The 223,743-nt window shown below is 74.0% G+C and carries 218 protein-coding genes, 2 tRNA genes, 2 pseudogenes and 1 riboswitch (1 of these 223 only partly in view); of the genes and pseudogenes, 87 read left to right on the top strand and 135 right to left on the bottom strand.

The genetic code is table 11. The features are described 5' to 3' along the window. On the top strand, positions 1–747 hold a 747-nt coding region (locus K8Z61_RS06485; protein WP_224127660.1), incomplete at its 5' end, for an HNH endonuclease signature motif containing protein. An 85-nt stretch (positions 748–832) separates the two neighbouring features. Here the strand turns inward: K8Z61_RS06485 and K8Z61_RS06490 are convergent. From K8Z61_RS06490 to K8Z61_RS06500, 3 genes are read right to left on the bottom strand one after another with little or no spacing between them, the layout of a single operon-like run. Continuing rightward, positions 833–1,636, bottom strand: a complete 804-nt coding sequence (locus K8Z61_RS06490) for an aminotransferase class IV (protein WP_224127663.1) — start codon at positions 1,634–1,636, stop codon at positions 833–835. Beyond that, positions 1,633–2,958, bottom strand: a complete 1,326-nt coding sequence (gene murD / locus K8Z61_RS06495; RefSeq protein ID WP_224127665.1) for a UDP-N-acetylmuramoyl-L-alanine--D-glutamate ligase — start codon at positions 2,956–2,958, stop codon at positions 1,633–1,635. Before murD ends, K8Z61_RS06490 begins: the two co-directional genes overlap by 4 nt. Then, entirely contained in the window at positions 2,948–4,297 is a 1,350-nt protein-coding gene (locus K8Z61_RS06500) for a hypothetical protein (protein ID WP_224127668.1), read from the bottom strand. Before K8Z61_RS06500 ends, murD begins: the two co-directional genes overlap by 11 nt. A gap of 116 nt (positions 4,298–4,413) precedes the next feature. Between K8Z61_RS06500 and K8Z61_RS06505 the strand changes: the two genes are divergently transcribed. Together K8Z61_RS06505 and K8Z61_RS06510 are read left to right on the top strand one after the other, a co-directional pair. Next, the gene (locus tag K8Z61_RS06505) at positions 4,414–5,697 is read left to right on the top strand and encodes a vanadium-dependent haloperoxidase (protein ID WP_224127670.1); all 1,284 of its coding nucleotides are present in this window, start codon (positions 4,414–4,416) and stop codon (positions 5,695–5,697) included. A gap of 252 nt (positions 5,698–5,949) precedes the next feature. Further along, a complete protein-coding gene (locus K8Z61_RS06510; protein ID WP_224127672.1) occupies positions 5,950–7,326 on the top strand; it encodes an aminotransferase class I/II-fold pyridoxal phosphate-dependent enzyme in 1,377 nt (458 codons plus the stop codon). A 13-nt stretch (positions 7,327–7,339) separates the two neighbouring features. Here K8Z61_RS06510 and K8Z61_RS06515 read toward each other — a convergent pair whose 3' ends face one another. Continuing rightward, a complete protein-coding gene (locus tag K8Z61_RS06515; RefSeq protein WP_224127674.1) occupies positions 7,340–8,020 on the bottom strand; it encodes a haloacid dehalogenase type II in 681 nt (226 codons plus the stop codon). A 507-nt stretch (positions 8,021–8,527) separates the two neighbouring features. Here K8Z61_RS06515 and K8Z61_RS06520 point away from each other — a divergent pair. Genes K8Z61_RS06520 through K8Z61_RS06530 form a run of 3 tightly spaced genes read left to right on the top strand, consistent with a single transcriptional unit; the run spans position 8,528 to position 10,307 of the window. After that, positions 8,528–9,415: a pentapeptide repeat-containing protein gene (locus tag K8Z61_RS06520; protein ID WP_224127676.1), complete on the top strand. Its 888-nt coding sequence runs from the start codon at positions 8,528–8,530 to the stop codon at positions 9,413–9,415. Beyond that, on the top strand, positions 9,412–10,014 hold the full coding sequence (locus K8Z61_RS06525) for a nucleotidyltransferase domain-containing protein (protein WP_224127679.1): 603 nt from the start codon (positions 9,412–9,414) through the stop codon (positions 10,012–10,014). Before K8Z61_RS06520 ends, K8Z61_RS06525 begins: the two co-directional genes overlap by 4 nt. Further along, the gene (locus tag K8Z61_RS06530) at positions 10,011–10,307 is read left to right on the top strand and encodes a hypothetical protein (protein ID WP_224127682.1); all 297 of its coding nucleotides are present in this window, start codon (positions 10,011–10,013) and stop codon (positions 10,305–10,307) included. The genes K8Z61_RS06525 and K8Z61_RS06530 overlap by 4 nt, the downstream gene beginning before the upstream one ends. A gap of 725 nt (positions 10,308–11,032) precedes the next feature. Here K8Z61_RS06530 and K8Z61_RS06535 read toward each other — a convergent pair. From K8Z61_RS06535 to K8Z61_RS06560, 6 genes are all read right to left on the bottom strand, one after another. After that, a tRNA-Met gene (locus K8Z61_RS06535) sits at positions 11,033–11,106 on the bottom strand. Positions 11,107–11,195: 89 nt separating this feature from the next. After that, the gene (locus K8Z61_RS06540) at positions 11,196–14,300 is read right to left on the bottom strand and encodes a UPF0182 family protein (protein WP_224128740.1); all 3,105 of its coding nucleotides are present in this window, start codon (positions 14,298–14,300) and stop codon (positions 11,196–11,198) included. Between the two features lie 5 nt (positions 14,301–14,305). Continuing rightward, positions 14,306–14,920 carry a PPA1309 family protein gene (locus K8Z61_RS06545; RefSeq protein ID WP_224127685.1) on the bottom strand — a complete coding sequence of 205 codons (615 nt, stop codon included), beginning with the start codon at positions 14,918–14,920 and terminating at the stop codon, positions 14,306–14,308. Further along, positions 14,917–15,966: a PDZ domain-containing protein gene (locus K8Z61_RS06550; RefSeq protein ID WP_224127688.1), complete on the bottom strand. Its 1,050-nt coding sequence runs from the start codon at positions 15,964–15,966 to the stop codon at positions 14,917–14,919. The genes K8Z61_RS06545 and K8Z61_RS06550 overlap by 4 nt, the downstream gene beginning before the upstream one ends. 55 nt (positions 15,967–16,021) lie before the next feature. After that, a complete protein-coding gene (locus tag K8Z61_RS06555; protein WP_224127691.1) occupies positions 16,022–16,285 on the bottom strand; it encodes a hypothetical protein in 264 nt (87 codons plus the stop codon). A 35-nt stretch (positions 16,286–16,320) separates the two neighbouring features. Then, positions 16,321–16,800 (bottom strand): molybdenum cofactor biosynthesis protein MoaE, encoded by a 480-nt coding sequence (locus K8Z61_RS06560; RefSeq protein ID WP_308116752.1) that lies wholly within the window; start codon positions 16,798–16,800, stop codon positions 16,321–16,323. Positions 16,801–16,866: 66 nt separating this feature from the next. Here K8Z61_RS06560 and K8Z61_RS06565 point away from each other — a divergent pair, with 66 nt between their 5' ends. Together K8Z61_RS06565 and K8Z61_RS06570 are read left to right on the top strand one after the other, a co-directional pair. Further along, positions 16,867–18,285: a zinc-dependent metalloprotease gene (locus tag K8Z61_RS06565; protein ID WP_224127694.1), complete on the top strand. Its 1,419-nt coding sequence runs from the start codon at positions 16,867–16,869 to the stop codon at positions 18,283–18,285. After that, positions 18,282–18,836: an NUDIX hydrolase gene (locus K8Z61_RS06570; protein ID WP_224127697.1), complete on the top strand. Its 555-nt coding sequence runs from the start codon at positions 18,282–18,284 to the stop codon at positions 18,834–18,836. Before K8Z61_RS06565 ends, K8Z61_RS06570 begins: the two co-directional genes overlap by 4 nt. A gap of 20 nt (positions 18,837–18,856) precedes the next feature. On the opposite strand, the gene K8Z61_RS06575 is transcribed toward K8Z61_RS06570, so the two are convergent. The 3 genes from K8Z61_RS06575 to K8Z61_RS06585 are packed head-to-tail and all read right to left on the bottom strand — an operon-like array spanning position 18,857 to position 21,283. Next, positions 18,857–19,423, bottom strand: a complete 567-nt coding sequence (locus K8Z61_RS06575) for a M48 family metallopeptidase (protein WP_224127699.1) — start codon at positions 19,421–19,423, stop codon at positions 18,857–18,859. 9 nt (positions 19,424–19,432) lie between these two features. After that, positions 19,433–20,479, bottom strand: coding sequence for a PHP domain-containing protein (locus K8Z61_RS06580; RefSeq protein ID WP_224127701.1), 1,047 nt, complete (start codon positions 20,477–20,479; stop codon positions 19,433–19,435). A 3-nt stretch (positions 20,480–20,482) separates the two neighbouring features. Continuing rightward, a complete protein-coding gene (locus K8Z61_RS06585; RefSeq protein ID WP_224127703.1) occupies positions 20,483–21,283 on the bottom strand; it encodes an enoyl-CoA hydratase/isomerase family protein in 801 nt (266 codons plus the stop codon). Between the two features lie 190 nt (positions 21,284–21,473). On the opposite strand from K8Z61_RS06585, the gene K8Z61_RS06590 reads away from it, so the two are divergent. Continuing rightward, complete coding sequence (locus K8Z61_RS06590) at positions 21,474–21,632, top strand: DUF5679 domain-containing protein (RefSeq protein WP_224127705.1); 159 nt, start codon at positions 21,474–21,476, stop codon at positions 21,630–21,632. Positions 21,633–21,750: 118 nt separating this feature from the next. Here the strand turns inward: K8Z61_RS06590 and K8Z61_RS06595 are convergent, their stop codons facing one another. The 6 genes from K8Z61_RS06595 to K8Z61_RS06620 form a co-directional block, all read right to left on the bottom strand. Continuing rightward, positions 21,751–21,909, bottom strand: coding sequence for a hypothetical protein (locus K8Z61_RS06595; protein ID WP_224127707.1), 159 nt, complete (start codon positions 21,907–21,909; stop codon positions 21,751–21,753). Positions 21,910–21,988: 79 nt separating this feature from the next. Beyond that, on the bottom strand, positions 21,989–22,153 hold the full coding sequence (locus K8Z61_RS06600; RefSeq protein WP_224127709.1) for a hypothetical protein: 165 nt from the start codon (positions 22,151–22,153) through the stop codon (positions 21,989–21,991). A gap of 80 nt (positions 22,154–22,233) precedes the next feature. Next, complete coding sequence (locus K8Z61_RS06605) at positions 22,234–22,401, bottom strand: hypothetical protein (RefSeq protein ID WP_224127712.1); 168 nt, start codon at positions 22,399–22,401, stop codon at positions 22,234–22,236. 72 nt (positions 22,402–22,473) lie between these two features. Next, positions 22,474–22,752, bottom strand: a complete 279-nt coding sequence (locus K8Z61_RS06610) for a WhiB family transcriptional regulator (protein WP_224127715.1) — start codon at positions 22,750–22,752, stop codon at positions 22,474–22,476. A 139-nt stretch (positions 22,753–22,891) separates the two neighbouring features. Beyond that, complete coding sequence (locus tag K8Z61_RS06615) at positions 22,892–23,119, bottom strand: hypothetical protein (RefSeq protein ID WP_224127716.1); 228 nt, start codon at positions 23,117–23,119, stop codon at positions 22,892–22,894. A 117-nt stretch (positions 23,120–23,236) separates the two neighbouring features. Next, a complete protein-coding gene (locus tag K8Z61_RS06620; protein WP_224127719.1) occupies positions 23,237–25,270 on the bottom strand; it encodes an ATP-dependent helicase in 2,034 nt (677 codons plus the stop codon). Positions 25,271–25,379: 109 nt separating this feature from the next. On the opposite strand from K8Z61_RS06620, the gene K8Z61_RS06625 reads away from it, so the two are divergent. Further along, positions 25,380–25,628, top strand: coding sequence for a mycoredoxin (locus K8Z61_RS06625; RefSeq protein WP_224127721.1), 249 nt, complete (start codon positions 25,380–25,382; stop codon positions 25,626–25,628). 12 nt (positions 25,629–25,640) lie between these two features. On the opposite strand, the gene nudC is transcribed toward K8Z61_RS06625, so the two are convergent. The 4 genes from nudC to K8Z61_RS06645 all read right to left on the bottom strand — a co-directional run bounded on the left by nudC (position 25,641) and on the right by K8Z61_RS06645 (position 33,788). Further along, on the bottom strand, positions 25,641–26,555 hold the full coding sequence (nudC, locus tag K8Z61_RS06630) for an NAD(+) diphosphatase (RefSeq protein ID WP_224127723.1): 915 nt from the start codon (positions 26,553–26,555) through the stop codon (positions 25,641–25,643). Continuing rightward, complete coding sequence (locus K8Z61_RS06635) at positions 26,552–29,875, bottom strand: UvrD-helicase domain-containing protein (protein ID WP_224127725.1); 3,324 nt, start codon at positions 29,873–29,875, stop codon at positions 26,552–26,554. Before K8Z61_RS06635 ends, nudC begins: the two co-directional genes overlap by 4 nt. After that, positions 29,872–33,258 carry an ATP-dependent DNA helicase gene (locus K8Z61_RS06640; RefSeq protein WP_224127728.1) on the bottom strand — a complete coding sequence of 1,129 codons (3,387 nt, stop codon included), beginning with the start codon at positions 33,256–33,258 and terminating at the stop codon, positions 29,872–29,874. Before K8Z61_RS06640 ends, K8Z61_RS06635 begins: the two co-directional genes overlap by 4 nt. Positions 33,259–33,359: 101 nt before the next feature. Beyond that, positions 33,360–33,788, bottom strand: a complete 429-nt coding sequence (locus K8Z61_RS06645) for a cupin domain-containing protein (RefSeq protein WP_374227917.1) — start codon at positions 33,786–33,788, stop codon at positions 33,360–33,362. Positions 33,789–33,861: 73 nt separating this feature from the next. Between K8Z61_RS06645 and K8Z61_RS06650 the strand changes: the two genes are divergently transcribed. Then, entirely contained in the window at positions 33,862–34,563 is a 702-nt protein-coding gene (locus tag K8Z61_RS06650) for a TIGR00266 family protein (RefSeq protein ID WP_224127733.1), read from the top strand. 24 nt (positions 34,564–34,587) lie between these two features. Here K8Z61_RS06650 and K8Z61_RS06655 read toward each other — a convergent pair whose 3' ends face one another. The 4 genes from K8Z61_RS06655 to moeZ form a co-directional block, all read right to left on the bottom strand. Beyond that, positions 34,588–35,280 (bottom strand): 1-acyl-sn-glycerol-3-phosphate acyltransferase, encoded by a 693-nt coding sequence (locus K8Z61_RS06655; protein ID WP_224127736.1) that lies wholly within the window; start codon positions 35,278–35,280, stop codon positions 34,588–34,590. A gap of 47 nt (positions 35,281–35,327) precedes the next feature. Beyond that, entirely contained in the window at positions 35,328–35,663 is a 336-nt protein-coding gene (locus tag K8Z61_RS06660; protein WP_224127737.1) for an MGMT family protein, read from the bottom strand. Positions 35,664–35,713: 50 nt separating this feature from the next. Beyond that, complete coding sequence (locus K8Z61_RS06665) at positions 35,714–36,637, bottom strand: hypothetical protein (RefSeq protein ID WP_224127739.1); 924 nt, start codon at positions 36,635–36,637, stop codon at positions 35,714–35,716. Positions 36,638–36,795: 158 nt separating this feature from the next. Beyond that, positions 36,796–38,022, bottom strand: a complete 1,227-nt coding sequence (gene moeZ / locus K8Z61_RS06670) for an adenylyltransferase/sulfurtransferase MoeZ (RefSeq protein ID WP_224127741.1) — start codon at positions 38,020–38,022, stop codon at positions 36,796–36,798. 312 nt (positions 38,023–38,334) lie between these two features. On the opposite strand from moeZ, the gene K8Z61_RS06675 reads away from it, so the two are divergent. Beyond that, on the top strand, positions 38,335–38,922 hold the full coding sequence (locus K8Z61_RS06675; RefSeq protein ID WP_224128744.1) for a TetR/AcrR family transcriptional regulator: 588 nt from the start codon (positions 38,335–38,337) through the stop codon (positions 38,920–38,922). 98 nt (positions 38,923–39,020) lie between these two features. Continuing rightward, on the top strand, positions 39,021–39,242 hold the full coding sequence (locus tag K8Z61_RS06680) for a DUF3107 domain-containing protein (RefSeq protein WP_224127742.1): 222 nt from the start codon (positions 39,021–39,023) through the stop codon (positions 39,240–39,242). Positions 39,243–39,302: 60 nt separating this feature from the next. On the opposite strand, the gene K8Z61_RS06685 is transcribed toward K8Z61_RS06680, so the two are convergent. After that, positions 39,303–40,019, bottom strand: coding sequence for a ferritin-like fold-containing protein (locus tag K8Z61_RS06685; protein WP_224127745.1), 717 nt, complete (start codon positions 40,017–40,019; stop codon positions 39,303–39,305). A gap of 281 nt (positions 40,020–40,300) precedes the next feature. On the opposite strand from K8Z61_RS06685, the gene K8Z61_RS06690 reads away from it, so the two are divergent. After that, on the top strand, positions 40,301–41,761 hold the full coding sequence (locus tag K8Z61_RS06690) for a DEAD/DEAH box helicase (RefSeq protein WP_224127748.1): 1,461 nt from the start codon (positions 40,301–40,303) through the stop codon (positions 41,759–41,761). 83 nt (positions 41,762–41,844) lie between these two features. Here the strand turns inward: K8Z61_RS06690 and K8Z61_RS06695 are convergent, their stop codons facing one another. Together K8Z61_RS06695 and K8Z61_RS06700 are read right to left on the bottom strand one after the other, a co-directional pair. Further along, complete coding sequence (locus tag K8Z61_RS06695) at positions 41,845–42,495, bottom strand: L,D-transpeptidase (RefSeq protein ID WP_224127751.1); 651 nt, start codon at positions 42,493–42,495, stop codon at positions 41,845–41,847. Between the two features lie 8 nt (positions 42,496–42,503). Next, positions 42,504–43,280, bottom strand: coding sequence for a ParA family protein (locus K8Z61_RS06700; protein ID WP_224127754.1), 777 nt, complete (start codon positions 43,278–43,280; stop codon positions 42,504–42,506). 61 nt (positions 43,281–43,341) lie between these two features. Here K8Z61_RS06700 and K8Z61_RS06705 point away from each other — a divergent pair, with 61 nt between their 5' ends. After that, on the top strand, positions 43,342–44,118 hold the full coding sequence (locus tag K8Z61_RS06705; protein ID WP_224127757.1) for an SDR family oxidoreductase: 777 nt from the start codon (positions 43,342–43,344) through the stop codon (positions 44,116–44,118). Between the two features lie 3 nt (positions 44,119–44,121). Here K8Z61_RS06705 and K8Z61_RS06710 read toward each other — a convergent pair whose 3' ends face one another. The 6 genes from K8Z61_RS06710 to K8Z61_RS06735 all read right to left on the bottom strand — a co-directional run bounded on the left by K8Z61_RS06710 (position 44,122) and on the right by K8Z61_RS06735 (position 50,840). Further along, positions 44,122–45,018, bottom strand: a complete 897-nt coding sequence (locus tag K8Z61_RS06710; RefSeq protein ID WP_224127760.1) for a PHP domain-containing protein — start codon at positions 45,016–45,018, stop codon at positions 44,122–44,124. 56 nt (positions 45,019–45,074) lie between these two features. Next, on the bottom strand, positions 45,075–45,761 hold the full coding sequence (locus K8Z61_RS06715) for a DUF6758 family protein (RefSeq protein ID WP_224127763.1): 687 nt from the start codon (positions 45,759–45,761) through the stop codon (positions 45,075–45,077). A 31-nt stretch (positions 45,762–45,792) separates the two neighbouring features. Further along, entirely contained in the window at positions 45,793–46,353 is a 561-nt protein-coding gene (locus K8Z61_RS06720) for a histidine phosphatase family protein (RefSeq protein WP_224127767.1), read from the bottom strand. Between the two features lie 45 nt (positions 46,354–46,398). Further along, positions 46,399–48,357, bottom strand: a complete 1,959-nt coding sequence (locus tag K8Z61_RS06725) for a CASTOR/POLLUX-related putative ion channel (RefSeq protein ID WP_224127769.1) — start codon at positions 48,355–48,357, stop codon at positions 46,399–46,401. Positions 48,358–48,520: 163 nt separating this feature from the next. Next, positions 48,521–49,567: a MaoC family dehydratase gene (locus K8Z61_RS06730; protein ID WP_224127771.1), complete on the bottom strand. Its 1,047-nt coding sequence runs from the start codon at positions 49,565–49,567 to the stop codon at positions 48,521–48,523. Positions 49,568–49,652: 85 nt separating this feature from the next. Continuing rightward, positions 49,653–50,840, bottom strand: a complete 1,188-nt coding sequence (locus K8Z61_RS06735) for an acyl-CoA dehydrogenase family protein (protein WP_224127773.1) — start codon at positions 50,838–50,840, stop codon at positions 49,653–49,655. 227 nt (positions 50,841–51,067) lie between these two features. On the opposite strand from K8Z61_RS06735, the gene K8Z61_RS06740 reads away from it, so the two are divergent. The 5 genes from K8Z61_RS06740 to K8Z61_RS06760 all read left to right on the top strand — a co-directional run bounded on the left by K8Z61_RS06740 (position 51,068) and on the right by K8Z61_RS06760 (position 55,707). Further along, positions 51,068–52,333, top strand: coding sequence for a magnesium transporter MgtE N-terminal domain-containing protein (locus tag K8Z61_RS06740; RefSeq protein ID WP_224127775.1), 1,266 nt, complete (start codon positions 51,068–51,070; stop codon positions 52,331–52,333). Then, a complete protein-coding gene (locus tag K8Z61_RS06745) occupies positions 52,330–52,869 on the top strand; it encodes a DUF1003 domain-containing protein (RefSeq protein WP_224127777.1) in 540 nt (179 codons plus the stop codon). The genes K8Z61_RS06740 and K8Z61_RS06745 overlap by 4 nt, the downstream gene beginning before the upstream one ends. A 139-nt stretch (positions 52,870–53,008) precedes the next feature. Further along, on the top strand, positions 53,009–54,028 hold the full coding sequence (locus tag K8Z61_RS06750; protein ID WP_224127780.1) for an SMP-30/gluconolactonase/LRE family protein: 1,020 nt from the start codon (positions 53,009–53,011) through the stop codon (positions 54,026–54,028). A gap of 129 nt (positions 54,029–54,157) precedes the next feature. After that, positions 54,158–55,321, top strand: a complete 1,164-nt coding sequence (locus tag K8Z61_RS06755) for an Mrp/NBP35 family ATP-binding protein (RefSeq protein WP_224127783.1) — start codon at positions 54,158–54,160, stop codon at positions 55,319–55,321. Positions 55,322–55,371: 50 nt separating this feature from the next. Beyond that, the gene (locus K8Z61_RS06760) at positions 55,372–55,707 is read left to right on the top strand and encodes a sec-independent translocase (RefSeq protein ID WP_224127785.1); all 336 of its coding nucleotides are present in this window, start codon (positions 55,372–55,374) and stop codon (positions 55,705–55,707) included. Positions 55,708–55,721: 14 nt separating this feature from the next. On the opposite strand, the gene K8Z61_RS06765 is transcribed toward K8Z61_RS06760, so the two are convergent. Then, a complete protein-coding gene (locus tag K8Z61_RS06765) occupies positions 55,722–56,279 on the bottom strand; it encodes a hypothetical protein (RefSeq protein ID WP_224127788.1) in 558 nt (185 codons plus the stop codon). 182 nt (positions 56,280–56,461) lie between these two features. Between K8Z61_RS06765 and K8Z61_RS06770 the strand changes: the two genes are divergently transcribed. Further along, positions 56,462–57,145 (top strand): LysM peptidoglycan-binding domain-containing protein, encoded by a 684-nt coding sequence (locus tag K8Z61_RS06770; RefSeq protein ID WP_224127791.1) that lies wholly within the window; start codon positions 56,462–56,464, stop codon positions 57,143–57,145. Next, positions 57,142–57,690: an Rv3235 family protein gene (locus K8Z61_RS06775; protein WP_224127794.1), complete on the top strand. Its 549-nt coding sequence runs from the start codon at positions 57,142–57,144 to the stop codon at positions 57,688–57,690. The genes K8Z61_RS06770 and K8Z61_RS06775 overlap by 4 nt, the downstream gene beginning before the upstream one ends. 72 nt (positions 57,691–57,762) lie before the next feature. On the opposite strand, the gene secA is transcribed toward K8Z61_RS06775, so the two are convergent. The 14 genes from secA to K8Z61_RS06845 form a co-directional block, all read right to left on the bottom strand. Then, on the bottom strand, positions 57,763–60,543 hold the full coding sequence (gene secA / locus K8Z61_RS06780; protein ID WP_224127797.1) for a preprotein translocase subunit SecA: 2,781 nt from the start codon (positions 60,541–60,543) through the stop codon (positions 57,763–57,765). A 63-nt stretch (positions 60,544–60,606) separates the two neighbouring features. Next, on the bottom strand, positions 60,607–61,827 hold the full coding sequence (locus tag K8Z61_RS06785; protein ID WP_224127800.1) for a winged helix-turn-helix domain-containing protein: 1,221 nt from the start codon (positions 61,825–61,827) through the stop codon (positions 60,607–60,609). After that, complete coding sequence (locus K8Z61_RS06790) at positions 61,824–62,492, bottom strand: response regulator transcription factor (protein ID WP_224127803.1); 669 nt, start codon at positions 62,490–62,492, stop codon at positions 61,824–61,826. Before K8Z61_RS06790 ends, K8Z61_RS06785 begins: the two co-directional genes overlap by 4 nt. Before the next feature lie 172 nt (positions 62,493–62,664). Next, the gene (gene hpf, locus K8Z61_RS06795; protein ID WP_224127805.1) at positions 62,665–63,282 is read right to left on the bottom strand and encodes a ribosome hibernation-promoting factor, HPF/YfiA family; all 618 of its coding nucleotides are present in this window, start codon (positions 63,280–63,282) and stop codon (positions 62,665–62,667) included. Positions 63,283–63,736: 454 nt separating this feature from the next. Then, the gene (locus tag K8Z61_RS06800; RefSeq protein ID WP_224127807.1) at positions 63,737–64,477 is read right to left on the bottom strand and encodes a ComF family protein; all 741 of its coding nucleotides are present in this window, start codon (positions 64,475–64,477) and stop codon (positions 63,737–63,739) included. A 113-nt stretch (positions 64,478–64,590) separates the two neighbouring features. Further along, entirely contained in the window at positions 64,591–66,504 is a 1,914-nt protein-coding gene (locus K8Z61_RS06805) for an LpqB family beta-propeller domain-containing protein (RefSeq protein WP_224127809.1), read from the bottom strand. Continuing rightward, the gene (gene mtrB / locus K8Z61_RS06810; RefSeq protein ID WP_224127811.1) at positions 66,501–68,201 is read right to left on the bottom strand and encodes an MtrAB system histidine kinase MtrB; all 1,701 of its coding nucleotides are present in this window, start codon (positions 68,199–68,201) and stop codon (positions 66,501–66,503) included. The genes K8Z61_RS06805 and mtrB overlap by 4 nt, the downstream gene beginning before the upstream one ends. Position 68,202: 1 nt before the next feature. Beyond that, positions 68,203–68,934, bottom strand: a complete 732-nt coding sequence (gene mtrA / locus K8Z61_RS06815; RefSeq protein WP_224127813.1) for an MtrAB system response regulator MtrA — start codon at positions 68,932–68,934, stop codon at positions 68,203–68,205. Positions 68,935–69,024: 90 nt separating this feature from the next. After that, complete coding sequence (gene ahcY / locus K8Z61_RS06820) at positions 69,025–70,485, bottom strand: adenosylhomocysteinase (protein WP_224127816.1); 1,461 nt, start codon at positions 70,483–70,485, stop codon at positions 69,025–69,027. Positions 70,486–70,634: 149 nt separating this feature from the next. Beyond that, the gene (locus K8Z61_RS06825; RefSeq protein WP_224127818.1) at positions 70,635–71,642 is read right to left on the bottom strand and encodes a DUF808 domain-containing protein; all 1,008 of its coding nucleotides are present in this window, start codon (positions 71,640–71,642) and stop codon (positions 70,635–70,637) included. Then, positions 71,639–72,676: an SIS domain-containing protein gene (locus tag K8Z61_RS06830; RefSeq protein WP_224127820.1), complete on the bottom strand. Its 1,038-nt coding sequence runs from the start codon at positions 72,674–72,676 to the stop codon at positions 71,639–71,641. The genes K8Z61_RS06825 and K8Z61_RS06830 overlap by 4 nt, the downstream gene beginning before the upstream one ends. Further along, on the bottom strand, positions 72,673–72,867 hold the full coding sequence (locus K8Z61_RS06835; RefSeq protein ID WP_263430721.1) for a Trm112 family protein: 195 nt from the start codon (positions 72,865–72,867) through the stop codon (positions 72,673–72,675). Before K8Z61_RS06835 ends, K8Z61_RS06830 begins: the two co-directional genes overlap by 4 nt. Next, on the bottom strand, positions 72,864–74,243 hold the full coding sequence (locus tag K8Z61_RS06840) for a phosphomannomutase/phosphoglucomutase (RefSeq protein WP_224127822.1): 1,380 nt from the start codon (positions 74,241–74,243) through the stop codon (positions 72,864–72,866). Before K8Z61_RS06840 ends, K8Z61_RS06835 begins: the two co-directional genes overlap by 4 nt. Positions 74,244–74,253: 10 nt before the next feature. Continuing rightward, positions 74,254–74,619, bottom strand: coding sequence for a DUF3499 domain-containing protein (locus K8Z61_RS06845; RefSeq protein ID WP_374227928.1), 366 nt, complete (start codon positions 74,617–74,619; stop codon positions 74,254–74,256). A gap of 99 nt (positions 74,620–74,718) precedes the next feature. On the opposite strand from K8Z61_RS06845, the gene K8Z61_RS06850 reads away from it, so the two are divergent. Continuing rightward, complete coding sequence (locus tag K8Z61_RS06850) at positions 74,719–75,237, top strand: metallopeptidase family protein (protein ID WP_224127825.1); 519 nt, start codon at positions 74,719–74,721, stop codon at positions 75,235–75,237. 77 nt (positions 75,238–75,314) lie between these two features. Here K8Z61_RS06850 and K8Z61_RS06855 read toward each other — a convergent pair whose 3' ends face one another. The 3 genes from K8Z61_RS06855 to K8Z61_RS06865 form a co-directional block, all read right to left on the bottom strand. Beyond that, a complete protein-coding gene (locus K8Z61_RS06855; protein WP_224127827.1) occupies positions 75,315–76,865 on the bottom strand; it encodes a DUF5719 family protein in 1,551 nt (516 codons plus the stop codon). After that, positions 76,865–79,816: a glycosyltransferase family 2 protein gene (locus K8Z61_RS06860; RefSeq protein WP_224127829.1), complete on the bottom strand. Its 2,952-nt coding sequence runs from the start codon at positions 79,814–79,816 to the stop codon at positions 76,865–76,867. Before K8Z61_RS06860 ends, K8Z61_RS06855 begins: the two co-directional genes overlap by 1 nt. Positions 79,817–79,965: 149 nt before the next feature. Then, positions 79,966–80,220, bottom strand: a complete 255-nt coding sequence (locus tag K8Z61_RS06865) for a WhiB family transcriptional regulator (RefSeq protein WP_224127831.1) — start codon at positions 80,218–80,220, stop codon at positions 79,966–79,968. A gap of 361 nt (positions 80,221–80,581) precedes the next feature. Between K8Z61_RS06865 and cofD the strand changes: the two genes are divergently transcribed. The 3 genes from cofD to K8Z61_RS19250 all read left to right on the top strand — a co-directional run bounded on the left by cofD (position 80,582) and on the right by K8Z61_RS19250 (position 83,385). Next, positions 80,582–81,577 (top strand): 2-phospho-L-lactate transferase, encoded by a 996-nt coding sequence (cofD, locus tag K8Z61_RS06870; protein WP_224128748.1) that lies wholly within the window; start codon positions 80,582–80,584, stop codon positions 81,575–81,577. Further along, positions 81,574–82,548, top strand: a complete 975-nt coding sequence (locus K8Z61_RS06875) for a coenzyme F420-0:L-glutamate ligase (RefSeq protein ID WP_224127833.1) — start codon at positions 81,574–81,576, stop codon at positions 82,546–82,548. Before cofD ends, K8Z61_RS06875 begins: the two co-directional genes overlap by 4 nt. A gap of 72 nt (positions 82,549–82,620) precedes the next feature. Then, on the top strand, positions 82,621–83,385 hold the full coding sequence (locus tag K8Z61_RS19250) for a DUF3105 domain-containing protein (RefSeq protein ID WP_224127834.1): 765 nt from the start codon (positions 82,621–82,623) through the stop codon (positions 83,383–83,385). Positions 83,386–83,494: 109 nt separating this feature from the next. On the opposite strand, the gene K8Z61_RS06885 is transcribed toward K8Z61_RS19250, so the two are convergent. Next, positions 83,495–84,628 carry a mannose-1-phosphate guanylyltransferase gene (locus K8Z61_RS06885; protein ID WP_224127835.1) on the bottom strand — a complete coding sequence of 378 codons (1,134 nt, stop codon included), beginning with the start codon at positions 84,626–84,628 and terminating at the stop codon, positions 83,495–83,497. 63 nt (positions 84,629–84,691) lie between these two features. Here K8Z61_RS06885 and K8Z61_RS06890 point away from each other — a divergent pair, with 63 nt between their 5' ends. Then, positions 84,692–85,432 (top strand): TIGR03089 family protein, encoded by a 741-nt coding sequence (locus K8Z61_RS06890; protein WP_224127836.1) that lies wholly within the window; start codon positions 84,692–84,694, stop codon positions 85,430–85,432. Between the two features lie 7 nt (positions 85,433–85,439). Here K8Z61_RS06890 and K8Z61_RS06895 read toward each other — a convergent pair whose 3' ends face one another. Continuing rightward, on the bottom strand, positions 85,440–88,385 hold the full coding sequence (locus tag K8Z61_RS06895) for an FG-GAP-like repeat-containing protein (protein ID WP_224127837.1): 2,946 nt from the start codon (positions 88,383–88,385) through the stop codon (positions 85,440–85,442). Positions 88,386–88,595: 210 nt separating this feature from the next. Here K8Z61_RS06895 and K8Z61_RS06900 point away from each other — a divergent pair, with 210 nt between their 5' ends. Beyond that, positions 88,596–89,360 carry an NUDIX hydrolase gene (locus tag K8Z61_RS06900; protein WP_224127840.1) on the top strand — a complete coding sequence of 255 codons (765 nt, stop codon included), beginning with the start codon at positions 88,596–88,598 and terminating at the stop codon, positions 89,358–89,360. 33 nt (positions 89,361–89,393) lie between these two features. On the opposite strand, the pseudogene K8Z61_RS06905 reads toward K8Z61_RS06900, so the two are convergent. Beyond that, a pseudogene (locus K8Z61_RS06905) lies at positions 89,394–90,221 on the bottom strand (EamA family transporter); the annotation flags it as partial. A gap of 74 nt (positions 90,222–90,295) precedes the next feature. Here K8Z61_RS06905 and K8Z61_RS06910 point away from each other — a divergent pair. Further along, complete coding sequence (locus K8Z61_RS06910) at positions 90,296–91,273, top strand: LysR family transcriptional regulator (RefSeq protein ID WP_224127842.1); 978 nt, start codon at positions 90,296–90,298, stop codon at positions 91,271–91,273. Here K8Z61_RS06910 and K8Z61_RS06915 read toward each other — a convergent pair. After that, a complete protein-coding gene (locus K8Z61_RS06915; RefSeq protein WP_224127845.1) occupies positions 91,192–92,040 on the bottom strand; it encodes an SDR family oxidoreductase in 849 nt (282 codons plus the stop codon). The two genes, K8Z61_RS06910 and K8Z61_RS06915, sit on opposite strands and share 82 nt — an antisense overlap. An 88-nt stretch (positions 92,041–92,128) precedes the next feature. Here K8Z61_RS06915 and K8Z61_RS06920 point away from each other — a divergent pair, with 88 nt between their 5' ends. Then, entirely contained in the window at positions 92,129–92,575 is a 447-nt protein-coding gene (locus tag K8Z61_RS06920; protein ID WP_224127848.1) for an Rrf2 family transcriptional regulator, read from the top strand. Between the two features lie 37 nt (positions 92,576–92,612). On the opposite strand, the gene K8Z61_RS06925 is transcribed toward K8Z61_RS06920, so the two are convergent. From K8Z61_RS06925 to K8Z61_RS06945, 5 genes are all read right to left on the bottom strand, one after another. Beyond that, entirely contained in the window at positions 92,613–93,572 is a 960-nt protein-coding gene (locus K8Z61_RS06925; protein WP_224127851.1) for a co-chaperone YbbN, read from the bottom strand. A 29-nt stretch (positions 93,573–93,601) separates the two neighbouring features. Beyond that, entirely contained in the window at positions 93,602–94,114 is a 513-nt protein-coding gene (locus K8Z61_RS06930) for a PH domain-containing protein (protein ID WP_224127854.1), read from the bottom strand. Between the two features lie 10 nt (positions 94,115–94,124). Next, positions 94,125–94,289 carry a hypothetical protein gene (locus K8Z61_RS06935; RefSeq protein ID WP_224127857.1) on the bottom strand — a complete coding sequence of 55 codons (165 nt, stop codon included), beginning with the start codon at positions 94,287–94,289 and terminating at the stop codon, positions 94,125–94,127. A 130-nt stretch (positions 94,290–94,419) separates the two neighbouring features. Beyond that, entirely contained in the window at positions 94,420–95,415 is a 996-nt protein-coding gene (gene meaB, locus K8Z61_RS06940; protein WP_224128750.1) for a methylmalonyl Co-A mutase-associated GTPase MeaB, read from the bottom strand. A 14-nt stretch (positions 95,416–95,429) separates the two neighbouring features. Then, positions 95,430–96,617: an acetyl-CoA C-acetyltransferase gene (locus K8Z61_RS06945; protein ID WP_224127860.1), complete on the bottom strand. Its 1,188-nt coding sequence runs from the start codon at positions 96,615–96,617 to the stop codon at positions 95,430–95,432. Between the two features lie 245 nt (positions 96,618–96,862). Between K8Z61_RS06945 and mce the strand changes: the two genes are divergently transcribed. The 4 genes from mce (at position 96,863) to K8Z61_RS06965 (ending at position 101,477) form a co-directional block, all read left to right on the top strand. After that, entirely contained in the window at positions 96,863–97,321 is a 459-nt protein-coding gene (mce, locus tag K8Z61_RS06950) for a methylmalonyl-CoA epimerase (RefSeq protein WP_374227918.1), read from the top strand. A gap of 167 nt (positions 97,322–97,488) precedes the next feature. Further along, positions 97,489–98,829, top strand: coding sequence for a crotonyl-CoA carboxylase/reductase (gene ccrA / locus K8Z61_RS06955; protein WP_224127866.1), 1,341 nt, complete (start codon positions 97,489–97,491; stop codon positions 98,827–98,829). A 223-nt stretch (positions 98,830–99,052) separates the two neighbouring features. Then, a complete protein-coding gene (locus K8Z61_RS06960; RefSeq protein ID WP_224127868.1) occupies positions 99,053–100,270 on the top strand; it encodes a hypothetical protein in 1,218 nt (405 codons plus the stop codon). 7 nt (positions 100,271–100,277) lie between these two features. Beyond that, positions 100,278–101,477: an AI-2E family transporter gene (locus K8Z61_RS06965; protein WP_224127870.1), complete on the top strand. Its 1,200-nt coding sequence runs from the start codon at positions 100,278–100,280 to the stop codon at positions 101,475–101,477. A 6-nt stretch (positions 101,478–101,483) separates the two neighbouring features. On the opposite strand, the gene K8Z61_RS06970 is transcribed toward K8Z61_RS06965, so the two are convergent. Beyond that, on the bottom strand, positions 101,484–102,497 hold the full coding sequence (locus tag K8Z61_RS06970) for a DMT family transporter (RefSeq protein ID WP_224127872.1): 1,014 nt from the start codon (positions 102,495–102,497) through the stop codon (positions 101,484–101,486). Between the two features lie 38 nt (positions 102,498–102,535). Between K8Z61_RS06970 and K8Z61_RS19255 the strand changes: the two genes are divergently transcribed. Beyond that, positions 102,536–103,075 (top strand): CGNR zinc finger domain-containing protein, encoded by a 540-nt coding sequence (locus tag K8Z61_RS19255; protein ID WP_224127874.1) that lies wholly within the window; start codon positions 102,536–102,538, stop codon positions 103,073–103,075. Positions 103,076–103,079: 4 nt separating this feature from the next. Here the strand turns inward: K8Z61_RS19255 and K8Z61_RS06980 are convergent, their stop codons facing one another. Further along, positions 103,080–103,886, bottom strand: coding sequence for an alpha/beta hydrolase (locus tag K8Z61_RS06980; protein ID WP_224127877.1), 807 nt, complete (start codon positions 103,884–103,886; stop codon positions 103,080–103,082). A gap of 44 nt (positions 103,887–103,930) precedes the next feature. After that, on the bottom strand, positions 103,931–104,731 hold the full coding sequence (locus tag K8Z61_RS06985; protein ID WP_224127880.1) for an endo alpha-1,4 polygalactosaminidase: 801 nt from the start codon (positions 104,729–104,731) through the stop codon (positions 103,931–103,933). A 134-nt stretch (positions 104,732–104,865) separates the two neighbouring features. Here K8Z61_RS06985 and K8Z61_RS06990 point away from each other — a divergent pair, with 134 nt between their 5' ends. Beyond that, positions 104,866–105,285, top strand: coding sequence for a PleD family two-component system response regulator (locus K8Z61_RS06990; RefSeq protein WP_224127883.1), 420 nt, complete (start codon positions 104,866–104,868; stop codon positions 105,283–105,285). Between the two features lie 123 nt (positions 105,286–105,408). Here K8Z61_RS06990 and K8Z61_RS06995 read toward each other — a convergent pair whose 3' ends face one another. Together K8Z61_RS06995 and K8Z61_RS07000 are read right to left on the bottom strand one after the other, a co-directional pair. Next, the gene (locus K8Z61_RS06995; protein ID WP_224127886.1) at positions 105,409–106,623 is read right to left on the bottom strand and encodes a 3-hydroxyacyl-CoA dehydrogenase NAD-binding domain-containing protein; all 1,215 of its coding nucleotides are present in this window, start codon (positions 106,621–106,623) and stop codon (positions 105,409–105,411) included. Positions 106,624–106,690: 67 nt separating this feature from the next. After that, a complete protein-coding gene (locus K8Z61_RS07000; RefSeq protein WP_224127889.1) occupies positions 106,691–107,230 on the bottom strand; it encodes a GNAT family N-acetyltransferase in 540 nt (179 codons plus the stop codon). Between the two features lie 35 nt (positions 107,231–107,265). Here K8Z61_RS07000 and nucS point away from each other — a divergent pair, with 35 nt between their 5' ends. The 5 genes and pseudogenes from nucS to K8Z61_RS07025 all read left to right on the top strand — a co-directional run bounded on the left by nucS (position 107,266) and on the right by K8Z61_RS07025 (position 110,124). Further along, positions 107,266–107,949, top strand: a complete 684-nt coding sequence (nucS, locus tag K8Z61_RS07005) for an endonuclease NucS (protein WP_224127891.1) — start codon at positions 107,266–107,268, stop codon at positions 107,947–107,949. Between the two features lie 9 nt (positions 107,950–107,958). Beyond that, complete coding sequence (locus K8Z61_RS07010; protein WP_224127894.1) at positions 107,959–108,225, top strand: hypothetical protein; 267 nt, start codon at positions 107,959–107,961, stop codon at positions 108,223–108,225. 31 nt (positions 108,226–108,256) lie between these two features. Then, positions 108,257–108,466, top strand: a pseudogene (locus tag K8Z61_RS07015) (endonuclease NucS domain-containing protein); the annotation flags it as partial. A 28-nt stretch (positions 108,467–108,494) separates the two neighbouring features. Continuing rightward, positions 108,495–108,863 (top strand): DUF952 domain-containing protein, encoded by a 369-nt coding sequence (locus K8Z61_RS07020; RefSeq protein ID WP_224127897.1) that lies wholly within the window; start codon positions 108,495–108,497, stop codon positions 108,861–108,863. Positions 108,864–109,008: 145 nt separating this feature from the next. Continuing rightward, entirely contained in the window at positions 109,009–110,124 is a 1,116-nt protein-coding gene (locus K8Z61_RS07025) for an alpha/beta fold hydrolase (protein WP_224127900.1), read from the top strand. A gap of 91 nt (positions 110,125–110,215) precedes the next feature. On the opposite strand, the gene K8Z61_RS07030 is transcribed toward K8Z61_RS07025, so the two are convergent. Together K8Z61_RS07030 and K8Z61_RS07035 are read right to left on the bottom strand one after the other, a co-directional pair. Then, positions 110,216–112,258, bottom strand: coding sequence for a protein meaA (locus K8Z61_RS07030; protein WP_224127903.1), 2,043 nt, complete (start codon positions 112,256–112,258; stop codon positions 110,216–110,218). Between the two features lie 68 nt (positions 112,259–112,326). Then, complete coding sequence (locus K8Z61_RS07035; protein WP_224127906.1) at positions 112,327–112,938, bottom strand: hypothetical protein; 612 nt, start codon at positions 112,936–112,938, stop codon at positions 112,327–112,329. A gap of 68 nt (positions 112,939–113,006) precedes the next feature. Here K8Z61_RS07035 and K8Z61_RS07040 point away from each other — a divergent pair, with 68 nt between their 5' ends. After that, positions 113,007–113,579: a cob(I)yrinic acid a,c-diamide adenosyltransferase gene (locus K8Z61_RS07040; protein ID WP_224127908.1), complete on the top strand. Its 573-nt coding sequence runs from the start codon at positions 113,007–113,009 to the stop codon at positions 113,577–113,579. An 18-nt stretch (positions 113,580–113,597) separates the two neighbouring features. On the opposite strand, the gene K8Z61_RS07045 is transcribed toward K8Z61_RS07040, so the two are convergent. Further along, complete coding sequence (locus K8Z61_RS07045) at positions 113,598–114,818, bottom strand: MFS transporter (RefSeq protein ID WP_224127910.1); 1,221 nt, start codon at positions 114,816–114,818, stop codon at positions 113,598–113,600. Between the two features lie 90 nt (positions 114,819–114,908). Here K8Z61_RS07045 and K8Z61_RS07050 point away from each other — a divergent pair, with 90 nt between their 5' ends. After that, a complete protein-coding gene (locus K8Z61_RS07050) occupies positions 114,909–118,088 on the top strand; it encodes a DEAD/DEAH box helicase (protein ID WP_224127912.1) in 3,180 nt (1,059 codons plus the stop codon). Here K8Z61_RS07050 and K8Z61_RS07055 read toward each other — a convergent pair. The 22 genes from K8Z61_RS07055 to argS form a co-directional block, all read right to left on the bottom strand. Continuing rightward, positions 118,085–119,314, bottom strand: a complete 1,230-nt coding sequence (locus K8Z61_RS07055) for an MFS transporter (RefSeq protein ID WP_224127914.1) — start codon at positions 119,312–119,314, stop codon at positions 118,085–118,087. The two genes, K8Z61_RS07050 and K8Z61_RS07055, sit on opposite strands and share 4 nt — an antisense overlap. Continuing rightward, positions 119,311–119,748 (bottom strand): DUF2550 domain-containing protein, encoded by a 438-nt coding sequence (locus K8Z61_RS07060; RefSeq protein ID WP_224127916.1) that lies wholly within the window; start codon positions 119,746–119,748, stop codon positions 119,311–119,313. The genes K8Z61_RS07055 and K8Z61_RS07060 overlap by 4 nt, the downstream gene beginning before the upstream one ends. Positions 119,749–119,777: 29 nt before the next feature. Continuing rightward, on the bottom strand, positions 119,778–120,179 hold the full coding sequence (locus K8Z61_RS07065; RefSeq protein WP_224127918.1) for a F0F1 ATP synthase subunit epsilon: 402 nt from the start codon (positions 120,177–120,179) through the stop codon (positions 119,778–119,780). Beyond that, positions 120,179–121,633, bottom strand: a complete 1,455-nt coding sequence (atpD, locus tag K8Z61_RS07070) for a F0F1 ATP synthase subunit beta (protein WP_224127920.1) — start codon at positions 121,631–121,633, stop codon at positions 120,179–120,181. The genes K8Z61_RS07065 and atpD overlap by 1 nt, the downstream gene beginning before the upstream one ends. Positions 121,634–121,648: 15 nt before the next feature. After that, a complete protein-coding gene (locus K8Z61_RS07075) occupies positions 121,649–122,566 on the bottom strand; it encodes a F0F1 ATP synthase subunit gamma (protein ID WP_224127922.1) in 918 nt (305 codons plus the stop codon). A gap of 1 nt (position 122,567) precedes the next feature. Then, positions 122,568–124,196: a F0F1 ATP synthase subunit alpha gene (gene atpA, locus K8Z61_RS07080; protein WP_224127924.1), complete on the bottom strand. Its 1,629-nt coding sequence runs from the start codon at positions 124,194–124,196 to the stop codon at positions 122,568–122,570. Positions 124,197–124,252: 56 nt separating this feature from the next. Next, on the bottom strand, positions 124,253–125,071 hold the full coding sequence (locus tag K8Z61_RS07085; RefSeq protein ID WP_224127925.1) for a F0F1 ATP synthase subunit delta: 819 nt from the start codon (positions 125,069–125,071) through the stop codon (positions 124,253–124,255). Next, complete coding sequence (locus K8Z61_RS07090) at positions 125,071–125,634, bottom strand: F0F1 ATP synthase subunit B (RefSeq protein WP_224127926.1); 564 nt, start codon at positions 125,632–125,634, stop codon at positions 125,071–125,073. The genes K8Z61_RS07085 and K8Z61_RS07090 overlap by 1 nt, the downstream gene beginning before the upstream one ends. 21 nt (positions 125,635–125,655) lie before the next feature. After that, positions 125,656–125,865: an ATP synthase F0 subunit C gene (locus K8Z61_RS07095; RefSeq protein WP_224127927.1), complete on the bottom strand. Its 210-nt coding sequence runs from the start codon at positions 125,863–125,865 to the stop codon at positions 125,656–125,658. A gap of 142 nt (positions 125,866–126,007) precedes the next feature. After that, complete coding sequence (atpB, locus tag K8Z61_RS07100; protein ID WP_224127928.1) at positions 126,008–126,805, bottom strand: F0F1 ATP synthase subunit A; 798 nt, start codon at positions 126,803–126,805, stop codon at positions 126,008–126,010. Positions 126,806–126,998: 193 nt separating this feature from the next. Next, positions 126,999–127,466: a hypothetical protein gene (locus K8Z61_RS07105; protein WP_224127929.1), complete on the bottom strand. Its 468-nt coding sequence runs from the start codon at positions 127,464–127,466 to the stop codon at positions 126,999–127,001. 157 nt (positions 127,467–127,623) lie between these two features. Beyond that, a complete protein-coding gene (locus K8Z61_RS07110) occupies positions 127,624–128,769 on the bottom strand; it encodes an MraY family glycosyltransferase (protein WP_224127930.1) in 1,146 nt (381 codons plus the stop codon). A gap of 4 nt (positions 128,770–128,773) precedes the next feature. After that, positions 128,774–129,430, bottom strand: a complete 657-nt coding sequence (locus tag K8Z61_RS07115; RefSeq protein WP_224127931.1) for an L-threonylcarbamoyladenylate synthase — start codon at positions 129,428–129,430, stop codon at positions 128,774–128,776. Positions 129,431–129,435: 5 nt separating this feature from the next. Next, entirely contained in the window at positions 129,436–130,278 is an 843-nt protein-coding gene (gene prmC / locus K8Z61_RS07120) for a peptide chain release factor N(5)-glutamine methyltransferase (RefSeq protein ID WP_224127933.1), read from the bottom strand. After that, the gene (gene prfA, locus K8Z61_RS07125; RefSeq protein ID WP_224127935.1) at positions 130,275–131,351 is read right to left on the bottom strand and encodes a peptide chain release factor 1; all 1,077 of its coding nucleotides are present in this window, start codon (positions 131,349–131,351) and stop codon (positions 130,275–130,277) included. Before prfA ends, prmC begins: the two co-directional genes overlap by 4 nt. A 102-nt stretch (positions 131,352–131,453) precedes the next feature. Then, positions 131,454–131,678, bottom strand: coding sequence for a 50S ribosomal protein L31 (rpmE, locus tag K8Z61_RS07130; RefSeq protein ID WP_224127937.1), 225 nt, complete (start codon positions 131,676–131,678; stop codon positions 131,454–131,456). A 132-nt stretch (positions 131,679–131,810) separates the two neighbouring features. Continuing rightward, a complete protein-coding gene (rho, locus tag K8Z61_RS07135) occupies positions 131,811–133,805 on the bottom strand; it encodes a transcription termination factor Rho (RefSeq protein WP_308116753.1) in 1,995 nt (664 codons plus the stop codon). A 191-nt stretch (positions 133,806–133,996) separates the two neighbouring features. Continuing rightward, positions 133,997–134,950 carry a homoserine kinase gene (gene thrB, locus K8Z61_RS07140; RefSeq protein WP_224127939.1) on the bottom strand — a complete coding sequence of 318 codons (954 nt, stop codon included), beginning with the start codon at positions 134,948–134,950 and terminating at the stop codon, positions 133,997–133,999. A 14-nt stretch (positions 134,951–134,964) separates the two neighbouring features. Next, positions 134,965–136,083, bottom strand: a complete 1,119-nt coding sequence (gene thrC, locus K8Z61_RS07145; RefSeq protein ID WP_224128754.1) for a threonine synthase — start codon at positions 136,081–136,083, stop codon at positions 134,965–134,967. 5 nt (positions 136,084–136,088) lie between these two features. Further along, the gene (locus K8Z61_RS07150) at positions 136,089–137,393 is read right to left on the bottom strand and encodes a homoserine dehydrogenase (protein ID WP_224127941.1); all 1,305 of its coding nucleotides are present in this window, start codon (positions 137,391–137,393) and stop codon (positions 136,089–136,091) included. A 69-nt stretch (positions 137,394–137,462) separates the two neighbouring features. Next, positions 137,463–138,854, bottom strand: a complete 1,392-nt coding sequence (gene lysA, locus K8Z61_RS07155) for a diaminopimelate decarboxylase (RefSeq protein WP_224127943.1) — start codon at positions 138,852–138,854, stop codon at positions 137,463–137,465. A 13-nt stretch (positions 138,855–138,867) separates the two neighbouring features. Next, positions 138,868–140,541: an arginine--tRNA ligase gene (gene argS / locus K8Z61_RS07160; RefSeq protein ID WP_224127945.1), complete on the bottom strand. Its 1,674-nt coding sequence runs from the start codon at positions 140,539–140,541 to the stop codon at positions 138,868–138,870. A gap of 136 nt (positions 140,542–140,677) precedes the next feature. On the opposite strand from argS, the gene K8Z61_RS07165 reads away from it, so the two are divergent. The 3 genes from K8Z61_RS07165 to K8Z61_RS07175 all read left to right on the top strand — a co-directional run bounded on the left by K8Z61_RS07165 (position 140,678) and on the right by K8Z61_RS07175 (position 145,043). Continuing rightward, positions 140,678–140,750 (top strand) — tRNA-Arg (locus tag K8Z61_RS07165). 229 nt (positions 140,751–140,979) lie between these two features. After that, positions 140,980–144,762: a multifunctional oxoglutarate decarboxylase/oxoglutarate dehydrogenase thiamine pyrophosphate-binding subunit/dihydrolipoyllysine-residue succinyltransferase subunit gene (locus tag K8Z61_RS07170; protein WP_224127947.1), complete on the top strand. Its 3,783-nt coding sequence runs from the start codon at positions 140,980–140,982 to the stop codon at positions 144,760–144,762. A 104-nt stretch (positions 144,763–144,866) separates the two neighbouring features. Further along, on the top strand, positions 144,867–145,043 hold the full coding sequence (locus tag K8Z61_RS07175) for a DUF6104 family protein (protein ID WP_224127949.1): 177 nt from the start codon (positions 144,867–144,869) through the stop codon (positions 145,041–145,043). 30 nt (positions 145,044–145,073) lie between these two features. Here the strand turns inward: K8Z61_RS07175 and K8Z61_RS07180 are convergent, their stop codons facing one another. The 3 genes from K8Z61_RS07180 to K8Z61_RS07190 form a co-directional block, all read right to left on the bottom strand. Then, the gene (locus K8Z61_RS07180; protein ID WP_224127951.1) at positions 145,074–145,307 is read right to left on the bottom strand and encodes a hypothetical protein; all 234 of its coding nucleotides are present in this window, start codon (positions 145,305–145,307) and stop codon (positions 145,074–145,076) included. A gap of 171 nt (positions 145,308–145,478) precedes the next feature. Beyond that, positions 145,479–146,594: an acyl-CoA desaturase gene (locus K8Z61_RS07185; RefSeq protein ID WP_224127952.1), complete on the bottom strand. Its 1,116-nt coding sequence runs from the start codon at positions 146,592–146,594 to the stop codon at positions 145,479–145,481. 58 nt (positions 146,595–146,652) lie between these two features. Continuing rightward, complete coding sequence (locus tag K8Z61_RS07190; RefSeq protein WP_224127954.1) at positions 146,653–147,732, bottom strand: ferredoxin reductase; 1,080 nt, start codon at positions 147,730–147,732, stop codon at positions 146,653–146,655. Positions 147,733–147,904: 172 nt separating this feature from the next. On the opposite strand from K8Z61_RS07190, the gene K8Z61_RS07195 reads away from it, so the two are divergent. Continuing rightward, complete coding sequence (locus tag K8Z61_RS07195; RefSeq protein WP_224127956.1) at positions 147,905–148,588, top strand: TetR family transcriptional regulator; 684 nt, start codon at positions 147,905–147,907, stop codon at positions 148,586–148,588. A gap of 2 nt (positions 148,589–148,590) precedes the next feature. Here the strand turns inward: K8Z61_RS07195 and K8Z61_RS07200 are convergent, their stop codons facing one another. The 4 genes from K8Z61_RS07200 to K8Z61_RS07215 form a co-directional block, all read right to left on the bottom strand. Further along, the gene (locus K8Z61_RS07200; protein ID WP_224127958.1) at positions 148,591–150,033 is read right to left on the bottom strand and encodes a DHA2 family efflux MFS transporter permease subunit; all 1,443 of its coding nucleotides are present in this window, start codon (positions 150,031–150,033) and stop codon (positions 148,591–148,593) included. A 168-nt stretch (positions 150,034–150,201) separates the two neighbouring features. Continuing rightward, positions 150,202–151,170 (bottom strand): zinc-binding dehydrogenase, encoded by a 969-nt coding sequence (locus tag K8Z61_RS07205; RefSeq protein ID WP_224127960.1) that lies wholly within the window; start codon positions 151,168–151,170, stop codon positions 150,202–150,204. Between the two features lie 55 nt (positions 151,171–151,225). Continuing rightward, complete coding sequence (locus K8Z61_RS07210) at positions 151,226–152,452, bottom strand: NADP-dependent malic enzyme (protein ID WP_224127962.1); 1,227 nt, start codon at positions 152,450–152,452, stop codon at positions 151,226–151,228. A 172-nt stretch (positions 152,453–152,624) separates the two neighbouring features. Next, the gene (locus K8Z61_RS07215; protein WP_224127964.1) at positions 152,625–153,023 is read right to left on the bottom strand and encodes a S24/S26 family peptidase; all 399 of its coding nucleotides are present in this window, start codon (positions 153,021–153,023) and stop codon (positions 152,625–152,627) included. An 80-nt stretch (positions 153,024–153,103) separates the two neighbouring features. On the opposite strand from K8Z61_RS07215, the gene sodN reads away from it, so the two are divergent. From sodN to K8Z61_RS07240, 5 genes are all read left to right on the top strand, one after another. Continuing rightward, on the top strand, positions 153,104–153,505 hold the full coding sequence (gene sodN / locus K8Z61_RS07220) for a superoxide dismutase, Ni (RefSeq protein WP_224127966.1): 402 nt from the start codon (positions 153,104–153,106) through the stop codon (positions 153,503–153,505). 149 nt (positions 153,506–153,654) lie between these two features. Beyond that, entirely contained in the window at positions 153,655–154,080 is a 426-nt protein-coding gene (locus tag K8Z61_RS07225) for an anti-sigma factor (RefSeq protein WP_224127967.1), read from the top strand. Positions 154,081–154,118: 38 nt separating this feature from the next. Beyond that, positions 154,119–154,937 (top strand): RNA polymerase sigma factor SigF, encoded by an 819-nt coding sequence (locus tag K8Z61_RS07230; RefSeq protein WP_224127969.1) that lies wholly within the window; start codon positions 154,119–154,121, stop codon positions 154,935–154,937. Between the two features lie 4 nt (positions 154,938–154,941). Further along, positions 154,942–155,358 carry a hypothetical protein gene (locus K8Z61_RS07235; RefSeq protein ID WP_224127971.1) on the top strand — a complete coding sequence of 139 codons (417 nt, stop codon included), beginning with the start codon at positions 154,942–154,944 and terminating at the stop codon, positions 155,356–155,358. A gap of 187 nt (positions 155,359–155,545) precedes the next feature. Next, positions 155,546–155,797 carry a WhiB family transcriptional regulator gene (locus tag K8Z61_RS07240; RefSeq protein WP_224127973.1) on the top strand — a complete coding sequence of 84 codons (252 nt, stop codon included), beginning with the start codon at positions 155,546–155,548 and terminating at the stop codon, positions 155,795–155,797. Between the two features lie 39 nt (positions 155,798–155,836). Here K8Z61_RS07240 and K8Z61_RS07245 read toward each other — a convergent pair whose 3' ends face one another. Further along, the gene (locus K8Z61_RS07245; protein WP_224127975.1) at positions 155,837–157,324 is read right to left on the bottom strand and encodes a sensor histidine kinase; all 1,488 of its coding nucleotides are present in this window, start codon (positions 157,322–157,324) and stop codon (positions 155,837–155,839) included. 88 nt (positions 157,325–157,412) lie between these two features. Between K8Z61_RS07245 and K8Z61_RS07250 the strand changes: the two genes are divergently transcribed. From K8Z61_RS07250 to K8Z61_RS19475, 3 genes are all read left to right on the top strand, one after another. Further along, on the top strand, positions 157,413–158,261 hold the full coding sequence (locus K8Z61_RS07250) for a DUF2785 domain-containing protein (RefSeq protein WP_224127977.1): 849 nt from the start codon (positions 157,413–157,415) through the stop codon (positions 158,259–158,261). Continuing rightward, positions 158,258–158,782: a GNAT family N-acetyltransferase gene (locus K8Z61_RS07255; RefSeq protein WP_224127980.1), complete on the top strand. Its 525-nt coding sequence runs from the start codon at positions 158,258–158,260 to the stop codon at positions 158,780–158,782. Before K8Z61_RS07250 ends, K8Z61_RS07255 begins: the two co-directional genes overlap by 4 nt. A gap of 139 nt (positions 158,783–158,921) precedes the next feature. Beyond that, complete coding sequence (locus K8Z61_RS19475; protein WP_369759046.1) at positions 158,922–158,996, top strand: 50S ribosomal protein bL37; 75 nt, start codon at positions 158,922–158,924, stop codon at positions 158,994–158,996. Positions 158,997–159,000: 4 nt separating this feature from the next. Here the strand turns inward: K8Z61_RS19475 and K8Z61_RS07260 are convergent, their stop codons facing one another. From K8Z61_RS07260 to K8Z61_RS07280, 5 genes are all read right to left on the bottom strand, one after another. Beyond that, on the bottom strand, positions 159,001–160,137 hold the full coding sequence (locus K8Z61_RS07260) for an acyltransferase (protein WP_224127982.1): 1,137 nt from the start codon (positions 160,135–160,137) through the stop codon (positions 159,001–159,003). An 81-nt stretch (positions 160,138–160,218) separates the two neighbouring features. After that, positions 160,219–160,509 (bottom strand): mycothiol system anti-sigma-R factor, encoded by a 291-nt coding sequence (gene rsrA, locus K8Z61_RS07265; RefSeq protein WP_224127984.1) that lies wholly within the window; start codon positions 160,507–160,509, stop codon positions 160,219–160,221. Continuing rightward, on the bottom strand, positions 160,509–161,171 hold the full coding sequence (locus tag K8Z61_RS07270; protein ID WP_224127985.1) for a sigma-70 family RNA polymerase sigma factor: 663 nt from the start codon (positions 161,169–161,171) through the stop codon (positions 160,509–160,511). The genes rsrA and K8Z61_RS07270 overlap by 1 nt, the downstream gene beginning before the upstream one ends. 119 nt (positions 161,172–161,290) lie before the next feature. Further along, the gene (locus tag K8Z61_RS07275; RefSeq protein ID WP_224127986.1) at positions 161,291–161,959 is read right to left on the bottom strand and encodes an alpha/beta family hydrolase; all 669 of its coding nucleotides are present in this window, start codon (positions 161,957–161,959) and stop codon (positions 161,291–161,293) included. Further along, positions 161,956–162,753 carry an SOS response-associated peptidase gene (locus K8Z61_RS07280; protein ID WP_224127987.1) on the bottom strand — a complete coding sequence of 266 codons (798 nt, stop codon included), beginning with the start codon at positions 162,751–162,753 and terminating at the stop codon, positions 161,956–161,958. Before K8Z61_RS07280 ends, K8Z61_RS07275 begins: the two co-directional genes overlap by 4 nt. Before the next feature lie 81 nt (positions 162,754–162,834). On the opposite strand from K8Z61_RS07280, the gene K8Z61_RS07285 reads away from it, so the two are divergent. The 4 genes from K8Z61_RS07285 to K8Z61_RS07300 are packed head-to-tail and all read left to right on the top strand — an operon-like array spanning position 162,835 to position 166,718. Further along, positions 162,835–163,383 (top strand): DoxX family membrane protein, encoded by a 549-nt coding sequence (locus tag K8Z61_RS07285; protein WP_224127989.1) that lies wholly within the window; start codon positions 162,835–162,837, stop codon positions 163,381–163,383. A 59-nt stretch (positions 163,384–163,442) separates the two neighbouring features. Beyond that, a complete protein-coding gene (gene aroA, locus K8Z61_RS07290) occupies positions 163,443–164,726 on the top strand; it encodes a 3-phosphoshikimate 1-carboxyvinyltransferase (protein WP_224127991.1) in 1,284 nt (427 codons plus the stop codon). 25 nt (positions 164,727–164,751) lie between these two features. Then, the gene (rsgA, locus tag K8Z61_RS07295; RefSeq protein ID WP_224127993.1) at positions 164,752–165,780 is read left to right on the top strand and encodes a ribosome small subunit-dependent GTPase A; all 1,029 of its coding nucleotides are present in this window, start codon (positions 164,752–164,754) and stop codon (positions 165,778–165,780) included. A 53-nt stretch (positions 165,781–165,833) separates the two neighbouring features. Next, the gene (locus K8Z61_RS07300) at positions 165,834–166,718 is read left to right on the top strand and encodes an inositol monophosphatase family protein (protein WP_224127995.1); all 885 of its coding nucleotides are present in this window, start codon (positions 165,834–165,836) and stop codon (positions 166,716–166,718) included. Positions 166,719–166,742: 24 nt separating this feature from the next. On the opposite strand, the gene K8Z61_RS07305 is transcribed toward K8Z61_RS07300, so the two are convergent. From K8Z61_RS07305 to K8Z61_RS07325, 5 genes are read right to left on the bottom strand one after another with little or no spacing between them, the layout of a single operon-like run. Further along, on the bottom strand, positions 166,743–167,708 hold the full coding sequence (locus K8Z61_RS07305; protein WP_224127997.1) for an ROK family protein: 966 nt from the start codon (positions 167,706–167,708) through the stop codon (positions 166,743–166,745). Then, complete coding sequence (locus K8Z61_RS07310; RefSeq protein ID WP_224127999.1) at positions 167,705–168,646, bottom strand: ROK family glucokinase; 942 nt, start codon at positions 168,644–168,646, stop codon at positions 167,705–167,707. The genes K8Z61_RS07305 and K8Z61_RS07310 overlap by 4 nt, the downstream gene beginning before the upstream one ends. After that, positions 168,643–169,155 carry a hypothetical protein gene (locus tag K8Z61_RS07315; RefSeq protein WP_224128001.1) on the bottom strand — a complete coding sequence of 171 codons (513 nt, stop codon included), beginning with the start codon at positions 169,153–169,155 and terminating at the stop codon, positions 168,643–168,645. The genes K8Z61_RS07310 and K8Z61_RS07315 overlap by 4 nt, the downstream gene beginning before the upstream one ends. Further along, the gene (locus tag K8Z61_RS07320) at positions 169,152–170,402 is read right to left on the bottom strand and encodes an ArsA family ATPase (RefSeq protein WP_224128003.1); all 1,251 of its coding nucleotides are present in this window, start codon (positions 170,400–170,402) and stop codon (positions 169,152–169,154) included. Before K8Z61_RS07320 ends, K8Z61_RS07315 begins: the two co-directional genes overlap by 4 nt. A 15-nt stretch (positions 170,403–170,417) precedes the next feature. Then, positions 170,418–170,858 (bottom strand): SRPBCC family protein, encoded by a 441-nt coding sequence (locus tag K8Z61_RS07325; RefSeq protein WP_224128005.1) that lies wholly within the window; start codon positions 170,856–170,858, stop codon positions 170,418–170,420. A 213-nt stretch (positions 170,859–171,071) separates the two neighbouring features. Between K8Z61_RS07325 and K8Z61_RS07330 the strand changes: the two genes are divergently transcribed. From K8Z61_RS07330 to K8Z61_RS07375, 10 genes are all read left to right on the top strand, one after another. Further along, positions 171,072–172,859 carry a long-chain fatty acid--CoA ligase gene (locus tag K8Z61_RS07330; protein WP_224128007.1) on the top strand — a complete coding sequence of 596 codons (1,788 nt, stop codon included), beginning with the start codon at positions 171,072–171,074 and terminating at the stop codon, positions 172,857–172,859. Between the two features lie 293 nt (positions 172,860–173,152). Continuing rightward, positions 173,153–173,869: a Flp pilus assembly protein CpaB gene (gene cpaB, locus K8Z61_RS07335; RefSeq protein WP_308116754.1), complete on the top strand. Its 717-nt coding sequence runs from the start codon at positions 173,153–173,155 to the stop codon at positions 173,867–173,869. A 3-nt stretch (positions 173,870–173,872) separates the two neighbouring features. Further along, complete coding sequence (locus tag K8Z61_RS07340; RefSeq protein WP_224128010.1) at positions 173,873–175,123, top strand: P-loop NTPase; 1,251 nt, start codon at positions 173,873–173,875, stop codon at positions 175,121–175,123. Between the two features lies 1 nt (position 175,124). Further along, on the top strand, positions 175,125–176,651 hold the full coding sequence (locus tag K8Z61_RS07345; RefSeq protein WP_224128012.1) for a CpaF family protein: 1,527 nt from the start codon (positions 175,125–175,127) through the stop codon (positions 176,649–176,651). Further along, positions 176,648–178,585, top strand: coding sequence for a type II secretion system F family protein (locus tag K8Z61_RS07350; RefSeq protein WP_224128014.1), 1,938 nt, complete (start codon positions 176,648–176,650; stop codon positions 178,583–178,585). Before K8Z61_RS07345 ends, K8Z61_RS07350 begins: the two co-directional genes overlap by 4 nt. Before the next feature lie 13 nt (positions 178,586–178,598). Beyond that, entirely contained in the window at positions 178,599–179,519 is a 921-nt protein-coding gene (locus K8Z61_RS07355; protein ID WP_224128756.1) for a type II secretion system F family protein, read from the top strand. A 133-nt stretch (positions 179,520–179,652) separates the two neighbouring features. Further along, positions 179,653–181,242 carry a sensor histidine kinase gene (locus tag K8Z61_RS07360; protein ID WP_224128016.1) on the top strand — a complete coding sequence of 530 codons (1,590 nt, stop codon included), beginning with the start codon at positions 179,653–179,655 and terminating at the stop codon, positions 181,240–181,242. Beyond that, entirely contained in the window at positions 181,239–181,907 is a 669-nt protein-coding gene (locus K8Z61_RS07365; protein ID WP_224128018.1) for a response regulator transcription factor, read from the top strand. Before K8Z61_RS07360 ends, K8Z61_RS07365 begins: the two co-directional genes overlap by 4 nt. 256 nt (positions 181,908–182,163) lie before the next feature. Further along, positions 182,164–182,379 (top strand): Flp family type IVb pilin, encoded by a 216-nt coding sequence (locus K8Z61_RS07370; protein WP_224128020.1) that lies wholly within the window; start codon positions 182,164–182,166, stop codon positions 182,377–182,379. A gap of 92 nt (positions 182,380–182,471) precedes the next feature. After that, positions 182,472–182,687, top strand: a complete 216-nt coding sequence (locus K8Z61_RS07375) for a Flp family type IVb pilin (RefSeq protein ID WP_224128022.1) — start codon at positions 182,472–182,474, stop codon at positions 182,685–182,687. A gap of 123 nt (positions 182,688–182,810) precedes the next feature. On the opposite strand, the gene K8Z61_RS07380 is transcribed toward K8Z61_RS07375, so the two are convergent. The 5 genes from K8Z61_RS07380 to K8Z61_RS07400 all read right to left on the bottom strand — a co-directional run bounded on the left by K8Z61_RS07380 (position 182,811) and on the right by K8Z61_RS07400 (position 188,551). Then, positions 182,811–184,100, bottom strand: coding sequence for a M48 family metallopeptidase (locus tag K8Z61_RS07380; RefSeq protein WP_224128024.1), 1,290 nt, complete (start codon positions 184,098–184,100; stop codon positions 182,811–182,813). A gap of 109 nt (positions 184,101–184,209) precedes the next feature. Beyond that, entirely contained in the window at positions 184,210–185,472 is a 1,263-nt protein-coding gene (locus tag K8Z61_RS07385) for a basic secretory family protein (protein ID WP_224128026.1), read from the bottom strand. An 82-nt stretch (positions 185,473–185,554) separates the two neighbouring features. After that, a complete protein-coding gene (locus K8Z61_RS07390) occupies positions 185,555–186,571 on the bottom strand; it encodes a C40 family peptidase (RefSeq protein ID WP_224128028.1) in 1,017 nt (338 codons plus the stop codon). Between the two features lie 13 nt (positions 186,572–186,584). Beyond that, positions 186,585–186,740, bottom strand: a riboswitch (cyclic di-AMP (ydaO/yuaA leader). A gap of 190 nt (positions 186,741–186,930) precedes the next feature. Then, positions 186,931–187,137, bottom strand: coding sequence for a hypothetical protein (locus K8Z61_RS07395; RefSeq protein WP_224128030.1), 207 nt, complete (start codon positions 187,135–187,137; stop codon positions 186,931–186,933). A 46-nt stretch (positions 187,138–187,183) separates the two neighbouring features. Further along, positions 187,184–188,551: an NYN domain-containing protein gene (locus K8Z61_RS07400; RefSeq protein WP_224128032.1), complete on the bottom strand. Its 1,368-nt coding sequence runs from the start codon at positions 188,549–188,551 to the stop codon at positions 187,184–187,186. A 160-nt stretch (positions 188,552–188,711) separates the two neighbouring features. On the opposite strand from K8Z61_RS07400, the gene K8Z61_RS07405 reads away from it, so the two are divergent. Genes K8Z61_RS07405 through K8Z61_RS07415 form a run of 3 tightly spaced genes read left to right on the top strand, consistent with a single transcriptional unit; the run spans position 188,712 to position 192,187 of the window. Then, positions 188,712–190,499 carry a DEDD exonuclease domain-containing protein gene (locus tag K8Z61_RS07405; protein ID WP_224128034.1) on the top strand — a complete coding sequence of 596 codons (1,788 nt, stop codon included), beginning with the start codon at positions 188,712–188,714 and terminating at the stop codon, positions 190,497–190,499. Positions 190,500–190,508: 9 nt separating this feature from the next. Continuing rightward, complete coding sequence (locus tag K8Z61_RS07410; RefSeq protein WP_224128036.1) at positions 190,509–190,787, top strand: Lrp/AsnC family transcriptional regulator; 279 nt, start codon at positions 190,509–190,511, stop codon at positions 190,785–190,787. A 20-nt stretch (positions 190,788–190,807) separates the two neighbouring features. Next, positions 190,808–192,187 carry a hypothetical protein gene (locus K8Z61_RS07415; RefSeq protein WP_224128038.1) on the top strand — a complete coding sequence of 460 codons (1,380 nt, stop codon included), beginning with the start codon at positions 190,808–190,810 and terminating at the stop codon, positions 192,185–192,187. 8 nt (positions 192,188–192,195) lie between these two features. Here K8Z61_RS07415 and trpD read toward each other — a convergent pair whose 3' ends face one another. Both trpD and K8Z61_RS07425 read right to left on the bottom strand, forming a co-directional pair. Beyond that, the gene (trpD, locus tag K8Z61_RS07420) at positions 192,196–193,251 is read right to left on the bottom strand and encodes an anthranilate phosphoribosyltransferase (protein WP_224128040.1); all 1,056 of its coding nucleotides are present in this window, start codon (positions 193,249–193,251) and stop codon (positions 192,196–192,198) included. After that, positions 193,251–193,667 carry a hypothetical protein gene (locus tag K8Z61_RS07425; RefSeq protein WP_224128042.1) on the bottom strand — a complete coding sequence of 139 codons (417 nt, stop codon included), beginning with the start codon at positions 193,665–193,667 and terminating at the stop codon, positions 193,251–193,253. The genes trpD and K8Z61_RS07425 overlap by 1 nt, the downstream gene beginning before the upstream one ends. 144 nt (positions 193,668–193,811) lie before the next feature. On the opposite strand from K8Z61_RS07425, the gene K8Z61_RS07430 reads away from it, so the two are divergent. From K8Z61_RS07430 to K8Z61_RS07445, 4 genes are read left to right on the top strand one after another with little or no spacing between them, the layout of a single operon-like run. Next, entirely contained in the window at positions 193,812–194,417 is a 606-nt protein-coding gene (locus K8Z61_RS07430) for a heme-copper oxidase subunit III (RefSeq protein ID WP_263430784.1), read from the top strand. A 48-nt stretch (positions 194,418–194,465) separates the two neighbouring features. Next, entirely contained in the window at positions 194,466–195,341 is an 876-nt protein-coding gene (locus K8Z61_RS07435; protein WP_224128044.1) for a c-type cytochrome, read from the top strand. Then, complete coding sequence (locus K8Z61_RS07440) at positions 195,338–196,429, top strand: ubiquinol-cytochrome c reductase iron-sulfur subunit (RefSeq protein ID WP_224128045.1); 1,092 nt, start codon at positions 195,338–195,340, stop codon at positions 196,427–196,429. Before K8Z61_RS07435 ends, K8Z61_RS07440 begins: the two co-directional genes overlap by 4 nt. Next, positions 196,426–198,138 carry a cytochrome bc complex cytochrome b subunit gene (locus K8Z61_RS07445; protein ID WP_224128047.1) on the top strand — a complete coding sequence of 571 codons (1,713 nt, stop codon included), beginning with the start codon at positions 196,426–196,428 and terminating at the stop codon, positions 198,136–198,138. The genes K8Z61_RS07440 and K8Z61_RS07445 overlap by 4 nt, the downstream gene beginning before the upstream one ends. A 147-nt stretch (positions 198,139–198,285) precedes the next feature. On the opposite strand, the gene K8Z61_RS07450 is transcribed toward K8Z61_RS07445, so the two are convergent. From K8Z61_RS07450 to coxB, 5 genes are all read right to left on the bottom strand, one after another. Then, positions 198,286–198,702 carry a hypothetical protein gene (locus tag K8Z61_RS07450; RefSeq protein WP_224128048.1) on the bottom strand — a complete coding sequence of 139 codons (417 nt, stop codon included), beginning with the start codon at positions 198,700–198,702 and terminating at the stop codon, positions 198,286–198,288. 170 nt (positions 198,703–198,872) lie between these two features. Beyond that, complete coding sequence (locus K8Z61_RS07455) at positions 198,873–200,108, bottom strand: Ig-like domain-containing protein (RefSeq protein ID WP_224128050.1); 1,236 nt, start codon at positions 200,106–200,108, stop codon at positions 198,873–198,875. Positions 200,109–200,269: 161 nt separating this feature from the next. Continuing rightward, positions 200,270–200,686 carry a cytochrome c oxidase subunit 4 gene (locus tag K8Z61_RS07460; protein WP_224128052.1) on the bottom strand — a complete coding sequence of 139 codons (417 nt, stop codon included), beginning with the start codon at positions 200,684–200,686 and terminating at the stop codon, positions 200,270–200,272. Further along, on the bottom strand, positions 200,683–202,359 hold the full coding sequence (gene ctaD, locus K8Z61_RS07465; RefSeq protein ID WP_224128758.1) for a cytochrome c oxidase subunit I: 1,677 nt from the start codon (positions 202,357–202,359) through the stop codon (positions 200,683–200,685). The genes K8Z61_RS07460 and ctaD overlap by 4 nt, the downstream gene beginning before the upstream one ends. 74 nt (positions 202,360–202,433) lie before the next feature. Further along, positions 202,434–203,327, bottom strand: a complete 894-nt coding sequence (gene coxB / locus K8Z61_RS07470) for a cytochrome c oxidase subunit II (RefSeq protein WP_224128054.1) — start codon at positions 203,325–203,327, stop codon at positions 202,434–202,436. A gap of 90 nt (positions 203,328–203,417) precedes the next feature. Between coxB and K8Z61_RS07475 the strand changes: the two genes are divergently transcribed. Continuing rightward, on the top strand, positions 203,418–204,593 hold the full coding sequence (locus K8Z61_RS07475; RefSeq protein WP_224128056.1) for an aminotransferase class V-fold PLP-dependent enzyme: 1,176 nt from the start codon (positions 203,418–203,420) through the stop codon (positions 204,591–204,593). Then, on the top strand, positions 204,590–204,835 hold the full coding sequence (locus K8Z61_RS07480; RefSeq protein WP_224128058.1) for a sulfurtransferase TusA family protein: 246 nt from the start codon (positions 204,590–204,592) through the stop codon (positions 204,833–204,835). Before K8Z61_RS07475 ends, K8Z61_RS07480 begins: the two co-directional genes overlap by 4 nt. Before the next feature lie 10 nt (positions 204,836–204,845). Here the strand turns inward: K8Z61_RS07480 and K8Z61_RS07485 are convergent, their stop codons facing one another. Then, a complete protein-coding gene (locus K8Z61_RS07485; protein WP_224128760.1) occupies positions 204,846–205,784 on the bottom strand; it encodes a carbohydrate kinase family protein in 939 nt (312 codons plus the stop codon). Between the two features lie 124 nt (positions 205,785–205,908). On the opposite strand from K8Z61_RS07485, the gene K8Z61_RS07490 reads away from it, so the two are divergent. Beyond that, complete coding sequence (locus tag K8Z61_RS07490; RefSeq protein ID WP_224128060.1) at positions 205,909–206,136, top strand: hypothetical protein; 228 nt, start codon at positions 205,909–205,911, stop codon at positions 206,134–206,136. Between the two features lie 85 nt (positions 206,137–206,221). On the opposite strand, the gene erpA is transcribed toward K8Z61_RS07490, so the two are convergent. Both erpA and K8Z61_RS07500 read right to left on the bottom strand, forming a co-directional pair. After that, positions 206,222–206,584, bottom strand: coding sequence for an iron-sulfur cluster insertion protein ErpA (gene erpA, locus K8Z61_RS07495; protein WP_224128062.1), 363 nt, complete (start codon positions 206,582–206,584; stop codon positions 206,222–206,224). 94 nt (positions 206,585–206,678) lie between these two features. Then, the gene (locus tag K8Z61_RS07500; protein ID WP_224128064.1) at positions 206,679–207,764 is read right to left on the bottom strand and encodes a glycerate kinase; all 1,086 of its coding nucleotides are present in this window, start codon (positions 207,762–207,764) and stop codon (positions 206,679–206,681) included. Positions 207,765–207,849: 85 nt separating this feature from the next. Here K8Z61_RS07500 and nadA point away from each other — a divergent pair, with 85 nt between their 5' ends. Then, positions 207,850–209,019, top strand: coding sequence for a quinolinate synthase NadA (gene nadA, locus K8Z61_RS07505; RefSeq protein WP_224128067.1), 1,170 nt, complete (start codon positions 207,850–207,852; stop codon positions 209,017–209,019). Between the two features lie 61 nt (positions 209,020–209,080). Here the strand turns inward: nadA and K8Z61_RS07510 are convergent, their stop codons facing one another. The 4 genes from K8Z61_RS07510 to K8Z61_RS07525 form a co-directional block, all read right to left on the bottom strand. Continuing rightward, on the bottom strand, positions 209,081–210,298 hold the full coding sequence (locus K8Z61_RS07510; protein ID WP_224128069.1) for an ATP-binding protein: 1,218 nt from the start codon (positions 210,296–210,298) through the stop codon (positions 209,081–209,083). 98 nt (positions 210,299–210,396) lie between these two features. Next, a complete protein-coding gene (gene pspAB / locus K8Z61_RS07515) occupies positions 210,397–210,990 on the bottom strand; it encodes a PspA-associated protein PspAB (protein WP_224128071.1) in 594 nt (197 codons plus the stop codon). Positions 210,991–210,994: 4 nt separating this feature from the next. Beyond that, positions 210,995–211,921: a zinc metalloprotease HtpX gene (gene htpX, locus K8Z61_RS07520; protein ID WP_224128073.1), complete on the bottom strand. Its 927-nt coding sequence runs from the start codon at positions 211,919–211,921 to the stop codon at positions 210,995–210,997. A gap of 55 nt (positions 211,922–211,976) precedes the next feature. After that, complete coding sequence (locus K8Z61_RS07525) at positions 211,977–212,768, bottom strand: PspA/IM30 family protein (RefSeq protein WP_224128075.1); 792 nt, start codon at positions 212,766–212,768, stop codon at positions 211,977–211,979. A 122-nt stretch (positions 212,769–212,890) separates the two neighbouring features. Here K8Z61_RS07525 and K8Z61_RS07530 point away from each other — a divergent pair, with 122 nt between their 5' ends. Then, positions 212,891–213,475: a DUF3043 domain-containing protein gene (locus K8Z61_RS07530; protein ID WP_224128077.1), complete on the top strand. Its 585-nt coding sequence runs from the start codon at positions 212,891–212,893 to the stop codon at positions 213,473–213,475. Positions 213,476–213,577: 102 nt separating this feature from the next. Here K8Z61_RS07530 and K8Z61_RS07535 read toward each other — a convergent pair whose 3' ends face one another. Then, complete coding sequence (locus K8Z61_RS07535) at positions 213,578–214,591, bottom strand: aldo/keto reductase family protein (protein ID WP_224128079.1); 1,014 nt, start codon at positions 214,589–214,591, stop codon at positions 213,578–213,580. A gap of 67 nt (positions 214,592–214,658) precedes the next feature. Here K8Z61_RS07535 and K8Z61_RS07540 point away from each other — a divergent pair, with 67 nt between their 5' ends. Both K8Z61_RS07540 and K8Z61_RS07545 read left to right on the top strand, forming a co-directional pair. After that, the gene (locus K8Z61_RS07540) at positions 214,659–215,384 is read left to right on the top strand and encodes an AzlC family ABC transporter permease (RefSeq protein ID WP_224128081.1); all 726 of its coding nucleotides are present in this window, start codon (positions 214,659–214,661) and stop codon (positions 215,382–215,384) included. Further along, positions 215,381–215,689 carry an AzlD domain-containing protein gene (locus K8Z61_RS07545; protein ID WP_224128083.1) on the top strand — a complete coding sequence of 103 codons (309 nt, stop codon included), beginning with the start codon at positions 215,381–215,383 and terminating at the stop codon, positions 215,687–215,689. The genes K8Z61_RS07540 and K8Z61_RS07545 overlap by 4 nt, the downstream gene beginning before the upstream one ends. 13 nt (positions 215,690–215,702) lie before the next feature. On the opposite strand, the gene dapB is transcribed toward K8Z61_RS07545, so the two are convergent. Further along, positions 215,703–216,500 (bottom strand): 4-hydroxy-tetrahydrodipicolinate reductase, encoded by a 798-nt coding sequence (gene dapB / locus K8Z61_RS07550; protein ID WP_224128085.1) that lies wholly within the window; start codon positions 216,498–216,500, stop codon positions 215,703–215,705. A 100-nt stretch (positions 216,501–216,600) separates the two neighbouring features. On the opposite strand from dapB, the gene K8Z61_RS07555 reads away from it, so the two are divergent. The 3 genes from K8Z61_RS07555 to K8Z61_RS07565 are packed head-to-tail and all read left to right on the top strand — an operon-like array spanning position 216,601 to position 218,337. Continuing rightward, positions 216,601–217,116: a trans-aconitate 2-methyltransferase gene (locus tag K8Z61_RS07555; RefSeq protein WP_224128087.1), complete on the top strand. Its 516-nt coding sequence runs from the start codon at positions 216,601–216,603 to the stop codon at positions 217,114–217,116. 55 nt (positions 217,117–217,171) lie between these two features. Beyond that, positions 217,172–217,795: a sigma factor-like helix-turn-helix DNA-binding protein gene (locus K8Z61_RS07560; RefSeq protein WP_224128089.1), complete on the top strand. Its 624-nt coding sequence runs from the start codon at positions 217,172–217,174 to the stop codon at positions 217,793–217,795. Then, complete coding sequence (locus K8Z61_RS07565) at positions 217,792–218,337, top strand: hypothetical protein (RefSeq protein ID WP_224128091.1); 546 nt, start codon at positions 217,792–217,794, stop codon at positions 218,335–218,337. The genes K8Z61_RS07560 and K8Z61_RS07565 overlap by 4 nt, the downstream gene beginning before the upstream one ends. A gap of 19 nt (positions 218,338–218,356) precedes the next feature. On the opposite strand, the gene K8Z61_RS07570 is transcribed toward K8Z61_RS07565, so the two are convergent. The 3 genes from K8Z61_RS07570 to rpsO all read right to left on the bottom strand — a co-directional run bounded on the left by K8Z61_RS07570 (position 218,357) and on the right by rpsO (position 222,605). After that, positions 218,357–219,736, bottom strand: coding sequence for a pitrilysin family protein (locus K8Z61_RS07570; RefSeq protein WP_308116755.1), 1,380 nt, complete (start codon positions 219,734–219,736; stop codon positions 218,357–218,359). Between the two features lie 5 nt (positions 219,737–219,741). Continuing rightward, positions 219,742–221,970: a polyribonucleotide nucleotidyltransferase gene (locus K8Z61_RS07575; RefSeq protein WP_224128093.1), complete on the bottom strand. Its 2,229-nt coding sequence runs from the start codon at positions 221,968–221,970 to the stop codon at positions 219,742–219,744. A gap of 359 nt (positions 221,971–222,329) precedes the next feature. After that, complete coding sequence (gene rpsO / locus K8Z61_RS07580) at positions 222,330–222,605, bottom strand: 30S ribosomal protein S15 (protein WP_224128095.1); 276 nt, start codon at positions 222,603–222,605, stop codon at positions 222,330–222,332. 150 nt (positions 222,606–222,755) lie between these two features. Between rpsO and K8Z61_RS07585 the strand changes: the two genes are divergently transcribed. Next, on the top strand, positions 222,756–223,743 hold the 5' portion of the coding sequence (locus tag K8Z61_RS07585; protein WP_224128097.1) for a molybdopterin-dependent oxidoreductase. It continues 1,157 nt past the right edge of the window; 988 of the gene's 2,145 nt are visible here — the first part of the coding sequence; it begins with the start codon at positions 222,756–222,758; its stop codon lies beyond the right edge, outside the window.

A 223,743-nucleotide genomic window follows, 5' to 3' on the forward strand; every position in this document is an offset into this window, starting at 1 on the left:
TGGCTCGGCCAGACCGGCTTCGACGGCACCGTCGATGTGTCCGCGATCCTCGACCAGCCCGACGCCGCCGACCTCGAACGCGTCATCGCTGCCCTCGCGGAGCAGCTGAAGAAGGCCGGCTCCGAGGAGACCTTGAGCGTCCGGCGCGCGAAGGCCGCCGGGATGCTCGCCCGGGGCGAGCAGGCCCTCCCGCTCGAGGTCGGCGAGACCTCCACCGGGAACGCTCCGAGCCGGTCGAGGCATCTCACGCTCTACGTCCACCTGTCGGTGGACGCGGTCACCGGCGCCCTCGGGGACGTCGCCCGGAGCGAGGCGTCACGGTCGCCGCTGGGTGTCGACGTGATCAAGGCCTGGTGCCAGACCGCCGGCACGAACGTCACCGTCCGGCCGATCCTCGACGTCGCCGCAGAGCGGTACTCCGACGCCTACGAGGTGCCGGACCTGATCCGCGAGCAGATCATCCTCCGCGACCACACCTGCGTGTTCCCCTACTGCCGTCGGCCGGCGAGGTCCTGCGACGCCGACCACATCGACCCCTACGAGACCGGCGGCCCGACAGCGTCCTCCAACCTCGCGCCCCTGTGCCGCAAGCACCACCGCCACAAGACCCACGACGGCTGGCGCTACAAACCCGACCCCGACGGACCACCCGGCACCTACCTCTGGCGCTCACCCCACGGCGTCCGATTCCGACGCGACCGCCACGGCACCACCCTCACGGTGGTCGAGCCTGACCCCGGTGGTTGAGCCGGCCCCCGGTGGTTGAGCCTGTCGAAACCCCCGGCCCCACCGCTAGGCGCCACCCGCAGCCCGACACCACCCGGTGATCGGGCTACGGGCGCGCCCGGAGCGCGTCCCGGGGCAGTGCCGCGTACTCGCGCGCGACTGCCCCCTGGAGGTCGCGATCGACCGGCAGCTCCCGCCCGTCGATCGCGACGAGCGGCCGTGCCGGAGCGGTCGCGCTCACGGCGAGGACGAGCTCGGCTTCGAAGATCTCGTCGACGGTCACGGGACGTCGCTCGACCCGGCGCCCGAGGCTGTCGGCCAGTCGCGCGATCAGGTCGACGGTGACGCTCGGGAGCACGTCGTCCACCGGCGAGATCATCGCGTCACGGGTCCAGGCGACGACCGACCACGTCGCCCCCTCGAGCACCTCCTCGCCCCGGCAGAGCAGCACGTCGTCATGACCGGCGAGCTGCGCGAGACGGCGCAGGTGCAGCTGGACGAGCAGGTCCGTCGACTTGATCGACGGCAACGCCCGCACGTGCTGGGCGGTGCCGACCCGGAGGCTCGCAGCCGCGGCGAGCGGTCGCATCGAGACGAGCACGCGACAGCCGGCGGCGTCGGCGGGCCGCGCGAGTGCGACGGCCTCCGGCACGAGGGTCACCCGCATCACCTGAGGCACCGACGACGCCCGGACCAGGTGGGCCGCCGCAGCAGCGAGGACGAGGCGCGCGTCCAGGTCGTGCCCCCACAGCGCCGCCGCGTCCCGGCGCAGGCGCTCCAGGTGGGCGTCCAGCCCGACGACCCCGTCGTCCTCGACGACGAACGTCGTGAACACCCCGTAGGGGTAGAGCGCGAGCTCAGCGGGCAGGGCATCGACGACCTCGCCGTCGAGGGAGTGCACGGCCGTCACGACGACGAGAGGGCCGCCGCACGGAAGGCGGCCGAGCGCGCCTCGTAGTCGCGGAACTCGTCGAAGCTCGGTGCGCCGGGCGAGAGCAGGACGACCTCGGAGTCGTCGGCGCACACGCGGCCCATGGCCTCGGCGAAGCCGGTGGCCGGGGCGGTCGGGACGCCACTCTCCCGCACCCACCGCTCGCCGGCGGGCCCGAGCGCGACGACGGTGACCGCCGCGGGTCCGGCGGAGCGGGTGGCGAGGTAGCGGGCCAGCGGCTCGAACGACAGACCTCGATCGGCCCCGCCGAGCACGAGGCACACGCGGACGTCGGGGAAGGTCTCGAGCGCGGCGACCACGGCCTCGGGCGCGGTGGCGAGACTGTCGTCGACCCACTGGCGGCCGTCGTCCGAGGGCACCGTCTCGAGGCGGTGGGCCAGCGGCGCGAAGGTGCGCGCGGCGTCCAGCAGCTCGGTGCGGCGCACGTCGGGCAGGTCGAGGCCGACCGCGACGACGGCCAGGGCGAGCGCGAGGTTGGTCAGGTTGTGACGCCCCGAGACGGCCACCTCGGACGCGGCCAGCTCGCCCACGCCGGCCCACGCGAGCCCCGCGTCGGTGACCGCGAGACCGAGCTCGGCCGGGACGAGCAGCCGGGTGGCCGGGCCGATCCGGGCGCGCACCTCGGTGCCGACGACGCCGTCGAGGTCGGGCACGACGACCAGCTCGGGAGCGTGGGCGATCAGGTTCAGCTTGTCGGCGACGTACTGCTCGTAGCCGCCGTGCCAGGGCAGGTGCTCGGGGTAGAGCGAGGTGACGACGGCCAGCCGCGGCGAGCACGAGAGGTCGGCGGCCTGGTAGCTGGAGACCTCGGTGACCGCGATCTCGGCCTCCCCGGCGTCGCCGTCGGTGACGGGCGTGCCGCCGTTGCCGACGAGCGTGGCCGAGACGCCGACGCCGCGCAGCAGGTGGTGGGCGAGCGAGGACGTGGTGCTCTTGCCCTTGGTGCCGGTGACGGCGAGCACGCGCGCGGCGTTCTCGGTGAGCCACAGGTCGGTCAGCGAGGTCACCCGGACGCCCGCGTCGGCGACCGCCCGGAACTCGTCGGACGCATGCGGCACGCCGGGCGACTTGATCACGACGTCCGCGGCCAGCAGCCGCGGCAGCGCGTCCGCCCCGGCGACGACGACGCCGAGCGAGGGGTCCGCCGGCGGGACGCCGTCGCCGGTGACGACGACGGTGGCCTCGAGTCCTCGACGGCGCAGCTCGGCGACGGCGGCGCGCCCCTCGCGGCCGGCACCCCACACGACGACGTCGCGGCCGCGCAGCTCCTCAGACCGCACGGGCGATCGCCTCGAGCGCAGGACCCAGGCAGTGCTCGTCCTCGTGGAACGCGAAGACCCGCTCGGCCTCGTCGGCGCCGGCGGCGAGCGTCGCGACCTCCGGGCGCTCCAGGAACGGGTGGCCGGTCCAGTCGGGGTGGGCGCGCAGCAGTCCGAGCGCGACGCGGCACTCGTCGGGCTCGCCCACGCACTCGAACGGCTTGAGCAGTCCCTCGGCGCCGAGCAGCTCGAGGAAGCCCTCGCGCTGGGCGGGGTCGGCGAAGAGGTCGCGGCCCGAGAAGATCGCCAGCAGCTCCTCGCGGGGCAGGAAAGGCCCCAGGCAGAGGAAGACGAAGCGGCACTTGGGGCAGTCGCCGCACCACGACGTCCGCTCGCTCTCCTGCAGCTTGAAGGCGCGATTGCAGCTGGTGAAGACGCCGTGGTACGCCCGGTGCTCGGCGAAGCGCCGCGCGATCCGCAGCTCGGTGAGCGGACGCAGCAGCGACACGTAGTCGGGCGCACCCGTCGGCAGGCTGGCGCGCAGCAGCCGCTCGAAGGCGAGGCCCTTCGACCACTGGTGGTTGACGACCCGGCCGTGCCACGCGACGTTGCCGTACGACGAGCTGGCCTCGTTGCTGAAGACGACGGTGTCGAAGCCGAGCGCGAGCGCGGTCAGCACCGCGACGAGCGAGTTGACGGCCGTCACCGGCACGTGGCCGTTGGGCGCCCCCTCGGCGTTGAGCCGGAACAGCTCGGGGTCGAGCCGGCGTCGCGCGGTGTGCAGCGGCCGCTCGGCGACCTGCGCGGTGGCCTCGATCGGGGCGTAGGCGTTGACGGAGAACAGCCCGACGTCCAGACCCGCACCGAGCAGCGCCTCGATCGAGACGATCGAGTCCTTCCCGCCGCCCACGGCCACGAGCACCCGGCCGGGCCGGTGGGAGGCGCTCCCGGCGTCTGGCGAGGACGGCGCGGCCGGTGCGGCCGGTGCGGCTCGGTCCGGGCCGAGGATCGGCGTGGAGAACACCTCGGGCAGGTCGTTGACGTAGGCGAACTCGCCCAGCCCGTTCGGGGTCAGCTCGGCGAGGAAGGCGCGCTCCTGCGCCGTGAGCCCGTCGGGCACCTCGATCGCCCCGGGGGCGTAGGCCTTGGCGTAGCTCAACGACGCCGCGAGCGACAGCAGGCGCAGCAGCGGCTCGACGACGGCGGGATCCGCGCCGTCGAGCGGTCCGGGCAGCTCGACGGTCTCGACGAACGAGGTGCGCACGCCGTCGGACGCGACGCCGAGGTACGGCAGCTCGATCCGCGCGCCGTCGAGGCGGGGCGGCAGGCACTGGAGGATCCGTCCACCCGTCGTCGTCACGGCGGCGATCCTACGGCGGCGCGCCGACGCGGACGGGTCCGGTCGGCGTGGATCGGCGCCCCGTGCTTATGCTCGACCAACTCGATCGTCTTTGTTGCTTATCTTGGAGGCCTGCCATGACCGAGAACGTCGCACCGTCGCGCCGCTCGCTGCTGGCGGGGGCCGCGCTCAGCGCCCCGCTCGCCGCGACCGTCGCGCTCTCCCCCGCCGAGGCGCACGCCGCGCCATCGGCTCGCGCCGGCCGTCCGAAGGCGCCCGTCGTCGGCGGCGCGCCGGCGTCCCTCGCCGTCGGCTGGCACCTGCTCACCGAGAGCGCTGTCGCGGCCGCGGCCTTCCCCGAGCCGATCACGCAGAGCCGCACGTGGGCGGTCTCGTGGCTGGCCGCGGCGCGGGCGACGAAGGGCCAGAAGGGCCCGTACGCGTCCGCCGCCTTCGTCCAGGCGCTGCACGACACCCTCGTGAGCCTCGTCCCGACCCAGCAGCAGGCCCTCGACACGGCGCTCGCCGCCTCCCTGGCGACCATCGCCGACGGCGCCGCCAAGAGCCAGGGCATCGCCGCGGGGACGGCCGCGGCGACCGCCGTCCTGGCGGAGCGCCAGGGCGACGGCACCGACACCGCCTCGGTCAACACCGCCTACACCCCGCCCGCACCCGCGCCCGGCGTCTGGCAGCTGACGCCGCCGACCAATCGGCCCGCGGTGCGCGCCGGCCAGGCGAACGCGAAGCCCTTCCTGCTGGCCTCCAACGACCAGTTCGACCCCGGGCCGCCGCCGGCGCTCGACTCCGCCGTCTACCTGCGCGACCTCGCCGAGACCCGCACGCTCGGACGCAAGGAGGCCCAGCGCACGCCGGAGCAGTACTCCGTGGCGAAGTTCTGGTACCCCGGCATCACCGGCTTCTCCGCCCAGATCACCCGCCAGCTGCTGATCTCGCAGCCGGCCGCGTCGCTCTCCCGGCTCGCCCGACTGGTCGCGACGCTCCACGTCACGAGCGTCGACGCGCAGATACACCTGGCGAAGACCAAGTACCAGTACCTGTTCTGGCGCCCGTTCACCGCGATCACCACCGGCGCGACCGATCAGGACCCCACCTGGACGTCGCTCGAGAACGCCCCGCAGCACCCGGAGTACCCCAGCGGCCACACGCTGCAGGCCGGGGCGCAGCAGGTCGTGCTCGAGGAGCTCCTCGGCCGACGCTCGCCCGTCACGGTGGCCCTCACGAGCGCCAACCTGCCCGGCCAGGCGCGCCTGTACGACGACTGGAGCGTGCTCACCCACGACGTCATCGACGCCCGCGTGCTCGAGGGCGTCCACTTCCGCAACTCCGACCGGGTCGGCGCCCGACTCGGCAAGCGGGTCGCCCGCTACGGCCTCTCCCGGCTGTCCACGATCGGGCTCTGAGCCGTCCCGCCACCGAGGGGTCCGTGCCGCAGGCACGGGCCCCTCGTCGCGTCCAGACCCCCAGGTCGAGTGAACTTCTACGCTTTGCCTACCGCCCCCTGACGGAACCCTGACGCCGCGTGTGATCTTCGGAATACCGGCGGCCCGGACGACGCGCGCACCGTGGAGGGACGGGACTCGGGATCCCCCGGGTCCACCGACCCGTCCGTGCGCGGCTGGACGCCGCCGCACGTCGAGGCAGGAGAGCCGCCCATGTGGACCACCGCTCAACGTCGACGCCTGACCGAGACCCCGTACGCCGACGCGCTGGAGCGGCACGCCGGCGCCGGCATCGCGAACTTCCACGCCCTGCCGATCGGCTCGCTCTCCCACGCCCCCGACCCCGAGGTCTCGGTGCACGCCGAGCAGCTGCGCCGGCTCTTCGGCTCCCGCATGCTCGCCACCCAGGTGACGCTCGGCTCCCCCGAGCTCGACTCGTTCTTCCGCGCCCACCGCTCGCTGGCCCGCTCGCGCCGGCTCACCGCCGAGGCCTTCGGCGCCGACGAGACACACTACGTCACCACCGGCACCACGGGTGCGAACCAGATCGCGCTGGAGGCGCTGCGGGTCGGCGGGGCGCGCGTGCTCGTCGACCGCTCGATGCACCAGTCGATCCACTTCGCCCTCGACCGGCTCGGCGCCGAGGTGCACTACGCCCCCACGACTCCGGCGGACGCCGAGCACGGCGTCATCACCGCCCTGCGACGCGCCCGCGCCGAGGGCGTCGCCTACGACGTGGTCGTCATCGGCGTCTCGGCCTACGACGGCGCGCTGGTGCAGATGCGGCGCTTCCTCTCCGCGCTGCACGAGCTGACCGCCGACACCGGCTGCCGGGTGCTGGTCGACGAGGCGTGGACCGCGATCCACGCCTTCCACCCCGCGCTGCGTCGCAACGCGGCCGTACCGTGCATCCGCGAGGCGCTCGACGACCACCCCGACTGGCCGGCGTCCTTCCTGGTCACGCAGTCGACCCACAAGTCGATGCTCGCGCTGCGCCAGGGCTCCTACGTGCACGTGCTCGGATCGGCGTCGGTGCGCGCCGACGTGCACGCGGCGGTCTACCGCGTGCACACCACCAGCCCGTCGCTGCCGATCGTGGCCAGCCTCGACGTCGCCCGAGCGCACGCCGTCGCCGAGGGCGAGGCGCTCGTGGAGCGTGCGCTGGTGCTGGCCGACCGCATCCGCGACCTCGCCCGCAGCACCCCCGGGCTGGACGTCCACCAGCCCGTCCCGGCCCTGGGCGGCGCCTACGCGCTCGACCCGATGAAGGTGCACGTCGACCTCGGCAGCCCCGAGCGGGCGCACGTCGTGCGGCGCGAGCTCTTCGACGAGTACGGCATCTTCGTCTCCCGTCAGGACGGCGCGACCCTGCTGTTCACCGTGCACGTCGGCGTCACGCCCGAGCAGGTGGACGTGCTCGCCGAGGGCATCGAGGCGATCTGCGGCACCGGCCGGACGGTCGCGGCCGGCGCCCTCGACAGCCGCTACGTCATCGCCTACCCGCCGGGCATCCCTCTGCAGGTGCCCGGCGAGCAGCTCGCCGCTCCCCCGGAGCTGCGCGGCGGCGAGGAGCTCTACTCGACGTTCTGAGCCGGCCCGACGCTCAGCGGAGCCGGCGGGCGAGGTCGACGAGCGAGGACGCCGTCAGCTCCGCCTCGGCCGCGTGGCGCGGGTACGGGCTGCCGTCGCGGTCGATCCACGCGGTCCGCAGCCCGGCCCGGGCCGCGCCGTCGACGTCCCACGGGTGCACCGCCACGAGCATCGCCTCCTCCGGCCGGACGCCGCAGCGGCGCAGCGCCCGTGCGTACGCCTCGGCGGCCGGCTTCCACGGCCCCGCCGCCTCGGCGTCCTCGACGGACAGGCAGGCCTCGACGTGCGCCCGCGCGCCCGCCCGGCCGAGCAGCGCCTCGGCCACCGAGGCGGCGCCGTTGCTCAGCGTCACCAGGCGGATGCCGAGGCCGGCCAGCGCCTCCAGCCCCTCGGCCACGTCGGGGTGCACGTGGAGCTCGGCGAACCCGGCCAGCACGTGCTCGACCGCCTCGTCGAGCGGACGGTCCAGCGCGACGCCGTGCAGCGCCACCCGCAGGCACCCGTCCGCCACCTCCGCGAACCGGGCCGACGCCCCCGCGGCGGTGAGGGCGACGCCGTCGCGCAGCACCGAGGCGAACCACGTGCGCGCGAGGCCACCGGGCGCCCCGACGTCCTCGAACCGGCCGGCCAGGGGCGCCATGTCCGAGAGCGTCTCGTTGACGTCGAACAGGATCAGCGCGGGACGGGTCGGCACCGGCTCACCGTAGCCTCGAGACATGCGAAGGGCCCGCACAGGAGACTGTGCGGGCCTTCGGATCTGTCGCGGGGGCAGGATTTGAGCCTGGGACCTCTGGCGGGTTCCCGGAGTTCTTCTGTCGCTTCCGAACGATTGTGATCAGTGTCAAAAGGCCTATGTGAAGGGGACATTTGGCTCTGCAATCGGCCCCAACCTGCCTCATGGATCAGGTCAATGCCAGGTCGATCCAGGTGATTGTGATGGATCAATGATCGCTCTTGGTCAGGATAGCTAGAGGGTTGGGGGCGACGACCCGCCGTCGGCTGCTAGGCGAGGGGCTTCCTCGCGGCATCACACTCGGCGCGCATGATCGCAGGCGTGATGTACCGAGTATGGATCTCGGACTCCTTCAACGCCTTCTTGTCGACCTCAGCCACGACCATCAGTGTATTGCTCAGACCCGCCAAACTGAACGGAACTCCGACTAGAGTCGGATCGTGAAGCGCGTGGGCGACTGGAGTTCGCATGACAGCTGAGTACCTGCTGGGCCGTGAGCCCGCTCGCCTGGCGGACGAGCAGCCTTCCTACACGGATGCCCTCTTTGCGGCCGAGAGGTTCGAGGGCAAGATCGTTGAGGGCTCAAACTTCACTCACAGTACCTTCGCGAATGTTTCTCTTAAGAACACCACCTTCGACAGATGCAAGTTCGTTAATGTGGCGTTCGTCGGCGCATATCTCCGAGACACTATTCTCAGGGACTGTCAGTTCGAAGGATGCAAGTTCATCAACTGCGACATGACGCGCGTCGATATCCGCTCATGTTCCCTGAAGTACTACAACTCGTTCACAGAGACTCCTGTCCCATTCGATCGAGTCCGCGATTCCCTCCCAGAGGAGGGAAACCTACGACAGTTGCTTTGTGAGAACCTGAGCCGAGAGGCATCCCGCGTTGGCGACTACGACGACGCGGGTAAGTTCCGAGCGGCGGCGCTCGATGGCCAGCAACGATTCCTAAAGGCGGTGTTTCGTCGAACAACTCCCTACTACCGTGAGAAGTACGGCCTTGGCGACCAGATCGATGCGGGACTCAAACTGCTCCGACTCGCGGTCTTCAACCTGATTTGGGGAAGTCGACGTAGCCACTGGACGGTGTTCCGAAACTGGGTGCTGGTGGCGCTCGTCGGATTCCTCGTCTTCGCCACCTCCTACCGCAAAGTCGAGCCCGGGACGAGTTGGTGGCACGCGGGCCTGTACGGCGCGTTGGCGGCAATCCCCATCAGTCCACCGCAAGATCTGGAACTGCACGGAACCCATCTCCAGGTGTGGCTCGTCATCCTTCGCTTTCTAGGGCTGATGCTGGCAGCAATCCTCGCCGCCTTGCTGTTCGCACGTGCATACGAGGGCCGACGATGACCTACGTGCGAATGCTCTACGGCTCGCGTGCCCGTGGCGACCAGGACGGCCTCAGCGACACAGACCACCTCGTGATCGACGACGAGCCGGGCGCGGACTACTCGTGGGATGACATTCTTCGCCTGCGGTCATATGGGTCGCTCTTCCTCTGGCACCTGGCGTTGGAAGGTGTGGTGCTCGACTCCGATGAAGACGGCGCCGACCGGTGGACCCGGCTATCGACTTCCTTGCCTGCGTACGGGCGAGTGGACGATGACATCGAGTCATTCCAGACCGTGCTGACGGACGTGCAGCATGCGCTGACGGCACGCGACACCGATGTCCTTTTCGAGGCGTCGGTGCTAGCTCGGACAGTCCGGCATGCAGCGATACTGGGATGTCACGTGACCGGAGATCCGAACTTCTCCCGATACGGAGCAGTGGAGAAGGCCTTGATCCGCCTGCAGATCCAGCGCCCCGCAGGCGCTACGTTCGAGAGCCTGTACGACGCTGTCCTGCGCCCGGACGACTTTGCGCTCGACGCGAGCGCGGTCGACAGTTGGGTCACAGTCGGCTTCGAACTGACAGATCGCATCCGGCAGGAGGGAGTAGCGGCGTGAACACCGACCCGATCACACAGCGGCTCGACCAGCTCATCGAAACCCTCGACGACCCAAGAGCTGCTTACGTCGTCCGTAGCCGACTCGACAGGGTGCTACTCCTCGTGAACCGGACCATTGGCGGCGCAGATCTTGACGACCAGCGAGCATCCAAGGTTGAACAGTTGACCCGCGACATAGATGAGCATTTTGCGGCGCTGCGACGACGCAGCGAACCATTCGGAGAAGCGTGGCTCACCAACCTTGCATCCGCCCGAAAAGCGCTACTGGACCTTCGGCAAGTGCTGGCATGAACGGCTCCGGTCGGTGATGCCGGCGATTGCCTGCGTCGCGCTCAGCTAGAGGCCTCATGCAGTTCAGGTGTTGCGCATCTGCCACAACCGTTTGGATACGTTCAACCTGGGATGCGGAACCATGGAAGGGTGCATTCCGTCCCAAGGACAGACGTCACGCAGAACGAGGATTTAAAAGCGGCCCAACCCTCGTTCCGAAAGAGGTGTAGCGAGAAGCCGAACCTCTCGACGCATCGCGTCCTCGTAAAGGCGGCGCGCTGACGCCGCGATGCGCTCCTCAAGGGCGCTGTCGGCCAGCTAATAATCGCCTCGCCGAATCTGCTGTCGAGGGTCAGCGACGTGTCGACCGGCCGGCAGGTGTGCCGTTCGGCCAGTCGTCGCCGCAGCGCGATCTCGGCCGCCGTTCAAGATCTGCCTCGGGCCGAGGCCAGCCGGGACTTGCCGTCAAGATCGCGATATTGCGTCCGCACCTCGATCCGACCGAGCCAGTTCTATGACCTTCACGGCGCCATGCGTGCCGACCGGCACCCGCTAGCGACTCACCGGTCCGCCTCGTGCCGAATCTCCAGCCAGGTCTGCACATCGGACGGCCAACTTGAGACGTTTGCCGCACTCGAAGGCTCGCGGAGCTGTGCCGACCACCCGCGAGACGCTCATGAGGGGCTCCAGCCCCAACACCCGAAAAACAGATCGAGGCCAGCCAGCGGCTGACCTCGATCTCCTTGTAGCGGGGGCAGGATTTGAACCTGCGACCTCTGGGTTATGAGCCCAGCGAGCTACCGAGCTGCTCCACCCCGCGTCGGTGAACCAGACGTTACAGGGAGGCGGTGGAGCGGGCCAAATCGGGGCCGCCCCACCGCCTCCCCGAGGTGCGGAGGCGGGTCGCCGTCAGCCGGCCGGCGAGGGCGACGGCGTCGCGCTCGGGGCTGCGGACGGGCTGCCCGAGGGCGCCGCCGACGGGCTGGCCGACGGCGAGGCGCCGGGCGAGCTCGAGGGCGTGCCGTTCGAGAGTCGGAGCGCGTCGTTGACGGCGGTCTGGGCGGCGTTGATCTGCTTCTGGTACTCGCCCAGGTCGTTGTCGGTCAGCGCCTGCTGGGCGGCCGCGAACGCCTGGTCGGCCCGGTCGAGCAAGGCCCGGATCCGCTCCTGCGTGGTGCCGGTGCCGCCGGTGGCGCCCGTGCCCCCGGTGCCGCCGGTCTGGCCGCTGGTCTCGGACTCGTTGACGCCGAGCGCGCTGGCCAGGGCCCGGCTCAGCGTCGTCCCGACGCCGACGGTGCCGTTGTACGACACCACGACCTGCTGGAGGATCGGGAAGCCCGAGCTGGCGCCCGCGTTCAGGGCGTAGATCGGCTGCACGTAGATCAGGCCGCCGTCGACCGGCAGGGTCAGCAGGTTGCCGTACAGCGGCAGGTTCGGGGCGCTGAACGGCAGCAACCGCTGACGCACCGTGTTGTCCTGCTGGATCTTCGTCGAGACCAGACGCGGACCGTCGACGCCCTGCGTGGGCACCTCGAGCACCTGCATCTTCCCGTAGTCGGGCGAGGTCGCGTCGGAGTTGACCGACGCGAACGCGGCGAGGTTGTCCTTGCCCGAGGGCACGAACACCGAGGTCAGCGACCAGGTGTCCTCCGGACCCGAGCCCGGCTTCGACTGCGAGAACAGCCGGTACGGCGGCTGCATGAGCCGGTTGCCGGCGTCGGTCGGGTCGAGCGGGACGTCCCAGCGGTTGGCACCGGTGTAGAAGTCGCCGGCGTTCGTCACGTGGTAGCGCGCGAACTGGTAGCGCTGCACCTTGAACAGGTCGTCGGGGTAGCGCAGGTGCGGCAGCAGCTCCTCCGGGATCGCCGCCTTCGGGATCACGGTGTTCGGGAACGCCTTCTCCCACGTCTGCAGGATCGGGTCGCTCTCGTCCCAGGCGTACAGCGTGACGGTGCCGTCGTAGGCGTCGACGGTGGCCTTCACCGCGTTGCGCATGTAGTTGATCTCGTCGGTCGGCGGCGCCTGCAGGCCGGTGTTCTCCTGCCGCGAGTCGGCCGTCATCCGGGCGAACGACTCCTTCTCGGCGTTCGGGTACTTGTCGGTGGTCGTGTAGCCGTCGACGATCCACAGGATCCGGCCGTTGACGACCGCCGGGTACGCCTCGCTGTCCAGCGAGAGCCACGGGGCGACCTGTCGGACGCGCAGGCGCGGGTCTCGGTCGTAGAGCACCTGGCTGTTGGCGTTGACCCGGCCCGAGAGCAGGAAGTTCGGCTCGCCGAACTTGATCGCGTACATGAGCCGACGGAACGTCGAGCCGATCGGGATGCCGCCCTGGCCGTCGTAGGTGGTGGAGCGGTCGACGGCCTGGTCGGCGTTCGGGATGTCGGTGCCGTCCTGACCGGTCTGGCCCGACTGGCCCGACTGGCCGGAGCCCTGTCCCGACTGACCGGACTGGCCCGAGCCCTGGCCGGCCGGCTGGTCGGCGAGACCGAGCTCGACGTCCGGGGACGACGGCGTGGCCTTGCCGACGATCGAGTAGTCGGGGCTCTGCTCGCCGAAGTAGATGCGCGACTCGTAGCCGCCCTCGGCCTTGGAGAGCGCGTCCTGCCCGGCGGCGATGCCCTCCGCGTAGGAGAGGCCGCCCTGGCTCGGCGAGCCGGCCGCGGACCGCTGGTTCGCGAACGCCGCGATGAGCCCGTTGCCGTGGGTGTAGACCGTGTGCAGGTTGGTCCAGTTGCGCGAGCCGGGGTTGATGCCCTGCTGGTTGAGCTCGCGGGCCGCGAGCACGAGCGCGCGGTCCTGCCCGTCGATCTCGTAGCGGTCGACGTCGAGCACGTCGCCGACGGAGTAGTAGTTGCGCGCCTGCTGCTGCTGGACGAAGGCCCGACGCACGAGCAGCGGGTCGACGAGCGGCACGGAGGCCAGCTGGCCGCCGAGCTGCGACGCGGCCGTGTTCGACGTGCTCCCGCTGACCGGGTAGTCGATCGTCTCGACGTTGTCGAGGCCGTAGGCGGTGCGGGTGGCGGCGATGTTGCGCTGGATGTAGGGCTGCTCCTTGTCGGCCTCCGAGGGCTTGACCTGGAACTGCTGCACCACGCCCGGGACGATCAGCCCGAGCAGGATCGAGGAGAGCACCATCAGGCCGGCGCCGACGGTCGGCAGCGTCCAGGTGCGCCACCAGACGTTGAGCAGGAACAGCACGGCGCAGACCAGGGCGATCGCGGCCAGGATGTTCTTGCCCGGCAGCACCGCGTTGTCGTCGGTGTAGGTGATGCCGGTGACCAGCCCGCCCGACTGGGTCAGCACGTCGTAGCGGTCGAGCCAGTAGTCGAGCCCCTTGACCAGCAGGAACACGCCGATCAGCACCGACAGCTGCACCTGCGCGGCCGTCGTCAGCCGCTCACCGGCGGCCTGCAGCCGGATGCCGCCGAAGAGGTAGTGCGTGAGCGCCGAGGCGAGGATCGCCACGACCAGCGCCGCGAGCAGCAGGTTGACGAGGTACTGCCAGAACGGCAGGTCGAAGATGTAGAAGCCCAGGTCCTTGCCGAAGTACGGGTCGGTCTGGTTGAACGCCGTGCCGTGCCGCCACAGCAGGTAGGAGCGCCACTGCGAGGCCCCCGAGCTGCCGGCGAAGACCAGCATCAGCAGCGCGATGCCGACGATCAGCGCCCGCCGGATCGGGGTGAGCGACTCGCGGTAGCGGTCGAGGTTGTCCTGCTGCGGCAGGGAGACGAACAGCGGACGCGAGCGGAACGCGACGACGATGTTGGCGCAGACCACGACCGCCATGAACAGGCCCGCGCCGAGGAACAGCGCCACCTTGGTCCAGATCAGCGTCGAGAAGACCGAGCCGTAGCCGAGGTCGGTGAACCACAGCCGCGAGGTGTAGAAGCGGGCGAAGGCGGTGAGGGCGAAGAGCGCCGCCACGAGGATGACGCCGGTGATCAGCAGCGCCCGCGACCGTCGACTCGGCCCCGTCGGCTCCGCGGCGCCGCCCTGGGGATCGTCGTACATCTCGGTCACGGGGCATCTCCTGCTTCCGGATCGGGGTCGAGGGTGGCCTGCAGCAGCTGCAGCAGACCGGGCACGAGGTCGGGACCGGTGACGACCAGGCTGGGGTCGTCGTGGCTCCGGAACCGCATGGCACAGAACGAGTCGCCGGCGCGGGTGGTTCCGGCGACCAGCCGCAGCTCCTGCCTCAAGGGGTGGGCGGCGGCGAACCGGGCCGCCTCGTCGGGGTCGGACGGCACGTCGCCGTCGGCCTCCGGCGGCAGGACGGTGCGCTCGACGACGGCGGCGCAGCCCACGACGTCATCGGGCCACACGAGGGTCTCGAGCACCTGCTCGAGCGGACGGTCGTGGGGCAGCTGCTCCTGCTGCACCGGCGTCAGGCTGCCGGGCGCGGGCTCGCCCTCGAGGCCCAGCAGGACGGCCAGGCCGGGCTCGCGCCGCAGCAGGTCGGCGGTCTCGACGAGCGCGAAGAGCTGGGCGGGCTGGTCCCAGCCGCCCTCCCCCACGTGCTGCTCGACCTCGACGACCGCCTGGGCCAGCGGCGTGTCGGGCACCGGGGGCGGCTCGCCGGGGCCGGTCGGGATGGCGAGCGGCTGGTCCGGCTGACCCGGCTGATCGGTCATGAGGCGCCCTCGCACGACGGGAGACTGGCGTTCGGGTCCTTCGTCCAGGCGCGGATCGAGCTCAGCGCGCTGTCGAAGGTGTCGGCCCGCACCAGGCGCGGACGCGGGGTGGCGGCGCCGAGCGCCTCCTTGCAGTTGTCCGGCGGCACGAGGAAGAGCTGCGCGCCGTCGCGCTGCGCACCCGCGATCTTCTGCTGGATGCCGCCGATCGGGCCGACCTTGTCGTCGAGGTCGAGCGTGCCGGTGCCGGCGATGACCTTGCCGTCGGTGAGCGAGCCCGGGGTCAGGGTGTCGTAGATCGACAGCGCGAACATCAGGCCCGCGCTGGGGCCGCCGATGCGCGGGTCGATGTTGACCCGCACCTGGAACGGGTACTGGAAGAGCTGCCCGGGCTGGACGCCGATGCGCGGCGAGCCGTCCTGCACCTGCGGGGTGATGCTCACCTGCCGGCGGCGACCGTCGCGCTCGATCACGAGGGAGAGCGGCTTGCCCGCGGGGGTGGCCTTGACGGCGTCGACCAGCTGCTGGGGGTCGGTGAGGGGCTTGCCGCCGACCGAGACGATCACGTCGCGGGGCTCGAGGACGCCGTCGGCCGGCGTGTCGGGGTAGACGTAGTAGACGCCGAGGGCCGGCTTGACCGGCAGGCCGAGCTTGCGCAGCGCGTCGGCGATCGCGACGTCCTGGGAGGTGACCATCGAGACGGCGCCCTCCTGCCGGTCCTGCTCGGCGGTGACGTCCTCGGGGTGCACGAAGTCATAGGGGTAGACGGCGCGGGTGCGGTCGAGGTAGGCGCTCAGCAGCGGCACCAGGCCCAGCTTCGAGCCGACCGGCGAGACGTTGACGGTGACCATCCGCAGCTGGCCGTCGTCGCGGTAGGTCTTGGCCCCGCTGACCTGCACGGTCTCCGAGCCCCGGGTCTGCCCGAGGACGTCGATCGTCGGGCCCGGCGAGTAGGTGCCGTACGGCAGCGGGGCGAAGCACACCACGGCGAGCAGCACGAGCCACAGGGGCGTGGCCACGAGGGCGGCCACCGTCCGCTGGTTCATGCGCTCACCCTCTCATCCGCGGCCAACCGGACGCCGGGGCGGGGGCGGAGGCGGATCAGGAGGCGCGGCGCTGGTCGACGCCCGCGCGGCGCGAGGGACGCACCGCGACGCCGGTGCTGCGGTCCTCCGCCCGGGGCGGGGCGGCGTAGGGACGCCGCGGCGAGCGCTCCAGGGCGACGCCCAGGCGACGCGCCCGCTCGTCGCGGTCGAGACGATCGAGGCGCCCGCCCGCGGGGCCGCGGCGCTCGAGCACCGCCACCCAGGCCGCGGCCGCGGCGGTGACCACGACAGGCGGCACGAGCCAGAGCAGGATCTCCACCCTGCGAGGGTAGGACGCCCGGGCGCCCGGCGACGTCAGGGCGCGCCGACCCACTCCTCCGTGCCGTCGTCGAAGCGCTGGTGCTTCCAGATCGGCACCTCGGCCTTGAGCGTGTCGATCAGCGCGCGGCTGCCGACGAAGGACTCCCCGCGGTGCGCGGTGGCGGTGCCGACGACGACGGCGAGGTCGCCGATCGCCAGGGTGCCGACCCGGTGCACGGCCGCCACCGCCGGCAGGCCGTGCTCGGCGGCCACCCGTGCGCAGACCTCGGCCAGCCGCTCGGCGGCGCTGGGGTGCGCGGAGTACTCCAGACCGGTGACGCCCTGACCGCCGTCGTGGTCGCGCACCCGCCCGACGAAGAGCACCACGCCGCCGGATCCGTCGTCGTCGAGCGCCTCGAGCACCTCCGCGACGTCGAGCGGCTCCTCGCGGAGCTCCGCCAGCCGGACGACGGGACGGGACTCGGCGGCGGACTCGGCGGCAGGCTCGGCTGCGGGCGCGGCGGGATCGGGCACAGCGCCACCCTAGGCGGGCGCCTCCGCTCTCAGCGAACACCCATCCGTCCCCCGTACGGTGGACCCATGAGCAAGGAGCAGCCGCCCGCCGACGACGAAGGCCGCGACGACAACCCGTTCAAGGGCACCCCGTTCGAGGCGCTGTTCGGCGCCGGCGGCCTCGGTGGCCTGGGCAACCTCGGCAATCTCGGCAACCTGGGGGGCCTCGGCGGCCCGGGCGGCATGCCCGACCTGAACGCCCTCCTCGGCCAGGTGCAGCAGTTCATGCAGCCCTACGACGGCCCGCTGAACTGGACGGTCGCGCTCGACATCGCGCGTCGCACCGCGGCGCAGACGCCCGACCCGACGCCCACGCAGCGGCAGCAGGACGCCGTGGCCGACGCGCTGCGTCTGGCCGACCACTGGCTCGACCCCGTCACCGCGCTGCCCTCGGGCATCTCCTCCACCGCCGCGTGGAGCCGCGCGGAGTGGATCGTCGGCACCGCGGACGCCTGGAAGGTGCTGGTGGAGCCGATCGCGCAGAGCTCGGTCGACGCGCTCGGCGGTGCGCTGCCCCCCGAGGCGCGCGCGGCCGTCGGCCCGCTGATCGGGATGATGACCCAGGCCATCGGCGGCATGCTGGCGCACCAGGTGGGCCAGGGCATCGGCGCGCTGGCCGGCGACGTGCTGAGCGTCAGCGACGCCGGGCTCGCGCTCGGCGCGTCGGGTCGCGCGGCCCTGCTGCCGACCGCGATCGAGGCGTTCGCCAAGGGCCTCGACGTCCCCTACGACGACGTCCTGCTCTACCTCGCGCTGCGCGAGGCCGCCCACCAGCGGCTCTTCGCCCACGTCCCGTGGCTGCGCGAGCACCTCGTCGGCGCGGTCACCGACTACGGCCGCGGCATCACGATCAACGCCGAGGCGATGCAGCAGCGGCTCGAGGAGCAGATGCGGGGCATCGACCCCACCGACCCGGCCGCGATCCAGCGGCTGATGGAGGGCGGGCTCTTCGACCCGCCGCGCACGCCGGCGCAGGACGCCGCGCTCCAGCGTCTCGAGATCGTGCTCGCCCTGGTGGAGGGCTGGGTCGACGAGGTCGTCGGCCAGGCCACCGCCGATCGGATGCCGACCGCGGCCCGCCTGCAGGAGGCGATCCGTCGCCGCCGCGCCGCGGGTGGACCGGCCGAGGCCACGTTCTCCGCGCTCGTCGGACTCGAGCTGCGTCCGCGCCGCCTGCGCGACGCCTCCACCCTGTGGGGCTCGCTGCGCACGCGCCAGGGCGTCGAGGCCCGCGACGGCGTGTGGACGCACCCCGACCTGCTGCCGTCGGCCGCCGACCTCGACGATCCGCTGGGCTTCCGCGAGGGCGCGGACGCCCCGGCCGATCTCGACGACGCGGCGTTCGACGCCGAGCTGGCCGCGCTGCTCGACGGCGAGGACGGCCCGCGTACCCAGGACGGCCAGGGCGGGCAGGACGGCCCGGACGGGCCGGCGCCCACCCCGTGAGCGACCTGCACGCCGACGCGCTCGCCACGCTGACCGCCTGGGTGGCGCCGACCGAGCAGCAGGAGGCCCTGCGGGCGCGCTTCGTCCAGCACCTGCACGACCACGCCGACGGCGTCGAGCGCGCCTGCACGCCGGGCCACCTGACCGCCGGCGTGCTGGTCGTCGACGCCTCGGGCGAGCACATGCTGATGACGCTGCACGCCAAGGCGCGGCGCTGGTTCCACCTCGGGGGCCACCTCGAGCCCGCCGACGCCACCCTGCTCGCGGCCGCCCTGCGGGAGGGCCGGGAGGAGTCCGGGCTCCACGACCTCGCGATCGACCCCGTGCCCGCCCAGCTCGACGCGCACACCGTGCCGTTCTGCGCCGGCCACGCCGAGGTCGAGCACCTCGACGTCCGCTACGTGGCGCGCGCTCGCGAGGGCCTGCTGCCGACCGTCAGCGAGGAGTCGATCGACGTGCGCTGGTGGCCGATCGACGCCCCGCCCGAGGGCGTCGAGCCGGAGCTGCTGGCCCTCGCCCGGATCGCGCGGGAGCGGCTCGCCGGCGACTGAGCCGGATCGGTCCGGGAGGGTCAGTCGACGTCGTCGGGCGCGTCAGGGTCCTCGGCGTCCAGGCCGTCGCGCTCCCGCAGCGCGGAGGACCAGCCCAGCAGGTAGCCCTTGGCCCGCTCGGCCTGCGGGTAGCGGTCGACCCAGCTCCAGAACCGCTCGTCGTGGTGCGGCTCGAGCAGGTGCGTCAGCTCGTGCACCAGCACGTAGTCGACCACCCAGCCGGGCATGCCCTGCAGCCGCGTGGAGAGCCGGATCGTGCGCTCCCCCGGCGTGCAGGAGCCCCAGCGGGCGCTCTGGTTCTCGACCCAGCGCACCGACTCGGGCCGGGCCAGGCCGCCGAGGTAGCGGTCGCTGAGCGAGCGGGCCCGGGCGTGCAGGTCGGCGTCGGAGGGGCGGCGACGCCGCTCGGCCCGCTCGAGCCGGGCGACCATGGTCTCGACCCAGCTCTCCTCCTCGGCCTGGCTGAGGCTGGCCGGGATGAGCACGACGATGCGGTCGCCCTCGCGGTAGGCCGAGACGGTGCGGACGCGACGCGCCGAGCGACGCACCTCGACCTTGGCGCCGTGGGAAGCGCTCGCCCCGCCCATGAGGGAACGCTAGCCGTTCGCCCAGGCCAGCAGGCGCTCCCGCGGCCACGTGTTGACGATCCGCTCGGGCTCGATGCCCGCGGCCTCGGCGCGCTCGGCGCCGTACCAGAGGAAGTCGAGCTGGCCCGGCGCGTGGGCGTCGGAGTCGATGGAGAAGAGGCAGCCGACGTCGCGGGCGAGCTCGAGCAGCCGGGTCGGCGGGTCACGCCGCTCGGGACGGCTGTTGATCTCGACCGCCACGCCGTGCTCGGCACAGGCCTCGAACACCGCCCGCGCGTCGAACCGCGACTCCGGACGCGTGCCGCGACCGCCGGTGACCAGGCGCCCCGTGCAGTGCCCGAGGACGTTGGTGAACGGGTTGGCGATCGCCGCCAGCATCCGGCGGGTCATCGCGTCCGGCTCCATCGCCAGCTTGGAGTGGACGCTGGCCACCCGGACGTCGAGCCGGGCGAGCAGCTCGTCGGTCTGGTCGAGCCGCCCGTCGTCGAGGATGTCGACCTCGATGCCCGTGAGCAGCGAGAACGCCTCGCCGAGGTGTGCGTCGACGGCCTCGACGACGTCCAGCTGCCGGGCCAGCCGCTCGGCCGAGAGCCCGCGCGCGACCTTGAGCCGCGGTGAGTGGTCGGTGAGCACCTGGTACTCGCGGCCGAGCTCGAGGGCGCTGAAGGCCATCTCCTCGATCGGCGAGCCGCCGTCGGACCAGTCGGAGTGCGAGTGGAGGTCGCCGCGCAGCGCGGCGTGGACGGCGGCGCCCCCCGAGGTCAGCGCTCCCCCGTGCTCGGCCTCCGCCCGCGCGAGCCGCGCGGGGAGGACGCCGCGGACGGCGTCGGCGATCACCGCGGCCGTGCTCGCCCCGACGCCGGGCAGGTCGGTCAGCGTGCCGGCGTCGACGGCGCGGGCGAGGTCGTCGGGATCCAGCGGCAGCACCGCCGCGGCCGCGGCACGGAACGCCTTGACCTTGTAGGAGTCCTCGCGCCCGCGCTCGAGCAGGAACGCGATGCGGCGCAGCGCGGCGACCGGTCCGCCGTCGTACGGCTGCTCGGTGCGGGCGGGCACGTCTCAGCGTCCCCGGAAGCGCGGCGGCCGCCGCTCGTCGAGCGCGCGGATGCCCTCCTGGAGATCCTGAGTGGCCAGCGTGATCGGCTGTGCGAGCGCCTCCCACTGCAGGGCCCGCTCCAGGTCGGGGTGGCCGCCGTCGCGCAGGGCGAGCGTAGTGAGGCGGCTGGCGATCGGCGCGGTGGCGGCGACGACCGCGGCCGCGTCCAGCGCCTCGTCCAGCACCGTGTCGGCGTCGGCGAGCCGGGAGACCAGGCCGAGGGCGAGGGCCTCGTCGTCCTGCACGAGGCGCCCGGTGAGCAGCAGGTCGCGGGCGGCCGCCGCGCCGACGACCTGCGGCAGCAGGTGCGTGCCGGCCATGCCCGGGTGCAGGCCCAGCCGGACGAACGGGACGCCGAGCCGCGCGCCGCGGGCCGCGAACCGCAGGTCGCAGGCGAGGGCGAGGCACAGGCCGGCGCCGATGGCCGGCCCGTTGATCGCCGCGATCGTCGGCACCTCCAGCCGCCGGATGGAGAGCCAGGCGCGGTAGAAGGCGATCATCCGGGTGCGCAGCTCGTCGACGGTGGCGGTGCCGTCGCCGGCCAGCCACGCCGTGTTGCCGCCGCTGGTGAACGCCGAGCCGGCGCCGGTGACGACCACGCACCGCACCTCCCCCGCCGCGGCGTCGGCGGCGAGGGCGTCGATCGCCCGCACCCACGAGGCCGTCATCTCCTCCGACATCGCGTTGCGCAGCGCCGGCTGGTCGAGGACCAGCAGGGCGACGCCGTCGCGCGGACGCTCCAGGCGCAGGTGGGTCAGCTCCATGCGGCGACCCTAGCCAGACGAACCGGCGGCGAACGCCGGGAAACACGCGGGAACACGCCTGTTAGGCGCGCCGCCGAGCGTGCCGTAGGGTCGGCTCCGGCTCCGCGGCACCGGCCGCGAGCACCGACGGGCTTCCCCGGACTGCTCCCCGTCGCGACGACCACAGCTACGAACATTGAAGGAGGCCGTCATGGCGGAGACCTGGAGCGGCGAGTTCTACTGCGTCAAGTGCAAGGAGAAGCGCCAGGCCGAGGGCGAGGTCAAGGTGAACGAGAAGGGCACCCGCATGGCCAAGGCCGTGTGCCCGGTCTGCAGCACCAACCTCAACCGCATCCTCGGCAAGGCCTGAGCGCCCGACCCGAACCCACGACGGCGGCCCCCGGTGATCCGGGCGGCCGCCGTCGTCGTTCCCGGACACCGCCACCGATCACCGGTACTCACCGGTACTCACCGGTGCTCACCAGTGCTCACCAGTGCTCGCTGTCGAGCTTCCCCTCCATCGCGCGCAGGTGACGCCGCGAGCAGGCGTCGCAGAAGGCGCGACGGCGACCGCCCTCGGTGGCCGTCGACCAGGTGAGGAGCGCGGCGGCGTCGTGCTCCTCGCGTCCGCACAGGTGGCACGTCACCGCCCCAGGGTAGGACGGGCAGGACGCACACAGGGCCGGGATCCGTCGGGTCGACGGATCCCGGCCCTGCGGCAGGGGCCTACAGGCTGCGCGCGAGCGCGAGTCGAGCCTGCTGGGCCAGCGCCTCGGCACGGCGGCCGAGGGTCCGCACCCGGACGCGAGGACGCGCGGGTGCCGCGGGGTGCGCCTCTCCCAGGCGCGCGGACGTCTGCGCGCGGGCGAGGTCCTCATGGAGTAGCTGCATGGTGGCTCCTGACGAGGTGGGGACGGCGGTCGCCGTCGGCGTACGGGTCGGATCGGTCGGTCGGGTGCTCATCGGCGTGCTCACAGGCCGAGGAGCGACCGGAGGCGGGCGGCGTCCTGCTCGGAGCGCCGGGCCCGGCGACGGATCTGGTGGGCGCTGCGGACGGCGTCCGCACGGTGCCGCCGCTCGGCGGCGAGGAGCTGCTCGGCCTGGCGCTGACGCGCGAGGTCCTGGAGGAAGACGTTCACGGGAGTTCTCCTGATCGGGTGGGGTGAGGCGGGTGGATGACGCGGACGGACGAGGCGGGACGTGCTGCGGGCTCAGGCGGCGTCCTTGCGGGGACGACCCCGGGGGCGCTTGCGCGGGATGACGACGCCCTGGAGGAAGAGCTCGCCGCCCCACACGCCCCAGGGCTCGCGCCGTTCGAGGGCGCCGTCCAGGCAGAGCGCCCGGACGGGACAGGCCTGGCACAGCGCCTTGGCGGACTCGACGTCGCTGGGCGACTCCGCGAACCACAGCTCGGGGTCCTCGATGCGGCAGGGCATCCGGCTGGGGTCGAGGTCGGGGGCGTCGAGGACGTCGGCGACCGTGATGGTCATGGTTCACCTCCTTCGTGGTCTCGTGGACGGGCGGGGCTGGGGGTCCGGGTCCGCGGGGCGATCTGCCCCTGAGAAGCAACGAGGCCGCGGATCCCGGTGTCGGGTTCCGCGGCCTGGAGGCTGCCGATGCTGTCGAGGATCAACAGCCGGGCGGACTCCAGGCGGGGCCGACGGTCGGGTGGCCGAACGTGCGCTTCGCATCGAACGCGAACGCACGGGCACCGGTCATGCCGAGGCCGAGGTTGCCGGCGCCGACCCAGGTGCCCACGGAGGTGCGGACGTCGGAGGCGGAGCGGACGGCGGTCGGGACGACGCGCTGCACGGCGCAGATCGGGGCGATCTGCTGGACGCGGATGGTGGTGATCATCGGGGGCACCTCCTTCGGGAGTCGGGCGCACGAGGCGCGTTCGGTCTGGTGCGAGCACGCTAACGGCGCGGGCACGTCAGGGGCAAACCATTTATTCGCCGATGACGTCCGTCGGGCTCACTCGACGAGCGAGAGGAGCTCCTCGCCGAACTGCTCGAGCTTCTTGCGGCCCACGCCGGAGACGCGCAGGAGCGCCTCGGGCGAGCGCGGCTTGTGCTCGGCGATCAGCTGCAGGGTGGCGTCGGTGAAGATGACGAAGGCGGGCACGCTGTCGGCCTCGGCCCGCTCCTTGCGCCACTCGCGCAGCCGCTCGAAGAGCGCCTCGTCGTAGGACGCCGGGCAGTCGGCGCAGCGGCCGCGCTTCTTCTCCGCCGACGTGCCCAGCGGACGCCCGCACTCGCGGCAGGCCATCGCCCGGTGCGAGCGGCCGGGAGCGGCCGGCGCACGGACGTCGTCGGGCAGCAGCGGCGTGAGGAACCGCGAGGGCTTGCGGGTGCCGCGGCCGCCGGGGTTGCGGGCCAGCGCCCACGACAGGTGCAACTCGACCCGGGCGCGGGTGAGGCCGACGTAGAGCAGCCGCCGCTCCTCCTCGATCTGCGCCGGGGTCTCGGCGTAGGTGATCGGCAGCGTGCCGTCGTGCAGGCCGCAGCAGAACACGACGTCCCACTCCAGGCCCTTGGCCGCGTGGAAGGTCGCCAGCGTGACGCCGTCGGCCACCGGGGCGTGCTGCTCGGCTGCCCGCCGGTCGAGGTCGTCGACGAAGCCGTCGAGGTCGCCGGCGGTCGCCCACTCGCCGGCCTGGTCGACCAGCGCCTGCCAGGACTCCCAGCGGTCGCGCGTCTGGCCGCGCGCGGTCGGCGGCTGGGAGGTCCAGCCCATGCCGGCGAGCGTCGCGCAGACCACCTCGACCAGCTCGTCGCCGCGGAGCGCGCCGCTGCCGCCCCGGGCGGCGCCGCGGAGCCGGGTGACGGCCTCGCGCACCTCGGCACGCTCGAAGAAGCGCGCGGCACCGCGCACCACGTAGGGCAGGCCGCGCGCGGCCAGCGCCTCCTCGAACGCCTCGGACTGGGCGTTGATGCGGAACAGGATCGCGACCTCGCCAAGCGGGCGGCCGGCGTCGCGCAGCTGCAGGATGCGGGCGGCCGTGGCCTCGGCCTCGGCGACCTCGTCGGGATGCGGCCGGAACGACACCGGGGCGCCCGCCGGCTGCTGGGCCCGCAGGGCGACGCCGCGGCTGGGGGTGCCCTCGAGCAGCGTGTTGGCGGCCGTGACGACCTGCGGCGTCGACCGGTAGTTGCGGACGAGCTCGATCGACGTGGCGCCCGGATGCCGCCGCGGGAACTCCTGCAGGTACGTGGCGCTGGCCCCGGCGAAGGAGTAGATGGTCTGCGCGGGGTCGCCGACGACGCAGAGCTCGGGCCGCCCCCCGAGCCACAGGTCGAGCAGCGCCGACTGCAGCGGCGAGACGTCCTGGAACTCGTCGACGACGAACCACTTGTACTGCCGACGCACCTGCGCGGCCACGCGCTCGTCGTCGGCCAGGAGGCCGGCGGTGAACAGGAGGATGTCCTCCATGTCCATGCGGCCCTCGCCGCGCTTGAGGTCCTCGTAGGCGCCGAAGAGGCGGCCGACGGTCTCGGCGTCGTGCCCGCTCACCGACCGACCGCGGGCGGTGGCGATGCGCGCGTAGTCGTCGGGGCGGACGTTGCTGACCTTGGCCCACTCGACCTCGGCGGCGAGGTCGCGCAGCAGCGCCTGGTCGGCCCGCAGCCGCAGCTGCCGCGAGGCGCCCACCAGCAGCGGGATCTTCGACTCGGTGAGCCGCGGCAGCTCGGTGCCGTGCACCTGGGGCCAGAAGTAGCGCAGCTGACGCAGCGCCGCGGCGTGGAAGGTGCGCGCCTGGACGCCGCCCGCCCCGAGCGCGCGGAGGCGTCCGCGCATCTCGCCCGCGGCCCGGGTGGTGAAGGTGACCGCCAGCACCTCGGTGGGCGCGTAGACGCCGGTCGCGACGCCGTAGGCGATGCGGTGGGTGATCGCCCGCGTCTTGCCCGTGCCGGCGCCGGCCAGCACGCGCACCGGGCCCCGCAGCGCCTCGGCGACCTGGCGCTGCTCGGGGTCGAGGGCGGCGAGCAGCTCGTCGGGGGCGGGCATGCGCCCACCCTAGGCGGCGGCTCCGACAGTCCGGACGGCCGGGAACACCGCCGGCCCCGGCCTGGTTGGATCAGGCGTCCCCAACCCGACGACCTCGGAGGCGTTCCGCATGTCCGCGACCTTCACGATGTACTCCACGCCCTGGTGCGGCTACTGCCACCGGCTGAAGACCCAGCTCGACCGCGAGGGCATCCCGTTCCAGATCGTCGACATCGAGCAGGAGCCCGAGGCCGCCGAGCTGGTCGAGAAGGTCAACAACGGCAACCAGACCGTCCCGACGCTCGTGTACTCCGACGGCAGCGCGCAGACCAACCCGTCGCTGGCCCAGGTGAAGGCGAAGCTCGCCGAGCTGGCCTGATCGACCAGCGGCTCACCAGCCGCCGGGCAGGCGTCCTCCGTACCAGTGCTCGAGCAGCGAGTGGCTGATCGAGACGCCGCCCGGCAGCACGAGGCCGCCGTGCTCGACCTCGTCGCGCAGCTGCGCACGGGTTAGCCAGCGCGCGTCGACCAGCTCGTCGCGGTCGACGGTGATCTCGGTGCTGAGCGCCCGCCCGTGGAAGCCGAGCATCAGGCTCGCCGGCAGTGGCCACGGCTGGCTGCCGAACCACGTGACCTCGCCGACGCGCACGCCCGTCTCCTCCGCGACCTCCCGGCGCACGGCGTCCTCGAGGGTCTCCCCCGGCTCGCAGAATCCGGCCAGGGTCGAGTAGCGGCCCTCGGGCCAGGAGGCCTGGCGGCCCAGCAGGCATCGCTCGTCGGGCGATCCGGGCTCCCCGTCGGCGATCAGCATGATCACCGCGGGATCCGTGCGCGGGAACTGCGGTCGCCCGCAGTCGGTGCACACGAGCTCGTGACCCGCCGCCCGCGGCACCAGCGTGCCCGCACAGCGGGGGCAGTGCCGCGTGACGGCCATCCACTCGGCGAGGCCGAGGGCGTGCAGCACGAGCGGGGCGTCGCGGGCGGCCGGGCCCGCGAGCACCGGCAGGGCGAAGCGGAGCGGCACCCACGCGGCATCGTCGCCGGCGAGGGCACGGTCGGCGACGACCGCGAACCACGTGATCCCGTCGCGCTGCCCCAGCAGGATGCGGACGCCCTCGGGCGCCTGCTCCGGCGAGACCCAGTCGATGCGGCCGTCGACCGGGCGGATGCGGGTGCCTGCGACGACGAGGACGCGGGTCGTCGGCGCCGCCCACGCGGCGGCGAGCCAGGCCTCGTCACGACGCCGCTCCGCGACGCGCTCGTGGGGATCGGCCGAGAGCCGCAGGTGCGGGGCGGAGTGCGTCACGGGGCCACCGTAGACCGACGCACCAGCGCCTCGAGCCCGTCGCGTCCGGGCAGGTCGTCGGGGGCGTCGAGCACCCCGGTGCGGACGTAGAAGAACGCCGCCCGCACCGCCTCGAGCGGCACGCCGGCCAGCTCCGCCCAGGCCACCCGGTAGAGCGCCAGCTGCAGCGGGTCGGCGCTCACCGAGCGCGAGGTCTTCCAGTCGACGACCAGGTAGCGGGGCGAGCCGTCGGCCGCCGCGGGCTCGGCGTAGACCGCGTCGAGCCGTCCGCGCACCACCTGTCCGGCGAGCACGACGGCGAACGGCGCCTCGACCCGCAGTGGGACGCGCTCGCCGAACGGACCCGCCTCGAACCGGGCGATGAGCTCGGCCAGCTCCGCGGACTCGGGGTCGTCGTCGACGCCCCGGTCGGCACGACCCGGCACCTCGTCGTCGGGGAACAGCCCCTGCTGGCCGAAGCGCTCCTCGACCCACGCGTGGAACCGCGTGCCGAACCGGGCGGCGCCCGAGGGCGGCCGCGGCATGGGCCGGGCCAGCTCGCGCACGAAGCCCTCGGCGTCGTCGGCCAGACGGAGCAGCGCGGTGGCCGAGAGGCTGCTGGGCACGTCGACCTCGACGACGTCGCCGGTGTCGCGGCGCAGCTCGGCGAGCAGTCGCTCCAGCTCGGCGTCCCACTCGGAGACGAGGGCGACCTGCGTGAGGTCGAGGCCGTCGTCGTGCTCGGCCTCGAGGTCGACCGCCGCGTCCGCGGCACCCGCGGCGAGGAGGTCCTGCACGCGCGCGGCGGCCGCGCGGCGCAGCTCGGCCTCGCGGCCGATGCCGGGCAGCGGCCACGGACGGCTGGGGTCGACGGCCGCGTACGGGTGGGGGTCCTTGGCGTCGGGCCGCTCGCGCCAGCGATCCACCGGCTCGCCGAGCGACTCGAGGTGGTCGCGCACGACCACCTGGAACGGCGAGGGCCCGAACGGTCGCTGCCGCGGCCCCCAGCAGTAGCCGGTGACCGCGAGCCGGTGCGCGGCCCGGGTGAAGGCGACGTAGCCGAGCCGGAGCTCCTCTTCCGCGTCGTGGGCGCGGGCGGCGGCCCGGTAGGCGTCCAGCGCGGCCTTGTCGTGCCCGGCCAGCTGCGGCTGGTCGTGGGCGTCGCCGCGCAGCGGCGCCGGCAGCACCGCCGGGGAGGAGGTCCACAGCGTCCGCGACGTGGTGTTGGGGAAGCGGTCGTGGCACACGCCGACCACGAAGACGGTGGGCCACTCCAGGCCCTTGGAGCGGTGCACCGTCAGCAGCTTGACCGAGTCGGCCAGCGTGGGGGTCGCGAGGTCGAGCCCGTTGCCCTGGTCGTCCTCGGCCGTCAGGTAGGCCAGCAGCGCGGGCAGCGTGACCGCGCCGTCGACGGCCTGGAAGTCGGCGACCGCCCGGACGAAGAGGTCGAGGTTGTCGCGACGGGCCGCCGCGGCGGGGCTCACCGCCGAGGCCAGCTCGACGTCGACCCCGGTGACGTCGACGATGCGCCGCACGACGTCGAGCAGCGGCTCGCCCACGTGGCGTCGCAGCGTGCGCAGCTCGGCGGCGAGCAGTGCGAAGCGCTCCCGCGCCTCGGCCGAGAAGTCGAGGTCGCCGGGGTCGTGCAGCGCGTCGTCGAGGGCGGCCACCTCGGCCGGGTCGAGGTCGTCGGTCAGCGCGAGCAGCTGCTCGCCGACGGGCAGCGGGGCCTCGTCGGCCCCGGGACGGCCGGAGCGGCCCGCGAGCTGCTCGGCCCGCTGGCGCAGCAGCCGCAGGTCGCGCGGGCCGATCGCCCAGCGCGGACCGGCCAGCAGGGTCAGGAGGGCGGCGTTCGCCGTGACGTCGTGGAGCAGGTGCAGCGTCGCGACGATCTCGGCGACCTCCGGCAGTCGCAGCAGACCGGAGAGTCCGACGATCTCGACCGGGACGCCCGCAGCGCTCAGCGCGTCGAAGACCTCGGCGGCATGCCCGTTGTCGCGCACCAGCACGCCGACGTCGGCCCACCGCTGACCCGCCTCGTGGGTGGCGAGCACCTGCTCGGTGAGCCACTCGAGCTCCTCGGCGGCGGTCTCGAAGACGTGGGTCTCGACCGTGCCGGGCTCGGCGCCCGGCTTGGGGTCCAGCGGCGCGACCAACGGGTACCGCTCGAGCAGCGGCGCCGCGAGCCGGTTGGCGACCTCCAGGATGCGCGCGTCGGAGCGCCGGTTGACCGTCAGCCGGTGCACCGGCACCTCGCCGACGGCCGCGGGGAAGGTGGCGCCGAACCCGACGATGTTCGAGACCGACGCGCCGCGCCACCCGTAGATGGCCTGGTTCGGGTCGCCGACGGCCATCACGGCGTGGCCGCGTCCCGCCGCGGGCTCGGGGCCGGAGAACAGGCGCGAGAGCAGCGTGGCCTGGGCGACCGAGGTGTCCTGGTACTCGTCGAGCAGGACGACCCGGTAGCGCGCCCGCTCCGCCGCGCCCACGTCGGGGTGCTCCACGGCCAGCCGGGCCGCGAGCTCGATCTGGTCGGAGAAGTCCATCAGGCCCAGGTCGCGCTTGAGCCGTCGGTAGCCCGCGACCAGCCCGAGCAGCTCGCGGCGCCGGTCGATGGCCGAGATCGCCTTCTCGCAGGCCTCGCGGTGGCCCTTGCGGTCCTTGCCGGCGCGCTCGGCCTCCAGCGCCCGGACGAACCCGGCGCGGGCGTCGTCGTCGAGCGCGCGCACCTGCGCGGGCGCGACCAGGTGCTCGCTCATCGCGCCGTCGAGCGCCAGGAGGTTCTGGATCGCGGTGGGCGGGTGGTCGGTGAGGTGCTCGACGGCCTCGGTGTGCCGCTCGACCACCCGAGCGCCGAGCTGGTAGCGGGCGGCGTCGGTGATGACCCGGGTGTCGGGCTCGTGGCCCAGGCGCAACCCGTGGTCGGCGAGCAGCTGCGCCGCGTAGGCGTTGTAGGTGAGGACGCTCGGCTCGAGCACCTCCGCCCCCTCGGCGCCGTCGAGCGGCGCGCGTGCGGGGCCGAACGGACCCGCGGCGGCCGCGGCGTCGGGCAGGACGCCGGAGCGCACGAGCGCCGCGCGTACCCGCTGCCGCAGCTCGGCGGCCGCCTTGGTGGTGAAGGTGAGGCCGAGGATCTCCTCCGGACGGACCTGCCCGGTGACCACCAGGTAGACCACCCGCGCCGCCATCAGCGTCGTCTTGCCGGACCCGGCGCCCGCGATCACCACGGCCGGGGCCAGGGGGGCGCTGATCGCGGCCCACTGCTGATCGCTCGGCGGGTGCTCGGAGCCCATCACGGCCTGCAGCTCGGCCGGGGTGCCGATGGTGCGCGGCGTGATCACGCGGTCACCGCCCCGGCGCTCTGCTGCGGACACAGGGCGACGAACGCGCAGTCGCGGCAGTGGGCGCCGGCCCGCGCCGGGAAGGTCTCGGCCCGCAGGAGGCCCGCGGCCTCGGCGAGCTGTGCCCGCAGCAGCGTGCGCGCCTCGCCGTCGTCGGGCTGCACCGGCTGCGCCTGCACCTTCGCCGATTCCCCCAGGTCGAGCGCTCCGAGCTGGACGAGCTCGGCGCCGCCCGCCACGGTGCCGGGTCGGCGCAGCTCCTCGGGGACGGACCCGACCTGCGCGAGCGCCCCCTGGTCGAGCGCGAACTGGTAGAGCCCGAGCTGGAGGTGCCGCTCGACGGCGGCTCCCGAGGGCGCGGCCCGTCCGGTCTTCAGGTCGACCACCACGACGCGGGGCTCGCCGGTCTCGGGGACGGTCGTCAGCTCCAGCCGGTCGGCGGAGCCGTGGAGCCGCACCTGCTCGCCGTCGTCGAGCACGACGACGGCGTCGAAGCGGGCCTCGGTGGCCAGCAGCTCGCGCCGGGAGTCGTGGTGCCAGCGCAGGAACCGACGCAGCGCCTCGCGGGTGCGCTCGTGCTCGCGCGCCCGGGCCCACGGGGTGCGGAACTCCAGCCGCTCCCACACGGCGTCGACCTCGGCCATCAGCCGGTCGACGCCGGCCTGGTCCGGCTCGACGGGGAGTCGCCCCTGCGCGACCTCCTCGGCGAGGGCGTGGACGATCTGCCCGAGGTGGGCGGCCTGGTGCGTGCGGGGCGCACCGCCGGCCTCCCGCTCGAGGAACCACCGGGCGGGACACACCAGCAGCCGCTCGAGCAGCGACGCCGAGATCGGCACCGGCTGCTCGGGCGGGCGCACCGGCGTGGCCGAGCGCGACGCGGCGCGAGTGCCCCACCAGGTGGCCGGATCGGCGGCCGGCACGGCCGGCGCCAGCCTCGCGAGCCGCCGCGCTGCGGCGGCCCGCAGCGGCTCCGGGCTCTCCGGGTCGGTCAGCGTGCGCCGCAGCTCGGCGACCAGTCCGTCGAGGGACAGCGGGCGTCGCGGGCGGCCGACCACCGCCGTGACCGCGACGCCCAGCTCGTCGAGGAACCGGGACGGCTGCTCGCCGTCGTCGTCGGCCGAGGCGACCGCGGTGACGACCAGCCGCTCGCGCGCCCGGGTGCACGCGACGTAGAACAGCCGCCGCTCCTCCAGCAGCAGCTCGCGCGGGCTGGTCGGCGGCACCAGGGTCAGGTCGGGGCCGATGCGGTCGGCGCCGAGCAGGGTGGCGCGGCGGCGCAGGTCGGGCCACTGCTCCTGCTGGACGTGCGCCACGACGACCAGCCGCCACTCCAGCCCCTTCGACCGGTGGGCGGTGAGCAGGCGGACGGCGGCGCCGCGCGTGCCCCGCTCGGCCAGGGTGTCGGCCGGGATGTCCTGCTCCACCAGCGTGTCGAGGAACGCGCGCACGCCGAGGTGGCTGCGCCGCTCGGTGGCGCGCGCGGCGACATCGAACAGCGCGCAGACCGCGTCGAGGTCGCGGTGGGCGCGTCGGGCGGCGCCGCCCCCGAGGTCGACCCCTCTGCGCAGGCGCGCCGGCCAGGCGGTGCCCGACCACAGCAGCCAGAGCGCCTCCTCGGGCGACGCACCGCCGCGCAGCTCGGCCCGCGCCCGGGCGAGCAGGTCGGCCAGCGCCCGCGCCTGGGCGACCTCCGGGGGCACCCGGCCCGCGTCGTCGCGCAGCCCGTCGAGGAACGCCGGGTCGTGCACGGCCAGGTGCAGCAGCGTGCCGGACGGCCGGGGCGGACGCTCCTCCCGGGGTGCGAGGTCGCGCTCGCGCAGGCGCAGCCGGCGGGCCAGCCGCCGCAGGTCGCTGGCGTCCATGCCGCCGAGCGGTCCGAACAGGAGCGCCTCGGCCCGGCCGGCGTCGACCGGCACGAGCGCGGGGTCGACCGTGCCGTCCGCCTCGGCCACCTCGCCGGCCTCGCCGGCCTCGCCGGCCTCGTCCGCGTACCCGGCGGCCGGCTCGGCGCTCACCCCGGCCACGACGACGCGCAGCGCGTCGAGCAGCGGCAGCACGGCGGGGTCGCGGACCAGCGGCACCTCGTCGGAGGCGACCTCGACGGGCACCCCGGCCGCGGCGAGCGCCCGCCGCAGGGGCGGGATGCTCGTACGGCCGGAGCGCACGAGGACGGCCATGTCGTCCCAGGCCACGCCGTCCTCCAGGTGCGCCCGGCGCAGGAGGTCGGCGAGGTGCTCGGCCTCGGCGCGCTCGGTGTCGAAGGTGCGCACCTCGACGCGGTCGGTGCGGCCGGAGGGCGCTTCGGAGCGCGGCTCGAGGAACGCCGCTCGGGCCTCCTCGGGGATCGCGCCCGGCAGGCCGAGCCGGCCCGCGACGCGCTGCGAGGCGGTGAGCACCCGCGGACCGAAGCGTCGTGTCGTGCGCAGCGCGACGACGTCGGCCGGACGTCCGTCGGCGTGCGGGAACGCGGCCGGGAACTCGAGGATGCCGCGCACCTCCGCGCCCCGGAAGCCGTAGATCGACTGGTGGGGGTCGCCCACCACGACGAGGTCGCGCCCGTCGCCGGCGAGGGCCTGGAGCAGGGCCACCTGACCGGGATCGGTGTCCTGGTACTCGTCGACGAACACGTGCTCCAGCTGGGCGCGCAGCTCGGCGCGGTGGACGCCCGCCTCGAGCACGGCCCGCCGCAGCAGGTCGGCGTAGTCGAGGGCGCCCTGCGCGTCCAGCACGGTGAGGTACTGCTCGAGGAAGAGCCCCGCGGCGACGAACTCGGGGACGTCGTGACGGCGTCCGAGCTCGTGGAGCGACGCGCCGTCGAGTCCCTTCTCCCGCGCCCGCGCCAGGACGGCGTGCACCTCGCGGGCGAAGCCGCGGGTGCCGAGCGCCCGGGCCAGGCCGGGGGGCCAGGCGACCGACTCGGGTGCGTCGGTGAGCAGCTCGCGCAGGACGACGTCCTGCTCCGGCGCGCTGAGCAGGCGCAGCGGCCCCTCGTAGAGCTCGGCCGGCGCGTAGCGGCGCACCAGCCCGTAGGCGAAGGAGTGGAAGGTGGCGGCGATCGGGCTGCCGAGGGTGCGGCCCAGACGCGCGGTGATGCGGTCGCGCAGCTGCTCGGCGGCCTTGCGGGAGAACGTCAGGGCGAGCACCTGCTCGGGCGAGGCGCCCCGCTGCTCGATGCGCTCGACGATGGCCTCGACGAGCGTCGTGGTCTTGCCGGTGCCCGGGCCCGCGAGCACCAGCAGCGGCCCGCCCGCGTGCTCGACGACCGCCCGCTGGTGCTCGTCGAGCACCGGCGCGGCGGGACGCGGCGCGGGGCCGAGCAGCCGCACCTCGCGAGGGCGGGGAGCGGTGGTCGGCGCGGCGGTGGCGGGATCGAGCGGTGGCATCGGCGTCATTCGACCATCCGCCGCCGACAGTCCCGGCGCGGGCCCGCACGGGCGGCTCCGAAAGACTCGGCCACCGGCGAGGCGACCGGCTCGCAGCCCGCTCAGCGCTCGGGCGCGAGCTCCCAGTCGGCGAAGTCGAAGCCCGGCGAGACCAGGCACGACACCAGCGCGTCCGCGTCGGTCGGGAGGGTCCGCTGCCAGGTGCCGGCGGGGACCACCACCTGCGGCTCCCCCGGCGCGGCGACCCCGAGCAGCCGTGCCTCGACGACCTCGGCCGGCGCGGCACCGGCGCCGCCGAGCTCGAGCCGCACCGTGCCGGCGCCGGCGATCCACACCTCGTCGGAGGCCACCCGGTGCCAGGCCGACGCGGCGCCCGCCGGCAGCAGGTAGGCGATCAGCGTGGCGGTCGGGCGCGTCCGCCCGTCGGGCAGCGTCACCGTCACCGGGCTGGTCCAGGTGCGGCGGTAGTGGCCCCCCTCGGGATGCGGCGCGAGGTCGAGGGCGCGGACGAGGTCGTCGGCAGTGGTCACGTGGCCCATGATCCCGCCCCGATCCCGCCCCGATCCCGCCCGCCAGAGGGCGCGGCGTCGCTACGCTCCGCCCATGCGCACCGAGGTCATGTACTCCCCCGCCTACGCCACCGCCAAGCTCACCCTCGCCGCCGGCGAGACGGTCCGGGCCGAGTCCGGCGCGATGCTGGCCATGTCGGCCGGCGTCGCCATGGAGACGTCCACCCAGGGCGGCGTCCTCAAGGGGCTCAAGCGCGCCGTGCTGGGCGGGGAGTCGTTCTTCATGAACACCTTCACCGCCCAGGTCGACGGCGCCGAGCTCTACGTCGCGCCGAGCCTGCCCGGCGACGTCGTCGCCTGGCCGCTCAACGGCACCCTGTACGTGCAGTCGGGCTCCTTCCTGGCCTCGTCGGCCGGCATCACGGTCGACACCCAGTGGGGCGGCGGCAAGACCTTCTTCTCCAGCGAGGGGCTGTTCATGCTGCGCATCGCCGGTCAGGGCGAGCTCGTGCTGAGCAGCTACGGCGCGATCCACGCCATCGACCTGCAGCCGGGCCAGACCTACACCGTCGACACCGGACACATGGTCGCCTGGACCGAGGGCGTGCAGTACCAGGTCCGCAAGGTCGGCAACTGGAAGTCGACGCTGTTCTCGGGCGAGGGCCTGGTCTGCGACCTCACCGGCCCCGGCCGCATCTACGTGCAGACCCGCAGCACCGACGCGTTCCTCGGCTGGTTGATCCCGAAGCTCCCCACCCCGCAGTCGGGCAACAGCGGCGGCGGCCTCTTCTCCTGACGCCGGCCGGGCGTCCCGCACGGCTCAGGCGGCGGGACGCTCGTTGAAGACGCCCGCCTCCTCCTGACCGCTCAGCGCGGCGATGGCGGCCATCACGCGATCGGTGACGAGCCGGCGTGCGCGCCCCGGCGCGACGCCGTCGTAGGACGTCTCGGCCTGCGGCCCGACGACGTGGATCGGCGCACCGAAGCGCACCGTCACCCGCGCGAGGCGCGGCAGGCGCGCGCCGACGGGCTGCAGCCGCTCGGTGCCGATCAGGCCCACCGGGACGATGGGCACCCCCGCCGTCAGCGCCAGGTGCGCGACGCCCGTGCGGCCGCGGTAGAGCCGGCCGTCCCGCGAGCGCGTCCCCTCGGGGTAGAGGCCGAACGCCTCGCCCCGGGCCAGCACCTCCAGCGCGGTGTCGAGGCTGGCGAGCGCGGCCCGCGGGTCGTCGCGATCGACCGGCAGCATGCCCAGCCCGGAGAACCACGCCCGGCTGAGCGCGCCGACGACGCCGGAGCCGGTGAAGTAGTCCGACTTCGCCAGGAACACGACCTTGCGGGGCACCACGATCGGCAGGACCACGGAGTCGGCGAAGCTGAGGTGGTTGCTGGCCAGCAGCACCCCGCCCTCGGCGGGCACGTGCTCGAGCCCCTCGACGCACGGGCGCCACAGGGCGCGCGCGAGCGGCGGGATGACGGGGTGGAGGAGGCGGTAGAGCGGATCCTCGGCCATGCGCGTCAGTCTGCTGGTTACCGGCGGGTCCGCCGAAGCGGTGCCGATCACCCCTCCGCGACGTCGGGCTCCGGCGCCTTGGGCGCCTCGGGCGTCCACAGCGCCCGCGCGAGGTCGACGGCGCCGGACGCCCGCAGCGGCGTCCCCTCGGCGAGGTGCTCGACGCGGGCGCGGGCACGCAGCGGCGGCGGGACGCTGCCGTCCGCTCGCACGACGCGCCACCAGGGCACGCCGCCGCCGTGCTCGGCGAGGACGGCGCCCACGCGACGCGGGCCGAAGCGGCCGACCGCGCGGGCGACGGCGCCGTAGGTGGTGACGCGCCCGGGCGGCACCGACTCGACCGTCGCGAGGACGGCCTCGAGGTAGTCGTCGGGGTGCCGCACGGGCGGGGAGCCTACGCGGGGCGAGCGGCCGGGCCCGCCCCGCGCGGGCGTCAGGGGAGCGGCAGGCTCGGCGCGCCCGGCAGGGCCGGGAGACCCGGCAGGCCGCCGCCCGGCAGGCCGGCGCCGGTGAACGGCTCGGTGCCGAGGGCGAGGCGCAGGCCCGGGATGCCCGAGTGCTTCTGCGCGAACGCCAGCTCGCGACCGAGGTCGCCGATGTTGTTCGACAGCGGCAGCGGCGCCAGGCCGACGGTCGACAGGGTGCCGATCGCGCGGCCCTTGGCGTCCAGGAAGCCCGAGCCGGAGTCGCCGGGGATGCCGGGGGTGAGCGAGTAGAGGCCGTGGCTCCAGCCGCCGTCGGCGGCGTCGTCGCCGAGCGCGACGCCGTACTTCGGCGAGAACGGCGCAGCGCCGCCGCGCAGGCTGGAGTTGCCGTAGCTGTAGAGCTGGTCGCCTGCGGCGAGGACGACGCCCTTGGCGGCCGGGGCCGCGACCGGGCCGCCGAACTGCGGGACGCTCGGGTTGACCTTGCCGCGGTCCTTGCGGGCCACCTTCACCAGCGCGAAGTCGTTGTACGCGCAGGTGTTGGCGTCCTTGGTGCCGAGGCGGCGCATGGTGATCCACGACGAGTACGCCAGGCGTCCGGTGGCGAGCACGGTGCCGTCGGCGACCGGGCTGCCGCCCTCGGCGAAGGTGACCTTCGTGCCCAGCGGCACGGAGTCGACCTTGCAGCCGTCGGTGTCGGTCGACTCGCCCTTGCCGGCGCAGTGCGCGGAGTAGCCGAGGTAGACGTCGCCGCGGCTGTCGGTGAAGACGAAGTTCGACGTGCACTGGGCGCCGTCGGTGTACGCCTGCGTGCCCGGCGTGAGCACGGCCGAGGCGGCAGGGGCCCAGGCCGCGTAGCGGCGGGTCGTCGGGGCGGCCTCGGCGGAGCCGGGCGCGAGGGAGGCGAGGAGGGCCGCGACGAGGGCGGCCACGAGGGCGAGCGCAGCGGGGACCCGCAGGGACCCGAGCGAGCGAGCGAGTGGGAGGGAGCGCATGTCACGGACAACGACGTCGGCCCCGGACCGTCACGGTCCGGGGCCGACGAGGGCCGGAGTCTCAGCGACTCCTCAGCATCGAGGCGAGTCGCGTGTCAGTAGGACGGCTGGCTCGGGTCGATCTGGTTGACCCAGGCGACCACGCCGCCGCCGACGTGCACGGCGTCGTCGTAGCCCGCGCCCTTGATCACCGCGAGCGCCTCGGCCGAGCGCACGCCCGACTTGCAGTGCAGGACGACCTGGGTGCCGGAGTCGACGCTCGGCAGCTGCTCGAGGGCGTTGCCGTTGAGGAACTCGCCCTTGGGGATCAGCACCGAGCCCGGGATCCGGTTGATCTCGAACTCGTTGGGCTCGCGCACGTCGACGAGCACGAAGTCGCGGCTGCCCTCCTCGCGCTCCTTGAGCATGTGCTCGAGCTGGGTGACCGAGATCGTCGAGCCCGCGGCAGCGTCGGCGGCCTCGTCGGAGATCGCGCCGCAGAAGCTCTCGTAGTCGATCAGGCCGGTGACGGTGGGGTTCTCGCCGCACAGCGCGCAGTTCGGGTCCTTGCGCACCTTCAGCTTGCGCCAGGTCAGCTCGAGGGCGTCGTAGATGACCAGCTGGCCGACAGCGGGGTCGCCGGCGCCGGTGAGCACCTTGATCGCCTCGTTGACCTGGATCGAGCCGATGCTCGCGCACAGCACGCCGAGCACGCCGCCCTCGGCGCAGCTCGGCACCATGCCCGGCGGCGGCGGCTCGGGGTACAGGCAGCGGTAGCAGGGCGCGTCGACCCGGTTGCCGTCGGTGTCGACCGCGTGCGGCCAGAAGACCGACGCCTGGCCGTCGAACCGGTAGATCGAGCCCCACACGTAAGGGATCTTCAGGAAGTACGCGGCGTCGTTGACCATGTAGCGGGTCGCGAAGTTGTCGGTGCCGTCGACGATGAGGTCCCAGCCCTCGAAGATGCGCAGGACGTTGTCGTTGTCGAGGCGCTCCTCGTAGACGACGACCTCGATCAGCGGGTTGATCTCGGCGACCGACTCCTTCGCCGAGACCGCCTTCGGACGGCCGACGTCGGACTGGCCGTGGATGATCTGGCGCTGCAGGTTCGACTCGTCGACCTCGTCGAACTCGACGATGCCCAGGGTGCCGACGCCGGCGGCGGCGAGATACATGAGCGCGGGGCTGCCGAGGCCTCCGGCGCCGATGACCAGCACCTTCGCGTTCTTCAGGCGCTTCTGCCCGGTCATGCCGACGTCCGGGATGATCAGGTGGCGGCTGTAGCGGCGGACCTCGTCGACGCTCAGCTCGGCGGCCGGCTCCACGAGTGCTGGGAAGGTCACGTCCGGACTCCTCGGTTGCGGGGTGGCGGTTCTCTTGACGATCGGTGACAACGTCGGGATCGCCCGCGCGTGTTCCCGCGACGTCCCGGCCCCCTGATCGTCGCGCACCCGGCGACGCCGTGCGGCGTCGGCGCGGGGCGTCCCGTCATCCGGACCCCCGGCTACTGCGGAGTAGGCTGCGGCCTCCGAGGCCCGCCACCCACGCGCGGCCCCGTGCACGATCGACGATCGACGAGGAGCACCACCGTGACGACTGGGCAGCACGCCGGCCGAGCCCATCCGGAGGCCGAGGCCCGCCCCCGCGGCGGCCGGATGCCGCGCCGCGAGCGCCGGGCGCAGCTGCTCGACTCGGCCCTCGAGGTCTTCGTCGCCCAGGGCTACCACGCCGCGGCGATGGACGACATCGCCGATCGCGCCGGCGTGTCCAAGCCGGTGCTCTACCAGCACTTCCCCGGCAAGCTCGACCTCTATCTCGCGCTGCTCGACTCCTCGTGCGACGCCGTCATCGCGAACTGCCGGGCCGCGCTGGAGTCGACCCCCGACAACAAGCTGCGCGTGGCGGCGACCATCGACGCCTTCTACGACTACGTCGCCAACGACACCGGCGCCTTCCGGCTCGTCTTCGAGTCCGACCTCACCAACGAGCCGGCCGTGCGCGAGCAGGTCGACCGCGTCACCCACGAGTGCGCCGCCCTCATCGCCGAGGTCATCCGCGACGACACCGGCCTGCCGCAGCCCGCGTCGCGCCTGCTCGCGGTCTCGCTGGTGGGCATGGCGCAGGTCAGCGCCCGCTTCTGGCTCTCCGAGGGCGGCGGCATCGAGCGCCCCCAGGCCGCGGCGCTGGTCGCGGGCCTCGCATGGCGCGGCATCGGCGGCTACCCCAAGGCCGACGAGCGCTGACGCCCGGGCCGGTCGCGCCCCTCCTCCTCGTCCCGCCCCGTAGGCTCGCCTCGCACCGTCCGACGACCGCCGTCGGGCGGCTGGACCCAGGAGGAACCGTGGAGGTCAAGATCGGCATCCAGCAGGCCGTCCGCGAGCTGGTGGTCGACACCGACAGCTCCCCCGACGACGTCGCGCAGCTCGTGGCCGACGCCGTCGCGAACGACGGCGTGCTGACCCTCAAGGACACCAAGGGCCGCACGATCATCGTGCCGAGCGCGAAGCTCGCCTACGTCGAGATCGGCACCAGCGCCCTCGGCACGGTCGGCTTCCGCAGCTGACCGCGCCGACGCACCACGACGGGGCCCGAGCCGCACGGCTCGGGCCCCGCGTGCATCCGCTCAGGACTCCAGGCCGAGGCGGGCCATCCGGTCGGTGTGCCGCTCGGTGAGCCGGGTGAACATCCGGCCGATCGCCGCGAGGTCGAGGCCCGGACGGTCCACGCCGCCGGCCAGCAGCGACGACAGCGCGTCGCGCTCGGCGGCGACCCGCTGCGCCTGGGTGAGCGCCTCCCCCATCAGGCGACGGCCCCACAGCGCCAGCCGCCCGCCGAGGCGGTGGTCGGCGGCGATCGCGGCGCGCACCCGCTCGACGGCGAAGTCGGCGTGGCCGGTGTCCTCGAGCGAGGCGAGCACCAGGTCGCGGGTGTCGGCGTCGAGGAACGCCGCGATCTCGCGGTAGAAGTCGTCGGCCAGGCCGTCGCCCACGTACGCCTTGACCAGCCCCTCCCACCAGTCGGCCGGCTGCGTGCGCTCGTGGAAGGAGTCGACCGGCGCGCGGAAGGGCCGCATCGCCTCGTACGGGTCGGCGCCGAGCGCCGCGATGCGCTCGTGCAGCGCGGCGACCCGACCGAACTCGGCTGTCGCCATGCCGACGATCGCGACCTTGTCCTCCAGGGACGGCGCGAGCTGGGCGTCCTCGGCGAGCCGCTCGAACGCGGAGATCTCGCCGTAGGCGATGACGCCGAGCAGGTCGACGACGGCCTCGCGGTAGGCCGGGTCGGAGAGCGCGAGGGCGTCGTCCGGGATCTCGGCGGGAGCGTCGTCGCTGGGCACCATGGGCCGCACTGTAACGGCCCGGCGACCGGCCGAGTCGCCCGGGAAGCCGCGCGCACGACGCCCAGCGAGTACCCTGGTCCTGCACGCCCTGTGCACCCGGCCGCCGCTCCCGACGACGACGTCGTCGCCGAGGGTCGACGCGGCCCGTATGTGCGCGGCAGGCCCGTGACCTCACCCTCATCCGTGACTCGACCCGGCCCGCCGCATTCCGACACGAATCGGCCTGACCGTCCGAGATCACGAAAGCGAAGAGAACACTGACCACCTTCCGCGAGCTCGGGGTGCTCCCCGAGATCTGTGACGCGCTCGAGCGCGCCGGCATCACCACGCCCTTCGCCATCCAGGAGATGACGCTGTCGGTCGCCCTGCAGGGCACCGACCTGATCGGCCAGGCCCGCACGGGCACCGGCAAGACCCTCGCCTTCGGCATCCCGGTGCTGCAGCGCAGCACGCCCGTCAGCGCGCCCGGCTACGCCGAGCTGCCGCAGGGCAAGCCGCAGGCCCTGATCGTCACGCCGACCCGCGAGCTGACCATCCAGGTCGCCAGCGACCTCAGCCTCGCCGGCGCCGACCTCGGCCTGCGGGTCCTCACCGTCTACGGCGGCGTGGGCTACGAGCCGCAGCTCGAGGCCCTCGAGTCCGGCGTCGACGTCGTCGTCGGCACCCCGGGGCGACTGATCGACCTGGCCAACAAGCGCGCCCTCGACCTCTCCCACGTCCACGCCCTCGTGCTGGACGAGGCCGACGAGATGCTCGACCTCGGCTTCCTGCCCGACGTCGAGAAGCTGCTGCGCATGACGCCCAAGAACCGGCAGACGATGCTGTTCTCGGCCACCATGCCCTCGGCGATCGTCGCCCTGGCGCGCATGCACATGAACACGCCGATGAACATCCGCGCGGAGTCCTCGTACGAGAACGCCACCGTGCCGGCCACCGAGCAGTTCATCTACCAGGCCCACGACCTCGACAAGCCGGAGATCATCGGCCGCATCCTCCAGGCCGACGACGTCGAGAAGGTCATCGTCTTCACCCGCACCAAGCGCCAGGCGCAGCGGGTCGCCGACGACCTCGTCGAGCGCGGCTTCAGCGCCAGCGCGCTCCACGGCGACATGGCTCAGGTCGCGCGCGAGAAGGCGCTGGCCCGGTTCCGCGAGGACAAGCTGAAGGTGCTCGTCGCGACCGACGTCGCGGCCCGCGGCATCGATGTCCGCGGCGTCTCGCACGTCATCAACGCCACCTGCCCCGAGGACGACAAGACCTACGTCCACCGGATCGGCCGCACCGGCCGCGCCGGCGCCACCGGCAAGGCGATCACCTTCGTCGACTGGGCCGACCTGCACCGCTGGAAGCTCATCAACAAGGCGCTCGACCTGCCCTTCGACGAGCCGCAGGAGACGTACTCGACCTCCGAGCACCTCTTCACCGACCTCGGCATCCCGGCCGGCACCAAGGGACGCATCGCGCCGCCGAAGCCGGTCGAGCGCGCCGAGCGTCCCGACCGCGGGGAGCGTCCCGAGCGGGCGCCGCGCAACCGCAACCGCAGCCGGACGCGCACCCGCAACGGCCAGCCCGTCGAGGGCGACGCGGCGTCCGCCGCCGGGACGTCCGCCGCCCCCGCCGCCACGGACGGGGACTCCCCCGCGCCGCAGGGCGAGGGCTCCGGCGCCCCGCGCCGCCGTCGCCGCCGTCGCGGCGGGTCCGGGGGCTCCGGCGAGTCCGCGGCCGCTCCGGTCGCCGACTGAGCCGCACGCACCACGACGGGCCCCGGGGCACTCCCCGGGGCCCGTCGTCGTCCTGCGGGGCGGTGCGTCGCCCGACGCGTCGCTCAGGCCACGACGACGACGCGCGTGCCGAGCGGCGCGAACCGCCACAGCCGCTCGGCGTCGGCGGTGCGCTGCCGGATGCAGCCGTGCGAGCGCGGCGTCCCGAGCGCCGCGACGCTCTGCACCGGCCGACCGTCGTCGACCGGGATGGTGTGGAAGCCGATGGCGGCGCCGCTGGGCCCGCGGGCGAAGCGCACGAACAGCCGCATCGTGCCGGAGTCCTCGATGCCGACGGCCCGCATCGAGCGCGACCACACGGCGTACCGACCGGGTCGCAGGTTGTCGGTGACCGAGCCCGAGACCAGGTAGGTCGAGCGCACCCGGTCGTCGCGGTCGACCAGCCAGACCCGCTGCCGGCCCTGGGAGAACACCACGCGGCGCCCCGATCCGCTGGCGGCGGGCAGCGCGCGCAGCCGCGCCGGGCTGGGGACGAGCGCCCGCACGGCGGCGAGGTCGACGGCCGGGGAGCCGACCGCGGTCGGGGCGGCGGACGTCGGAGGGGCCGCGGGCGCGGCGTAGGCCGGCTCGTCGGCGCCGGTCGGCAGCACGCCCACGCCGCCGAGCACCGCGACCAGCGTCGTCACGACCGAGCCCGCCAGCAGCGCGATCCGCCCGTAGCGGGGTCGGACCGTGCGCGCGTGCCGGCCGCCCACGTCGGGCCTCAGGCGCGCTGCGCGCGGGCGACGAGGTTGACCGCGACCTCGCGGTAGGCCTGGGCGCCCTTGTTCGAGCGGTTCGTCGCGAGGATCGAGCGGCCGGCGGCAGGCGCCTCGGCGAACTTGATCGTCTTCGGGATCGGCGGCTCGACGACCTCGAGGTCGTAGGTCTCGGAGATCGTCTCCAGCACGGTGCGCGCGTGGTTGGTGCGGCCGTCGTAGAGCGTCGGCAGGACGCCCCACACCTGCAGCCCGCGGTTGGTGAACCGGCGGACGTCGTGGACGGTGTCGAGCAGCTGGCCGACGCCGCGGTGGCTGAGGGTCTCGCACTGCAGCGGGACGAGCACGCCCGTGGCGGCGGTCAGGGCGGCGACGGTGAGCACGCCGAGCGAGGGCGGGCAGTCGAGCAGCACCCAGTCGTAGGCGACGCCGTGCTCGGCCAGCTGCTCCAGGACGCCGGCCACCACGTGCTCGCGTCCGGTGCGGGTGAGCAGGTCGGCCTCCGCGCGCGCGAGCTCGATGGTCGCGGGCAGCAGGTCGACGCCGTCGTCGGTGTGCACGATGACCTCGCGCGGGTCGAGCCCCTTGGTGAGCACGTGGTGCACCGACAGCTCGAGGTCCTCGGGGTCGATGCCGAGGGAGAAGGTCAGGCACGCCTGCGGGTCGAGGTCGACCAGCAGCACGGAGTGGCCCAGCTCGGCGAGCGCTGCGCCGATCGAGGCGACCGAGGTGGTCTTGGCGACGCCGCCCTTCTGGTTGGCGATCGCGAGTGTCGTGGTCATCGCAGGCCATCATGCCGGACGATCGGTCGCGCGCGGCTCACCTGCTGCTCTACTGGGCACCATGAGTCCCGCTCCCGCGTCCCGCACCGCCCTCGTCACCGGGCCCTCGGCCGGCATCGGCCTGGCCTTCGCCGAGCAGCTGGCGGCGTCCGGCCACGACCTCGTCCTGGTCGCCCGCGACGTCACCCGGCTGGAGGAGCTCGCCGCCCGGCTGCGCTCCGAGCACGGCATCGGGGTCGAGGTGCTCGGCGCCGACCTCACCGACCGCGACCAGATGCGCCGCGTCGAGGAGCGCCTGGCCGACCCCGCCCGGCCGATCGACCTGCTGGTCAACAACGCCGGCTTCGGCCTCAAGGACCGCTTCCTCGACAACCCCGTCGACCGCGAGACCGCGATGCTCGACGTGCTCGTCACCGCGGTGCTGCGACTCTCCCACGCCGCGCTCGGCCCGATGGCCGCCCGCGGGCACGGCGGCGTCATCAACGTCTCGTCCGTCGCCGGCTTCCTGCCGCGCGGCACCTACTCGGCGGCGAAGGCCTGGGTGAACCGCTTCGGCGAGTGGGCCGCCCAGGAGTACCGCGCGCAGGGCGTCGTCGTGACGACGCTGTGCCCCGGCTTCGTGCGCACCGAGTTCCACGAGCGGATGGGCGTGAGCCAGGGCTCCGCGCCGTCGTGGCTGTGGCTCGACGCCCACGACCTCGTGCGCGAGGCGCTCGCCGACCACGCCGCCGGCAGGGCGCTGTCGATCCCGAGCGTGCGGTACCGCGCGATCAGCACGGCCGCCCGGGTCGTGCCGACCCCGCTGCTGCAGCGCTTCCAGGGCCTCGGGCGGCGGTAGCGGCTAGCGGGCGCGGCGCGACGCCGCGTCCGCCGGACGCTCCGCGCCCCGGCCCGCGACCCGCGCGGCCTCGGCGGCCAGCGCCATCAGCCGCTCGTACTCCGCGGGGTCGGTGGTGTTGCAGCCGAGGTCGTGGTCGACCTTGCCCGTGCCGTGGTGGTCGCTGGACCCCGTGACGACGAGGTCGAGGTCGCGGGCGATCGCCCGCAGCCGCGCCCGCTGTCCGGGGTCGTGCTCCTGGTGGTCGACCTCGAGGCCGGTGAGCCCGGCGGCCGCCAGCCCGGCGAGGTCCTCGGCGTCGGGCACCTCCTCGCGTCGCCGTCCCCACGCGTGCGCGAGGACGCTGACGCCGCCGGCCTCGCGGACCAGCGCCAACACGTCGGTCAGCCGCGCCGCGTAGCGCTCGACGTAGGCGGGACGACCCGGGTTGAGGAAGCGGGCGAACGCCTCGTACCGGTCGGCGACGACGCCGAGCCGCACGAGCGCGTCGGCGACGTGCGGCCGCCCCGGTGCGACGGCGTCGTCGTTGGCGGCGTGGACGTCGTCGGCGTCGATCGCGATGCCGAGCCCCTGCAGCCGCGCCAGGGTCTGCGGCAGCCGGTCGCGGCGTCCCTCCAGGATGCGGGCGAGCTGGGCGACCAGCGGCGGATGGTCCGGATCGGGCAGGTACGCCAGGAGGTGCGCGCCGCGGCCCCGGTGCCGGGCGCTGATCTCGATGCCGCGCACCAGCGCGAGGCCGTGCTGCTCGGCGGCCTGCGCCGCCTCGTCCCAGCCGGCGGCGGTGTCGTGGTCGGTCAGGCCGAGGACGTCGAGCCCGGCCGCGGCGGCCGCCGCGACGAGCTCGGCGGGTGCGTCGGTGCCGTCGCTGGCCCGGGAGTGGGCGTGGAGGTCGATGCGCACGCGGCCAGCCTACGAGGGCGTCGCAGCGCGTCCGGCCGTGCGGGCGGCAGGTCCGCTCACCAGCGCGGGCCCGGACCCCCGAAGGGCAGCTCCACGAGCGGCGGGCCGACGCCCGAGACGTCGCGCAGGATCCAGTCGTCGCGCAGCAGCAGGATCGCCGAGGCGGGCCGCACGACCAGCCACAGCCACCGGCCGCCCGCCTCGCCGGCCACCACCGAGCGGTCGAGGTCGCCGTCGAGGGCGGCGGTCGAGACCGGCCACAGCGGCACCGAGGAGCGGCCCACCCGCACACGCACCAGGGGCGCATGCGCGCCCAGGCCGCGCCACGGGTCGGTGTGCCCGAGCCCGGCGCAGCGGGCGCCGAGCCCGGTGCCGGGCTCCTCGACGACCACGGTGAGGTCGACGGGGCCGTCGAGCTGGCTGGAGCCGGCCACGCTGGTCAGGGTCGCCGCGGTCGGGGCGTCCGCGCCGCCGACGGAGGCGAAGTCGGTGACCCGCCAGCCGGGGCTCAGCGGCCACGGCAGCAGGGTCGGGAACGCGTCGGCCGTGGCCAGCAGGTGCCGGGCGAAGCCGTCGTAGCTGACCTCCGGCGCCCGCCGCAGCGCGCGCGTCGCGCCGTGCTCGGGACACGCGTGGGTGGCGCCGCGCGGCTCGACCACCGCGTCCGACGCCAGGCGCGCCACGGGCGCCGAGCAGCGCGGGCACTCCGGCGTCACCGGGACGGGGTCGGACGGGCTGGACACGCCCCTACGGTCGTGCCGCCCGCGGGAGCCGTCAAGCGTTCCAGCGGGTGACGACGGCGTCATCGCGCCGGCGGCCGAGCACGCTGATCGTCGTGGTGTCCAGCGGCAGGTGACGTCCCTCGGAGACGGGGAGGCCGAGCCAGCGGGCCGCGACCGCCGGCAGGGCGTGTCCGTGGGCGAAGAGGAGCGCGCGGCCCTCGACCCCCGCGAGCCGCGCGAGGACCGCGTCGATCCGCGCCGCGACCTCCTCGGCGGTCTCGCCGCCCGGCACCGGATGCGTCCACACGCTCCAGCCCGGCACGGTCTCGCGGATCGTGGCGGTGGTGACGCCCTCGTAGTCGCCGTAGTCCCACTCGACGAGGCCCGGCTCGACCTCGGCGTCGGGGAAGCCCGCGAGCTCGGCGGTGCGGCGCGCCCGCTGTCGCGGACTGGTCAGCACGAGCGCGAACCCGACGTCGGCGAGCCGCGGCGCCAGCGCCCGGGCCCCCTCCTCCCCCTCCGGCAGCAGCGGCAGGTCGGTGGTGGAGGTGTGGCGCCCGGCCACGCTCCACTCGGTCGCCCCGTGGCGCACCAGCCACACCTCGTCGGCCATCGTCTCCCCCTTGCACGGGCGACGTCGCGCGAGGCCGACGTCGCGTCAGTCGTTCGCGAGCACGACGATCCTGTCACCCGGCTGCACCGTGAGCGACGTCGACTTGGCCGGGTTCACCTGGACGCCGAACTCCGTGCCCGCGTCGGCCAGGGAGTCGGACTTCCAGCCGATGGCGGTCTCGCCGCGGCGGATCGCGCCCTCGACCACGCTGGCCCACGACACCTCGACGCCCGGACGCACGTACCACTCGGCCGGCCGCAGGTAGATCTCCGCGCCGTCGGCGCCGAGCAGCTCGGAGAAGACCGCCTCGAGCCGGCCGTCCTCGGAGAGCTGGGTGACGATCAGGCTGACGATCTCGCCGCTGACGACCACGTCGTCGATGCTCGCGACCTGGGCGAGCACCCGGTTGCGGTCGTCCATCATCTCGCTGACCACGGCGGTGTCGGCGCCGAGGCGGCCCAGCACGTCGCGCACGTGGAGCAGCGTCACCAGCGTGCGGGCGTCGGCGGCCTGCGGCTCCAGGTCGTCGGAGTAGCAGAGGACGATCACCTGGTCGAGGCCCCCGACGACGTGCTGCTCGAGGGTGGCGCGGTCGGTGGTCGAGCCGCGCACGACCTCGACCTGCAGCGTCTCCAGCGGCGGCACGACCGGCACGCCGTGCGTGGTGAGCACGGTGAGCGTGGAGCCCGGGGTCGCGTAGCGGTCGAGCTCGGCGAGCATGAGCGGCGCGCGCTCGTTCCAGCCGATCATCACCGCCCGGCCCGGGTGGTCGTCGCTGGCGGTGGTCTCGCCGAGGTGCTCCTCGACCGGCTCGGCGAGCGCGCGGCCCGCGGCGTCGAGGACGTCGTCGTCCTCGGCGACGAGGATCAGCGTGCTCGCGCCGACGACCGTGTCGGGCGCGGGGTTGAGCGTGCTGACGCCGTCGGGGCCGATGAGGCCGATCAGCGAGGCCGCCTCGAACCGGTGCTGCGCCTGCGCGTAGGTGAGCTCGGCGAGCGGGTGCTCGGCGAGGAAGTAGATCTCGTCGCCGTCGTAGTCGAAGAGCTCGGTGTAGACCGCCGAGGCGCCGGACTGGCGCGAGGTCTGGACGACCAGCTTGGCCACCGTCTCGCGGATGTCGAGCAGGGTCGTCCGGTCGGCGCCGACCAGCCGGGCGGCCTCGAGGTTCGTCGGGTTGCGGATCTCGGCGACGATGCGCGGGCCGTCGCCCCCGTCGTGGGTCAGCGCCAGGAGCGTCTTGATCACCTCGGCGTCGGGGTCCTCCGACGCCGGCGCCAGCAGGATCACCGAGCGGGCGGTGCGGTGGCTGGCGACCGCCAGCTCGTCGACGTCCATCGGCGAGCCGCTGCGGCACACCACCCGGGTGCCGCGCAGGTCCGGCACCTTGGCCCGGATCTCCTCCTCCATCTCGACCTTGTCCTTGTCGGCGAGCACGACGATCACCGGACGGCGACGGCTCTCGTTCGCGATCGAGAGCTCGCGCAGGATCGTGAAGATCGAGTCCGACCAGCCGAGGATCACGGTGTGGTCGCGCTCGAGCACCAGGGACCGGCCGCGCTGCAGCTCGGCGATCTTGGCGTCGATGCCGGCGGCGATCACGCCGATCAGCGCGCTGACGATGAACAGGCCCGCGATGGTGAGCGCGAGCATCGTCAGCAGGAACCGCCAGCTGCCGGTGTCGCCCGCCACCGTGCCGGGGTCGAGGGCGTGCATGAGGGCGCTGAAGACCTCGTGGCCGTACCCCTCGCTGCCCCCGTCGCGCAGGCCGAGCAGCGCGGTGATCGTGCCGAAGAGCAGGATCAGGACGAGCGTGACGACGCTGAGCCAGGCGATCAGGGCCGGCGTGCCCCGCGACATCGAGTTGTCGAAGAGATACCGCGCCCGGTCGCTCCACCGCACCGTCGGCGCGATCTGCTGCGCCGCCTTGACGCTGCTGCTCCCCGTGCCCCGCTCGGCCATCGCCGCCGTCGTGCGCTGACGCATCTGCCGTCCCGTCTGTCCCATGGGCGGCATGGTCCCGCACCCGCGGGGTCCGTGTGATGCCCTTCACCGAACTGAGACGGGTGCTTCGGGGCCGCCCCGACGACGACGGCCCCGACCCGCCGAGGGCGGATCGGGGCCGGGTCGGGGCCGGGTCGGGGCCTGGTCGGGGCCTGGGGCCGGGGGGTCAGCGCGGGACGAGCACCCAGTGGTCGAGGTCGAGCAGCACGCCCTCGGCGTACTTCCCGTCCTCGCCGCGCAGCGTCGTCGTGGTGTCGCGGCCGCGGGTGGCGACCAGGCGCAGCCTCAGGGCGCCGACGCCCGGCGCCGAGGTCTCGGCCTTGTCGAGCACCTCCGACCACGCGTAGACCGTGTCACTGGCGAAGGCGGGCGACACGTGGGCGCCAGCGTTGATGGCCACGATCAGCTGCGCGTTCGCCAGCCCGTTGAACGCCAGCGCGCGGGCCAGCGAGATGACGTGGCCGCCGTAGACCAGCCGGCGGCCGTCGGGGCGGGCCTCGGTGTTGAAGTGCACCTTCGCGGTGTTCTGCCACAGCCGCGTCGCCATCATGTGCTCGGCGTCGGTGAGCGTGACGCCGTCGACGTGGTCGATGCGCTCGCCGATCTCGTAGTCGTCGTAGCGGTGGGGCTCCCCGGCCGCGACGACGTCGTAGTCGCTGAAGTCGAGCCCCTCGGGGATCACGAGGTCGGCCGGGTCGACCACCGCGGCCAGCTCGGGCACGACCGTCTCGGGCGCGGGGGCCTCGACGTCGCGCTTGTGCACCATCACCCAGCGGGCCCACTCCAGCACGGTCGCGCCGTGCTGGTCGGTGGCGGTCGAGCGCACGTAGACGACGCCCGTCCTCCCGTTGGAGTTCTGCTTCAGCCCGATGACCTCCGAGCGGGTGCGGATCGTGTCCCCCGGCACGAGCGGACGGTGGAAGCGGCACTCGGCGTAGCCGAGGTTGGCCACGGCGTTGAGCGAGACGTCCGGCACGGTCTTGCCGAAGGCGATGTGGAAGCCGATCAGCTCCTCCACGGGCGCCTGCGGCAGGCCCACCGACGCGGCGAAGGCCGCCGACGACGGCAGGGCGAAGCGGGTCGGGTAGATCGCGCCGTACAGCGCGCGGTCGCCCTCGGTGATCGTGCGCGGAGTGGCGTGCTCGATGACCTGACCGAGGGCGAAGTCCTCGAAGAAGTTGCCGGGGTTGGTCTTGCTCGGGCTGGTGCTCATGGGGATGGCCTCCGGGGCGGACGTGCGACGACCGGCCCGCGGAGGCGGACCGGTCGTCGTCAGGGGTGCGGGTGGGGGGCGAGCGTCAGAGCTTGTAGGTCTTGAGCAGCTGACGGCCGATGATCATCTTCTGGATCTCGGCGGTGCCCTCGCCGATGATCAGGAACGCCGACTCCCGGTAGAGGCGCTCGATCTCGTACTCCTTGGAGTAGCCGTAGCCGCCGTGGATGCGGAACGACGCCTCGACGACCTCGTTGCAGTACTCGGCCGCGAGGTACTTCGCCATGCCGGCCTCGACGTCGTTGCGCTCGCCCTTGTCCTTGATGCGGGCGGCCTTGACCATGAGCGCGTGCGCGGCCTCGACCTTGGTGGCCATCTCGGCGAGCTTGAACATGATCGCCTGGTGCTGGGCGATCGGCTTGCCGAAGGTCTCGCGGGTCTGGGCGTAGGCGGTGGCGAGTTCGAAGGCGCGGTTCGCGACGCCGGTGGCGCGGGCGGCGACGTTGACGCGGCCGACCTCGACGCCGTCCATCATCTGGTAGAAGCCGTTGCCCGGGGTGCCGCCGAGGATCTGGTCGGCGCTGATCCGGTGGCCCTCGAGCACCATCTCGGTGGTGTCGACGCCCTTGTAGCCCATCTTCTCGATCTTGCCGGGGATGGTGAGGCCCTGGGCGGTCTCGCCGAAGCCCGGCTCCTTCTCGACCAGGAAGGTGGTCATGTTCTTGTAGACCGAGTCGGCGCCCTCGTCGGTCTTGACCAGCAGGGCGGTCAGGTTGGACGACCCGCCGTTGGTCAGCCACATCTTCTGGCCGGTGATCTCGTAGCCCTCGCCGGTCTTGACGGCCTTGGTCGAGATCGCGGAGACGTCGGAGCCGGTGCCCGGCTCGGACATCGAGAACGAGCCGCGGACGTCGCCGACGGCCATGCGCGGCAGGTACTTCTGCTTCTGCTCCTCGGTGCCGTGGTGCATGAGCAGGTAGGCGACGATGAAGTGGGTGTTGATGACGCCCGAGACGCTCATCCAGCCGCGCGCGATCTCCTCGACCGCCAGCGCGTAGGTGAGCAGCGACTCGCCGAGACCGCCGTACTCCTCGGGGATCATCAGGCCGAAGACGCCGAGCTCCTTGAGCCCGTCGACGATCGCCTGCGGGTACTCGTCGGCGTGCTCGAGCTCGTTCGCGACCGGGATGATCTCCTTCTCCGTGAAGGCGCGGACGGCCTTCAGGATCTCGATCTGGTCGTCGGTGAGCCCATCGGTCTGGCACAAGCGCATTGCGGCATCCTGTCGTGAAGGCGAGATGATCGTCTGAACTTTATTACTCGCGAGTCACTTGCAACACCGCGGAGGGCCAGCGGTGAGGGTGATCACACCCACTGTGACAGGCCGACGGGCGCCGTCCCGGCCTCGTCCGGCCCGCGTCCGGCCTGCGTCCGGCCCGCGCCCTCCGGGACACCCGCTCGGATCCCGGCGCCGCCGCAGCCGGGCGGTAGCCTGCGCGGGTGAGCACCACCGGACGGGTCTACATCGCGCGTCTGGTCGGTCTCCCCGTCTTCGACCCGATCGGCGAGCAGGTCGGCAAGGTGCGCGACGTCGTCGCCTCGGTGCGCGGCGAGGGCAGCCAGCCGCGGGTCCTCGGCCTGGTCGCCGAGGTGTTCGGCCGGCGGCGGATCTTCGTCCCGATGACCCGCGTCACCGCGATCGACGCCGGCCAGGTCTACACGACCGGCCTGCTCAACATGCGCCGCTTCGAGCAGCGCGCGACCGAGACCCTGGTCATCGCCCAGATGCTCGACCGCTCGGTGCGCATCGCCGACACCGGCGTCGAGGGCGCCGTCTACGACGTCGGCATGGAGCAGGCGCGCAACCGCGACTGGGTGATCAGCCGGGTCGCGGTGCAGGAGGCCGGCAAGGGCCTGCGACGACGCGGCCAGACGCACGTCGTCGAATGGCGCGACGTCACCGGCCTGCACCGCTCCGACCAGACGCAGGGCGCCACCCAGCTGGTCGCCGCGCTCAACGAGATGCGGCCGGCCGACGCCGCCAGCATGATCCACGAGCTGCCCGCCGAGCGACGCACGGCCGTCGCGGCGGCGCTCGACGACGAGCGGCTCGCCGACGTGCTCGAGGAGCTGCCCGAGGAGGACCAGGTCGAGATCCTCGGCCGGCTCGACTCCGAGCGCGCCGCCGACGTGCTCGAGGAGATGTCGCCGGACGACGCCGCCGACCTGATCGCCGAGCTCCCGCCCGAGACCGCGGCCACCCTGCTGGAGCTCATGGAGCCGGAGGAGGCCGAGGACGTCCGCCGGCTCATGTCCTACACGGCCGACTCCGCGGGCGCGATGATGACGCCCGAGCCGGTGATCCTCGGGCCCGACGCGACGATCGCCGACGCGCTCGCCCACATCCGCAACCCCGAGCTCACGCCGTCGGTGGCGGCGCTGGTCTACGTCTGCCGACCCCCGCTGGAGACGCCCACCGGCCGCTTCCTGGGCGTGGCGCACATCCAGCGGCTGCTCCGCGAGCCGCCCTCCACCCTGGTGGCGGGCGCGCTGGACGACTCGCTCGAGCCGCTGCGTCCGGAGATGACCAAGGACGACGTCGCCGCCCATCTCGCCACCTACAACCTCGTGGCGGCCCCGGTGGTCGACGAGGCCGGGCGCCTGCTCGGCTGCGTCACCGTAGACGACCTGCTCGACCACATGCTCCCGGAGAACTGGCGCGACCGCGCGGCCGGGCGCGGGACCGGACGCGGGACGCCGCGATGAGCGAGACCCGCCGCGAGCGGCTCGACACCCCGCGCGACCAGCGTCGTCCGCTGGTGCCGCGCCCGCATCTGGACGCCGACGCCTTCGGCGTGTTCGCCGAGCAGTTCGCGCGGTTCATGGGCACCGCCGCCTTCCTGCTCTACATGAGCGCGTTCGTGCTGGCGTGGGTCGCCTGGAACCTGCTGGCGCCCGCGTCACTGCGCTTCGACGAGTACCCCTTCATCTTCCTCACCCTCATGCTCAGCCTGCAGGCCTCCTACGCGGCGCCGCTGATCCTGCTCGCGCAGAACCGGCAGGAGACGCGCGACAAGGTGATCGCGGAGCAGGACCGTCAGGCCAACAGCCGGGCGCACGCCGACATGGAGTTCCTGGCGCGCGAGGTCGCGTCGCTCCGCATGACCATGGGCGACATGGCGACCCGCGACTACCTGCGCTCGGAGCTGCGCGGCCTGCTCGCCGAGCTCGACGACCGCTCGGCGCTGCGCGAGTCCGAGCGCCGGCGCGCAGGCGCGGACGAGGGACCCGACCCCGCCTGACGCCGACCCGGCCCACCCCCACGGGCCTGGCGATGTCGGTGGCCCGTGTCACCGTGGACGGCGTCCCGTTCTCGGCGCCGGGACGTCCACGCGGCTCCCCGCGTGCACCACGCCCCGGCGTCCCGACCCTGGAGCGAGCATGTCCCCCCTCTCGGAAGCCCCTGTCCGCCGTCGTCCGCGCCGTCGTCTGCGCGTCACCGTCGCCGCCGGCCTGATCGCGCTGAGCGCCCCGCTCGCCGCGGCCCCGGTGCTCGCCTCGCCGGCGGGCCCCTCCGCCCCCGCGGCCGACGGCGCGGCCGCCCGCGAGCGCGCGTCCTTCCCCACCTCCATCCCACTGCCCGACGGCTTCCAGCCCGAGGGCATCGCGATCCGCGGCACCAGCGCCTACCTCGGCTCCCGCGCCGACGGCGACCTCTACCGGGTCGACCTGCGCACCGGTCGCGGCACCACGATCAGCCAGGGGCCCGGCACCGCGTCGGTGGGCCTGAAGATCGACCGCCTCGGCCGCCTCTTCGTCGCGGGCGGCGACGCCGGCACCGTCCGGGTGGTCGACGCGCGCACGGGCCGCCTGCTGCGCACGTACCGCGTCGCCGCGCCGGGCGCCGAGACCTTCGTCAACGACGTCCTGATCACCGCCCACGACGTGTGGGTCACCGACTCGAGGGCCGCGCGGCTCACCCGCATCCCCCTCGGTCGCGGCGGCCGCCTGCCCGCCGCCGCCCGCAGCCTGCCGCTGTCGGGCGCCTGGACGCAGGACCCGGGGGTCAACAACGCGAACGGCCTCACCACCACCCCCGACGGTCGGGCGCTGCTGGTCGTCGACTCCTCCGACGGCCGGCTCCACCGCGTCGACCCGCGCACCGGCGTCACCACGGTCGTCGACCTCGGCGGCGCGGCCCTGACCAACGGCGACGGGCTGCTGCGCACCGGTCGCACGCTGCTCGCGGTGCAGAACCGGCTGAACCGGGTCGCCGTCGTCCGGCTCTCCACCGACGGGCGCTCCGGACGCCTGGTGCGCACCCTGACCGACGAGCGCTTCGATGTCCCGACCACCGTGGCCCGGCTCGGCTCGCGCCTCTACCTGCCGAACGCGCGGTTCTCGACCCCGCCGACCCCGACGACGACCTACGCGATCACGGCGATCGAGCTGCGCCGCTGAGCGGTCGCCGGCCCCGTCGTCCGGCGAGGCCCGCGGTGCGATCCGCACCGTCGGCGCCGGCTCCCCCGCCGTCCGCGGCCGGAGCCGGCGCCGTCGATCGCCCGAGGCCCGCCTAGACTCGAGAGCATCATGAGCGCATCTCTCCTCGAGCAGGTCCAGGCCGCGCTGGCCACCGTCAACGACCCCGAGATCAAGCGGCCGATCACCGAGCTCGGCATGGTCGAGTCCGTCGAGATCGACGACGCCGGCGCGGTCTCGCTGACGGTCCTGCTGACGGTGGCGGGCTGCCCGCTCAAGGACACCATCAACCGCGACGTCACCGCGGCCGTCGGCGGCATCGACGGGGTCACCGACGTGCGCCTGACCCTCGGCGTCATGACCGACGAGCAGCGCTCGCACCTGCGCGAGGTGCTCGGCCAGGGAGGCGCGCAGCGGGAGATCCCCTTCGCGCAGCCCGGCTCCCTCACCAAGGTCTACGCGATCGCCAGCGGCAAGGGCGGCGTCGGCAAGTCGTCGGTGACCGTCAACCTGGCGCTGGCGATGGCCGCGCAGGGCCTGAAGGTCGGCGTCGTCGACGCCGACATCTACGGCCACTCCGTGCCGGCCATGCTCGGCGTCGTCGACAGCCGGCCCACGCAGGTCGACGACCTGATCATGCCGGTGCCGACCGCCTCCGGCGTCTCGGTCATCTCGATCGGCATGCTCAAGCCCCGCCGCGACCAGGTCATCGCCTGGCGCGGGCCCATGCTCGACCGCGCCCTCGTGCAGATGCTCGCCGACGTGTACTGGGGCGACCTCGACGCGCTGCTGCTCGACCTGCCGCCGGGCACCGGCGACATCGCGATCTCGCTGGGCCAGCACCTCCCGGGAGCCGAGGTCGTCGTCGTCACCACGCCGCAGGAGGCCGCGGCCGAGGTCGCCGAGCGCGCCGGCACGATGGCCTCGATGATGCACCAGCGGGTCGTCGGCGTCGTCGAGAACATGAGCTACCTGCCCTGCCCGCACTGCACGCCGGAGGGTCGCGACCACCGACTCGAGGTGTTCGGCTCCGGCGGTGGCGCCCGCGTCGCGCAGACCCTCTCCGAGCGGTTCGGCTACGACGTCCCGCTGCTGGGGCAGATCCCGCTCGACGTCTCGCTGCGCGAGGGCGGCGACGCCGGCAAGCCGATCGTCGAGTCGGATCCCACTGCTCCGGGCGCGGCGGCGCTCACCTCGATCGCGCAGCGCCTGGCCGGCCGCGGACGCGGTCTCGCGGGCATGCAGCTCGGCCTGACGCCGAGCAATCGGTTCTGATCCCGAGCCCCGCACGGCGGTCCCGCCCACCCGACGTCTAGGCTTCAGCCGTGTTCGGCATCGGCTTCATGGAGCTCGCGGTGATCGCGGTCGTGGCCATGGTGGCCTTCGGCCCCGATCGGCTGCCCGAGTTCGCGAAGCAGGCGGCGAAGATGCTGCACCAGGTGCGGCAGATGGCGCGCTCGGCACGTGATGAGCTGCGTGACGAGCTCGGCCCGGAGTACTCCGACCTCGACCTGCGCGATCTCGACCCGCGGCAGATCGTCCGCAGGCACATCATCGAGGCGATGGAGGAGGTCGAGGCCGAGGAGGCCGCCCGCCGCAGCCTCGACGGTCCGGTGCTGCTCGAGGGCGACATCCCGCCGTTCGACGTCGACGCCACCTAGCCTCCGGCGCGCCCCTACGCCTCGCGGCTGGCCAGCGCCGCGACGCTGGCCAGCGGCACCAGCACCGCCTGGTCCGCCACCACGAGCTCGACGAAGTCCGCGCCGACGCGTCGGACGATGCCGTCGAGCCGCCCTCCGTCGCGCCGCTGCAGACGCACGACCGTCGGCGTGCCGGCCAGACGGCGCAGCACCGACCCCGGCCCCAGCCGGGCCAGCGGCGACCACGCGACCTCCGGCAGCGCGCGGTCGGACGCACCGACGACGGCGCCCAGGGCGTCGTGCACCAGCACCCAGTCGCGGTCGGCGACCCGCAGGTGGCTCCACGTCGCGGTGACCCGCACCAGCTCGCCCCGCAGCCACCCGACGTGCGGCAGCTCGAGCGCGACGGCGGTCCCGACCGAGGCCATCAGCCGGCCGGCGAGCCGCACAGAGAGGTACTCCGACCGCGCCCGGTCGGCGACCTCCAGGGAGCGCTCTACGTCGTAGAGGGCCTCGGCCTGCTGCTCGAGGTCGGCCAGCACGTCGACCAGCGAGGTCCAGGAAGGATCGGGAGCGCTCACGACCGCGGACATCCCCAGGATTCGGCAGTTGCAAACACGTGCAGGGCCTCAGCCGACGGCTGCGAGGTGATGCTGGGGAAGAAGCGTTGACGACGGGCCTCGACGGTCCTTGACTGAGGCCAGCAAGCGTAAACGCACGCAAACGCAACGATCTCTCGGGAGTGGCCATGGGCCGGACGCGTCGTCTCGCGACGGTGACGCTCTGCAGCCTCGTCTGCGCGTCGCCCGCGGTGCCGCTCGTACGAGCCCTCCGCGCCGCCGGCCTCCCGGCCACGCCGGAGGCCGCGCTGTCCTCCCTGGCGCTCGTCGTCCTGCTGGCGTGCCTCGCCTGGGCCTGGGCCGTGGCGGTGGCCGTCGTCCGCGAGGCCGCGACCGGACGCCGCAGCGTCCTCGCCCGACGCGCTCCCGCGTGGCTGCGACGCGCGCTGCTGGCCGGCTGCGGCGTCGCCGTCGTCTCCGCCTTGGCCGCCCCGGCCGGCGCCGTCGACGGGCCGAGGCACGAGCCGTCGGCACCCGCCTCCCCCGTCGCCGGTCTGCCCTACCCCGGGCTCCCCGCGTCCACGGCCGCTCCCGCCGCGGCGCCCTCGCTGCGCCCGGTCTCGGCAGCGGTGCCCGGCCACACGGCCCCGCGCGCGCCCCGGACGCACGTGGTGGCTCCCGGCGAGTCGCTGTGGTCGATCACCGCGGACCTCCTGGGCCGAGACGCCCGCGACGCCCGGATCGCCGCGAGCTGGCCGCTGCTGCACCGCGCGAACCGCGACTCCGTGTCCGACCCCGATCGGCTGCGCCCCGGGCAGCGTCTGCGGATCCCCCCGGCACTGCGCCACCCCGACCTCGAGCACCACCACCCGTCCCCTCTCGGAAGGACCCGACCATGACGCGCATCCCCTCGACCCCGGGCCGCCCGGGCGGCCGACCCGGCACCGTGCTCCGCCTGCCCCTGCGCGGCGCGGAGCGGCCCGCGCCGCCGCTCGCCGTGCACGGCAGCTCCGCCCTCGATCTCGACGTGCTCGTCGAGCCGGAGGCCGACGTCGAGCCGACGCGGCCCGTCATCGACGACGCGGCCGCCCGTCGACGTCACCTGCAGGGCGAGGTCTGGGCGCACCGCTACATGCAGGCCGCGGTCGAGATCGTCGGCGGCGCGCGTCCGCCGGCCCAGCTGATCCGCTGGTCGACCCGCGAGGTGCACGACGACCTCGTCCGGCGCGCGGTGCTCGTCCACCGGGCCTCCGGTGCTCGTCCCGGACAGCAGCGACCGCACCCGACGCGTCCGCACCTGGTCAGCGTGCGCAGCAGCGTGGTGCGGCCCGGCGTCCTCGAGACCTGGGCCCACGTGCGGTACGGGCGACGCTCCCGCGCGGTCGCGGGACGCTTCGAGCTGCGTCACGGTCGCTGGCAGTGCACCGCGCTCGAGTTCGCCTGAGCCGGCGTCCGACGCGACAGGGCCGCCTCCCGTCGGGAGGCGGCCCTGTCGCGCGTCGTGCGGGCTGCGGCGTCAGCCGTTGATCCGGGCGGTGAGCCCGGTCGGGCCGCCGGCGGCACCGTGGCACTGCTTGAACTTCTTGCCCGAGCCGCAGGGGCACTTTTCGTTGCGGCCCGTGCCCGCGAACGGGTCGTCGACCGACTCCGCACGCACCTCGGCCTCGCCGGTCTCGTCGGGGGCCGAGTACGCCAGCTGCTGCGGCGCGCTCGACTCGCCGAGGCCCTTGGCCCGGATCTGCGGGACGCCCTCGAGGGACTCCTCCACCGGGACGACGCCGTCGGCGTCCTCGGCCGGCTCCTCGAGGGTGACCTCGAGGTTGAAGAGGAACCCGACGGTCTCCTCCTTGATGCCGTCCATCATCGCGGCGAACATGTCGAAGCCCTCGCGCTGGTACTCCACGAGCGGGTCGCGCTGGGAGTAGGCCCGCAGGTAGATGCCCTCGCGCAGGTAGTCCATCTCGTAGAGGTGCTCGCGCCACTTGCGGTCGAGCACGGAGAGCAGCACCTGCCGCTCGAGCTCGCGCATGACCTCCTCGCCCACCTCGGCCTCGCGGCGGTCGTAGGCGGCGTGCGCGTCGTCCTTGAGCAGCTCGATGAGCTCGTCGCGGACGATGCCGCTGCGGCCGCCCGCGGCCTCCTCGACCTGGGCGACGGTGTGGCTGACCGGCCAGAGCTGGCGCAGGTCGGTCCAGAGCTGGTCGAGGTCCCACTCCTCCGCGAAGTCCTCGGTGGCGCCGGTGACGTAGCCGGTGACGACGTCGTCGATGAAGGTGCGCACCTCGGCCTTGAGGTCAGCACCCTCGAGGACGCGGCGACGCTCGCCGTAGATCACCTTGCGCTGACGGTCCATGACGTCGTCGTACTTGAGCACGTTCTTGCGCGACTCGAAGTTCTGCGACTCGACCTGGCCCTGCGCGTTCGCGATGGCGTTGGTGACGCGCTTGTTCTCGATCGGCACGTCGTCGGGGATGCGCAGCATCTGCAGCACGCGGTCGACCCAGTCGGACTTGAACAGCCGCATGAGCTCGTCCTGCAGCGAGAGGTAGAACCGCGACTCGCCCGGGTCGCCCTGGCGGCCGGAGCGACCGCGCAGCTGGTTGTCGATGCGGCGGGACTCGTGCCGCTCGGTGCCGATGACGTACAGGCCGCCGAGCTCCTTGACCTCGTCGTGCTCGGCGCGGACCTGCTCCTTGAGCTTCTCGACCGCGGCCGGCCAGGCCGCCTCGTACTCCTCGGCCGTCTCGCCGGCCGGCTCCAGGCCGCGGCGACGCAGCTCCTGGTCGGCCAGGAACTCCACCGAGCCGCCGAGCATGATGTCGGTGCCTCGACCGGCCATGTTCGTGGCCACCGTGACCGCGCCCTTGTGACCGGCCATCGCCACGATCTTCGCCTCGTCGGCGTGCACCTTGGCGTTCAGCACGCTGTGCGGGATGCCCAGCTGCTTGAGCTTGGCCGAGAGGTGCTCGGACTTCTCCACCGAGACGGTGCCGACCAGGATCGGCTGGCCCTTCTCGTGCCGCTCCTTGATGTCGAGCGCGACGGCGTCGTACTTGGCCTCCTCGGTGCGGTACACGAGGTCGGCCTGGTCGACGCGGAGCATCGGCTTGTTGGTGCGGATGGGCACCACGCCGAGGTTGTAGATCTTGTCGAACTCCGAGGCCTCGGTCATGGCCGTGCCGGTCATGCCGGAGAGCTTGTCGTAGAGGCGGAAGAAGTTCTGCAGGGTGACGGTGGCGAGCGTCTGGTACTCCTCGCGGACCGTGACGCCCTCCTTCGCCTCGATCGCCTGGTGCAGGCCGTCGTTGTAGCGGCGACCCGCGAGCATGCGGCCGGTGTGCTCGTCGACGATGAGCACCTCGCCGTTCATGACGACGTACTCCTTGTCGTTGCGGAACAGCTCCTTGGCCTTGATCGAGTTGTTCAGGAACGAGATGAGCGGGGTGTTCGCCGACTCGTAGAGGTTCTCGATGCCGAGGTAGTCCTCGACCTTGGTGATGCCGGGCTCCAGCACCGAGATCGTGCGCTTCTTCTCGTCGACCTCGTAGTCGACGTCGCGCTCGAGGCGACGCGAGAGCTTCGCGAACTCGCCGTACCACTTGACCTCGTCCTGGGTCGGGCCGCTGATGATGAGCGGGGTCCGCGCCTCGTCGATCAGGATCGAGTCGACCTCGTCGACGATCGCGAAGTTGTGGCCGCGCTGCACGCAGTCCTCGATCGAGGACGCCATGTTGTCGCGCAGGTAGTCGAAGCCGAGCTCGTTGTTGGTGCCATAGGTGATGTCGCAGGCGTAGGCCTCGCGCCGCTGCGCGGGGTTCATCTCGGGGAGGATGACGCCGATGCTCAGGCCCAGGAAGTGGTGGACGCGGCCCATCATCTCCGACTGGTACTTGGCCAGGTAGTCGTTGACCGTGACGACGTGGACGCCCTTGCCGGAGATCGCGTTGAGGTAGGCGGGCAGGGTCGCGACGAGGGTCTTGCCCTCACCGGTCTTCATCTCCGCGATGTTGCCCAGGTGCAGCGCCGCGCCGCCCATGATCTGGACGTCGTAGTGCCGCTGGCCGATGACCCGGCGCGCAGCCTCGCGGACGGTCGCGAACGCCTCGGGCATGAGGTCGTCGAGCGACTCGCCGTCGGCGTGCCGCTGGCGGAACACGTCGGTCATGCCCTGGAGCTCGGCGTCCGACATCGCCGTGAACTGGTCCTCGATGGCGTTGACGACCTTGGCGATGGTCTCCAGCTCGCGGAGGATCTTGCCCTCGCCGATGCGGAGGAGCTTGTCGAGGATCACGGGCACAGCGAAGTCACTCCTAGCAGGTGGGCAGGCTGCGTTCACTCTACCCACGGGCGGGATGCCGCCCTAATGACCCGCCTCGGCCGCGAGGGGAGCCGCGAGATCGCCGCGACGCTCGACCTCGACGCGCTCGAGGCCGAGCCAGCCGGCCATCCGCTCGAGCTCGACGGCGAGCGCCGCGGCGGTGGCGGCCGGCGCGTCGTCCTCGCCGTGGGCGGCGAGCACGCGCAGGACGCCGCGGGCCCGATCGGCCTTGAGGTCGACCCGGGCGACCAGCCGCTCCCCCAGGAGGAACGGCAGCACGTAGTAGCCGTGCCGGCGTCGGGCGGCGGGCACGTAGATCTCGATGCGGTAGTCGAAGCCGAAGAGCCGGCGCACCCGCTCGCGCTCCCACACCAGCGGGTCGAAGGGGCTCAGCAGGGTCGCGGCGCCGGCGGCGCGCGGCAGCCGCGCGTCCCGGTGACGCCAGGCCGGACGCGTCCATCCCTCGATCCGCACGGGCTCGAGCACGGCGTCCTCGACGAGCTCGGCCACGGCCGTGCGCACCGCGGCGAGGTCGTCCATCCGGTGGTAGTCGCGCAGGCAGCCCAGGGTCGCGACGCCGTGGGCCCGCGCCGCCCGCTCGACGAGCAGCCGGTGGGCCTCCTCGTGCGACGGCTCGGGCAGCGCGAGCACCGCGGCCGGCAGCACCCGCTCGGGCGTGTCGTAGCGCACCTCGAAGGCCGAGGTGCGCCCCGCCACGGCCACCTCGCCGGTGGTGAAGAGGTGGTCGAGGGCCTTGCGGGCGATCGACCAGTTCCAGCCCCAGTGGCCGCGGGGACGCTCGGCGTCGTGGCCCAGCCGGGCCGAGACCTCGCGGGCGGTGCTGGGACCGTGCGCGCGGACGTCGTCGCGGATCACGCCGAGGACGTCCTCGGGGACGTCGTGCCACCACTTGCCCCGCAGCCGCCGGTAGTGCTCGCGCCGCGCGGCCATGAGCGGCCACAGCTCGACCGGCATGAGCGCCTGCATGTGCGCCCAGTACTCCACCAGGCGCCGGGGCGAGGCCTCCGCGGCGCGGCGGAGCAGGTCGACGTCGTAGGGCCCGAGCCGCGAGTAGAGGGGCAGCAGGTGGGCGCGCGCCAGCACGTTGACGGAGTCGACCTGGATCAGGCCGATGGTGTCGACCACCCGCTGCAGCGAGCGCATCGTCGGGGTCCCGCTGCGGGGCGCGGTCTGCAGCCCCTGCGCGGCCAGCGCGAGGCGCCGGGCCTGGCTCGCCGAGAGGTCGGTCGGCGCCGGGCTCACGGCAGGTCGAGCAGCTTCTCCTTGACGGCGTACATGACCGCCTCCATCCGCGAGTGCAGCTGCAGCTTCTCGAGGATGTTCCGCACGTGGTTCTTGACCGTGTTCTCGGAGATGAACAGCTCCTTGGCGATCTCGCGGTTGTTCATGCCGCGAGCCACCAGGCGCAGCACCTCGAGCTCGCGCTCGGTGAGCCGCAGGCCGGGGACGTGCGAGCGCTCGGGGCGGCTCATCTGCTTGAACTCGTCGATCAGCTTGACCGCCATCGACGGCGAGATCAGCGACTGGCCGTCGGCCACCACCCGGATCGCCTGGGCGACCTCCTCGATGGAGGAGTCCTTGAGCAGGTAGCCCGACGCCCCGCTCTTGACCGCCTCGTAGAGGTCGGCCTCCTCGTCGGAGACGGTGAGCATGATGATCTTCGCGGCCGGGACGACCTCCTTGATCGCCAGGCAGGCCTCGATGCCGGTGCGCTTGGGCATCCGCACGTCGAGCAGGACGACGTCGGGCGCCGTCGCCGCGGCCAGGTTCGTGCCGTCGACGCCGTCGCCGGCCTCGCCCACCACCTCGATGCCCGCCTCGACGCCGAGCAGCATGGTCATGCCCCGGCGGAAGAGCTCCTGGTCGTCGACGACCAACACGCGGATGGGGTCCCCCTGGCTGCTCACCGGCCGATCATGACACGAGCGAGCGGTCGGTTGGTGCTCATCCGGACCACAGGACCCCCACACCCGATGACCCGGACGGACCATGGCGCGGGCCCGGACGCGCCACCGGCCCCCGGGAGGCGTGCTCCGGGGGCCGGTGGGGTCGGTGGGCGCGGCCGGGGGCCGCGCGGGCTCAGCCGTCGACGTCGAGGGCGATGACGCCGTAGTCGTAGCCGCGACGCCGGTAGACGACCGAGGGCCGCTCGGAGTCCTTGTCGAGGAACAGGTAGAAGTCGTGACCGACGAGCTCCATCTCGTAGAGCGCCTGGTCGAGGGTCATGGGGGCCGCGAGGTGGGTCTTCTCGCGCACGACGAGCGGACCGTCGCCCATCACGGTGATCGGGCCGACCTGCCGCTCCAGCGTCGGCTCCTCGTCGAGCAGCTCGACGGCCGCCGGCTGGAGGCCGGCGAGGGCCTGCCCGACGGAGACCGGCGCCCGGCGGCCGCGGTGCACCCGCCGACGGTCGGAGGCGCGGCGCATCTGGGCGCACATCTTGTCGAGCGCCAGGTCGAGGGCGGCCATCTTGTCGTCCGCGGCGGCCTCGGCCCGGATGACCGGGCCCTTGGAGAAGGCGGTGAGCTCGACGTGCACGGAGTGGTCGTGCTGGCGGGGGTTCGGCTCGCAGTCGACCTCGACGTGGACCCGCATGATCCGGTGATCGTGCTTCTCGAGCCGCGCGAGCTTCTCCGCGGCGTGCTGGCGGTAGGAGTCCTTGATCTCGCAGTGACGACCGGTGACGACGACTTCCATCTCTAACCTCCTGGCGGCGGTGGCGCCGGATGCGACGCGACCTCGTTGACGACAGCGGCGGCGGGCCCGGGGAGGAGCTCCCCGCGCACGCCGCCGCGCATCCGGATGGGCGGAGTCCGCCCGGCCGACCTGGTCTTCGACCCCACAATCGCCTGCTGAGGCTTCCGCAGCTTCTCTGCCACTACCGGCCTTCTCCCGGCGCCGCCCACATCTGATGGACGGGACGAGGCAGGACTTACGTCTAAGCCGCACCGTGATCGGCGGGACGGGGAGACCCCGGCCGCCTTACGTGGACCGCTTCGCCTGCGACTGGCATCGGCTAGTCGAACCACCCTCCGGGCTCGCCGGAGCGTCGTCACGACGCAACCACGGACCCGAACGGACTCCATGACGAGACGATAGGGGCTCGATCGGCCGCAGGGAAGGGACCTGCGACCTCGACGTCGCCCGCGGTTCACCCGCCGTTCCGCACCGCCACCGCGGCGACCACGGCCACGCCGGCCACGGGCAGGCCCACCGCCGTCAGCGCGCGCAGGCCCTCCTCGAGGGTGGCGCCCGTGGTGAGCACGTCGTCGCACAGCACGAGCCGGGCGCGGCCGACCCCGCGACCGAGACGGCGGTGCGCCCCGGCGTCGACGCCCAGCGCGCCGCGCAGGTTGGCGCGGCGCTCGACGGCGTCCAGCCCGCCCTGGTCGCGGACCCGCGCGCGCAGCTCCAGCAGCGGCACCCAGCCGGCGTCGTGGCCCTCGCGGCGCAGCCGGGCGACGGCGCGCCGCACCGTGCGGCGCAGCGGGTCGTGTCCGCGCTCGCGCACCGCGGCCGGACGCGAGGGGACGGGCACCAGGACGAGCGGCGCCGGCGGGTCGGGACGGACCGCGGCCTCCGGCCGGAGGGCGGTCGCCCGCGTCACCGCCTCCGCGAGCAGCTCGGCGAGGGGGTCGACGAGCGAGAGCCGGCGCCGCTCCTTGTGCGCCACGATCGCCGACGACAGGGGCGGCACGTACGCCGCGCCGGCGGCCACCGGCACGGCGGTGCCGTCCGGGCGACGCAGCGGCGGCGGGGACGCCGGGGACAGCGTGCCGAGCGCCTCGCGGCAGGCCGAGCACCACGTCCGGCCGGGTCGCTCGCACCCGGCGCAGCGTCCGCCGAGCAGCAGGTCGAGCGTCGCGTCGAGGAGCCAGCCGGGGGTCGCCACCGGGTCATCCCAGCACGTCGACCGCGGCGGCGCGCACCGGTTCGCGCGGATCTGTGGAGACCGCGCTCACGCGCCCGGGCGAGGGCCGTGTGGGTCGCGAGGGCCGCGAGGGCTCAGCCCGCGTAGCCCAGCGAGGAGACGCCCGAGACCGAGAGACGCGGCGTGGGGCCGCCCCCGTCGAGCCCGACCAGCTCGTCGCCAACCGCCGCGTAGCGGAGCCGACCGGGAGCGCTGCTGCCGACGAGGCCGGTCGCGCCGGTGACCGTGGTGGGCGTGCGGCTGCCGATCGGCGAGCCGTCGACCCCCACCTGCAGCACCGCGGCGGCGCCTCCGCCCTCGCCGACGAGCACCGCGAGGCCGTCGAGCGACCACGCGACGTCGAGCAGCCGGTCACCGGGCACCCCCGCGGGATCGCCCGTGGTGAGCCGGGGGCCCGCTCCGCCGGTGCCCGCGGCGAGCGCGCTCGTCGCGACCGCGAGGGACGAGGCCGGCAGCGCGACCGCCGGCCGGACGCCCAGCACCCGCCCGCCGGGGCTGAGGAGGATCCGCGCCACCCGCACGCGGTCGACCGTGCGGGCGCCGACGCGCTCGCCCGTCAGCAGCACCAGCCGCGTGCCGTCGGGCGAGACCAGCAGCCGCCGCAGACGGGTGCCCGCGGGCAGGCCGGCCGGCGTGCGCGCTCCGAGCGTGACGACCGGCCGGAGCACGCCGGCGGTGGCGCCGGACGTCGCGACGAGCAGCCGACCGGTGGCCGCGTCGGCGGTCCACAGCCGACCCGCGGCGTCCCAGCCCGGACGCAGGAGCGCGGAGCCGCGGCCGACCACCCGGACGCCCACGTCGCTGCCCAGCGACACCGGCCCGACCAGCAGGCGCCGGCCGTCCGCGGTGACGCCGGCGGCCTGCGAGCCGCTCGCGTCGACCGCCACCGACGCCAGGCGCCCCGGCGCCCGGCCCAGCGGGCCGTCGACGGGCAGGAGCTCGTCGCCGCGGCGGGCGACGAGACGGCCGGCCCGCACACCGTACAGGGTGGGGTCGGGGCCGGTGCGGCTGGGATCGAGAGCGCCGAGCTCGGAGACCGGCACGGCGTCGCGGCCCTGCGCGTCGCGCAGCGGCTCTCCGTCGACCGTCACCGCCACCGAGGAGACCGCGGGGTCCTGGCGCAGCGTCCACCCGATCTGGGCCAGCATCAGCGACGCCTCCTCCGGCTCCGGATCGCCCAGCCGCCCGCGCAGCGACACGACGGCGCGACCGTCGGAGTCGACGGGCACGGACAGCGCGAGCCGCAGGTCGGAGGGCAGCGCGCTGCGCTCGACGCCGCGCACGTCCGCGGGCGGCCCCGCCAGCAGCGCCCGCACCAGCGCGCCCGCGCGACCCGGACCGCTCGGCGCGTACACCGGCTCGGGCACGAGCGCCCGGCCGGTCGGCGCCACGTAGTAGAGGGACGCCGGGGTGTAGCGCGCGGTGAACCAGGTGCGCGAGACCACCAGCGCGTCGGGCGGGTCGTCGATGCGGTACTCGCCGCCCTCGACGACGACCCGAAAGCGCAGCAGCGAGGCGGCGCTGGACACCGCGCCGCGCCAGCGGCCCCGGGCGTCGAAGCGCTCGGCGCCGACCAGGCGGACCGCGACCGCGGAGGTCGCGCCCGACGCGTCGAGCGGGTCGGACCGGTCGTCGTAGACGATCGTGGAGCGCTCGGGTCGCCATGCCGAGCGGGCCGACGCGGTCAGGTAGCGGCCGGCGATCGTCGTCGACACCGGGGAGGCCTGGAGGGCGTCGAGGAAGCCGCGGACGATCTCGGTGGGCGAGGCGCCGCCGACCGGCGGCTGGGGGTCGATCGCCGGAACGCCGTCCGCCCGCACGGACTGCTGGGCCGAGTCGATCTCCTGCACCGGCCCGGCGACCGGCACCTCGACGCAGCCGGCCAGCGCGAGGGGCAGCACGAGGACGAGCCCCAGCGGCCGGGCCAGCGACCGGGCCAGCGACCGGGCCGGCGACCGGGCCGGCGTCCGGGGCCGACGCGCGGTCACGACGAGGCCTCCGTCCGGACCTCGCGGCGGGCCTCGACCGCGTCGTCGGGGACCAGCGGGAGCGGACTGCGCCGCAGGGTCCCGCGGACGTGCCGCGGCAGGGTCAGGCGGAACTGCGCCCCCTCGCCCGGACGTCCCCAGGCCTGCAGCCAGCCGCCGTGGAGGTGGGCGTCCTCGAGCGAGATCGCGAGCCCGAGACCGGTGCCGCCGGTGGAGCGGGCCCGCGCGGGGTCGGCACGCCAGAACCGGTTGAACACCATCGCGGCCTCCCCCGGGGCCAGCCCGAGGCCGTAGTCGCGCACGGCGATGGCGGCCGACTGGTCGTCGGCGGCGACGTGGACGACCACCCGCGCCGGCGCGGTCTCGGACCCGAGGCCGGCGTGGTCGATCGCGTTGGCGACCAGGTTGCGCACGATCCGCTCGATGCGCCGGCCGTCGGCCTCGGCCAGGCACGCGCGGTCGGGGGCGCTGACCCGCACCTCGACGCCGCGCTGCGCCGCCAGCGCGCGGGTGGCGTCGACGATGCGGTGCGCGACGTCGACCAGGTTGACGTCGTCGAGGTCGAGGACCACCGCCCCGGCGTCGAACCGGCTGATCTCCAGCAGGTCGGCCAGCAGCGTCTCGAACCGGTCGAGCTCGGTCTGGAGCAGCTCGGCGGCCCGGGCCGTCGCGGGGTCGAAGTCCGCCCGCGCGTCGTGCAGCACGTCGCCGGCCATCCGGACGGTGGTCAACGGGGTGCGCAGCTCGTGGGACACGTCGGCGGTGAACCGGCGCTGGACGCGGCTGAGCTCCTCGAGCTGGCGGATCTGCCGCTGGAGGTTGGTGGCCATCTGGTTGAACGACATCGCCAGCCGGGCCAGGTCGTCCTCGCCGCGGACCAGGAGGCGCTCCTGCAGCCGCCCCGCGGCGAGGCGCTCGGCCACGCGTCGCGCCATCCGCACCGGCGTGACGACCTGGCGCGTCACGACCAGCGCGACACCGGCGACCAGCAGGACGAGCAGCCCGCCGGTGGTGAGCAGCGCCTGGGTGACCAGCGAGAGGGTCTCGCGCTGCTCGTCGAGGGGGTAGAGCAGGTAGAGCACGTAGGTGCGGGAGTCGGCCGGCAGGGTCAGCGGCGTGCCGACGACGATGCCGGGCTCGGCGACCTCGCGGCCGTCGACCTCGCGCCGGATCTCGGTGTAGGTCCAGGCCGGCCCGGCGCCCGCCGTCACCCGGGCGCGCAGCGACGCCGGCACGCTGGCCCGGTCGAGACCCGGGGTGTAGGTGGCGCCGCCGTCGGCGCCGCCGTCGGCCGGTCCGGCGAGGATCACGCCGTAGCCGCGGATCTCGCCGCGGGCGATGATCGGCTCGGCGAGGTCCTTGGCCTGGCTCGACGCGTCGGTGTCGGTGCCCGGCGCCGAGGCCAGCCGGGCGCGGGCGTCCTGGGCCTCGGACGCGGACTCCGCCACGACGGCGTCGACGCGGTGGCTGAGCAGGCCGTCGCGGGTCTGCCGCAGGAGGTACCAGCCGACGACCGTGACGACGAGGGTGGAGAGCAGCAGCGTGCTGACCAGCACGCGCGCCTGCAGCGAGCGACGCCAGACCGTCAGCGCGCGACGCAGGCCGGGGCCCGAGGGGCGGCGCAGCTCGCCGAGCGCGCGGAGGCCGCCGATCGAGCGCAGCGGCGGGGCGGCGGGATCGCCGGCGGGGTCGGACACCTCAGGAGGCGCCGGCGCGGTAGCCCACGCCGCGCACGGTGATGACGACCTCGGGGTTCTCGGGGTCGTGCTCGACCTTGGAGCGCAGACGCTGCACGTGGACGTTGACCAGCCGGGTGTCGGCGGCGTGGCGGTACCCCCAGACCTCCTCGAGCAGCACCTCGCGGCTGAAGACCTGCCACGGCTTGCGGGCCAGGCAGACCAGGAGGTCGAACTCGAGCGGCGTCAGGCTGATCGGCGCGCCGCCGCGGGTGACCCGATGGCCCGGCACGTCGATCTGGAGGTCGCCGATCGCGAGCACCTCCGCCTGGGGGGCCGCGGCGGGCTCGAGCCGACGGACCCGGGCCCGGATGCGCGCGACGAGCTCCTTGGGCTTGAACGGCTTGACGACGTAGTCGTCGGCGCCCGACTCCAGCCCGACGACCACGTCGACGGTGTCGCCCTTGGCGGTGAGCATGACGATCGGGACGCCCGACTCGGCCCGGATCTCCTTGCACACGTCGATGCCGTCACGGCCGGGGAGCATGAGGTCGAGCAGCACGAGATCGGGCTTGAACTCGCGGAACGCCTCGAGGGCATGGTCGCCGCGAGGGCAGGTGCGGGCCTCGAAGCCCTCCTGCCGCAGCACGATGGTGAGCATCTCGGCCAGGGAGGCGTCGTCGTCGACGACGAGGATGCGGCCCTTCGTCGGCAGGTCGGCGGGCGCGGAGCCCGACCCGGCGTGCGGCGTCATGGCCTCCATCTTGCACCTCCCCCGCACATGCGACGAGGCCGCACCCCCTGCGGGATGCGGCCTCGTCGGACGATGCTCGTGAGCGGGGGCTCAGTAGCGGTACTGGTCGGACTTGTACGGGCCCGCGACGTCGACGCCGAGGTAGCCGGCCTGCGCGTCGCTCAGCGTCGTGAGCTTGACGCCGAGGGAGTCGAGGTGGAGGCGGGCGACCTCCTCGTCGAGCTCCTTGGGGAGCACGTAGACGCCGGTCGGGTACTCCTCGGGCTTGGTGAACAGCTCGATCTGCGCCAGCACCTGGTTGGTGAAGGAGTTCGACATGACGAACGACGGGTGACCGGTGGCGTTGCCCAGGTTCATCAGGCGGCCCTCGGAGAGCACGATGATCGCGTGCTCGTCGCGCTGCTCGGTGGCCGGGAAGGTCCACACGTCGACCTGCGGCTTGACCGTCTTGCGCTGGATGCCCGGGAAGGACTCCAGGCCGGCCATGTCGATCTCGTTGTCGAAGTGGCCGATGTTGCCGAGGATCGCGTTGTGCTTCATCCGCGACATCTGCTCGACCGTGACGACGTCGCGGTTGCCGGTGGCGGTGATGACGATGTCGGCGATGTCGAGGACGTCGTCGAGGGTCGTGACCTGGTAGCCGTCCATCGCGGCCTGCAGCGCGCAGATCGGGTCGATCTCGGTGACGATGACCCGCGCGCCCTGGCCGCGCAGCGACTCGGCGCTGCCCTTGCCGACGTCGCCGTAGCCGCACACGACCGCGACCTTGCCGCCGATGAGCACGTCGGTGGCGCGGTTGATGCCGTCGACCAGCGAGTGGCGGCAGCCGTACTTGTTGTCGAACTTCGACTTGGTGACCGAGTCGTTGACGTTGATCGCCGGGAAGCGCAGGGCGCCCTCGCGCATCATGTCGTAGAGGCGCAGGACGCCGGTGGTGGTCTCCTCGGTGACGCCGCGGATGTTCTCCACGACGTTGGTCCACCGGTCGGTGCTGGTCTTCAGGCTGGCGCCGAGCGCCTCGAAGATGACCTTCTGCTCGGCGCTGGTGGCGCTGGCGGGGTCGGGCGCGATGCCGTTCTTCTCCATGTCGAGGCCGAGGTGGACGAAGAGGGTGGCGTCGCCGCCGTCGTCGAGGATCATGTTGGCGAACTGCGGGTCGCCGTCCTCGTCGGTGCCCCAGTCGAGGATCTGCTGGGTGCACCACCAGTACTCCTCGAGGGTCTCTCCCTTCCACGCGAACACCGGGACGCCCTGGGGGTCCTCCGGGGTGCCGTTCGGGCCGACGACGACCGCCGCCGCGGCGTGGTCCTGGGTCGAGAAGATGTTGCACGAGGCCCAGCGGACCTCGGCGCCGAGCGCGACCAGGGTCTCGATGAGCACCGCGGTCTGGATCGTCATGTGCAGCGAGCCGGCGATCTTCGCGCCGGCCAGGGGCTTGGACTCGCCGTAGCGGGCGCGCATGGCCATGAGGCCCGGCATCTCGTGCTCGGCGAGGGTGATCTCGGCGCGGCCGTACTCGGCCAGGGAGAGGTCGGCGACCTTGAAGTCCATCTTGGTGTCTCCTGGAGGGGTGGTGCAGCGTCTGCGTCGCGCATCTGCGCGTCGACGGGATCTCCCACGCGGACCCTCCCAATGTAGGGCGCGCCCGCGGGCGATGGGGAATCCTCGGCGGTCTCCGGAGGGGTGGCGGACGAGCCGCCTCAGCGGGCGGCGCGACGCCGCGGCAGCAGGTGCCTCACCAGCACCACGACCGCACCGACGACGACGCCGACCGCCGCGGAGCAGGCCGTCGCCGTGAGCCAGGCGAGCACAGACCCGAGCGGGCCGTGCACGGCCTCGTGCACCGACTCCTCGAGGTGGTGGACGGCCTCGTACGGCGGGTGCCAGCCCAGGTCGTCGACGCCGACGAGCAGGATGTGGCCGCCCACCCACAGCATCGCGACCACGCCGACGGTGGAGATGGTGGCCAGCAGGCCGGGCATCGCCCGGACGAGGGCGTGGCCGACCCGGGACGCCACCGCCCCGCCGCGACGGGCCAGCGCCACGCCGACGTCGTCCATCTTCACGATCGCGGCGACCACGCCGTAGACGAGGGCGGTGATGGCGAGCGCCACCACGACGAGGATCAGCAGCCGACTGAGGAACGGCTCCTCGGCCACCTCGTCGAGGGCGATCACCATGATCTCGGCGGAGAGGATGAGGTCGGTGCGCACGGCGCCCGCGACCAGCCGACGCTCGACCGCGGCGGCGTCGGCGGGCTCGGCGGGCTCGGACGCGGCGTGCCCCGCGTCCCCGGCCTCGCCCGCCGAGCCGGACGCGTCGTGGCCGCCGTCCCCGCCATGACCGCCGTGGCCGGAGAGCCGCTCCCAGATCTTCTCCGCGCCCTCGAAGCAGAGGAACGTGCCGCCCGCCATGAGGATCGGCGTGAGGGCGCCGGGCAGGACCTGCGAGAGCAGCATCGCGACCGGCAGGATGATCAGCAGCTTGTTGCGCAGCGACCCGATCGCGATGCGCTTGATGATCGGCAGCTCGCGCTCGGCCGCCACGCCCTGCACGTACTGGGGCGTCACGGCGGTGTCGTCGACCACCACGCCCGCCGCCTTGACGCTGGCGCGGCCGGCCGCGGCGCCGACGTCGTCGACCGACGCGGCGGCCAGGCGGGCCAGCGCGGCGACGTCGTCGAGCAGCGCGAACAGCCCGCCGCTCACCGCAGGCCGTCCTCGACCAGGCCGACCCGCAGGTACTCCGCGGCGTAGAGGCCCTGCTGCAGCAGCGAGGCGTACCGGGCCACCTCGGTGGCGGCCTCGGTGCCGAGGACCTCCAGGCGCACGCCGCGCGCCTCGGCGGCCTCGGCCAGCCGGCGGCGCTGCGCGTGGACGATCGCGTCGTCCGAGCCGTCGTCGAGCACCAGCAGCGCGGGACGACGCGCCCCGCCGCCGTCGGCGAAGGGATCGTCGAAGACGTCGCGCGGCCGCGCGGCCTCGACCAGCGGCAGCACCTGCTCGACGTCGCCGGCCACCGCCGTGCGGCCGCTGGCGCGGCGCACCGCCTCGGCGACGCGGCGGGCGGCGCGCGCGGCGAGCACCGAGCCGCCCCACAGGACGGGGGTGGCGTCGGCCAGGGAGATCGCCAGCATCTTCGCGGGGTTGACCGCGATGTCGCGCTGCGGGGAGCAGGCCAGGGCGACGTCGTCCATCGCCGTGGCGACGGCCTCGGCGTCGGTCTCGGGCCCGAGCTCGATGCGGCTGAGCAGCTGCAGCACCAGCACGGCCGTCGCGAGCTGGTCGGCGCTGGTGGTGGGCAGGAGGCTGGTCCAGCGACCGGTGGCGTGCTCGGCAACCAGCGAGCCCGTCGGGCAGGCCACGACGACCTGGCAGCCGCGGCGCACGGCCTCGGCCACGGCCGAGGCCGTGCCGGGGTCGCCGCCGTCGGGGGCGAGCACCACGACGAGGTCGAGGCTGCCGGCCCAGCCGGGCAGGGCGGGGCCGGGCCACGCGACGAACGGCACGGGGCACCAGGGCTCGAGCACCGCGCGCAGGAGGCGGGAGTCGGGGCCTGCCGCGACGACGGCGCGCGGCCGGTTCAGCTCACGTCCGCGGGCGACCGCCTCGCCCACGGCGTCGGCGGCCAGCGCCGCCTCGCGCCGCACGCGGGCGCCGCCCTCGGCGAGGGTGCGCAGCCGGAGGTCGACCGATCCGAGCGCGACGGGGTCGTCGAGCCGGGACTCGTCGAACCAGCTCACGGGCGACGGGCCTCGTCGACCAGGAGCACGGGGATGTCGTCGACGACCGGGTACACCAGCCCGCACCCGGTGCAGGCCAGCTCGATGCCCTCCCCGGACGCCGCCGGCTGCTCGGCCAGCGACCCGGCGCAGGCCGGGCAGGCGATCACGGCCGCGAGGGCGGGGTCGAGGCTCGGCAGCGCGTCGCTCATGCGCCACCGCCGCGGATCAGCCCGAGCACCTCGTCGCGGATCGCGGCCATCGTGGCCTCGTCGCGTCCCTCGGCGTTGAGCCGCAGCAGCGGCTCGGTGTTGGACGGACGCACGTTGAAGGCCCAGTCGGCGTGGCTGACGCTCAGGCCGTCGAGGTGGTCGAGGGTGACGCCCTCGCGGCTGCCGTACTCCTCCTCCAGCCGGGCCAGCACGGCCGCGGTGTCGTCGACCGTGGAGTTGACCTCGCCGCTGAGCGGGTAGCGCTCGTACTGCGCCATCAGCGCGGAGAGCGGCTGGTCGGTCTCGGCCAGCGCCGCCAGTGCGTGGAGCGCCGCGAGCATGCCGGAGTCGGCGCGCCAGAAGTCGCGGAAGTAGAAGTGGCCGGAGTGCTCGCCACCGAAGATCGCGTCGGTCTCGGCCATCGTCGCCTTGATGAACGAGTGGCCGACCCGGGTGCGCACCGGGGTGCCGCCCAGCTCGGTGACGATCTCGGGCACCGCGCGGCTGGTGATGAGGTTGTGGATGACCGTGGAGCCGGGCTCCTTGGCCAGCTCGCGCGCCGCGATGAGGGCGGTGAGCGTGGAGGGCGAGACCGCCTGGCCGCGCTCGTCGACGAGGAAGCAGCGGTCGGCGTCGCCGTCGAAGGCGAGGCCGATGTCGGCGCCCTCGGCCAGCACCCGGGCCTGCAGGTCGCGCAGGTTCTCCTCGTCGATCGGGTTGGCCTCGTGGTTCGGGAAGCTGCCGTCGAGCTCGAAGTACATCGGCACGAGCTCGACCGCGTCGGTGCCGAGCCGCTCGAAGACGGCCGGCGCGGTGAGCCCAGCCATGCCGTTGCCGGCGTCGACGACGACCTTGAGCCGGCGGCCGACGACCGGCGCCAGGCTCAGCAGGTGGGCGGCGTAGGCCTCGAGGACGTCGTGCTCGGTGAGCGTGCCCGGCGTCGGGGACGACGGCGCATGACCGGCGACCACCAGGTCGCGGATCTCCGCCAGGCCGGTGTCGAGGCCGATCGGCTGGGCGTGGGTCCGGCACATCTTGATGCCGTTGTACTGCGCCGGGTTGTGGCTGGCGGTGAACATCGCGCCCGGCAGCCCCAGGTGCCCGGAGGCGAAGTAGAGCTGGTCGGTGGAGGCCAGCCCGATCAGCACGACGTCGGCACCGGCGGCGGTGGCGCCCTCGGCGAAGGCGCCGGCCATGCCGGGCGAGCTCGGCCGCATGTCGTGGCCGACGACGACCTTCGCCGCGCCGGTGACGGCGACGTACGCCGCACCCACCGCCCGGGCCAGGTTCTCGTCGAGCTGCTCGGGGACCAGGCCCCGCACGTCATAGGCCTTGAAGATGGCGTGGACGTTCTCGGCACTCAGGGTGTCGACCATGGGGCAGACACTAGCGCCCGTCGAGGGATCCCTCGGGGTCGGTGGTCAACACGCGCAGGTGACCTCGGCGACCCGCGTCGGGCTCGCCCTCCGCGCGGGCGCCGCGCGGGTCGTGGCCGGGACGGACGGGCGCGTCGGGCCGCTGCGCGCGCAGCGGACGCGCGGCCTCGCGCACGGCGTCGGCCAGGGCCAGGAGGTCGTCCTCGGACGGCTGCTGGGCGTCGAGGTCGACCGCGAGCCGCAGGACCTCCCAGCCGCGAGGCGCGGAGAGCCGCTCGCTGTGCGCCTCGCAGAGGTCGTAGGCGTGCGGCTCCGCGTAGGTGGCGAGCGGGCCGAGCACCGCGGTCTGGTCGGCGTACACGTAGGTGAGCGTCATGACGGCGGGCCGGCCGCACGCGGTGCGGGAGCAGCGGCGCGCGGAGGTCACGCGCAGACGCTACCCCGGCCTCGGCACCCCGCCGCTTAGGCTCGCGGCATGGCCGAGTCCGACGTCGTCCCCGAGCCCGCCCGCCGGCCGGACCCGCAGGCGACGCCGGGGGCGGCGCAGGAATCAGCGCGGGGGTCGGCGCCCGTCGCGCGCCGCCGCTCCCGCGACCGTCGCGGCCGCGGCATGCGGGGCCCGGGCGTGCTGCCGGCCCGCCTCGGGACCCCGGCGCTGCGCACCCGGCGCGAGCGCTTCGACGCCCTCGTCGTCGGGGTGGTCGGCGCGATCGACGCGCGCTGGCAGGACCGCCTGGGCCTGGTCGAGTACGCCGTCGAGGACGCGCCGCAGCTGCCCGACGACTGGGACAACGAGGTCGTGCCGCTGGCGTCCCTGGTGCGCGCCGGCGGCGGCCGTCCGGCCCGCCTGGTGGTGTTCCGTCGGCCGATCGAGCACCGCTGCGAGACCCGCGAGGACCTCGAGGCCCTGGTGCTGACCGTCGTCGTCGAGCAGGTCGCCGAGCTGCTCGGCGTCGATCCCGGCGAGGTCGACCCGCGTTACCGCGCCGACTGACGCCGACTGACGCCGACGGACGCCGACGGACGCCGACGGACGCCGACGGACGCCGACGGACGCCGACCGCCGCGCCGTCAGGGCAGGCCGGGACGCACGGCCGGCTGGAGGCTGCGGCGCGCCAGCTCCCGCAGCGGCAGCACGACCGCTCCCCCGGTCCGTCCGGACGCCGTGGCGACGATCGCGCCGGCCACGCTGGTGCGCTGGGGCTCGACCGCCACCAGCCGCGACGACGCGGGCAGGCTGAGCGTCACGGCGCGTCCCGGGACCAGGTCGACGGCCCGGGCGAGCACCTGGCGTCCGCGGGCGTCCCAGGCGCGGATCCGCGCCTCCCCGGTGGCGGCCGCGTCCGCGAGCACGACCTCGGAGCGACCGGCCGGCAGGGGAAGGACCGTGGTCGCGTCGAGCGCGTCGCCGGGCGCGACCTCGACGAGGTCGCCGTCGACCCGCGCGCGCAGCGTCGCGGTGACCGGCGCGGTGCCGGTGACGACGAGCCCGACGGCGTCGGCGGCCGCGCCACCGGCCAGCACGGCGTCGACGCCGACCGACCGCGCCGAGCGCGGGTCGAGGACGATCTCGCGGGCCTTCGAGGGGGTGAAGGTCGACTCGGGCCCGACCACCTGGAGACGCACGCGGACGGCGTCGTCGCCGGGGTTGGCGAGGCTGAGCGTGCGCTCGCTCGCGCGCGCCGGGAGGCCGAGCAGCGCGACCGTGCGCGCGGGGCGCTGCTGGGCGGGCAGCGTCTCGCGGACGATCGTCCCGCGGCCCAGGGGCACGACGCGGTCGAGCACGCTGGCCGCGACCCGTCCGCGGTCGGTGGTGACGTGGAGGGCCAGGCCGCCCCGCACCGGCAGCTGCTGGGCGAGGTCGATCCGGACGGTCCGGCGACCGGGGACGGCGAGGCCGCGCAGCAGCGGGGCGTCGATCGGACCGGCGGTGCCGAGCGCCTCGAGCGTGACGATCGCGCGGCCGGCGTCGGGGTTGGTGAGCTCGAGGATCGACCGGTGGGTGGCGTCCGCGCCGAGGCCGGTGAACCACTGGTCGGCCGAGGGCACCGCGCAGGCTCCGGCGGCGAGCCGGCCGCCGAGGACGCCGAGCACGCTCAGCGCGCTCGCCGCGGCGTCCTCGCCCACGACGACGCCGGCGCGCTGACCCGCGGAGCGCTGGGCGACCACGGTGCGTCGGATCGTCAGCGGCGCCGAGCGGGCCCCGACGCCGGCGCTGCGCACCGCGACCGTGCCGCGGCCGCCCGGCAGCTCGGCGTCGGTCGCGACCAGCAGGCGCCCGCCCGGGGAGGCCGGGCAGACGACCGACGTGCGCACCAGCGGGGCGTCCAGCGGCGCCTGGGGGCCGAGTCCGTCAACGCCGTGCGGGTGCACGAGCAGCCCCGCGACCAGGGTGAGCAGCGGCAGCCCGACGGCCAGGGTGGTCAGGACGTCGGGCCGGCCGCGTCCGCGCGGGTCAAGCCGCCGTCGCAGTGCGGCGAGGTCGGGCGTCGGGAGGGCCGGACGGCCAAGCGGCGCTCGCCGCCCGGGACGGGATCGGCGCGGGGCGCGGTCGGGCAGGTCGGGCTCGTCGGGCTGATCGGCCAGGTCGGGCAGGTCGGGCAGGTCGGGCAGGTCGGGCATCAGCGACGCCTCCGTCCACGTCGGGTGAGCTCGGGGGCGTCGTCCGGCTCGCCGTCGACCGGCGCCGCGGCGGCGCGTCGCGTCGGCCCGCACAGCACCGCCACGACGAGCAGCGCGACGAGCTGGACGACCAGCAGCACGGGCCGCAGGGACATGCCGTGGCCGCCGAACGGGTCGCCGAGCGGACGGTCGACCTGCCACGCGCGGGTGCGGGGGTCCTCGGCGCTGGCCTGGACGAGTCCGTCGGTGGCGTCGAGGACGGCCGCGACCTCGCCGTCGGCGGGTCGCGCCAGGACGACGTACTCGATGCCGCGGGACGCCAGCACGCCCACCGCGCCGGAGCTGGGGCGGCTGACCAGGCTCTCGATCGCGCCGGTGAGGTCGGCGTCGGGTCGCGCGTGCGCGGTGATCTCGTCCTCGCCGAGGGTGTCGCCGTCGCCGCGGCGCACGACGTAGCGCAGGCCGTCGGCCTGCGAGCCGGTGAGCACGAGGACGCCGCGGGCGTCGCCGAGCCGGGCGCTCTGCTGCATGTACGCCGGGATGGGGTCGTCGATCGCCTGGTCGACGCGGTCGTCCGGGCCCGCCACGAACCACGCCAGGCCGACGATCGGCACGAGGGCGGCGGCGCCGGCCAGCGCGACCGCGACCCCGCGACGCCACGGCGTGCCGTCGAGCAGCAGCGGCACCGCGGCCTGGGCGCCGAGCACGGCGGCGACGACGAGCGCGCCCTGGAGAACCAGCACCGGGCCGCTCAGCGAGGGGCCGACGACCACGGCGCCGAGGTGCAGCGGGACGGCGGCGAGGGCGAGCGCGACGACCACGGCGACCGCGGCGGCGATCCAGCACACCAGCACGGGGATCCGGGTCGCGCGCGGCAGCAGCGCGGCGACGGCGAGCACCAGCAGGACGACGCCGAGCCACCCCGGGGCGCCGGTGTCGGCGAGGCGACCGAGCAGCGGTCCCCACGGCGCGTCGGGCCGCGGCGCGGGGAGTCGTCCGGGGTCGAGCAGCAGCTGGCCGAGCGCCCGGTGGGCGAGGGCCGGCAGCCACCACGGCAGCAGCAGGACGCCGGGCAGCAGGAGCGCGGTGGCCGGCGGCCCCCACGCCGAGCGGTCCGCGCGGGCGCTCGGCACGATGCGCAGGCCGATCAGGGTCACCAGCGCGCCGAGGACGGCGGCCACGAGCCAGAGCGTCGGCGTGAGCGTCGTGACGACGGTCAGCAGCAGGCCCGCACGGAAGGCGGCGCGCCACCGGCGGTCGGCCTCGGGCTCGGCGAAGCCGAGCGCCGCGTGCGCGAGCCACGGGAGCAGCGCGGCGCTCGCGACCGGGCCGAGCCGCCCGTCGCCCCAGGCGCCGCTGACGACCGGCACGAGCGCCCAGGTCGTCGCGCCGCCCAGCAGCAGCCAGCGCGGCATGCCCGTCGGGCTGATCAGCCGGCCCACGACCCGCAGCAGTCGCCAGGCGCCCCACAGGCCCACCGGGACGGCCGCGATCATGACGACGCTGACCGCGAGCCCGGCACTCCCCCCGAGCGCCGAGGCCAGGAGCGCGAGCGGGAGCAGGTAGCCGGGGGCCGGCACCGAGGTGCCGCTGCCGAGCGCGTGGAACGACTCGAGGTAGAGGCCCCACCACGCGCCGGCGCCGTCCGGGGTCGGCGCGAGGCCCCCGCCGACGACGGACCCGAACGCGGCCCGCGCGCCCGCCACCGAGAGCAGCACGACCAGCGCGAGACCGACGGCGATGGGGTTGGTGAGGAACCGCGCGACCGCGCCGGTGTCCTCGGGCAGCTCGTCGTCGACCGCGCCCGTCGGGGTGCGGCGGGCCGCGAAGGAGGCGGGGTCGCGCTCGGCCGCGGCCGCGCGGCGACGCTCGGCGACGTCGGAGGCCTGGCGGGTGGCGGCGGCGACGACGTCGCCGACGAGGTCGAGGCCGTGGCGGTAGGGCAGCCACCAGGGCGCGAGCAGCCCGCGCAGGTCCTGCTGCCGCACCACCGCGCTCTCGCGCCGGCGACGCCGCGCCTCGCGCAGCTCGCCCGGCGAGCCGAGGACGGAGGCGAGCGCCGCCAGCTCGTCCAGCGCCTCGCCGACCGCACGCACCGCCAGGAAGCCGAGGACCCGGAGCAGGGTGCCGAGCGTCAGCCGCAGCACGTGCAGCGGCCACCACGGCCCCTGCCGGTTCGCCAGCAGGACGAGCAGGGCCGCGCGACGCTCCTGGAAGTGCGGGTGCCGGCCGGTGAGCGGGGTGCGCCGGACGCCGCGGTGCGCGGCCTCGGCGTGGAAGACCACCGCCTGGGGCACGACGATCGTGGTGTGGCCGGCCGCGGCCGCCCGCCAGCCGAGGTCGAGGTCGCCGCCGAAGACCGGGAAGGCGGGGTCGAGGCCGCCGAGGCGCTCGAGCACGTCGCGACGCACGAGGAGGCCCGCGGTGTTGACCGCGAGCACCTCGCGCACCTCGTCGTGCTGGCCCTGGTCGTACTCGCCGCGCTCCAGGCCCGTCTCGCGTCGCCCGGTGCCGGAGATCGTGACGCCGAGCTCGAGCAGCCGCCGGAGGGAGGGCCACTCGCGCAGCTTCGGCCCGAGGAGGTCGACGGCCGGACGCTCCCGCGCCGCCGCGAGGAGCGCGGCCAGCGCCCCGGGGTCGGGGGTCGCGTCGTCGTGCAGCAGCCAGATCCACTCGACGTCGGCAGCGACGCGGGTCAGGCCCTCGGCGACGGCCTCGGGGAAGCCGGCGGTGCCCGGCAGGGCGAGCACGTCGCCGAAGGCCTCCCGCAGCAGCACGGGGCTCTCGTCGCGGCTGCCGGTGTCGACGCAGACCACCTCGTCGATCGCCGCGCTCTGGGCCTGCAGCCCCTCGATGACGGTGGGCAGCCAGCGGGCCCCGTCATGGCTGACGAGGACGACCGCGACGGAGTCGACACGCCCGTCGATCGGCGGGGACGAGGTGGCTGACACGGTCGGTCACCCTAGCCCCGGAGCCCGTGAGGACCCTGATCGCAGCAGGAGGACCGGCAGCCCGCAGACGCACCGAGGCCCCGGCCGGAGGGGATCCTCCGGGCCGGGGCCCGATGTCCGTCGTCGAACGTCGTCGTGGGTCGGCGTCGTCAGACCGCGCGCTTCTTGAGCTTGCGGCGCTCCCGCTCGGAGAGGCCACCCCAGATGCCGAAGCGCTCGTCGTTCATGAGCGCGGACTCCAGGCACTCGGACCGGACCTCGCACGTGAGGCAGACCTTCTTGGCCTCCCGCGTGGAGCCGCCCTTCTCGGGGAAGAACGCCTCCGGGTCGGTCTGTGCACACAGCGCACGATCTCTCCAGCCGGCCTCGTCGACGCTCGCTTCGAGGAGGAACAGTTCCCTCACGTCGCGCCCCTTTCGACCCTGTGCTCGCTGCGAAGAACACTGCCGGAATTACATGCCTGTCGTACCGCGGAAGTCAAGCCCGGTTCTGCTATGGGACGGCCCCTCGTCCGACTTCCCGGGAGACGGCGTCCCGACTCGTCCGGACGGCTCGTCCCACTGGTCACACGAGGTCACTCACGCCTCACCCGTACGGCCCATCGAGGTCCGGCCGAGCGGGCCGGCGCGGCCGCCGGCGTCCCACGGATCGGTCGGCCCGGGCCGGTGGTGCAGAGTACGAGCCATGGATCGAGCCCCCGACCAGGTCCCCGAGCCGAGCCGGAGCGCCCCGCCGGCACCGTCGTCCGACGCCGCGGGCCGGACGATCCGGGCGATCACCGTCCTCTCCGGCGGCATGGGGGGCGCGCGCTTCCTCCAGGGCCTGCTGCACGGCATCGCGACCCGGGCCCTGCCCGGCGTCGCCCCGGACGCCGAGGTCACCGTCGTCGCGAACACCGCCGACGACCTGTGGGTGCACGGCCTGAAGGTCTGCCCCGACCTCGACACCGTCATGTACACCCTCGGCGACGGCATCGACCCCGAGCGCGGCTGGGGCCGGCGCGAGGAGACCTGGAGCGTGCGCACCGAGCTCGCGGAGTACGGCGTCGAGCCGACCTGGTTCGGCCTCGGCGACCGCGACGTCGCGACCCACCTGGTGCGCACCCAGATGCTCGAGGCCGGCTACCCGCTCTCCGACGTCACCACGGCGCTGTGCCGGCGGTGGCGTCCCGGCGTCCGGCTGCTGCCGATGACCGACGACCGGGTCGAGACGCACGTGGTGGTCGCCGACGCCGACGAGCCGAGCGGCCGCCGGGCGATCCACTTCCAGGAGTACTGGGTGCGGCTGCGCGCCTCGGTGCCGGCCGAGCAGGTGATCGTCGTCGGGCAGGCCGACGCGACGCCGGGCCCCGGCGTCCTCGAGGCGATCCGGGACGCCGACCTGGTCGTGCTGCCTCCGTCGAACCCGGTGGTCTCCGTCGGCACGATCCTCGGCGTGCCCGGCGTCCGCGAGGCCGTCCGGAGCACCTCCGCCCCGGTGGTCGGCCTCTCCCCCATCGTCGGCGGCACCCACGTGCGCGGCATGGCCGCCCAGATGCTCGCCGCCATCGGCGTCGAGGTCAGCGCCGCCGGCGTCGGCCTGCACTACGGCGCGCGATCGTCCGGCGGGGTGCTCGACGCCTGGCTGGTCGACGAGCGCGACGCCGGGGCGCTGCCGGCCCTGCGCGCCGCGGGCCTGGCCGCCGACGCCGTGCCGCTGCTGATGACCGACCCGGACGCCACCGTCGCGATGGCGGCCGCGGGCCTGCGACTCCTGCGGTGAGCGCCGGCGGACGCCTGGAGGTGCTCGCTCCCGACGGCCTCCCCGAGGTGCGACCCGGCGCCGACCTCGCCGCCCTGGTCGCCGACGCGGTCGAGCTGCGCGACGGGGACGTCGTGGTGCTCACCAGCAAGGTGGTCAGCAAGGCCGAGGGCCGCGTCCGCGAGGGCGAGCGGGAGGACGCGATCGCCGAGGAGACCGAGCGGGTCGTGGCACGGCGGGGCGCGACCACCATCGTCCGCACCCGGCTGGGCCTGACGATGGCCGCGGCGGGCGTCGACGCCTCCAACGTGGAGCGCGGCCGGATCGTCCTGCTCCCCCTCGACCCCGACGCCTCCGCCCGCGCCCTCCGGGCCGGCCTGCGGGCGCGCACCGGGCGACGCGTCGGCGTGGTCGTCACCGACACCGCCGGACGCGCCTGGCGCGAGGGGCAGACCGACATCGCCGTCGGGGCGGCCGGCCTGCGGGTCGCGGAGGTCTTCGCCGGTCGCGTCGACGCCCACGGCAACGAGCTGGCCGTGACGCTGCCAGCGGTGGCCGACGAGATCGCCGGCGCCGCCGAGCTGGCGCAGGGGAAGCTCGGCGCCCGGCCGCTGGCGATCGTGCGCGGGCGCGCCGACCTCGTGCTCCCGGCCGACGACGACGGCCCGGGCGCCACGGCGCTCGTGCGCCCGCCGGCCGGCGACCTCTTCGGCTACGGCGCGCGGGAGGCCGTGCTGCGCGCGCTGTCCTCCGCGCTCGGGCCGGGCGCGGACGCCGACGACGCCGGCTTCGGCGCGGTGGCGGACGCCGACGAGCTCCTCGCCGGCCTGGAGCGGGTCGGCGTCGAGGCCGTGCGCGCGGCCGACGGCGGGGTGACCTGCGCCGCCGGGCCGGACGCCGGCGCGGTCGTGCGCGCGGTCGCCCACGCCCACCGCTGGCGTCTCGGGCACGACCCCGACGGCCGCCTGCAACTGCGTCCGCGCACTCCGTAGACTGGGCGCCGGCCCACCCGGAGGTGGGGTGGCCCGCGTCGTCCCGAGACACCCAGCGAGGAAGCCCGCACCGTGGCCAAGAAGCCCGCCAAGTCCGACCGCCAGCAGGTCATCGACGAGATCCGCCGCAAGCAGCGCCGCACCGAGCGGGGCCGCGGCCTCGCGATCGTCGGCGTCTGCGCGCTCGTGGCGCTCGCGATCGTCGGCGCCACCGCGTACCGGCCCGTCAAGGACTGGTACGACGGTCGCAAGTTCGACTCCGTCGCCCTCCAGGAGGTCGGCGCGCCCGCGTCGGACTGCCAGAAGGTCACCGAGAAGAAGGCCGACGGCAACCAGCAGCACGTCCCCGAGGGCACGCCGGTCACCTACACGACCGCGCCGCCCGCCTTCGGCCCCCACTGGAACGTCGCGAACGTGGCCCCGGACCCGATGGCCCGCAAGCTCTACACCGGCACCGACCGGCCGGCCCTCGAGGCGCTCGTGCACAACCTCGAGCACGGCTACACGGTCCTCTGGTACGACCAGACCATCGCCGACGACGCGACCCAGATGGGCTACCTGCGCGCGATCGCCGACAAGCTCGGCGGCACGACCAACCAGCGCACCAAGTTCAAGGCCGTGCCGTGGCTGTCCACCGACGAGGACGGCAAGGCGTTCCCCGACGGCCAGCACGTGGCGCTCACCCACTGGACCGGCGCCGTCGACGCGCAGGGCCAGGCCGACGTCGCCTCGCAGAAGGGCGTCTTCCAGTACTGCTCGCAGGTCAGCGGCGCCGCGCTGAAGACCTTCATGGACGACTACCCGTACTTCGACTCCCCGGAGCCCTACGGCATGTGAGCCGGCGCCGGCCGACTCCGCCGACTCCGCCGCTCTCGAGCACGAGGCCCCGTCCCGGATCCGGGACGGGGCCTCGTACGTGAGCGGCCGAGAGGGCCGACGAGCGGGCTCAGACGAGGTCGGCCCGTCCGGCGTCCTTGAGCGCGCCGACCACGGCCTTGACCTCCTGGGCGCGGGATCGAGTGGTGACCAGCAGCGCGTCCTCGGTGTCGACCACGACGACGTCCTCGAGGCCCACGACCGCCACGGCGCGTCCGCCGGTGACCACGACGCCGCTGGCGTCGACCGCGTGCACGAGGTCGGCGTCGCCGAGCACCGCGAGTCGCTGCTCGGGCGTCCCCGCGGCCAGGAGGAGGGTCGCGAGGGAGTCGAAGTCGCCGACGTCGTCCCAGCCGAACGCCGCGGCGACGGTGGCGACCCGCCCGGCGGCGGCCGCCGGCTCGGCGACCGCGTGGTCGAGGGCGATCTTGGGCAGCGTCGGCCAGACCTCCTCGAGCCGGCCGAGGTCGGCGGCCAGGTCGCGCAGGGCCGCGGCGAACTCGGGGTGCCACTGCGCCAGCAGGTCGAGCAGGACGCCCGGGCGCACCACGAACATGCCGGCGTTCCACCGGTAGCCGCCCTCGGCGAGGTAGCCGGCGGCGGTCTCGACGCTGGGCTTCTCGACGAACGAGGCGACCACCTGCGCGTCGTGCCCCGCGAGCGGCTCGCCGGCGCGGATGTAGCCGAAGGCCGAGGACGGGTGGGTCGGCTCGATGCCGAGCGTCACCAGCCAGCCCTCGCGCGCGACCTCGACCGCCCGGGCGACGGTCTCGGCGAACACCGAGGCGGGGCTGATCACGTGGTCGGCGGCGAAGGAGCCCATCACCGCGTCCGGGTCCGTGCGCTCCAGGACGGCGGCGGCCAGGCCGATCGCGGCCATCGAGTCGCGGGCGGACGGCTCGGCGAGCACCGCCTCCCCGGGCAGCTCGGCGAGCTGGCCGAGGACGGCCGCCTCGTGGGCGCGGCCGGTGACCACCAGGAAGCGCTCCTGCGCCAGGGGCGCGAGCCGGTCGTAGGTCTCCTGGAGGAGCGTGCGGCCCGAGCCGCGCAGGTCGCGGAGGAACTTCGGCGCGCTCTGGCGCGACAGCGGCCAGAGCCTCGTGCCGGCGCCGCCGGCCGGGATCACGGCCCAGAAGTGCGGGATCGGCGCGACGGAGGGGGGCGGGGTGGCGGGGATGTCGGCGGGAGCCGGCGTCGTCGTCATGGCCGTCACCCTAGGGGCGGCGCCGGGCTCGGGGGCCGGCTTGCGGGCACCTAGGCTCGCGGCGTGACGATCTTCTCAGCCGTGCTCGCCCAGCAGCTGCGCCGGGAGCCCGGCCGACCGCTGATCACCTTCTACGACCACGCCTCCGGCGAGCGCACCGAGCTGTCGGTCACGACCTACGCGAACTGGGTCGCCAAGACCGCCTCCCTGCTCGACGAGGTCGGTCTCGAGCACGGCCAGCGCCTGCGGATCGACCTGCCGGCGCACTGGCTGACGCCGGTCGTGCTCGGGGCGGCCTGGACGATCGGGCTCGAGGTCGACCTCGGCTCCGCCGAGGAGCCCGACGGCGTCGTCTGCGGCCCCGACGGCCTCGCGACCTGGGGCCCGTGGGCCGCCGGCGGGTCGGCCCGGCCGGTGCTCGCCTCGGCGCTGCTGCCGCTCGGGGTGCGGTTCCGCGAGCCGCTGCCCCCCGGCGTGCTCGACCTCGGCGTCGAGGTCTGGGGTCAGCCCGACGCGTTCACGCCCTACCCGCCGGCCGAGGCCGACGACGTCGCCCTGCGGCTGCCGGGCGAGCCGCCCGCGTTCCTCTCCCAGGCCGAGACGTGGCGGACGGCCGCCGCCGGGAGTCTCCTCGCCGACGGCGGCCGCCTGCTCTCGGTCGCGAGCCCGGCTTCCCCACCGGGGTTCGCGACCTTCACCGAGCCGCTCGCGAAGGGCGGCTCGCTGGTCCTGGTGGCTCATCCCGATGCGGACCGGCTCGACTCGGTGATCACCGAGGAGCGGTGCACGCACCGGCACCCGTGAGGGCCGATCAGCCCGCCAGGTCGTAGGCCCCCATCCCGTCGCCGATCGTCCGCGGGGTCGGCGTCCCCTGGGCCACGCGCGGCAGCAGGAGCAGCGTGCCCTTGCGCCGGTCGCGGACGATCAGGTCGGTGCCGCTGCCGAGCGTCGCCGAGCGGACGCCCACGACCCAGTCGTACGGGCTGAGGTCCAGGCCGACCTTGCTGCCCGACATCAGCCCGCCCGGGCCGTTGCCGCGGTAGAGCGTCGTCGTGGAGCCCAGGCGGAACAGCGAGTCGGGCGCGCCGTCGGCGTCCCAGCGGCCCACGGGGATCTGCTGCGCGGCCTTGATCGAGCGGTGCGCCACGTAGCTGGCGCGCAGCCCGTCGACCCCGCGGCCGGGGTAGATCCGCATCGAGCCGCCCGAGGGCTGGCCCATCAGGTCCGGCCAGCCGTCGCCGGTGACGTCGCCGACGCCCGCCAGCAGCCCGACCTTGCCGAAGTCCCGGCCGAGCAGGATCGGCTGGCCCAGTCGGCCCGTCCCGTCGCCGCGGCGCAGGAAGAGGCTGCCGGTGCTGCCGTTGCGGTAGATGACGTCGCCGAAGCCGTCGCGGTCCCAGTCGCCGGCGTGGATGAGCCGGTCGGCGCCCGCGCCGGAGACGCCGGTGTCGATCGGTCGTCCGGTGTCGAAGGTGCCCGACTGCGTGTAGCGGACGAGCGAGTCGCCGTCGCGGTAGAGCAGGTCGAGCCCGTCGGAGCCGGCGATGTCGACGCCGCCCACGAGGCCGCTGCCGCCCGCGACGTTCGCGAACGGGCCACGGAAGGAGCCGAAGCGACCGTTGCCGAGTCCGGGCATGAGCTGCACAGAGCGGCCGGAGCGCCGCACGACCAGGTCGGGACGGCCGTCGCCGGTGTAGTCGCCGCCGCCGACGACCGCGTCGACCGCGCCGGCGGTGGCGATCGGCTGGGCGACGCCGAGCTCGCGGGCGGTCGCCGAGCTGCGCCGCCAGGTCAGCGCGCCCGCGCCGTCGACGACGAGCAGGTCGGCCCGGCCGTTCCCGTCCAGGTCGCCGGCCGCCGCGAGCTGCCGCGCGCCGGGCACGGTGACGCCGAGGTGGACCGGTGCGGCCAGGACGGCCCGGCGCGAGCCGTCGGAGGCCCGCTTCGGGGCGCGCCCGCGCCACAGGTCGAGCATGCCGTCGGAGGTGCGCCGGGCGACGAGGTCCGGTCGCCCGTCCCCGTCGAGGTCGCCCACGGCGGTGACCAGGTCGTGGCCGCGGAAGGTGCTGCTGAGCGTCTGCGCGGTGCGGGCGAAGTCGCCCTGACCGGTGCCCTGGTGCAGCTCGACGGCGCCGCCGGTGGTCATGGTGACGAGGTCGGCCGCGCCGTCACCGGTGAGGTCCGGGGTCACCTGCACGCGGGTGGCGTCGGACCAGCCGCGCGAGTCCGAGCGCTTGCCGGCGAACGACATCAGGCCGCCGGTCGGCAGCACCATCAGGCGCTGGTCCTTGGCGCGTCGCACGATCAGGTCGGGGTAGGGGCCGCCGGCCAGGTTGGACTCCAGCTGACGCCCGGCGAAGCCGCGCTGCTCCTCGGCGGCCAGGCGCCGGATCTCGGGGATGCGTGCGTAGAGGTACTTGCCCGGGCACGCGGTCTGGCCGGCGTCCCGGTGGCCGTTGATGGCCTGGAAGTACGACGAGCCGACCTTCTGCCGCGTCGAGGAGGCGTCGACGCCGTGCAGCGAGAGCTTCCAGGCGAACAGCGCGCCGTAGGCCTGCACCATCGCAGTGGTCGGCTTCTGCACCTCGTAGTTGCCGATCGCCGACATCGCGAAGGAGTAGTCGTTGTAGTTGAGCGTGTGGGCGCCGACCACCGGACGGTCGATCCCGCCGTAGCGGCCCTCCCAGATCCGGCCGAACCGGTCGACGAGGAAGTTGTAGCCGATGTCGGACCAGCCCTTGGACTGCGTGTGGTACGCGTAGATGCCGCGGATGATCGCCGGCACCTCGTCGCGGGTGTAGTCGTTGGCGTTCACCGTGTGGTGCACGAAGCCGGCGTGCACCTCGTAGTACTGCAGGGCGCCCTTGTCGCGCTTGGACTCGTCGGCGCCCCACTGGGCGCGGGAGTAGATGACCGGCTTCGGCGTGTACGCCGCGGCGCTCAGGGCGGCCCGCGCCGACCCGCCGTCGCTCGGCGCCGTGGCGGCCTCGACCGAGTCCGAGCCGTCGTCGCCGTCCATGGTCGCGGTGTCCAGGGCGGGACGCTCGGCGGCGGGCCGCGCGTCGGCGCCCGGGTCGATGACGGCGAGGCGGACGTCGTCCGGCACCGGGGTGCCGGGCTGGGCCGTGGCCTGCACCTGCACGTCGTCGACGTCGCCCACGAGCAGCGGATCGGTGCCGGGGCGGGCCTTCCTGCCCTCGGCGCTGTCGGGGTCCGGCCCGTGGTCGTCGTGGTACGGCAGGGTCTGCCAGTCGCTCCAGGACCGGCCGGTGCGGGTGCGCACGCGGAAGGAGAGGTCGGCGTCCGAGACCTCCTCGGCGTGCTGCCACGTGACGCCGACCGCGCCGTAGCCGGTGACCGGCTGCGGCGTGCTGGTCAGCACGGTGGCCTCGCCGCGGGCGACCCGGCGCTGGCCGACCCGCGCCTGCGGCTCGACCCGGGCCGCGGTCCGCGCCAGGGCGCCGGCTCCGGCGACCCGGCCGAGCGTGCGCCCGGCGGGGGCGGTGAGCGCGATCTCGCGCACCCTCGCCTTCACCGGCGCGGTGGGCACCTCGGAGGTGCGCCGCGCCTCGCGGACGTACGCGGCCAGCCGGCCGCTCGCGAGCGTGCCGGGGCCATCGGCGCGGCCGATCCCCGGGTGCTCTCGGACGATGTCGAGGCTCACCAGGTTGGTGGCGGGGACGAGCGCGGCGAGCACGAGCGCCAGGGCCAGCAGCTGCTGGCAGGCGGTGACGTAGCCGGACTTGGTGCGGGACATGACGACGACTCCAGTGCGGGGGAAGTTCACACGGCGGTTCGCAACTTTCACATGCGTCACAGGAGTCACGGAAGGTTTCGTGAGTAACTACAAACCTGTAATTTCCAGTCGACACGCCGTGGAGGTCGCGATTTTCTCCCGCCCCATCGGCCGCAGCAGCGGCCACCTGACCGACCCGGGCCGTTGCCGTGCCTTTGTAGGGTGAGGCGCGTGAGCACGCCGCCGACGCCGCCCGTCCTGACCCCCGTCGGCGAGGGCACGGTGCGCATCAGCTGGACCCGCGAGGAGTCCGTCGACGTCGTCCGTCGCGAGATCGCCGCCGCCCTGCTCGAGCACGCGCGCGTCGAGGTCTGGGTCGACCCCGACGACGAGGCCGGCCAGCGGGTCGCGACCTGGTCGGGCATGCGCCGCGAGGGCGTGGCCCGGGGCGTCACCGTCGACGGCGACGCCGTCGACCGCATCGTCTACGCCCGGCTGGCCACCGACGTGCCGGCCGAGACGCCCGAGGGCTTCCGCTCGCTGCTCAACTCCTTCCTGCCGCGCAAGCGCGCGATCAGCCAGATGCTCGTGCGCGACGAGGCCGACCGCGTCCTGCTCTGCCGGCTCACCTACAAGCAGGACTGGGACCTGCCGGGCGGGGTGGTCGAGGTGGGCGAGTCGCCGCAGCTCGCCGTCGCCCGGGAGGTCGAGGAGGAGCTCGGCCTGACGATCGACCCCGGTCCGCTCGTGCTCACCGACTGGCTGCCGCCGTGGGGCGGCTGGGACGACGCGCTGTGCCTGGTCTTCGACGGCGGCGTGCGCTCACCCTCGCTGCTCGATGACGCGGTGCTCCAGGCCCGCGAGATCCGCGAGGTCGCGTTCTGCGACGCCGCCGAGGTCCGGGAGCGGTGCGCGGACTTCACCGCGCGCCGCGTCGAGGCCGCCCTGGCCGCCCTGGGCGGCACCGGCGCCGGCTACACCGAGTCCGGCCGCTGAGGGCATCGGACGACGCGACCGCGAGGCCAGCGCGACGCCGCCGATGACGAGCGCCGCTCCGACCGCCTCCCCCGGCGTCGGCGCCTGGTCGAACACCAGCCAGGCCGAGGCCATCGCCACCGGCGGCGCGAGCAGCGCGTACGGCGCGACCTCCCCGGCCGGGTGCTTCGAGAGCAGGCGGCTGAACACGCCGTAGCCGACCAGCGAGGCCAGCACCGCCGTGTAGAGGGTGGAGGCGATCGCCCGGCCGTCGATCGCCGCCAGGCCGTCCGCGACGCCCCGCGGTCCGTCGACCAGCAGGCTCAGGCCGAGCGCCGGCACGGGCACCACGAGGGACGACCAGACGACGAGCGGCAGCCCGCCCTGCGCGCCCGAGCGCCGGGTCAGGACGTTGCCGGCGCCCCACGACGTCGCGCCGAGCAGGCACAGCCCGAGGCCGACCAGCGGCGCCGCGCCGCCCCGGGCCAGGCCGACCACGACCAGGCCGAGCACGCCGAGCAGCACGCCGAGCCACTGCGCGCGACGCGGGCGCTCCCCCAGCACCGCGGCGGCGCCGAGGACGGTGACGATCACCTGCGCCTGGAGCACGAGCGCGGCGAGACCGGGCGCCAGGCCCGCCGCCATCGCGACGTAGAGGAAGCCGAACTGGCCGAGCGAGAGCAGGGCGCCGATGCCGAGCAGCACGCGCCAGGGCAGGTCGGGGCGGGGCAGCACGAGCACCAGCGGCACGAGCACCACGACGAACCGCAGCGCGACGAAGAGCAGCGGCGGCACGTCGCCGCGACCCCACTCGATCACGACGAAGTTGAACCCCCAGACGGTGGCGACGGCGCAGGCGAGGAGGCGGTCGAGAGGCGGCATGCGGACGAGCGTGCCGCCCCGTCACCGTGCAGCACCAGCGATGATTCGTGGCGTCGTCGATGTAGCGTCGCTGCATGATCGACGTGATCGCCCTGGCCAGCCTCCGCGCCGTCGCCGAGCACGGCTCGGTCGTCGCGGCCGCCGACGCCCTCGCCCTGACCCCGAGCGCGGTCTCGCAGCAGATCAAGCGCCTCGAGCGGCAGGCGGGCACCCCGCTGCTGGAGCGGGCGGGCCGGGGCGTCGTCCTGACCGGCCCCGGGCGCCACCTCGCCGAGGAGGGCGGGCGCGTGCTCGCCGACCTCGAGGCGCTGGAGGCGTCGGTGCGCCGCGGCACCGGACGGGTGGCGGGCACCGTCCGGCTGGTCGCCTTCTCGACCGCCGTGCGCGGGATCGTCGCTCCGGTCGTCCGCTCGCTCCTCGACCGCCACCCCGAGCTGCGCATCCGGATCAGCGAGCGGGAGCCGTGGGACGCCGTCGACGACCTCGCCGGCGGCCGCGCCGACCTCGGCCTCGTCCACCGCTGGGGCGAGGTGCCGCTCGCGGTGCCCGACCACCTGGCCGTGACGCCCGTGGCGGCGGACGTCGCCGACGTCGTCCTGCGGCGCGACCACCGGCTCGCCGGTCGCGCGTCGGTGAGCCCGCACGACCTCGTCGACGAGTGGTGGATCTCCACCCCGCCCGGCACCATCTGCCGCCAGTGGCTGGGCCGCATGCACGACGGCACGGGACGGCCGCCCCGGGTGGCGCACGAGTCGTGGGAGTTCGCCTCCCACCTCGCGCTGGCCGCGGCCGGGCTCGGCATCGCCCTCGTGCCCCGCCTCGGCCGCGGGCCGCTGGACCCCGATCTGCGCGCCGTCCCCGTCACCGACCCGGTGCCGACCCGCACCATCGACGCGCTGCACCGGCGCAGCATGGGCGGCTCGCCGGCGCTGGGCGCCGTCCTGGGCGCGCTCGTCGAGGCGGGCGCCGCTCAGCCGTCGATCGCCGACTCCAGCGGCGTCGGCTCGACGCCGCCGACGGTGGCCACGACGTCGCTCACCGCCGCCAGGTAGCCCTCGCGGGCCGAGGCGCCGAACGAGGCGAGGAGGCCCGCGATCTCGGCCGGGAGGCCCACCGAGGCCAGGCCGGCGGCGTAGGCCGCGTCGTCGACGTGGACGACCTCCACCGGCCGGCCGCCCCGGCGCGAGGCGAGCCCGGCGAGCTCCTCGGCCGTCCAGGCGCGCGGGCCGGTGACGTCGTACGCCCGTCCCTCGTGCCCCTCCCCCGTCAGCACGCCGACGGCCACGGCGGCGCAGTCGGCCCGGGTGACGTAGGCCGTCGCGCCGTCGCCCGCGTTGGTCACCAGACGGCCGGACGCGATCGCGGACGCCAGGGCGTCGCCCTGCATGTCGGCGTAGAGGTTGTTGCGCAGCAGCGTCCAGGCCAGGCCGCTGGCGCGCAGGGCCTCCTCGGTGGCGGCGTGATCGGGGACGACGGCGGCGGGGTTGGTCGGCTCGGGACGCGTCACCGAGGTGTAGGCGAGGTGCTCGACGCCCGCGGTCTCGGCGGCCCGGACGGCCGCGACGTGGCCCGCGATGCGGTCGCCGACCGCGTCGGTCGAGATCAGCAGCGCGCGGCGGACGCCCGCGAAGGCCGCCGGCAGGGTGTCGGGGCGGTCGAAGTCGGCGACCCGGACCTCGGCGCCGCGGGCGGCGAGGTCCGCCAGCCTCGCGGGATCGCGGGTGAGCAGGACGACCTCGTGGGCCGGGACGCGCGCGAGCAGCCCCTCCGCGACGAGGCGGCCGAGCTGGCCGGAGGCTCCGGTGACGGCGATGGACATGGACGACTCCTCGGATCGAATTCCGTCGTCACGCTGACGACGGATCAGAAATGTAGTCATCCTGACGACGATCCGGCAAGATGGGTCCGTGCCCGCGCCGACCAACACCCGCTTCGCCGTCGCCGTGCACGTGCTCGTCTACCTGGCCGCCGTCGCGGAGGCCGGGCGCACCGCGCCGGTGGGCTCCGAGGAGCTCGCGGCGAGCACGAAGGTGAACGCCGTGCACGTGCGCACCGTGCTCGGCCCCCTGCGCGAGGCCGGGCTCGTCCGCTCGCGTCCCGGCGCGCGCGGCGGCTGGGAGCTCGCCGTGGCGGCCGAGTCGCTCCCCCTGTCCCGCGTCTGGCGGCTGCTGCAGGGGGACGACCCGGTGCTGGGCCTGCACGGGCCCGCGCCCGAGTGCCCGGTCGGCCGCGGCGTCCAGGCGTCGCTCGAGCGTCTCGACGCCGAGGTGGCCGACGCGGTCGAGGCCCGACTGGCCGGCGTCACGGTCGCGGCGCTCGCTGCGGGCATCGACCTGGCGGCGACGACCCGCTGAGCCCTCGTCGGGCCCGGGTGGGGCTGGGCCGGCGGACTCAGAAGAGCGCGGAGGCCAGGCTCTGGCGTCCGCGGAGCACCCGCGGGTCGTCGTTGCCGACGGCGGCGAACAGGCTGACGAGGTGCTCCCGGGCACGCGTGCGGTCGGCGTCGGCCGTGCGGCGGACCAGCTCGACGAGGCGGCCGAACGCCTCGTCGACCCGCCCGTCGAGGAGGTCGAGGTCGGCGGCGAGGATCTGCGCGTCGACGTCGTCGGGCGCGGCGTCGGCCGCGGCGCGGGCGGCGGCCGGGTCGGCGTCGCGGGTGCGCAGCAGCACGCGGGCCATCGCCAGCCCGGCAGCGGCCTCGTGGTCGGCGGGGTTGGCGTCGACCAGGCGCTGGTACTCCGCGATCGCGGTCTCGACGTCGCCCTCGGCCAGGGCGGCGTCGGCGGCGGCGTAGCGCGGGTCGACGGCCTCGCCCTCCTCGTCGGCGGCCTCCGCGTGCCGCGGCTGGTGGCGTCCGGTGATGCCCTGCACGGTGAGCTGCTGCATCACCTGGGTCAGCGCGGTGCGCAGCTCGGCGATCGGCAGGACGTCCTGGAGCAGCGGCGCCGGACGACCGTCGATGATCGCCACGACGAGCGGGATCGACGGGATCTGCATGGCCTGGGCGATGCCGGGCTCGGCGTCGATGTCGACCAGGCCGGCGAGGAAGCGGCCCTCGAACTCCGCCGAGAGGGTCGCGACGTCGTCGGCGAGCTGCGCGCTCTCCGGCATGCGGCTCGGCGAGTAGAAGACGAGCAGCACCGGCGCGGTCATCGACGCCTCGACCACCGCCTGGAAGGCGGCCTCGGTGATGTCGACGGCGTACGCGGACGCCGCGCCGCCCGCCGCGGCCGGGCCTCCGACGCCGCCTCCGCCCGCTCCCGCGGCGGGAGCGCTCGGCGCCGCCGGGGCGGGCCGCTTGAGCGCGGAGAGGTCGATCGCACCGGGACGGCTGAAGGGCACCTGCGTCATGGCGTCATCCTAGGGACGCGCCGACGAGGTCAGGGCCGGGGGCCGCGCAGGCCGGACTGCTGGACGACGCGCTGGATCACCAGGTCGCGCCGGTCGGGGCTCGGCACGTACCGGATGTCGCGCAGGCCCTGCTCCTGGGCCGCGGACTCGAAGACGAAGTGGCCGAAGCCCAGCAGGCGTCCGTGCACCGGCTTGACCACCGTGATGTCGAGGATCCGCGAGAGCGGCATCGTCGCGAGGCTCTGGCCGAGGACGCCGTGGATGCGGAAGACCCGCATGTTGGTGATGACGAACCGGTCGCGCGCCTCGCGGAGCACGCCCCAGGCGGCGCGGCCGAGCAGCCAGAAGGCGACGAGCAGGAGCAGCCAGGCGATCTGCATCCACACGAACGCCGCGCCGACCAGCACCCCCAGGCCGAGCAGGCCCTCCAGCACCGGACGCACGTACGCGGCCCAGTGGTGGTGCACCGCGTCGAGGACGACCTCGCCCTCCTCGCGCAGGAGGTGGCGCTCGATGTCGGGATGGAGCAGGGAGCCGGCCATGCCGGACGGCTCAGCCGAGCTCGCGGATGAAGGTCAGGAGACCGTCGAAGAGCCGGCCGCCGAGGTCGACGGTCTGGGCGGCGCCGCTGCGGGCCACGTCCGCGAGGCCCTGCGGGTCCTGGACGAGCCAGAAGCCCACGAAGAGCACCACGAGGGCGAGGATCGCCTTCTTCATCGTCGCTTCCGTCCTGCGGGCCGAGGGGACGGCGCCTCAGGCGCCACGTACGCCCCAGTGGTATCAGGCGGGAGGCCGCCCGGCCGGCAGGCGCGCCGGGGCTGGACCGATCAAGCCTGGCCCGGCCGCGTCAGCCCTCGGCGCCGGCGTGCGCCGCCAGCAGCGCGTCGGCGGCGCGGTATGGATCGAGCGCTCCCCCGGCGACGTCCGTGGCCAGCCCCTCGAGCGCGCCGTGCCGGCCGACGTCGGCCCAGCGGCGCCGCAGCTCGGCCACGGCGATCGCCTCGACCTCCTGGCGGGCGCGGCGGGTGCGACGGCGCAGCAGCTCGCCGGACTCGCGCAGGAAGTCGTGGTGGCGTCCGAGCTCTACCACGACCTCGTCGAGCCCCTCGGCGCGGGCGGCGCTGATCTTGAGGATCGGCTGGCGCCAGGCGCCGTCGCGGCGCTCGGCCAGCGAGAGCATGCCGCGCAGGTCGCGCCGCACCTGGTCGGCGCCGTCGCGATCGGCCTTGTTGACGACGTACAGGTCGCCGATCTCGAGGATCCCGGCCTTGGCGGCCTGGATGCCGTCGCCCATGCCGGGCGCGAGCAGGACGATCGTCGAGTCGGCCTGCGCGGCGATCTCGACCTCGCTCTGGCCGACGCCGACGGTCTCGACCAGCACGACGTCGAAGCCGGCGGCGTCGAGCACCCGGATCGCCTGCGGCGTGCTCCAGGACAGGCCGCCGAGGTGGCCGCGGGAGGCCATCGAGCGGATGTAGACGCCGTCGTCGTCGGCGTGGTCCTGCATGCGGATGCGATCGCCGAGCAGCGCGCCGCCGGAGAACGGCGAGCTCGGGTCGACCGCCAGCACGCCGACCCGGCGTCCGGCGCGGCGCAGCTCGGCGACGAGCGCGTTGGTGGTCGTCGACTTGCCGACGCCCGGCGAGCCGGTGAGGCCGACCACCTGGGCGCGGCCGGTGTGCGGGGCGAGCGCCGCCATCACCTCGCGCAGCAGCGGGGACTCGTCCTCGACGAAGGAGATGAGCCGGGCGATCGCGCGGACCTGCCCGTCCCGGGCGGCCGCGACGAGATCGGGGACCGACGCCGTGCGGCGCCGGCCCCCGACGGGCTCGTGGTGAGGGATCGTCGACCCCGCGATCAGGCCTTGGGCACGCGGACGATCAGGGCGTCGCCCTGGCCGCCGCCGCCGCACAGGGCAGCCGCGCCGATGCCGCCGCCGCGACGCTTGAGCTCCAGCGCCAGGTGCAGGACGACGCGGGCGCCGGACATGCCGACCGGGTGGCCGAGCGCGATGGCGCCGCCGTTGACGTTGACCTTCTCGTCGGGCAGGCCGAGCTTGCGGGTCGACTCGATGCCGACGGCGGCGAACGCCTCGTTGAACTCGACGAGGTCGAGGTCGTCGACGGTCAGGCCCTCCTTCTCCAGCGCCTTGGCGGTGGCGTTGGCCGGCTGCAGCTGCAGGCTGGTGTCGGGGCCGGCGACCATGCCGTGCGCGCCGATCTCGGCCAGCCACTCCAGGCCGAGCTCCTCGGCCTTGGCCTTGCTCATGACGACCACGGCGCAGGCGCCGTCGGAGATCTGCGAGGCGGAGCCGGCGGTGATGGTGCCGCTCTTGGAGAACGCCGGGGGCAGCTTGCCGAGCGACTCGACGGTGGTGTCGCCGCGCACGCCCTCGTCGGCCGAGACGACGATCGGGTCGCCCTTGCGCTGCGGGATCGAGACCGGCACGACCTCCTCGTCGAACACGCCGTTCTTCCACGCGGCCGCGGCCTTCTGGTGCGACGCGGCGGCGAAGGCGTCCTGCTCCTCGCGCGAGAGCGCGGTGCCCTCGGCGTTGATCTGCTCGGTGAGCCCGCCCATGGCCTGCTGGGTGGCCTGGTCGTAGAGGGCGTCGTAGGCCATGGAGTCGACGAGCTTGGTGTCGCCGAACTTGAAGCCGTCGCGCGACTTGGGCAGCAGGTGCGGGGCCAGCGTCATCGACTCCATGCCGCCGGCGACGACGATCTCGGCCTCGCCGGCGCGGATCAGCTGGTCGGCGGTGGCGATCGCGTTGAGGCCCGAGAGGCAGACCTTGTTGATCGTGATCGACGGGACGCTCATCGGCAGGCCGCCGGCGATGCCCGCGGAGCGAGCCGGGTTCTGGCCGGCGCCGGCCTGGATGACCTGGCCCATGATCAGGTAGTCGACCTGGTCGCCGGACACGCCGGCCTTCTCCAGGGCGCCCTTGATCGCGACGCCGCCGAGGTCGGCGGCGGTGAGGGTCTTGAGGCCGCCCAGGAGGCGGCCGATCGGGGTGCGAGCACCGGCGACGATGACGGAGGTCATGAGGATTCCTTCACAGCGAGGGTGTGTCCCGGGCGACGACCCCGGGTGGCGCGGCGGGCGGGCGAGCGGCCGGGCCGCTCGAGGCTCCGGTGCACGACCGGTCTCCCGACGGTCGGACACTACTCGCCGACATCCGGACGGGACGACCGGACGCGTCCACTGAGACGGGCGCCACCCCGAGGCCGTCCCCCTCGGCGCCGCCCGCCCGTGAGACGCGTTGCGATCGGCGCGCCCGGGCGGTCACGATGCGTGCCATGAGCGACCTCTCGATCCCCGAGCACCTCTTCACCGCCATCGACCACGTCGGCATCGCCGTCGCGGACCTCGACGAGGCGATCGCCTTCTACGAGTCGACCTTCGGCATGAAGGTGGCGCACCAGGAGGTCAACGAGGAGCAGGGCGTGCGCGAGGCGATGGTCGCCGTCGGCGACTCGGGCTCCTTCATCCAGCTCCTCGCCCCGCTGGACGACTCCTCCACGATCGCGAAGTTCCTCGACCGGTCGGGCCCGGGCGTGCAGCAGATGGCCTACCGGGTCACCGACGTCGACGCCGTCAGCGCGATCCTGCGCGAGCGCGGCGTCCGCCTGCTCTACCCGGAGGCCAAGCGCGGCACGTCCGACTCCCGCATCAACTTCGTGCACCCGAAGGACGCCGGCGGCGTGCTCGTCGAGCTGGTCGAGCCGGCCGCGCACGCGCACCACTGACCCGGCGTCCGACCGCACGTCCCCGGTCGCCCTCGCGGCGGAGGCATTCCGCCAGGCAAGACGCGGGTCCCACGACATGAGACGGGTCCCACACGTGGACCTGTTCCCGGCCGTCGTTACCCGCGGGTATCTTCCATCCGTCCATCCGCCTGCCCCAGGAGCCTGACGTGCAGCACATTCTCGATGCCATCACCGCCGACGGCACGACCAGCGAGGACTTCGCGAACCTCGCCCTGCCCGAGTCGTACCGGGCCGCCACCGTCCACAAGGACGAGGTCGACATGTTCGAGGGCGTCGCCTCGCGCGACAAGGACCCGCGCAAGTCGATCCACGTCGAGGACGTCGCCCTGCCCGAGCTCGGCCCCGGCGAGGCGTTCGTCGCCGTCATGGCCAGCGCGATCAACTACAACACCGTGTGGACCTCGATCTTCGAGCCCGTCTCCACCTTCGGCTTCCTCGAGCGCTACGGCCGGCTCTCCGAGCTCACCAAGCGCCACGACCTGCCGTACCACATCGTCGGCTCCGACCTCTCCGGCGTCGTGCTGAAGGTCGGCCCCGGCGTCACCAAGTGGAAGCCGGGCGACCGCGTCGTCGCGCACTGCCTCTCGGTCGACCTCGAGGGCCCCGACGGCCACGACGACACGATGATGGACACCGAGCAGCGCATCTGGGGCTTCGAGACCAACTTCGGCGGCCTCGCCGACATCGCGATGGTCAAGGCCAACCAGCTGATGCCGAAGCCGGAGCACCTGACCTGGGAGGAGGCCGCGACCCCCGGCCTCGTCAACTGCACCGCCTACCGCCAGCTGGTCTCGAAGAACGGCGGCGCCATGAAGCAGGGCGACAACGTCCTGATCTGGGGCGCGTCCGGCGGCCTCGGCGGCTTCGCGACGCAGTACGCCCTCAACGGCGGCGCCACCCCGATCTGCGTGGTCTCCAACGAGGAGAAGGCCCAGATCGCCCGCAAGATGGGCGCGGAGCTGATCATCAACCGCTCCGAGGAGCAGTACCGGTTCTGGAACGACGAGAACACCCAGCAGAACCCCAAGGAGTGGAAGCGCTTCGGCGCCAAGATCCGCGAGCTCACCGGCGGCGAGGACATCGACATCGTCTTCGAGCACCCCGGTCGCGAGACCTTCGGCGCCTCGGTGTTCGTCACCCGCAAGGGCGGCACCATCACCACCTGCGCGTCGACCACCGGCTACATGCACGAGTACGACAACCGCTACCTGTGGATGAACCTCAAGCGGATCATCTCCAGCCACTTCGCCAACTACCGCGAGTCGTGGGAGGCCAACCGCCTCATCGCGCAGGGCAAGATCCACCCGACCCTGTCGAAGACCTACGCGCTCGAGGAGGTCGGCCAGGCGTCGCTCGACGTCCACAAGAACGCCCACCAGGGCAAGGTCGGCGTCCTGTGCCTGGCGCCCGAGGAGGGCCTCGGCGTGCGCGACGAGGAGCTCCGCGCCAAGCACATCGACAAGATCAACATCTTCCGCGGCGTCTGAGCCCCCCGCACCACGCACAGCGCCCGCAGGCCCTCCCCGGATCCGTCCGGGGAGGGCCTGCGGCCGTCCGGACGCGTCCGGACGACGCGCCGCGACCCGCGGGCCTGAGAGGCGCCTGTGAAGGACGTCCGGGGCCGCGGGCCGGGTGGGAATCGCACCGGCCGGTGCGCGAGGATGGGGCCACACCCAGCCAGCCCACGCCACCGGAAGAGGTGCTCCACACATGAGCGACCAGGGTCTGTCCATCTTCGACGACGAGCCGCAGGGCGCGGACTCCGAGAAGACCCAGGTGATCCCGGCCCAGCCGGCCGGGCAGCCGGTGCCCCCCGCTACGCCGCCGTCGGCCGCACAGCCGCCGACGCCGCCGAGCCCGCCCACCCAGCCTGTCCAGCCGGCCCAGCCGGTCTCCCGGCCGCCGGTCGCCCCGGCGCCCGTGGCCCGCGCCGCGGCTCCCGGCTTCCCCGTCGTGCGCCGCAACGGCTACGACATCGCCGCCGTCGACGCCCGCGTGCAGCAGCTGCTCGGCGAGAAGGCCGGGCTCGGCTCGAGCCTGGCCGAGTCCGAGCGCCGGGTCATCGAGCTCGAGGCGGCGCTGGAGAAGGCGCGCACCGAGATGGCCGAGATGGAGCGGCCTTCCTACGCCGGTCTCGGCGGACGCGCCTCGGCGATGCTCCGCCTGGCCGAGGAGGAGGCCGAGGAGATCATCGACACCGCGCGCCGCGAGGCCGAGGAGATCCGCGCCTCCGCCACCCGCGACGCCAAGGCCACCCGGGCCGACGCCGCCCGCGAGGCCGAGGACATGCGCGTGGTCCAGCTCCGCGAGCTCGACGAGCAGCGCACCCGCGTGCTGGCCGACGCCGAGCAGGAGCGCACGCTCGCCCGCGCCGAGGCCGCCGACACCCTGGCCTCGGCCCGCCGCGAGGCCGACCAGGTGCGCCTGGCCGCCCAGCAGGAGGCCACCGAGATGCGCACCGGCGCCCAGCGCGAGGTCGAGCAGGCCCGGGCCGCCGCCGACCGCGAGGTCACCGAGGCCCGCCGGGCGCTGGCGGTGGAGAAGGAGCGACTCGCCCGCGAGGCCACCGACCACCACAACAGCGCCATGGCCGAGACCCAGCGCCTCGTCCGCGAGGCCGAGGAGCGGGCCGCCGGCGCGGAGGAGCGCGCCCAGCAGGCCACGGCGCACGCCACCGAGGCGCGGCAGGCCGCGCAGACCGACGCCGAGGCGCTGCTCGCCCGGGCGCGCCGCGAGGCCGAGCAGATCGTCACGGCGGCCCGCACCCAGGCCGAGTCGATCGCCGCGTCGGGCGACGCCGAGGCCGAGCGCGAGCGCACCGCGCTGCGCCAGGAGGTCGACCGCCTGGCCAAGCGTCGCGACGCCATCGCGGCGCAGCTCGCCGCGCTGCGCGACGTCGTCTCGGGCTTCACCGAGGACGAGGGCTGATCCGCCGATGAGCGCGGGGAGCGGGCACGACGAGCCGCCCGAGCAGGACGCCGCCACCGACGACCGCTCCCCCGCCCGTCCGGACCATCCGGGCCTGGTGATCGAGCCGACCGAGACCGGCCAGGCCGACGTCGGCCTGGTCGGCGGGCCGAGCTACCTCGGCGAGCCCGGCCCCCCGCTCGACCGCTCCAACCCGTACCTGATCGGGCTCCTCGGCGGCCTCGGACTGCTGACGGCCTACGTGCTGGGGCAGGCCGTCGCGACGATCGGCTCGGTGATCGTGCTGGTGGTCGTCTCGGCGTTCCTCGCCGCCGGCCTCCACCCGGCCGTGCTCGCGCTCGAGCGGCGCGGCCTGCGCCGCGGCGCCGCGCTGGTCGTCGTCATCGTCGCGGTGCTCGGCGTCGTCGCGCTCTTCCTCGTGGCGATCGTCCCGGTGATCGCCGACCAGGTGCAGTCGATCACCGACCGAGCGCCCGAGCTGTTCGCCCGACTGCGCGACAACGAGGTCGTCCGCTCGCTCGACGCCGAGTACCAGGTGAGCGAGCGGGTGCAGGCCTACCTGACCAAGGGCGACGTGATCGGCGCGCTGTTCGGAGGCGTGCTCGGCTTCGGCCTGGCCGTGGTGGGCGCGCTGTTCAACGTGTTCATCGTCGTCGTGCTGACGCTCTACTTCCTCGCCGGCATGGAGACCATCAAGACGGCCGTGTACCGGCTCGCGCCGGCGTCCCGTCGTGACCGCGTGAGCCGCCTGGGCGACCGCGTGCTGCTGAGCGTCGGCGGCTACGTGTCGGGCGCCTTCGTCGTCGCGCTCTGCGCGGGGCTGAGCTCGCTGGTCTTCCTGTTCGCGATCGGGCTGGGCGAGTACGCCGTCGCCCTGTCGTTCGTGGTGCTCGTGCTCGACGTCGTGCCGATGATCGGCGCCACGATCGGCGCGGTGATCGTCTGCGCGATCGCCTTCGCCACCGACACCCAGGCCGGCATCGCCTGCGTGGTCTTCTACGTGCTCTACCAGCAGGTGGAGAACTACCTGGTCTACCCGCGGGTCATGGCGCGCTCGGTCGACGTGCCGGGGCCGGTGACGGTCATCGCCGCCCTGATCGGCGCGGCGCTGCTCGGCGTCGTCGGCGCGCTGCTGGCCATCCCGACCGCCGCGGCCGTCCTGATGCTCGTCCGCGAGGTCTTCGTGCGTCGCCAGGACGCCCGCTGACGCAGGTCAGACGGCCGGCGCCTCGTCGACCGGCGGCAGGACCTCGACCTCGGCCGTGCGCCGCTCGCCGAGCTTGACGCCGACGACGCCCACGAGGATCAGCAGGCCGCCGGCCATCTGCACCGGACCCGGGAGCTCGCCGAGCAGCAGCCAGGCGAAGAGCACGGCGCTGACGACCTCGAGCAGGGCGACGAAGGACGCCAGGCGCGAGCCGAGCAGCCGGCTGGCCTGGATGCCGGAGGTGTAGGCGAGCGCGGCGGTGACCAGGCCGAGCACGACCAGCGGCACCCACCAGGCGACGGCGTGGCCGGAGTAGCCGGCGTCGGCGGTCGAGGCCTGCATCGGGAGCAGCCCGACGGCGCCCAGCGCGCCGAGGCTCACGGCGCCGACGGTCAGGCCGCCCGCGGCCAGCGAGATCGGCGGGAGGCCGTTGCCCTCGTCGGCGGAGATCAAGAAGTAGACCGCGCAGCCGACCATGGCCGCGAGCGCCCAGGCGACGCCGACCAGGCTCACCGACGCGCCGGCGAACAGGTCGAGCACGAGCACCAGGCCGAGCGCCGCGACGCCCGCGCCGACCAGCGTCAGCGCCCCGGGACGCTGACCGTGGCGCAGCCACATCCAGGCCACGACCGCCGCCGGGGCGGTGTACTCGATCAGCAGGGCGGGGCCGACCTGCATGTGCTGGACGGCGGAGAAGTAGCAGAACTGGGCGGCCGCCACCGCGAGCACGCCGTAGAGCGTGATGGTCAGCAGGTTGCCGGTGACCAGCTCCCAGCGACCGCGCAGCGCCCGCAGGCCGAAGGGCAGGACGACGGCCGCGGCCAGCGCGACGCGCACCAGGACGATGGAGCCCGGCGTCCACCCGGCGTCGAGGAGGCCGCGCGCCAGCGCGCCGGACATGCCGAAGGAGGCCGCCGAGACGACGGCCCACAGCAGCCCGGCGCCGGTGCGCGACAGGGCCGGGCCGGAGCCGTCCCCGTAGCCGCGTCCGGACCGTGCGTCATGAGTCATCGTCGTCATGACACATGACAGTACGGGGGCCTTGGTAACCTGTCAAAGTGCCGTTCACCCATGACACCGAAGTGGCCCTCCAGGCGGCCGCCGTGCTCGTGAACACCGCCCAGGAGCCCGACGAGCTGACCACGGTCGCGGAGCTGCAGCGCTTCCTCGAGGAGCACGAGTACACCGGTCGCCGCGACCTCACCGTCGACGAGCTCGACGCCGTCCGGGACGTCCGCGCGACCCTGCGTCGCCTGCTGACGGCCGATCGCGAGGGCGCGGCGGCGCTGGTCAACGAGCTGCTCGCCGAGGCCCGCGCCGTGCCCCAGCTCGTGCGCCACGGCGACTACGACTGGCACATCCACGCCACCCCGCAGGACGCCCCGCTCGTCACGCGGATCGTCGTCGAGACCGCCATGGCGATGATCGACCTGATCCGCGCCGACGACCTCTCGCGCCTGGGCCTGTGCGCCGACGACGACTGCGACGGCATCGTGCTCGACCTCTCCCGCAATCGGTCGAAGCGGTTCTGCTCGACCACCTGCGGCAACCGCAACGCCGTGGCGGCCTACCGAGCCCGGCAGGCCGGCTCGGACTGAGGCCTCACTCCCCCGGCCGGCTCCCCGGCTCGGGCACCGGGACGCCCTCGTAGGCGGCCAGGTTGTGCGCGTTGTACGCGCTGGTGTCGGCGGTCTCCATCGGGCCGTCCCACTCCCGCGGCAGCGGCACCGCGACGCCCGGCGTCACGCGCGCGACGATCGCGTCGAGCACCCGCTCGGCGTCGCCGACCCACAGGTGCCGGCTCCCCTCGAACCCGACGACCTCCGCCTGCGGCACCGCGGCGAACCGCTCCCGGGCCGCCGGCGGCTGCAGGTAGTCGTCGTGCTCGGGGACGAAGGCGTGCAGCGGCCGGCCGTCGCGCGCCCAGGCGTCGAGGTGCTCGGGACGGGAGAACCGCAGCGGCGGCGAGAGCAGGATCGCCCCGGCGACGCCGGGCTCGAGGCCGTACATGAGCGCGAGGTCGGTGCCGAAGCTCCACCCGACGACCCAGATGTTCGGCAGGTCCTCGAACTCGGCGTGCTCGATCGCCGCGGCGACGTCGAAGCGCTCGCCGATGGCGCCGTCGAAGGCGCCCTCGCTCGTGCCCTGCTGCGACCAGGTGCCGCGGGTGTTGAACCGCAGCACCGCGATGCCGGCGAGCGCCGGCAGCCGGAACGCGGCCTTGCGGTAGAGGTGGCTGTCCATCATGCCGCCGTGCGTGGGCAGCGGGTGCAGGCAGACGAGCGTCGCGACCGGCTCGCGGTCGAGCGGCACGGCGAGCTCGCCGACGAGGTGCAGGCCGTCGGCGGTCTCGAGGCTCAGCGGGGTGCGCCGGGCCGGCAGGACGGAGTTCGCGCGGATCAGGGCCACGGCTCAGAACCCTAGGCCCCTCCGCGCGCGGGTCCGCGGGGACCTCAGCACCAGGCGTGGACCCCGTCGGGGGTGAGACCGCGGTCGCGCAGCACCACCGGGTGCGAGGCCCCCCAGCCGGCGCAGGTGCGGTCGAAGTCCGCGCGGCGGTACTCGACCATCAGCACCTGCGAGCCGTAGTGGCGCACGTACTCGCCGCACTCGGCGTAGCGTCCGCACTCCTCCGCCACGGCGAGGTCGAAGCCGACGCGACGACCGTCGAGGTCGGCGAGGTTCTTCTGCGCCACCGCCAGACCCGCGGCGTGCCCGCGCGCGGCGAGGAGGCGGGCGTAGGCCAGCGCCTGGCCGCGCGTCAGCAGGCCGTCGGACCGGGTGTAGGAGTCGAGGTTGTCCAGCTCGACGGCGTCGAAGCCGCGCCGGGCGCAGCCGTCGAGCCAGGGGCCGACGATCCGCAGCAGCGCGGCCCGCGTCGCCGGCGTGCGCAGGTCGAGCAGCACCTCGCCCCACGCCTCGTCGACCACGGGACGACCGCCGCGGCGCAGCAGCAGCGACGGGTGGCGCCGCCACAGCGCGCGCTCGTCGGGCTGGGTCTGGAACGCGTTCACGTAGCAGACGCCGTACCGGCCGGGCGCCGGCCGGGAGCGCCGGTCGCGCACCACGATGCCGACGTCGGCGGGCACCGGCGCGGCGCCGCCGAGCTGGTAGTCGACGTCGGCGTCGGCCGGGAACGGGCGCACGGCCGCTCGGGCGCCGGTCGAGCCGGCCGCCGAGGCGAGCGCCAGCAGGACGGGCAGCACGAGCAGCACCGGCAGCACCCGGAGGACGACGAGCAGCGGACGACGCACGACGTCACGCTACGTCCGCGTCACCCCATGCGTCAGCCGGACGTCCGGAGCCTCAGGTCGCGCGCGGCGCGGCCGATCGTCCCAGGAGCGAGCGGCCACGGACGGCCCTCGGGGCGCGGGGAAGGGACTCTCGGATGCGGGTGCTCGTGGTCGACGACGACCCCGATCTCGGCCTGCTCGTCGAGCTGTTCCTCGTCCGCGCCGGCCACCGGGTGGTGCTCGCGGCCGACGGCCTGGAGGCCCTGGCCCTGCTCGACCAGTGCGCCATCTCCGGGGACGCCGTCGAGCTCGTCGTCCTCGACTGGACGATGCCCCGCCTGGACGGCATCGGCCTGTGCCGGGCCGTCCGCGCCCACCCGCGCCACCACGGCCTGGGGCTGCTCATGGTCACGGCGCTGGCCGACCTCACCACGCCGACGGCGGCCGGCGCCGACGCGGTGCTGGCCAAGCCGTTCACCGGCGCCCGACTGCTGGCCGCGGTGGACGGCGTCGCCGAGACGATGCGCCGGCGCGACCCGCTCGGCGGCGGACGCACGCTCGACCTGCCGGGCTGAGGATCGGACCACCCGGGATCACCGGGACCACCCGGCCCCGGACGCACACGAGGCCCCGGGGGACCCGGGGCCTCGTGCGTCGCGCCGACATCGGCGCAGCGGGGTGAGATGAGCTCGTGGGACTCAGCGGTAGTCGTGGAACCCGTGCTTCGTCTTGCGTCCCAGCCTGCCCTCGGCGACGACCTGGCGCAAGGTGTCGGCCGGGGTGAGGCCGGGCTCGCGGAACTCGCGCAGGAGCTCCTCCTGGATCGCCAGCGAGACGTCGTTGCCGACCACGTCGAGCAGCTGGAAGGGGCCCATCGGGAAGCCGGCCTGCTCCTTGATCGCCTCGTCGATCACGGTGAGCTCCTCGCCGGTCTCCGAGAGCTTCACGGCGTCGTTGAGGTACGGGAAGAGCAGCGCGTTGACGATGAAGCCGGCGCGATCGCCGCACGACACCGCGACCTTGCCGGTCTTGGCGCACAGGGCGCGGACGGTCTCGTCGACGTCGGCGCCGGTCTGGCTCGTGGTGACGACCTCGACGAGCTTCATCACCGGGGCGGGGTTGAAGAAGTGCATGCCGATGACGGCCTCGGGGCGCTGGGTGACCTCCGCGCACGAGGTGATCGGCAGCGAGGAGGTCGTGGTGGCCAGGATCGCGCCGGGCTTGCAGATGCGGTCGAGGTCGGCGAAGAGCTCCTGCTTGATCGCGAGGTCCTCGGCGATCGCCTCGACGACGATGTCGACGTCGGCCAGCGCGGCGCGGTCGGTGGCGCCGGTGATGCGGCCGAGCACGGCGGCCTTGGTGTCCTCGTCGCTGCGGCCGCGCTCGATCAGCTTGTCGAAGGACTTCGCGATGAACGCCGAGACGCCGGCGACCTTCTCCTCGCCGCGGCCCACGACCACCACGTCGTAGCCCGAGGCCGCGAAGACCTGGACGATGCCCGAGGCCATGGTGCCGGTGCCGACGACGCCGACGGAGCGGACGTCGTGGCGCAGCTGCGGCGCGTCGTCGGCCGAGGGGGTCTCGGCGTCCGCGGAGACCGCGCCGTCGGCGTAGGAGTAGAAGCCCTTGCCCGCGGCGACGCCGGTGGCGCCCTGGCCGACGAGCGACTCCAGCAGGTCGGCCGGCTTGTGCAGCGGGTCGCCGCTCTCGGCGAAGCGGGCGGCGAGCGCGTCGCGGACGACGTCGAGGCCGATCTCGTCGAGCACCGTCAGCGGGCCCTTGGGGTAGCCGCAGCCGAAGCGCATGGCGGCGTCGATGTCGGCGCGCGAGGCGTACTTCTCCTCGTACATGCGCACGGCGTGGTTCAGGTAGGGGTAGATCAGCGTCTCGGCGATCTGCGCGGCGGAGGTCATGGCGCCGATGGTTCCACAGGTGCTACCGGCTGGTAACCGAATCGTCCGGTGTGCGGGATCACCTTCCCTACAACCGGACGCCCATCGCCACCCGCACGCCGTGGGCGTCGAGCCCGTGCGCCTGCTCGGCCGCGCGCAGGGCGGCCAGCCAGGGCTCGGCGAGGCGCGCGTCGTCCAGCGGCTCGAAGCCGAGGCGGGCGTAGAGCGGGGCGTTCCACGGCACGTCGCGATAGGTGAGCAGCGTGAGCTCGCGGAACCCGGCCCACCGCGCCTCCTCGCGCACGGCGGCGACGAGCGCTCGGCCGATCCCCCGCCCCTGGTGCTCGGGCAGCACCGAGAGCTGCTCGAGGTGCGCGTGGCCGTCGAGGACGAGCAGGTGCGCGAAGCCGACCGGCTCGCCGCCGGCCTGCTCACCGCCGGCGGCCGCGGCGACCAGCAGCGTCCCGGCGTCGTCGCGCTGCGCGCCGGTGGGAGGCGCGCCGGTGAGGGCGGGCGCCGGGCCGAGCAGCGCCTCGTACTGCGGGCCGCCGGAGGCCTCGATCGCGGCGAGGTGCCGCAGGTCGCTGGGCCGGGCCAGGCGGATGCGGACGTCGCTCGATGCGCTCATCGGGCCAGCCTAGGAGCGGGGTAGATTCACCGCCCGTGAGACTCGTCGTCGCGCGCTGCCAGGTCGACTACGCCGGCCGCCTCTCGGCCCACCTGCCGATGGCCACCCGCGTCCTGATGCTCAAGGCCGACGGCTCGGTGCTCGTGCACTCCGACGGCGGCTCCTACAAGCCGCTGAACTGGATGTCGCCGCCATGCACGCTGCGCGAGGGCACCGCCGAGGACGGCCGCCTGGAATGGACGGTGACCTCGAAGACCGACGACACCCTGCGCATCCTCATCGACGAGGTGCTCCACGACACCAGCCACGAGCTCGGGCTCGACCCCGGTCTGCAGAAGGACGGCGTCGAGAGGCACCTGCAGGAGCTGCTCGCCGAGCACCCCTCCACTCTCTCGCCCGGCCTCACCCTGGTGAGGCGCGAGTACCCCACCGCGATCGGCCCCGTCGACCTGATGTGCCGCGACGCCGACGGCGCCTCGGTGGCCGTGGAGATCAAGCGGCGCGGCGAGATCGACGGGGTCCTTCAGTTGGAGCGGTACCTGGACTTGCTCAACCGCGATCCCCTGCTCACGAGCAAGGGGCCGGTGCGTGGGATCTTCGCGGCGCAGGAGATCAAGCCGCAGGCGAGGGTGCTCGCGACCGACAAGGGCATCTCGTGCGCCCTCGTGGACTACGACGCCCTGCGGGGCCTGGACGACCCCACCGAGCGCCTGTTCTAGGGTCTGGCCATGGTGCCGCACGGACCCCCGAATACTCCGGGCTGGACCGTCATCGGCGGACGACGCGAAGGCGACTCTGTACCGGACCTGCCGGAAGACGTCTGGACGCGCCGGTGGGCAAGGACCGACGAGACCATTCGCGTCAGCGATCCGATCCATGGCAGGCAGTTGACACTTGATGTGACGTCGGTCGCGGCCGGAGACCGAGTAGTCACGTTCGCGGTCCGCGAGGTCTCGAACGGGGTCTATCTGTTTGCGCTCCCCCTGGGCAACTGACCCGAGCGGTCCATCGGTGCCTTCGGTGAACGTCGACGGTGTCGAGCAGCTCACGCACTACCTCGAGCTCCTCAACCGCGACCCCCTGCTCACCACCAAGGTCCCCGTGCGCGGCGTCTTCGCCGCCCAGCTGATCAAGCCCCAGGCACGGGTGCTCGCCGAGGACCGCGGCATCGCCTGCGTCACCGTCGACGACGACGCGCTGCGCGGGCTGGACGACGGGGAGCACCGGCTCTTCTGAGCGGCCGCGGCCGCCCTACCGTGGGCGCATGAGCCTGCCCGACCGCCTGTTCCACGTCGCCCTGGTCTCCGAGTGGGAGGCCGCGCTGCGCGTCGGCAGCTACGAGCGCTCGACGCGGGGCTTGAGTCTGGCGGACGTCGGCTACCTGCACGCCAGCCGCGAGGACCAGTGGCGCGGCGTGCTCGAGCGGTTCTACGCCGACGTGGAGGAGCCGCTCGTCCTGCTCGAGATCGACCCGGCGCGGGTCGACGTCCCGATCGTCGAGGAGCCCGCCGACCCGAGCGCGACGTCCGGTCCCGGCACGGAGCTCTTCCCACATCTCTACGGTCCGCTGCGCACCGACGCCGTCGTCGCGGTGCACCCGCTGCTGATCAGGGAGGGCGAAACCGGTCGATGACAGGCGAAGTTTCGCCCGTCATCGATCGGTTTCCCCGGTCGGCCGGGGAAACCGGTGACGCGTGGGACGCACGGGACGCGACCGTAAGCAGCCTCACATACCGACGGTCTGTGACCTACCGTCCTATTGACATAGATTCAATGGCATGTCACGGACCCTGCTCTCCCCCCGCGCGTCCCTGGCCCCCGCGGCCCTCCTCGCCACCGCGATCGGCGCGCTCCTGCCCCTGACCCTGCTCCCCGCGACGCCCTCGAGCGCGGCCCCGAGCGCCCGCGCGGCGTCGACGAGCACCTCGCAGAAGGCGCCGAGCATCGTGCGCCGCGACGTGTCGTTCCTCGTCGACAACACCACCACCGGGTCGGGCCTGCCGTGCTCCACCGACGGCCGGGCGTACCGCGTCCGCGGCACCCTGATCGGCACCTACGACCAGGTCAACGGCTACGACGGCGGCACGCTCACCAACGTCCTGGTGCACGACGCCGGCACCGGCGCGTGGTTCTGGGACCTCCCGAGCCAGCGCCGCTACGACTACGCCGGCGGCCTCGCGCGCGCAGGGCAGCTCGTGCTCGTGCTCGACCGGCTGGGCTACGACGCAAGCCGGCTCTCCGACGGCCGCGCGACCTGCATGGGCGCGCAGGTCTCGATGCTCCACCAGGTGATCCAGAAGCTCTACGGCGGCGACTACCGCTACGTGTCGGCGAAGGACGGCCCGAACCCGCCGGCCGCGCAGCGGATCGTGGTGCACGGCCACGGCACCGGCGCGGCGATCGCGGCCACCGAGGCCGGCCGCTACCAGGACGTGAACGGCGTCGTGCTGATGTCGTGGGCGCGCACCGCCTCGAGCACGGCCCAGCGCGAGCTCGACCGCCAGCAGCAGCAGTGCGGCAGCCGCGACTTCGCGTCCTTCGGCGCCACCCGGGCCGCGTTCGCCCGCCTGCTCTTCGCCTCCGCCCCGAGCGCGGTGCGCGAGGCCGCCGAGCGGCGCCGCAACGGCGTGCCCTGCGGCGACGTGGGCTCCCAGCAGCTGCTCGACGGGACGTCGGGCAACGCCACGCAGCGGGTCACCGCACCGGTGCTGCTGCTGAACGGCACGCGCGACGCCCGCCAGGCCGCGGGCTCGATCGACGCCCAGAGCCGCGCGTTCCCGCGCAGCCGGGGCGTCTCCCACCGCACCTTCGCCGGCGCCGGCTCCGCGCTGCCGCTCGAGGCGCAGGCCCCGCAGGTCCGCAGCGCGGTGGTGCGCTGGCTGCGCTCGCGCTGAGCGCGCCCGCCGTCGCGCGGACCGACGCCGAAGGGCCGGTGACCTGGAGGTCACCGGCCCTTCGGCGTCGTGGTGCGTGGAGCGGCGTCGGTCAGTCGAGGCCGTTGGCCCGGCGGATGACCTCGACGATGCCGCCCATGATCTCGGTGAGGCCGAAGTCCTTCGGCGTGTAGACGGCCGCGACGCCCAGCTCGACGAGCCGCTTGCCGTCGGAGTCGGGGATGATGCCGCCGACGATCACCGGCACGTCGGAGAGGCCGGCCTCGCGCAGGCCCTCGAGGATCGCGGGCACCAGCTCCATGTGCGAGCCGGAGAGGATCGACAGGCCGACGCAGTGGACGTCCTCGGCCACCGCGGCCGAGACGATCTGCTGCGGCGTCAGGCGGATGCCCTGGTAGATGACCTCGAACCCGGCGTCGCGCGCCCGGACGGCGACCTGCTCGGCGCCGTTGGAGTGGCCGTCGAGGCCCGGCTTGCCGACCAGCAGCCGCAGCCGACCGCCCAGCTCGTCGCCGGTGGCCTTGACCCGGTCGCGCACCGCGGTGAGGTCGGCGCCCGCCTCGGCGACGCCGACGGCGCCCGCGACGCCGGTGGGGGCGCGGAACTCGCCGAAGACCTCGCGCAGGGTGCCGGCCCACTCGCCGGTCGTCGCGCCGGCACGGGCGGCCGCGAGCGTGGCGGTCATCAGGTTCGCGTCGGTCTTCGCGGCCTCCGCGAGCGCCTGCAGCGCGGCCTGGACGGCCGACTCGTCACGCTGGGCCTTCCACTCCGCCACCGACGCGAGCGCGGTCTTCTCGGCCTCGGGGTCGGCGACCATGATCGCGCCGTCGAGGTCGGAGGTCAGCGGCGAGGGCTCGGTGGTGGTGAACTTGTTGACGCCGACGATCACCTCGTCGCCGGACTCGATGCGCGCCCGGCGCGCGGCGTGCGCGGAGACGAGCTCCTGCTTCATGTAGCCCGAGTCGACGGCCGCGATCGCGCCGCCCATGGCCTGCACGCGGTCCATCTCGGCCCGCGCGGCCGCGACCAGCTCGGCGGTCTTGGCCTCGACGACGTGCGAGCCGTCGAAGATGTCGCCGTACTCCAGCAGGTCGGACTCGAAGGCCAGCACCTGCTGCAGGCGCAGCGACCACTGCTGGTCCCACGGACGCGGGAGGCCGAGCGCCTCGTTCCACGCCGGCAGCTGCACGGCGCGCGCCCGCGCGTTCTTGCTCAGCGTCACGCCGAGCATCTCCAAGACGATGCGCTGCACGTTGTTCTCCGGCTGCGACTCCGTCAGGCCCAGGCTGTTGACCTGGACGCCGTAGCGGAACCGGCGCATCTTGGGGTCCTGCACGCCGTAGCGCTCGCGGGTGATCTCGTCCCACAGCTGGACGAAGGCCCGCATCTTGCAGGTCTCCTCGATGAACCGGACGCCGGCGTTGACGAAGAAGGAGATGCGGCCGACGACCTTCTCGAAGTCGTCCTCGGCCACCTGGCCCGACGCCTTGACCCGGTCGAGCACGGCGATGGCGGTGCACAGCGCGTACGCGAGCTCCTGGGCGGGCGTGGCCCCGGCCTCCTGCAGGTGGTAGCTGCAGATGTTGATCGGGTTCCACTTCGGGATCTGGTTGACCGTGTAGGCGATCATGTCGGCGATCAGCCGCAGGGAGTGCTCGGGCGGGAACACGTAGGTGCCCCGGGAGAGGTACTCCTTGATGATGTCGTTCTGCGTGGTGCCCGCGAGCTGGGCGGCGACCTCGTCGGGGCTGAGGTCGGGGTTCTGCTCCTCGGCGGCCACCTGGTAGAGCGCGAGCATCCACATCGCGGTGGCGTTGATCGTCATCGAGGTGTTCATCGACGTCAGCGGGATCTGGTCGAAGAGCTTGCGCATCTCGCCCAGGTGCGGCACCGGCACGCCGACCTTGCCGACCTCGCCCCGCGACATGATCGAGTCGGGGTCGTAGCCGGTCTGGGTCGGCAGGTCGAAGGCGACCGACAGACCGGTCTGGCCCTTCGCCAGGTTGGTGCGGTAGAGCTCGTTGGACGCGGTGGCGGTCGAGTGGCCCGCGTACGTCCGCATCACCCAGGGCTTGTCCTTCGGGCGCGCGGTCGACGTCGGGGCGCTGCTCGAGGGGCTCGTCGACTCGGTCATGTGGGTCAGGGTAAGGCTCGGATCACCCCGCGGAGACCGTCGTCCGCGAGCGCGGAGTCGGACATGCGTCACACCGTGGCCGGTATGCGGACGCGCTCCTCCCCGTCACGACGCGCCAGCGCGGCCGCCAGGACGCCGGTGCCGACGCCGATCAGCGCCATGCCGAGCGCCCCCTGCGGGGCGAAGATGTGGTCGCTGCGCACCAGGAGCGCGCCCGGCACGAGCAGCAGCCCGACCAGCGCCGTGCGCGGCGACCCCCGCAGCACGCGGTCGGCCGTCAGCGCGAGCGCGAGGACGACCAGGCCGGCGGCCCCGATCCGGTCGAGCGGGTGGCCGAGCTCGAAGAGCTGGCCGACCGACGGCGGCAGCTCCCCCGGGCCGGTCTGCCGGGTGACCCAGCCGGCCGCCATCCCCGAGACGAGGTCGAGGCCGGTGTAGAAGGTCGCGTAGACGTAGGCGGCGACCCGCACGAGCCAGGCGACCGGGTCGCGGCGCCCGGTGACCAGCCGGATGGCGGCGACGCCGACCAGCGGGAAGACCACGAGACCGGCGACGTGCAGCGACATCCACGTGTCGGCGGTGTCGTAGGAGAGGTCGTGCGGGTGCAGGAGTCCGGCCGCTCCGAGGGTCAGGCCGGGGAGGGCCAGGAGCAGCGGTTCGAGACGACGCGACGAGGGCACGCCCTCGAACCTAGCCTGCGATGCGAGCGGCGGCCGGACGCCCGCGCGCGGCCGTCTACGCTCGCAGCATGGTGAACCTGACGCGCATCTACACCCGCACCGGCGACGCCGGCGAGACCCGGCTCGGCGACATGAGCGTCACCACCAAGAACGACCTGCGGCTGCACGCCTACGCCGACGTCGACGAGGCCAACGCCGCGATCGGCGTCGCCCTGGCGGTCGGCGACCTCGCCCCGGACGTCGCGGCGATCCTCACCCGCGTGCAGAACGACCTCTTCGACGTCGGCGCCGACTTCTGCACCCCGATCGTCCCCGACCCCGAGTACCCCCCGCTGCGGATCACCCAGGACTACGTCGACCGGCTCGAGGCCTGGTGCGACGAGTACAACGAGCAGCTCGAGCCGCTGCGCTCGTTCATCCTCAACGGCGGCACCGCCGGCGCAGCCCACCTGCACGTGGCCCGCACCGTGGTGCGACGGGCCGAGCGCGCCGCCTGGGCGGCCTACGAGGTGCACGAGGCGACGATGAACCGCCTCGCGATCACCTACCTCAACCGGCTCTCCGACCTCGTCTTCATCCTCGCCCGCCACGCCAACCTCGAGCGCGGCGACGTGCTCTGGGTGCCGGGCGGCGAGCGCTGAGGCGAGGCCCCGGCCCGCTCAGCGCGCCAGGGACGGACGCAGCCGCAGCGTCCACACCGTGAGGCCGACGAGGGGCAGCACGACCCCGAGCACGCAGACCCCCGTCCAGCCGGCGCTCTCGTGCAGGACGCCGGTGAGCGCGGAGGCGACGGCGGCGGTGACGAAGACCGAGCCCATGAAGACGGTGTTGATCCGGGCCCGCGCCTCGGGGCGCAGGGCGTAGATCTCCTGCTGCGCCATCACCTGGTGGCACTGCACGGAGAGGTCGAGGAGCACGCCGGCCAGGCCGAGCAGGATCACGCTCCCCTGGCCCAGCCCCGCGAGGGCGAAGGCGCCCGCGGCGAGCAGGAACATCAGGCCGGACGCCGACCGGCCGCGGCCGGCGTCGGCGAGCCGTCCGCCGAGCGGCGCGGCCGCGGCGCCCGCCGCACCCACCAGGGCGAAGACGCCGATGCCCGCCTGGCCCAGACCGTGGTCGTCGGCGAGCTCGTAGCCGATCGCGGTCCAGAAGGCGCTGAACGCCGCGAACATCGTGGCGTGGGAGAGCGCCCGGGCGCGCAGCACCGGCTCCTCCCGCAGGATCGTGACGACCGAGGCCAGCAGCGAGCGGTAGCCGCCGTCGTGCTCGGGGCGTCGCTCGGGCAGCGTGCGCCGCAGCACGAGCGCGAGCACGACCATCAGGACGGCGGAGACCACGTAGACCGACCGCCAGCCCAGCGCGTCGGCCAGCAGGCTCGAGACCGTCCGGGCCAGCAGGATGCCCAGCAGCAGGCCGCTCATCACCCGGCCGACGACGCGGCCGCGCGCCTCCTCGGGCGCCAGGTGGGCCGCGAACGGCACCAGCACCTGGGCGACCACCGACGTCACGCCGATCAGCACCGCGAGCGCCGCGAACACCGCGAAGGACGGCGCCGCGGCCGCGCCCGCGAGGGCCACCGCCGTGCCGAGCAGCACCCGCGTGACCAGGGCGCGGTTCTCGATCAGGTCGCCGACCGGCAGCACGAGCAGGAGCGCCGCGGCGTAGCCGAGCTGGGTCAGCGTGACGACGAGGGTCGCGGTGCCGCGGCCCACGTCGAAGGAGCCGGCGATCGCGTCGAGCAGCGGCTGGGAGTAGTAGAGGTTGGCCACCGTGGCGCCGCACGCGACGGCGAGCACGAGGGTCAGGCGGCCGAGGGGGAGGTCGGCGCCGGCCGTGGTCGACGGGACGGGAGCGGGACGGGTCCGAGAGGGGCTGCTCACTGCGACGTCAACCGCCGACCGCCCGGCCCGATTCCACCGCCGATCCCCCGGCGGGGTGGGCACGCGGACGGCTGACAGGATGGGCCGGTCATGGACATCGCCGCCGAGCTCGCCGCCGCCGATCCCGCCGCGCTCTTCGGCGAGCGGGAGGCGCAGGCCGGCGCCGCGTACCTCGCCGAGGGGCGCATCCTCTACGCGCAGGTGGCGGGGCGCGACGACGACCGCTGGACCGCGCGCGGCTTCGCGCACGGCAGCGGACGCCAGACCTACTCGGTGTCAATGGAGGCCCGGCTGCGCTCGGGACGCCTGAGCGTCGCGACCACCTGCAGCTGTCCCGTCCACGCCCAGTGCAAGCACGGCGCCGGGCTGTTCCTGGCAGTGCGTCCGGCCCCCGAGCCGGTGGCCCGCGGCTGGCGCGAGGAGCTCGAGGACCTCGCCGCCGCCGTCGCCCCGGCTGCCCGCCCCGAGCCGAGGGCCGTGGGGCTCGAGGTCGCGTGGGAGGCCGCGCCCTACGGCGCCGGCGAGCGCCGGCTGACCCTGCGGCCGATGCGACCCGGCGCCCGGCAGGGCTGGGTGCGCACCGGGCTCGGCTGGGGCGACCTGCCCCGGGCGGCCGCCTCGGGCCAGTACGTCCCGGCCCAGCTCGCCGCGGTCGAGCGGCTGCGCGCCGCGCTGATCACCGGCGGACGCCAGTGGCACGCCACCCGGTTCAACCCGACCCTGCGCGACTTCGGGCCGGAGGTCGTCCGGCTGCTCCGCGAGGCGCGGGACGTCGGCGTGACGCTGCTGGCGGCCGAGCCGCTGCCGCCCGTCGTCGTGCTCGACGAGCCGGCCGCCCTCGGCGTCGACGTCACCCGCGGCGAGGGCGACGCGCAGGTGCGGGTGGGGCTCACGCACGAGGGCGGCTTCTGGGCCGGGGAGCAGGTGCTGCTCGTCGGCGACCCCGCGCACAGCGCCGGGCTGCGCGACGGGGGTCGCCTGGCGCTCGTCGCCCTCGCTCGCCCCCTGCAGGGGGCGGCGCTCTCCGCCGTGCTGCGCGACGCGCCGCTGACCGTGCCGGCCGCGGAGGTCGACCAGCTCACCGACCGCCTGGGCGCGCTGACCCGCGCCCTGCCGGTCGTCTCCACCGACGGCAGCGTCGAGGTGCCCGAGAGCCCCGCGCCGCGGCTGGAGCTCACCGTCCGCTGGCACGACGCGGTGCGCGCCGAGATCGCCTGGGACTGGCGCTACGCGAGCCTCGGCACCGTCCCGCTGGGCGCCCCGGCCACCCCCCGCCTGCTGCGCGATCCGGAGGCCGAGGAGGTCGTCGTCGCCCAGCTCGACCCGCCTCCCGGCGCGTCCCGGCAGGAGCTGGTCGGCTCGGAGGCGTTGACCCTGGCGCTGGTGTCGCTGCCCGCCTGGCGCGCGGCCGGCGTCGAGGTGGTCGAGCACGACGCCCCGACCTTCCGCGAGTCCACCGAGGCGCCGCAGATCTCCCTGGCCGTGCGCGACGAGCTGCAGACCGAGCCGGGCGACGAGCACCGTCCCGACCACACCGACTGGCTCGACCTCGAGGTGATGATCACCGTCGAGGGCCACCGCATCCCGCTGGCGCACGTCGTCGAGGCGCTCACCCGGGGCCACACCCGGCTCGTGCTGCCCGGCGGTCTGTGGCTGAGCCTGGAGCGGCCCGAGCTGGCCCGGCTCGCCGAGGTCGTCCGCGAGGCCGCCGAGCTGCGCCCCGCCCCGGACGGCGCCGTGCGGGTCGGCACGCGCGATCTCGGGCTGTGGGCCGAGCTCGCCGACCTCGGCGCGATCGACGCGGCGGCGGCGCAGTTCGTCCGGCGGGCGCTGGCGCTGCGCGACCTCACCGAGGTGCCCCGGCCGGAGCCGACCGGCGTCACGACGGAGCTGCGGGGCTACCAGCGCGAGGGCTTCTGGTGGCTCGCGCTGCTGTGGGAGCACGGCCTCGGCGGCGTGCTCGCCGACGACATGGGGCTGGGCAAGACCCTGCAGGTGCTCGCGCTGATCGCCCATGCGCGGGCGCGGGACGCCGGCCCGTTCCTCGTCGTCGCGCCCACCAGCGTCGTGCCGGGGTGGGTGGAGCAGGCCGCGCGTCACACGCCCGGACTCCGCGTGGTCGGCATCGACTCCGGCCGGCGCGGCGGCCCCGGGCTGGCGGAGCTCGCGCGGGAGGCCGACGTCGTCGTCACCAGCTACACCCTGCTGCGTCTGGACGCCGCCGCCTACCACGCGCTGGAGTGGGGCGGGCTGGTGCTCGACGAGGCGCAGCAGGTGAAGAACCACCGCAGCCAGGCCCACGCCGCGGTCCGGGGCGTGCGGGCGCCGTTCGCGCTCGCGGTGACGGGTACCCCGTTCGAGAACCGGCTGATGGAGCTGTGGTCGCTGCTCTCGATCGTCGCTCCGGGGCTCTACCCGCGGCCGCGGGCCTTCCAGGAGTCGGTCGTCCGGCCGGTCGAGCGCAACGGCGACGCCGCCGCGCTGGCCCGCCTGACCCGCCGGATCAAGCCGTTCGTGCTGCGCCGCACCAAGGAGCGGGTCGCCGCCGACCTGCCGCCCAAGCAGGTGCAGGTGCTGCCGGTGGAGCTCTCCGCCCGGCATCGACGCGTCTACGACACCCACCTGAACCGCGAGCGGCAGCGGATCCTCGGCCTGGTCACCGACGACTTCGACCGCAACCGCGTCGCGATCCTGGCCGCCCTGACCCGGCTGCGCCAGCTCGCCCTGGACCCCGCCCTGGTCGACGAGGACCACGCCGAGGTCGGCTCCGAGAAGGTCGAGGTGCTCGTCGAGCACCTGCGCGAGCTCGCCGCCGAGGGCCACCGCGCGCTCGTCTTCAGCCAGTTCACCTCGTTCCTGCGCCGCGTCCGCGAGCGGCTCGAGGCCGAGGGCCTCGGCTACGCCTACCTCGACGGCTCGACCCAGCGCCGCGGCGAGGTGGTCGAGCGCTTCCGGGCGGGCGACGCCCCGGTGTTCCTGATCAGCCTCAAGGCCGGCGGCACCGGCCTGACGCTCACCGAGGCCGACTACGTCTTCGTGCTCGACCCGTGGTGGAACCCCGCGGTGGAGGCCCAGGCCATCGATCGCAGCCACCGCATCGGCCAGCAGCGGGCGGTGCACGTGTACCGGCTCGTCGCCACCGGCACGATCGAGGAGAAGGTGCTCGCGCTGCAGGAGCGCAAGGCGCAGCTGTTCGCGCAGGTCGTCGATGGCGAGGGCGCGCTCTCCGAGGCGATCACCGCCGACGACGTCCGCGGTCTGCTGGGCTAGGCCGGGGCTGTCCCGGGCGCGCGTCGCACGGCGGCCACCGTCAGCGCCGCCGGCACCATGAGCACGGCGACGGCCAGCAGCGACTCCAGCGTGCCGACGGCGTCGCCGAGCCGGCCCAGCAGCGGCGGCCCGGCCAGGAACGCGCCGTAGCCGATCGTCGAGACGACGCCGACCCGCAGCGCCGAGCGCTCGGGATCGTCGGCCGCCGCGCTCATGCCGACCGGGAAGCCGAGGGACGCGCCGAGGCCCCAGAGCAGGATCCCGACCACGGCCACCGCTCCCCCGGCGACGCCGTCGATCCGCGAGGCCCCCACCGTCAGCAGCACGCCGACCCCGGCGGCGGCCGAGCACGCCCAGAGCACGGGGGCCCGGCCGACCCGGTCCAGCGCCACCGGGCCGAGCAAGCGGCCGGTGGTCATCGCGACGACGAACGTCGCGAAGCCGGCCACGCCGAGCCAGTGCGGGGCGCCGTAGCCGTCGATCAGCCCCAGCGTCAGCCAGTCGTTGGCCGAGCCCTCCACCACCGCGAACGCCAGCACCATGACGCCGATCGCCAGCGTCCGGGGCTCGGTCCAGGGCGAGCGGCCGGCCCGGCGCGCCGTGGGGTCGGCACCGTCGTCCTGCCTGCCCTCGGCATCCCCCGCGGCGCCCCCGATCGCCGCAACGCGGGCCGAGGCGAAGCCGGCCGTGGCCGACAGCGTCGCCGCCGCCACCAGCACCGCACCGCCGACCAGGTGCGCCAACAGCGGGACGTCCAGCGCCGTGACGACGATGCCGACCCCGGCGCCGGCGAAGGACCCGAGGCTCCAGCCGGCGTGGAAGCGCGGCATGATCGTGCGGCCGAGACCGCGCTCGACCTCCGCCGCCTCGACGTTCATGGCGACGTCCCAGCTGCCCACGCCGGCGCCGTAGAGGAACCAGCCCGCGGCCGTGACCGGCACGCTGCCCGCCGCGACCCCGAGACCGGCCACCACGAGGCCCACGACGTCGAGGCCGAGGCCGAGACGGACGATCGAGGCGGCGCCGAACCGCGCCACCAGCCGCCCGGTGAGCGGCAGGGCCAGCAGGGAGCCGGCGGAGATCGCCAGCAGCAGGACGCCGAGCGCCCCGTTGCTCAGGGACAGCCCCGAGCGGACGTCGGCCAGCCGGGAGACCAGGCAGGCGAACAGGAACCCGTTCGCCCCGAAGACGACCGCCACGGCGACGCGGGGCTCGAGCGTCCTCACGGCATCTGGGCGCCCGGCGGCTTCGCCTCGAGCCAGGCCTGGAAGCCGGTGAGCGAGGCCGGCGCCATCGCCAGCTCGACGTCGCCGACCGGACCCTCGCACACGATCACGACGTGGTCGGGGTAGAGCGACATCTCCTCGGGGCCGACGGCGTCGCGTCGACCCGCGTACACCAGGTCCGAGCGCTCCCAGGAGATCTTCGGCCGGGCGGCGAGGGAGAAGAAGCGGAACCACTCCAGCCGCTCGCCGGAGTAGCGCCCGACCCCGAGCAGCCAACCGCGCCCGGTCCGAGTGGACCGGGCGCGGTAGCTGAGCTCGAAGGTGCCGCCGTCACGGGCGATGACCCGACGCCGCACGACCAGGGCGAGGCCGTAGGCGACGAACAGCCCGAGGAGCGCGCCGACGGCGTCGAGCGCGAGCTCCCACCACGGCATCCGGACTCCCTACGACGGTTGCGGGGAGCCTAGCGGGTCGCCGCGCGCGCCTTCTCGACGGCCCTGATGCGGGCCTCGGCCTGACGGATCCGCTGCTCCCGCTCGTCGCCGGCCGGCAGGGCCTCCGCCTCGGCGAGCGCGGTCTCCGACTCGTCCAGGGCGATCTCCTCGGCGAGCAGCACACGCTCGGAGAGGATCGAGACGCGGTCCTGCGCCACCGAGAGGAAGCCGCCGTCGACGGTGGCGACGACGACCCCCTCGGCGGTGTTGATCTCCACCACGGCGTCGGTGAGCAGCGAGAGCAGCGGCGCGTGCCCGGGGAGCACGCCCACGTCGCCCTCGACGGTCCGGGCGATCACCATCGTCGCCTGACCGGACCACACGATGCGGTCGGCGGCGACGAGGGCGATCTCGAGGACGGCGTCGCTCATCAGAGGCTCTTCTGGATCTCGGCCCACTTCTGCTCGACGTCGTCCAGACCGCCGCACATGAAGAAGGCCTGCTCGGCCACGTGGTCGTACTCGCCGTCGGCGATCTTGTTGAACGCCTCGATCGTGTCGGCCACCGGGACGGTCGAGCCCTCGATGCCGGTGAACTGCTTGGCGACGTAGGTGTTCTGCGAGAGGAACCGCTGGATGCGGCGCGCCCGCGACACGATGATCTTGTCCTCCTCGGACAGCTCGTCGACGCCGAGGATCGCGATGATGTCCTGGAGCTCCTTGTTGCGCTGCAGGATCTGCTTGACGCGGATCGCGCAGTCGTAGTGCGCCTGACCGATGTACTGCGGGTCGAGGATCCGCGAGGTCGACGTCAGCGGGTCGACGGCCGGGTAGATGCCCAGCGAGGCGATCTCGCGGGACAGCTCGGTGGTGGCGTCGAGGTGCGCGAAGGTGGTGGCCGGGGCCGGGTCGGTGTAGTCGTCGGCCGGCACGTAGATCGCCTGCAGCGAGGTGATCGAGTGACCGCGCGTCGAGGTGATGCGCTCCTGGAGGGTGCCCATCTCGTCGGCGAGGTTCGGCTGGTAGCCCACCGCGCTCGGCATGCGGCCGAGCAGGGTGGAGACCTCCGAGCCGGCCTGGGTGAACCGGAAGATGTTGTCGATGAACAGCAGCACGTCCTGGTTCTGCACGTCGCGGAAGTACTCCGCCATCGTGAGCGCCGAGAGGGCGACGCGCAGACGCGTGCCCGGCGGCTCGTCCATCTGGCCGAAGACGAGCGCGGTCTGACCGAGGACGCCCGCCTCCTCCATCTCGACCATGAGGTCGTTGCCCTCGCGGGTGCGCTCGCCGACGCCGGCGAACACCGACACGCCACCGTGGTTGCGCGCCACGCGGGCGATCATCTCCTGGATGAGCACCGTCTTGCCGACGCCCGCGCCGCCGAACAGGCCGATCTTGCCGCCCTGCACGTACGGGGTGAGCAGGTCGATGACCTTGATGCCGGTCTCGAACATCTGGGTCTTCGACTCCAGCTGGTCGAAGGCCGGGGCCTTGCGGTGGATGCCCCACCGCTCGGTGGCCTCGAAGGTCTCGCCCTCGGCCAGGTTGAGCACGTCGCCGGTGGCGTTGAACACCTTGCCGAGCGTCGCGTCGCCGACGGGCACGGTGATCGGCTTGCCGGTGTCCTGCACCTGCGCGCCGCGGACCAGGCCGTCGGTGGGCTTGAGCGAGATGGCGCGGACCATGCCGTCGCCGATGTGCTGCGCGACCTCGAGCGGCAGCACCGCGGTCTCGCCGCCGAGGGTGATCTCGGTCTCGAGCTTGTTGTAGATCTCCGGCATCGCGTCGACGGGGAACTCCACGTCGACGACCGGGCCGATCACGCGGGCGATGCGGCCCACGGAGCCGCCGGCCTGGGTGGTGGTCTCTTCAGCAGTAGCAGTCATGGTTCTTCTCCACAATCAATCGCTGGCGGCGGTGGCATCGGCCAGCGCGTTGACGCCACCGACGATCTCGCTGATTTCCTGGGTGATGCCGGCCTGGCGGGCCTGGTTGGCGATGCGCCGGTACTTCTTGATGAGCTCGTCGGCGTTGTCGGTGGCCGACTTCATCGCCTTCTGCCGGGCCGCGAGCTCGGACGCCGCGGCCTGCAGGAGGCAGAAGAAGATGCGGCTCTGCACGTACTGCGGGAGCAGCCCGTCGAGGACGGCCTCGGCCGACGGCTCGAACTCGTACAGCGGCAGCAGCTCGCCCTCGGCGGGCGGCTCGGTGCCCTCGACGACCTCCAGCGGCAGCAGGCGCACCGCGGTGGGCTCCTGCGTCAGCATCGAGACGAAGCGGGTGTAGACGACGTGGACCTCGTCGACGTCGACGCCCTCGCCGCCCTCCTCCGCGAGGAAGGCCGCGATCAGCGTCTCGCCGATCTCGGCGGCGACGTCGTAGCTCGGCTGGTCGGAGAAGCCGGTCCACGCCTGCACGACCGGACGGTTGCGGAAGCGGAAGTACGCCTCGCCCTTGCGTCCGGCGATGTAGGTGAGCACCTGCTTGCCCTCGTCGCGGAGCTTCTCGGCCAGCCGCTCGGACTCCTTGAGCACGCTCGAGGAGTACGCGCCGGCGAGGCCGCGGTCGCTCGTGACGACGAGGATCGCCGCCCGACGGGGGTTCTCCGGCTCGGTGGTGAGCGGGTGGTCGACGTTCGAGAACGTCGCCACCGCCGACACCGCCCGGGTCAGCTCGCGCGCGTAGGGCGCGGCCGCCTGGGCCCGCTGCTGCGCCTTGATGATGCGGGACGCAGCGATGAGCTCCATGGCGCGCGTGATCTTCTTCATCGACTCCGTCGACTTGATCCGCGCGCGGTACTCGCGCAGCGAAACGGCCACGTCAGCCCCGCTTCTGCTTGACGATCGTCTCCTGGCCCTCGTCCTGCAGCGCCTCGGCCTGGGCCTCGGTGCCGGCCTTCACGCCGCCGCCGGAGCCCTGGAACTGGGTCAGGAAGGAGTCGTAGGCGGCCGTCAGGCCCTCCTCGACCTCGAACTTGAGCGTCTCGCGGATCGAGGCGAGCACGCCCTCGTGCGAGCGGCGCAGGTACTCGAGGAACTCCTGCTCGAAGCGGAGGACGTCCTCGGTCGCGATCGCGTCGAGGCGGCCGGTGGTGCCGAGCCACAGCGAGACGGTCATCTCGTCGACCGGGTAGGGCGAGTAGGCCGGCTGCTTGAGCAGCGCCATCAGCCGCTGACCGCGGGCCAGCTGCTGCTTCGACGCGGCGTCGAGGTCCGAGGCGAACATGGCGAACGCCTCCATCGCGCGGAACTGCGCGAGGTCGACCTTCAGCGAGCCGGTGACGTTCTTCATCGCCTTGGTCATCGCCGCGCCGCCGACGCGGGAGACCGAGACGCCGACGTCGATGGCCGGACGCTGGTTGGCCGCGAACAGGTCGGACTGCAGGAAGATCTGGCCGTCGGTGATCGAGATGACGTTGGTCGGGATGAACGCCGAGACGTCGTTGGCCTTGGTCTCGATGATCGGCAGACCGGTCATCGAGCCCGCGCCGAGGTCGTCGGAGAGCTTCGCGCAGCGCTCGAGCAGGCGGCTGTGCAGGTAGAAGACGTCGCCCGGGTAGGCCTCACGGCCCGGCGGGCGGCGCAGCAGCAGCGACACGGCGCGGTAGGCCTCGGCCTGCTTGGTCAGGTCGTCGAAGACGATCAGGACGTGCTTGCCGTCGTACATCCAGTGCTGGCCGATGGCCGAGCCGGTGTAGGGCGCGAGGTACTTGAAGCCGGCGGAGTCGGACGCGGGCGAGGCGACGATGGTGGTGTACTCCAGCGCGCCGGCCTCCTCGAGGGCGCCGCGCACCGAGGCGATGGTCGAGCCCTTCTGGCCGATGGCGACGTAGATGCAGCGGACCTGCTTCGTGGGGTCGCCGGACTCCCAGTTCTGCTTCTGGTTGATGATCGTGTCGATCGCGATCGTGGTCTTGCCGGTGGCGCGGTCGCCGATGATCAGCTGACGCTGGCCGCGGCCGATCGGCGTCATGGCGTCGATCGCCTTGATGCCGGTGGCCAGGGGCTCGTGCACCGACTTGCGCTGCACGACGGTGGGGGCCTGCAGCTCCAGGGCGCGACGACCGGTGGTGGCGATCTCGCCGAGGCCGTCGATCGCGTTGCCCAGCGGGTCGACGACGCGGCCGAGGTAGCCGTCGCCGACGGGGACCGAGAGGATCTCGCCCGTGCGGCGGACCGTCTGGCCCTCCTCGATCTTGTCGAAGTCACCGAGGATGACGACGCCGATCTCGCGGTCCTCGAGGTTCAGCGCGAGGCCCAGGGTGCCGTCCTCGAACTCGAGCAGCTCGTTCGCCATGGCCGAGGGCAGGCCGCTGACGCGGGCGATGCCGTCACCGGCGGAGGCGACGGTGCCGACCTCCTCCTTGGAGGCGGCCTCGGGCTGGTAGTCGGCGACGTACTTCGCCAGTGCGTCGCGGATCTCCTCCGGCCGGATGGAGAGCTCCGTCATGGTGGTGCCTTCTCTCTTGTCTGTCGTCGAAGTCGTGGGCGGCTGGGGCGGGAGGCTCAGCCGGCGAGGCGGCGCGTGGCCTCGTCGAGGCGGCTGGAGACGGTGCCGTCGATGACGTCGTCCCCGATCTCGACCCGGATGCCGCCGATGACGCTGGGGTCGACCAGCAGGTTGAGGTGGACCGGTCGGCCGTACTGACGCGCGAGCGCGTCGGCGAGCCGGGTGCGGTCGGCGTCGGAGAGCGGACGGGCCACGCGGACGGTGGCGACGCTCTCGCCGTGCACCTCCGAGGCGACCCGCTGGAACTCGTGCAGGGCCACGGCCACCGTGCGGTGGCTGCTGGCCACGGCCCGGACGGCCAGGGCGACCGTGCTGGGCAGGGCCTTGCCGCCGAGGAGGTCCTCGATCAGCGACGCCTTCGCGGCCGTGGTGCGAGCCGGGTCGGCGAGCGCGTCACGCAGCTCGGGAGCGTGCTTGACCGCCTCGCCGAAGGAGAACAGCTCGTCGGCGAGCCGCCCGGACTCGGCACCGGCCGAGCGGACCGAGGCCACCACCGAGAGGTGCTCCAGGGCGTCGGCGAGGTCGCGGGTGGAGGTCCACCGCTTGATCACCGCCGTGGCCACCAGCTCGAGGGTCTCGGACCGCAGCCGCGGACCGAGCACCTCGCGCACCAGGCCGGACTTGGCCTCCGAGGCGATCGAGCCGTCGGTGAGGAAGCGCCGCAGCGCACCCTCCGCACGCAGGGTCTCGGCGACGTCGAAGAGCTCGCGCCCCACGACGGCGGCGGTCTCCTGCGAGCCGGAGACGGCACCGGCCAGGGCCTGGTCGAGCGCGGCGACGGCGTCGGCCGAGCCGCCTCGGAAGCCTCGTGCCATCAGTTGACCCCCGGAGTCCCGGCCTCGAGGTCGGCCAGGAAGCGCTCGACGACGCGGCTCTGACGAGCGTCGTCCTCGAGGCTCTCGCCGACGATGCGGCCGGCCAGACCGGTCGCGAGGGCTCCGACCTCGGCCCGCAGGGCGGTGACCGCCTGCTGGCGCTCGGCCTCGATCTGCGTCTTGCCGTGCTCGACGATGCGCGCGGCCTCGGCCTGCGCCTGCTCGCGCAGCTCGGCGACGATCGCCGCACCCTGCTCGCGGGCCTCCTCGCGGATGCGCGCGGCCTCGTGACGGGCGTCGGCGAGCTGCTGCTCGAGCTCGGCCAGCTTGGCGTCGGCCTCGGCCTGCTTGGACTCGGCCGCGGCGATGCCGCCCTCGATCGCCTTCGTGCGCTCCGCGTAGGCGCGCTCGAAGTTCGGGATGACGAGCTTGAGCAGCAGGACGAAGAGGATCAGCAGGACGACGAGACCGAGGACGATCTCGGGAAGCGCCGGTACCAGCGGGTTGGGGGTCTCGGTCTCCGTGACCCCCTTCTCCGCTGCCCGGACGATCAGCGACAGCATGAGCTAGTCAGCCTCCGCGAATCAGGGCTGGAGGACGAACGCGAGCGCCAGCGAGATGATGAAGAACTGCTCGGCGAGCACGAAGCCGAAGATGGCGATGCTCTGGAGTCGGCCCTGCGCCTCCGGCTGACGGGCGACGCCCGAGACGTACGCGGCGAAGATCAGGCCGACGCCGATCGCCGGGCCGATGGCGGCCAGGCCGAGGCCGATCATGTTCAGGGTGCCACCCATGGGGGTTTCCTTTCGGTTGGGCCGCACCGGTCTGGTCGGTGCGCCGTAGTGGGTTCTGCGGAGGAGTGCTCTGGGGGTCGTGCCGGTGCTGCGGGTGCTGCGGGTCGTGCGGTTCGTGGGAGGCGCGCGGCGGCCGGGGCCGTCAGTGCTCCTCGGCGATGGCGCTGCCGATGTACATGGCGGCCAGCAGGGTGATGACGTAGGCCTGGAGGAACATCACCAGCATGTCGAGGAAGCTGACCGCGATGCCGATGACGAAGGAGAGGACGCCGGCGGTGATGCCCAGCGCCTTCGGGTCGTAGGACGAGATCAGGTACTCGGCGCCGGTGGCGAACAGGATCAGGAGCAGGTGGCCGGCGAACATCGTCGCGAAGAGTCGCAGGGCCAGCGTGAACGGCCGGACGATGATGTTGGAGAAGAACTCCAGCGGCACGAGCGCGATGAGGATGGGGCCGCTGATGCCGCCCGGCACGGTCTGGTGCTTGAGGTAGCCGAAGAAGCCGTGCTTGGCGATGCCGACGCCGTTGTAGATCAGCCAGATGACCAGGGCGATGGCGATCGGGAAGCCGATCCGGGACATCGACGGGAACTGGAGGAGCGGGATGACGCCGTAGAAGTTGTTGACCAGCACGAAGGTGAAGATCGCGAAGAGGATCGGCACGAACCGCTGGAAGTCGTGGGCGCCGATGGTGTCGCGGGCGATGCTGTTGCGGACGAAGTCGTAGACGTACTCGCCGGCGAACTGCAGCCGGCCCGGCACGACCGCGGCGCGGCGCGACATCGCGTAGAAGAGGCCGAGGATCAGCACGGCCGAGAGGACCACGAGGATCATCGGCTTGGTCGCGCCGGCGAACAGCGGGTCGAGCTCGAAGTCGAGGGGGCCCGGGATGTGGGGACCCTCGCCGGCGGCCCGGATCACGCTCGTCGCGATGAGGCTCACTGCATCTCCTGAAAGTCGGTTCCTACGGCTGCGTGTCGTGTGGCGTCGGCATGCGGGTGAGCGCGGGACTCCCGAGCGCGCGCCATGCCGGGCTCGCGCTGCGGTGGCGCGGTCGGACAGGGGGTCGGCGTGCGATCGCGACCGGCCCGGTGGGGGCGGTCGCGCACCGGACGATAGCAGGGGCGGGGGGTGCTCACGCGCCCGCCTCCTCGTCGAGATCGTAGGTCGGGATGCGCTGGCGGAGCACCGCGACGGACTGCGCCGCCACCCATGCCACGCACACCGCCATGACGCCCAGCCCGAGCCAGGTGCGCGAGAGGGCGTCGTCGAGCAGGCCCGAGCCGTTCATCACCAGGAAGAAGAGCCCGAGGAGGGCCACCTGGAGGGTGTAGGTCATCAGCGCCGCGCCCAGGGCGGCGGCCGGGACGGCGGTCGCGACGAGGTCGACGGCGTAGGCGCCGAGGAGGAAGACCGCGAGCGTCACGCCGGCGCCGAGCGCCGCTCCCCCGGCTCCGCGGCCGGAGTCGACGGCGGCCGCGACGAGCACCAGCGCGAGGCTGACGCCGGCGCCGACGAGCGCCGCCCGGAGCAGGGCCGGGCGCCCCGTCGACCGGCGGCGCGAGGGCGCCTGCTGCGGTCCGGCGGTGCGGTCGGTCGTCATGGTCGGCGGCCGTTCTGGTCGGGGTCTGGCGGGAGCTCGAGCGGCCTCTCGACCGCTCGTGAAAACTATCACAAGGTCACCGGAGGGCGGTCAACTGGATCGTTCCAGAGAGCCCTCCCCCGCCTGGCGCCGGCCCTGCCAGGGGGCTGGCGAGGGCTCAGGCGCCCCCGGCGGGGAGGGTCGGGACGACCGGCTCCTCGCTCTCGGGAATGGCGAAGGTGAGCACGACCGCGACGACGGTCGAGACGGCCAGCGTCGCCCACACCCACGGGGCGGCGTAGAGGCTGGCGACGACGGTCCCGAAGGAGATCAGGGCCGCCCACATCCACATGATCATCACCGCCCGTCGCTGCGAGTGGCCGATCTCGAGCAGCCGGTGGTGCAGGTGCTGCTTGTCGGGGGCGAAGGGCGAGCGGCCCTGCGCCGTGCGTCTCACCACCGCAAGCACGAGGTCGAGCAGCGGCACGATCAGCACCGCCAGCGGCGGCAGCAGGAGCGGCAGCAGGGTCGGCGCGAGGCTCGCCTGCCCGCCCGCGCCGCCCTGGCTCAGGTCGCCGTCGGCGAACTGGCCGGTGAGGGTGATCGCGCTGGCCGAGAGCACCAGGCCCAGCAGCATCGAGCCGGAGTCGCCCATGAAGAGCCGGGCCGGGTTGACGTTGTGCGGCAGGAAGCCCGCGCACACGCCCGCCAGGGCGATGGCGAGGAAGGCCGCCGACGTCGCGCGGTCGGCGTTGTTGATGCGGGTGAGCTGGTAGCAGAACACGAAGAACGCCAGGGCCCCGAGGCCGACCATGCCGGCGGCCAGGCCGTCGAGCCCGTCGACGAAGTTCACCGCGTTGACCGTGGCGACGACGACGAAGCCCGTCAGCAGCGCGCCCTGGGCGGGGTCGAGGGAGAAGACCGTGCCGTCGGTAGTCGGGAAGTAGTAGAAGCGGATGCCCGAGGCGACCAGGAAGCCCGCCGCGAGCACCTGGCCGCCGAGCTTGGTGAGGGCGTCGAGCTCGAAGAGGTCGTCGAGCACCCCGACGGCGCAGATCATCACGCCGGCCGCGACCACCACCCCGGCGTCGTGGAAGACCGCGAGGCCGCTGGAGAGGAACGGCAGGTGCCGGGCGACCAGGAGCGCGGAGACCAGGCCGCCGCACATGGCGATGCCGCCGAAGTACGGGATCGGCACGTCGTGGACGTCGCGGTCGCGCACCCGCGCCACCGCCCCGAGGCGCAGGGCGCTCTCGCGGGCCAGCACCGTCAGCAGGTAGGTGACGGCGGCCGCGACCACGAAGACCAGCGCGTACTCCCGCACCGGCTCAGTCCTCCAGCGTCAGCACGGCCCCCAGGGGCTCCAGGACGGCGTTGAGCTCCTCCAGCGAGAGGGCCCCGAGGCGCAGCACCCGCCCGGCGTCGGTCGTGACGTCGACGATGGTGGACGCCTCGCCCTTGGGCGAGGGCCCGGCGTCGACGATCACCTCGACGTCCTCGCCCAGCATCTTCTCGGCCGCGTCGGCGTCGACGGCGGCCGGCAGGCCCGTCTTGTTCGCCGAGCTGACCGCGAGCGGGCCGGTGCGCTCGAGGATCTCGCGGGTGATCTCGTGGTCGGGCATCCGCACCGCGACGGTGCCGCGGGTCTCGCCGAGGTCCCAGTCGAGGGACGGCTGCTGGTGGCAGACCAGCGTCAGCGGGCCGGGCCAGAAGGCCTCGACGAGCGCACGCGCGTAGCCGGGCACCCGCACCGCGAGCGCGTCGAGGGTGCTCGCGGCGCTGACCAGCACCGGCGGGGGCATCTGCCGGCCCCGGCCCTTGGCGGCCAGCAGTCCGGCGACCGCCTCGGCGTCGAAGGCGTCGGCGGCGATGCCGTACACGGTGTCGGTCGGGATGACGACCAGTCCGCCGCGCTGGAGCGCCAGGCTCGCCGCGTCGATCGCCTCCTCGCGCTCCTCGTCGGTGGTCGTGGGGTATCGCGTCACGGGGGTCATCGTGCCAGCCGTGCGGTGGTGAAGCGCGCACGACCGGCCAGGTCGACGTGGTCGCGCACCTCGACCCAGCGACCGACCTCGGCGAAGACGGCCGGCGCCGAGGCGCCCTGGACGTCGGCGTGCTCGGCGCCGACCACGCCCCCGGGCCGCAGCAGCACGGCGGCCCGGCGGGCGAGGACGCGCAGCGCCGTCAGCCCGTCGTCCCCGGAGAAGAGCGCGAGGTGCGGGTCGTGGTCGCGGGCCTCCGGCGCCACCGACTCCCAGGCCTCCAGCGGCACGTACGGCGGGTTGCAGACCACGACGTCGACGCCGCCGGCGAGGTCGTCGAAGGCCTCGCCCATGTCGCCCAGGCGCAGGTCGACGCCCGTGCCCGCGAGGTTGCGCTCGGCCCAGGCGTGCGCGCCGGGATCGAGCTCGACGGCGTGGACGCGGGCGTGGGGCACCTCGTCGACGACGCTGCGGGCGATCGCGCCCGAGCCGGTGCAGAGGTCGACGACCACCGGCGCCTCAAGCGCCGCGGCCTGCTCGATCGCCCAGCCCGCCAGCAGCTCGGTCTCGGGCCGCGGCACGAAGACGCCGGGGCCGACGGCGAGCTCGACGTGCCGGAACGCGGCGAGGCCCGTCAGGTGCTGCAGCGGCTCCCGCGCGGCCCGGCGGGCGAGCAGCGCCTCGAACCGCCCCAGCGCGTCGTCCGGCACCTGCTCGACCAGCGGGAGCCGGCCGCGCACGGTGCCGAGCACGTGGGCGAGGAGCTCGGCGGCGTCGTGCTCGGGGCTCGCCACACCCGCGGCCGCGAGCCGCGCGGCCGCGTCGGCCAGCAGCCGCCTCGGCGGGGTCATCCCTCCCCCAGCGCCGCCAGGCGGGTCGCGAGGTCGGCCTCGACGCAGGAGTCGAGCACCGGCTGCAGGTCGCCGTCGAGCACCTGGTCGAGGTTGTGCGCCTTGTAGCCGGTGCGGTGGTCGGAGATGCGGTTCTCGGGGAAGTTGTAGGTGCGGATGCGCTCGGAGCGGTCGACCGTGCGCACCTGGCTGCGGCGGGCGTCGCTCGCCTCGGCGTCGGCCGCCTCCTGCGCTGCGGCCAGCAGGCGCGAGCGCAGGATCCGCAGCGCCTGCTCCTTGTTCTGCAGCTGGCTCTTCTCGTTCTGGCAGCTGACGACGATGCCCGTGGGCAGGTGGGTGATGCGCACCGCGGAGTCGGTGGTGTTGACGCTCTGGCCCCCGGGCCCCGAGCTGCGGAAGACGTCGATGCGCAGGTCGTTCTCGTCGATCGTGACGTCGACGGGCTCGGCCTCCGCCAGCACCAGCACCCCGGCCGCGCTGGTGTGCACGCGCCCCTGCGACTCCGTGACCGGCACTCGCTGCACGCGGTGCACGCCGCCCTCGAACTTCAGCAGCGCGTACGGGGCCTCGCCGGGCTCGGGGGCGCCCTTGGCCTTGACCGCGACGGTGACCGACTTGTAGCCGCCGAGGTCGGACGGGGTGGCGTCGATGAGCTCGACGCTCCATCCCCGGCGCTCGGCGTAGCGGGTGTACATGCGCAGGAGGTCGCCGGCGAACAGCGCGGACTCCTCCCCGCCCTCGCCGGACTTCACCTCGACGATGACGTCCTTGTCGTCGGCGGGATCGCGCGGGACGAGCAGCCGACGCAGCCGCTCCTCGACCTCGCCGCGACGCGCCTCCAGGGCGTCGGCCTCGGCGGCGAAGGCGGCGTCGTCGCCGGCGAGCTCACGGGCCGCACCGATGTCGTCGCCGAGCCGCTGCCACTCGCGCCACGTGCCGACGATCGCCGAGAGCGCCGCGTAGCGCTGGTTCAGCCGCTTGGCCAGGCGCGGGTCCGCATGGGTCTCGGGCAGCGCCAGGCGCGTCTCGAGCTCGGCGTGCTCGGCGAGCATGCCCTCGACGGCGTCGAACAACGGGGCCTCCGGCGGTGCTGTGCGGGTGACGGGCGGTGACGGGCGGGAGAACGCGAACGCCGGCCCCCCGTCCGAAGACGGAGGGCCGGCGCTCGGTGCGGGCTACTTGCCCTGGTTGGCCTTGGCCTTGGCGTAGCGGGCCTCGAACCGGGCGACGCGGCCGCCGGTGTCGAGGATCTTCTGCTTGCCGGTGTAGAACGGGTGGCACTGCGAGCAGACGTCGGCGTGGATCGAGCCGGAGGTCGCGGTGCTGCGGGTCTCGAACTGCGCGCCGCAGGTGCAGGTGACCTGGGTGACGACGTAGTCGGGGTGGATGTCCTTCTTCATGGGTCCTCGTCTCGTGAACGGGCTCCGGGTCGTCAAGGCGGGATGCCGGGACGTGAACCGGTGCCGAGGTGCGATTGTGCCAACGCCGCGGGCGGCCGGCCAATTCCCGGCCGGCCGCGCCCCGGACGCCGCTCAGCGACGGCGCTGCGCGGCGGTGAGCAGCTCGATGTTGGTGCGGGTCGAGCCGACGCGACCGAGCAGGTCCGCGAGCGCGTCGGCGGGAGCGGCGGGCAGTGCGGCCCGCAGCCCCTCGACGACGCCGGCCTCGGCCTCGCCGAGCAGCACCTCCGGACGCCGGGTGCCCGACGCCGCGACGTCGACCGCCGGGAACAGCCCGGCCGCGGCGAGGTCGGCCCGCAGGCGCAGCACCTGGTTGGCGGTGCCGGTGAACTCCTCGAGGATCAGCTCGTCGGTGGCCGAGCCGGTGTCGGCGGTGGCCGTGGCGAGCACGGTGAGCGAGCCGCCGTTCTCGATGTTGCGGGCGGCGCCGAAGAACCGCTTCGTCGGGTGCAGCGCGGCGGAGTCGACGCCGCCGGCCAGGGTGCGCCCACCCGCCACCGCGGCCAGGTTGTAGGCGCGGCCGAGCCGGGTGATGCCGTCGAGCAGCACGACGACGTCGAGCCCGAGCTCGACCAGCCGCTTGGCCCGCTCGATCGCCAGCTCGGCGAGGACGGTGTGGTCGGCCGGCGCGCGGTCGAAGGTCGAGGCGATCACCTCGCCCTTGACCGAGCGCTGGAAGTCGGTGACCTCCTCGGGCCGCTCGTCGACGAGCACGACCATCAGGTGCGCCTCGGGGTTGTTGCGGGTGACCGCCCGGGCGATCGCCTGGAGGATCGTGGTCTTGCCGGCGGAGGGCGGCGAGACCAGCAGGCCGCGCTGGCCCTTGCCGATCGGCGCCACCAGGTCGACGACCCGGCCGATCGCGTCGTCCGGCTCGGTCTCCAGGCGCAGCCGCTGCTCGGGGTGGAGCGGGGTCAGGCGGGAGAACTCGACGCGGTTGCGGGCGGTGTCGGGGTCGGCGCCGTTGACCGACTCGATGCGCACCATCGGGTTGAACTTCTCGCGCCGCTCGCCCTCGCGGGGCTGCCGCACCTGGCCGACGAGGGCGTCGCCGCGCCGCAGGCCGTACTTGCGCACCATCGTGAGCGAGAGGTAGACGTCGTCGGGCCCGGGCAGGTAGCCGCTGGTGCGGACGAACGCGTAGTTGTCGAGCACGTCGAGGATGCCGGCCGCAGGGACGAGCACGTCGTCGTCCTGGATCGCGGTGTCGGGCTCGCGACTGCCGCCGACCCGTGCCCGGTCGCGGTCGCGACCCCGGCGCCGCCGGCTGCGTCCGCGACCCTCCTCGTCGTCGTCCTCGTGCGCCGCGTCGGCCGACGTCTGGGAGGCCGGCTCGCCCTTCTGCTGGGGCTGCTGGGGCTGCTGGGGCTGCTGGCCCTTGCCCTGCTCGCCCTGCTTCGCCTGCTTGCCCTGACCACCGCCCTGGTGGGCCTGCTTCGGCTGGTTGCCCTGGTTGCCGCCGTTGCCCTGGTTGCCCTGCTTCGGCTGCTTCGCGGCCTGGCCCTGGGCGGACCTGTCCTGCGGGGCCGGGTCCTGGGCGGCGCCCTGCCGGGCGTCCTGCTCGGGGCGCTCGGGGCGCTCGGGGCGCTCGGGGCGCTCGGACTGGTCGGAGCGCTGGCGACGGGGGCGCTGGCCGGCCGGCTCCTGGGCGCGCTCAGCGGAGGCGTCGGCGGGCGCGTCGCCGGCGGCGCTCGCGGCCGGGGCGGGCTCGGCGACCGCGTCCTGCGCCGCGGAGTCGGGACGCGGGGCGCGGGCCGAGCGGGTGCGGGTGCGCACCACGACGGTGGGCGGCGCCGGCTCGTCGGCCGCCGACTCCGGCGCGCCGACCTGGTTCGGCGCCGCCGTGTCGGTCGGGACGTCGCTCGCGGCGCCGGTGGAGCCGGTGGCCTGCCCGGCCTGGGCGGCGGTGATCGCCTCGACCAGCTGGGCCTTCTTCATCGAGCCGACCCCACGGACGCCCAGCCCGGAGGCGAGGGTCTTGAGGTCGGCGAGGAGCATGCCGCTCAGTCCGCCGCGGCGGCGCGAGGCCGCCTGCTGGGCGTCGGCGACTGCAGAGCTGTCGGTCACGTGAGTCCTTCCCACGGAACGGCCGGCACAGGAGGCCGGCGAACGTCGATCCGGGCGCGCTGCCGACGATCTGGACGATCGTGGCGGCTGGCGGCCGGTGCTGGGCCGCCGGGACGGGCGGCCAGGCTCCCCGGAGACGGGAGGCGGCGTCAACGTACCACCGGCGTCGGCGGCGCCGTGGATCCGCGCGTTCAGGCCGGACGGACGCCGTCGTGGTCGATCGCCAGGGCGAGGCCCCGCCAGCCCTCGGGACGATGGCCGAGCACGGTAGCCGCGTCGACGAGCCCGGGCACGGCGTGGCCCTCGGCGGCGACCAGGGCGAGCACGGTCGGCCCGGCTCCCGACACCACCGCCGGCACCCCGAGCGCGCGGAGCCGGTCGATCAGCGCGAGCGACGCGGGCATCGCCGGCCGACGCTGCTCCTGGTGGAGGTGATCGCGGGTCGCGCGGAGCAACTGCTCGGGCGCCCCGGCCAGGGCCGCGACCAGCAGCGCGGCGTTGCCGGCGTCGGCGGCGGCCGCGGCGTGCGGCACGACGTCCGGCAGCAGGCCCCGCGCGGCCTCGGTGGAGAGCGGGGTCGGCGGGACGAGCGCGACAGCGGCGAGTCGCGGGTCGACCGCCGAGCCGACGGCGTACCACTCCCCCGTGCTGGTCGGGCCGGTCGCACCGGCATCGCGGCCGGCGATGGTGAAGCCGCCGAACCACGCGGGCGCGACGTTGTCGGGGTGGCCCTCGAGATCGGCGGCGAGGGCGAAGGCGGCGGCGTCGGGGAGCCGGCGCTCGCCGTCGACGACCAGCGCGCGGGCGAGCCACACGCCGGCGACGATCGCGGCCGAGGAGGAGCCGAGGCCGCGGGCGTGCGGGACCACGTTGCGGCAGGTCAGGCGCAGGCCGGTCGGCGGGGCGTCGAGCTCGGCGAGCACCCGCCGCACCGTGCGCACGACGAGGTGCCGCTCGTCGAGTGGGACGCCCTCGGCGCCCTCGCCGTCGACGACCACCTCGAGTCGCCCGGCGTCCGGCAGTGCCTCGAGCGTCAGCTCGTCGCGCAGGTCGAGCGCGAGGCCGAGGGCGTCGAAGCCCGGCCCGAGGTTCGCCGAGGTGGCCGGGACGCTGACGGCCACCGGTCCCCGGACGAGGACCGGCATGGGGTCGGCCACCTTCAGACGAGCCCGGCGGCGCGGGCGGCGTCGTCGACGTCGGCGTCGACGACCACGTCGACCAGCGGGCCGAAGCCCTCGAGCGCCGTGGCGGTGTCCTTCAGCCCGTGACCGGTGACGGTGATGACGACCCGCGAGCCGGCGTAGGACTCGCCGGCGGCGAGCTCCTGCAGCAGACCGGCGACGCCCGCTGCCGAGGCCGGCTCGACGAACACGCCGTCGTGGCGGGCGAGCTCGCGCTGGGCGCTGAGGATCTGCTCGTCGGAGACCGCGGCGAAGCGACCCTCGGACTCCTTCGCGGCGCTCTCGGCGAGGTGCCACGAGGCCGGGTTGCCGATGCGGATGGCGGTGGCCTTGGTCTCCGGGTGCGGGAACGGCTCGCCGGTGACCAGCGGGCTCGCGCCCTCGGCCTGGAAGCCGCGCATGACCGGGCGCCGGGTGCTGCGGCCGAGCTCGAGGTACTGGGTGTAGCCCAGCCAGTACGCCGAGATGTTGCCGGCGTTGCCGACCGGGAGCAGGTGGTAGTCGGGGGCGTCGCCGAGGAAGTCGCAGATCTCGAAGGCGGCCGTCTTCTGACCCTCGAGACGCACCGGGTTGACCGAGTTGACCAGCGCGACGGGGTAGTCCTGGGCGAGCCCGCGGGCCATCGCGAGGCAGTCGTCGAAGTTGCCGCGGACCATGATCACCTGGGCGCCGTGCATGATCGCCTGGGCCATCTTGCCCGCCGCGATCTTGCCCTCGGGCACGAGCACGAGCGGCTTGAGGCCGGCCTTCGCCGCGTAGGCGGCCATCGAGGCCGAGGTGTTGCCGGTGGAGGCGCACACGACGGCCTCCGCGCCCTCGTGCCTGGCCACGGAGATGGCGGCGGTCATGCCGCGGTCCTTGAACGAGCCGGTGGGGTTGTCGCCCTCGACCTTGAGGTGCACCTCGGCGCCCGTCAGACCCGAGAGCCAGCCGGAGTGGACCAGCGGCGTGCCGCCCTCGCGGAGCGTCACCGCCTCGGTGCCGGCCGGGATCGCGAGCAGCTCGCGGTACTCCTCGACGACCCCGCGCCACTGACGGGTCGGCGCGAGGGCCGGCGCGGAGCCGGCGGCCGGGGACGCGGCGGGAGCCGCGGGCAGGGTGGTCACTCGTTGTCTCCTTCGACCCTCATCACCGAGGTGACGTCGCGGACGATCTCCATGGTGCGCAGGTGCTCGACCGTGGCGGCGAGCTGCGCGTCGGTGGCCTCGTGCGAGACGACGACCAGCTGCGCGTCGTCGTCCCGGCCCTCCTGGCGGACGGTCTGGATCGAGACCCCGTGCTCGGCGAAGGCCGTGGCCACCGCCGCGAGCACGCCGGCCCGGTCGTCGACGTCGATGGCGACGTGGTAGCGGGTGCGCGTGTGGCCCATCGGCAGCACCGGCCGGTCGGCGTAGGCCGACTCGCCCGCCCCGCGCGTGCCGGCGAGCCGGTTGCGGGCCACCGTGACGAGATCGCCGAGCACCGCGGACGCGGTCGGCGACCCGCCGGCGCCGGGGCCGTAGAACATCAGCTGGCCGGCCGCCTCGGACTCCACGAACACGGCGTTGTAGGCCTCGCGGACCGAGGCCAGCGGGTGCGAGCGCGGGATCATCGCGGGGTGCACGCGCACGGCGACGGCCTCCTCGCCCTCGGCGTCGGTGCGCAGCTCGCAGATGGCCAGCAGCTTCACGACGCTGTCCATCTCGCGGGCCGACGCGACGTCGGCCGCGGTGACCTCGCCGATGCCCTCGCGGTGCACGTCGGCGGCCGTGACGCGGGTGTGGAACGCCAGCGAGGCGAGGATCGCGGCCTTCGCCGCGGCGTCGAAGCCCTCGACGTCGGCGGTGGGGTCGGCCTCGGCGTACCCGAGGTCCTGGGCCTCCTCGAGCGCCTCGGAGAACCCGGCGCCGGAGGCGTCCATCTTGTCGAGGATGAAGTTGGTCGTGCCGTTGACGATGCCGAGCACCCGGGTGACTCGGTCGCCGGCGAGCGACTCCCGCAGCGGGCGCAGGATCGGGATGGCCCCGGCGACGGCGGCCTCGTAGTAGAGGTCGCGCTCGGCCTTGGCGGCCGCCTCGTAGAGCGTCGGGCCGTCCTCGGCGAGCAGCGCCTTGTTGGCGGTGACGACGCTGGCGCCGCCCTCGAGCGCGGCCAGGATGAGCGAGCGCGCCGGCTCGATGCCGCCGATGACCTCGACGACGAGGTCGACGTCGGGCCGGGTGACCAGCGCGAGGGCGTCGGTGGTGAGCAGGCCCTCGGGCACCTCGACGTCGCGCGGCGCGTCGAGGCGGCGCACGGCGACGCCGGCCAGCTCGACGGGCGCTCCGATGCGGGCGGCGAGATCGCCGGCCTGCTCGCTCAGCAGCCGCACGACCTGCGACCCGACCGAGCCGCAGCCCAGCACCGCGACCTTGAGGGGGTGACTCACCCCGTCAGCCTATCGGCGGCGACGCCCGCCCGCGGATTCGTCGCGAGAACCCGGACGCCCGATCGCCGCTCACCCCAGGTCGGTGGCGAGCAGGTCGTCCTCGGTCTCGCGGCGCACGATCACCCGGGCCTCGCCGTCGCGCACGGCGACGACGGGCGGGCGCAGCGCGTGGTTGTAGTTCGACGCCATCGACCGGCAGTACGCGCCGGTGGCCGGCACCGCGACGAGGTCGCCGGGGGCGACGTCGCCGGGGAGGAACTCGTCGCGCACGATGATGTCGCCGGCCTCGCAGTGCTTGCCGACGACGCGGGCGAGCACGGGGGCCGCGGTCGAGCCGCGCGAGGCGAGCGTGCAGGAGTAGTCGGCGTCGTAGAGCGCGGTGCGGATGTTGTCGCTCATCCCGCCGTCGACGCTGACGTAGGTGCGCGTCGCGCCGCCGTCGAGGCGGACCTGCTTGACCGTGCCGACCTCGTAGACCGTGCACATCGACGGGCCGACGATCGCGCGACCCGGCTCGATCGAGAGGTGCGGGACGGCGATGCCCAGCGCCCGGCACTCGTGCTCGACGATGCCGGTGAGGCCCGCGGCCAGGTGCGCGGGGTCGGCGGGCTCGTCCTGGCTGGTGTAGGCGATGCCGAAGCCGCCCCCGAGGTCGATCTCGGGCAGGACGGCCCCGAGCTCCTCGCCGATGCGCGCGTGCAGGCCGAGCACCCGCCGGGCGGCGACCTCGAAGCCGGCGGTGACGAAGATCTGGCTGCCGATGTGGGAGTGCAGGCCGCGCAGGTCGAGCCCCGGCGTGGCGAGCACGCGGCGGGCCGCCTCGAAGGCGTCGCCCGCGGCGATCGAGAAGCCGAACTTCTGGTCCTCGTGCGCCGTGGCGATGTACTCGTGCGTGTGGGCCTCGACGCCGGCCGTGACGCGGATCATCACCCGGGCGGTCCGCCCGCTCTCGGCGGCGATGGCGGCGAGCCGCTCGATCTCGACGAAGGAGTCGACGACGATCCGGCCGACGCCGAGGCGTACCGCGCGCTCGAGCTCGGCGGCGGTCTTGTTGTTGCCGTGCAGGCCGACCCGCTCCATCGGGAATCCGGCACGCTCGGCCACCGTGAGCTCGCCGGCCGAGCAGACGTCGAGGAAGAGGCCCTCCTCGGCGATCCAGCGGGCCACCGCCACGCTCAGGAACGCCTTGGAGGCGTAGTAGACGTCGTAGCCGGCGAAGCCGTCGCGGAACGCCCGCGCGCGGGCGCGCAGGTCGTCCTCGTCGAGCACGTAGGCCGGGGAGCCGTGGGCGGCCACGAGCTCGGGCAGCGGCACGCCGCCGACCTGCAGCACGCCGTCGACCTTGCGCGCGGTGCGCGACCACAGCCGCGGCATGAGCGCGTCGACGTCGTCGGGCTCGCGCAGCCAGGCGGGGCCGCGCAGGGCGCCGGGCGCGTGGGCCCAGCCGGCCTCGTGGGTCATCGGGGGCCTCCGCTCACATGCGCTCGGGCGCCGTGACGCCGAGCAGGTCGAGGCCGTTGGCCAGCACGGTGCGGGTGGCGTGGGCGAGCAGCAGGCGCGCCTCGTTGGCCGGCGTCACGGGCTCGTCGCCCTGCGGGAGCATCCGGCACTCCTTGGTGTCGTACCACTTGTTGAACACCGACGCGGTGCTCTCGAGGTAGCGCGCGACGCGGTGCGGCTCCCGCAGCTCGGCGGCCGCGGCGACCACGCGCGGGAGCTCGGCCAGCGCGCGCAGCAGCTCGCCGTCGCGCTCGTGGTCGAGCAGCGTGGGGTCGAAGGCGTCGCCCTCCGGCGGCCGCATGCCCAGCTGCTCGGCGTTGGCGATCATCCGGCAGGTGCGCGCGTGGGCGTACTGCACGTAGTAGACGGGGTTGTCGGAGGACGCCTTCGTGATCTCGGCGACGTCGAGGGTGAGCGGCGAGTCCGCGGGGTAGCGCGCCAGGGAGTACCGCAGCGCGTCGACGCCGATCTCGTCGGCGAGCTCCTCGAGCGTGACGATCGTGCCGGCCCGCTTGGAGAGCTTGAGCTCCTGCCCCCCGCTGAGGATCTTGACCAGCTGGCCGATCATCACGTCGAGCGTGACGTCGGGGTCGTCGCCGACGCACGCGGCCATCGCGCGCAGGCGTCCGACGTAGCCGTGGTGGTCGGCGCCGAGCAGGTAGACGCAGTGGTCGAAGCCGCGGGAGCGCTTGTCGAGGTAGTAGGCGGTGTCGGAGGCGAAGTAGGTGAGCTCGCCGTCGGACTTGATCAGCACGCGGTCCTTGTCGTCGCCGAAGGTGGTGGTGCGCATCCACAGCGCGCCGCCGTCCTCGTAGACGTGGCCGAGGTCCTTGAGCCGGGCGAGGGTGTCGGGCACCGAGCCCGACTCGTGCAGCGCGAGCTCGGAGGACCACACGTCGAAGTGCGTGTGGAAGCGCTCGAGCTGCTCCTGCTGCTGGCGCAGCTGGATGGCGTAGCCGGCGGCGCGGACGGCGACCCGCCGCTCGTCGGCGGGCAGCTCGAAGACGCCGGGGTGGGCCTCGCCGACGGCCCGGGCGAGGTCGTCGATGTAGCCGCCCTGGTAGCCGTCCGCGGGAGCGGGCTCGCCGAGGGCCGAGGCGATGATCGAGTCGGCGAAGTGGTTCATCTGGACGCCGCGGTCGTTGATGTAGAACTCCCGGGTGACCTCGGCGCCGGCCGCCGCCAGCACGCGGCCCAGCGCGTCCCCGAGCACCGCCCAGCGCGTGTGCCCCAGGTGCAGCGGACCCGTGGGGTTCGCGGAGATGAACTCCACGTTGATCGACTGCCCGGCCAGGGCCGCGCCCCGGCCGTAGGCCGCTCCGGCCGCGACGACGTCGGCCGCCACCCGGCCCTGCGCGCCGGCCTCGACCGTGACGTTGAGGAAGCCCGGACCGGCGATCTCGACCGCAGCCACGCCGTCGGACGCCTCGAGGCCGACCTTGATCAGCTCGGCGAGCGCGCGGGGGTTGGTGCCGGCCCGCTTGGCCAGCTGCAGGGCGACGTTGGTCGCGTAGTCGCCGTGCCCCTTCTGCCGGGGTCGCTCCACCGTGACGCTCGTCGGGACGCCGTCGGGCAGCGCGAGCTCGCCCCGCTCGGAGAGCGCGGTCAGGACCTGGACGATCGCGGCGGAGAGCTGCTCGGGATTCACCCCGCGAGGGTATCGGCGCCGACCGCGGGGAGCCGAACCGGTTTGCCCGTCCGGACGGCCCCCGTCGACGCCTCCGGACGCCCGCGCGGTCCGATTCGTCGGCCCGCGGGCCGCAGGGTAGGGTCCTCCTCCGTCGGCCCTCGTAGCTCAGGGGATAGAGCACTGGTTTCCGGTACCAGGTGTCGCAGGTTCGAATCCTGCCGAGGGCGCTCTCCACTCCCACCGGGTCCGCTCGTCGCAGCGGCCCGCACTCCCCCGTCACACCCGCTGCCGCGCCGGCCCGGGCCTTCCGGCGCCGGCCCGCTCCGCGGACGCCCGTGTGCGTTTGCCGACACCCGGGTGAAACTCCACCCCGGGCCCCGCGCGCTCCTCCCGGTGGGACTAGCCTTGAGGCCGCTCATCCACACCCAGCGCGCATCGGAAGAGGCGAAGCAAGTCGTGCCGCAAACCCCTGGCCATCAGTCACCCACCACGACGACGGACACCGCCGCCGACTTCGGAGCCAACGAGTGGCTCGTCGAGGAGATGTTCGACCGCTTCTCGGCCGACCCCGGCAGCGTCGACCCCGCGTGGGCGGCGTACTTCCGCGACCACGGCGCGCCCGGCGGTCCGAGCGCGCCGGCGCCGTCCAACGGCGCCCACGGCTCCTCCCCCAGCGGCTCGAACGGCGTGAGCACGCCGGCCCCCGCAGCGTCGGCGCCCGCCCCCGCCGCTGCCCCGACCGCCGCCGCTCCCGCGAAGGCCGCCGCGCCCGCGACCCCGGCGCCGGCCCCCGTCGCCAAGCCGCGCCCGGAGGCCAAGGCCGCCGAGCCGTCCAAGGGCACCACCTCGCCGATCCCCAAGGACTCCCAGCCCGCCGCGCCGAGCCCGGCCAGCGACGAGCCCGCTCTCACCGTCCTGCGCGGCGCCGCGGCGCGCACCGCGCAGAACATGGACGTCTCCCTCACGGTCCCGACCGCGACCTCGGTGCGCAGCGTCCCCGTGAAGCTGCTGTGGGACAACCGCATCGTCATCAACAGCCACCTCGCCCGCGCGCGCGGCGGCAAGGTCTCCTTCACCCACATCATCGGCTACGCGCTGGTGCAGGCCGTGAAGTCGATGCCGGAGATGAACGTCGGGTTCGACGTCGTCGACGGCAAGCCCAACCTGATCACGCCGGCCCACATCAACCTCGGCCTCGCGATCGACCTGCAGAAGCCCGACGGCTCGCGCCAGCTGCTCGTCCCGTCGATCAAGGGCTGCGAGACGATGGACTTCGCCGCCTTCTGGACCGCCTACGAGGACGTCGTCACCAAGGCCCGCGACAACAAGCTGGCCGTCACCGACTTCCAGGGCACCACGATCTCGCTCACCAACCCGGGCGGCATCGGCACCAACCACTCGGTGCCCCGGCTGATGAAGGGCCAGGGCGCGATCATCGGCGTCGGCGCCATGGAGTACCCGCCGGAGTGGCAGGGCGCGTCCGAGGACGCCATCGCGCGCAGCGCGATCAGCAAGGTCATGACGCTGACCTCCACGTACGACCACCGGGTCATCCAGGGCGCGCAGTCCGGCGAGTTCCTCAAGCGCGTGCACCAGCTCCTGCTCGGCGCCGACGATTTCTACGACCAGATCTTCCGCTCGCTGCGCATCCCCTACGAGCCGATCCGCTGGGCCACCGACATCGCGACGTCGCACGACGACGAGATCTCCAAGCAGGCCCGCATCCTCGAGCTCATCCACGCCTACCGCGTGCGCGGCCACCTGATGGCCGACACCGACCCGCTGGAGTACCGCCAGCGCACCCACCCCGACCTGCAGGTCGAGACGCACGGCCTGACGCTGTGGGACCTCGACCGCGAGTTCGCCACCGGCTCGTTCGGCGGCGAGGGCCGGCGGTTCATGAAGCTGCGCCACATCCTCGGCATCCTGCGCGACTCCTACTGCCGCACCACCGGCATCGAGTACATGCACATCATGGATCCCGAGCAGCGCCGCTGGATCCAGGAGCGCGTCGAGCGCCCGCACAGCAAGCCCCCGCGCGAGGAGCAGCTGCGGATCCTGCTGAAGCTCAACCAGGCCGAGGCGTTCGAGACCTTCCTGCAGACCAAGTTCGTCGGCCAGAAGCGCTTCAGCCTCGAGGGCGGCGAGACCACCATCCCGGTGCTCGACGAGATCTGCGAGGCCGCGGCCGAGTCGGGCCTCGACGAGGTCGCGATCGGCATGGCCCACCGCGGCCGGCTGAACGTCCTGGCCAACATCGTCGGCAAGCGCTACTCCCAGATCTTCCGGGAGTTCGAGGGCAACATCGACCCGCGCACGGTCCAGGGCTCCGGCGACGTCAAGTACCACCTCGGCGCCGAGGGCGAGTTCACCAGCGGCAAGGGCGAGCACGTCAAGGTGTCCGTCGCCGCGAACCCCTCGCACCTCGAGGCCGTCGACCCCGTGCTCGAGGGCATCGCTCGGGCCAAGCAGGACGTCCTGAACCGCGGCGCCGACTTCCCGGTGCTCCCCGTGCTGGTGCACGGCGACGCCGCCTTCGCCGGCCAGGGCGTGGTCGCCGAGACGCTCAACCTCTCCCAGCTGCGCGGCTACCGCACCGGCGGCACGATCCACGTGGTCGTCAACAACCAGGTCGGGTTCACCACCTCGCCCGGGTCCTCGCGCTCCTCGCTGTACTGCACCGACGTCGCTCGCATGGTCCAGGCGCCGATCTTCCACGTCAACGGCGACGACCCCGAGGCGTGCATCCGGGTGGCCCGGCTCGCCTTCGAGTACCGCCAGGCGTTCCACAAGGACGTCGTCATCGACCTCGTCTGCTACCGCCGTCGCGGTCACAACGAGGGCGACGACCCGAGCTACACCCAGCCGCTGATGTACGACCTGATCGAGCAGAAGCGCTCGGTGCGCAAGCTCTACACCGAGTCGCTCATCGGTCGTGGCGACATCACGATCGAGGAGGCCGAGCAGGTCCTCCGCGACTACCAGCAGCAGCTGGAGCGGGTGTTCACCGAGGTGCGCGAGGCCACCAGCCAGCCCTCGGACTGGACCACCGTGCCCGACTACCCCGAGAAGCCCGCCGGCGACGCCGTCACCGCGGTCTCCCCCGAGGTGCTCAAGCGCATCGCGGACGCCTACGTCACCCCGCCCGAGGGCTTCACGGTGCACCCGAAGGTCATGCCGCAGCTGCAGCGTCGGGCCACCGCGATCACCGAGGGCCCGATCGACTGGGGCACCGGCGAGATCCTGGCCTTCGGCTCGCTGCTGATGGAGGGCCGCCCGGTGCGCCTGGCCGGCCAGGACTCCCGCCGCGGCACCTTCGTGCAGCGGTTCGCGACCATCATCGACCGCACCAACGCCGACGAGTGGACGCCGCTGTCGAACCTCACCGAGGACCAGGCCCGCTTCCACGTCTACGACTCGCTGCTCTCGGAGTACGCCGCGCTCGGGTTCGAGTACGGCTACTCGGTGGCGCGTCCCGAGGCGCTGGTGCTGTGGGAGGCCCAGTTCGGCGACTTCGTCAACGGCGCGCAGACCGTCATCGACGAGTTCATCAGCTCGGGCAAGACCAAGTGGCGCCAGGACTCCGGCGTCGTGCTGCTGCTGCCGCACGGCTACGAGGGCCAGGGCCCCGACCACTCCTCGGCCCGCATCGAGCGCTTCCTGACGATGGCCGCCGACGAGGCGTTCGTCGTCGCGCAGCCCTCGACCCCGGCGTCGTACTTCCACCTGCTGCGCCAGCACTCGCTGGGCGCCGCCCACCGTCCGCTGATCGTCTTCACGCCGAAGTCGATGCTCAAGCGCAAGGAGGCGGCCTCGCAGCCGGCGGAGTTCACGCGGGGCTCCTTCCGCCCGTTCGTCGGCGACGCGTCGGCCGACCCCGAGAAGGTCACCACGCTGCTGATCTGCTCGGGCCGGGTCACGTGGGACCTCATGGTCGACCGCGCCAAGCGGGAGAACGGCGAGCAGTTCGCGATCTCCCGCGTCGAGCAGCTCTACCCGCGGCCGATCGACGACATCCGCGCCGAGATCGCGCGCTACCCGCACCTGAAGGAGGTGCGCTGGGTCCAGGACGAGCCGATCAACATGGGCCCGTGGCCGCACTACGCGCTGAACGTCTGGCCGGAGCTCGACGTCACCGTGGCGCCCGTCGCGCGGGCCGCGTCGTCCTCGCCCTCGGTCGGCACCGTCAAGCGGCACACCGCCGAGCAGAAGGACCTGCTCGACCGCGCCTTCGCCTGACGGCCCGGCCACCCGCTCCGTCCCGACGGCGGTCGTCCCCGACAGGGGCGGCCGCCGTCGGCGGTTCACCACTCCCCCGTCGATCCACTGCCCTGGAGGCGACCGTGTACTTCACCGACCGCGGCATCGAGGAGCTCGTCCGCCGGCGCGGCGACGAGGAGGTGTCGATGGCCTGGCTCGCCGAGCAGCTGCAGGCCTTCGTCGACACCCATCCCGAGCTCGAGACCGCCGTCGAGCGGCTGGCGACCTGGCTGGCGCGCCTGGACGACCCCGAGGACTGACCAGCGAGGGTCGCGGGCCGGGCGGACGGCTCAGTCGAGCTCGGCGGCCTCGGCCTCGCCGTGGTCGGCGGCCGCGCGGCGGGCGGTCTCGCGGATCTCGAAGACCTCGGTGGCCAGGCCGCCGATGGCCGAGGCGACGTCCCGCACGGCGTTGGTGAGGATGCCGCTGACCTGGCCGACCGTCGTGGCGGTGGCCTCGACCGTGCTCTGCACGGCGTCCTTGGCGATCTCGGCCTTGCTCAGGTGGTCCTTGCCCGCGCTCATGGCGACCAGTGTCGCCTGCCCGCTCACGGGCGGTCCAGGCGTCTCGGGGTGGGGAGCGTCACCGGGCCGATCGCTTCTGCCCGTCCCGTGGACCGTGACGGACGACGGACGGACGACGGACGCCGTCCCTCCCCGCAGGGAGGGACGGCGTCCGGTGTCGAGGAGCGCGGCTCAGGCCGCGGCGGTGGCGGAGGACGCCACCGGGGCGTCGGCGACCGGGGCGCCGGTCGGGCGCTGCTTGGTCGGGAACGCGAGGCGGACGATCTTCTTGGCCACGCTGCCGAGCTGGCGGGAGAGCGAGCCGGTGTTGTAGTCCAGGCCGTACTTCTCGCAGATCGCCTGCACCTCCTGGGCGATCTCCGGGTAGCGCCGGGCGGGCACGTCCGGGAACAGGTGGTGCTCGATCTGGTGCGACAGGTTGCCGGTCATGACGTGGAACAGCTTCCCGCCGGTGATGTTGGCCGAGCCGAGCAGCTGACGGTAGTACCAGTGGCCGCGGGTCTCGTTCTCGCACTCCTCCTGGGAGAAGGTGGCGACGCCGGCCGGGAAGTGGCCGCAGAAGATGATGTTGAACGCCCAGACGTTGCGCACCAGGTTGGCCACGGCGTTGCCGGCCAGGGTCATCGGGAACAGGGGGCCGGTGAGCGCCGGGAAGAGCAGGTAGTCCTTGAGGGCCTGCCGCTTGACCTTGCGCATGATGCCGGCGTGCATCGCCTTGTTCTCCTCGATGCGCCGCTTGCCCGCGACGATGTTCTCGACCTCGAGGTCGTGCATCGCCACGCCCCACTCGAAGAACACCATCAGCAGGAACGCGTACAGCGGGTTGCCGAGGTAGTAGGGGTGCCACTTCTGGTCCTCGTCCATCCGCAGGATGCCGTAGCCGAGGTCGCGGTCCTTGCCGAGGATGTTCGTGTACGTGTGGTGGATGAAGTTGTGGCTGTTCTTCCACTGCTCCGAGGGGCACACGTTGTCCCACTCGTACATGCGCGAGTTCAGACCGGGGTCGCCCATCCAGTCGTACTGGCCGTGCATGACGTTGTGGCCGATCTCCATGTTGTCGAGGATCTTCGACACCGAGAGGGCCGCGACGGCCAGCGGCCAGGCCGGGGGCAGGTAGAAGAGGGCACGTCCCGCGACCTCGAAGCCGCGCTGCGCCTTGACGACGTTGCGGATGTAGGTGGCGTCGGCCTCGCCCAGGTCGGCGAGCACGCGCTGCCGGATGGCGTCCATCTCGGCGCCGAACTCCTCGATCTGCTCGGGGGTCAGCGGGCGGGTGCTGGTGCTCATCGGTTTCTCCTCTGGTGTGGCTGGAGGTGGAGGTGTCGCTGGGGATCGGACGGAGGTCTCAGACGTCGACGACGCAGTCGCCGACCGGGGAGGACACGCAGACGCGGATGTCCTCGTCGGGCAGGGAGGAGGTCTCGCCGGTCAGCACGTTGCGGACCGTGCCCTCGCTCTTGCGCGCCGTGCACGAGAAGCAGATGCCCATGCGGCAGCCGAACTCGGGCGCGAGGCCGAGCGCCTCGGCCTGCTCGAGCAGGCTGGCACCGGTGTTCTCGCCCTGGACGCCGCTGCGGGAGAACACGACCTCGCCCTCGGCGGCGTCGCCCGTGGCGACGCGCGGCGGCTTGAACCACTCGATGCGCAGTTCGGGCGAGTCGCCGTAGGCGCCCTGCACGGCCTCGATCAGGGGAGCCGGGCCGCAGGCCCAGGTCGGCAGGTCCTGCCAGCCGGGCACGTGGCGCTCGAGCCAGGCCGGCGACAGCGCCGGGTCGCCGAGCTCCGGGTGCAGCAGGTGGACGTCGGTGCCGAAGCCGGAGCGGCAGATCTCGTCGAGCTCCTCGGCGAAGATCTGGTGCTCGGGGCTCTGGGCGTAGTGGATGAAGGTGATGCGGCCCCGATGGGTGCGGCGGTGCAGCGAGCGCATCATCGACATGACCGGGGTGATGCCCGAGCCGCCGGAGATGAACACGACGTGCTCCGGCACGCGGTCCGGCAGGACGAACTCGCCCAGGGCCTGGGACAGGTGCAGCACCGTGCCGACCTGCGCCTTCTCGACGAGCCACTTCGAGACCACGCCGTCGGGGTTCGCGCGCATCGTGATCTGGAAGCGGTCGCCCGGCCGGGAGTCGTTGCTGGAGATGGTGAAGACGCGGGTCGTGCGACGCGCGCCCTCGACCTCGACGCCGACCTGGACGTGCTGACCCGCACGGTGGCCGCGCCAGGTCGACGTCGGCTGCAGGGTCAGGGTCGCGACCGGCGGGTGGCCGGGGACGTCCACCTCGCGATGCACGTCGACGATGCGGGCCCGCACCTCCTCGGCCGCCCACATCGGGTTGACCAGCTCGAGGTAGCGGTCGACGCCGTGGGGCGAGGCGAGGGCCGCGACCGCCTTGGACCGCAGGAGTGCGCCGGCGATGCCCATGTCAAGCCTCCAGAATCAGTGAACGTCTGTACACCGAAACTATCCCGGAGTCGCCCACCGAGGGTCAAGGAGGCGCCCTGGTGAGGGTGGACACATGTGCACTGCACAGGCTAGTGGCCCACGCTGCGTCGCGCCGGCCGAGTGAGGCAGCACACGTGACTAGACTGCGCGCGTGACTGCGGCCGGCGATCCCTCCCCCGTGGCCGTCGGAGACGCCCCGCGCGTGGAGACCCGCGTGGAGCGCAAAGAGCGCACCCGCCGCGCCATCCTCGACGCCGCCCTCGACCTCTCCGGCGAGACCAGCCTGGTGGGCGTCTCGCTGCGGCAGGTGGCCAAGGAGGTCGGCATCGTCCCGACCGGCTTCTACCGGCACTTCGACTCCATCGAGTCCCTCGGGCTCGCGCTGGTCGACGAGTCCTTCGCCTCCCTGCGCGCGATGCTGCGCGACGTCCGTCAGATCGACCGGCAGGACCCCGAGAAGCCGTTCGCCTCGATCGTCGACCACTCCGTGCGGGTGCTCGCCGACCACGTGGAGCGCCAGCACCAGCACTTCCTGTTCATCGCCCGCGAGCGCGCGGCCGGGCCGCGGGCCGTGCGGGAGGCGATCCGGCACGAGATCGGTCTGTGCGAGCGCGAGCTCGCCGCCGACCTCGCGCTGCTGCCCGGCACCACGCGCTGGTCGAGCGAGGACTTCCGCAACATCTCCAACCTGATCGTCACCTCCATGGTCGCGACCGCCGAGGCGCTGATCGCGGCGGGCGACGACGTGGAGGCGCGTGAGCAGATCTGCGCGGCCGCACGCACCCAGCTGCGGATGGTCATCGTCGGCGCGCTGCACTGGCGCGCCAACGTCTGACCTCAGCCCTCCGTCGCCGACACCCGCGCAGGCAGCAGCGCCGCGAGCGCGACGACCAGCACCGCGGCGCCCGCGCCGGCCAGGAAGGCACAGCGCAGACCGCCCACGACCGCGTCGACGCCCGCGACCCCGTCGGCCATCAGGCCGCGCGTGCGGGCGTCGGCGATGACGACGACCGCCGCCGTGCCCACCGCGCCGGCCACCTGCTGCAGGGTGCCCAGGATCGAGCTGCCGTGCGAGTACAGGTGCGGCGGCAGGCTGCCCAGGCCGAGGGCGAAGACCGGCGTGAAGACGGCCGCGAGGCCGACCATCATCAGCACGTGCGCGCCGAGCAGCGCCGCGTACGGCGTGGTCGGCTCGATCCGGGCCAGCACGACGAGCGCGGCGAGGATCGCCACGGCCCCGGGCACGACGACCGGTCGGGAGCCGACCCGGTCGAAGACCTTGCCGACCTGCGGCCCGAGCAGGCCCATCGCGAGGCCGCCCGGCATCACCAGCAGGCCCGTGCGCAGCGGGCTGAGGCCGCGCACCTGCTGGAGGTAGACCGGCAGCAGGATCATCGCGCCGAGCATGGCCATGAAGCCGACGGCCATGACCAGCAGCGACAGCGTGTAGGTGCGGTGGGACAGGGCCCGCAGGTCCAGCAGCGGGGAGCCCGACCTCTGGAGCGACAGCTGCCGGACGACGAAGGCCGCGACGAGCAGCACGCCGAGACCGCCGCAGACCGCGGGGACCACCGCGCTCGCGCCGCCGATCTCGGAGAGGCCGTAGACGAGGGTCGCGAACCCGGCGGCGGCCAGGACGACGCTGGTCCAGTCGATCGCCGCCGGCTCACGCTCGCCGACGTCGACGAGCTGGCGCAGGCCCCCGATCGTCACCAGCGCCGCGACCGGCAGCACCGCGACGAAGATCAGCCGCCAGCCGCCGAACCCGAGGATCAGCCCGGAGACGGCGGGTCCGAGCGCCGGCGCGCAGGACATCGCGAGCGTCACGGTGCCCATCACCCGGCCACGGTCGGCCTCGGGCACGACCGTCATCAGGGTCGTCATCAGCAGCGGCATCATCACCGCGGTGCCGGCCGCCTGGACCACCCGCCCGAGCAGCAGCACCTCGAACAGCGGCGCGGCGGCGCAGACGGCCGTGCCCGCGCAGAACACCGTCATCGCCAGCGCGTACGCCTGCCGGGTCGTCACCTGCCGCAGGAACCAGCCGGTGACGGGGATGACCGCGGCCATCGTCAGCAGGAAGATCGTCGAGAGCCACTGGGCGGCCCGGAGGCTGACGTCGAAGTCCGCCGCGAGCCGCGGGATGGCGTTCACCATGATCGTCTCGTTGAGGATCACCACGAAGGTGGCGGCCACCAGGAGCACCACCACGAGCGGGGTGCGGCGGGCGGCCTGGGCGGCGGCCGCGCCCGGAGGGGCGGCGTCGAGCGGCGTCGTCATGGGGGTCCTTCCGCGGAGCCGGCGCGGGATCGCGTCCGGGGGCGCCGACCCTCGGACGGGCCGCGCTCCGGGTAAGGAGTGTTCCCTAGGCGGGCCTCGGAGGCCACTCGATTCCGGCCGACAGGACGCCCGCGGGCCAGCGGGCCCGCGGGTCAGCGGGTCAGCGGGTCAGCGGGTGAAGACGACCTTGCCGAACAGGTCGCCGCCGGCCATGGCGGCGAAGCCCTGCGCGGCGTCCGCCATCGGCAGCACGCGGTCGATCAGCGGCCGGGCGCCCGTGGCGTCGAGCAGCGTGACCAGGGAGGCGAGCTCGGCGCGGGTGCCCATGGTGGAGCCGACGACGCTGAGCTGGAGGAAGAAGATGCGGGTCAGCTCGCTGTCGTCGAGCTGCGGGCCCGAGGTCGTGCCGGAGATGACGATGGCGCCGCCCGGGCGCAGCGAGCGCACCGAGTGAGACCAGGTGGCGCGGCCGATCGTCTCCATGACGGCGTCGACCTTCACCGGCAGCCGCGCCCCGGAGTCGTAGACCTCGTGGGCGCCGATCTCGAGGGCACGGGCGCGCTTGGCCTCGTCGCGGCTGGTCGCGAGGACCCGGAGCCCCGCCGCCCGCGCGAGGATGATGCAGGCGGTGGCGACGCCGCCGCCCGCGCCCTGCACCAGCACGGTGTCGCCGGCCTTGAGCCCGCCCCGGGTGAAGAGCATCCGGTACGCCGTGAGCCAGGCCGTCGGCAGGCAGGCGGCCTCCTCGAAGGACATCGACGCGGGCTTGGGCACGACGTTGCCGCGCGGCACGACGACCTTGTCGGCGAGCGTGCCCTGGTGCCGCTCCGAGAGCAGCGAGCGACGCGGGTCGAGGGTCTCGTCGCCGGTCCAGGCCGGGTCGGAGATCACCGCGTGGACGACGACCTCGTTGCCGTCCTCGTCCAGGCCCGCGGCGTCGCAGCCGAGGATCATCGGCAGCTGCTCCTGCTTGAGGCCCACGCCGCGCAGCGACCAGAGGTCGTGGTGGTTCAGGGAGGCCGCCTTGACCGTGACCGTCGTCCAGCCGTCCGGGGCGACGGGGTCGGGCCGCTCGCCCACCCGGAGCGCCGACAGCGGGTCGTCGGAGGAGAAGGACTCGGCGTAGACGGCGAACATCGGCGACCTCTCGGCTGGCGGGTGCTGGCGGGTGCTCTGCTGGACGGGGACGGGGTCAGCGGCGCGCGACGCCGTCCGCGCGGGCGGCCTCGGCCACGGCGGAGGCCACCGCGGGACCGACGCGGGGGTCGAACGGCGAGGGGATCACGTAGTCCTCGGAGAGCTCGTCGCCGACCAGGGCGGCGAGCGCCTGCGCGGCGGCGAGCTTCATGCCCTCGGTGATGGCGGTCGCGCGGGCGTCGAACGCGCCGCGGAAGATGCCCGGGAACGCCAGGACGTTGTTGATCTGGTTCGGGAAGTCCGAGCGACCGGTGGCCACGACGCGGGCGTACCGGTGGGCGACGTCGGGGTGCACCTCGGGCGTCGGGTTCGCCATGGCGAAGATGATCGCGTCGGGGGCCATCCGCGCGACGTCCTCCTCGGGCACCGTGCCGCCGGAGACGCCGAGGTAGACGTCGGCGCCGTCGAGCGCCTCGGCCAGCGTGCCCGTGCGACCGGTGCGGTCGGCGGTCATCTCGGCGAGCGCCTTCTTCACCGGCGTGAGGTCGGTGCGGCCGGAGTGGACGATGCCCTTGCGGTCGGTGACCGCGAGGTCGGTGATGCCGGCCTCGAGGAGGATCTTGGCGATCGCCACGCCGGCGGCGCCGGCGCCGGAGATGACCACGCGGGTCGAGGCGGCGTCGCGGCCGGTGATCGTCAGGGCGTTCTGCAGCGCGGCGAGGGCGACGACCGCGGTGCCGTGCTGGTCGTCGTGGAAGACGGGGATGTCGAGCCGCTCCTTGAGGCGGTCCTCGATCTCGAAGCAGCGCGGCGCGGAGATGTCCTCGAGGTTGATGCCGCCGAAGCTCGGCGCGAGGCGCACGACCGTCTCGATGATCTCCTCGGTGTCGGTCGTGTCGAGGCAGATCGGCACGCCGTCGACGCCGCCGAACTGCTTGAACAGCACCGCCTTGCCCTCCATGACCGGCATGGCGGCCGCGGGGCCGATGTCGCCGAGGCCGAGCACGGCCGTGCCGTCGGTGACCACCGCGACGGTGTTCGGCACCCACGTGTAGCTCTGGGTGAGGCTCGGGTCGGCGGCGATGGCCTCGCAGACGAGCGCGACGCCGGGGGTGTAGGCCAGCGAGAGGTCGTCCTTGTCGACGATCGGCGCCGTGGCCGCCACCGCGAGCTTGCCGCCGAGGTGCAGGTCGAAGACCGGGTCGCCGGCGCGCGGGTGCTCCGGCGCGGCGGGCGTCAGCTTCGGCTGGCTGGGCTGGGCGGACTCGACTGACTCGGTCATCTGGGGATCTCTCCATCGGGGCGGCCGTGGGGCGCGGGACATCGCTGGGACGGTGGACCGGCTCGACGCCACCTGGTGGGTCGCGGAGCCCGGGCCGGAGGGTGGAGCGGGGATGTCAGGAGTCTGGCACAGCCCGCCTCGGCGGCCCGGAGGCGTCCGGGCATGGCAAGGATCACACGGTGCGGCGCGCGCCTCGCCGGCCACGCACGGCTCGCGGACGCGGCCAGGCGCGGGCCCGCACGACCGCGAGGACGTCGTCCTGGGGCACCGGGCCGCGGTGCCGCGAGTCGACGCCGACCGCCGGGTCGTCGGAGAGCAGCCACCAGCCGGCGCGTCCGGACGCCGTCGTCCGCGGCTCGACGGCCCGCTTCACCGCCACCGTCCCGTCGGCCAGCCTGGCCACCACCACGTCGCCGGGTCGCGGCCCGCGCCGGTAGTCGACGAGCAGCAGGTCGCCGGGCGAGAGACCCGGACGCATCGAGGCGCCGACGACCCTCGCGAACCCCCATCGGGGTCGGCGGTCGGGGCGGCGCCCCCGGGGGGGTGGGGTCCCTCGCTCGGCGGTGCGCACCCGAGTAGTGTCGCCGACGGGCGCGCCCCGGCCGCCCCCGCAGACCCTTCCGCACCATCCGCACACGAGAGGACTCCCGCATGCTCGCGCGACTGTTCGCCCCCACGATCGAGGTCTCGGCCCACTGCGACCTGCCCTGCGGCGTCTACGACCCGGCTCAGGCGCGCATCGAGGCCGAGTCCATCAAGGCCGTCATCGCCAAGGTCAACGACTCCGACGACCCCGACTTCCGCACCCGCGCCGTCCTGATCAAGGAGCAGCGCTCGGAGCTCGTCAAGCACCACCTCTGGGTGCTGTGGACCGACTACTTCAAGCCGCCGCACTTCGAGAAGTACCCGCAGCTGCACACCCTCGTCAACGAGGCCACCAAGCTCGCGGGCGCCGCCGGCACCAAGGGCACCCTCGACGCCGCGGTCGCCGACCAGCTGCTGGCGAAGATCGACGAGATCGCCGAGATCTTCTGGGAGACCAAGAAGGCCTGAGCCACCTCGGGCCGACGAGGCCGGCGTCCGGACACCGGGCGCCGGCCTCGTCTCTCCCCGGCCCGCCGCGTGTGCACCGCCTCGCGCTCGCCCCACGACCTGCGCCCCTGTCTCGGGCCCCCGTCCCCTTCTCGTCCCCGGAGGTCGCCGTGACCCAGTCCCCCCTCACCGCCGACGCCCCGCGGGCGTCCGGTCGTGCCGACGTCGAGGTGCGCGTGCCCGCCGACGGCGCCTACGTCTCGGTGCTGCGCACCACGACCGCCGGCCTGGCCGCCCGCTTGGACTTCACCCTCGACGACGTCGAGGACCTGCGGATCGCGGTCGGCGAGGCGTGCGCCGTGGTGCTCCCGGAGGCCACCGACGCCGGCGACCTCACGGCGGCGTTCTGGCTGTCGGCCCAGCGCATCCACATCGAGGTCAGCGTGCCGACCGACCACGAGGTCTCCCCCGACGAGGACTCCTTCGCCTGGCAGGTGCTGACCACGCTGGCCGACGAGGCCGGGCTCACCTTCGACGGCACGCGGTGCGTGCTCGCCCTGACCCACCACCCGACGCCGCTCGAGACCGGCCGCTGAGCCGGCCGCCGTCGACGCCAGCCACCGACGAGTCGTCCATGAGCTCCCCCGACCTGCCCTCCGACCTGCCGCCCGATGAGCCCCGGCGCACCGCGCTGGAGGAGACGCGCCGGCGCAGCGGGCTGCTGTTCGCCGTCCTCACCGACCCCGAGCGCTCCCAGGCCGAGCGAGACCAGGCGCGCGACGACCTCGTGCACCTGCACCTGGCCCTGGTCGAGCACTGCGCGCGCCGTTTCCGCAACCGCGGCGAGCCGTACGAGGACCTCGTCCAGGTCGGCACCATCGGGCTGATCAAGTCGATCGACCGCTTCGACCTCGAGCGAGGGGTGGAGTTCTCCACCTACGCGACGCCGACGATCATCGGCGAGATCAAGCGGTACTTCCGCGACAAGGGCTGGGCCATCCGCGTCCCGCGCCGACTGCAGGAGCTGCGGATGCGGATCGGCGCGGTGAGCGCCGAGCTGACCCAGACCCTCGGCCGCTCCCCCACCCCGCGCGAGCTCGCCGAGGCGATCGGCTGCTCGGTCGAGGAGATCGTCGAGGGCCTGGAGTCCGCGAACGCGTACGCGACCCTCTCCCTCGACGCCGGCGACGACTCCGAGGACGGCGCGGGCACCATGCTCGACGCCATCGGCATGGAGGACGAGGGCCTCGAGCACGTCGAGATCCGCGAGTCCCTCAAGCCGCTGCTCGAGCGGCTGGAGCCGCGGGAGAAGCGCATCCTGATGCTCCGTTTCTTCAAGAACATGACGCAGTCGCAGATCGCCGAGGAGATCGGGGTGTCCCAGATGCACGTCTCGCGCCTGCTCAACCGCACCCTCGACCAGCTGCGGGTCTCGCTGCAGCAGCAGGAGTGATCCGATGAGCCCCGCTCCCCCCGACGGCGATCGGCCCGGCGTCCCCGGAGCCGCCCTGCCGGGTCCGCTGCGCCTGGCGCTCGGCCTGGTCGTCCTGGAGGTCGCGGCGCTGGTGGCGCTCGCCGCGCTCCAGCTCGCCAGCTTCTCGGGCGACCGCGCGACCCTCGGCGTCACGACCGCGGTGTTCTTCCTCCTCTTCGCCGGCGTCCTCGGCCTCGCCGCCCGGGCGCTGGCGCACCGGCAGACCTGGGCGCGCGGCCCGGTGCTCCTGGCCCAGCTGATCGTGATCGGCCTGGCCTGGAACTTCCGCGCCGATGTGGGGGTCGCGCTCGTCCTGCTCGTGGTGGGGGCCGCGTGCCTGGGCGCGATGGTCCAGCCCGCCACCCTGGCGTTCCTGGAGGACTCCCCGCCGGACGCCTGAGCGACCGCAGATCCTCCGGCATCCGGGCCCTGTGACGCAGCAGACCGGGTCGGGCCTTGATCACGGCGGCAAAGATTGACAGGGTGTCCGATGCGCACGCCTCAGGCGCTTCCCCGCGCCCGCACCCGCGTCTCGCAGGCCTTGCCGACCCTGGCCTGCACATCCGTCTGAAAGCAGGTTCCCCGCCATGGATTGGCGCCACCGCTCCGCATGCCTCGACGAGGACCCGGAGCTGTTCTTCCCGATCGGCAACACCGGGCCGGCCATCCTCCAGATCGAGGAGGCCAAGCAGGTCTGCCGTCGGTGCGAGGTGCGCGAGCAGTGCCTGCAGTGGGCGCTGGAGGCGGGTCAGGATCACGGCGTCTGGGGCGGTCTGAGCGAGGACGAGCGTCGCGCGCTCAAGCGGCGCAGCGCCCGCGGACGCGTCCGCACCGCCTGAGCGGGGGCCCGGTCGCCCCGGTCCGGACGCTCCGGAGCCTCAGGCGTCCGGCTGCTCGAGGGGCACGTCGACGACGGCCCGCGTGCCGCCGGGGTCGCCCGGCCCGAGCGTGAGCCGGCCACCGAGCTCGGACTCCACCAGGGTGCGCACGATCGAGAGGCCCAGGTTGGTCGAGCGGTCGAGGTCGAAGCCCTCGGGCAGGCCGCGACCGTCGTCGACGATCTCGACCCGCAGGCGTCCCTCGGGCCGCTCGACGACGACGCGGATCGTGCCGCCGCCGTCGGCCGCGCCGTCGTCGCCGTAGCCGTGCTCGACGGCGTTCTGCAGCAGCTCGGTGAGCACCATCGCCACCGGGGTGGCGGTCTCGGAGGCCAGCGACCCGAACCCGCCCTCGCGGCGCACGCGCACCCGCGAGCCGAGGGCGCTGACCTCCCCGACCATCGAGGTCAGGCGGTCGGCGATCTCGTCGAAGTCGACGCTGCCCTCGCCGGCCTGGCTCAGGGTCTCGTGGACGATCGCGATCGAGCCGACCCGACGCACGGCCTCCTCGAGCGCCCCCTTGGCGTCCGGGGAGTCGATGCGGCGGGCCTGCAGCCGCAGCAGCGCGGCGACGGTCTGCAGGTTGTTCTTCACCCGGTGGTGTATCTCGCGGATCGTGGCGTCCTTCGTGATCAGCTCGCGGTCGCGGCGACGCAGCTCGGTGACGTCGCGCACCAGCACGACCGCGCCGATGTGCTCGCCCTGCGGTCGCAGCGGGATCGCCCGGGCGATCAGCGCCACGCCGTCGGTGGCCAGCTCGAGGTCGCGCTGGGCGCGTCCGCCCATGACCGCGCTGAGGGTCTCCTCGTCGGGGCGCCGGCGCGCGGGCACGACCTCCCGGGTGACGTCGGCGAGCAGGTGGCCGGCGAGGTCGCCGTTGCGACCCAGGCGCCGGAACACCGAGAGCGCGTTCGGGCTGGCGTAGGAGACGCGGCCGGCGGCGTCGACGCGGAGGAAGCCGTCGCCGACCCGCGGGGTGTCGGCGTGGTCGCTGCGCTGGGCCGTGCTCGGGAAGTGCCCGTTGCTGATCATCTGGGTCAGGTCGGAGGCGGTCTGGAGGTAGGCGAGCTCGAGCCGCGAGGGGGTGCGCACGCCGAGCAGGTTCGTGTTGCGGGCGAGGACGCCGATCACCCGGCCGTCGCGACGCACGGGGATCGTCTCGACCCGCACCGGCACGTCCTCGCGCCACTCGGGGTCGCCCTCGCGGACCAGGCGGCCGTGCAGGTAGGCCTCGTCGAGCAGCGGCCGACGACCGCGCGGCATGAAGGTGCCGACGACGTCGTCGACGTAGGCCGTCGGGCCGGTCGTCGGCCGCATCTGGCCCACCGCCCAGAAGCCGTGCTCCTCGCGGTCGGGCACCCACAGCACCAGATCGGCGAAGGACAGGTCGGCCACGATCTGCCAGTCGGCCATGAGCAGTGCGAGCCACGCGACGTCGGCGTCGTCGAGGTCGGTGTGGCTCCGTGCGGGCTCGGGCAGCGACGGCACGGGGAGGAGCCTACGGCCTGTGCCGACGGGTCTGGACCGCCCCGCCCCGAGATGCCGAGAGGGGGTCGGGTTTGGCAGGATGAGGGCCATGTCCGGGGCGTATTGGAGACAAGTGCACGCCGACGGGCTGGCCGTCCCGACGGACCGGCCGCTGGACGACCTGACCGCCGAGCTCACCGCGATGCTGGGGGCGACCGACCCCGAGCTGCGTGACGCGATGGCGTATCCGACCCTCGCGACGTGGGTCGACCGCGGGGTCTACGACGACCTGCTGCCGGGGCTGGGCGACGGCATGGCCGCCGGGCTGCGCACCGGCATCGGCGAGGACGGCACCGACTCGGTCTTCCGACGCAGCTTCTCCGCGCTGGTGCTCGGCGAGTGCATCGCCCGCGACAACGAGCGCCCGCTGGTGCCGGGCGGCAAGGTGCTGGAGTGGGGCGACCACCTGGCCACCTGGCTGCTGCGCGAGCGCGACCTGCGCGCGTTCGTGCCCGGCAAGGGCTGGGCCCACGCGATCGCCCACGGCGCGGACGCCCTCGGCACGCTCGCCCAGTCCCCGCACCTGGGCAAGGCCGAGCTGACGGTGCTGCTCGACGTCATCGGCGACCGGCTGCTGGCGACCGTCCCGGCGCTCTTCACCCACGGCGAGCCCGACCGGCTCGCGGCCGCGACCCTGCACGTCCTGCGCCGGGGCACCGTGCCGGCCAGCGTCGTCGAGCCGTGGATCAACCGGCTCGCGGCCGCCGCGTCGGCGCGCCCGCTCGACCCCGACCGCGACCCCTTCCTGATCGGCGGCAACGCCCAGGCCTTCCTGCGCGCGCTGCACCTGCAGCTGGCGCTCGGCCCGCGGCCGCCGTCCGATCGCGCCGACCTGCTGCTGGTGGTCGTGGATGCGCTGCGGCTGACGAACGCGCAGTACCTCGCCGCACCGCGGTGAGCCCCGCCGATGCCCTGACGCCGCCCGGTGAGCCGCGGGTGCGTCGCGTGCGGCCCGACGACCACGCCGCCGTCGGCGCGCTGATCGTCGCGGCCTACGAGCCGCACCTGCTCGGCCCGGACGACCCCTACCGCGCCCGGCTGGCCGACGTCGCGAGGCGCGACGCCGAGGCCGAGGTCTGGGTCGCGGAGGACGCCGACGGGGCTCCCCTGGGCAGCGTGACCCTCTGCCTGCCCGGCTCTCCGTGGCGCGAGGCGGCACACGAGCACGAGGGCGAGTTCCGGATGCTCGCGGTCGCGCCGTCGGCGCAGGGTCGCGGCGTGGCTCGTCGCCTGGTCACGGCCGTGCTCGACCGCTGCGCCGCGGAGGGCCTCTCCGGCGTCGTGCTCTCGACGCTGGCGCAGCAGCGCGCCGCGCACCGCCTGTACGCGTCGCTGGGCTTCGTCCGGGCGCCGCAGCGCGACCACTCCCCCGCGCCGGGCGTCGACCTGCTCGTCATGGTGCGGTCGATCCCCGCGTAGCCGCCGCGCCGGACGATTGGCCCGTGGGCTCGCCCGTCTGGGACACTGCCCGTCGGCCCTGTGCCGCCGCACGGCGGCACGTCGGCCGGGGGCTCCGCCGAGCCCCACCGACCAGCCATCGACCACGGAGGTGCTCACCATGGGCAAGACCGGACGCAAGCGCCGCGCTCGCAAGAAGAAGGGCGCGAACCACGGCAAGCGCCCCAACGCCTGAGACCTCAGGCCCCTGACGGGGTCGCCGGGACGCCCCGGTGACCGTACGAGCCCTCGACCTGCGGGTCGGGGGCTCGCGTCGTGTCCGGACTGCCGCTGGTGCCGCTGGTGCCGCTGGTGCCGCGGCGCAGCACCGGCGCCTCGACCCACCGCCACGACGCCTCCGCCGCCGCGGCGGCCACCAGCACCGCTCCGATCGTCAGCACGACGCGCGGGGCCGTCGACGGCCCCGCCGGCTGCAGCCGGTGGGCCAGGAGCGGCACCCCGACGAGCAGCAGCGGGTGGTGCCACAGGTACAGGCCGTACGAGCGGCGCCCGACGTGCTGCAGCCAGCGCCAGGCCGGCGTGGCCGCGGCGTGCACGAGCGCGGCGCTCACCAGCGCGGCGCACCAGGGCGTCAGCACGAGGGTGTCGACCGACCAGCCCGGCACGGTCGCCAGCGGCGCCAGGAGCCCCAGGCCGAGCAGCGCGAGGACGCCGAGCGCGCGGCGCAGGCGCGGGCCGGCGGCGGGCGCGACGGCGAGCAGGGCGCCCAGCAGCAGGCCGGCGCTGCGCACGTCCGTGCCGTAGTACAGGCGCGTGACGGGCGCGCCGTGGCGGACCAGCAGCAGCGTGGTCAGCACGGAGGCGCCGAGCAGCGCCGCGGCGATCCGCGCCACGTGGCGACGCGGGCACGCCGTCTGGACCGCCGCGGCGACCGCGAGCGGCCAGAGCAGGTAGAACTGCTCCTCGACCGCGAGCGACCACGTGTGGTTGAGGCCGACGAGCGGGACGCCCAGGGCCGGCGCCCAGTTGTTGACGAACAGCAGCGCGCCGACGACGGCGGCGGGCGGCGCGAAGGAGGTCCGGTGCGTCGCGACGTCCAGCGCGACCAGCACGACCAGGAGCAGCCCGAGGGCCGGCAGCAGTCGTCGGGCCCGACGCGCCCAGAAGGCGCGCAGGTCGATGTCGCGCCCGCCGGGCCCTTCGGCACCATCTGCGCCGTGCAGGAGCAGGCGGGTGATCAGCCAGCCGGAGAGCACGAGGAAGACGGTGACGCCCATCGTCCCGAGCCCTCCGGTGCGCGGGAGGCCGAGGTGACCGGCCACGACGAGGAGGACGGCGAGCCCGCGCAGGGCGTCGAGGTCAGGGCGTCGCTCCACCCGGGACCGATCGGCCGCGTCGGGGCCGGCCTGAGGTCCTGCGAGCCGGACGACGCGCGCCCCGCGTCGACGTCCCGGGCGTCAGGACTCGCGGATGCGGACCTGCACCTCGCGGATGCGCAGCAGCACGCGCTCGCGCACGTCCTCCGGCGCCGGCTCGCTGCACGAGCGGGCGACGATCTGCTTCACCGTGCGCTGCAGGTCGTACTTCTCCAGGCAGGGGTTGCAGGTGTCGAGGTGCACCTGGACGGCGGCGCAGTCGGCCTCGTCGAGCTCGTTGTCGAGGAAGTAGACGATGCGCTCGAGGTAGTCGGCGCAGTCGGCCGAGCCGGCGACGTCGGCCTCGGCGTGCGGGTGCTCGTGGGTGCTCATCACGCCTCGCTCTCGACGGCCGTGCGCGCGGAGACCGGCAGGAGGTCGTTGGCGCGGGCGTAGTCCTGCAGGAGGTCGCGCAGCTGGCGGCGACCACGGTGCAGGCGGGACATCACGGTGCCGATCGGCGTCTCCATGATCTCGGCGATCTCCTTGTAGGCGAACCCCTCGACGTCGGCGAGGTAGACCGCGAGACGGAACTCCTCGGGCAGGCGCTGCAGAGCGTCCTTGACCTGGGAGTCGGGCAGGTGCTCGAGCGCCTCGGTCTCGGCGGACTTCAGTCCGCTGGAGGAGTGCGACTCGGCGCGCGCGAGCTGCCAGTCCTCGACGTCCTCGGACATCGACTGCTGCGGCTGGCGCTGCTTCTTGCGGTAGCTGTTGATGAAGGTGTTGGTGAGGATGCGGTACAGCCACGCCTTGAGGTTCGTGCCCGGCCGGAACTGGTGGAACGAGGAGTAGGCCTTGGCGAAGGTCTCCTGCACGAGGTCCTCGGCGTCGGCGGGGTTGCGGGTCATCCGCATCGCGGCCGAGTACAGCTGGTCGAGGAAGGGCAGCGCGTCGCGCTCGAAGCGCGCCGAGCGCTCGGCGTCGGTCTCGGTGGCGAGGTCGACGGGCGCGTCGACCTGGGCGTCGAGGGCAGGGAGGTCGGTGAGATCGGACATCGCCTGCGAGCCTACGCCGCCCGCGGCGGGGCCGCTCCCGGTGCGTTCCAGCAGAGCCATCATGACGAGCACAACCGGAGGGGACGGTCGGTTGTTCCCGGCGCGCGGTGCCCCGACGGTCAGCGGGGCAGGTCGTCGATCCAGGCCGCCACGGCCGCGACGACGGCCGCCAGCGCGTCGGCCGTGCTCACCGGGCCCCGGGCGGCCGTGCGCAGGGCGTGGTCGGCCGCCGGGACGACGTGCAGGCGCACGTGCGCGGGCAGCGGGTCGGGCAGCTCCTCGGGACGGCCGAAGGGGTCACGCTCCCCCTGGACCACGAGCGTCGGCACCCCGGCGTCCTGGAGCTCGGCGAGCCGGCTCCGCTCGGGCCGGCCCGGCGGGTGCAGCGGGAACGCGAGCGCCAGGACGCCGATCGCGTGGATTCCCCGGGCGCACCGCAACGCCGAGCGCGCACCGGCGGAGCGTCCGCCCACGACCAGGGGCGCGGCGGCGTCGAGCCCCGCCAGGTCGCGCACCGCCGGGACGACCGCGCGCAGTCCGGCGTCCAGGGTCGCCGGGGGCGTCGCGACCCGTCGTCCGGCGACCTTCCAGGGCTGCTCCAGCCGCACGACCACCACGCCTCGCGCGGACAGGCCGGCGGCGAGCGCCTCGAGGTCGGCGGTGTCGACGCCGTTGCCGGCGCCGTGGCCGAGCAGCAGCGCGGGCGCGCGGGGGTCCGGCGCGGCCGGGACGTCGACGTGCAGCCGCGCGAGCCCCGCGGGGGTCTCGACCTCGACGACCCGCGTCACCGCACGGTCTCGGCGGCCAGCTCGGCGATCGCCTCGGGCGTGAGTCCGTCCAGCGGCAGCGGCTCGACGAGGTGCGCCCCGTTGTTGCGCACGTTGCCGACCGCGGTCGAGACCGGGTAGGCCTCGAGCGCCCCGGGCGCCGCCGGGGTCAGCAGGTCGAGCAGGTCGGCGCCCTGGGCGCGCGGGTCGAGCCAGGCGTCCCGGCGCCCGGGGTCGACCATGAGCGGCATGCGGTCGTGCAGGTGGCCCACGGCGTCCTCGGCGCTGGTGGTGAGCACGGTGCAGGTCCAGCGGAACCGCGCCGGGTCGTCGTCGGCGCGATCGGGATCGCGCCAGATCTCGTAGAGGCCCGCCATCGCGAGCACCCCGCCGTCGCGCGGTCGGATGAAGAACGGCTGCTTGACGGGGCGTCCGGCCGCGGTGCGCTGCGCGGTGGCGTACCACTCGTAGTAGCCGTCGGCGGGCAGCAGGCAGCGGCGCCGGGCGAACGCGCGCCGGAAGGCGGGCTTCTCCGCGACCGTCTCGCTGCGGGCGTTGATCAGCCGGCTGCCGATGGCCGGGTCCGTGGCCCAGGAGGGCACCAGACCCCAGGTGAGGGCCCGCAGCTGCCGCTCGGGACGCGGGTCGGCGTCCTGCTCGCCCTCCGCCGGGGGACGCTCGAGGATCGCGTAGACCTCCTTCGTGGGCGCCACGTTGTAGTCCGGCGCCAGCGGAGCGGCGAGCCGGGCCTCCACGGCGTCGAACTCCTCCAGGAGGTCCTCGGGGCGTCGACTCGAGGCGTAGCGACCGCACATGGGGACCAATCTAGGGTCGGCGCGCGGTCCTCACCCCGTTGCGCCTGGGAGAGCGCGGCTCGGATGCCTAGGTTGTGCGGCATGTCCCTGAGCCGCCGCATCGCCCGTCCCCTCCTGGCCAGCAGCTTCTTCCTCGGCGCCGCCAACGCGCTGCGCAACGCCCCGGCGCTCGCGCCGAAGGCCGCGCCGGTGACCCAGCGGATCGTGCCGGTGGCCCGCCAGGCCGTGCCGGCGCTGCCCTCGGACCCCGAGACCCTCGTGCGGCTCAACGCCGCCGTCCAGCTGCTGGCCGCGGCCGCGCTGGCGACGGGCCGCTCGCCGCGGCTCAGCGCCGCCGTCCTCGCGGGCTCGCTGGTGCCGACGACCGTCGCCGGGCACGCCTTCTGGGCGGAGGAGACGGTCGAGGGCAAGCGCGCGCAGCGCCTGCAGTTCGTGAAGAACCTGTCGGTGGTCGGCGGTCTGCTGATCGCCGCCGGCGACACCGACGGACGCCCCGGCGTCCCGTGGCGCGCCCGGCACGCCGCCCACGACCTGAGCCACGACGTCAAGCGGGAGGCCCGCTCGATCAAGCGCGCGGCCAAGCAGGAGGCCCGGCTGCGCAAGGCGCAGGCGAAGGCGGCGCTGTCCTGAGCCTTCCGCGGCCGCTCGGGGCCGGGCGGCCTGACCGCCGCGCTCGCTAGGCTGCGCGGGTGCTTCAGCCCTGGCCCGTCCCGCGCGCCCACGACCCGGTCGACGTCGTCGTCGACCTGCCCGGCTCGAAGTCGCTGACGAACCGCGCCCTGCTGCTGGCGGCGATCGCCGAGGGCCCCTCGACCGTCCGCCGGGCCCTCCGCTCGCGCGACACCCTCCTGATGGCCGCGGCGCTCAGCGCGCTGGGCTCGCAGGTGGACGCCGAGGGCGAGGACTGGCGGGTCACGCCCGGCCTGGTCGGGGCGTCGGCGTCCGCGCCGCTCGCGGTCGACTGCGGGCTCGCGGGCACGGTCATGCGCTTCGTCCCGCCCGTGGCGGTGCTGTCGTCGGCAGCGGTGGCCTTCGACGGCGACGCGCACATGCGCACCCGGCCGATCGGCGAGGTGCTCGCGGCGCTGCGCGGGCTGGGCGCGACGATCGACGACGCCGGCCGCGGCGCGCTGCCGTTCACCGTGCACGGCCGCGGGGGGCTGCGCGGCGGTCCCGTCACCCTGGACGCCTCGGCATCCTCGCAGTTCATCTCGGCCCTGCTGCTCGCCGGCGCCCGCTACGACGACGGCGTCGACGTGCGCCACGTGGGCCCACCGGTGCCGTCGCTGCCGCACCTGGAGATGACCGTGGAGGTGCTGCGTCGCCACGGCGTGACGGTCGACGACGCCGAGCCGGACCGCTGGCGGGTCTCCCCCGGGCCGATCGCGCCGGTCGACCACGTCATCGAGCCCGACCTCTCCAACGCCGGGCCGTTCCTGGCCCTCGCCGCGGTCAGCGCGGGCACCGTGCGGGTGCGCGACTGGCCGCGGACCACCACGCAGGCGGGCGACGCCCTGCGCGCGATCCTGACCGCGTTCGGCTGCGCCGTCGACCTGGACGACGACGGCCTCGTGGTCACCGGGCCGGAGCAGCTCGCGGGGGTCGACCTCGACCTGCACGACGTCGGCGAGCTGACCCCCGTGGTGGCGGCCCTGGCCGCGCTCGCGGCCGAGCCGAGCCACCTGCGCGGCGTCGCGCACATCCGCCACCACGAGACCGATCGCCTCGCCGCGCTCGCCACCGAGCTCGGCCGGCTGGGCGCCGACGTCGAGGAGCGACCCGACGGGCTGTCGTTCCGTCCCGCCACGCTGCACGGCGGCGTGCTGGGCACCTACGGCGACCACCGGATGGCCCACGCGGGCGCGGTGATCGGCGCCGTCGTCGACGACGTGGCGATCGAGGACGTCACCGTCACGTCCAAGACCTTCCCCGACTTCGCCGGCTTCTGGTCCGCGCTGCCCGGGCTCGGCTGAGGCCGGGCAGGGGACGGCAGGGACGATGGCGGGCAGGAACGCGGGCCGGTACTCCGAGCACGACCACGAGCACTACGAGCGTCCCCGCCGCCGCACCCGGCCGCGCACCAAGGACCGTCCGACCTACGACGACGCGGTCGACGCCGTGGTGGTGACCGTCGACCGCGGCCGGTTCACCCTCGAGCTCGACGGCGCCGGACCCCGCGACCCCGAGGCGCCGCGGGTGCTGGCGATGAAGGCCCGGCCGCTGGGTCGCAAGGGCGTCGTCGTGGGCGATCGGGTGCGCGTCGTCGGCGACGTGTCGGGCGAGGACGGCGCCCTGGCGCGGATCGTGGAGGTGCGCGAGCGCAGCACGATCCTGCGGCGCACCGCCGACGACGACGACCCGGTGGAGCGGGTGATCGTCGCCAACGCCGAGCAGCTGGTGATCGTCACGGCGCTGGCCGACCCCGAGCCGCGTCAGGGGCTGATCGACCGCGCGCTCGTGGCCGCGTTCACCAGCGGCATGACGCCGGTGCTGTGCCTGACCAAGGCCGACCTCGCCGATCCGGAGATCCTGCTCTCGACCTACCGCTCGCTGGGCGTGCCGTGGGTGGTCACGCAGCGGGGCGGCGACCTCGGCCCCCTGCGCGAGCGGCTGGCCGGCCGCACCTCGGTGCTGCTCGGCCACAGCGGCGTCGGCAAGTCGACGCTAGTCAACGCCCTGGTGCCCGACGCCGACCGGGAGGTCGGCCACGTCAACGCGGTCACCGGTCGGGGTCGGCACACCTCGACGTCGGCCTACCTGCTGCCGCTGCCGGGCGCCGCCGGCGGCGCGATCATCGACACCCCCGGCATCCGCTCCTTCGGCCTGGCCCACGTGCGACCCGAGCAGCTGATCGAGGCCTTCCCCGACCTCGACGAGATGACCGAGGACTGCCCCCGCGGCTGCACCCACGGCGCCGAGGAGCCCGAGTGCGCGCTCGACGACGCGCTGCTCGAGGGGCGTGCCGATCCCGACCGCGTGCAGTCCTTCCGACGCCTGCTGGCCGCGCGCAGCGTCCCGGAGCACTGACCACGCACGCTGCGAGCGGCGCTCCCCGCCGGCCCCTTCACTAGGGTGGCCCCGTGCCCTCCGACCACACCGACGACCTGCGCCTGGCCCACGTGCTCGCCGACGACGCCGACTCGCTGACCACCGACCGGTTCAAGGCGCTCGACCTGCACGTGCTCTCCAAGCCCGACCTCACGCCGGTCACCGACGCCGACGAGGCGGTCGAGGAGTCGATCCGTCGCACGCTCTCGCGGGTGCGCTCGCGCGACGCGATCACCGGCGAGGAGCAGGGCAGCACCGGCCAGGGCTCGCGCCGCTGGATCGTCGACCCGATCGACGGCACGAAGAACTTCGTCCGCGGCGTGCCCGTGTGGGCCACGCTCATCGCGCTGGTCGAGGACGACGAGGTGGTCGTGGGCGTCGTGTCGGCCCCGCAGCTGCAGCGCCGCTGGTGGGCGTCGGCCGGCGACGGCGCGTGGACGGGCCGCTCGCTGCTCAAGGCGACGCGCTGCCAGGTCTCCGACGTGCGCCGCCTCGAGGACGCCTCGCTGTCGTACTCCTCGCTCTCGGGCTGGGACGAGCGCGACCGGCTCGAGGACATGATCGGGCTCATGCGGCGCTGCTGGCGCACCCGCGCCTACGGCGACTTCTGGTCCTACATGCTGCTCGCCGAGGGCGCGGTCGACCTCGTCGCCGAGCCCGAGCTCGAGGTCTACGACATGGCCGCGCTCGACGTCATCGTCCGCGAGGCCGGCGGTCGGTTCACCGCCCTCGACGGCACGGACGGGCCGTGGGGCGGCAACGCGCTGGCCAGCAACGGTCACCTGCACGAGGCCGCGCTGTCGTTCCTGGGCTCCCTGCCCGACGACCCCTCCGACGCCGACGGCGAGGACCCCGATCAGCCCCGCACCGGCCCCGGCACGGTCTCGACGCTGCGCGGCCGGCGTCCGCTGGACTGACCGCGACCTCCCCAGGCAGAACGGCTAGCGGCCCTCGCGGGCCATCACGGCCGCGCCGACGACCCCGGCCTCCGGGCCGAAGCGCGCGAGGCGGACGGGCGGGACGCGTCGGTGCGAGGCGCCGACCAGCGAGCGCGTGAGCGCGGCCCGGGCCGGCTCCAGCAGCAGGTCGCCCGCCGAGGACACGCCGCCGCCGACGACGACGACGTCGGGGTCGAGCGCCGCGACGAGGTTGGCGATGCCCACGCCGAGCCAGTCGCCGACCGAGGCGAAGGCCTGGAGCGCGACGGCGTCGCCCTGTTCGGCCGCCTCGGTGACCATCGGACCGACGAGCCGCTCGGGCACGCCGCCGCACAGCGCGGCGAGCGACGTGCGCTCGCGGCCGATGCGCTCGCGCGCGAACCGGGCCAGCGCGTTGCCGCTGGAGTACTGCTCCCAGCAGCCGCGGCTGCCGCACTCGCACGGCAGGCCGTCGGGGACGACCTGCATGTGGCCGAACTCCCCGGCCATGCCGTTGCGACCGCGGTGCACGCGCCCGCCGAGGACGACGGCGCCGCCGATGCCGGTGCCGAGGGTGACGACCACGGCCTCGGGCACCCCGGCCGCCTCGCCGTGAGCCACCTCGGCCCGGGCGGCGCAGTTGGCGTCGTTGTCGAGCACGACGGTCGTGCCCCAGCGCTCGGCGAGCCGGGCCCGCACGGCCTCCCCGCGCCACGGCAGGTGGGGGGCGAACATGACCCGCTCCCCCGCGCGATCGACGAACCCGGCGGCGGCCAGGCCGACGGCGGCGACCGGGCGACCGTCCGCGACCTCCTCCACCGCCTCGGTGAGCGCGCCCTCCAGCAGCCCCAGCTCGACCCGGCGTCCGGGCGTGGAGCGGGTGGCGGTGGCCAGCACCCGGGCCCGGTCGTCGACCTCCGCGGCGAGCACCTTGGTGCCGCCGACGTCGACGCCGACGACGAGGCCCTCGGCGCGGCGCGGAGGCGTCATCGGCGGGCCAGGTCGGCGGCGCCGATCAGGCCCGCCCGGTTGCCCAGCCGCGCCCGGCGCACCTCGGCGAGCGGACGGTGGCCACGACCGGTGAGGTTCGCCCCGAAGGTCGAGCGGACGGGGCCGAGCAGCAGCTCGCCCGCCTCGCTCACGCCCCCGCCGAGGACGATGACCGCGGGGTCGAGCACGGCGGCGAGCGAGGCGAGGCCCTCGCCCAGCCACCGGCCGAGATCGGCCAGCTGCTCGATGCTGAACGGGTCGCCGGCGCGCGCGGCCTCGGTGATCATCGGGCCGGTGATGGCGTGCACGTCGCCGCCGGCCCGGTCGAGCACGTGGCGGGCCAGCAGCGAGCCGCCGGCCGCGGCACGGCGCGCCTCGCGGACCAGGGCCGAGCCGCTGCCGTACTGCTCCAGGCAGCCGAGGTTGCCGCAGCCGCAGAGCAGGCCGTTGGGCACCACGCGCAGGTGGCCGATCTCGGCCCCCACGCCGAAGGCGCCGCGGAACAGCTCGCCGTCGAGCACCACGCCGCCGCCGACGCCGGTGCCGACGGTGACCAGCAGCAGGTCGTCCACGTCGTGACCGGCGCCGAAGCGGAACTCGCCCCACGCGGCGGCGTTGGCGTCGTTCTCGATGACGACCGCGAGGTCGAGGTGCTCCTCGAGCTCGGCCTTGAGGTCGACGTCGCGCCACGCGATGTTGGGAGCGAAGAGCACGGTGGAGCGGGACTTGTCGACGTAGCCGGCCGCGCCGACGCCCACCGCCTCGATCGCGTGCCGCTCGCCGAGCCGGCGGACGAGGTCGATGACGGCCGCCTCGATCGCCTCGACGTCGGTGGCGGGCGACTCGACGCGGAGCTCCTCGACGATCTCGCCGGTCTCGTCGACGACGCCGCCGAGGATCTTCGTGCCGCCGATGTCGACACCACAGGTCAGGCTCACGGCTCCTCCTCGGGCCAGGGCTCGTCGTCCAGGTCGATGCGCTCGACCCCGGCGGGCGAGCTGCGCGCGGCGCGGCCGCGGCCGTCGCCGGTCGCCCCCTCGGGGGGCACGGCGGTGGCCAGGATGCCCTGCACCGCCGCCAGCAGCGACGTCGTCGCCGTCGCCAGGTGCTGGCGCACCTCCGGGCTCAGCTCGCGCACGCGGTGCACGGTGCGGCAGATCGGGCACCACGTGCACTCGGGGGCGCCGGTGGCCAGGTGCTCGCGCAGGCCGTCGTCGAGCTGGCGGGCGAGATCGGCGGCCGAGCCGGCCGCCGAGCCCGCGACCGAGCCGGCCAGACCGGCCCACGCCTCGCCGCTGCGGGCCTGGTCGCCCGCCCAGCCGGCCAGGGCGCCGAGCAGCTTGGCCGCCTCCTCGGCGACGGAGCCCAGGTCGTCCGCGCCGTCGGGACGCTCGCCACCCTCGGGCCCGCCGGGCGCCGCGGGGTCCTCCGGGAACGGCCCGCTCATCGCAGCGCCTCCTGCCGCGCGAGGTGCGCGGCGGCGTCCGCCGGCTCGCCGGGCGCAGACGTGCTGGAGGCGGCGGCGTCGTCGACGAACCGGACGAGCAGCCGCCCGTCGTCGACCCGGGCGCCGGCGACCCGCAGCCGAGTCAGGCCGCCCGGCAGCGCCAGCACCCGCCGGTAGGACCCGACGGTCACGACCAGCTCGTCACCGTGCCGGACGAGGTCGACGTCGGCCCGCTGGGCCAGCGGCAGGGCCAGCCGCAGCACGGCGCCGGTGGACGTGCGGTCGACCCGGAAGGGACCCTCGCCGCGGGGCGCGGCGAACGGGTCGACGTCCGGACGCGTGGCGTGCACGTCGTCGGCCAGCGCCCGCAGCGCCTCGACGCCGACCGGCTCGCGCTCGCGGTAGACCGAGCGCCACACCGGCAGGCCGGCGAAGGACTGCTCGATCTCGGCGAGCACGGCGTCCTGCGCGCGCACCCAGCCGGCCCGCCAGTCGTCGCCCCCCGCGTGCGGGAAGACCCGGTTCGCCACCACGCCGTCGACGCGGTAGCCGAAGAGGGAGAGGCTGGTCCAGCTGCGCCGCGCCTCGGCCAGCACGACCTGCTCGGGGGTGAGGACCAGCCGCACGGACGCGTCCGGGCCCGACAGCAGCGCCTGCACCTCCGCGAGCTCGCCGTGGAGCCGCTCGATGGCCTCGACGACCCCCTCGCCGGGCATCGGCACGCCGACCGTGCGGCTCAGCATCGGGCCGACCGAGCGCAGCAGGCGCCCACGGGCCGAGGACACCCGCTGGACGTACCACCCCAGCGCCTCCGGGAGGGCGAGCAGCCGGAGCGTCTCGGCGGTCGGGGCGCAGTCGACGATCACGCGGTCCCAGGCGCCCGACAGCACCTGCAGGCGCAGCTCCAGGAGGGCGAGCACCTCCTCCGCCCCCGGTAGCACGGTGAGCTCCTCCGCGGCGACGGGGTCGACGCCGGCCAGGTCGAGCACCGAGAGCAGGTAGCGCTGGATCTCGGCCCACGACTGCTGGAACCGCAGCTGGGCGTCGACCTGCTGGACGAACAGCCGCGGCGCGACCGGCGTCGGCTCGGGGCCGACCGGGACGCCGAACGCGTCGGCGAGCGAGTGCGCGGCGTCGGTGGACAGCACGAGCGTGCGGGCGCCCCGGGCGGCGCTCGACGCCGCGAGCCCCGAGGCGACGGTCGACTTGCCGACGCCGCCCTTGCCGGTGAGGAGGAGGATGCGCAAGCGGGCCGTCCGCCCTCAGCCGATCGACTCGACGCGCTTCTTGAGCCCCTTGAGCGCGGTGTCGATGAGGATCTTCTCGCCCTTGCGCTTGAGCATGCCGATCAGCGGGATGCGCACGTCGAGGGCGAGGCGGTAGGTGACCTCGGTGGAGCCGTCGCCGAGGTCGCGCAGCAGGTAGGCGCCGTCGAGCGCGCGCAGCATCGTGCCCTCCACCAGCGTCCACGTGACCTGCTGGTCGCCCTGCCAGGTGTAGGCGAGGGTGTACTCGTCCTTGATCGGCGCGACGTCGAGGGCGAAGAACACCTCGCGGGCGCGGCCGTCGGCGCCCGGCGTGCGCACGTCGGCGACGGTGACGCCCTTGGCCCACGACGGGTAGGCGTCGAAGTCGGCGATGACGGCCATGACCGCCGCGGGCGGGGCCTGCACCACGATCGACGAGGTGGTCTGCTCGGCCACGGGTCCTCCTCGGCTGCGCCGACCGGCGCGGGATGCGGCGCTGCGGCGCAGCGGGCGGGCGGGCCCCGGGCCTGGCGGCGCAGGGCGTCGCGAGCGTACCGGATCGCGATCGGCCGGCCGCCGGGCGGTAGCGTGCGCGGGGCCCGGCGCGACGCGGTCGCCGCGGGCTCCCGAGCCCCCGGGCCGTCCCCCCACCGAACCAGAGGAGCAGGCGTGCGCGAGTTCGCCACCCCCCTCGCCGTCGAGATCCCGACGAGCGGCAACCTCACCGACGACGTGGTGCGCAACGCGGCGGAGGCGCCGGACGCGGTCGTGCTCAGCCGCCCGGGCGCCGAGGGATGGCTCGACGTCACCGCGGCGGACTTCCGCGACGAGGTCGCGGCGGTCGCGAAGGGGCTGATCGCCTCCGGCGTGCAGCCGGGCGATCGCGTCGCCCTGCTCTCCCGCACGCGCTACGAGTGGACCCTGCTCGACTACGCCATCTGGTTCGCCGGCGCGGTCACCGTACCGGTCTACGAGACCTCGTCGGAGGAGCAGGTCGCCTGGATCCTCGGCGACTCCGGCGCCCGGGCCGCGCTGGTCGAGACCGGTGCGCACGCCGCTCGCGTCGAGGCCGTGCGCGACCGGCTGCCCGACCTCGCCCACGTGTGGTGCCTCGACGACGACGCGGTCGCGACCCTGCGGGCCGCGGGCGAGGAGGTCTCCGACGGCGAGCTCGAGGCCCGGCGGACCCGCGCGACGCCGCTCGACCTGGCCACGCTGATCTACACCTCCGGCACCACCGGGCGGCCCAAGGGCTGCATGCTCACCCACGGCAACTTCATGACCGAGCTGGGCGTCGCGGTCGAGGAGCTCGAGCGGCTCTTCGACACCGAGGCCGCCTCGACCCTGCTGTTCCTGCCGCTGGCGCACGTGTTCGCCCGGATCATCCAGATCGGGTGCATCCGCTCGCGGGTGCGGCTGGGCCACAGCGCCGACATCCGCTCGCTCCTCGACGACCTCGGCGCCTTCGAGCCGACCTTCATCCTGGCCGTGCCGCGGGTCTTCGAGAAGGTGTTCAACACCGCCTCGCAGCGCGCCACCGCCGACGGACGCGGCGCCGTCTTCGACCGTGCCGCCGAGACGGCGATCGCCTGGTCCCGCGCGACCGACGCCGGGCGCGTGCCGCTGCGCCTGCGGGCCCAGCACGCGCTCTACTCGCGCCTGGTCTACGGCCGGCTGCTGGCCGCGCTCGGCGGCCGCTGCGCCTACGCGGTCTCCGGCGGGGCGCCGCTCGGCGAGCGGCTGGGCCACTTCTACCGCGGCATCGGCGTCACCGTGCTCGAGGGCTACGGGCTCACCGAGACCACCGGCGCGGCCACCGTCAACCTGCCCGACGCCCTCAAGATCGGCACCGTCGGACGTCCGCTCGGCGGCACGGCCGTGCGGGTCGCCGACGACGGCGAGCTGCTCCTGCGCGGCGGCCAGGTCTTCGTCGGCTACTGGGGCGCCGAGGAGGCCACCGCCGAGGCGCTCGAGCCCGACGGCTGGTTCCACACCGGCGACGTCGGCGAGATCGACGACGAGGGCTTCGTGCGCATCACCGGCCGGAAGAAGGAGATCCTCGTGACCGCCGGCGGCAAGAACGTCGCCCCGGCCGTGCTCGAGGACCGCCTGCGCGCCCACCCGCTCGTCGACCAGTGCCTCGTCGTCGGCGACGGCCAGCCCTACATCGGCGCCCTGATCACCCTCGACCGCGAGTCCTTCCCGCTGTGGGCCCAGGCGCACGGCAAGACCGGCGACGTCGAGCAGCTCCTCGACGACCCCGACCTGCAGTCCGCGATCGAGGGCGCGGTCGATGAGGCCAACCGCGCGGTCTCGCGGGCGGAGTCGATCCGCCGGTTCGCGATCCTCCCCGACGTGTGGACCGAGGAGGACGGCCAGCTCACGCCGTCGCTCAAGCTGCGGCGCAGCGTCGTGATGCGCGAGCAGCGCGACCAGATCGCCGCGCTCTACCGCTGAGCCCGGACGCGAACCCGGCCCGTCCGGAGCCACCCGGACACCCGCCGACGGCGTGACCGGGGCCACAGATCCTCCACTCGTCCACAGCCCGGTGACGGGACGACCTCAGTTCGCCTCAGAACGGCCCGACTTCGGCCGAAGGGGGTCCCGAGGGAGTCGCCGATTCCTAGCATCACTCCCGGGAGGGGGCTGCCGGCCCCGCGATGCAAGCACCGGCGCGACGGGCTGAGGGGCCCGACGCGTCGGCGGACCGGAAAGGGTCGACGTCGATGGATCGACGCAGAGTTCTGTTGGTGGCCGCCGCCGTGGTGGCGGCCCTCGGGACCGTCCTGGTGTTCCTCTACGTGAAGGGCGCCGACCAGCGGGCGCAGGACAGGTTCGCGACCGCCCAGGTGCTGGTCGCGACCGCCCAGATCGAGCAGGGCGAGACGGTCGCGGCCGCCGCGGCGGGCGGCAAGCTGGCGCTCGAGCCGGTCGCCTCCGACCAGATCCTGCCCGGCGCGGCGACCACCACCGAGGGCATCTCCGACCTGCAGGTGCTCACCACCATGTACCCGGGCGAGCAGATGATCCCCGAGAAGCTCGGCAAGGACGCCGGCGTCGCCAGCGCGCTGCCGATCCCCGCGGGCAAGGTCGCGATCGCGGTCAACCTCAGCGACCCCGCCCGGGTCGCCGGCTTCATCAACCCCGGCTCCGAGGTCGCGGTCATCTACAGCGGCAAGAACCCCGCGACGGGCCAGCCGTTCACCCGCACCCTGCTCACCCGTGCCACCGTGCTGGCCGTCGGCTCGAGCACCCCGGCCCCGATCGCCGGCAAGCAGCCGACCGCCAACGCTCCGGCCGAGACGGTCGCCCGCACCCTGCTCACCCTCGCGCTGAGCCAGGACGAGGCCCAGCGCATCCTTTTCGCGCAGGGCTCGGGCCAGCTCACCTTCGCCCTGCTGACCAAGCAGGCCAAGCTCAGCGACACCTCGAGCGTCGACTCCACGAACCTGTTCGCGAAGCGCTGACCCATGCCGATCGTCGTCGATCCCGAGAGCGGCAGCGTCGCGACGCTGCTGCACAGCCTGCCCACGGGCAGCCAGGGGGTGGAGAGCGCCGAGCGGATGCGCGGCTGGCTGGCCCACCACCCGGAGGAGTACATCGTCGTCCTCGGGCCGCACCTGGAGCTCGACGAGGCGCTCGCGGTCTGCGAGGAGCTGCGCATCTCGCGGCCCACCGTCAGCGTCGTCCTGGTCCGCGAGGGCCTCGACGCGGCCGTGCTGCGCGCGGCCATGAAGGCGGGTGCCCGCGACGTCGTCGAGGACGCCGACGCCGACGCGCTCGTCGCCGCCGTGGGCCGGGCCTACCAGCTGTTCGTGGCCCTGCGCGGCCCCGCCGGCGCGGTGCGCCGCGGCTCGGTGGTCACCGTGTTCTCGCCCAAGGGCGGGGTCGGCAAGACCACCGTGGCGGTCAACCTGGCGCTGGCGCTCAACGAGGGCGGCGCCCGCCGCGTCTGCCTGGTCGACCTCGACCTCGCCTTCGGCGACGTCGCGATCACCATGCAGCTCTTCCCGTCGCACTCGATCGAGCACGCCATCGGCGCCGAGGACTCCCTCGACCTCGAGCAGCTCGACGCGCTGCTGACCCGGCAGGCCGACTCCCTGATGGTGCTCGCCGCCCCGGCGCACCCCGACGTCCGCGAGCGGGTGAGCCCGCACCTGGTCACGAGCGTGCTGCGCACGCTGCGGGAGGGCTTCGACCACATCGTGGTCGACACCGCCCCGGCCTTCGACGAGCAGGTGCTCGCCGCGCTCGACGAGACCGACGAGTGCGTCATCGTCGCCACCCTCGACGTGCCGACCCTGAAGAACGTCAAGGTGGCCCTGGAGACCCTCGACCTGCTCGGCATCGCCGCCGACCACCGGCACCTGCTGCTCAACCGCGCCGACGACGCGGTGGGGCTCTCGGCCGAGAAGGTGGAGTCGATCCTCGGCATGCGGGTCGCGGCCCGGGTCTCCAGCGCCGTCGAGATCGCCGCGTCCACCAACACCGGCACGCCGATCGTCGTCGACCGGCCCGAGCACCAGGCGTCCGAGGCGCTGCGCCAGCTCGCCGCCGATCTCATCGGCGACGTCGTCGAGCCGCCGGACGTCTCGCTGCACCTCGCCGCCAGCACGCACGCCAGCACCCCGTCGGGCGCGCACCCGGCCCGGCCGGGCGTGCCGCGCACCGCCGACACCGACGACGAGCGGGTGCGCTCCCGCTTCCGGATCAGGAGATGAGATGAGCAGCCTGTCCGACCGCCTGGCCGCCGCCCGCCGCGGCGACGAGCCGGGCGACTCCCCCGCTGCCGACGACGCCGCGACCGGCGCGGAGTCCGGCGCCCCCGGCGCGCCGGGCGCCTCCGCGAGCGCGGCGAGCCCGGCGAGCCCGGCCGGGGCCGAGGGCGCCGGCCAGCCGACGGTCGCCGGCAAGCGCCGGGCGACGTCCGAGGCGGCGCTCAGCGCCCGACGCGCGGCCGCCGCCCCGGCGGGCGACCGGATCGACGACCTCAAGGCCAACGTCCACGCCGAGCTGATGCGCGAGCTCGGCCCGCGGCTCTACGACGCCGACCTCGACACCGCCGAGCTCGACCAGCAGGTGCGCGCCGTGCTCGCCGAGGTGCTGGCCGCGCAGGACCGTCCGCTCAGCAGCAGCGATCGGGCGCGGGTGACCCAGGAGATCAGCGACGACATCCTCGGCTACGGGCCGATCGAGCCGTTCCTGCGCGACCCCGACGTCTCCGAGGTCATGGTCAACGGCCACGCGAGCATCTGGCTCGAGCGCGACGGCCGGCTCGTGCCGGCGGACGCGCAGTTCGTCGACGAGGCGCACCTGCGCCGCACGATCGACAAGATCGTCTCGCGCATCGGCCGGCGCATCGACGAGTCCTCGCCGATGGTCGACGCCCGCCTGCCCGACGGCAGCCGCGTCAACGCCGTCGTCCCGCCGCTGGCCGTCGACGGCTCGGCGCTGACGATCCGCAAGTTCGCCACCGACCCGCTCACCGTCGCCGACCTGATCTCCTTCGGGTCGCTGACGCCGCAGACCGCGGAGTTCCTCGACGCCTGCGTGCGCGGGCGGCTCAACGTGATCGTCTCGGGCAGCACCGGCGCCGGCAAGACCACGACGCTCAACGTGCTGTCGTCCTTCATCCCCTCCGACGAGCGGATCGTCACGATCGAGGACGCCGCCGAGCTGCAGCTCAAGCAGGACCACGTGGTGCGGCTGGAGTCGCGGCCGGCGAACATCGAGGGCCGCGGCGAGGTCACGATCCGCGACCTCGTGCGCAACAGCCTGCGCATGCGGCCCGACCGGATCATCGTCGGCGAGGTCCGCGACGCCTCCGCGCTCGACATGCTCCAGGCGATGAACACCGGCCACGACGGCTCCATCTGCACCCTGCACTCCAACGGCCCGCGCGACACGCTCTCGCGCATGGAGACGATGGTGCTGATGGCGGGCATGGACCTGCCGATCCGCGCGATCCGCGAGCAGGTGGCCTCGGCCGTCGACCTGATCGTCCACCAGACCCGGCTGAAGGACGGCACCCGCCGCATCACCCACATCACCGAGGTGGAGCGCATGGAGGGCGACGTCATCACGCTGCAGGACGTCTTCCTCTTCGACGGCTCGCTCGGCTTCGACCGCGACGGCCGCAGCCTCGGCCGGCTGCGACCCACCGGGCTGCGCCCGAAGAGCCTGGAGAAGCTCGCGCTGGTCAACGTCACCGTCGACCCGATGCTCTTCATGGCGGACCGGATCGCATGAGCCGCCGCCTCGCCTCGCTGGCGCTCGTCGTCCCGGCCGCCCTGGCCGGCCTGCTCGGGCTCGCCCCGGTCGCCGCGACGGCCGCCGCTCCCGACGGCACCGCCGACATCTCGCACGTGGAGGTCACCGACGCCGGCGTCGAGATGCTGGTCTCGGTGCCGCGCGGCGCCGACGTGCGCCTCGACGGCGTCACCGCGACGATCGCCGGCCAGCCGGCGGGTCAGGTGAGCGCGCAGCCGGCCTCGGCCACCGACGCCGTGCGCCGCACGACCGTGCTCGTCGTCGACACCAGCCCGTCGATGCGCGGCGAGCGGTTCGCGGCCGCCAAGCAGGCCGCCGCCACCTTCCTCGACACCGTCCCCGACGACGTCGAGGTCGGCATCGTGTCCTTCGCGGGCGACATCACCGTCGCCCAGCCGCCCACGCTCGACCACGCCGCCGCCCGCACCGTGCTGGACTCGCTGCGCATCGCGCCGCGCACCCGCCTCTACGACGGCGTCCTGCGCGCCGTCCGGGTGGCCGGCACCGAGGGCCAGCGGCGCCTGCTCGTGCTCAGCGACGGCGCCGACACCTCCACCACGTCGCTCGCCTCCGTCGTCGCCACGCTGCGCCGCACCCGCACCCAGGTCGACGCGATCGCGCTCGACGCCGGTACCCCGAGCGCGGCGCTCAGCCGACTCGCCGCGGCCGGGCGGGGCACCGTGATCGCGGCCGACCGGGCCGACCTCGAGCAGGCCTTCGCCGGCGAGGCGGACGCCCTGGACCGGCAGATCGTCGTCAGCGCGACGCGTCCGGCCGGCCTCTCCGCCACCAGCGGGACGGTGTCGGTCACCGTCCCGACCGCGACGGGCACGCTCACCGCCGACGCCTACGCGACCATCGGCCGCGCGGCGATCGTGCCGGCCTCCGCGCCGTCCGTCCCCTCGCTCGGGGTGGTCGGCCCGGGGCTGCCGTCGTGGGCCCTGTACGCCGGCGTCGGCGTCCTCGGCGTCGGACTCCTCGGGCTGCTGGTGCTGCTCGTGCCGCGCGCCCCGCAGCCGCTCAGCGCCGCCGACCGGGTCTCGCGCTACACCAGCGCCGTCTCCGGCCTCGGCGGCGGTCAGGCCGGACTGCCGAAGATCGACCCCGACCAGGCGATCGCCCAGGCCAAGGACGCCGCCACCCAGATGCTGCACCGCAACCGCGACCTCGAGACGCGCATCGCCCGCCGCCTCGACGCCGCCGGCAGCGAGATGAAGCCGGCCGAGTGGCTGCTGGTGCACCTCGGCGTGTTCGTGGCCGCCGCGCTGCTCGGCCTGCTGCTCAGCGCCGGCAACCTGCTGCTCGGCCTCCTGGTGGTCGTGCTCGGCGCCGTCGGCCCGTGGATCGTGCTCGGCGTCCGCGGCGCCCGCCGCCGACGCCGGTTCGCGGCGAGCCTGCCCGACACGCTGCAGCTGATGTCCGGGGCGCTGGCCGCCGGTCTCTCCCTGCAGCAGGCCGTCGACACCATCGTCAAGGAGGGCAGCGACCCGATCGCCGGGGAGTTCCGCCGCGTGATGGTCGAGACCCGGCTCGGCGTCTCGGTGGAGGAGGCGCTCGACGGCGTCGCCGAGCGCTTCGAGAGCAAGGACTTCGAGTGGGTCGTCATGGCGATCCGCATCCAGCGGCAGGTCGGCGGCAACCTCGCCGAGCTCCTCGACACGGTCGCCGCGACCATGCGCGAGCGCGAGTACATGCGTCGTCAGGTCGCCTCGCTCTCGGCCGAGGGCCGGCTCTCGGCGTGGGTGCTCGGCTGCCTGCCCGGGCTGTTCCTGCTCTACCTCGTGCTGACCCAGGGGTCCTACGTGGCCCCGCTGTTCCACGACCCCCGCGGCTGGGTGCTGCTCGGCGGCGGGACGCTGTGGCTGTCCCTCGGCGTGTTCTGGATGAGCCGCCTGGTGAAGGTGGAGGTGTAGTGCCGTGCTGCTGATGCTGGTCCTCGGCCTGATGCTCGTCGTCGCGGCCCTCGTGCTGCTCGGCGTGGCCCTGCGCCCCCAGGACGCCGCGGGTGGGCTCTCCCGCTCCCTGGAGGTCCTCGAGGCGATGACGGCGGCGCCGGCCGACCTGCGTCGCCAGGAGGCCGAGCGACCGTTCTCCGAGCGCGTGCTCGAGCCCCTGCGCGAGCGGGCCCTGACCCTCGGCCGGCGCCTGTCTGGCGGCGACACCACCGAGCGGATCCGCCGACGGCTCGAGCTGGCCGGCAACCCGGCCGGCTGGAGCGTCGACCGGGTCGTCTCCGGCAAGGTGCTGCTGGCGGGCCTGGGCCTGGTGCTGGGCCTGCTCGCCTCTCTCCTGCTGGCCCACTCCCTGCCGGTGCGGATCGGCCTGAGCCTGCTCGGGGCCGCCGCCGGGTTCTTCGCCCTCGACGCCTTCCTCTACCAGCGCGCGCACGACCGCGGCGAGGCCGTGCAGCGCGCGCTGCCCGACGCGATCGACCTGCTCACCATCTCGGTCGAGGCGGGCCTGGGGTTCGACGCCGCGGTCCAGCAGGTCGCGCGCAACACCGAGGGCCCGCTGGCCGACGAGCTCGCCCGCGTGCTGCAGGAGATGCAGCTGGGGCAGGGGCGCGCCGAGGCCCTCCGCGGCCTGGCCGAGCGCACGCACGTCGAGGACCTGCAGTCGTTCGTCGGCTCGATGGTCCAGGCCGACTCCTTCGGCGTCCCGATCGCGCAGGTGCTGCGCGTGCAGTCGCAGGAGATGCGGGTCAAGCGACGACAGCGGGCCGAGGAGAAGGCCCAGCAGGTGCCGGTGAAGATGACCGTCCCGCTGATCTTCTTCATCCTGCCGTGCCTCTTCGTGGCGGTCATGGGCCCCGCGGCGATCAACATCATGGACAGCTTCAGCCGCTGACGGCGTGTCGGGAGCGGGCGTACCGCTCCCCCGCGTCCAGCGACCATAATCACGCGAGCCACTCGGGGCTCACGGACGGACCGGCACCTCGGCTCCGCCCCGCACCACCGCTCCCACCCCGGAAAGTGACCTCATGACCACGCTGCAGCGTCAGGTGTTCCGCCTGAGCGCCGCCGCGCGCGCCTTCGTGCTCGTGGTCCTCCTCGGCTCGGCCGTCTATGCGCGCGACGACGTCGCCCTGCACACCGTCGGCGCGGTCGGAGGGCTGTGGCTCGTCGTCCAGCTCGCCGAGCGCTGGCCCGAGCGCACCGTGCCCGTGCTCGGCGTGCTCGAGCCGCTGGCGGTCGGCGCGGCGTGCGGTCTGAGCCTGCACCAGAGCACCGCGGCGATCGGCCTGATGACCGTCCCCGCGTTCACCGGCGGCCTGCACCGGGGCGTCCGCGGCATGGGGGTCGCCCTGTCGGCGCAGGTCAGCGCCATCGTCGCGCTCGCCTACCTCGGCTACAACGGCATCACCCGCGAGCAGAGCGTCGCGACCTTCACCTGGACGGTCACCGGCCTCGGCCTGGGCCTCGTGGCCTGCTTCGTGCGCAGCGCGCTGCTGCGCAGCAACGACCCCCTGACGCCGTACTACTACGCCCAGACGCTGATCCGGCAGCTCATCGGCCTCAGCGGCGACCTCAGCTCCGGGCTGGATCCCACGATCCTCGGCGGGGCGATCATGGCGCGGGTCGACGACGAGCTGCCCACCGCGCGCCTGGCCCTGTACGTGCCGCGCGAGGACGAGCTCGTCCCGCTCGTCACCAAGAGCCTCGACCCCGGCGCCGCCGCCGGGCCCGCCGACCTCTCCGACCACCTCACGCTCGCGCAGAGCGCCTGGGACGGCGAGGAGACCCTCGTGCTCGACGCCGAGGGCCGGCTGGCGCTGGTGCTGGTCACCGACGCCGGACGGGTCGGCGTGGTCGCCGCGACGCCCACGGCCGGCGTCGACGCCCGCGACCTGCAGCGGCGGCTCACCCGGGCGCTCCACCCGCTGGCCGTGCAGCTCGACACCGCCCTGCTGTTCGCCCGCTTCCGCGACACCGCCACCGCCGAGGAGCGCCGGCGGCTCTCCCGGGAGATGCACGACGGCGTCGCCCAGGACATCGCCTCGTTGGGCTACTTGGTCGACATCGTCGCGGCGAGCCCGCCGGGCCCCAAGCAGGAGGCGCAGCTGGAGCTGCTGCGCGAGCGGATCTCGGCGGTCGTCGCCGAGGTGCGACGCACCGTCATCACGCTGCGCACCAGCGTCGGCGCGAGCGAGACGCTGGGCACCGCGATCACCTCCATCGCCCGCAACCTCGGGCAGGTCTCCGGCATCCCGATCGCCGTCACCCTCGACGAGCAGCCGACGCGACTGCGACCCGAGGTCGAGGCCGAGCTGTTCCGCATCGCCCAGGAGGCGATGAACAACGCCGTCAAGCACTCGGGGTGCACGCAGATCCACGTGCACTGCCAGGTGCAGCCGCCCTCGGCGTCGATCACCGTCAGCGACAACGGACGCGGCATGGGCACCGGCCGCTCCGACTCCTACGGCCTCGGCATCATGCAGGAGCGCACGCACCTCATCGGCGGCATACTGACCCTCACCGACACGCCCGGCGGTGGCCTCACCGTCCGCGTCGTGCTCGGCGACCAGATCCCCGACGTCCCCGTCGGGGAGGAGCAGAAGGCGCAGCTGTGAACGACACCGCGAACCCCACCGAGCCGGCCCCGACCCGCGTCATGCTGGTCGACGACCACGAGCTCATCCGCACCGGCCTGGCCGGCGTCTTCGACCTCCAGGACGACATGGAGGTCGTCGGCGTGGCCGGCAGCGTCGCCGAGTGCATGGCGCGCTGCGCCGAGCTGCGCCCCGACGTCGTCGTCACCGACCTGCAGCTGCAGGACGGCACCGGCCTCGACATCGTCCGGGCGCTGCGCAAGCGGAGCGAGACGATCGGCCTGGTGGTGCTGACGATGCACTCCGGCGACGACCAGATCTTCGCCGCCATGGAGGCCGGCGCGTCCGGCTTCGTCGGCAAGGACGCGCCCTCCTCGGAGGTCGTCAAGGCCGCGCGGCATGCGCGGGTCTCGCCGCGCTCGTTCGTCTGCGCCGGCCTGGTCGGGGCGATGATGCGCCGCTCGGCCGCCGAGTCGACCCGGCTCACCGACCGCGAGCACGAGGTCCTGCTGCTCCTGGCCGACGGGCTGGGCGCGGCGCAGATCGGCCAGCGGCTCTACCTCAGCGAGTCGACCGCCAAGTCGCACATCGCGAAGATCTACCAGAAGCTCGGCGCCACCAACCGCGCCCAGGCGCTCGTCACGGCCATGCGCATCGGCCTGCTGTCCACCGTCAAGCCCAGCTGAGCCAGCACCGCTCAGCCCGCACGGCCCGCGCCCCCAGCCGAGGGGACGCGGGCCGTCGTGCGTCTGCGGCCGAAGGTCCCGAACGGGTCAGGGCGGCCGTCGCGACGGGGTAGCTCGAAGTGACTACGCGCCTCGACGCGGTCACCCGATCCGGCCACCCCCCTCCGCGCAGCAGGATTCATGTCGTGAGGTCGAAGGCCTCACCGGAGCGGTCACAGCCCGAGCCGATCCACTTCAGTCCTCCTGGGAGAACCTCATGATCGAGTACCTGCGCCTCCTCTTCTCCGGCCGTCGCCCCACCGCCGACGACCGCGGCGCCTCCGCCGTCGAGTACGGCCTGCTCATCGCCGGCATCGCCGCGATCATCGTCGTCGCCGTCATGACCCTCGGCCCGGTCGTGAAGAAGGCCTTCACCGCCACCTGCTCGTCCATCACCAGCAACAACGCCGCGGTCGCCACCGGCAGCTGCTGATCGTGCCGGCGGCGGGCTCGGAGCTCGGCCGAGCCCCACGCCGCCGGCCCCGGCAGTCCCACCGCACCAGCGACGCCACGAAGAAGGACGACATGCAGCTGCTCACCCGGATCCTCCAGGCTCTGGCCCCAGCCCGTCGCGACGACGACGGAGCCTCGGCGGTCGAGTACGCGCTGCTGATCTCCGGCATCGCCGCGATCATCGTGGTCGCGGTCGTGGCCCTCGGCCCGGTCGTGAAGAAGGCGTTCACCGAGACGTGCTCGAGCATGACCTCCAACGCCACCGCCCTGGCCACCGGCACCTGCTAGGCGCCGACCCCCGCGGGCTCCGCCCGCACCGCCGCACCCGCGGCTCGCGAGACCACTCTCTGGGGAGGGAGTGAACGGCCCTCGTCGAGCGCGATGTCGGAGGACGACACCGGGAGACCGGTCTCAGCCTCGCGCCATCCGCTCGGCGAGGGCCAATCTCGTCAGCACGGTCGGGTGCGAGCCGAACCACAGCTGCGACCACGCCGGCGGCGTCGGGTCGTTCAGCGAGCGCAGGCCCAGCTGACGCTGCATGGCCTCGAACGCCGCCGGGTCCCCGGTGGCCTCCAGCGCCCCGACGTCGGCGCGGATCTCGATCTGCCGGCTCAGCGTGTTCTGCACCGGCGCGGCCAGCAGCGTCGCCACCGCCGCCAGCGCCAGCACGCGCGGCACGGTGGCCGCCTCCGGGCGTCGCCGCCCGAGGGCGAGGCCGAGCAGGCCCACCGCGGTCGCGGCGCCGAGCGCGCCGAGCACCGAGCCCGTCAGCACGTCGTCCTCCCGGGCGTGGGTCAGCTCGTGGGCCACCACCGAGAGCGTCTCGCGTCGGTCGAGGGTCTGCAGGAGCGTGTCGTAGAGGACGACGCGCCGGGTGCTGCCGTAGCCCGACACGTAGGCGTTGAGCGTCGTGGTGCGCCGGGACGCGTCGGCGACCAGCACGTCCTGCAGGGGCACGCCCTCGCGCTGGGCGAGCCGGAGGATCTCGCTGCGCAGCGGCCCGTCGGGCAACGGCGTGAACCGGTTCATCAGGGGCTCGACCAGCACCGGGTAGACGAACGAGCCGAGCAGGACGAGCGCCGCGGCCAGGCCCGCCGCCACCGCGGGCCACCGGCGCGGCGCGCGGCGGGCGCACGCCACGACGGCGAGCACCGCCAGCCCGGTCGTGACGATCGTGATCGCCTCCCCCACCGCGAGGTCGCGCGCGAACCCCGCCCAGCCCTGGCGGGTGAGGCCGGCGCGCGTCTGGTGCACATGGGCGGCGGCGGCCAGCGGGAGGGTGACCAGTCGGCCGACCAGGAGCAGCAGCGCGACGCCGAGGGGAACCTGCAGCCACCAGCGACCGGTGAGACGCGCCAGCCGCGCCATCACGCGTCCGCCCCACGGCCCGAGGCCCAGGACGAGCGCGACGACGAGCGAGAGCGCGAGCGAGCCCCAGCCCCACACGCGCGCCCAGCGGCTGTACTCCTCGGCGCGGGCGATCTGCGCGGGGTCGAACGCCGAGGTCGCGGGCACCGGCGTCAGCCGGCCGCCCGGCACGGCGTCCCAGGGGATCCGCCACCAGGCCACGAGGGCGAACGCCAGCGCGCCGACGACGGCGACGACCAGCGCGGTGGTGCGCCACGGCGCCTCGGCCTCCGGCCTGGGGCTCCCGGACGCATCGGGACGGGAGTCGGGGCGGGCCGCGGCGGACGACGTCACTCCCCCAGGGTGCGCCCGACGTCCAAGCCGCCGCGCGGCGGGGTCGACCCCGAGGGCCGTCGGGCTCCGGTGAGCGGTCTGCCGAGGGATCCGACGTGGGACGCGGGCCTCAGGCGGCCGGTCGATCGGGCACGGAGCGCGCGCCGGAGCCGGTGGACGCGCGCGGCAGCTCGCCCAGACGGGTGCGCCACAGCGCCAGCAGCCGAGCCTCCGTGAGACCCGTGGTGCGGCGCAGGTCGGCGGCGAACGCCGACCCGTCGGCCGAGCGGTCGTAGAGGGCGCGCAGGGCGTCCGGACCGGCGGCGTCGGCGATGGTGACGCACAGCTGCCAGGCGGCCTCGTAGCTGGCCTCCAGGTCGGTGCGGTCGACGGCGAAGTCCGCGGAGGTCGGCAGTCGCCGCGGCAGGCCCTCGCGCGCGATCCGGGCGGCGAGCCGAGCCGTCGTCGTGCGCAGCGGCAGCCGCACCTCCTGCAGCGCCACCCAGTCGGCGAAGCCCTCGATCAGCCACGACGGCGCGCGGCTCGCGGGGGCGCGGGTGGCGGCGTGCACGGTCTCGTGGGTCAGCACGACCTGGGCGCCGGCGCGATCGAGCCGGTTGAGCACGTCCGGGTTCACGAGCACGTGGATCGGCGCCCGGCCCGGCGGCGAGCCGTCGACGGGGGCCGTGACGGCGGCGATCTGACGGTACGTGCCGGGCTCGGCCGCCAGCGCGGCGTCGAGCGCGGAGCCGCTGCCGGGCGCCTCGACGACCAGGCGGGTCGACGGGAGGTCGAGGCGGCCGGCGACCTGGCGCACCGCCGTGCGCGCGAGCGCGTCGAGGCGGCGCGCGTCGGCGGGTCGCTGCGCGAGCACCAGCGTGCGGGGACCGCGCAGCACGGTGAGCGGACCGGTGGTCCACAGCGGGGCGCGTCCGGCGCCGCCGAACCCGGTGACCGCGAGCGTCCCGCCACGCTGCAGCAGGCGGACGCCGATCTCGGCGTCCGCCGCGCGCGGATCGAGCCCGGCCAGGCGCCACGTGGCCTCGACGGTGGCCGTCCACCGCCCGTCGGGGGCGAGCGAGCCGCTCTGGTCGACGAAGCGCAGGCTGACGTCGGTGAGTCGGAGCGCGCGCACGTTGCGCGCCACGGCCGCCAGCCGGGCCGCGGCGCGCGGGTCGTCGGCGGGCGCGAGGGCGGCGGCACCACGCTCGTCGCCGCGCGCGAGCGCCTCGCCGAGCCGCGACACCAGCTCGGTGGCGGCTCCCGTGCGCGCGGTCGCCGCCGGCGCAGCGACCTCCCCGGGCCGGATCACGACGTCGCCGTCGCCGCCGCGAGCCAGGCCCACGACGATCGCCGCGGCCAGCACCAGCGTGAGAGCGACACCGAGGCGCAACGCCCGTGCCCGGCCCGGCGCGCGCGTGGACGCCGGCGTGGTGGGCGTCGGCGACGGCGGGAGGACGGGCTCGGTCAGCGGATCAGCCCGGACGCACCGCGCCGCTGAACGGCATCGAGAACACCGGGGACACGGCGACGCCGGTGGACGGGTTCGCCGCGTGCACGATCTGGCCGTTGCCGATGTAGATGCCGACGTGGCTGATCGGGCTGTAGTAGAAGACGAGGTCGCCCGGCTGCAGGTCGCCCGGGGCGACCTTGGTGCCGGAGGCGTACTGCGCGCTCGAGGAGTGCGGCAGGGAGACGCCCGCCTGCGCCCAGGCCATCATCGTCAGCCCGGAGCAGTCGAAGGCGTTGGGGCCCGCGGCGCCGTAGACGTAGGCGTCGCCGACCTGCGCGAGGGCGTAGGAGACGGCGGCGCCGGCGCGACCGCTGACCGGCACGTTCTTCGGCACGGCGGTCGACGCCGACGACGGGGCGCCGCCGACGCGCGGCTGGTCGCGGGAGACGACGGCGGCCCGCTGCTCGGCCTTCAGGTCGCCCAGCAGCGCCTTCGCCTCGGCGAGCTTGTCGTCGATCGTCCGCTTGTCGTCGGCGAGGCCCTTCTTCAGCGCGGCCAGCCGGTCGGCCCGGTCCTGGGCGGCGGCGGTGCGCAGGCGCAGCGCCTCGGCCTGGGTGGCGTAGGAGGAGTAGAGCTGCTGCTGGATGTCGTCGAAGGAGGCCATGGTGGCCATCTGGTCGAGGAAGGCGCTCGGGTCGCGCGAGACCACGACCTCGCCCACGGCGGAGAGGCCCTGGCCCTCGTACTGGCGCACCACGGAGTCGCGCACCTGGGCACGAGCGGACTGCAGGCCGCGCGCCTGACGCCGCTGGTCGGCACGGAGCAGCCGCAGGTCCTGCTGGAGCTCGGAGAGCTGGAGGCGCGCGTCGTTGTAGCGCTCGGAGGCCTGCTCGGCCTGGCGGTAGAGGGCGTCGACCCGCGCCTGCACCGACTCGACGCTGGGCTTGGCCTGGGCCGACTGGGCCGGGATGAGTCCGGCGACGGCCACCAGGGCCAGTCCGGCAGCGGCGCTGCCGATTCGCTTCCGTCCGTGGTGCACGAGCGGGCGCTCTCCTTGTTCGTCGTGACGCCTACCGGGTGAGCTGACGGGTTCAGGCACGACTTGCCCTACCCCTGCTCCTCGACGGTGGTCGCCTCGCAGGGGATGCACCCCAGGTGAGTTGGTTCCCCGGCTCCCCCGCGGGCGGGGGACTCGACGCGGAGCGCGCGCGGCCCGTCGGTGGATCGCTTCGACGCACTCCTGTGAGGTGAGGCTAGACAACCCGTGGGAGGCGCGCCAAAACAACTCGCGAAGCGACCCCTCCGATCGGTGTGATCTGGGCCCGGTCCCCGCCTCGTGCGTCACCTCCGCCTCCTGCGTCCCACCAGCACCAGGGCGCGACGGTCGTGCGAGGCGCCTCAGGCCGACTCGACGAACGGCGGGTCCAGGGGCTCCACGAGCCGCAGCGGGGGGATCAGCCCGCCGGCGGCCAGCACGGCGAGGGCGCGCTGCTCGTCGGCGTCGAGGCTCAGCTCCGGCGGCGGGCCGAGGAGCGCGGTGACGACGCAGTCGTGGCACAGCAGGTCGCGCATCAGGCAGGAGTCGCAGTCGATTCGCATGCTCATGGCCGGAACGCTGACAGCGACCGCCGACAATTCCGGGCGAGCGGGCTCAGCGGGCGAGCAGGTCGAGCAGCACCCGGCTCGGGACGCCGCGGGCGCCGGCCCGGGCGGTCCGCGCGCGGACCGCGGCGTCGTCGGTGACGACCAGCACCACGCGCCCGTCGGGCTCGGCCTCGACCAGCTCGCCGATCACGTCGTCGGCGATCACCCCCGGCGGGCTGAACAGCACCCGCACGCCGCGCGGCGGACGCACCGGCGGGCGCTCCGAGGCCTCGGCGGCGTCGAAGACGACCGTGGTCTCGGCTCCGGTGCGGGCCGCGAGCGGCGCGAGCGCGGCGAGCAGACGGGCCCGCTGGACGTCGAGGGGGGCGCCGGGCCACCCGGCCTTGCTGACGTTGTACCCGTCGACCACCAGGCGGCTGCGCGGCATCGCGAGCCGCGCCTCGAGCATCGTCACCGTGAGCGCCGGCCCCGCGTCGGACAGCTCGGGCGCGCCGTCGGCCGCCAGGCGCGTCTCGACGCGCTCGCCGGGCGTCCCGAGCGCGGTGGGCAGGGCGAGCTCGCGCCGCAGGCCCGCCGCGGCCTCGAGCACCGTCTCGAGCAGGACGCGCGCCCGCAGGCTCGCCTCCTCGCGCTCGCGACGGGCGCGCTGGCGGGCCCCGCCCGCGTCGTCCGCCGGGGCCCCGCCCCGCTCGGACCGCGTCGCCCGCTCGGCGCGGGACGCGGCGTCCCGCGCGGCCTCCTCGGCCCGGGCCAGCGCCGCCGCGAGGTCGGCGACCTCGGCGCGCGCGGCGTCCCGCTCGGCCTCCGCGGCCGAGAGCCGGGCCGCCAGGGAGGCGTCCGGCGCGGCACGGCGCAGCTCGCCCACGCGCCGCCGCAGCGCGGCGATCTCCGCCTTCGCCTCGTCCAGGTCGTGACGGTGGGCCGCCCGGGCCTCCCGCAGGCGCTGCTCGGCGTCGGCGAGGCGGCGGACGAGGCGGGCGACCCGCCCGTCGTCGTCCGGGGCGCCGCTCCCGTCCGCCGGACGCAGCCGCTCGAGGGCCGCGGCGAGGGTCTGGGCCCAGCCCTCGCCCCGGTGCAGCCAGGCGTGGGCGGCCAGCCCCGCGGGATCGTCGAGGTCGTCCGGACCGTCGGGATCGCCGGGCGCCCCGGGGTCCGCCGCCGGCCGCCCCGCGGCGTCCGCGCCCTCGCGCACCGCGACGAGCACCGCCAGCCGCTCGCGCAGCGCGTCGTCGGCCAGCGCGTCGAGCACCGCGGACGAGCCGAGGCGCGCGCGTCGCGCCGGGGCGAACGCCGCGATCCGCCGCAGGGCGGGAGGCAGCGAGCCGGCCTCGGGCAGCACCTCGACCACGAGCGCGACGATGCGGGCGCGCACCTCGTCGGGCAGGTCGACGGCGGCGGGAGGCTCGACGGACATCGGTCCTCCTCGGGGCTGGTCGGGGTCACGCACGGGACGGGCCCCGCGCCACGGACGCGGACGCGGACGCGGCCACGCGTGGGGCGGGCCGAGCCTACGGCCGACGCGCCGCACGCCCGCCGTCCCGAGATTGTCGGCGGTCGCGCCTAGCGTCGCGTCCATGGTGGCGCAGCAGTCCGAACGGCCCGCCCGCGGGCCCGCCTGGGAGGCCCAGCGGGGCTTCGACGAGCTCGGCCGGCCGCTGCGCGACGTCACCTTCTGCGTGGTCGACCTCGAGACGACCGGCGGCTCGGCCGCCGGCGGCTCGATGATCACCGAGGTCGGCGCGGTGAAGGTCCGCGGCGGCGAGGTGCTCGGCGAGTTCCAGACCCTCGTCGACCCCCGCGGCTCGATCCCGCCGTTCATCGCCGTGCTCACCGGCATCTCCGACTCCATGGTGGCGGGGGCGCCGCGCATCGAGTCGGTCCTGCCGGCGTTCCTGGAGTTCGCGGCCGGCTGCGTCCTGGTGGCGCACAACGCCCCGTTCGACGTCGGCTTCCTCCAGCACTTCGCGGCCGAGCAGGGCCTGCCGTGGCCTCGCTTCGAGATCGTCGACACCGCGCGGCTGGCGCGCCGCGTCGTCACGCGCGACGACGCGCCGAACTGCAAGCTGTCCTCCCTCGCGGCGGCGTTCGGCTCGACCACCACGCCGAACCACCGCGCGCTCTCCGACGCGCGGGCCACCGTCGACGTCCTCCACGGCCTGCTCGACCGGCTCGGCAACCTCGGGGTCCACACGCTCGAGGAGCTGCAGACCTACACCTCCCGGGTCACGGTCGCGCAGCGGCGCAAGCGGCATCTCGCCGAGGGGCTGCCGCACGCCCCGGGGGTCTACCTCTTCCGCGACGCGCGCGAGAAGGTCCTCTACGTCGGCACCTCGCGCGACCTGCGCACGCGGGTGCGCACCTACTTCACCGCCTCGGAGACCCGCTCCCGCATGGGCGAGATGGTCGCGCTGGCCGCGTCGGTCACCCCGGTCGTGTGCGCGACCCCTCTGGAGGCGCAGGTGCGCGAGCTGCGCCTGATCGGCGAGCACAAGCCGCCCTACAACCGCCGCTCCCGGTTCCCCGAGCGCATGCACTTCGTCAAGCTCACCCGCGAGCCGTGGCCACGGCTGGCGATCGTGCGCGCGGTCAAGGACGACGACGCCGACTACCTGGGCCCCTTCTCCTCCTCCGGAGCCGCGGAGCGCTGCGTCGCCGCCCTGCACGAGGTGTTCCCGGTGCGGCAGTGCACCGGACGCCTGGCCCGCCGGCCCCGCCGCACCGCGTGCGTGCTCGCCGAGCTCGGTCGCTGCCTGTCCCCCTGCGACGGCTCGGCCGACCCCGAGGCCTACGCCGCGCTCGTCGACGCGCTGCGCACCGCGCTCCTGCACGACCCCGATCCCGTGGTCACCGGCCTCGAGCGACGCATGGGCCGCCTCGCCGCCGACGAGCGGTTCGAGGAGGCCGGGCAGCACCGCGATCGGCTCACCGCCTTCGTCCGCGCCGCCGCCCGTCACCAGCGGCTGAGCGCGCTCACCTCGTGCCCCGAGCTGGTGGCGGCACGCCGCGAGGACGACGACACCTGGGCCGTGCACGTGGTGCGCCACGGTCGCCTCGCCGCGGCCGGCGTCATCCCGCGCGGCGCCGACGCCCACCAGTACGTCGCCCAGCTGCGGGCCGGGGCCGAGACCGTCCGCCCGGCGCCGGGGCCCGTGCCCGCGGCCAGCCCGGAGGAGACCGAGCGCATCCTGCGCTGGCTGGAGTCCGACGGCGTGCGCCTGGTCGAGCTCGAGGGCACCTGGGCCTGCCCCGTCCGGGGAGCCCATCGCCACCTGCCCCGGCACGACGCCGTCGCCGCCTCGAGGCGCAGCCTGGTGCCCTTCGACGACCGACGATCGCTGCGGCCGACAGGCCCCGTGGCCTAGCCTCGGCCCATGATCACCGCGATCGTGTTCGTCCACGCCGACGTCGCCCGCATCCCCGAGGTCGCCGAGGCGATCGCCGCCCTCGAGGGCGTCTCCGAGGTCTACTCGGTCACCGGCGAGATCGACCTGATCGCGCTCATCCGCGTGCGCTCGCACGACGAGATCGCCGCCGTCGTCGCCGATCGGCTCAACAAGGTGCCCGGCGTGGTGTCCACCCAGACCCACATCGCGTTCCGCGCCTACTCGCGGCACGATCTCGAGACGGCGTTCTCCCTCGGACTCGACTGACCCCTGCCGATCCCTCCCCCGTGGTCACCCGCCTGGTCCGCACCGGCCTCCCTGCGCTCCTCACCGCGGCGGTGCTCGCCGTCGTGGCGCTGCGCCAGCTGCGCCAGCCGATCAACATCGACACCTTCTTCCACCTGCGGCTCGGCGAGCGGTTCCTGACCGACTGGTCGCCGTGGGCGCCCGGCGAGCCGACGTCGTACGCGACCAAGCACTGGTACCCGACGCAGTGGCTGAGCCAGATCGTGCTGGCCGGCACCGACGACGTCCTCGGCCTGCGTGGCGTGCTCTGGCTGGCCTCCGCGGTCGGGGTGGTCTTCATGCTGGTGGTCCTGCGCGCGTGTCGGCGGGAGAGCACGCTGGCGGTGGCGGCCCCGCTGGCGGCGGTCACGATGCTCGCGTCCGTGCCGTCGATCTCGAGCCGCCCGCAGCTGGTCAGCTACCTCCTGGTGGTCGTCACCCTCGGCGCGTGGCTCGGCACCGCGCGCGACGGACGCGTCCGCTGGTGGCTCGTCCCCCTCACCTGGCTGTGGGCGATGCTCCACGGGATGTGGCTGATCGGCGTGGTCACGAGCCTGGCCGGGGCGGTCGGCCTGCTGCTCGACAGTCCCGGGGACCGGCGGCGGTCGGCGCGCGCCCTGGCCGTCCCGGTCAGCTCCCTGCTGGCGGCCGGGCTGACGCCCGTCGGCCCGGGTCTCTACGACGCCGTGCTCACCGTCGGCGGCCGCACCGAGTACTTCAGCGAGTGGCGCCCGACCGACTTCACCTCGCCGACCGGCGCCGTCGTCGCGGCGCTGATCGCGGCGAGCGTCGTGGCGCGGGCGCGATCCGGCCCCGACGGCTGGCTGGCCGACCTGCTCCTGCTGGAGTCGATCGGCTGGGCGCTCTACAACAGCCGGGGCATCCCCGTGGCGGCCGCGATGCTCGCGGTGCTGCTGGCCCGCCAGCTCGGACGCGGCGCCGTCAGGCCCACCCCGGTCTCGGCGCGTGAGTCGCGGCTGACGCTGCTCGCCGCGGCCGTGGCCGTCACGGCGGCGGCGGGGTTCGCCGCGCTCATGCCCGACCCCACGCCCGAGGAGCCCTCCTGGCTCGCGCCGAGCCTGCGCGCGCTGCCGCCGGGCACGCCGGTCCTGAGCGAGATCCCCTTCGGCTCCTACCTGCTCTGGGCGCACCCGGAGGTCGACGCCGCCTACAACGGCTACGCCGACGCCTACACCGACGCCGAGCTGAAGGACGTCTTCGACGTGCTCGATCGGGAGGCCGGCTGGCTGGAGGTCATCGACCGTCAGGGCATCGACGTCGCGCTCGTGCGCACCGACGGCCCGCTCGCCTACGACCTCGAGCGGGTCGGCGGCTGGCGGGTGGTGCACCGCGCGGACGACGTCGTCATGCTCGCGCGCTGAGCGACTGCTCAGCTCGCCGAGGCGGCGACCCATCGGTCGAGCGACGCCGCCGCGGCGCCGGTGTCGAGCGCCTCCTCGGCCCGGGCCATCCCCGCCCGGAGCGCCGCGGCCACCGCGGCGTCGTCGGTCGGCGCGGGCGCGCCGGTCGACTGCGCGAGCACGGCGAGGGTCGCGCCGGCGTTGAGGACGACGGCGTCCCGCACCGGACCCCGCTCGCCCGCCAGCACGCGACGCACCACCGCCGCGTTGTGCGCGGCGTCGCCGCCGCGCAGGTCGTCGGCCGTCGCGGGGGCCAGGCCCAGGCCGGCGGGGTCGACGACGGCGGGCACGACCTCGCCCGCGGAGACCACCCACAGGTCGGAGAGCGCGCCCGTGGTGAGCTCGTCGAGCCCGTCGCGGCCTCGGAACACCCACGCGTCGACGCCACGGCGGGCGAGGACGCCGGCCATGATCGGCGCGGCCTGCGGATCCGCACAGCCGATCGCCTGGGCTCCGGGGCGCGCCGGGTTCGTCAGCGGGCCCAGGAAGTTGAAGCTGGTGCCGATGCCGAGCTCGCGCCGCGGCAGCGCGGCATGGCGCATCGAGCCGTGGAAGGCGGCCGCGAACAGGAAGGTGATGCCGGCCTCGCGGGCGACCCGCGCGACGTCGGCCACCGGCAGGTCCAGGCGCACGCCGAGCTGCTCGAGCACGTCGGCGGAGCCGGACTTCGAGGACGCCGAGCGGTTGCCGTGCTTGGCCACCCGCGCTCCGGCGCCCGCGGCGACGATCGCGGACATGGTCGAGATGTTCACCGACATCGACCGGTCGCCGCCGGTGCCGACGACGTCGACGAGCGGGCCCGGGATCTCGATCGGGGCGGCGAGCGCCAGCATCTGCTCGGCCAGCCCGGCGAGCTCCTCGACCGTCTCGCCCTTGGCCCGCAGCGCGACGGCGAAGCCGGCGATCTGCGCCGGCGTGGCCTCGCCGCCGAGGATCTCCCCCATCGCCCAGCCGGTCTCGTCGGCGGTGAGGTCCTCGCGCGCGACCAGTCGCCCGAGCACGTCGGGCCAGGTGGTCGGTGGCATCAGGAGGCGGGGACGGCGCGCGCCCGCAGCAGCGCGACGACCGTCTCGGCGAGGTGCAGCGGGTCGATCGGGTGGGAGACCGCGGCCTCGGCCCGCGACCAGGTCGCGAGCCAGGCGTCCTGGGGGCGTCCGGTCAGGACGACGACCGGCGGGCACCGGTAGATCTCGTCCTTGAGCTGCTTGGCGATGCCCATGCCCCCGGCGGGCACGGCCTCGCCGTCGAGGACCGCGAGGTCGATGGTGCCGGAGTCCATCGTCGAGCGGACGACCGGCTCGGTGGCGACCTCGACGTACTGCACCTCCGGCAGGTCGGGGTGCGGCCGGCGGCCGAGCGCGAGGATCACCTGCTGACGCGTGGTGACGTCGTCGCTGTAGACCAGGACGCGGAGCGGACGGTCCGTCGTGGGCTCACTCACGCGGGCGATGCTAGCCCTCCGCGGGCGCGCGCGGGCGACGTGAGACATCCCTCGTCTGAGACAGCGGGGACCCCACGTCGCGGATAGCCCCTCGTCGGCCATAATGGATCCGTGGCGACTACGGCAACCATCCCTGCGTCCCGTCTGCACGGGCATCACGACCGGCCGAGCATGGTCAGCGTCGGAACCATCATCTGGCTCTCCAGCGAGCTGATGTTCTTCGCGGCGCTGTTCGCGGCGTACTTCACGATCCGCGCGGTCAGCCCGCAGCTGTGGGCGCAGAACACCGAGTCGCTCAACATCCCGTTCGCCTCGGCGAACACCACGATCCTGGTGCTCTCCTCCCTCACCTGCCAGCTCGGCGTGTTCGCGGCCGAGCGCGGCCAGGTCAGCCGCTCCGGCTCCCTGCTGCAGATCAAGGGCTGGGGCCTGCGCGAGTGGTTCATCCTCACGTACCTCATGGGCGCCGTGTTCATCGGCGGCCAGGCCGTGGAGTACACCGAGCTCGTCCACGAGGGCATCACCATCCAGGACTCCGCCTACGGCACGATGTTCTACCTGACCACGGGCTTCCACGGCCTGCACGTCACCGGTGGCCTCATCGCCTTCCTGCTCGTCCTCGGACGCACCTATCTCGCCCGCCGCTTCACCCACGAGCAGGCCGTCAGCGCCATCGTCGTGTCGTACTACTGGCACTTCGTCGACGTCGTCTGGATCGGGCTCTTCGCCACGATCTACCTCGTCAAGTAACCCGTCGTCGCCCGCCGACTCCTTCAAGGATCGAGGACAAGTCACATCGTGCGTTTCCTGAACCGCTCCGCCGGCCGACTGTCGCGCTACCGTCGCGGCCCGGTCGCCGGACTGCTGCTGCTGCTGCTCGGGCTCGGGCTCACCGGCGGCCTCTACCAGGCCTTCTCGCCGGCTCAGGCCGCGAAGTCCGACACCCAGGCGATGCAGGTCGAGAAGGGTCGCAAGCTCTTCCTCGTCGGCTGCTCGTTCTGCCACGGCCAGAACGGTCAGGGCATCTCGACGATCGACGGCAACCAGCTCGGCCCGTCCCTCGTCGGCGTCGGCGCCGCCGCGGTCGACTTCCAGGTCGGCACGGGCCGCATGCCGATGGCCCAGCCGGGCGCCCAGGCCCCGCGCAAGAAGGTCGTCTACACGCAGGACGAGATCGACGCGATGGCGGCCTACGTCGCCTCCCTCGGCCCCGGCCCGGCCGTCCCGGCCGCCAAGGACTACAGCGTCGAGGGGCTCACCGACGCCGAGCGCCAGGAGGCGATCGTGCGCGGTGGCCAGATCTTCCTCACCAACTGCACCGCGTGCCACAACTTCGACGGCGCCGGCGGCGCGATGCCGCGTGGCGGCTACGCCGTCAACCTGCACAGCGTCGAGCCGCGCTACATCTACGAGGCGCTGCTGACCGGCCCGCAGAACATGCCGTCGTTCAGCAACGGCAACCTCTCGCCGGAGGAGAAGCGCGACGTGATCGCCTACATCACCTCCATGCGTGAGACCCCGAGCTACGGTGGATTCACGCTGGGCAGCCTCGGCCCCGTGGCCGAGGGCCTGTTCGCGTGGGTCGTCGGCATCGGCGGCGCGGTCGGCTTCGCCGTGTGGATCGCGGCCCACTCGACCCGATCGACCAAGAAGAAGGCGGAGGTGGACGCGTGAGCGACCAGCACCTGCCCGAGCACGTCTCCGGCGACGACGCCGGCAGCGACCTCGAGCCCATCCGCGACCCCGGCCTGCCCGAGCACCAGTGGCGGCCGACCGACGTCGACCCGAAGGCGGAGAAGCGCGCCGAGCGACAGGTCGCGATCCTCTTCGGCCTCTCGGCCCTGAGCACGTTCCTGTTCCTCGTCTCGTACTTCACCTTCAAGGTGGGCGACGAGTGGGACTCCAGCCTCGGCCTCGGAGTGTCCAACGTGGCGCTCGGCGGCACGTTCGGCGCGGCGCTGCTCTTCATCGGCGCCGGCATCATCCAGTGGGCGCGCAAGCTCATGGCCGACCACGAGATGGTCGAGATGCGCCACCCGGCCGCCTCCTCGGAGGAGGACCGCGAGGCGACGCTCGCCGCGCTCCAGGCCGGTCTCGAGGAGTCGGGCATCGCCCGCCGCCCGCTGATCCGCAACTCCCTGATCGGCTCGGTCGCCCTGCTGGGCGCACCGGCCGTCGTCCTGCTGCGCGACCTCGGTCCGCTCCCGGGCGACAAGCTCAAGCACACCGTGTGGAAGCCGAACATGCGCCTGGTGCGCGACGTCGTCGGCACGCCGATCAAGGCGTCCGACATCGAGATCGGCGACCTCATCAACGGTGCTCCGGAGGCCCTGTTCCCCACCGAGGAGAACGGCTACCCGGAGATCGAGGGCGTCGAGCTCCAGGCCGAGAAGGCCAAGGGCGCGATCATCGTCGTCCGCATCGAGCCGGACGAGCTCCAGCCCGGCCGCGGCCGGGAGAACTGGGACGTCGACGGCATCGTCTGCTACTCCAAGATCTGCACCCACGTCGGGTGCCCGATCTCGCTCTACGAGCGCACCACCCACCATGTGCTGTGCCCCTGTCACCAGTCGACCTTCGATCTGGCCGATTCCGCCCGGGTGATCTTCGGCCCTGCAGCACGCCCCTTGCCCCAGCTCCCCTTGGGCGTTGACGACGAGGGATATCTGATCGCCCGGAGTGACTTCCTCGAGCCCGTGGGCCCGAGCTTCTGGGAACGAGACAGCAAGGACATCGGCAACCAAGGCGAGGCTGACGTATGAGCATCGACACCAGCAAGGTCGCGGAGAGCAACCGCTCGTCCGCGGCGACCGCCGCGAAGCCGAACCGCGCAGGCTCCGTCGCCCTCTGGGCCGACGAGCGGCTCGGTCTCGGCACCGCGATGAAGAAGAACCTCCGGAAGGTGTTCCCGGACCACTGGTCCTTCATGCTGGGCGAGATCGCCCTGTGGAGCTTCGTGGTCCTCCTCCTCTCGGGAGTGTTCCTCACCCTGTGGTTCAAGCCCTCGATGGGCGAGGTCACCTACCAGGGTTCCTACGACGCGCTGCGCGGCATCCCGATGTCCGAGGCGTTCGCGTCCAGCCTGCACATCTCCTTCGACGTGCGCGGCGGCCTGCTGATGCGTCAGATGCACCACTGGGCCGCGATGCTCTTCGTCGCCTCGATGATGGTGCACCTGCTGCGCGTCTACTTCACGGGTGCGTTCCGCAAGCCGCGCGAGCTCAACTGGGTCATCGGGTCGCTGCTGCTGCTGCTCGGCACCCTCGAGGGCTTCACCGGCTACTCGCTGCCCGACGACCTGCTGTCGGGCACCGGCATCCGCGCCGCGGACGGCTTCATGAAGTCCATCCCGGTGGTCGGCACGTACCTGTCGTTCTTCCTGTTCGGCGGCGAGTTCCCGGGTGACGCGATCATCCCGCGGCTCTACATCATCCACGTGCTGCTGATCCCCGGCCTGCTCCTCGGCCTGATCGCCGCCCACATGCTGCTGCTCGTCTACCACAAGCACACGCAGTGGCCTGGCCCCGGCCGCACCGAGCAGAACGTCGTCGGCTACCCGATGCTGCCGGTGTACGCCGCCAAGGCCGGTGGCTTCTTCTTCATCGTCTTCGGCATCACCGCCGTCATGGGCGGTCTGCTGACCATCAACCCGGTGTGGAAGTTCGGTCCGTACGACCCGACCAAGGTCACCGCCGGCTCACAGCCCGACTGGTACATGGGCTGGCCCGACGGAGCGCTGCGCATCATGCCCGGCATCGAGTCGCACCTGTTCGGCCACACGATCGCCTGGAACGTCTTCCTGCCGATCATCGTGCTGCCCGGCCTGATGTTCACGATCCTGGCGGCCCTGCCGTTCCTGGAGTCCTGGATCACCGGCGACAAGCGCGAGCACCACCTGCTCGAGCGTCCGCGCAACGCCCCGACCCGCACGGCCCTGATGGTCGCCCTGATGACCTTCTACGGCCTCCTGTGGGCTGCCGGCGGCAACGACATCATCGCCATCAAGCTGCACGCCAGCATCAACGCGATCACCTACTTCATGCGGGTGGCCGTGTTCGTGGGCCCGCTGCTGGCCTTCGCGATCACGCGTCGCTGGTGCATCTCGCTGCAGCGTCACGACGAGCAGAAGCTGCTGCACGGCTACGAGACCGGCATCATCATGCGGTCGGCCGAGGGCGGCTACTCCGAGCGTCACCTGCCGATCTCCGAGTCGGCTGCGTACACGCTCACGGCGCGCGACGACGACGAGGTCTACGTGCCCGAGACCAAGGTCGACGAGAACGGCGTGGCTGCACCGGTCGGTCGTCTCGACGCCCTGCGTGGCAAGCTCTCGGCCCTGTGGTTCGCGGACAACGTCCAGCGGCCGACTCGGGACGAGATCGAGGAGGCGCGTCACCACTTCGAGCACGAGCTCGAGGGTGGTCACGACGAGCACGCGGCCCTCGAGAGCAGCGAGTCCGTCAAGCACTGACGCCACGGCGCCAGGCACGACCCCAGGGGGTCGGCTCCTTCGGGAGCCGACCCCCTTCGTCGTCTCCGGAGGCCCTCCCCCACGCTCGGCATCCAGCCCCGGGTCGAAGAAGGTCTCAGGCTCGGAGGTGGGCGGTGCGCAGGAGCCTCACGGACGCAGCAGACGCAGACCGACGAACCCGGGCTGCGAGCTCAGTCGCGCATGCATGGCCGGATCGCGCTCGGCCACCTCGGGGGACGCTCGGTGCTCCACCAGCCGTTCGATGAGGAAGCCCGCATCCGTGACCCCGGCGCACCAGTCGGAGAGCGGCTGACGCCAGGAGCGCACCTGCCAGTCCTGCTGACAGGTCTCCTCGACCCAGCCGCGGTCGAAGTACCCTCCCCCGACGTGCTGCCAGTCCCAGGTGGGATGGGTGTGGTCGACGTGGTCAATACCACGAGGGCAGCCGGCACGCGGGCACGCGGGCACGCGCATCGGGCTGGCGTCCAGGCCATGGACCTCGGCGCCGCGTCGCACGAGCTCCTCGGCGTGGAGGCCCGGCCCCGCAGCCGAGGTCCAGGACACGACGTCCGGCCACGTCGCCGAGCAGGGCGAGCACGGTCGGACGGGCGAAGGGGACTCGTACTGGGCGTCAACCACCCGTGGAGCCCGCCCACAACGCACGACGCCCCCGGAGTCCATGACGGATGCTCCCGGGGGCGCCTGGGAGTCTCTCAGCGGCTCCAGTGCGGCCCTCAGGCCAGGGCGGAGCCCTTCTCGTAGGCCTTCCAGCCGATGTTCCAGTCGCCGTAGCCGTTGCCGGGCTCCATCGGACGATCGGTGCCCGTGGTCTCGACGACATCGCCACGGCGGCTCAGGTCGTAGAGCCACTTGGCGTTCGCCGTGCTCATGCCCGTGCAGCCATGGCTCACGTTGGCGCGGCCCTGGGAGCCCACGCTCCACGGAGCGGCGTGGATGAACTCGCCGGAGTAGGTGAGTCGCATGGCCCACTGGACGTTGTCGATGTCGTAGGCCTCGGAGCCGCCGATGCCGACGGTCTCGGAGTTCATCCGCTTGCTCGCGAACTTCTCGATGATCACCTTCACGCCCGAGCGGGTGATGAAGCCGGGCTTGCCGGTGGTGATCGGCAGCGTGCGCAGCAGCTTGCCGTTGCTGTAGACCTGCATCTGGTGGGTCTGCGCGTTCACCTTGTAGACGTGGGCGTCACCGACGGTGAAGTCGGACTCACGGTCCTTCTGGCCGTAGACGCCTCCGCCTGCGGAGACCGAGTTGATGTCCGCAGCCACGTGCACCTTCGTGCCGGGCTTCCAGTAGGACTTCGGGCGCCAGTGCACCTCGGTGTCGCTGATCCAGTGCCACGCACCCTGCTGGACCGGCGACGAGGTGACGGTCAGGTGCTTCTCGATCGAGGCGCGGTCCTTGACCGGCAGGTCGAAGGTGACGATGACGGGCATGCCGACGCCGACCTTCTCGCCGTCGAGCGGCGCGATCGAGGGGAAGACCTGCTGGGTCTTCACGTCGAGCGCCTCGGTGCGGAAGCTCATCGCCTTGCTGACCGCGACGCCGGCGGCGTCGACCCCCTTGGCCTGCACCCGGTAGGTCGTCCCCGGCTCCAGCAGCCCCGACGCCGTCCAGGCGGTGCCGTCCGAGCCCAGGGCGCCGTCGAGCCGACCCTCCGGACCACGAACGGTGACGGACTCGAGCTTCCCGTCGCTGATGGACGCCTTGAGCGTCGTGTCGACGGGCACGGACGTGGCGCCGCGGTTGACGTTGAAGCTCACGATGGCGGCCGACGAGGGCGCTGCCGCACCGGTGGTGGCCGGGCTGTCGGCCTGGGCGCCCGTGCCGGAGCCCTGCGTCGATCCCCCGGCGTTGCAGGCCGCGAGCGCGAGGAGAGGCACCACCGCGGCGACCGCGGCAGCCCGCCGCAGAGGCGGGACGTGGAAGGGGGCGGGACGGGTGCTGCGCATGGACATGACTCCCGGGCGTCGGGTCGTGTGCGGACGGGTCACAGGTGAGGACGCATCCGGCGGCGCATTCGTTGCGCTGCGATCAGAGTAAAGGAGGGTGTGTAGACGCAGCGATTCCGCACGCCCGGACGGACGTGCGGAATCGCTGAGGGCATCACGCCTCAGTGGGCGTGCTCGCCCCGGTAGTACTCGAAGACCAGGCCGCACACGGCGATGGCGCCGACGGCGCCGCCGATGATGGCCAGCCACCAGGCCTGCATCGCGACCGAGAAGACGATCAGACCGAGCGTCAGGGCCGCCCAGAGCGGCCACCACGAGTAGGGCGGGAAGAAGCCCAGCTCACCGGCGCCGTCGGCGATCTCGGCGTCCTTGCGGTCCTCGGGACGAGGGTCCAGGCGCCGGGCGGTGAAGCCGAGGTAGAGCGTCACCATCGCGGTCAGGAGCGTGGTCATGGTGAGGGCGGAGGTGCCCGTCCAGTCGCCGCCCTTCTCGGAGGCGTCCGTGACCAGCCAGTACGCGGGGGTCACGAGCACCAGGAAGACGGTGCAGACCCCGAAGATCCAGGCCTCGGCCTTCACCGCTGCTCACCTCCGGTCGTGTCGTCGTCGAGCAGGTCCTCCAGGTGCTCCCGGCGGCCCTCCATGTCGGGGGCGTCGGTGCCGGCGCCGTTGCCATTCTCCTCGAGGTCGAGGACCGCGATCTCCGGGTGGTGGAGGTCGAAGGCCGGCGACTCCGAGCGGATCCGCGGGATCGTGTGGAAGTTGTGCCGCGGCGGCGGGCAGGAGGTCGCCCACTCCAGCGAGCGGCCCCAGCCCCACGGGTCGTCGGTGTTGACCAGCGGGTTCCGACGCGAGACGTACACGTTGTAGAAGAACGGCAGCATCGACAGCGACAGCAGGAATGCGCCCACGGTCGAGATCTGGTTCAGGAACGTGAACCCGTCGGACGGCAGGTAGTCGGCGTAGCGGCGGGGCATGCCCTCGACGCCGAGCCAGTGCTGCACGAGGAACGTGGTGTGGAAGCCCACGAACAGGATCCAGAAGTGCAGCTTGCCGAGCCGCTCGTCGAGCATCCGTCCGGTCATCTTGGGCCACCAGAAGTAGAAGCCCGCGAACATCGCGAACACGACGGTGCCGAAGACGACGTAGTGGAAGTGCGCCACGACGAAGTACGAGTCGGACACGTGGAAGTCCAGCGGCGGGCTCGCGAGGATGATGCCGGTGAGGCCACCGAAGAGGAAGGTCGTCAGGAAGCCGATCGACCACAGCATCGGGGTGTCGAAGCTGAGCGATCCGCCCCACATCGTGCCGATCCAGTTGAAGAACTTCACGCCGGTCGGGACCGCGATCAGGAACGTCATGCCGGAGAAGAACGGCAGGTCGACGGCGCCGGTGACGAACATGTGGTGCGCCCACACGGCGACCGAGAGGATCGCGATGCCGAGGGTCGCGCCGACCAGGCCGATGTAGCCGAAGATCGGCTTGCGGCTGAAGACTGGCAGGATCTCGGTGACGATGCCGAAGAACGGCAGCGCGATGATGTAGACCTCGGGGTGGCCGAAGAACCAGAACAGGTGCTGCCACAGGATCGGGCCGCCGTGCGCGGCGTCGAAGACGTGGGCGCCCAGGATGCGGTCGGCCTCGAGCGAGAGCAGCGCGCCGGCGAGCACCGGGAACGCGATGAGCACCAGCAGGCTGGTGATCAGGGTGTTCCAGGTGAACAGCGACATGCGGAACATGGTCATGCCCGGCGCGCGCATGCAGATGATCGTGGTGATGAAGTTGACCGCACCGAGGATCGAGCCCAGACCGGCCATCCACAGGCCCATGATCCACAGGTCTCCGCCGACGCCCGGGCTGCGGACGGCGTCCGACAGCGGGGTGTAGGCGAACCAGCCGAAGTCGGCCGCGCCCTGAGGGGTCAGGAAGCCGGACGCGGCGATCAGGCCACCGAACAGGAACAGCCAGTAGCTGAACATGTTCAGACGCGGGAACGCGACGTCCGGGGAGCCGATCTGCAGCGGCATGATCACGTTCGCGAAGCCGAAGAACAAGGGCGTCGCGAAGAGCAGCAGCATGATCGTGCCGTGCATCGTGAAGAGCTGGTTGTACAGCTCGTCGTTGACGATCTGCTGGCCCGGGTAGGCGAGCTCGGAGCGGATCAGCAGCGCCATGACGCCGGCGATCAGGAACCAGGCGAACGAGGTCACCAGGTACATCTTCCCGATCAGCTTGTGATCGGTGGTGGTCATGATCCGCACCAGCTGGGTGCCGAGCGGCTTGCGCTCGGGGATCACCGTGGTGGGCGGCGGACTGGCGACGGCGGTCACTGCGCTTCTCCCTCGCTCTTGAGGCCGGCCTGGGTGGTGGCGTCGGAGCCGCCCAGCAGAGGCTGGTCGGACACGTAGCCCTGCTTGACGCGATCACGGAGGTACGCGTCGTATTCGGCGGGCGAGACGACCTTCACGTTGAAGAGCATCCGCGAGTGGTACACGCCGCAGAGCTCGTAGCACTTGCCGGCGAACTCGCCGGTGCGCTGCGGGGTGACCTGGAAGGAGTTCTTGCGGCCCGGGATGACGTCCATCTTGATGAGGAAGCCCGGGACGCCGAAGTCGTGGATGACGTCGGGGGACGTCAGCTGGAAGCGCGTGGTCTCGTCGTTCGGCAGGACCAGCGTCGGGATGTACGAGGCGGTGCCCGACTCGTAGGCGAAGCCCTGCCCGCCGGCCTCGGCCTTGATGTCGTCCGGCAGCGGGTAGTTGAAGGTCCAGCTCCACTGCTGACCGACGACCTGGATCGTCTGGTCGGGCTGCACGCTGTCGTCGAGGACGATGTTCTGCACGCGCACGGTGTGCGCGAAGAACACGATCACCATCATGACCGGCGCGATCGTGTAGAAGATCTCGAGCGGCAGGTTGTAGCGCGTCTGCACCGGGACCTCGTCGTCGTGGCGGCGCCGGTAGCGCACCACCACCCACGCGATCAGACCCCAGACGACCACGCCGGTGATCAGGGCCGCGATCCACGCGCCGCGCCACAGGGCGAGCGTCGACTCACCCTGCTTCGTGACGGGGTCCGGCATGGCGAAGCGCTTCCACTCGGCCGAGGTCTCGGACGAGCAGCCTGCCATCAACATCAGTCCGGCGAGCGTCACGGTCAGGGCGAGCGTGCGCGAGGCGCGCGTCAGCCGAGCCGTGCGCCGGGGGAGCTGCAGACTCAACGGTTGAGCCTTCCTCTCAGGCGTACTTAGGTGTTTCCACAGTACCGGACCACCTGCAGGGGGAGGGCGTCGGGGCGCTAGCGTTCCGGTGTGCGGTCAGCCACGCAGGAACCCGCTCCGGACTCCCCCGCGTCGGGCGTCTCGGCTGCTCGTCCGTACGTCTACCTCGACGCCGCGTCGTCCGAGCCGCTGCACCCGGCGGCCCGCGAGGTGCTGCTCGCGGCGCTCGAGCGCGGCTACGCCGACCCGCGCCGACTGCACGGTCCGGCCCGGACCGCGGGGCTGCTCCTCGAGAACGCCCGCGAGGTCTGCGCCGAGGCGCTGGGCCTGCGCCGCGAGGAGGTCACGTTCACCGGCTCCGGCACCGAGGCGGTCCATCGCGGGCTCCTGGGCCTGCGGCGTGGTCGGGCACGGGTGGGCGGGGCGGTGGTCCACTCCGCCGTCGAGCACTCCGCGGTCCTCCACGCGCTCGAATGGGTCGGCGGCGAGCACCCGCAGGTCGGCGTCGACGCCCATGGACGGGTCTCCCCCGACGCCGTGCTCGCGGCGGTCGAGGAGTCCACCGCGGTGGTGGCCCTGCAGGCGGCCAACCACGAGGTCGGCACGCGTCAGCCGGTCGCCGAGGTCACGACCCGGCTCGGCGAGCGCGCCGATCCGGTGCCCGTCTTCGTCGACGCCTGCGCGGCCGCGGGACGCGTCCCGCTCCCGGAGGGCTGGGCGGTCGCCGCGGCATCGGCGCACCAGTGGGGCGGCCCGGCCGGGGTCGGCCTGCTACTGGTGCGGCGCGGCGCCCGGTGGCGCGCGCCGTTCCCGGTGGACGACCGCAGCGATCCGCGGGCCGTCGGGTTCGAGGACGTCCCCGCCGCCCTCGCCGCCGCGGCCGCGCTCCGGGCCGTGGTCGCCGAGCGCGAGCAGACGGCGCGCCGCCAGCACGCGCTGGTCGATCGCATCCGGGCCGCCGCGGCGGCGATCCCCGACGTCGACGTCGTCGGCGACCCCGACGACCGGCTCCCCCACCTCGTCACCTTCTCCTGCCTCTACGTGCAGGGCGAGGCGCTGGTCGCCGAGCTCGACCGCCGCGGGTTCGGCGTCGCCAGCGGCTCGGCGTGCACCGCCTCGACCCTCGAGCCGAGCCACGTGCTGGCCGCGATGGGCGCGCTGACGCACGGCAACGTGCGCGTCTCGCTGACCCGCGAGACGACCGCCGAGCAGGTCGAGGCGTTCTGCGCCGTGCTGCCCGAGGTGGTCGAGGGGCTGCGTCCGTGAGCCTGCCCGTCGACGCCGATCTCGAGCTCGACTGCCGCGGCCAGGCGTGTCCGCTGCCGATCGTCCACCTGGGCAGGCGCCATGCGGAGGTGCCCCCGGGCGGCGTCCTGGCGGTCGTCGCGGACGACGTCGCGGCCCGGCACGACGTGCCGGCCTGGTGCCGCATGCGCGGCCAGGAGTACCTGGGCGAGGACGTCGCCGCGGACGGCGTGCCCCGCTACTGGGTGCGCCGGCGGGCCTGACGCGGCCGCCTCAGGCCGGGCGCAGGTGCGGCTCGACCTCCGCGGCCGCCGCGGCGCCGTAGGAGTCGCCCAGCCGCCCGAGGAACGACGCGGCCGTGAACGCGTACTCCTGGGTGCCGACCGTCTCCACGACGTAGGCCGCCAGCACGCAGCCGACCTGCGCGGCCCGCTCGAGGCCGAGGCCCCAGGTGGTGGCCGCGAGGAAGCCCGCCCGGAAGGCGTCGCCGACGCCCGTCGGCTCGACGGCCGTGACGCCGGCGGCGGCCGGCACGACGAGGTCGTCGTGCTCGCGCCGCCGGATGCGCACGCCCTCGGCGCCGAGCGTCGTGACCTGCACCTCGACCCGGCCGAGGATCTCGGCGGCGTCCCAGCCGGTCTTCTGCTCGACCAGGTGCGACTCGTACTCGTTGGTGAACAGCAGGGCGGCGCCGTCGACCAGCGCGCGGATCAGCTCGCCCTCGCCGAACGCCAGCTGCTGGCTCGGGTCGGCGATGAACCGGTAGCCGCGCTGACGGCACTCCTCGGTGTGCCGCAGCATGCCGTCGGGATCGTCCGCCCCGATCAGGACGTAGGCCGGCTCGCCCACACGGGCGACGATCGGCGCCAGCTCGATGAGCCGGGCCTCCGACATCGCACCGGGGTAGAACGAGGCGAACTGCGCCATCGTCGAGTCGGTGGTGCAGACGAACCGCGCGGTGTGCCGCGACTCCGAGATGCGCACGTGGTCGCAGACCACGCCGTGCCGCTCCAGCCAGGAGCGGTAGTCCGCGAAGTCCTGGCCCGCCGCGCCGACCAGCACGGGGCTGAGCCCGAGGGCGGCCAGCCCGAAGGAGATGTTGGGCGCGACGCCGCCGCGGCGGATCTCGAGGTCGTCGACGAGGAAGGACACCGACAGCTTGCTCAGCTGCTCGACCACGAGGGAGTCCTCGAAGCGACCGGCGAAGGTCATCAGGTGGTCGGTGGCGATCGAGCCGGCGATCAGGAGGGGCCCGGAGGCATGGGAGGACACGTCGGCCAACACTACCGATCGGTACCCCTGGGCCTACCTCCCGGTAGCTCCTAGCGTGGCCGACATGACCGATGCCGAGACCGGATCCACCCGCCTGGCCTACGACGACCTGCTCGCCCCCGTCGACCTGCGGGCCGACTGCGAGGCGGTCGCCCGCTCCCTGCCCGCGGCCGCGACCGCCGCGCCGTCGCTGCTCTACGCCGACTTCCCGCGCGAGGTCCGCAAGCCCCAGATCGCCATCAGCGACGCCGCCCGGCGTCTCGCCGACGCCCTCGAGCTGCACCTCGACTGACCCGTCCCACCCCGTCCGACGACGAAGGGCCCCGGCGCAGTGCGCCGGGGCCCTTCGTCCGGCGCCGGGGGCGCCGGGGTGTGGATCAGTGGAACGAGTCGCCGCAGGCGCAGGAGCCCGTGGCGTTCGGGTTGTCGATCGTGAAGCCCTGCTTCTCGATGCTGTCGACGAAGTCGATCATGGCGCCGTTGAGGTAGGGGACGCTCATCCGGTCGACGACGACGGCCACGCCGTCGAAGTCGGTGACGACGTCGCCGTCGAGCGTGCGCTCGTCGAAGAACAGCTGGTAGCGCAGACCCGAGCAGCCACCGGGCTGCACGGAGATCCGCAGCTGGAGGTCGTCACGACCCTCCTGCTCCAGCAGGCTCTTCACCTTGGCGGCGGCGACGGGGCTGAGGTTGATGCTGTCGCTGCGACGCTCGGTGGTGGTCTCGACCTGCTCGGTCATGCGGTGCTCCCAAGGTGAGATGGCGGTACGTCCGACTCAATGCTAGGTCAGGCGCGCCTATTCCCCGAGCGGAGCGGACGCGACGCGACCTGGCTCACCGCGACCAGCCGCGCGCGACCCGCTCGGCCAGGGCGGCCAGCGACCCGGCCGGATCGCCCAGCGACCGCTCCTCCCCGACCAGGTCGACGGTCGCGTGCGCCGACTCCATGCCCAGCGCCCGCATCTCGCGCGAGCCGACGAGGACGCGGCCGGCGAGCACCACGCACGGCCGGATCGCCCGCTCGGCCACCTGCGCGACGCCGGCCGGCACCTTGCCGGCCCGGCTCGAGAAGTCGAAGGCGCCCTCCCCGGTGATCACGAGGTCGGCCGCGCGGGCGCGCTCGGCCAGTCCCACGGCCTCGGCGACCCAGGCGATCCCCGGCTCCCGGCGCGCTCCCAGGAGCAGCAGGGCGTGCCCGAGACCGCCGGCCGCGCCGGCGCCCTTCTCGAGGGCGACGCGTCGGTCGGTGGCCGCCGCCCACTGCTCGAGCAGGCCGTCGACGACGAGGAGCTCCTCCTCGTCGAGTCCCTTCTGCGAGCCGAAGGTCTTCGTGGCCCCGAAGAGGCCGGTGAGCGGGATGTCGACGTCGCTGGCCGCGATCAGCTCGACGCCATCCGTCGCGGCGCGGGCCGCGGCCAGCTCCACGGCGGAGACGCCGCCGAGCGCCTCCGGTCCGGCGTCGAGCGGGACGTCGGCGGTGGCGCCCAGGGCGGCCAGCAGACCGGCACCGCCGTCGTTGGTGCCGGAGCCGCCGAGGCCGACGACGACCCGGCGGGCGCCGGAGGCGACGGCGGCGGCGACCAGCTCGCCGACGCCGCGGGTCGACGCGCTGAGGGCGCCCGTGCCGCCGGTGAGGTGCAGGCCGCAGGCCTGGGCGCTCTCGATGAAGGCGTCCTCGCCGACGCGCAGCACCGTCGCCGGCACCGGGCGACCGTGGGGGCCGGCGACCGTGACGGCCAGCAGCTCTCCTCCGCGCGCCTGGTGGAGGACGTCGGCGAACCCCGGGCCGCCGTCGGACATCGGCGCGAGATCGAGCTCGTCGGCCGGCGCGTGACGTCGCCACCCGGCGGCGATCGCCTCGGCCGCCTCGACCGCGGTGAGCGTGCCGGCGAACTTGTCCGGGGCGACGAGGATCCGCATGGACGCAGCGTAGGAGGCCCCGGCCGGGCGATCGGTCCCGTGCGCCGATGCCGGGGCGTCACCCGGTGAGGAATACGATCCGCGCATGACCGTCGATCTCCCGCTGCTGCCCCTCGGCCGCGGCGTCGACCTCCAGTCCGAGCGCGGCGTCGAGTGCCCCGGCGACCTGCCGCCCGCCTCCGACCCCACCCTCGTCGCCCGGGCCGAGGCGGCCAAGGCCGCCCTGGGCGAGCGGGTCTTCGTGCTCGGCCACCACTACCAGCGCGACGAGGTCATCCGGTTCGCCGACGTCACCGGCGACTCCTTCAAGCTCGCCCGCGACGCCGCGGCGCGGCCCGACGCGGAGTACATCGTCTTCTGCGGCGTCCACTTCATGGCCGAGTCGGCCGACATCCTCACCGGCCCGCACCAGCAGGTCGTCCTGCCCGACCTCGCCGCGGGCTGCTCGATGGCCGACATGGCCCGCCTGGCCCAGGTCGAGGACGCCTGGGACGCGCTGGTCGACGCCGGCGTGGCCGACGAGGTCGTCCCCGTCACGTACATGAACTCCAGCGCCGACATCAAGGCGTTCTGCGGCCGCCACGGCGGCGTCGTGTGCACCTCCAGCAACGCCGAGGTCGCGCTCGAGTGGGCCTTCGAGCAGAAGGCGCACCTCGAGGCCGGCGGCAAGGTCCTCTTCCTCCCCGACCAGCACCTGGGCCGCAACACCGCGGTGCTGAAGCTGGGGCTCTCGCTCGAGGACTGCGTCGTGTGGAACCCGCACCGGCCGAACGGCGGTCTGACCGCCGAGCAGCTGCGCGACGCCAAGATGATCCTCTGGAAGGGCCACTGCTCCGTGCACGGCCGCTTCTCCCCCGAGGTGGTCGACGAGCTGCGCGCGACGATCCCCGACGTGCAGATCCTGGTGCACCCCGAGTGCCGCCACGAGGTCGTCACCAAGGCCGACCTGGTCGGCTCCACGGAGTTCATCATCCGCACGATCGAGGCGGCGCCGGCCGGCTCGGCCTGGGCGATCGGCACCGAGCTCAACCTCGTCAAGCGCCTCGCCGACGCCCACCCGGACAAGTCGATCAGCTTCCTCGACCGCACCGTGTGCTTCTGCTCGACGATGAACCGGATCGACCTGCCCCACCTGGTGTGGGCGCTGGAGTCGCTGGTGGCCGGGGAGGTCGTCAACCGGATCGAGGTCGACCCCGAGACCGAGCGCTGGGCCCTGGTCGCCCTCGAGCGGATGCTGGCGCTGCCCGGACGCTGAGTCTCCTACGCCCCTCAGGCCTCCGAGCCGCGCCCGGCTGTCCCCTCGAGCCGGGTGGGGCTCAGCCCGGCGAGGCCGGCAGCTCGAGCCAGGCGGTCGTGCCGCCGCCGGGCGTCTCGTCCAGACCGACCCGGCCGCCGTGCGCGTCGGCGATCCGGCGGACCGTCGCCAGCCCGATGCCGGTGCCGGGGATCTGCTTGTGCACCCGGACGAGCGGCTCGAAGACCCGCTCGCGCTGGTCCTCCGGGACGCCGAGCCCGTGGTCGACGACCTCGATCCGCCAGCGATCGTCCCGACGGTCGGCTCGCACGCGCACGCGCGGACGCTCCCCCGGCGCCACGTAGGAGGCGGCGTTCGCGACGAGGTTCTGCACCGCGGCCCGCAGCAGGACCGGATCGCCGGTCACCACAGGCAGCTCCTCGACCACGACCTCGGCGTCGCTCAGCAGGGGCGCGAGGTCGTGACGCACCTCGTCGACCACCTCGCGCAGGTCGACCGGACCGGACGCCAGACGACCGCCGACGCGGGCGAAGGACAGCAGGTCGTCGACCAGCCCCTGCATGCGGGTCAGGCTGCCCCGCGCGCGGTCGAGCAGGTACGGCAGGTCGCCGGGCGGCGCGTCGGAGGCCTCGACCTCCTCGGCCATCATCGACAGCGAGAGGTCCAGCCCGGTCATCGGGTTGCGCAGGTCGTGACTGACCTGCCCCGCGAAGGCCGCGAGCTGGGCGTTGGAGCGCTCGAGCTCGGTACGGGTGCGCTCGAGCTCGTCGACGGTGCGGGTGAGCTCGCGGGTGCGCAGCTCGAGCTCGAGCAGGTCGACCACCCGCTCGGCCAGCCGGGCGAGGTCCTCGACCTGGTCGCGGCTGAGCTCGCGCGGGCGGACGTCGAAGACGCACAGCGTGCCGATGACCACGCCCTCGGGCGTGCGCAGCTGATGGCTCGCGTAGAACCGCACCCGGCCGATCTCGCCGGTGACGAACGGGTTCGCGGCGAACCGCTCGTCGAGGCTCGCGTCGGTGACGATCACCGGCAGCGACTCGCCGATCGCCAGGTTGCACATGGAGTCCTCGCGCGCGCACACCGAGGCCTCGAAGCCGACCGCCGCGACCTGGTGCTGGTGGGTCTCGGTGATCAGGTTGATCGTCGCCATCGGCACGTCGGCGACGTGGGCGGCCACCTCGACCAGCGCCCGCAGGTCGGCGCGCGGCGGGTCGACGACCACGCGGTACCGATCGATGACGACGGCGCGTCGACGGTCGACGTCCGGGCTGAGGGTCATCCGGGCTCCCTCCCGACAGGGCTCTGCGAACGCCCCGACGGTATCGCCCGGCGGGGCGCCGCGGGGGCGGTCCGGCGCGGCTCGCCGCGGCGACGTGCTCACAGACCCGGAGCGCCCCAGACCGCGAGCCAGCGGGACGGGTCCTGCTCGAAGGGCAGCTCGCGGGCGAGCAGGTCGCGCACCTGCAGCTCGAGCAGCTCGTCGCGGCTCCGGCCACCGGGGCCGCCCGCCAGCGGGGCGAAGGGGTAGAAGGTCGCCTGCTTGTAGAGGTAGACCAGGGCGACCCGACGGCCGGAGGGGTCGACGAAGGGGACCACCGCGCACAGCAGGCCGGAGCCGTAGCCGGCCGCCTCGAGCCCGGTGGTGACCGCGTGCAGCGCCGTGCTCACGTCGGTGAGGTCGGAGGGGTCCTCCGGCCGGTCGTCGACGAGCAGCCAGGTGTAGCCGAACTCGTCGACCGACAGGCTCACCTCGGGCGCCTTGGGGTCGGCGCGCAGCAGCGCGACGACGTCCTGCTCGACCTCGCGCCCCGCGGGGCCGCCAGCCAGGCGGTAGCAGATGCTGGCGTCGCCCGTGGGGCGCAGGTCGAGGCCGGCCTCGAGGCTGAGCCCCGCGCCGGGGAGCGCGAAGACGTCGGACAGGTCGGCCGGCTTCGGCTTGGTGCGCCCGGTGAGGGTCTGCCACAGGCCCACGCGGTCAGCCCCGTCGTCCGAGCTCGGCCTCGATGCGCGCGAGCTGCTCGAGCCGCTGCTGCAGGCTCGGGTGGGTGGAGGTGAGGCTGTCGAGGGACGCGCCGCGGATCGCGGGGGCGATGAAGAAGGCGTTCATCGGCTGGCTGGCTCGCAGGTCGCGCTCCGGGACGACGTCCATCTCGCCGCTGATCTTGCGCAGCGCCGAGGCGAGGGCCTGCGGCTTCATCGTCAGTTGCGCGCCGGCACGGTCGGCGGCCAGCTCGCGGTAGCGGCTCAGCAGGCGCAGCAGCAGGAAGCTGATCGCGTAGGTGACCATGCTGACCAGGAGGACGGCCAGCCAGATCGGCAGGCCGGAGTTGTTCTCGCGGTTGCGTCCGCCCCCGAACCAGGCGCCGTACTGCGCGCCCTGCGAGAGCATGCCGGCGACGATGCCGGCCGACGCCGCAGCGGTCATGACCAGGACGTCGCGGTGCGCCACGTGCGACAGCTCGTGCGCCAGGACGCCCTCGAGCTCCTCGGCATCGAGCGTCTGCAGGATGCCGGTCGTGACGACGACCACGGCCCGCTCGGGCGAGCGACCGGTCGCGAACGCGTTGGGCACCGGGGTGTCGGCGACGCCCACGCGCGGCTTCGGCATGTCGGCCAGCGCGCAGAGGCGGTCGATCATGGCGTGCAGCTCGGGCGCCTGCTGTGGCGAGACCTCGCGCGCGCGCATGGCCCGCATCGCCACCGTGTCGGAGGAGTACCACTGGTAGAACGCGATGCCGAGGCCGACGAGCCCGGCGAGCACGGCCAGGCCCGGACTGCCGGCGCTGGACAGGATGCCCATGACGACCGCGATGAGCGCCACGAAGGCGCCCCCGAGCAGGAACATGACGAGGGTCATCCGGGCGGTGAGGCCCGGATCTCCGGCGAAGCGGGTGCGTGCCATGGGGTCATCCTGCCGCGCGCGGCCAAGCGTCCGCTGAGAGCGGTCGCCGCGGGGCTCAGGCGGAGCCGGCGTCCTTGCGGGGCTCGGCGTCGAGGACGGGCTCCTCGACGTCCTGCCCGGACGGCAGCGCGTCGGGCGCCGGTGCGCCGGCCTGAAGGCCCTTGAGCCGGGCCAGCTCGGCCTCGACGTCGGACTGGCTGCTCATGGCGGCGAGCTCGCGGGCGATGTCGTCGCCGTTGTTGGTGGCCGAGAGGTCGTCGAGCGCGCCGCTGGCGAGCAGCTCGTCGATCGCGCCGGCCCGGGCCTGCATCTGGGCGGTCTTGTCCTCGGCCCGGGTGATCGCGGCGCCGACGTCCCCCAGCTCATCGCCGATGCCCGAGAGGGCCTCGGTGACCTTGGTCTGGGCCTCGGCGGCCGTGTAGGTGGCCTTGATCTTCTCCTTGCGGGTGCGGAAGGACTCGACCTTCGTCTGCAGCTGCTGCTGGGTGCGGACGAGCTTCTCCTCCTCGGCCTGCAGCTGCGCGATCTGGGCGTCGAGGTCGGCGATCTGGGTGGTGAGCCCGGAGCGGCGGGTGAGCGCCTCGCGGGCGAGGTCCTCGCGACCCAGCCCGATGGCCTGCTCGGCCTGCTGCTGCAGCTTCGCGGCCTGCTGCTGCAGCTGGCTGCGCTGCAGCTCGACCCGCTTGCGGCTCGTGGCGACGTCGGCCACGCCGCGACGCACCTGGGTCAGCAGCTCGAGCTGCTTCTGGTAGCTGTAGTCGAGGGTCTCGCGGGGGTCCTCGGCGCGATCGAGCGCCTTGCTCGCCTTCGACCTCACGACCAGGCTCATGCGCTTCCACAGGCTCATGGCCCTCACCCTACGCAGCGTGCTCAACGGCTGCCCAGACCCGCTCCACCGGCGCGCGTCGGGACCGGGCGTCGTCTCGCTAGGCTGGGGTCCCACCGTCCCCGAGCCCGAGAGCCACCACCTTGTTCGGTCGCAGCAAGAGCACCTCCGCGTCGTCGACGCCCGCCACCCCGCCCAAGCCCGGCGGCAAGGGACGTCCGACGCCGACCCGCAAGGAGGCGGAGGCCGCCGCCCGGGCCCGGGCCAAGGTGCCGCGCACGCGCAAGGAGCAGATGGCGGCCCAGCGGCTGCAGCGCAGCGAGAGCAGCCGCACCGTCCGCGAGCGGATGAAGGCCGGCGACGAGAAGTACCTGCCTCCCCGCGACCAGGGTCCGGTGCGCCGCTTCGTGCGCGACTACGTCGACAGCCGGCTGCGGCTCGCCGAGCTGATCTTCCCGGTGGTGATCGTCAGCCTGCCGCTGCTCCTGGCGGGGCCGTCGGTCGCGGCGCTCGCGAACACCGTCGTGCTCGGCGTGTTCCTGCTCGTGGTGGTCGACCTGGTCGTCCTGCGGTTCCGCCTGCGCCGGGAGGTGCGCGCCCGCTTCCCCGAGCAGTCGCTCAAGGGCCTCACCTACTACGCCGTCGTGCGCGCGACCCAGATGCGGTTCATGCGCCTGCCGAAGGCCCAGGTGAAGGTCGGCGAGGACCTCCCCGAGACCTACCGCTGAGCCGTCCTCCGGCTCCGACGACGAGGGCCCGCGACCACCTCGGTCGCGGGCCCTCGTCGTCGTGGCGGGCGCTCGAGGCGCTCCGGTGCGGGATCGTCCCGCTCAGCCGCCCATCAGGTCGGCGCGGCGCGGCGTCGTGGTGAGGTCGGGGTCGCGGGTGACGACCGGCTCCACGATCTCGTCGATCGCCGCGAGCAGGTCGGCGTCGAGCCGCACGCCCGCCGCCTTGACGTTCTCGGTGACCTGCTCGGGACGCGAGGCGCCGATGATCGCCGAGGAGACGTTGGGGTTCTGCAGCGTCCAGGCCACGGCCAGCTGGGCCAGGCTCAGCCCGGCCTGGTCGGCGAGGGGCGCGAGCCGCTGGACGCGCTCGAGGACGTCGTCCTTGAGCCAGCGGCTGATCATCCGGTCGCCGCCCTTGGCGTCGGTGGCGCGGGAGCCCTCGGGGTGCGGCTGGCCGGGCCGGTACTTGCCGGTGAGCACGCCCTGGGCGATCGGCGACCAGACGATCTGGCCGATGCCGAGCTCCTCGCAGGTGGGCACGACCTCGGCCTCGATGACCCGCCACAGCAGGTTGTACTGCGGCTGGTTCGACACCAGCGGGATGCGCAGCTCGCGGGCGAGCGCGTGCGCCTCGCGGATCTGCTCCGCACGCCACTCCGAGACGCCGATGTAGAGCGCCTTGCCGGCCCGGACGACGTCGGCGAAGGCCTCCATCGTCTCCTCCAGCGGCGTCTCGTCGTCGTAGCGGTGCGCCTGGTAGAGGTCGACGTGGTCGGTGCCGAGCCGGCGCAGCGAGGCGTCGATCGACTCGTGGATGTGCTTGCGGGAGAGCCCGTGGTCGTTGTGCGCGCCGGGGCCGGTGGGCCAGTAGACCTTGGTGAAGATCTCCAGGCCCTCGCGCCGCTCGCCCTGCAGCGCCTTGCCGAGCACGGTCTCGGCGGCGGTGTTGGCGTAGACGTCGGCGGTGTCGAAGGTGGTGATGCCCTCGTCGAGGGCCTGCCGGACGCACGCGAGCGCGGCGTCCTCCTCGACCTGCGAGCCGTGGGTGAGCCAGTTGCCGTAGGAGATGGCCGAGATCTTCAGGCCACTCCCACCGAGGTTGCGGATCTCCATGGCCTCGACCCTAGCCCCGGGCCGGACGTCGCTCCCCCACCGTCGGGGAGGGGGCAGGATGGCGCCCGTGCCCCTCGTCGAGAGCGATGCCGCGACCCCGCCGGCCGGGCGGCGCCGCGTGATCGCCGACTCGCTCGGCGTGGGGCTGGCGACCGGCGCCTACGGCGTGTCGTTCGGCGCCGTCGCCACGGCCTCGGGGCTCGGCGTGGCGCAGGCCTGCGTGCTCTCGCTGCTGATGTTCACCGGCGCCTCGCAGTTCGCGCTGGTGGGCGTGCTCGCGGGAGGCGGGTCGGTGCCGGCGGCGACGGGGACGGCGCTGCTGCTCGGCGTCCGCAACAGCCTCTACGGGCTGAGGCTGGCGTCGCTGCTGGGCTGGCGGGGGTGGCGCCGGCTGGGGGCCGCGCACCTCGTGATCGACGAGTCGACGGCGATGGCCACCGCCCAGCCCGACCGCGCCCGGGCGCGGCTGGCGTTCGTCGTCACCGGAGGGTCGGTGTTCGTGCTGTGGAACCTCAGCACCCTGCTGGGCGCGGTGGCCGGCAGCGCGCTCGGCGACCCCCGCACGCTCGGGCTGGACGCCGCGGTCGGCGCCGCGTTCCTGGCGCTGCTGTGGCCGCGCCTGACGACCGGCGGGCTGCGCGCCCTGGCCCTGGTGGCCGCGGTGCTCGCGCTGGCGCTGGTGCCCCTGACGCCGGCCGGCGTCCCCGTGCTGGCGGCCGGCGGCCTGGCCCTGCTCGTCGGCCTCCACCCGCGCTGGGACCCGGCTCCGCCGCAGCCCGGGACGCCGCGGTGACGCCGGCCTGGACCGCCGTCCTCCTGGCCGGCGTCGGGTGCCTCGCACTGAAGGTGGCCGGCCTGGCGATGCCGGCCCGGGTGCTCGAGCGACCCGCCGTCGCGCGGATGACGATGCTGCTGCCCGTCGCGCTGCTCGCGGCGCTGGTGGCCGTCCAGACGCTCGCCGACGGCACCCGACTGGCGCTCGACGCCCGGGTGGCCGGCCTCGGGGCGGCGGTGCTGCTGCTGCGGCTGCGCGCACCGTTCCTGCTGGTCGTGGCGACGGCGGCGGGCGTCGCCGCGCTGCTGCGCGCCCTGGCGTGAGCCCGGCCGCGGCTCAGTCGAGGTCGAGCAGGTGCTCCAGGCCGACCGTGAGGCCGGGGTGCTCGTGGATGCGCCGCACGGCCGCCAGGACGCCGGGGGCGAAGGACGCGCGGTCGAGCGAGTCGTGGCGGATGGTGAGGGTCTCCCCCGGCCCGCCCAGCACGACCTCCTGGTGGGCGACGAGGCCGCGGATGCGCAGGGCGTGCACCGGGACGCCCTCGACCGAGGCGCCCCGGGCTCCGTCGAGCGCGGTGCTGGTGGCGTCCGGCTGCGGCGCCGAGCCGGCCTCGCGGCGGGCGGCGGCGATCAGCTCGGCGGTGCGGCGGGCCGTGCCCGAGGGGGCGTCGGCCTTCGTCGGGTGGTGCAGCTCGACGATCTCGACCGACTCGTAGAACGGCGCGGCCTGGGCAGCGAAGCGCATCATCAGGATCGCGCCGATGGAGAAGTTGGGCGCGATGAGGACGCCGGCCTCGGGCGACTCCTCCAGCCAGGCCTCGAGCGCGGCCAGGCGCTCGTCGTCGAAGCCCGTCGTGCCGACGACCGCGTGGATGCCGTGGGCGACGCACTGCCGCAGGTGGTCCATGACGACGTCGGGGTGGGTGAAGTCGACGACGACCTCGGCGCCGCGCTCCCACAGCAGCGCCACGTCGTCGCCCGCGTCGACCTCCGCGACGAGCTCGAGGTCGTCGGCCTCCCGCACGGCCCGGCAGATCTCCGCCCCGACCTTGCCGCGGGCCCCGAGCACGCCCACGCGGCGCGGCGAGCCGTCGGGACGGGGGGCGGCGGGCTGCACGGCGCTGTCGTCGGTCACGGGTCCCCAACCTACAAGCGCCCGGACGCGTGGGGTCGATCTCGCCGCCACCCGGGATGGTGCGCGCCGGTCGACCGACCGGATCTGGCAGGCTGGGGCCATGGTGCTGCAGACGATCCCGGCGCGGATCCGCTGGTCCGTCGACCTCATGGACGTCCAGCCCGACGACCACGTGCTCGAGATCGGCTGCGGCCCGGGAGCCGGCGCGGAGCTGATCTGCAGCCGGCTCGAGACCGGCAAGCTGTTCGCGATCGACCGCTCGGAGTCGGGCGTCGACCGCACCAAGCGGCGCTGCGCGCGCTACGTCGAGTCGGGCCGGCTCACCGTGCGCCAGATCGACCTCGCGACGCTGCGGGTGCCGGTGAAGCGGCTGACGAAGGTCTACGCGTTCAACGTCAACCTGTTCTGGGTGCGCGAGTGCGCCGACGAGGTCGCGCTGCTGCACGAGCGGCTGCTGCCCGGCGGCAAGGTGTTCGTCTACTACGAGGCGACGCGCGCCGAGGACGTGCCGCAGATGATCGAGCGGACGTCGGCCTCCCTGGCGGCCGGCGGGTTCCGCGTGCAGGTGGTGCAGCGGAAGGTGCCGGCCTGCGTCGGCGTCATCGGTCACCGATAAGGCTGAGACCTTCATCGCGGTTGCATCAGGTTCAGGCCTTACGTAGGGTCGGATCATGCTCGCCGTCCTGACCCTCGACCAGCGGGGCAGCCGCGTCGGGCCCGACCGCGTCCCGGCGCTGCTCGAGCGGATCGCGTCGCTGCCGGTCGCCGCCCGGTTCGCCCGCACCGCCGGCGACGAGGTGCAGGGCGTCCTCGACTCCCCCGACGCGCTGGTCGACCTGCTCGGCGGGCTGCTGCGCTCCGCGCAGTGGAACGTCGGCATCGGGCTGGGCGAGGTCGAGCAGCCCCTGCCCGTCGAGGCGCCGGCCGGACGCGGCGAGGCCTACCTCGCGGCGCGGGCCGCCGTCACGGCCGCCAAGTCGAGCCCGTGGCGGCTGCGCGTCGTCGGCGAGCCGCCCGAGGCGCGGTCCCTCGAGACGACGCTGTGGCTCTGGGCCGCCGTGCTGCACCGACGCACCGAGCGCGGCTGGGAGGTGGCCGACCTGGCCGCCGCAGGCTCCACCTACGCGGAGATCGGCGAGCGCCTCGGCATCAGCCAGTCGGCGGTCAGCCAGCGCGCCCAGGCCGCCGGCATCGTCGAGGAGCGACGCGCGCGCGAGCTCGCCGGCTGGCTCGCCGCGCGGGTGCTGACGCCGGCCGACCCGGCCGACCCGGGAGCCCAGGGAGCCCCGTCATGACGGCCGGCGACTGGGCCGCGCTGACCCTCGTCGCGCTCGCGGGGTGCCTCGCGGCGTCCGTCCTGGCCTGGTGGCGCCCGCGCGCGGGCGGGCCGGCAGCCCTGGGCGCCCTGGCGCTCGCCGGGGTCCTCGCCGGCGCTCCGGCCGAGGTGGTCGCCCGACCGCACGCGGTGCTGGCGCTGCTGGTCGCGGTGGCGGCCGGGTGCGCGGTGGCCGGCGGCGGTCCGCTGACCACGCTGGTCTTCGACGTCGTCGACCGCCGCGAGCCGCCCGACGACCGCCTCGCCGCGGCCGGGCGCGTCCTGCGCGGAGGTGCCTGGATCGGCGGCCTGGAGCGGCTCGCGGTGCTCGCCACGCTGGTGGCCGGATGGCCGGAGGGGCTGGCGGTGGTGCTCGCGGTCAAGGGACTCGGGCGCTACCCGGAGCTGCGGGCCGCCGAGGACGCCGTGCGCACCGGCGCCGCCGAGCGGTTCATCATCGGCACGCTCGTGAGCGTGCTGTGGGCGGCGGCGTGCGCCGGCGTCGTCGTGCTGGCCCGCTGACGCCGCCGCCCGCGCCGCATCAGGGGCCGACGACCGCCAGCACCTCGGGCCGGACGAGGACCTCGGCGGCGAGCGCGGAGACCTCGTCGAGCGTCACGGCGTCGATGCGCGCCAGGAGCTCCTCGATGGTGGGCAGCTCGGCGTAGACGAGCTCGGCCTTGCCGAGCCGCGACATCCGCGACCCGGAGTCCTCCAGGCCGAGCACCAGGCTGCCCTTGAGCTGGCCCTGCGCCCGGGCGAGCTCCTCGGCGGTGATGCCGCCGGTCGCGACGGCCGCGAGCTCGGCCCGCACCGTGGCGAGCACCTCGTCCAGCTTGGCGGGCAGGCACCCGACCGCCACCCCGACCAGACCGGAGTCGGCGTGGTGGGAGGCGAAGGAGTAGACCGAGTAGGCCAGCCCGCGGATCTCACGGACCTCCTGGAACAGCCGGCTCGAGGTGCCGCCCCCCAGCGCGGTGGTGAGCACGCTGAGCGCGAAGCGCCGCGGGTCGTGCCGGGTCAGCCCCTCCATGCCGAGCACGACGTTGACCTGCTCGAACGGACGCAGGGACGACATGGTGCCCGGCCGCACCGGCAGCGGCTCGCCGGAGCCGCGCAGGACGAGCGGCTCCTCCTCGTCCCGGGGCTCCGCCAGCCATCCGCCGCGTCCGAAGGCCCGCTCGACCAGCCCGACGACCTCGTCGTGCTCGAGGTTGCCGGCGACCGCCACGACCATCCGCGTCGGACGGTAGTGGCGGCGGTAGAAGGCGTGGATCTGATCGCGGGTCAGCGCGCCGATGGAATCCTCGGTGCCCGCGATCGTGCGGCCGAGCGACGAGGTGCTGCCCCACGCCTGCTCGGCGAAGAGGTTGTGGACGACGTCGTCGGGGTCGTCCTCGTGCATCGCGATCTCGTCGAGGATGACCTCGCGCTCGGCCTCGACGTCGGCCGGCTCGAGGGTGCTCGAGGTGATCATGTCGCCGAGGACGTCGACCGCCAGCGGGAGGTCGTCGTCGAGCACCCGCGCGTGGAAGCAGGTGTACTCCTTGGCCGTGAAGGCGTTGAACTCCCCGCCGACGGCGTCGAGCTCAATCGAGATGTCGAGCGCCGAGCGCTCCGCAGTGCCCTTGAACAGCAGGTGCTCGAGGAAGTGCGAGCAGCCGTGCAGGGTGGGGTCCTCGTCGGCCGAGCCGACGCCGACCCACACGCCGATGCTGGCCGAGCGGACGCCGGCCATCTGCTCGGTGACGACCCGCAGGCCGCCGGGCAGGACGCTGCGCCGCACCCGCGAGACCACCTGGCCGGCGGCGTCGGTGGTGACCTGCAGGTCGACGGCGGCGGACCCGGCGGCGGACGTCGGACTGGAAGCGGCAGACCCGCCCGGGAGGCCCGGGCGGGTCTGCTGGTGCTGATGCGGCACGCGGCTCAGGCCTCGTCGCCGTCCGACGCGGCCGGGGCCTCGGCGGTCTCGACGACCGGGACGAGCGAGAGCTTGCCCTTGTCGTCGATCTCGCCGATCTCGACCTGGATCTTCTGACCGACCGAGACGACGTCCTCGACCGACTCCACACGCTTGCCGTCGTTGAGGGCACGCAGCTTGGTGATGTGGAGCAGGCCGTCCTTGCCCGGGAGCAGGGACACGAAGGCACCGAAGTTGGTGGTCTTCACGACGGTGCCGAGGTAGCGCTCGCCGACCTCGGGCATCGTCGGGTTGGCGATGGCGTTGACCGCGCTGCGCGCGGCCTCGGCTGCCTCGCCGTTGGTGGCGCCGATGTAGACGGTGCCGTCGTCCTCGATCGAGATCGAGGCGCCGGTGTCGTCCTGGATCTGGTTGATCACCTTGCCCTTGGGACCGATGACCTCGCCGATCTTGTCGACCGGCACCTTGACGGTGATGATCCGCGGCGCGGTCGGCGCCATCGCGGCCGGGGCCTCGATGGCCTCGCCCATGACGTCGAGGATCGCGAGGCGGGCGTCGCGGGCCTGGGTGAGGGCCGCGGCGAGCACCTCGGCGGGGATGCCGTCGAGCTTGGTGTCGAGCTGGAGCGCGGTGACGAACTCCCGCGTGCCGGCGACCTTGAAGTCCATGTCGCCGAAGGCGTCCTCGGCGCCGAGGATGTCGGTGAGCGCGACGTACTGCGTCTCGCCGTCGATCTCGCCGGAGATGAGGCCCATCGCGATGCCCGCGACCGGCGCCTTCAGCGGCACGCCGGCCTGCAGCAGCGACAGGGTCGAGGCGCAGACCGAGCCCATCGAGGTCGAGCCGTTGGAGCCCATCGCCTCGGAGAGCTGGCGGATCGCGTAGGGGAACTCCTCGCGGCTGGGCAGCACCGGCAGGAGGGCGCGACGCGCGAGCGCGCCGTGGCCGACCTCGCGGCGCTTCGGGGAGCCGACGCGACCGGTCTCGCCGGTGGAGAACGGCGGGAACACGTACTTGTGCATGTAGCGGCGGTGCGTCTCGGGCGACAGCGTGTCGAGCTGCTGCTCCATCTTGAGCATGTCGAGGGTGGTGACGCCCAGGATCTGGGTCTCGCCGCGCTCGAACAGCGCCGAGCCGTGGACCCGCGGGATCACGTCGACCTCGGCGTGCAGCGGCCGGATGTCGGCCAGGCCGCGGCCGTCGATGCGGACCTTGTCGCGCAGCACGCGCTCGCGGACGACCTGCTTGTTGACCGAGCGGAACGCCGCGCCGATCTCCTTCTCGCGACCCTCGAACTGCGCGCCGAGGGAGTCGAGCAGCGCGGCCTTGATCTCGTCGGTGCGGGCCTCGCGGTCCTGCTTGTCGGCGATGGTCATCGCGGAGGCGAGGTCGGCCTTCGCGGCGGCCTCGACGGCGGCGAACACGTCGTCCTCGTAGTCGAGGAAGATCGGGAAGTCCTGGACGGGCTTCGCGGCGACCGCCGCGAGCTCGCTCTGGGCCTGGACGAGCTGCTTGATGAACGGCTTGGCGGCGTCGAGGCCGCCGGCCACGACCTCCTCGGTCGGCGCCTGGGCGCCGCCGCGGACGAGCTCGATGGTCTCCTCGGTGGCCTCGGCCTCGACCATCATGATCGCGACGTCGCCGGTGTCGGTGACGCGACCGGCGACGACCATGTCGAAGACGGCCTTCTCGAGCTGGCTGTGGGTCGGGAACGCCACCCACTGGCCCTCGATCAGCGCGACGCGCACGCCGCCGACCGGACCGGAGAACGGCAGGCCGGAGAGCTGGGTGGACATCGACGCGGCGTTGATCGCGAGCACGTCGTAGGGGGTGTCGGGGTTGAGCGCCATGACGGTGATGACGACCTGGACCTCGTTGCGCAGGCCCTTCTTGAAGGTCGGGCGCAGCGGACGGTCGATCAGGCGGCAGGCCAGGATGGCGTCCTCGCCGGGGCGACCCTCGGAGCGGAAGAACGAGCCGGGGATGCGACCCGCGGCGTACATGCGCTCCTCGACGTCGATCGTCAGCGGGAAGAAGTCGAAGTGGTCCTTGGGCTGCTTGCCGGCCGTGGTGGCCGAGAGCAGCATCGTGTCGTCGTCGAGGTAGGCGGTGACGGAGCCGGCCGCCTGACGGGCCAGCAGGCCGGTCTCGAACTTGACGGTGCGGGTGCCGAACTTTCCGTTGTCGAGGACGGTCTCGACGGCGGAGATGACGGGCTCGTGGGAGTCGGTCAAGGGATGGTCCTTGCTCTTCGCGGAGCGGGCCGCGGCGTCCGACGGGCGTCCACCGGCTCGCCGTGGCGGGCGGGCGGACGTGACGGCCTGCGGTGTGCGGGCCGCCGAGTGGCCGGTCTTCGATCGAGGCCCACAGTCCGAACGGACTGGAGGCCACTACCGAGGACCGAGCCCGAACGGGCGGATCGCTCCTGATCTCAGTTGTGGTCGGCCCGCCGCGGTGCTGCTGCGGCGGGTGGGCCGGACGGCGTGGAGCTGCTCCTCGTCGTCCGGCACGGCCATCGTAGTGGCGATGGCCGGGAAAGCAGCGGAGCGGCTGCCCCGGCGGGGCAGCCGCTCCGCACGTCAGGCCGGAGGGGTCAGCGACGCAGACCCAGACGCTCGACGATCGAGCGGTAGCGCGCGATGTCGGTCTTGTTCAGGTAGTTGAGCAGACGCCGGCGCTGGCCGACGAGCAGGAGCAGGCCACGACGGCTGTGGTGGTCGTGCTTGTGCTGCTTGAGGTGCTCGGTGAGGTGGGCGATGCGGTGGCTGAGCAGCGCGATCTGCACCTCGGGGGAGCCGGTGTCGCCCTCGGTCGTGGCGTACTCGGCGATGATCCGCTTCTTGGTCTCCGCGTCGGTTCCGATCGACATGCGGGCTCCTTCTCGACTCGTTGCGCGGTGCTGCGGGGCGACTCCCCGCAGCGCTCTCGATCCGCGGCCGTTCTGACGGCAACCGGGAGAGGCTATCGGTCCCGCCGGACGCCGACCAACTCGTCGGCGGCAGGGTCTAGGTTGGCGCGGGTGACGACAGCGACTCCGGGAACCACCGGGACGACCGAGACCCGGCTGGGCGTGTGCAACCTGTGCGAGGCCATCTGCGGCCTCGTCCTCACGATCGACCGCGACGCCCGGCGCGTCGTCGGCGTGCGGGGCAATCCCGACGACCCGCTCTCGCGCGGCCACGTGTGCCCGAAGGGCGTCGCGCTCGGCGACGTGCACGCCGACCCCGACCGGCTGCGTCGGCCGGTGCGTCGCGTCGGCGAGGGCGACGACGCGCGCTGGGAGGAGCTCGAGTGGGACGAGGCGCTCGACCTGGTGGCCGACCGCCTCGCCGCGACCCTCCGCGAGCACGGCGACGACGCGGTGGGCGTCTACCTCGGCAACCCCAACGCGCACTCGCTCGGCTTCTCCACCCACGGGCCGCACCTCGTGCGGGCGCTGCGCACGCGCAACCGGTTCAGCGCGTCGACGGTCGACCAGATGCCGCACCAGGTCGTCGCCCGGCACCTGTACGGCCACCAGCTGCTGATCCCGGTGCCCGACCTCGACCGCACGGCGTTCTTCCTCGTCGTCGGCGCGAACCCGATGGCCTCCAACGGCTCGCTGATGACGGTGCCCGACTTCCCGCAGCGGGTGCGCGAGCTGCACGGGCGCGGTGGGCGGATGGTCGTGCTCGACCCGCGTCGCACCGAGACCGCCCGGGTCGCCGACGAGCACCACTTCGTCCGGCCCAACACCGACGCCGCGCTGCTGCTGGCGATGCTGCACGTGCTGATCGCGGACGGCCTCGCGCGTCCCCCGGCCTACGTCGACGGGCTGGAGCGGCTCGCCGAGCTCGTCGCGCCCTTCACCCCCGAGGCGGCCGCGCCCTGGTGCGGGGTCGACGCCGCGGTGATCCGCCGGCTCGCCCACGAGCTCGCGCAGGCCCCCGCGGGCGTCGTCTACGGACGCATCGGCGTCTCGACGCATGCCTTCGGGACCCTGTGCCAGTGGGCGATCGCCTGCCTCA

The sequence above is a fragment of the Nocardioides sp. TRM66260-LWL genome, from assembly GCF_020075545.1.
Taxonomy (GTDB): domain Bacteria; phylum Actinomycetota; class Actinomycetes; order Propionibacteriales; family Nocardioidaceae; genus Nocardioides.

Bases quoted from the DNA above. Each gene is read 5' to 3' on its own strand.
- K8Z61_RS06505 (WP_224127670.1), top strand. From the start codon at position 4,414: ATGACCGAGAACGTCGCACCGTCGCGCCGCTCGCTGCTGGCGGGGGCC.
- K8Z61_RS06510 (WP_224127672.1), top strand. From the start codon at position 5,950: ATGTGGACCACCGCTCAACGTCGACGCCTGACCGAGACCCCGTACGCC.
- K8Z61_RS06520 (WP_224127676.1), top strand. From the start codon at position 8,528: ATGACAGCTGAGTACCTGCTGGGCCGTGAGCCCGCTCGCCTGGCGGAC.
- K8Z61_RS06525 (WP_224127679.1), top strand. From the start codon at position 9,412: ATGACCTACGTGCGAATGCTCTACGGCTCGCGTGCCCGTGGCGACCAG.
- K8Z61_RS06540 (WP_224128740.1), bottom strand. From the start codon at position 14,300: ATGTACGACGATCCCCAGGGCGGCGCCGCGGAGCCGACGGGGCCGAGT.
- K8Z61_RS06545 (WP_224127685.1), bottom strand. From the start codon at position 14,920: ATGACCGATCAGCCGGGTCAGCCGGACCAGCCGCTCGCCATCCCGACC.
- K8Z61_RS06550 (WP_224127688.1), bottom strand. From the start codon at position 15,966: ATGAACCAGCGGACGGTGGCCGCCCTCGTGGCCACGCCCCTGTGGCTC.
- K8Z61_RS06565 (WP_224127694.1), top strand. From the start codon at position 16,867: ATGAGCAAGGAGCAGCCGCCCGCCGACGACGAAGGCCGCGACGACAAC.
- K8Z61_RS06575 (WP_224127699.1), bottom strand. From the start codon at position 19,423: ATGGGCGGGGCGAGCGCTTCCCACGGCGCCAAGGTCGAGGTGCGTCGC.
- K8Z61_RS06585 (WP_224127703.1), bottom strand. From the start codon at position 21,283: ATGGAGCTGACCCACCTGCGCCTGGAGCGTCCGCGCGACGGCGTCGCC.
- K8Z61_RS06590 (WP_224127705.1), top strand. From the start codon at position 21,474: ATGGCGGAGACCTGGAGCGGCGAGTTCTACTGCGTCAAGTGCAAGGAG.
- K8Z61_RS06600 (WP_224127709.1), bottom strand. From the start codon at position 22,153: ATGCAGCTACTCCATGAGGACCTCGCCCGCGCGCAGACGTCCGCGCGC.
- K8Z61_RS06610 (WP_224127715.1), bottom strand. From the start codon at position 22,752: ATGACCATCACGGTCGCCGACGTCCTCGACGCCCCCGACCTCGACCCC.
- K8Z61_RS06615 (WP_224127716.1), bottom strand. From the start codon at position 23,119: ATGATCACCACCATCCGCGTCCAGCAGATCGCCCCGATCTGCGCCGTG.
- K8Z61_RS06620 (WP_224127719.1), bottom strand. From the start codon at position 25,270: ATGCCCGCCCCCGACGAGCTGCTCGCCGCCCTCGACCCCGAGCAGCGC.
- K8Z61_RS06625 (WP_224127721.1), top strand. From the start codon at position 25,380: ATGTCCGCGACCTTCACGATGTACTCCACGCCCTGGTGCGGCTACTGC.
- K8Z61_RS06640 (WP_224127728.1), bottom strand. From the start codon at position 33,258: ATGCCACCGCTCGATCCCGCCACCGCCGCGCCGACCACCGCTCCCCGC.
- K8Z61_RS06650 (WP_224127733.1), top strand. From the start codon at position 33,862: ATGCGCACCGAGGTCATGTACTCCCCCGCCTACGCCACCGCCAAGCTC.
- K8Z61_RS06655 (WP_224127736.1), bottom strand. From the start codon at position 35,280: ATGGCCGAGGATCCGCTCTACCGCCTCCTCCACCCCGTCATCCCGCCG.
- K8Z61_RS06675 (WP_224128744.1), top strand. From the start codon at position 38,335: ATGCCGCGCCGCGAGCGCCGGGCGCAGCTGCTCGACTCGGCCCTCGAG.
- K8Z61_RS06685 (WP_224127745.1), bottom strand. From the start codon at position 40,019: ATGGTGCCCAGCGACGACGCTCCCGCCGAGATCCCGGACGACGCCCTC.
- K8Z61_RS06700 (WP_224127754.1), bottom strand. From the start codon at position 43,280: ATGACCACGACACTCGCGATCGCCAACCAGAAGGGCGGCGTCGCCAAG.
- K8Z61_RS06705 (WP_224127757.1), top strand. From the start codon at position 43,342: ATGAGTCCCGCTCCCGCGTCCCGCACCGCCCTCGTCACCGGGCCCTCG.
- K8Z61_RS06720 (WP_224127767.1), bottom strand. From the start codon at position 46,353: ATGGCCGACGAGGTGTGGCTGGTGCGCCACGGGGCGACCGAGTGGAGC.
- K8Z61_RS06725 (WP_224127769.1), bottom strand. From the start codon at position 48,357: ATGGGACAGACGGGACGGCAGATGCGTCAGCGCACGACGGCGGCGATG.
- K8Z61_RS06730 (WP_224127771.1), bottom strand. From the start codon at position 49,567: ATGAGCACCAGCCCGAGCAAGACCAACCCCGGCAACTTCTTCGAGGAC.
- K8Z61_RS06735 (WP_224127773.1), bottom strand. From the start codon at position 50,840: ATGCGCTTGTGCCAGACCGATGGGCTCACCGACGACCAGATCGAGATC.
- K8Z61_RS06745 (WP_224127777.1), top strand. From the start codon at position 52,330: ATGAGCGAGACCCGCCGCGAGCGGCTCGACACCCCGCGCGACCAGCGT.
- K8Z61_RS06750 (WP_224127780.1), top strand. From the start codon at position 53,009: ATGTCCCCCCTCTCGGAAGCCCCTGTCCGCCGTCGTCCGCGCCGTCGT.
- K8Z61_RS06755 (WP_224127783.1), top strand. From the start codon at position 54,158: ATGAGCGCATCTCTCCTCGAGCAGGTCCAGGCCGCGCTGGCCACCGTC.
- K8Z61_RS06765 (WP_224127788.1), bottom strand. From the start codon at position 56,279: ATGTCCGCGGTCGTGAGCGCTCCCGATCCTTCCTGGACCTCGCTGGTC.
- K8Z61_RS06775 (WP_224127794.1), top strand. From the start codon at position 57,142: ATGACGCGCATCCCCTCGACCCCGGGCCGCCCGGGCGGCCGACCCGGC.
- hpf (WP_224127805.1), bottom strand. From the start codon at position 63,282: ATGGAAGTCGTCGTCACCGGTCGTCACTGCGAGATCAAGGACTCCTAC.
- mtrA (WP_224127813.1), bottom strand. From the start codon at position 68,934: ATGACGCCGCACGCCGGGTCGGGCTCCGCGCCCGCCGACCTGCCGACG.
- ahcY (WP_224127816.1), bottom strand. From the start codon at position 70,485: ATGGACTTCAAGGTCGCCGACCTCTCCCTGGCCGAGTACGGCCGCGCC.
- K8Z61_RS06835 (WP_263430721.1), bottom strand. From the start codon at position 72,867: ATGAGCGACGCGCTGCCGAGCCTCGACCCCGCCCTCGCGGCCGTGATC.
- K8Z61_RS06840 (WP_224127822.1), bottom strand. From the start codon at position 74,243: ATGGTCGACACCCTGAGTGCCGAGAACGTCCACGCCATCTTCAAGGCC.
- K8Z61_RS06845 (WP_374227928.1), bottom strand. From the start codon at position 74,619: ATGACGCTCACCTACGTGTACGCCGACCAGACCGCGGTGCTCGGCCCG.
- K8Z61_RS06850 (WP_224127825.1), top strand. From the start codon at position 74,719: ATGGCCGAGTCCGACGTCGTCCCCGAGCCCGCCCGCCGGCCGGACCCG.
- K8Z61_RS06855 (WP_224127827.1), bottom strand. From the start codon at position 76,865: ATGCCCGACCTGCCCGACCTGCCCGACCTGCCCGACCTGGCCGATCAG.
- K8Z61_RS06885 (WP_224127835.1), bottom strand. From the start codon at position 84,628: ATGACGACGACGCCGGCTCCCGCCGACATCCCCGCCACCCCGCCCCCC.
- K8Z61_RS06895 (WP_224127837.1), bottom strand. From the start codon at position 88,385: ATGTCCCGCACCAAGTCCGGCTACGTCACCGCCTGCCAGCAGCTGCTG.
- K8Z61_RS06910 (WP_224127842.1), top strand. From the start codon at position 90,296: ATGATCGACGTGATCGCCCTGGCCAGCCTCCGCGCCGTCGCCGAGCAC.
- K8Z61_RS06915 (WP_224127845.1), bottom strand. From the start codon at position 92,040: ATGTCCATCGCCGTCACCGGAGCCTCCGGCCAGCTCGGCCGCCTCGTC.
- K8Z61_RS06925 (WP_224127851.1), bottom strand. From the start codon at position 93,572: ATGACGCAGGTGCCCTTCAGCCGTCCCGGTGCGATCGACCTCTCCGCG.
- K8Z61_RS06930 (WP_224127854.1), bottom strand. From the start codon at position 94,114: ATGGCCGGCTCCCTGCTCCATCCCGACATCGAGCGCCACCTCCTGCGC.
- K8Z61_RS06935 (WP_224127857.1), bottom strand. From the start codon at position 94,289: ATGAAGAAGGCGATCCTCGCCCTCGTGGTGCTCTTCGTGGGCTTCTGG.
- K8Z61_RS06945 (WP_224127860.1), bottom strand. From the start codon at position 96,617: ATGACCTCCGTCATCGTCGCCGGTGCTCGCACCCCGATCGGCCGCCTC.
- mce (WP_374227918.1), top strand. From the start codon at position 96,863: ATGCGTGCCATGAGCGACCTCTCGATCCCCGAGCACCTCTTCACCGCC.
- K8Z61_RS06960 (WP_224127868.1), top strand. From the start codon at position 99,053: ATGAGCGACCAGGGTCTGTCCATCTTCGACGACGAGCCGCAGGGCGCG.
- K8Z61_RS06965 (WP_224127870.1), top strand. From the start codon at position 100,278: ATGAGCGCGGGGAGCGGGCACGACGAGCCGCCCGAGCAGGACGCCGCC.
- K8Z61_RS06970 (WP_224127872.1), bottom strand. From the start codon at position 102,497: ATGACGACGATGACTCATGACGCACGGTCCGGACGCGGCTACGGGGAC.
- K8Z61_RS06990 (WP_224127883.1), top strand. From the start codon at position 104,866: ATGCGGGTGCTCGTGGTCGACGACGACCCCGATCTCGGCCTGCTCGTC.
- K8Z61_RS06995 (WP_224127886.1), bottom strand. From the start codon at position 106,623: ATGACCTCCGCCGCGCAGATCGCCGAGACGCTGATCTACCCCTACCTG.
- K8Z61_RS07000 (WP_224127889.1), bottom strand. From the start codon at position 107,230: ATGAGCGCATCGAGCGACGTCCGCATCCGCCTGGCCCGGCCCAGCGAC.
- K8Z61_RS07010 (WP_224127894.1), top strand. From the start codon at position 107,959: ATGGTGCCGCACGGACCCCCGAATACTCCGGGCTGGACCGTCATCGGC.
- K8Z61_RS07020 (WP_224127897.1), top strand. From the start codon at position 108,495: ATGAGCCTGCCCGACCGCCTGTTCCACGTCGCCCTGGTCTCCGAGTGG.
- K8Z61_RS07025 (WP_224127900.1), top strand. From the start codon at position 109,009: ATGTCACGGACCCTGCTCTCCCCCCGCGCGTCCCTGGCCCCCGCGGCC.
- K8Z61_RS07030 (WP_224127903.1), bottom strand. From the start codon at position 112,258: ATGACCGAGTCGACGAGCCCCTCGAGCAGCGCCCCGACGTCGACCGCG.
- K8Z61_RS07040 (WP_224127908.1), top strand. From the start codon at position 113,007: ATGGTGAACCTGACGCGCATCTACACCCGCACCGGCGACGCCGGCGAG.
- K8Z61_RS07050 (WP_224127912.1), top strand. From the start codon at position 114,909: ATGGACATCGCCGCCGAGCTCGCCGCCGCCGATCCCGCCGCGCTCTTC.
- K8Z61_RS07060 (WP_224127916.1), bottom strand. From the start codon at position 119,748: ATGCCGTGGTGGGAGCTCGCGCTCGACGCCGTCGGCGCGCTCCTCGGG.
- K8Z61_RS07065 (WP_224127918.1), bottom strand. From the start codon at position 120,179: ATGAGCGACGCCGTCCTCGAGATCGCCCTCGTCGCCGCCGACCGCATC.
- atpD (WP_224127920.1), bottom strand. From the start codon at position 121,633: ATGACTGCTACTGCTGAAGAGACCACCACCCAGGCCGGCGGCTCCGTG.
- atpA (WP_224127924.1), bottom strand. From the start codon at position 124,196: ATGACGGAGCTCTCCATCCGGCCGGAGGAGATCCGCGACGCACTGGCG.
- K8Z61_RS07085 (WP_224127925.1), bottom strand. From the start codon at position 125,071: ATGGCACGAGGCTTCCGAGGCGGCTCGGCCGACGCCGTCGCCGCGCTC.
- K8Z61_RS07090 (WP_224127926.1), bottom strand. From the start codon at position 125,634: ATGCTGTCGCTGATCGTCCGGGCAGCGGAGAAGGGGGTCACGGAGACC.
- K8Z61_RS07095 (WP_224127927.1), bottom strand. From the start codon at position 125,865: ATGGGTGGCACCCTGAACATGATCGGCCTCGGCCTGGCCGCCATCGGC.
- K8Z61_RS07105 (WP_224127929.1), bottom strand. From the start codon at position 127,466: ATGACGACCGACCGCACCGCCGGACCGCAGCAGGCGCCCTCGCGCCGC.
- prmC (WP_224127933.1), bottom strand. From the start codon at position 130,278: ATGACCCCGCCGAGGCGGCTGCTGGCCGACGCGGCCGCGCGGCTCGCG.
- rpmE (WP_224127937.1), bottom strand. From the start codon at position 131,678: ATGAAGAAGGACATCCACCCCGACTACGTCGTCACCCAGGTCACCTGC.
- thrB (WP_224127939.1), bottom strand. From the start codon at position 134,950: ATGCCGGTCCTCGTCCGGGGACCGGTGGCCGTCAGCGTCCCGGCCACC.
- lysA (WP_224127943.1), bottom strand. From the start codon at position 138,854: ATGACCCACGAGGCCGGCTGGGCCCACGCGCCCGGCGCCCTGCGCGGC.
- K8Z61_RS07180 (WP_224127951.1), bottom strand. From the start codon at position 145,307: ATGAGCGCGGGCAAGGACCACCTGAGCAAGGCCGAGATCGCCAAGGAC.
- K8Z61_RS07185 (WP_224127952.1), bottom strand. From the start codon at position 146,594: ATGAGCACCAGCACCCGCCCGCTGACCCCCGAGCAGATCGAGGAGTTC.
- K8Z61_RS07190 (WP_224127954.1), bottom strand. From the start codon at position 147,732: ATGGGCATCGCCGGCGCACTCCTGCGGTCCAAGGCGGTCGCGGCCCTC.
- K8Z61_RS07200 (WP_224127958.1), bottom strand. From the start codon at position 150,033: ATGACGACGCCGCTCGACGCCGCCCCTCCGGGCGCGGCCGCCGCCCAG.
- K8Z61_RS07205 (WP_224127960.1), bottom strand. From the start codon at position 151,170: ATGTTCGCCGTCTACGCCGAGTCCTTCTCCTCCGACGACCCGCTGTCG.
- K8Z61_RS07210 (WP_224127962.1), bottom strand. From the start codon at position 152,452: ATGACCGAGTCAGTCGAGTCCGCCCAGCCCAGCCAGCCGAAGCTGACG.
- sodN (WP_224127966.1), top strand. From the start codon at position 153,104: ATGCTCGCGCGACTGTTCGCCCCCACGATCGAGGTCTCGGCCCACTGC.
- K8Z61_RS07230 (WP_224127969.1), top strand. From the start codon at position 154,119: ATGAGCTCCCCCGACCTGCCCTCCGACCTGCCGCCCGATGAGCCCCGG.
- K8Z61_RS07235 (WP_224127971.1), top strand. From the start codon at position 154,942: ATGAGCCCCGCTCCCCCCGACGGCGATCGGCCCGGCGTCCCCGGAGCC.
- K8Z61_RS07240 (WP_224127973.1), top strand. From the start codon at position 155,546: ATGGATTGGCGCCACCGCTCCGCATGCCTCGACGAGGACCCGGAGCTG.
- K8Z61_RS07250 (WP_224127977.1), top strand. From the start codon at position 157,413: ATGTCCGGGGCGTATTGGAGACAAGTGCACGCCGACGGGCTGGCCGTC.
- rsrA (WP_224127984.1), bottom strand. From the start codon at position 160,509: ATGAGCACCCACGAGCACCCGCACGCCGAGGCCGACGTCGCCGGCTCG.
- K8Z61_RS07270 (WP_224127985.1), bottom strand. From the start codon at position 161,171: ATGTCCGATCTCACCGACCTCCCTGCCCTCGACGCCCAGGTCGACGCG.
- K8Z61_RS07280 (WP_224127987.1), bottom strand. From the start codon at position 162,753: ATGTGCGGTCGCTACGCCTCGAGTCGACGCCCCGAGGACCTCCTGGAG.
- K8Z61_RS07285 (WP_224127989.1), top strand. From the start codon at position 162,835: ATGTCCCTGAGCCGCCGCATCGCCCGTCCCCTCCTGGCCAGCAGCTTC.
- rsgA (WP_224127993.1), top strand. From the start codon at position 164,752: ATGGCGGGCAGGAACGCGGGCCGGTACTCCGAGCACGACCACGAGCAC.
- K8Z61_RS07305 (WP_224127997.1), bottom strand. From the start codon at position 167,708: ATGACGCCTCCGCGCCGCGCCGAGGGCCTCGTCGTCGGCGTCGACGTC.
- K8Z61_RS07315 (WP_224128001.1), bottom strand. From the start codon at position 169,155: ATGAGCGGGCCGTTCCCGGAGGACCCCGCGGCGCCCGGCGGGCCCGAG.
- K8Z61_RS07340 (WP_224128010.1), top strand. From the start codon at position 173,873: ATGCCGATCGTCGTCGATCCCGAGAGCGGCAGCGTCGCGACGCTGCTG.
- K8Z61_RS07345 (WP_224128012.1), top strand. From the start codon at position 175,125: ATGAGCAGCCTGTCCGACCGCCTGGCCGCCGCCCGCCGCGGCGACGAG.
- K8Z61_RS07350 (WP_224128014.1), top strand. From the start codon at position 176,648: ATGAGCCGCCGCCTCGCCTCGCTGGCGCTCGTCGTCCCGGCCGCCCTG.
- K8Z61_RS07355 (WP_224128756.1), top strand. From the start codon at position 178,599: ATGCTGGTCCTCGGCCTGATGCTCGTCGTCGCGGCCCTCGTGCTGCTC.
- K8Z61_RS07360 (WP_224128016.1), top strand. From the start codon at position 179,653: ATGACCACGCTGCAGCGTCAGGTGTTCCGCCTGAGCGCCGCCGCGCGC.
- K8Z61_RS07370 (WP_224128020.1), top strand. From the start codon at position 182,164: ATGATCGAGTACCTGCGCCTCCTCTTCTCCGGCCGTCGCCCCACCGCC.
- K8Z61_RS07375 (WP_224128022.1), top strand. From the start codon at position 182,472: ATGCAGCTGCTCACCCGGATCCTCCAGGCTCTGGCCCCAGCCCGTCGC.
- K8Z61_RS07395 (WP_224128030.1), bottom strand. From the start codon at position 187,137: ATGAGCATGCGAATCGACTGCGACTCCTGCCTGATGCGCGACCTGCTG.
- K8Z61_RS07400 (WP_224128032.1), bottom strand. From the start codon at position 188,551: ATGTCCGTCGAGCCTCCCGCCGCCGTCGACCTGCCCGACGAGGTGCGC.
- K8Z61_RS07405 (WP_224128034.1), top strand. From the start codon at position 188,712: ATGGTGGCGCAGCAGTCCGAACGGCCCGCCCGCGGGCCCGCCTGGGAG.
- K8Z61_RS07410 (WP_224128036.1), top strand. From the start codon at position 190,509: ATGATCACCGCGATCGTGTTCGTCCACGCCGACGTCGCCCGCATCCCC.
- trpD (WP_224128040.1), bottom strand. From the start codon at position 193,251: ATGCCACCGACCACCTGGCCCGACGTGCTCGGGCGACTGGTCGCGCGC.
- K8Z61_RS07445 (WP_224128047.1), top strand. From the start codon at position 196,426: ATGAGCATCGACACCAGCAAGGTCGCGGAGAGCAACCGCTCGTCCGCG.
- K8Z61_RS07455 (WP_224128050.1), bottom strand. From the start codon at position 200,108: ATGCGCAGCACCCGTCCCGCCCCCTTCCACGTCCCGCCTCTGCGGCGG.
- ctaD (WP_224128758.1), bottom strand. From the start codon at position 202,359: ATGACCACCACCGATCACAAGCTGATCGGGAAGATGTACCTGGTGACC.
- K8Z61_RS07485 (WP_224128760.1), bottom strand. From the start codon at position 205,784: ATGACCTTCGCCGGTCGCTTCGAGGACTCCCTCGTGGTCGAGCAGCTG.
- K8Z61_RS07490 (WP_224128060.1), top strand. From the start codon at position 205,909: ATGACCGATGCCGAGACCGGATCCACCCGCCTGGCCTACGACGACCTG.
- erpA (WP_224128062.1), bottom strand. From the start codon at position 206,584: ATGACCGAGCAGGTCGAGACCACCACCGAGCGTCGCAGCGACAGCATC.
- K8Z61_RS07500 (WP_224128064.1), bottom strand. From the start codon at position 207,764: ATGCGGATCCTCGTCGCCCCGGACAAGTTCGCCGGCACGCTCACCGCG.
- nadA (WP_224128067.1), top strand. From the start codon at position 207,850: ATGACCGTCGATCTCCCGCTGCTGCCCCTCGGCCGCGGCGTCGACCTC.
- K8Z61_RS07510 (WP_224128069.1), bottom strand. From the start codon at position 210,298: ATGACCCTCAGCCCGGACGTCGACCGTCGACGCGCCGTCGTCATCGAT.
- htpX (WP_224128073.1), bottom strand. From the start codon at position 211,921: ATGGCACGCACCCGCTTCGCCGGAGATCCGGGCCTCACCGCCCGGATG.
- K8Z61_RS07525 (WP_224128075.1), bottom strand. From the start codon at position 212,768: ATGAGCCTGTGGAAGCGCATGAGCCTGGTCGTGAGGTCGAAGGCGAGC.
- K8Z61_RS07535 (WP_224128079.1), bottom strand. From the start codon at position 214,591: ATGGAGATCCGCAACCTCGGTGGGAGTGGCCTGAAGATCTCGGCCATC.
- K8Z61_RS07555 (WP_224128087.1), top strand. From the start codon at position 216,601: ATGGTGCTGCAGACGATCCCGGCGCGGATCCGCTGGTCCGTCGACCTC.
- K8Z61_RS07560 (WP_224128089.1), top strand. From the start codon at position 217,172: ATGCTCGCCGTCCTGACCCTCGACCAGCGGGGCAGCCGCGTCGGGCCC.
- K8Z61_RS07565 (WP_224128091.1), top strand. From the start codon at position 217,792: ATGACGGCCGGCGACTGGGCCGCGCTGACCCTCGTCGCGCTCGCGGGG.
- rpsO (WP_224128095.1), bottom strand. From the start codon at position 222,605: ATGTCGATCGGAACCGACGCGGAGACCAAGAAGCGGATCATCGCCGAG.